We start from the raw sequence: 228,882 nt of genomic DNA, 5'->3' as shown, positions 1-228,882 counted from the left end.
GGGCGACATGGCCTCGGGCCGCTGGGATGCCGCGCGCGGCAGGCTGGACAAGATATTGGCGGCGCGGCCGGACGACGACGAAGCCCGCCTGGCGCTGCTGGACGCGGACATCGGCGCCGGCAGGCTGGGTGCGGCCAGGTCCGGCGCCGATCTTCTGTCGCAGCCGAAACCGGGCCGGGACGCCGATTTCATGTTGAGGGTCTTGAGCCGGATGGCGGCGCTTGGCGATGCCGACAGGGTGGACAGCGAATTGGCCCGGCTGCGTGCAGAGGAGCTGAGCGCGCCGGGAGTTTACTTGCTGGCGGGCGAGCGCGCGCAGGCGCATGGCCAGCCGCAACAGGCGCAGGCGCTGTACCGGGAAGGATTGGAAGCCTCTGCGCGCCAGGCCGCGGCGGCGCAGCCTTCCGCGGAAACGGCCGATAGCCCGCTGCGCCAGCTGCCGCAGGCCGATGCGAAGGAGGAGGGCCTGCACCGGGCTTATGCCGAACTGCTGGACAAGCAGAGCTGGAAGGCGTGGCAGGGGATAGACCTGCTGTACCGCGGTCCGAGCGACGGCACGCCGGGCGCTTCGCAGATGACGCTGTGGCAGACGCCGCTGCTGCTGGAAAAGGCCGCGCCCGGCAACGGCCATTACTTTTTCCGCGGGGAGGCGGGCAGCGTGAGCGCCGGCTCGCTGGACCTGGGGCCTGGAAACGACTACACGCTGAACCGTTTCGGCAGCGTCGCCGCCTGCGCGCCGTCTGCCAGTCCGCAAGCGTGCGCGGCGGCCTACGGCGCGCAGCGCGCGCGCGGCGTCGCGCTGGGCGGCGGCTATGAGAGCGACGACTGGCGCTTCGACATCGGCGTCACGCCGCTGGGTTTCCCGGTGTCCAACATCGTCGGCGGCGCGCGGCGTACCGGCGATCTGGGGCCCTTCGGCTACAAGCTGGCGCTGGCGCGGCGGCCGTTGACCAGTTCGCTGCTCAGCTACGCCGGCGTGCGCGATCCCTATGCCGGCCAGGCCTGGGGAGGCGTGGTCGCCACCGGCCTCGGCGGCGGCCTGGGTTATGACAAGGGCGGCTCCTTCGGCGTGTGGTCCAACTTCGCCTACCAGCAGTTGAGCGGCGAGAACGTGGACAGCAACCGCAAGCTGACGGCCATGGGCGGCGTGTACTGGCGGGTGGTGGACGAGCCGGACCGTTTGATCACGGCCGGCGTCAACACCGTCAATTTCTGGTACCGGAAGAACCTGGGCGGCTTCACCTTCGGCCAGGGCGGCTATTACAGCCCTCAGCGCTACAACTCGCTGTCGCTGCCGTTGCGGTATGCCGCGCGCAATGAGCGCTGGAGTTATTTCATCCGCGGCGCCGCATCGTTTTCCAGCGCGCGGGAGGACGCGTCGCCGTTCTATCCCACCCGGCCGGATCTGCAGGCCCGGGCCGGAAATCCTTTCTTCGGCGCCGGTTCAGGGCCAGGGCGCGGAACGGCGCTGACCGGCGCGTTCGAGTACCAGCTCTCGCCCGGCGTCGTTCTCGGCGGCATGCTGGACCTCCAGCGTTCGCAGTATTATCAACCCAGCCGCTTGCTGTTCTACCTGCGCTACCAGCCGGACGGCGCGCCGCGGACGCTGCCGTTCCCAGTGGAGCCGCTGCAGCCGTATTCGGAGTTCTGACGATGGCAAGGACGATGATCTGGATGCTCGCGGCCGCGATGGCCGCGGCGCTGGCGACGGTCAGGGCGCAAGCGGCCGATCCGGCGCTCGCCCAGGCGCGGGCCGATTACTGGCGGCATCCTTACCGGCCCGATGCCATCAATCGGCTGGCCGTGTTGCTGGCCGCCCGGGGAGAGGCCGGCACGGCATCGCTATTGCTGAGCCGGGCGCTGCTGATCTCGCCGGGGCGCGCCGACATCCGGGCCAACCTTGAGCGGGTCAGGCGCGGCGAACGCCGCATCGCCTCATCCGCCCCGGCGGCTGCCATGCCGGCCGAATCGGAGGACGCTCTCGAGCCAAGGCTGCCCGCGCCTTGGCCGCAAGCGGAAGCTCCGCCGTCCAGGTAGCGCCGCTTACATCTGGTAGTCGTTCCAATTGCCGCCGCTGGATTGCATCAGGTAGCGGCTGCCGCTTTGCATCACGGTGAAATTGGCGTTTTCGGACACGAAGGGCGTGGCGGGCAGGTCCTGGGCGTAGCTTTCCGGCTGATAGTCGGCGCCGAAGGGGCTTCTGGCCAGCATGCGGGACAGGATGGTGGCGATGGCGGTGTAGCTCGCCTGCTGGGTGACCCGGTACTGGGCCGGGCGGCCCTGGCTGCCTATCACCTTGATCGCGGCGGGCACGGTGGTGATCAGCGGCGAGGGAATCTCGCGCAGTCCGCTGAACTGCTGCTTGTCGCCGCGCAGCGCGGCGCCGTGCTCCGGCACCAGCAGCAGGATCATCTTGCGGTGATCCTGCTCCAGCAGGTCGATGAATTGGCCGATGTCGCGCAGCAGGCGGCCGGCGCGATATTTGTAGCTGGCGTCGGTATCCAGCGCCGGCGCCTCGGGAATGCGGTTGCCGTCGTGCAGGCTGATGGTGTTGTAGTAGACCGCCACGTGCGGATCGGGCTCCTGGAGACGCAGCTGCAGCCAGCGGTTCAGCATCGCGTAGTCGCTGTAGATCGGGCTGCTGTCGAAGCCGCGTTGGCCCACGGCGACGCCGTCTTGCGGCGTCAGCGGCAGATTCATCCGTCCATTGCGGCGAATTTGCTGCAGGAAGCTGTCGAAACTGCCGTCGTGATTGAGAGAGAGTTCGGTCTTGAAGCCTGCCTTGGCCAGGTTTTCGAACAGGAAGCACTGTTCCGGCGCCGGCTCGTACAGCGCCGAGTGGCGCGGTTGGCCGCAGCTGGCCCGCAATACCCGGAGCGCGGCAGGTCCGCTGTATGAGGCGGCGCTGTTGAAGCGGTCGAATACGATGTCGAACCGAGCGAGCAGGGGCGGGTTGTCGAAGCCGACGGCGCGCAGATCGTCCCATGACAATGAACAGACGTGCAGCAGCAGCACGTCGAAGCCGGGATCGGCCAGCGGTCCCTGGAAGCCGACCTGGCGGCGTTGTTCCGAGCGGAAGAAGCCTTCCAGCCGCTGGTCCGGCGTTTGCGCGCTCGGGGCGCCGCCGAACGCAGAGGACGCGGACGCGGCGGGCGCGCGCTGTTGCCACAATTCATGCGCGCTCAGCGCCAGCAGCGTCGCCATCACCAGCGTGCCCAGCCGCAGGAAGCGGGACAGCAGCAAGTATCCGGCCAGCACTACGGTGAAGCCGATCAGCAACGTCGGCGTCAGTATCCGGCCAGCCAGCTCCATCAGGTAGCTGAGGCTGAAGCCTTTCAGCTCGGACAGCTCCCGCCACAGCGCGGCGGGAGGCGGGAGCCAGCTGTCGTAGTAAAGCAGAATGGCGGCGGCGGGCCAGGCCAGCGCGTCGCGGGCCAGCCTCAGCCAGCGGCGGCGCAGCGGCAGCAGCAAGACCAGGGCGAAAGCCAGGTCGGGCGCGGGGTGCGCGCTGAGCGCGCCGCGCCAGGCCAACAGCAGCTTCAGAATGAAATAGAGGCTCCAGCCGCCCAGGCCTGTTGACGGACCGGGCATTGGCGCCGGAGGTGGAGGGTTGCGCTCTGTCATTTGGCTTTGGTTCCGCGTATGGCCGCTTCCTTCAGGTCGATGGGCGGCGGTCGGTAAGGATGGGGCCTGAAATGGCGCAACCTGCGCCGGCGGCGCTGGGTCAGCCATGCCGCCAGCCAGGCGCGCGCCAGGTAGCCGGCAGCGGCGGCGGCCAGCGCGGTCAACAGCAGCAGGAACTGGATTTCGTTCATTTGCGGGTCAAACATCGATGGTCTCCCCGTCTTTGTCGCGGCGCCGCAACGGCAGGCGGCGCAGCGCGACGCGCGCCGGCCCCTTGGCGCTTGCGGCGCGGGCGCCGTCCCTGGGGCGCGGCGGACTCGGATTCGGCTGGTTTTCCAGCCGAGTCAGCGCCTGCAGAATGCTGGCGTTGTCCGGACAGCGCGTTGCGCTGTCCGCCAGGTCGGTGACCGGCAAGCGGAACTGATTGCGCAGCGCCGCCGGCACATCGGCTTCGCCGCAGGCGAACAGGAACAGATAGGCCTGGAGCGTGTCCGCCGTGCAAAGGTCGCCCGTCCGTCGGAAGCGGTCCGGCGCCAGCATTTCCCAGGGGCGGATGCCGCCGGCGGGACTCAGGATCACCAGCGTGCTGCTGATCTGGATGGCGCCGCTGCGCTGGACGGTTTTCCGCACCATTTCGGCGAAGCGGGCGGGCGGCAGATAGCCGCGGTCGGTCGGCGGCAGGCTGGCATTCCGCAGTATTTGAGGCTCCAGATGGTTGCGGCGCTGATAGACGGCGGGTTGCAGCGCGTGGATCAGGCTGACCGCGGAGGCGAAGCGCAGCTCGGCTGGCAGCACCAGGTTGGCGCCCAGTTGCAGCAGCAGCTGCTCCTCGTTCCGGCGCAGCCTGCGGTTGCCCGACTCGCGCACCAGTATCTTCAGCCGGCTGCCGCATTGCCGGCGCAGGCCGGATACGGCGTCCGCCAGCGTTTCGCGTTGGGAGGTTCCCGTGTCCAGCAGCACGGTGGCGGCCACCGCGCCGCCGGCGGCCGCGGTCAGCGCGGGCAGGTCGTCGTACAGCTGCCATTGCGGCGGCGGCGGGGTGTTTCCGTCGAGGCTGGCCCGGGTGGCGTGGACGAGAAACAGGTCAAGGGCCGGACGGGCGGCCAGCGCGTCCGGTTCTTCCCGGAGCAGGCGCAGCGCGCCGGAAACGTCGTGGCCCAGCACGTGCGTTTGGGCTTCCGCGGCAGCGCCCGCGCCCATCCAGTGCTCGGTTTGCCAGCTGTAGACGCCCGCGCCGATTTTCTGCGCCAAGGCAAGGCCGGCGCACAAGCTGGCCGCCTTGGCCAGAATCGCCTGGGCCGCCATGTCCAGCCGCTGACGGTTGGCCAGCAACAGCACGCAGCGGCGTTTCTCCTCGGCCCACTGCGTGGCCGCGCGCAATTCCCGGCTGGCGGCGTCAGGATGGTCGAAACCGAGATATTTTTCGGCATTGCCCAGCACCAGCAATTCGTTTTCATCGCCGCGGCGCAAAGGGTCCCGGGCATGGCTCAGCTCTTCCAGGCACTCGGTCAGCGCGGGGCGGGCGCTTCCTTTGGGCGACAGCAGGGTCAGACTGCCGGAAAGCATGCGCCGGTCCAGCCAGCGCGTGTCATGCTGCCGGCCCGGAGTCTGATCGCAGCAGAAAACCGCGGGCGTTGCGTTGGCGCCTGGCAGGTTGACGAACAGCAACCCGTGGATCAACGCGTCGCTGTCGCAGACGACAAGATAGAGACAGCTGGGCGCCATCGATGTGATCGCCGGGGGCAGGTTGGCGATGTCGAGGTCGATAGGAGAGTCCATCGAGTCATCCTAAATTGTTGCTTGTTTCAGTTATATATTTTTTTTAATAATTGAAGCAAGCGTAATCTGCCGGCGAACGACATCGGACGTCTAGCCGTTGCCTTTCCGCCAAATGTAGAGGTAGGCGCGCGCATAGGCGCAATCGTGCTCGGAGTTTCCGTCGCGGCCATGCGCCAGCAGTCATTCCGGCGCGATCAGGACCGTCTTTCTGACGAAGCCGCGGCTCAGCTCGTCGGCTATTTGCCAGCCTTGCCCATCTGCCTGAGCACGGCCATTTCCAGGTGGAAGGGCGCGCTATCGGTGCCGGCCTGCGCCACGCCGGGCAATGCTTCGGCCGTGGCCTGCAGCAGCAGGGGCTCCCTAACCGGCGCGGCGCCGCTTCTGGTGTCCACCACTTTCATCTGCCAATGCAGATAGTCGGCGGCGTCCAAGAAGCTGCGGGTGGCCTTGGAAATGCCGCCGTAGCGCAGGGCGTTGGCGATAAGCAGCATGTGCCGGCCTGACTGGGGCGGCGGTCCTGAAGCGGGCATGGCGAAATCATGAGCGGCCGCGCCCGCCGTCTAGGCGGAACAGACCGCGGAGATTGCCAGGATGAAGCGCAGGAAGGAACCGACCGACGGCAAGGCCGCGCGGCGCTTGCGCGGGGAGGGCGGCTCTAGGGCGGTGACGGCTTGATGTTCAAATATGGCAAGCGGCCTGCCCATTGCAGGACAGGCCGCGCATGGTCCCGGCGCAGGCCGGGTGTTGGCGATTAATGCGTGTTGGGATTGGCGTACACCCTCGCGCCGCCGCGCCAGGTTTCATGGACGTTGATGTGGCGCAGGTCGGTCACGCCATCGTCGAGCGGGTCCTGGCCCAGAATCACCATGTCGGCCAGCTTGCCCGGCTCCAGCGAGCCGACCAGGTGATCCATGTGGCATTGCCAGGCCGCGTCCAGCGTGACCGCGGCCAGCGCCTGTTCATGGCTGAGACATTCTTCTTTGTTCAGCACGGGCTTTTCCTCTTGCGGCGCGCCTTCCATCTTGCGGTAAATCGCCTGCTCCGCCATCCGCAGCGAGCCCAGGGGCGAGACGAAGTGGTCGGAATGAAGGCTGATGCGAATACCGGCGTCACGCGCCGATTTACAGCGGTCCAGCAGCTCCGTGCGCGCTTCGCCCAGAATATCGTTTTGAAGGGCATAACCCCAATAGCCGACGTGGCCGATCAGGAAACTGGGCGACAGACCCATGCTGGCCATGCGGCTCAAGGTGGCGTCGGTGAGAAGCGAGGCGTGCTCCACCCGCAGGCGGAGGTGGCGCGCGTCGGCGCGGGTGGCGCTGATCGCCTCCTGGTAGCTGTCCAGCACCAGCTCCATCGCCTGCTCGCCGTTGGAGTGCACCAGCACTGGCCAGCCGGAGCCCAGCGCCAGATGGAGGTAACTTGCCAGAGAGTCCGGCAGCCGATTCTCGTTCTCCGAGCTGGGGGCATCCGGGATTTTGAAGTTGAACAGGCCGATGGGCGGCACGTCCGGCACCGGGTGTTGCGCGACGTTTTTGTAGGGGCTGAACTGGAAGCCGGTCAGGCCTTGGTTGGAGCCGTCGGCCACCAGTTTCAGCGCCTTGATGCTGAAGTGGCTGTCGTCCTGGCTGTTCAGGTCAGGCTGGTAGAGCTTCATCCACTGCCGCATCTGCGTCAGCTCGTTGGAGTACAGGGCGCCGGCGATGCGCACCGGGGACAGGCCGAGTTTCGCGATCAGCTGGAGCAACCGGACTTCCGCTTCCTTGAGCGACGAGCCCAGCCCCGCGTCGAACAGCATGGTGTTGCCCCTGGACGCCGCGTCGTGCAGCACCATAAGCAGGTTGCGCAGCAGGTCTTTCGCCAGTATCCGTTTAGGAATCTTGCCCATGATCTGGATAATGTTGGCTTCCGTCAGCACGCCTTCGCACTTTTTGATCTGTTCCGGCGTGAGTCCGGCTTCCTTCATCGCCGCGGTGTTGGCGTAGCCGATGTGGCCGGAGGCGTTGAGCAGGAAGACGGCGATGTTGTCGTCCGGCGGAGCCAGCTCGTCCAGGGAGGAGGCCTTGATATCCACCCATTCCCGCATCAGCGAGGGGTCGACGCCGAAGCCGAGCACCCAGTTGGATGCGGCGCCGGGTTGTTTTGCCTGCGCGATGGCCGGCAGGAGCTTGTCCTTGATCTGTTGGTAGCTGTAGTCCGGATTCAGCACCTGGGCGTCTTCGCCGTCCTGGCTGTTTCGGGTGACGCCGAAGGCGCTCAGCGATATCCAGCTTTTGAACAGCGCGCTGGGCATGATGTGCATGTGAGGGTCCACCAGGCCCGGCAGCAGCGCGCGGCCGTCCAGGTCGATCTCGCGGAACGGACGGTGGCTGGCCATCGCCGCGCGCACGTCGTCCAGGTCCCCCATGGCCACGATGCGCCCGCCGGACATGCCCAGCGCGGCTACGCGGCTGGGGCCGGCCGCCGCCAGCGGTCGGATGCTGCCGCCGTGAAAGATGGCGCTTTCCTGCTGGCCGGGCCGTGGGAACCGCTTGCCCAGTTCTGGCGCCAGCGTTTCCAGTTCTCGCTGCCATTCATCCTGCGACAGTTGCGGCTGGTCCAGCAGTTCCAGCAACGGCAGCGCGCAGCAAGCGCAGCCCAGATGATGGTCGTGGTGGTGATGATCGCTCATGGCAGTGCATCTCCTTGGTTTGGGCCGGCGCCGTTTGCCGGCATCGTGTACGGCTTGATGATAATCGCATGGCATGATTGCGCCGTCCCGCGAGTGGCCCCAATTTGGACTGTTAGGCCGGGAAGTCCGCCCGTGCTGCCTTTTGGCGATCAAAAACGGTTATAATCGACCCATTTTTCCATTCAGAACACCAAGATTCAGCACCATGGAACAACTTGCCAAAAGCTACGAACCGGGCGACCTCGAGCGCCGTTGGTATCAACACTGGGAACAGGCCGGCTACTTCAAGCCGAGCATGGACACCTCCAAGCCGTCCTTCGCCATCCAGCTGCCGCCGCCCAATGTGACCGGCACGTTGCACATGGGCCACGCCTTCAACCAGACCATCATGGACGGCCTGACCCGCTTCTACCGGATGAAGGGCCACAACACCCTGTGGGTGCCGGGCACCGACCACGCCGGCATCGCCACCCAGATCGTCGTCGAGCGCCAGTTGGCCGACCAGGGCCTGAACCGCCACGACATGGGCCGCGAAGCGTTCACCAGCAAGATCTGGGAGTGGAAGGAAAAATCCGGCGGCACCATCACCAGCCAGATGCGCCGCGTCGGCTGCTCGGTGGATTGGGACCGCGAATACTTCACCATGGACGACGTCCGCGCCGAAGTGGTGACCGAAGTCTTCGTCCGCCTGTACGAGCAAGGCCTGATCTACCGCGGCAAGCGCCTGTCCAACTGGGACGCCAAGCTGGGCACCGCCATCTCCGACCTCGAAGTGGTATCCGAGGAAGAAGACGGCCACATGTGGCACATCAAGTACCCGGTAGTGGGCAGCGACGAGTTCGTCACCGTCGCCACCACCCGTCCGGAAACCCTGCTGGGCGACGTGGCCGTGGCCATCGCCCCGGACGACGAGCGCTACCTGCACCTGGTGGGCAAGCAGCTGGAGCTGCCGCTCACCGGCCGCACCATCCCGGTGATCGCCGACAGTTATGTCGACAAGGAATTCGGCACCGGCTTCGTCAAGATCACCCCGGCGCACGACTTCAACGACTACGAAGTGGGCAAGCGCCACGGCACCCAGCTGATCAACGTGATGAGCCTGGAAGCCAAGATCCTGGCCAAGGCGCAAATCTTCGGCTTCGACGGCTCCGCCCAAGGCGCCATCGAGCTGCCGGCCGCCTACGCCGGCCTCACCGCCCAGGAAGCGCGCAAGGCCATGCTGGCCGATCTGCAAGCCCAGGGCCTGCTGCTGGAAACCAAGCCGCACAAGCTGATGGTGCCGCGCGGCGACCGCACCGGCACCGTGATCGAGCCGCTGCTGACCGACCAATGGTTCGTCGCCATGAACAAGGTGGCCGAAGGCGACGCCACCGGCCAGTCCATCGCCGCCAAGGCGATCGAGGCCGTGGAATCCGGCGAAGTGCGCTTCGTGCCGGAAAACTGGGTCAACACCTACAATCAGTGGATGAAGAACATCCAGGACTGGTGCATCTCCCGCCAGCTGTGGTGGGGCCACCAGATCCCGGCTTGGTACGACGAAGACGGCAACATCTACGTCGGCCGCACCGAAGCGGAAGCCCAGGCCAAAGCCGGCGGCAAGACGCTGCGCCGCGAGCAGGACGTGCTGGACACCTGGTTCAGCTCCGCCCTGGTGCCGTTCTCCACCCTGGGCTGGCCGGAAGAAACCCCGGACCTGAAAGCCTTCCTCACCTCCAACGTGCTGGTGACCGGCTACGAAATCATCTTCTTCTGGGTGGCCCGGATGATCATGATGACCAAGCACTTCACCGGCAAGGTCCCGTTCAAGGATGTCTACATCCACGGCATGGTGCGCGACCACGAAGGCAAGAAGATGTCCAAGTCCGAGGGCAACGTGATCGACCCGGTGGACCTGATAGACGGCATCGCGCTTGAGCCGCTGGTGGAAAAGCGCACCACCGGCCTGCGCCGCCCGGAAAAGGCCCCGCAGATCGCCAAGGCCACCGAGAAGCTGTTCCCGGAAGGCATCCCGGCCTACGGTACCGACGCGCTGCGTTTCACCATGGCCAGCTACGCCACGCTGGGCCGCTCGGTCAACTTCGACTTCAAGCGCGCCGAAGGCTACCGCAACTTCTGCAACAAGCTGTGGAACGCCACCCGCTTCGTGATGATGAACGTGGACGGCAAGGACTGCGGCCAGGACGAAAGCCTGCCGCTGGAATACAGCTTTGTGGACCAATGGATCATCGGCCGCCTGCAACAGGCCGAGATCGACGTCACCAACGCGCTGGAAACCTACCGCTTCGACATCGCCGCCCAGGTGATCTACGAATTCATCTGGAACGAGTACTGCGACTGGTACGTGGAACTGGCCAAGGTGCAGATCCAGGGCGGCAACGAAGCCCAGCAGCGCGCCACCCGCCGCACCCTGGTGCGCGTGCTGGAAGTGGCGCTGCGCCTGAACCACCCGCTGATGCCCTTCATCACCGAAGAGTTGTGGCAGACCGTGGCCCCGCTGGCCAACGCGAAGAAGACCGAATCGCTGATGCTGGCCCCGTGGCCGGTGGCGGACGAGAGCAAGATCAGCGCCGCGGCCAACGCCCGCATGGAAGCGTTCAAGGACATGGTCAACGCGGTGCGCAATCTGCGCGGCGAAATGGGCATCGGCCCGGCCGTCAAGGCCCCGCTGTTCATCGAAACCGCCGACGCGTCCATCGCCGACTTCGTGCCGTACCTGAAGCTGCTGGCCCGTCTGACCGAAGGTACGCTGGTGGCCAAGCTGCCGGAAGACGACGCCCCGGTGGCGATGTCCGGCGAAGCGCGCCTGATGCTGAAGGTGGAAGTGGATAAAGCCGCGGAAACCGCGCGCCTGAGAAAGGAGCAGGGCAAGGTGGAGGCTGAGCTGGCCAAGCTGACGGCCAAGCTGGAGAAGCCGGGTTATGTGGACAAGGCGCCGGCGCACTTGGTTGAGCGCGACAAGGCTCAGTTGGCTGAGCTGAATGACAAGTTGGAGAAGATTAGGGTGCAGCTTGTGAAGTTAGCTTGATAACCAAGTGTCATCTATAACCCCCCACATTATTTATGTGGGGGTTTTTTATGGCTATTTTTGATCAACGGTGCGTGCCTGCCTCTGTTAACTTGGTGAAAAGCGAACTATTAGACATGATTATCAATGATACGGATTGACGATTTATCAATCTCAAGTCCTTTTTCATCGAGTATTTTTGTGGCATTAATTTGCTCGGTGGTATAAAGCTTGGCGAGTCTGTACTGATTAAATGATGTATTAATATTTTGAATTGCATTGACATCTGAATTGCTAACGGCTTGTTCTAAATATTCACCAATCCTCTTTTTGCTTCTCAAATCTTCCCTAGCTATTTCAAGGTCGGTCAATTTTCTTTCCAAGTCAACTTTATGGCTTTGATTTATTAAATTTTGAGATTCAATCCTCATCTTTACTTCTTCAATTTCAAGCGCTTTCTTTTCAATATCCATCTTGTGGCTCTGCTGACTCTGAATTGCATTCAGCAAAAACTGTGCCAATGCGACTCCTCCCGCTATATCAATCCCTAGTGGGCTATTTCTTTTTGCTTCTTTTAGTTCAAGACCAAAATCCTCTTTTTTGTTTACAAGGGATCTGCCAAATACTCTAATTTTTCCATTTCCTATGCGCGCACATACTAATGGACGCATGATTGAATCAAAGTTCGTATAAAATGCTTGTACTATTCCGGATAGTCTCTTTGATTCTTTGTCTTTTCCCTGAATTATATATTCATAATCATTTTCATTAATTCTGGATATGATTTCTAAATCATTGAGAAGGCTTTTCTTTTTCCTGCTGTATTTGCTTAATGCGATTAGAATATCTTCTTTTGTTATAATTTCTTTACGTTTTCCTCTTTCTTGAGCCTTTTCTAAACTTTTTCGAGCGCGCTCCATGGCAAGTGAAATCATATGCTCTTCAGCACTCTCTAATCCGCTCTCATTTAGAACCTCGTAGACTCCTTCAATTGTTCGAATTGGGAGTGGGCCTACATGTTTTTGATGAAGAAATGAATTAATTATAGAGAATGCTTGAGAAACTAAGTGCAAATTATAAGCATGCCTATTTGGAATTAATGGGATTATAAGCCCAATTCGATGAAATAAATAGTATGCATGATTTTCATTTAATAAATTCATCTCAGCATGCCGCTGATAAAGCGGAAGTGAACTATTTAATATGAAAATGTTTTCAGGCGATACTCCATTCGAAATTGCAGAGCAGATTGAGTTTAATAATTCTAGCTTGTAGTATGAGGTGTTTAGCTTGGACAAGAAGCCGGCAATTTCCCATGGATATATCGGCTCGTCACGTTTTTGGGAAAATCTGACAGAAACTCTTCTTTTTATATTCTTAAAATCATAATCATCAAACATGATATTCTTTCAGAGGGTTGCCAATCTGTATTTTATTGCATATGGCATTTAAGTGTAAAGTGGTTATTTAAAAATTGATTAATTTAATATGCGGTGATGCTTTGAAAGTTTATTACTCTACCATGGTCACTTCTGAGGGGGTATTGTCACAATGCTACATATGACTGCCTACCGTGTGCCCCGGATAATTGACTGATGTTTTGTAGGTGATGCGCGGGTCGCATCGAGGCGGAACTCCCGGCTTTGCCGGGATTCCGCCCTACGGGTCGAGGCTGGAATGCCGCCGTAGGGTGGATGCCCCGAAGGGGCGATCCACCGCTGACGGTTGCATGCAAACCATGTGGCTGGTTTTGGCGCTGGCCTTTTGACGGATTGGTTGGCACCACGTACCCCGGATAATTGACTGATGTTTTGTAGGTGATGCGCGGGTCGCACCGCGGCGGAACTCCCGGCTTTGCCGGGATTCCGCCCTACGGGTTGTGGTGGGGATGCCACCGTAGGGTGGATGCCCCGGAGGGGCGATCCACCGTTGCCTGCTGCTGCTGATGGGGGGATGCAAACCCTGTGGCTGACTTTGCCGCCGGCCTTTTGACGGATTGGTGGGCTGGGGTTTCCGGACGTATGGTTTGGGCTTTGGTGTTCTGGGGAATGACCATGCCCAACTATCGACGCTGGCGGGTGCCGGGCGGAACGTATTTCTTGACCTTCACGCTGCTGGAACGTGGCTCCAGCTTGCTGGTGGATCATATCGACGCGCTGTGTGAGGCGGTGAGGCTGACTCGATGCGAGCGTCCATTTCATATCGATGGCTGGGTGGTGTTGCCGGATCATGTGCATTGCATGATCACTCTGCCGCCCGGCGATGACGATTTTTCCAATCGCATCAAAGCCATCAAAATCCGTTTCGTCCGCGCCATGCCCGCGTTGGAGTATCGCAATCCCGCTCGATGCCGCAATAGGGAACGTGGTATCTGGCAACGCCGTTTCTGGGAACATTGCATCCGCTGCGAGGCTGACTACGCGGCGCATCTGGACTACATCCATATCAATCCGCTCAAGCATGGTTTGGTGTCCCGCGTCCAGGATTGGCCGTTTTCCACTTTTCACCGAGCGGTCAAACGAGGCTTGTATCCGCAAGACTGGGCGGGAGGAGATGACTTGATGTCGGTATCCGCGTTTGAATGATGTGTCCGCTTCGCGGACGATTGTTTGAGCACCGAGACCTTGGCGCGATGCGAGTTCGACCGAGCCTAGGGCACATTGTTTTGACCGGCTCGCGCCAAGGAAGTGGGGTGAGCCGCATCTATTCTATGATGGGTGGGGACGATATAGGTCCTATTCGGCCCAAGCTATAGCGACATGGTACTTCAGCCTGTTTGATTGAGCCGTTTTATTTATTTAGAATGGTTACTTCGTAGCCGTGCTGGCTGGGCTTGGTGTCTGTGCCAAAGCTCTCGTCAGACTGTTTTTTATTTCCGGTAAGTTTATAGACTGTATAGATATTGCTTGAGTCCCATTTTTTGTCGGTCCGGAATATGACTATCATTTCATTGGCCTTGGTATATGCGATGGCTGGTCTGATTTTTTCCGCAAAATTTATCCGGCCATGTTCATTGATTGCCAAGCCCTTTATGTAGTTGGATGTGAACTCTCCCGAAACAATAACGGCCTTTTGTTTCTTTCCTGCGCATACTATCTGAACGTCACTGCCTCTCGATTCTTCTTCGGTGCTGAAGATGAGCTCGCGCTTGTTATTGTTTGATTCGATAAAATAAAGGTATGTGTCGGCTATTTTTTTGTCGCGGCTAATGGTGATGGTGTTTTGGGCGGAGAGACGGCAGCTTTGCACGGTTTCAGCATTTGCGCTCAGTGAAAGCGCTGCGATTGATAATAAAAGATATTTCATTTGACGCCGTCTCTCAGTATTTGCATGGATTCTGGATTGTCCTTCAGCTTGTCGGCCATTGCCTTGATTTTTCTGTAGTAGATGCCGTTTCGAAGCCCACGGTAGTCCTTGTACGCTTCTGATATCGGATCGCTAGCGCCTTTCTTTTTCTGTTTATCAATCAGCATCTGCAAATACTTGGTCCCGGTCTGAATGTTGATGGCATCGTTCAGCAGGGAGGGGCTGTCATGAAAGACATCCGCTTTCTTGAAAGCTTCTTCGTCTGTCAGCCTCTCGCTTCTCGGCTTTTGCATGTTCTCGATCCGGTACATTTCGCGGATGGGCGCTTTGAGCAGCTGCATCAATCCTTTGGCGGAGCTATCGCTATTGTGCGGGTTGGAGTCGAAGCGCGACTCCATGTAAATCTGGCAGATGATCAGATCGGTAGGCAAGGATGACTGATTATTCTTCTCTACCAAACTGCGGATTTCCTTCAGTCGGGCGGTATCGTCTACTTCAACCTTTTGCGGTGCGGTGACGGACTTGGGTGTCAGCTTGTCCTTATGGGAGTGAATTTTCTTTTTCGGTTTGGGGGCCATCTCATTGATCCCAATGCGGATTGATCGGCGTGGGTTCTGGTTCGTATACGTGCAATGTGACGGAGTCGGCCGCGTCGGAGGAAACCTTGGATGTCTTGCCCATGTCGTCGGTTTTGCCGCTGATGGTGTGTCCGTTGGCCAATTCGATAGTGTACGGCCAGTTGGGAAGCGGCGCGCCGTTCTTGTCGTGCACAATGAAATGTTGGTCGAACAGCTTCTCGCTCGCGCTGGCTGCCGTTAGCGCGGAGGCGATTTGCGCAGGGGAGGAAGTAACAGCGGCGGCGGCGCCTGAGTCGACGTTTATCGTTGACTGTCCTTGCGATGCGATCAAGGTGGCGCCGCAGGAGGTTTTCATTCCTTCAATGGCGACATTCTTGCCCATGAAGCTTGTATTCGCCGCGCCTTCCACGATCACAAACGTGCCTTTGCACTTCGGACAGCTGACTTTGTGGCCGACGCCAGCGGCAGGTTTGCCAAAAATGACGAGGGTGGGGAAGGCTTCAAGAACGGTGCCGCCATGATCAGTCTTGTCCCCGAGGCGGATGATGGGCTTGCTCATGGTCGGTGCTAAGTGAAGGAATATTCTAGGATTTTCCATCAAGTTGCTTGCCGTGCCTGCCTGTTCTTCTTGCCAGTTATCTCTCTATTATTGAGTTTGGCCTGCATTGACGCGGTTTTGTGCTGCTAGTTCGTAGGAAGTGGAGATGAAGATGCTCGGCTTTATAAAGCTGTCGAGAATAGTCGGGCTGTACAGCGACAATCGGCCCCTTCCCGCGTGCAGTAAAGTGGCGCCTAATTCATCATCCGCGCAGCGGATGCATAGACGCTACCTACACTTTTTGGCAGCGCACACCGTAGAATCCCTGATTGATCTGACTTTTGTAAGCACTTAGCCTCTTCGGGTCATGCTTGATGGCATGGCCGGGTTTGGCGACTCGAACTACATGGAAGTGCGCTGCACTGCGGCGCTTCATAATCTTGATGGAGTTCTAGCCATGACCCAATTGGCGCACGCTTCCACGCCGGCAGGCCTGCTGTCTTTTCCCTTCCTCAATCACACCATCCATCTTCTCCGCCGCCACAATGGTCTATGGTTCTTCGCCGATGACGTCGCGGCGGCGATCAAATGCCGTACCACGGCGGTCTTGCTGAGCAAGCTGAACAAGGAGGAGGTCCGCGCCATGCCGCTGGGGGGCGGGGAGGTGGTTTGCCGGCTGGAAACCGGCGTGGCCACTCAAACCATTTCGAACTTGGGTGGTTATAGCGTCAGACGGCCTGCAATGCAGGTTACGGCATTGCCGCCTATCCACACATCGTCGCCCACCTGTTCTACCTCGATGCGCCCGGCGCGCCCCATGCTCAAGCCCTGGCTGACGCGATAGCGCGCTGGCACCATTCCGGCCGCCAGCAACCACTGGGCAATGCCGGCGTTCAGGCTGCCCGTGGCTGGGTCCTCGGGCATGCCATCGCCGGCGATAAAGGCCCTCACCTCGAACTGCGCATCGCTATCGTCATGCTGTGGATCGCAAGGCGCAATCACCCCCACCGCCAGCCCGCTTAACGCCGGATAGTCGGGTTGGAGGTCCAGTACCTGCTGGCGCTTGGCGAGCATCACGGCCAGCCAACCGGCGCCGTTGTCGACCCACTGGGCATCTACAATCTCACCAGGCGCCAAGCGCAGTCCCAGGCGCACCCGCTCCAGAAGCTCGGCCGCCACTGGCCCGGAGCGCAGCAAGGGCGGCGCAAGAAACGCCAGCCGCCCCTCCTGGCGGCGAATCCGCACCAGTCCCACCTCGCACTCCTGGATGACATCCTCGCCCTGCGGCATCCCGCCGGACTCCAACCAGGCGTGGCAGCTGCCCAGGGTGGGATGGCCAGCGAACGGCAGTTCTTCCAGCGTTGTGAAGATCCTCAGGCGGTAGTCGGCGCGCGGGTCTCTGGGCTGGAGGATGAAGGTGGTTTCGCTGAGATTGGTCCAGTTGGCAAAGAGCGCCATCTGCCGGTCATCGAGCCCATCAGCATCGAACACTACGGCCACCGGGTTGCCCTTAAGAGGGGTGGAACTGAAGACATCGACCTGCTTGAAGTTCATGGAATGTTCTGTTCGTGCACGGGTAGGAGCGCTAGTCTACGCGCAATTTCCGATGTGCCGCTGTAAATGGAAATCATATTTGTCTTCGATTTCCCATTGCAGAAAGATTTCTTGCCAGCCAGTCTCGCGATTTGACCTGTTAGCCCATGCTCGCGATCTTTTTGCCGGACTTTTCGTCAACCTTAACCTGGTTCCAGGGGATGTCTGATCTGCTTCTGTTCAACGGACTCACCGTTTGCCTATGTGCCGATGGCCTCTGGCCAATCCGCGCTACATGGCTGGCCGTGGCTTGCCAGGTGCGATTGGCGGAGTGGATGACCTTGCGGGGCGGGAATGAGTGAGAGCGGGGTGCGTCACCCCAATGGCGCGACGCACTGTTTGTTTACAAAACCTGAACCCATGGGCGGTGTCGTGGTCTATTTACTTAATGCTGCTATGCTGTGGCTAAAGCAGCCTCCATGCTGGTTTCTCGATCGCTCTCCCAGAACGGTTGTCCCCTTGTTCCGGCCAAGCCTTTGCCCGGCGAGGCAGGCGGCTGTTCGTCAACAATAAGGAAAATCCATTGATTCATAACACGATTCCGCGCTGGACCATTGTCACCCCTGTATTGGCCTGGGCCGCCATCGCCGCGTCTTCGGCGGCGGGCGGGCATGCGCTCTATCTGGCGCTGCTGGCGGCGTTGCTGGCGGGTACGGTATTCGCCGCCGTGCATCATGCAGAGGTGGTGGCGCATAAGGTGGGCGAGCCTTTCGGCACCCTGATCCTGGCGCTGGCGGTGACGGTGATCGAGGTGGCGCTGATCATTTCCTTCATGCTGGGCGGGGGCGAGGAGAAGCTGGCGCTGGCTCGGGACACCATTTTTTCCGCCATCATGATCACGTGCAACGGCATTTTGGGCATTTGCCTGTTGCTGGGCGGACTGCGCCATCGCGAGCAGAACTTCCAGCTCAGCGGCGCCAAGGCGGCGTTGACCGTGCTGGCGGCGATTTCGGTGCTGGCGCTGGTGCTGCCCAACTACGGCACCAGCCAGCCGGGCCCTTTGCTGTCGTCGTCGCAGCTGGCGTTCACCGGCGTGGTGTCGCTGGTGCTGTACGGCGCTTTCGTGTTTGTGCAAACCATTCGCCACCGCGATTATTTCTTGGTGGAAGGCAGCCATGACGAAGACGAGCACGCGCCGCCGCCTTCCAACAAGGTGGCTATGTTGAGCGTGGGGGCGCTGCTGGTTTGCCTGGTGGCGGTGGTCACCCTGGCCAAGCTGCTGTCGCCGTCCATCGAGCGTTTCGTGGTGGATGCCGGCGCGCCGGCGGCGGTGGTGGGCATCATCATCGCGTCCCTGGTGCTGCTGCCGGAGGGGCTGGCCGCCGCCAACGCGGCGCGGGCGGATAAGGTGCAGACCAGCCTGAATCTGGCTTTGGGTTCGGCGCTGGCATCCATTGGCCTGACCATTCCCACGGTGGCGATGATTTTCGTGTTCATGGGCGAGCCGCTGATCCTGGGTTTGGAAAACAAGGAAACGATCTTTCTGCTGCTGACGCTGGTGGCGTGCTCCTTGTCGCTGTCGGTCGGGCGCACCACCATTTTGCAGGGCATCGTGCACCTGGTGATCTTCGCCTCTTTCGTATTCTTCGCGATCAGCCCCTGAGCGAATCACGGAGAGATAAAGCAAAAGCCGCCAGCATTGCGCTTGGCGGCTTTTCTGTTCCTGGCCTGCCGCTGGGCCCTAAGCCCGGCGTTCAGCGTGATGATGCCCGCTGAAAAAAGGCTGCAGCGCCGGCCGCGCCGCTCGATGGCGCCAGGCGCGGCGGCTGAATTCGGCATGGCTGCGGCTGGCTGGCAGCCTGGGTCAGAGAGCGCGTCGCTGCTTGGCGCGGGCGCCGCGGGTCAAATGGCGGTGATCAGCGCGTCGGGGGAGTAGCTGGCGGTAGCGATGCCCGACGCCGAGCTGAAGGTCACCTGAAAGCGGCGGCCGATTTGTTCGATGGACAAGACTTTGAACGATACGATCAGATCGTCGATGTGCTGGGTGATCTGGTCACCCTGTTTCAGTTCCTGAATTTTCATGTTTACTTCCTATTTCCATGCCTTTGGCATGGCTAGATTCTATTAAAGCGAGTCCTTTCCGCAAGGACGGCTTGCGATGGTTTCATGGGTTTTGTCCGGATGTCATGGAGGCTGCGAAACAGCGGATTCCGAGCAGGCGCCGCAAGTTCAATGCATGCGCGCATGGCGCTTGGCAATGGACTGCAGTTCAGGCATGCGACAATTATCTTCGCCGGCCAACGACTGATGATTCGGGAATGAAAGCTTGGCTTGAGAAGAAGAGCTAAACAGCTCTTGAGCAGGACAACATGAAGCAATAACCGATAATGATGCCCTTGATTTCCTGATCTGTCAATGCTTTTGGGCGGGAGGCGCGGCGCCCGCGGTGCAGACGCCGAAAACAATGAATGGCAAGGCTGCTTGTTCCCGGCGCTGTACCGGATGGCCGTGCCTGGAACGCCGCAGCCCCGCAGGGAATAGGAATCGGCCGTTTCATTGATGCCTTCGCCGCAATGGGCGGCGGCGGGGGCGAGGTGGGCCGGGCAGCAGGCGTACAGCGCCGTGGCGTAAAGGCTGTTCGCGGTGCGGAGCGCGCGGCGGGTCATGCGGTGCTGCGAGGGAAGGGCAATGGTCTGCAGCGGGCAGATCCGGCTGCAGTCTTCGTCCCGTTCGGCCTGTATCACCGCGTCGGGCGCGGCATGGTCGGCCATGGAGGACGCCCGCAGGTAAAGAGTGCCTTGCTTGGACGGCTTCGGGGAGAAGCCCAGGTGGATGAGGGAAGAGCCCTTGGGCGGCGCGGGATGGGGGAAAGTACGGACGATGGCCTATATTGACGCCGGCATGCATTTCGTCGCCAGATTGGGGCCGAATCAAAAATTGCGGCATTTTTCGCCAGCCAAACGCCGATATTTTTTACCCGAGCCATTTGGCGGATTTCATGTATTTCCGTTTTATAAACCTTGCCTGCGAATGGTATGGGCGTGGCATGTTTATACCTGTCCAAAATGACTGTAGTTAATATGGCCAGCTCTCTGAAAAGCGCTTGTTAGATAATTTTTGTGCGCATAATCTATGCGCAAAATAGCTTAATCAAAACAATGTATATGGAGGAGCCAATGGAAAAGGCGCCGTTGTTGCTGGAAACGGTTGAGCAGGCGGTCAGGATTTTGCAGGAATCTCCTTTTGTCGCCATCTGGAATTACAAGGTCCTGAGCGTGCAAGCCGGCGCAGTGGCGTTGGCATTGCCGGCGCAGCCTCAGTTTTACCGTCCGGGCGGCATCATCCAGGGCGGCTGTCTGATGACCTTGGCGGACACCGCTTTTTGGCTGGCGGCCATGACTGAGCTGGGCATCGATGCTCCCATTGTCACCCTGGAAATGAAAACCCATTTTCTGCGGGCGGCGCAGGCTGACGTTTACTGCCGCGCCGAAGTGATGAAAAGCGGCAGGCGCGTTACCTACGGAACGGCCACCATCACTGACGCAGCAGGTCAAACGCTGTCGCATCACACCTTGACCTACCTCGCAGCCTGAACCCATTGCCGGGAACCACTTCACCGGTCGGACTTGGCCCGTTTGATTGACCATCTCCGCTCGCAGGCCGTGTTGCGCCTGTATTTCGGCGACGCGCCGCGCTCCGGAAAGAAACCGGCAGCCTGTGCGGGCCCATTGTCGCCATTCACTCTGGAGAAAGGAAAACATGATGGAAAGCAAGATCTATCCGCATGAGGTCAGCCTGGAAACCATAGACTCCATGCCGGATGAGTATCGCGACACCTTGATTCACCAGCTGCTGGCCAATGGCGAAGGCGAATTGAGCGCGGGCGACACCTATATCGACTCCTTCTATCCGCTGGCGCCGGATGCCGACGAGCGTTACATCTGCGCCCAGTTTGCCGCGGAAGAGGTGGATCACTTCCGCCGCTTCTCCCGCCTGCTGGCGGAGCTTGAGGTCGATACCTCGCACATGCTGAGCCAGAAGAAGGCGGAGAGGCGGTATTTCGCGGCGGAAAGCATGACGACGGATTTCCGCAGCTGGGAGGAGCGGGCGGCTTTCAGCTTTCTGTGCGAGCTGGAAGGGCATTACCAGATCAAGGAGATGGTCAGCAGCAGCTACCTGCCGTTGCGCGCGGAGGCCGAGGCCGTGTTGAAGGAGGAGGCCAGGCATTTCAGCCATGGCGCGTTGCTGATGCGGCGCGCGGCCAAGGATGGGGATGCGCGGGCGCGGGCGCAGGACGCGCTGGACCGTCTGTATCCGATGGCGATGGACATGTTTGGCCGCTCCGACTCTCACCGCAGCGACGCGGCGGTGAGCTGGGGGTTGAGGCAATACACCAACGGCCAATTGCGCGACCGCTATCGCGACGATGTCCGAGGCCATATTCAACGCCTCGGCTACGAGGTGCCGGACGAGACGGCCCGCCGCAAGTACTTCTGATCTTCACAGACCATGTACGTCGACGAAGGAGAGCAGCATGAACGATATGGTTATGGCCGTGGAAGCGCTGGCCCGGCGAGTGACGAATCATCGGGTGTTCAACCATCCCATGTATCGGCACTGGGCCTGCGCGCCGTTGCCGGCGGCGCAGTCGGCCGCCCTGTTTCACCAGGTGCAGAATTTTTGCGCTTCCACCCGGCTGGGCATGGCCTTTCCGCAAGGCTTGAAGCATATGGGACTGTCGCGGCAGGCGGAGCTGATGTCGGAGATCGAGGTTTCGGAAGCCGGCCATGGCCCGGATCTGGCGCGCATGGCTGGACACATCGTCAACCTGGCGGGAAGGGAGCAGGTGTTCGACGATCTGGACGACCAGGCCGAGGTGGAGGCCGGGCTGAAGCGTTATTCCGACCAGCTGCTGGGCGACCTGCCCGGCTACGACCGGGCCAGCGGCCTGACCCGCCAGGCGCGAGAGGCCATCGCCGTGTTCCTGCAGCGCAGCCGATCCGATCCCGAATCCACCCTGCGCAATCTGGGCGTCGCGTTCGCGCTGGAGCTGATTTCCAACCGTTCGCTGATCCCGGGCGAGAAACGGGCGCTGGTTGACGCCGGCCATTACGGCGTGAGCCTGGACGATCCGGAAATGCACTATCTGCTGGATCATTGGGGGGAGTGCGGCGCGGAGCAGCAGCATGAGCTGAACGTGAGGCTGGCCATCGCCGGCGTGCTGAACGCCGAAACCGAACCCTTGATCCTGGCGGGCGTCGACGCATTTCTCGATACGCTGGCGGCATTGTGGGACGTGATTGACAGCCAGTTGCTGCCGACGGAGGCGGCAGCGGGCTGAGTCGTGGAATGCTGGCCGCAGCGCCTTCCTCCTCCGGCCTCTGGCGGACGCCATTGCGCGATCTTTCCGGTAGCCCATGGGCCTTGCCGCTCCGTTTGCCGGGCGGCAAGGCTCCCAGCATCCAGGCAAGCCATTGCCCAGCCCCATGCTCCCTGATATTCGACCCGTCCGCGGCCCGCATTCCTTTCCCGCCGCTCCGATTGTTCGCCAGACGGCTTGCCCCATCGCTGGGAGAAGTCTGAATAAGCATGGGCCCCGGCCGCATGCGCGCGTTTTCCTCCACCATCGGTCCGTGAATTGCCGCAGGGCCTCTGCTGCCAGCCGCGTCTGAGATGGACGAGGGCGGCGGCACGGGCCGGTATCGTCGCCTGAGAGGAGGTGCTTATGTCTTTTCGAAGCCTGTTTCATCCAGCTTTCTTTCAGGCGCCAGCGAGCCTGGAGCAGCAGAAGCAAGGACGGATCTTTACTTTCGATGCGCAAGCGCTTTTGCAGGCGGTGGAGCAGGCCCTCGCGGGAGGGGAGCCCGGCGGCATGAATCTGACGCCGTTCCCGGGCGTGGGGGGCGATTGCCTGACCCACAAGGTGGAATCGCCCAGGCAAGGCCTTTATCTGTGGAGGGGCATCGGCTGCGGGGGGCAAGACATTTCCGCCAGCCTGGCATTTTCCGCGCGGCGGGATGGCGATGCCCTGGCGGTTCTCCTGGCCGGCAACATGGCTGTCGGAAATCGGCACTATCTGATCCATCCCGATGGAGAGAATCAGGCCCGAGTGGCGCTGTGGGTGCCGGCAGTCGTCGCGCGATGCGGCGCGGCCGCGCATTCGCCCGCGCCGGCCCGCGCGTCATACGCGCCCGATGCCCCCGGTTTGGATAGGGATAGGGCAAGCGAGGATGAGGCCGCCCAGTCATCGGAGCAAGCGCCGGCGGTGATCTCGGTATGCGCGTTTTATCCCCCGGCGGAGGCAAGAGAGCACTTGAGGCTTGGCCAGGCCGAGATGGAATTGCTCATGCTGCTGGTTCAGGAAGACACGAATATCATCTTCGCCAACAGCCAGATCCCGGCGCGCGTCCATATCGAGGCGCGCGCGCTGGATACGCCGCCGCAGCATATCGACTCCCTCGGCTTGTTCGGCGAAGCCGTCGGCGGCCTCCAGTCGCCGGACGGCAAGCCCATTCCCGGCAACGACCGATTGCATGCCGAGCTGGCGAGCCATCTGGCCGAAGGCAAGACCGACATCATCGCCTTGCTGGCCGTGCATGGCACCCAGACGCCAGGAGAACGGGGCGTGCTGGTGGGCAAGGCGGGCGACATTCCCGCTCCGCCCAATGCCGCTACCGCCACATTCCGGCAGCGCGTGCTGGTGGTGCCGCTGCAGGTGACGCGGCCAAGCGGAAAACCTTGGGATCTGCTTTCGCCCGATCACGCCTTTGCCCATGAATTGGGCCATTTGCTGGGCGCCAGCCATTCTTCCCATGAGGACATGGAGTCCGAAGATGTCAGCGACCGGCTGTATGGATACGCGAGGGGCTACATTCCCCGGGACAAGTCGTTCTTCACGATCATGGCCTATTCGATGGATGCTAATGAAGGGGCCAGGGCGCTGCCGATGTATTCGGACCATGAGCAGACCTATAACGGGCAGCCTGTCGGCGTGGCGCCCGGCTTGCCGAACGCGGCCAGCGCGGCGCCTTTTCTGCGCTGGAGCGCCCGGGAGGTCAGCCGCTATAAAACGGGCGGACTCAAGCCGGAGACGGATGGCATGGTATCGCTGAAAGTGGCCGTGTGGGGCATCGTAGACCAGCAGGGCGCCGTCGTGGAATTGAAGGGCGCGGATGAGGCCGAGGCCGCCATCGTGATACCGCGCGGGCAGATTCATCTGCCGCAGCATAGCGCCGTCACCGTGATCGTCGCGCCCCGGGAAGGCGTTCGGCTGGATCACTGGAAAATAGACGGCGCTTCCTTTGTCGGCATGCAGCGCCATACGGCGGAGTGGCCGGTTCAGCTGCTGATGGACAAGTCGCACGCGGTGGACATTTACCTCGATATCCAGGCCTGCGTCGTTCCCGCGCCCAGGTGCCAGCCCGCGGCCGCCATCAACCTGTTCCCGCGCCCAGGCGCCAGCCTGCAGGGGGCGTACCTGGTGCCGGCCGGCAGGACAAAGACGCTGGAGGCTTTCTTTGCCCAGCAGGTGGCGGCGGCCCAAGTCGTCGAGTGGCGGGAAGATGGCGTGGCGAAGGCGTGGGGACACGCCATCCATCGAGTCGAATTGTCATCCACCGGACCGCGGGAATTGGAAGCGATGGTCAAACCTCGGGACTGCGGCCTGGTGATAGAGCGGATTCCCATGGATGAGAAAAGCCTCTCCTATTTTGACGACGAGCCCAGGAACGAATTGCGCTACGGCGCGGCCAAGGGGCAGAAGATCTCGCTGGAATACCCTAATTTCTACCAGCTTTTCGATCATTGGGAGCTCAACGGCCAGCGGCTCGTGGGCCGGCAGGGCGAACGCAATGTGTTTTGCTATCTGGATTTCGTGATCGAGCGAGATTCCGTCGTCCGCCTGTGCCTGCACGGGTGGCAGGATGCGGTTGCCGTTACTTTCGAATTCGTCCCGCCTGTGCCGGGCCGGGCCGTCCTGCGGTTTCGAAGCGAGAGGAATGCGGATTTCCATATCGATCTGCACGATAGCCGCCGGGCCTATCATTTCAGCAAGGGGGCGCAGATCCATCTGCATGAGGATACGGCAAAAATTTATGGCGTCACGCATTGGGCGTCGGCCGACGATGTCAGGCGCGGCATCGATCAGGCCATCGTCGCGTCCGACAAGCTGCACGTCCGCTTCTTCCGACAGGCATGAGCCGGTCCCAGGCAAAGAATGGCAGCTCAGTGGAGAAGCAAGTCGATTGATTTGATATCTCAATAAGCTAATGCAATAGTCTTTATGGTTTTTGTTTTCATTCGCCACATGCGAATGGAGGGGTGGTATGATTTTTGAATGAAAACGCCACCGCAGTCTTCTTGTCCCTTCCATGCCGTTGGCCGGCCGCCGACGCCGCCCCGATCATCCGCCGGACGCTGGCCTCCCGGGCCAGAATCCGGCCTGACGGGTTGGGGCTTGCTGAAACTGATGTCGCGCGACCTGATGGGCACGCTGGCCGGCTGGCAGCGCGAATTCGGCGATCTGGTGCATGTGCGAACCTGGCCGGAGCATCAGGTCATCGTGTCCGATCCTCAGCTCGCGCGCGAGCTGCTGGTCAACCAGGCCGACGCCTTGCAGCGTTGGGAGCGCGCGCTGACCGTATACCGCCGGGTGCACGGCCATAGCGTGCTGATCGCGGAAGGGCAGGTCTGGCGTGAAAAGCGGCAGGCGCTGCAGCCGGATTTCACCCGCAAGTCGGTGCAGGCGTTCTCGCCTTCGATCGTCGAGGCTGCCCGTCGGGCGTTCGAACAATGGCCGGCGCGGCATGCCGCCTGGCCGATAGAGAGCGAGCTCACGTCGGTGACCATGGAAGTCATCCTGAGGATGATGTTTTCCAGCGGCGTGGGAAGCGAGGCGCAGCAGGCGGAGGAGGCCGTTCACACCTTGATGGTCGCCTCCACCGAGGAGTTGTGGCGGCCCGCCAGCCTGCCGGACTGGGTGCCCTGGCAGCGCAAGCGCCGTCGCGCCCGGCTGCTGATGAACGGCCTGATCGAGCGTCATCTGCAGGCTCGGCTGGCGATGCCGCAGGACGCGTGGCCGGAGGACTTGCTGTCCCGCCTGCTGCGGCTTCATCTGCAGCAACCGCAAAGCTGGCCGCTGCAGGCGGTGCGCGACGAATGCAAGACGGCGTTCCTGGCGGGACACGAAACGGTGGCCACCTCGCTGACTTGGTGGGCGTGGTGCATGGCTTCCCATCCGGAGATCCAGGAGAGGGCGCGGGAGGAGGCGCTGGCCGCGCTGTCCGGGGGCGGCCAGGCGGACCCGGCCGCGCTGCAATACGTAAGCCAGACGCTGCTGGAAACGATGCGGCTGTATCCCGCCGTGCCTTTGCTGATGAGCCGGCGCGCGCTCAAGCCCGTGACGCTGGGCGACTGGACTTTCCCGGCCAAAACGGTGTTCATGGTGCCGATGCAGCTGATGCAGCATGACGAGCGCTGGTTTCCCGAGCCGCGCAGCTATCGTCCGGAGCGTTTCGGCCCGGACGCGGCCAGGCCGCAGCAGGGCGCCTATCTGCCGTTCGGCGGCGGGCCGCGCGTGTGCCTGGGCCAGCATCTGGCGATGGCGGAAATGGCGCTGGTGGCGGCGCAGCTGCTGCTGCGCTACCGGCTGTCGGCGCCGGAGGGCGCCGAGCCGCCCCGTCCCGTGTTTCATGTTTCCCAGCGCCCCAGCCAGCCATTGACGCTGGGCATCGCGCGGATCTGAGCGGCGCCGGACGGCGGGCGGCGAAGCGTTTTGACGAGGGGGCTATCCGATGCTCAAGGGCGGCTGTCTGTGCGGGGATGTGCGGTACGAGGTCCGCGACGAGTTCCGTTACGCGTTCAATTGCCATTGCGGCAATTGCCGGCGCGCCACCGGAGCGGCGTTCAAGCCTTTCGCCGGCATAGAGCGGAGCAAGCTCAGCTTGCTGCAGGGACAGGACGGATTGCTGGTTTACGGCGACGAAAGCGCGCATGACGCGCGTTGCCGGCGCTGCGGCTCGCTGCTGTACTCAGTGGTGCGCGGCGGCGAATACGTTCATGTCGCGCTGGGCACGCTGGCCGACGCGCCCGGCATCCGGCCCTCCGCCCATATCTTCGTCGGTTCCAAGGCAGCGTGGCACGATATCGTCGACGATTTGCCGCAATACGACGAATTCCCGTAAGCCGGATCCCGGCGCGGGCGTTGACACGGCGGCGGCTTCCGTTATGCTCGCCTGCATTGAACTGATTGCAAAAGCTTTTTCCCGCACATGTCTTTCCCCATGCCTCGTCCCCGCGTCGAGTTGCTGCATTACGGCAGCGACAGCGTCCGCCACGCCCATGCCTGCCATCACCAGTGGGTGTTCGGCCTTTCCGGCTCGCTGGAGCTGGAAATGGAAGGCCGGCCTTACCTGAACGGCGCGGGCTGGGCGGTGTGCATTCCCGCCGGCGTGTCGCATTGCTACGCGGGCTCAGCCGGCAATCGGCAGCTGGTGCTGAATGTCCCCGCCTTGAGCGACGGCCGGGACGACGCGGCGCGCCAGCTGATCCTGCCTCCCGCCGCGCGCGAACTGGCGGAGTGGGCGGCGCGGCATCCGCAGCCGCAGGCGCGGCAGAGCGCGCTGGCGGGCATGCTGATGGATTTGCTGTTTGCCGACGCGCCGTCGGCCTTCCGCTTGTCTTCGCGGCTGGACCGTTTCCTGGATGGCCGTCTGGCGCGGCCGCTGGCGGTCGCCGACATGGCGGAGGCCTGCCATCTGTCGTCCAGCCAGTTCCACGCGCGGCTGAAGGCGGAAACCGGCCTGACGCCGATGGCCTACCTGTGCCGGATGCGGATGGAGCGGGCGCGGGCATTGTTGCGGGACAGCCGCGCCAGCGTGCTGGATGTGGCGCTGCAGGTGGGCTACCAGTCGGCCTCCGCTTTCGGCGCCGCTTACCGGCAGCGCTTCGGCGCCAGCCCAAGCGAAGGGCGGGGCAGAGTCCGGCGTGCTTAAACCGTAGCCTCGCGCGCGTTGCGCCGGCGCGTTTCGGACATACTGCGGCCATGTTTGACTGCATCGAGAACGCAAAATGTCCGAACCGAACAACATAAGCTGGGAAGATTTTCTCAAGGTGGAGTTCCGCGCCGGGACCATCATCCACGCCGAACCCAACGCGCAAGCCCGCAAGCCGGCCTATGTGCTGAAGGTGGATCTGGGGGAACTGGGCGTGAAAACGTCCAGCGCGCAGATCGCCGACCACTATCTCGCCGCCGACCTGGTCGGCAAGCGGGTGTTGTGCGTATGCAATTTCCCGCCCAAGCGCGTAGCGGGCGTGCGCTCTGAGGTCTTGGTGACCGGCGTGCACGACGAGGCGGGAAGGGTGATGCTGGCCGAGTTCCCGCTGGCGGCGCCGAACGGCGGCCGGCTGATGTGACGGGCGGCCGGCTTACGGTTTGTGCAGCCGCAATATGATACGTTCGACGACGCAGGCGTCGGCATTGTACGAGCCCGGACTGGGGCGGGCGGCAAGCCATTGCCTCTGCACGAGCACGTTCATCAGGCCGTCCCGCGTCATGTCTTTGCCTTCGAATTTCTCGATGCGCCCGTCCAGCGCGGCGAGATTTCTTCCCTGGCCTTTTCCCACGATGATAGGCGCGTATTGACAGGATGCCCGCGTTTGCGTGTCGACCCACAGGGGATGGATCTCCAGTGCGATCCGATGGCCGGCGGGCGCGGATACGCCGGCGCTGTCTTGCGACGGGGCTGCGCCGGGCAAGGGCCTGATTGAAAATGCCCGTTTGCGCAGCCCGATGCCAGCCCGTTTCTCCGGGACCGGCGGGCCGCGCCTGGTTTGGCGTGACCTTTTCCAGCGAATGGGCCATGGCCGCAGCGCCGCCCCTTGCCGTGGAAGCGCGGGGCGGCGGATGCGCGGTCAGCTCAGGCGCTTGATGACGTTGGTGTTGCCGCCGCCGCGCACCACCACCCAGCCGGCGGGGATCGGCGAGCCGAGCATCACCTGGAGTTCGGTGCCGATGGCCGCGCCCTTGGTGTAGTAGATGTCGTTGCTGTTGCCGTTGGCGCGCACCACCACCCAGTCGGCGGGGATAGGCGAACCCAGCATCACCGTGATCTGGCGGCCATACGAGGAGCCGGCGACGTTGTGGATGGTGTTGAAGTTGCCCAGGGCGCGCGTGATCACCCAGCCATCCGGCATCGGCGAGCCGACGGCGACCTGAAGCTCCGCCTCCCTGGGCGCGCCGTTGGCGTTGTAGATATCGTTGGCGTTGCCATTGGGCCGGACGATGACCCAGCCCGGCGGAATGGGCGATCCCAGCATGGCGGTGAAGCGTGTGCCGTAGCTGGCGCCGGTGACATAGGTCAATTGGTTGGCCTGGCCGTCGGCGCGGGTGACTATCCAGCCTTCCGGTATCGGCGAGCCTACCAGGGCATAGAGTTGCGTGCCGTAGCTGGCGCCGACGGTATAGAAAATCACGTTGCTGTTGCCGTTGGCGCGGCGGACGATCCAGCCGTCCGGAATCGGTGACCCCAGCATCACCGTGAATTCCTGCCCGTACCGGGATCCCCGGACGTCGGTGATCTCGTTCATGGTGCCGGTGGCGCGGGTGATCACCCAGCCGTCCGGCACCGGCGAGCCGACCATGATCCATTGGGTCTGGCCGAAGGAAAGGGTGCCGATGCCGCTTATCGGCGCCGGGTGACGGGCAGGCGCGGCGGCTGCGGCGCCGGCAGTCAGCGCGGCGGCCGCGAGAATCAACAGTTTGCTTTTTTTCATGGGGATTCCTGACAGTAGATCTGTTTGCGGGTGGAGTGAAAATGCCAAAGTCATTTTATGGCATTTGGCTTGTTTGTGTAACTGCCGTGCCATGCGCCGGGCTAAAGAGGAACGCCGCCGGGCGCTTGCGTCCGCGCGGTGCGGTGGTTACCCTTGCAGGCTGCCTCGGAGGCGCCTTTTAATCATGCAAACAGTTCATCTTGATACCATGCCCATTCCCGGCGCCGAATTAAGCGCTTTCCTGCACGATGTGTCTTATCTGTCTCTGGCGGAGGCGCCCGGCATGGCCGCCATGCATTGCCGGTTCCGCATCGCGGCCTACGACGACGCCTGGTTCGGCGCTTTGGGCGTGGCGCGTCCGGATACGTTGGCAAGGGCGGTGCCCAAGCGCAAGGCGGAATACCTGGCCGCGCGCTACCTGTGCCAGCTGCTGCTGGCCGAACGCGGCCTGCCCACCGCGGTGGGCAGCGGCCAGCATCGGCAGCCGCTGTGGCCGGAGGGCTGGACGGGGACGATCACCCATAGCGACGAAACGGCGGTGGTGGCCTTGGCCCCCAGCGGCGAGGGCTTGATGCTGGGGCTGGATCTGGAGCGCTGGATGTCGGACAAGACCGCCGACAACGTGCATGAGGGAATACTGGTGCCAGGAGAGCGCGAGGCGCTGGCCGGACCGTGGCCGTTTCCGCATGCGCTGACGCTGGCGTTTTCCGCCAAGGAGAGCCTGTTCAAGGCGCTGTACCCCAGAGTGGGGCAGTACTTCGACTTCAACGCCGCGGAAATGACGCGCGTGGATTGGGACGCCGGGCGTTTCAGCATCCGCCTGCTGAAGACGCTGGCGCCGGGGCTGGAGGCCGGGCGGGCGTTCGACGGCAGTTTCCATCTGCGCGACGGTCAGGTGTTGACCCTGATCGCGGCGTTTTAAGCTTGCCGGCTTTCACCGCCAGGGTTCGGCAATGGGGGCGCAGACATGCTCCCGCATCGATTGACTTTTGCGCGGGTGCCGTCGCCTGGCCTTGGCAATGGCGCGGCGCGCAATGCCAGAGGCGGATCAGCAGGCTGCCGACTGGACAAGCCAGTCGATCACGGCGCGCAACCGCCCCGACAAGTCGGTTTGCCGCGGGTGGACCAGGTAGTAGGCGTAGCGCTCCACCGCCTCGAAGCCGCCCAGCGGCAGCACCAGTTGGCCGCTGTCCAGCATCGCCTGGGCGAGACGGCGGCGGCCGATGGCGATGCCGGCATGGCCGGCCGCCGCCGCCAGGCACAGGTCGGAGCGGTCCAGCGTCAGCGCGCGCGGCGGCAGCAGGGATTCGACGCCATGGCGGCTTGCCCAGAGCGCCCACTCCGCATCATGGGCGGCGTGGCGCCACGCCTGGGCGTCATGCAGCAGGCGGCAGTCGCGCAGCCGGGCCGGATCGGACAGCAGCCCGTGCCGCTCCGCATAGGCGCGACTGCAGACCGGGGCCATTTCCTCGTCCATCAGCTTGAGGGAGGCCAGGCCCGGAAAGCGGCCATCGCCATAGTACAGCGCCAGATCGGCGCCGCCGCCGCGGAAGTCGGCGTCGCCGTTGCCGGAGCGGATGTCGAGTTCGAGCATGGGGTGGCGCTCGACAAGGGTGGCCAGCCGCGGCGCCAGCCAGCACTGCGCGATGGACGGATGCGTGTAGAGCGCGACGCGGCCCGCGGGTTCCGCGCCGGCTTGGGGATGGAGGGCGGCGTCGAGCTCGGCCATGCTTTTTTCCAGCGCGGCGAGGATGCGTTCTCCGTCCGGCGTAAGGCGTATGCCGCGTGTCAGCCGTTGAAACAGGCGCAGGTCCAGCGAGCGTTCCAGCCTGGCGATGCGGTGGCTGACCGCGCTGGGCGTCAGGCACAACTCGTCGGCGGCGGCGGCGAAGCTCAGCCGGCGGGCGACCGCCAGGAAAGTGTGGAGATTGGCAAACTGGCCGCCATCCAGCCGTGCGGAGCGCATCGGCCTCAGCCCAGCAGCGCGCGGCCGCGCCGCAGGTAGCCGTCCATCTCCGCTTCCGGCACCATGCTGCCGCCGGTCGCCCAGATCAGATGGGTGGCGCAGGCGAGGCGATCCGCGTCCAGCCCCATGCGCTGGCGGTAGCCCTGGTTTTCCTCCAGCACGCGGGCGATGCCCGGCGCGCCTGCCAGCGCCGACGGCTCCAGCCGCAGGCCTTCCGTCTGTTCCAGCATCGCCAGCAGGCGGAACAGCTCATCGTCGTCCACCGTGTAATAGCCGTCTATCAGCCTCTGCATCGCGCGGCCGACGAATCCCGACGGCCGGCCGACGGCCAGACCGTCCGCGACGGTGCGGTTGTCGATGCCGAAGTCCTGCACCGAGACCTTGTCATGCAGGCCGGTGAGCACGCCCAGCAGCATGCAGGGCGAGCGGGTGGGTTCCGCGAACAGGCAATGGACCGCGTCGCCGAAGGCCTGCTTGAGCCCGAAGGCCACGCCGCCGGGCCCGCCTCCCACGCCGCAGGGCAGATAGACGAACAGCGGATGATCGGCGTCCACGCGCACGCCGGCTTCCGCCAATTGAGCCTTCAGCCGTTCCGCCGCCACGGCGTAGCCCAAGAACAGGTGGATGGAATTTTCGTCGTCGACGAAATGGCAATCCGGGTCGCGCGCCGCCTGTTCCCGTCCCCGCGCCACCGCCGCGCTGTAGTCGGTCTGGTATTCGACCACGGTTACGCCGTGCGCGCGCAACTTGTCCTTTTTCCATTGCCTGGCGTCGGCCGACATGTGGACGGCGGCCTGGAAGCCCAGCTTGGCCGCCATGATGCCTATCGACAGGCCCAGATTGCCGGTGGAGCCGACGGCGATGCCATGGCGGCTGAACAGCGAGCGGGCTTCCGGGGAGGCCAGCCTGGCGTAGTCGTCGCCGGGCTGGAGCAGGCCGTTGGCCAGCGCCAGGTCTTCCGCATGCTTCAGCACCTCGTAGATGCCGCCGCGTGCTTTGATCGAGCCCGAGATGGGCAAGTGGCTGTCCGCCTTCAGCCAAAGGCGTCCCGGCAACTCGCGTCCGCGGCGGCGGGCCAGCGCTTGCTGGAAGGCGGGTACGGGCAGCAGCGGCGATTCTATGATCCCGCCGCTGGCGGCGGTTTCGGGGAATGCGCGGGATATGTATGGCGCGAAACGCCGCAGGCGGGCGGATGCGTCGGCGATGTCTGCCGCGCCAAGTCCGACATCGGGCAATGCCTCGGCGGCGGGGGCGGCGGCGGGATTGAACCAGGCGCACTCGCGCAGGCCGGTCAATTCGCGAATCTCGGGATGGGACTGCTGCCATTCAGCCAGCGTTTTTCCATGAATCATGTGGGTTTCCTGTCCTGCTTGCCGTGTCCGGTGGAGGCCGCCATTAAACGACAGCCCCGGACGGCTGGCAAAGGATGAATCCTCAAGCGACGGCTGACCAGGATTCAACCATGCGGCGCCGCATTCTGCCAGCATGATTCTTGCTGATCGGGGGCAAAGCTTCTTGTGTTTTTGCAACTGGCTGTTTGACAGGCATCGCCTTATGCGCCATATCGCAATAATCGGCAGCAGCGAAAGGCGGACATGCCGAACGCATGATTGGTATCCAATTTTCCCTCCTTTAATTCCGGCGGAAAAATGAATCCTTCTGAAATCAAGGTGGACCCCAGGCCTAAGATCGTATCCAGCTGCGCGGCGCTGTGGCTGGCCGCCTGCGGCTTGCTGGCCCTGTTGGGCGGCGGCCTGCCGGGCTACCTGGCCCTGTCCGTTCTGGCTGGCGGATGCCTGCTGATCGTCTGGCTGTTGGGCGCGCCTCCGGCGCCGGCGGCATCCGTCGACGTCGTGTCCGAGGCCAGGCAGAAAATACTGAGCGAGCTGGGTTTGCTGGGCAACGGCATTTCCGACATGTCCGGCGCCGTGGAGCGCGACGTGTCGCAGATGCAGACCATACTGAGCGACGCCATCGTCAAGCTGGTGCAGGGTTTTTCCGACATCGAATCGATGCTGCGGGAGCAGCAGGCGCTGGCGATGAAGATCGTCCAGCATGGAGAGCAGGGCGAGGAAATGGGCTTCGACGCGTTCCTGCAGCGCACCTCTCACAGCATGACCGAATTCGTCGACAACACGGTGAGCACCAGCAAGACCGCCATGGTGCTGGTCGACCGGATGCACGAGATCAAGCAGCGCGTGGACGCGGTGGAGGCCGCGCTCAGCGATATGGCGGAGATCACCGCCCAGACCAATATGCTGGCGCTGAACGCCGCGATCGAGGCGGCGCGCGCGGGAGAGGCGGGGCGCGGCTTCGCCGTGGTGGCGGACGAAGTGCGCAAGCTGTCGCAGCGCTCCTCGGACTTTTCCGGGCAGATACGCCAGTCGATAGACCTGATGGTGCAGGCCATCGAGCACGCCAAATCGGAAATCTTCGAGATGGCGTCCCGCGACATGAATTTCGCGCTGGACGCGAAAACCCAGATCGAGGGCATGCTGAGCCAGTTGTCCAGGATGAATACGGATACCGGCCAGGCTGTCGATCAACTGTCGCAAATCGCCGGACGGGTGAGCGACAGCGTGCGCTCCACAGTGACCGCGCTGCAGTTCCAGGACCTGGTCTCGCCGCTGGTGCGCAACGTGAACAGCCGGATGCAGGGCTTTTACCAGGTGGGCGACAGCATGCGGCAGATGAACGGCAAGGATGGGCTGGACGAGTTGGAGGACATGAGGCTGCGGCTGCAGCAGCTGCTCGAGAAGCATCAGGGCTGCGCCGCGCCGCAGGGCGTGTCGGCCGGCGACATCGATCTGTTCTGACGGCGGGAGAAACAAGTCTGTCCGGCGGCCGCGCCTGCCCGGGCGGTACGCGGAGAGGAGGACGGGATGGGAGTCAGGTTGAGCAAGACTGCCGACAAGTCGGTGATCGCGGTGGAGGGCCGTTTCGACTTCGAGCAGCACGAGGCGTTCCGCGCCTGCCTGGACGAGGCGCTGGCGCGCGGATCGGGCCTGGGGCTGGAGGTGGACCTGTCCCGGGTAGACTATCTGGAGAGCTCGGCGCTGGGCATGCTGCTGGTGATGCGGGACCGGGCCAAGGCGCAGGGCATAGAAGGCATCGCGCTGACAGGGTGCCGCGGCTTCGTGCGCAAGATTCTCGACGTGGCCAGCTTCGACAAGTTCTTCACCATCCACTGAGCATCCCATGGATCGCACTTTCACTGTGCTGGTGGCCGAGGATGTCGAGCCGACCCGTCTGCTGATGGGGCTGGTGATCGAGGAGATGGGCCATCAGGTCTGGTACGCCGAAAATGGCCAGCAGGCCGTCGAGCAATGCAGGCGCGAGCTGCCCGACATGGTGTTGATGGACATGATGATGCCGGTGATGGACGGCCACGAGGCCACCCGGCAGATCCGCCAACTGTGCGGCGACCGCTGGCTGCCCATCATCTTCCTCAGCGCCCGCAGCGACGAAGAGGCGCATATCAGCAGCCTGGACGTGGGCGCCGACGATTACCTGCCCAAGCCGATCAATCTGACCATGCTGGCGGCCAAGATCCGCGTGATGCAGCGCATCAGCGAAATGCAGCGGCGGATTTCCGACGATTCCCAGCAGTTGGTCAGCTACTACCACAGCAACGAGCGCGAGCAGCTGTTCGCCAAGCATGTGCTGGACAGCATCGTCGGCAGCGAGGAGCAGGATCTGCCCGGCGTCTACAGCTGGCAGCAGTCCGCGGAGCAGTTCAGCGGCGACGTGCTGGCGCGCGCGCTGTCGCCGACCGGGCAGCTGTGCGTGATGCTGGCGGACAGCACCGGGCACGGTTTGTCCGCGGCCTTGTCCTGCCTGCCGGCGGTGGACATCTTCTACGCGATGGCGAGGCGCGGCTTCCCTTTGACGTCAATGGCTAGGGAGATCAACGCCAAGCTCAACCGGCTGCTGCCGGTGGGGCGATTCGTCGCCGCGGCGCTGATCACCATCGACTGGGAGTTGGGTTGCGTCGAGGTTTGGAACGGCGGCATCCCCTGCGTGATGTTCGTCGACGACGAAGGTTGTCCGATGAAGGAATGGAAGTCGCAATATCCGCCATTGGGCATCTTGTCTCCCGACGAGTTTTGCTGGGGCACCGAAACCTATTTCTGGGAGCAGAGCGGACAGCTGGTGGTGTGCTCCGACGGCTTGACCGAGGCCGAGAACCGGGCGGGCGAACAGTTCGGCATCGGAGGGTTGCTGCAGGCGTTGATTGCGGGCCCGTCCTCGCCGCTCAACAACGTTCGGTCGGCAGTGCTCGGGCACCTGGGCGGCGCCAACAACCGCGACGACATCTCGCTGGGCGTGGTCAGGCTGGAGGCCGGCGTCAACGCCGCGCTGGACCGGGTGGCCGACCACCTGAGTCGCGACGACGGCGGGCAGTTGAGCACCTGGAAAGTCACCCTGGCCTTCAGCGCGGAGGAACTGAAGCGCGATCAGAGCATTACGCTGCTGATCGGCTGGCTGAATCAGCTCGGTTTCCGCGGCCGGCAGTTCAAGGAAGCGCTGCTGATCGTATCCGAGCTGTTCAACAACGCCCTGGACCACGGGGTGCTGGGGCTGGATTCGACGATGAAGGATCAGGCGGACGGCTACGAACGCTATTTCATGTTGAGGCGGGAACGGCTGGGGGCGCTGGAGAGGGCTGAAATCGAGCTGACGCTTGAGCGCCGGCGCGGCGAAAATGACGGCGATGCCGTGCGGATACGCATCCGGGACAGCGGCGGCGGGTTCGATCATCCGACGCTGATGGAAAAACTGGGCCGGCAGGCTGGCGGCCATCGGCACGGGCGCGGCGTATCTCTGGTGCATGCCTTGTGCTTGAGCTTGGTTTACCACGGCAGCGGCAACGAAGTGGAGGCGGAATTCAGGCTGTAGGGTTTCGCCATCGACAACAGGGAGCCTGGTCTGATGATGTCCTTGTCCGACAGCCTGTCCACGCCGTCCCGGCGCGCCGCCGCCGGGCTGGCCGGCGCCGTCGCGCTGTCCACCTTCTGGGCGCTGGGTTTGGCGCGCGGCCATGCCGGCCTGCTCATCCCCTGGTATGGCAACGCGCTGGCCCTGATCCTGCTGTGTCAGGCCTGGACCCGGCCTGGGCGGCATGCGCTGGCGCTGGCGGCCTTGTGGCTGGGCGGCTGGTCCCATCTGGGCGCGCTGCCGGCCGCCGCGCTGGCGGCGGCCAACTGGATGCAGGCGGCCGGCGCGGGCTTGCTGCTCCACCGGGCGGCCAAGCGATGGCCGCTTGGCCTGAGTGGCGGCATCGGGGGATGGCCGGCCGCGCTGGCCGCGGCGCTGCTGCCGGGTCTGCCGGGCCTGCTGGCGCTTCAGCTGATGCATTGGCAGGACCCGGGCGGCTGGTACGCGGGCGGCATCGTCGCCGCGCTGACGCTGTTGCCCCCATGGGTGGCGCTGAGGCGGACCGGCGCGGCGGGGCTGCGGCTGGACCGTTTGCTCGCGCTTGCCGCGCTGGCGCTGGCCTGGGGCGTGCTGATGGCGCGATGGCGTCCCCTGGGCGTGGCCGACCTGCTTCTGCCAGCGTTGTCGGCCTGCCTGTTGCTGGATGCGACGGGCGCGCTGCTGTTCCTGCCCTTGATGGCCGTCCTGGCCTGCGAAACGCTGATCCGCCTTTTCCCCGAAGCCATGCCGGCGCCGTTGCGCCAGCCGGAGCCTCTCGCCTTGTCGGTCCAGCTCCTGTTCTGGCTGGCCGCGGCGCTCTTGCCGCATGCGATAAGGCAGGCGGCAAGAGGAGACGCCGAGCGCGGGTTGGGACGGCGGCGCCTGATGCAGGCGCTGGATGGCATGGAAGCGGGCTGCGCCTTGCTTGACGGGCGCGGCAGCCTGCAGGAGGCCAGTCACGGGCTGTGCAGGCTGCTGGGCAGGGGCCGGGCGGATTTGTTGGGCATGAACGTCGCGGATGTCTGCGCGCCGGAGGACCTCTCCCGCTTGAATGCCGCTTTGGCTTGCGGGGGGAGGATGCAGCGCTTGCGCTTGCGTCTGATGGACGGCGATGGGCGCGCCGTCGATTGCGAGCTTGTCCTGACGCCGCAGGAGGAGAGCATGGATGGCGCCGCCTGGCTGCTGCAGGCCGAGGACCTGGGGCCGCGGCAGTCATCCAGTCGGAAAGCCGCCGGCGCGCAGGCGCAGTTGGAAGCGTTGGCCGGCGCCTTCGACGTCGGGCGCTGGGAGTGGGACGCCTCCGCGCAGTCGCTGCGGTGGGATGCGCGCATGCGCGCATTGCATGGCGTCGGCAGCGAAGAAAAGGTTGACTGGCCGCGCTGGCGGGGATGCGTGCACCCCGACGAGCAAGCGGTCTGGGACAAATTCTGGGCCGAAGAGCTGGGGGATGTGGCCGAGGCCGGGTGGGATTGCCGCATCGTGGACGGGGAGGGACGCTTGCGCTGGTTCCGGCTCTTCGCCCGGGTGGAAAGGGATGAGTCGGGCCGGGCGCTGCGGGCGGACGGATTATGCTGGGATGCCGGCAATCTGCAGGAAGGGCAGGCCGAGTTGCGCCGCGTGCGGGAGGAGCTGCAAACCGTGCTCGACGCCATGCCGGCCATGGTCAGCTATTGGGACGGCAATCTGCACAATGTCTTCGCCAACCGCGCATACCTGGACTGGATGGGCCTGGAGATGGCGGATGTCCGGGGACGCCATCTGCGCCACGTGATAGGGGATGAGCGTTATCGGGCCAACCAGCCTTACATCCAGGGCGCGCTGAATGGCGTGGCGAGTCTGGCGGAGCGCTGCATCATCGATCTGAGCGGCCAGGAACGGCACTTGCTGGCCCACTATGTGCCGCACTGGCAGCAGGAGAGGGTTCAGGGCTTCTATGTCTTCGTCACCGACATCACGCTGCTGAAGCAGGCGCAGCGGGAACGCCAGGAAGTGCAGGCCAGGCTGCAGGGCATCATCGACTCCGCCAGCGACTTCGCCATCATCGCCACCGATCTGCGGGGCGAGATCAGCATTTTCAGCGCCGGCGCGGAACGCATGCTGGGATACCGGGCGGATGAAATGGTGGGCCTGGCTTCGCCGATGATCCTGCACCTGCCGGAGGAGGTGGCCCGCCGCGAGCGGGAATTGTCCGAGGAGCTGGGCCGTCCGGTCAGCGGTTTCGACGTTTTCGTGGAGAAAACGCGCGGCGGCGGCAGCATCACCCAGGAATGGACCTACCTTCACAAGGATGGCCGGCGCATTCCAGTCAGCCTGGTGACCACCGGCATCTGGCAGGACGGCTGGCTGTACGGATTCGTCTGCATCGCCAAGGATGTCCGCGCGGAAAAGGAGGCGACCCGTATGCTGGAGTCGGCGAAGGAGGAGGCCGAACGCGCCAGCCGGGCCAAGAGCGAATTCGTCGCCAACATGAGCCATGAAATCCGCACCCCGATGAACGGCGTGCTGGGCATGCTGGAGCTGTTGTCCAACACCCGCCTCGACGGCGTTCAGCGCAGCTATCTGGACATGCTGCAGCTGTCCTGCCGTTCTCTGATGTCCATCCTCAACGATATCCTGGATTTTTCCAAGCTGGAGGCCGGCAAGCTGGAGGCGGCGCGGGCGCGCTACGATCTGGACGAGGTGCTGGGCGCGCTGGCCGCGATGATGTCGATGCACGCCGCCCGCAAGCGCCTGGAGCTTGTGATCGCGGTCGACCCTGCGGTTCCGGCCGCCCTGGTCGGTGACGCGCTTAGGCTGCAGCAGGTGCTGGTGAACCTGGCGGGCAACGCGATCAAGTTCACGGCGGAGGGCGAGGTCGCGGTGTCGGTCGGACGGGAGAAGCGGGATGGACGGGACTGGCTGCTGTTCGCGGTCCGGGACACGGGCGTGGGAATGGAGGCGCCGCTGCTGAGGACCATATTCGATCCTTTCATCCAGGCGGATTCCTCAAACACTCGGCGTTTCGGCGGCACGGGACTGGGATTGACGATTTCCCGAAGGCTGGTCGAGCTGATGGGCGGCGAGATCGGCGTGGAAAGCCGGCCGGGAGAGGGCAGCCGTTTCTGGTTCGCCCTGCCTCTTGAGCCTGCGGATAAGGAGCCGCCCGCGGTCCTGCCACTTGGGCGGGTGCTGGTGGCGGCTGACAATGCGAGCAGCCGGCAGGCGCTTTGCTGGCACGTGGCGCGCCTGGGGGGGCTGCCTGAGGCGGTTGCCGGCGCGCAAGAGGCGATGGCCGCGCTGGAGGGCGAGGGCGAGACGGCATTCGCGGGCGCGCTGCTCGACTGGCGCCTGCCGGACGGGAATGGACTGGACCTGTGCCGCGAAATCCGCCGCCGCTGGCCTGGCCGCGACATCGTCCTGATCGCGATGGCGAGCGCCGACGAGCTGGTTGGCCTGGAGCGGGAGGAGGGGCGCGCAGCGCTGGATGGCGTGCTGGTGAAGCCGGTGATCGCCGGCGTGCTGGCCGACGCCTGGATGGCGGCGCGCGCGAGCAAGCGCGCCGCGCGGCCGGCTGCCCGGGCCGGGAACCTGAAGCCTGCGCGCATTCTGCTGGTGGAGGATAATCCTATCAACCAACAGGTGGCCTGCGGCTTGCTGCAGCAGGCGGGCATGCAGGTGGAAACGGTGGAGAACGGCAGGCTGGCAGTGGAGGTCTTGCGCGAGCGGGGCGGCGAATACGCGCTGGTGCTGATGGACAGGCAGATGCCCGAAATGGACGGCGATACCGCCGCGGCGCTGATCCGGGGCGAGCTGGGCTTGCAGCTGCCCATCGTCGCGATGAGCGCGGGCCTGTCTCCGGCGGAGCGGTCCGAATGCCTGCGCGCCGGGATGGACGAGTTCATCGCCAAGCCGATACAGCTGGATCGCCTGTATGCGGTGCTGGACCGTTATCTGGGACAATCGGAAGCGCCGGCCCGGGCCGCAGCGCCGGAGGAAGGCCTGTTCTCGGCCGAGCTGATGCGGCTGGCCGCCTCCAGCCCGTCAGCGCTCGAACGGGTGCGCAAGCTGATGCAGATGCTGTTGGATACCAGCGAGCCGGAATGGGAGCGAATCCAGGCCAGCCTGGAGCAAGGGCTGCGGGAGGACGGCGCCAGGCAGCTGCATGCCTTGCGCGGCAGCGTGGGCTCATTCGGCGCGGCGGAGCTGGTGGCGCGGCTCCAGCAACTGGAGCTGGCGGTCCGCGAAGGCCGGCGTCAGGACTGGCAGGCCTTGCTGCAGGAGGCCGGAGGAGAATTGCGGCGCGTGGCCGGCGCGGCCAGGGCGTGGCTGGTCGAACACACGGCCTGATTGGGGCGCAGGTGAGTGCTGCTGTCTTGCTAGAAGAATATCGCCGGAAACGGCAGGGAAAACCGATGGGTGGTGCGAGAAGAGAGACTCGAACTCTCACGCCTTGCGGCGCTGGAACCTAAATCCAGTGCGTCTACCAATTCCGCCACTCTCGCATCCACATGGCTTGCAAAATACGGACATCGCCCGCATCTGCGCCTTGAGGGAAGGCGATATTACCGCAAGGCGCAGCCCAAGACAAGCAGGAATAGGTTGGGGAAACTTATTTCCTTCGGCATGGTCTGTTGCTTACAATCCCAACAGCAGTTCCAGAATAATCAACTCAGGAGAGTTTCACATGCACCCGGATTTTCAAACGGCCTACCAATCGACCCCGATGGCCGATGTTCGCAACAAGGTGTTGCGCAACACCTACGGCTTGCTGGGCCTGTCGATGATTCCGACCGTGATGGGCGCCATCGTGGGCACCCACATGAGTTTCGCCTTCCTGGCCGGCAGCCCCATCATCGGCATGCTGCTGATCATGGCGGTGTTCTACGGCCTGGTATTCGCGATCGAGAAGAACCGCTACAGCTCGCTGGGCGTGTTCCTGATGCTGGGCTTCACCTTCATGATGGGCGTGCTGCTCGGACCCTTGCTGCAATTCGCGCTCAAGTTCTCCAACGGCGGCCAGCTGATCATGACCGCCGGCGCGGCCACCTCCGCGGTGTTCTTCGTGATGGCCGGCATCGCCACCACCACCAAGCGCGACCTGTCCGGCCTGGGCAACTTCCTGACCGTGGGCGCCATCGTGCTGATGGTGGCCGTGGTGGCCAACCTGTTCCTGCGCATGCCGGGCTTCCAACTGATGATCGCCGCGGCCTTCGCGCTGTTCAGCTCGCTGATGATCCTGTGGCAGGTCAAGACCGTGGTCGACGGCGGCGAGAACAGCTACATTTCCGCCGCGCTGTCCATTTACATCAGCATCTACAACCTGTTCACCAGCTTGCTGCAGCTGCTGCTGGCCTTCGCCGGCAACCGCGACTGAGCGGCCCGGATACCGGCAATCGAAACCCTCCGCCCCGGCGGAGGGTTTTTTCATGGCGGCGCGCGGGTAAAAAAACGGCGGCGCCGAGAATCAGGTGGCGCCGCCCAACGGGGAAACGGGTTGTCAGGTCGGGGAGGGCCGGCGGCGCGGGTCAGCATGTCGGCTCCGGCTGATCTAGGGTTGCTGGCGGGCGCTTTCGGGCGCCTGCAGTTTCTGATAGCGCTGCCAGACCTGTCGCGCGTAGCGCATGCGCAGCGCGTGCCGGTTCGGCGACAGGCCGGCGTTGTAGGCGCCGACGGCTTCCCAGGAGTAGCCGTAGCGTTTCATCATGTCGGACAGGATGGAGGCGCCCACCACGACCGACAGGCAGGGGCTCTCCAGCAACTGCCGCTCGTTCACGCCTAGCTGGCGCAGCCGCGGCAGATGGGCGCTGTTGATCTGCATCAGCCCCAGGTCCCGGCTGCCGTCGCGGTTGCGGCCTATGGCGTCCGGCTTCATGCCGGACTCTTGCTGTGCGATCGCGTACAGCAGGTCCGGCGAGATGTTGAACATCGTCCCGGCGTAGTCCCAGCAATCGGCGCGAGCCAGCGGCGAGGCCAGCAGCAGGGCGGCGAGCAAGGCGGCGCGCATCAGGCGGCTTCGGACAAGTGGGGATGGAACAGGCCGGCCAGGCGCGGATCCTGGCGGGATGCCCGCAGCCACAGGTAGCGGTCGGATTCCAGCTGGCCCAACAGATGCAGCGCCCCGGCGCGGCCATGCAGCGCCAGGATCAGCGGCAGCAGGCCGGAGCGGACCTGGCGGCAGTCGACGCGGGACAAAAAATCCTGCAGCAACGGGCGCGCGGCGTCTCCCATCCGGCAATGAGCGATGTAGCAGCCGTTGACGGCGAGCAGGCCGGCTTCTTCGCCCGACGCCTTGACCGCCGCGGCCAATTCTTCCGCCTGGGCGTGTTGCCCCTGGATGGCCAGCATCAGCCCCAGCATGCTCTGCAATACCGGATGATCCTGGCCGTACTGGCACAGCTGGCGTTTGCCCAACGCCACCGCCTCGTCCAGCCGGTGCTCGCAATAGGTCAGCCACAGCTGCAGCATGCTGGCCGCGATGCGGGAGGGATCGCGTTCCAGGCAAGCATCGAGCGAGCGTTGCGCCAGGGGAATGCGGTCGGACAGAAACAGGTGCCAGGCGTGGTAGTAGTGGATGTCGATCGAATCGGGCGCCAGCATGCGCGCCTGTTCGAACAAGGCTTCGGCGATGGTCTGTTGTCCGCGCAGGCTGCTCAGCAGGGCCAGCAGGCCCAGCGCCTGCGGATTGGCCGCGTCCAGCGCCACCGCGCGGTCGACCGCCTGCTGGGCGCCGTCCAGCGCGCGCTCCTGGTCGAACAGGCCCAGCTGGGCCAGCGCCAGATAGCATTCGGCCAGGCTGCAGTAGGGCAGCGCGTTGCCGGGTTGGCTGCTGGTGCATTGCAGGAACAGCGCCAGCGCGCGTTTCAGGCTGGAAGGGGTGTGCTGCTGCAGTTCATGGCGGCCGTTCAGATACGTGATGGCCATGTCCAGGGAGTCCAGCTGGCTGCCGTTGCCATGATGCCAGCGCAAGCCGGGAATGCGTTGCGGCAGCAGGCTCGCCAGCCGGGTCTGCAGCGCGGCGATATGCTCGCCCGGGCCGATCTCTATGCTTTCGTGGTGAACCAACTGATGGCCGTCGGCGCGCACCAGCTCCACCCGCAGCAGCCAGGAATCCCCCTGTTGCTGCACCTGGCCGGCCAGGTAATAGTCGGGCCGCAACTGGTCGATCATGGCGATGATGTCGGCGATGTCGCCGCAATTGCGGGTGATGGTGGCAGGCATCACCACCAGGCCGAACGGCGAGTAGCGCGACAGGCACTGGACCAGCGCGGCATGCAGCTCCAGAGAGTCCAGCTGGCCGTCGGTGCGGAAGGGCAGGATGGCCATCGTGCACTTCTGCGCGGATGCCGTCGGGCGGGACACCACCGCCACCGGCCGGCTGAAGCGGTATCCCTTGCCGTAGACGGTATCGATGTAGCGGTTGCTCTTGTCTTCCAGCAGGATGCGGCGCAATGCGTAGATGCAGCGCGTCAGCGATTCCTCGTTGACGTCGCCGTCCGGCCAGACCTTGTCCAGCAACGCGTCCTTGCTCACCAGTTCGCCGGCTGCCTCCAGCAAGGCGGTGAGTACGGCCAATTCTTTGGGCGGAACGCTGATCTGCTGTTCCTGGTGACAGAGCACGCCGTCGAATTGCAGGACAAAATCGCCGAAGACGAATTGCCGATTGATGAAACCATCGTTATGTAACGCCATCTTCCAGTTCCTCTTGCGCGTGGCGCAACACCGTGCGGACCAGCCGCAGGAATAGAGTCGACAGTCGCGCCACGCGCTTCCCCGTAGCGGCGCGACATGTCGGCGTGTTTTTTTGTCTTGGATGTGTCGGGTGATCGGTACCGGTACTTGTCTACATCATCGCGGCATGCACACAGATAGCGCATGGTACTTATGCGCTTGCGAAGGCGGCTTGCAAAAAACGTTCAGAGCAATGGCGTGTCCCGAGGGGCGCATGCTTTTGTCGTGAATTGAAAGGCTTGTCCTTGGGACCGATCGCGAAAACAACAATTTAGAGTAGGAATACTACGCGAGAGGATGCTTGCTACAAATGGGAAAACTCTCAAAAAAACAGAGGAGCGTTGGCGTTTTATGCAAGTTCTGCCCGAGGGGCTTGGGGTAGCTTTGCGCATAGTCGCCGGTTCCTCGCGGACGGGCGAACATCCGCAAACCGTTGTCCCGGTCTGGCCGGGCGGGAGTAGTGATCATGATGAATGGCGTATCGGGCGCGATGAGCCCGAGCCTGTCTGGCGTGGCGGCCGCCGCGCCTTCGGCTTCAGCGGCCGGTGGTTCTGCCCTGGGGGGCAGTCTGCGCGGAGTGGGCACGGTCGCGGCCGACGCGCCGAGGTCCGCGGCGGGGACTGGCAGCGCCTGCGCCGACTTGCAGGCCAGGCTGGCAGAGCTGAAAGGCGGACTGGATGCCGCGGCGGGCATGGCGAAACAGCTTTCCGACGACGTTTCCTTGCCGGCCGAACGCCGGAGCGACGCCGCCGAGCTGGCTGGCCTCATGGAGCGGTTGGGCGGCAGGCTGTCCGCCGGCGGCGCCTTGTCGCTGGCGCGCAATCTCGGCGGCGCGCGCGAGGGCTGAACCGGTCTTGCCGAAGGCAGAATGAAAGAGGAGAGCATGATGCTGGGAAATGTGGGGACGAACAATTCGGTGACGCCGCTGTCCTGGCGTCCCTTGGACCCCTCCGCGAACGCCGCGGGCGGGCTGGGAGGCGGTTTGCGCGCGGTGCGCAGCCAGGCGCCGCTGCCGGCTCGAGCCGCCGCGGAGGTCAAGCTGGTGGACGCCGGCATGCAGCTGCTGCGGCAGGGTACGCTTGAAACCTTGCGGGCGATGTCAGATAGGGCGTATCAAGTGGCCGAGCCTGCCCGGCCGCGCTGGGTGGATGCGCTGAGGCTGGGGCCGCGCCGCCATCCGATGACGCCGGACACGGTCGCCATTCTGCACAATCTGAGCCGCCAGCTGGCCGAAGGCAGCGGCGAGTCGCTGGACATCCGCGAATGCGCGAGGTTGTCGCTGCAAATGGAAAAGCTGGCCGGCAAGCTGCCGGCGGACAGTCCGTTGGCCGAGTTGAGCGAGCGGCTGGCGCTGCAGGGGCAGGCCGCCTGGGCGCAGCTGGCCCGGGCGGAAGCCGAAACGCAACTGCTGCCGCAATTCCAGCGCTATGACCGTCCGGGCGCCGGCAGCGAAAAGCATGCGGGCGCGTCGGTCGGCGCCGGGCTCGGCCTGGGCGAAGGCGGGGCCGGCGCCAAGGCGACATTCTCGGTGGGGCTGGGCTGGGGCAGAAGCATGGACAACGACGATGAAGGCTTCGTGTTCCAGAACAAGAGCCACTCCGCCTCCGCTTCCGCCGGCGTCAAAGGCGGCGTCGGCATCGCCTCGCTGTCGGGCGGGGTGGAGGGGCGGGTGCAAAAGACGCGCTACCGGGAATACAACAGCGCCAAGGCCTTCGTGCATCTGAATGCGGAGAGGCTGCGGCACGGTTCCCGCCGGGATACGCTGGGCGTCGGCGCCCGCGCCGCGGTGGGCGCGCTGATCCGCCTGTTCCGGCCGGGGCACGGCAACGAGTTGCAGCATTACCACCGTTTGCAGCAGCAGGCGGCCGACCAGCAGCAGCGGCTGGGCGTGCTGCAGGGCTGGCTCGGACAGCGCGACGCATCGTCGGCGCTGCCTGGCGGCCGCGCGCCCGTGGTGCCGAGCGGCGACGTGGTCAGCGTCAAGGGCAGCGCCAATGCGCGGGCCGCGGCGGCCGGCGTCAGCGCCGGCGCGGCGGTGTCGGTCGAGCGCATCGACATCCAGGCGGACTCGCTGACGCCGTACTGGCAGGCGCTGAGCGCGCCGGAAGGCGCGGCGCGCAGCGCCGTCGTCGCCGCGCAGCGCCAGGCCGGCATCGAGGCAAAAGCCCAGGCGCTGTTCGACGGCCCGAAAGACAAGGCTGGAACGCGGCCGCTCAGCCGGCTGACCGGGGGCGGAGCCGCGTCCTCGGCCGCCTTGCGCGAATGCTCGCCGGCGGCATTGCGCCAGGCGGCCGAGCGGCTGGGCGCGGAGCTGGATCATTTTTGCGCGGTGGCGCAGCAGCTGGATGCCGGCGTGGGCAAGCGCCAGGGCGGCGCGCAGATCGAAAAATCCATCGTGTCCAGCTGGCAGGGCAAGCGGCGAGAGGACGCGCTGGCCAATATGGCGCTGGCGCACGCGGCTTTGCTGATCGCGGCAAGGTCGCGCGGAGACGCCGGCGAGGCGGAGCGGGCGCTGAAGGACATGGCCGCCAGGTTGTACGCGCCGCCGGTCCGCCACAATGCGGAGGCGCTGTCCAAGCGAGTGGCTTTCCGCGACACGCTGGAGCTGCAAATCCGCAACCGCAGCTACGCGCTGGACCTGGGCGGCGGCGTGGGACCGCTGGGCGTGAAGCTGGAGGCATCCCTGACCGAACAGCACAGGGTGCACTTGAATCCGGTACGGGCCGGCGATTACAAGGACCTGCGCGTCACTCTGTCGGGCAGCCTGGGCGACGCCGGCGCGCTGAACAAGCTGAAGGACGCGCTGGCAGCGCAGTTGGCGCCGCATGGATTGGCGGACGCGCTGCCGGCGGCGCTGGCCGGCATGGAAACGGCGCTGACCGGACAGCTGGGCGCCGGGGCCACCCTGCTGCTGCGTTTCTATCGGCCGCAATACCAGGGGCAAGCCGATTTCCCGCAAGAGGCGGCGGGCTTCCGCCTGCAGCTGGCCAGAGTGGTCGCCAGCGGCGACGCTTCGGTGGCCTTGTCCGGCGGGGTGCCGCTGCAACCCGGCGTTTCGCTGGAGCTGGGGTTGAGCGCGGGCGGCTCGGCCAGCGTCGTGGCCTACGAGCGCTGGGGCGACAACACCCTGACCGCGCCGATGATGCATTACCTGCACTTGCAGGGAGTGGGCGAGCCCGAGCGCTGGCAAGGCATGGCCGACATGCAGAAACCCGCGCTGAGCGGTCTGTTCCGCCAGCTGGCCGATCCGGGTTCCGCGGTGAGGAAGGAAGCGGAGTATTTTCTGAAGCGCCAGCCTCAGGATGGCTTCGGCGAGCGCTTCTTCGCCGCGATGAGCGGCTTCTCTTCCGGCGAGGTGGATTTCGACGGCGCCAGGACGGCGCTGGACGAGATGATGCAGCGTCAGCTCCCGTTGTGGCAGGCCGACAAGCTGGCCTTCCCCGGACTGGTCGAGCAGCCGCTGGCGGCATGAGCCGAAAAGGCGCGGCGGACAGGCATGGCGCGGCCATGCCTGTTTTTGCTTCCGCCGCTCAGCGCGGCCCCAGGATTTTCGGCAGCGCCGCCGCGCCCGGGGCGCCCTGGGCCTTCTGCAGCGAGCCGTCCGCGGCGCGGTAGTAAATCGCCGGGGTGGCGAACGCGCCCAGCCTCTCCATCAGCCTGTGGTTGGCGTCGAGCCTGGCCTCGACGGCTGCCGGCGGCTGGCCCAGCGGACGGGTGTCGGCGCCGCCCTCGTGCCGCGCCAGCGCGCGGGCGGGATCGGCGTCGGCCAGGATGGCGGCCGCCTTGCCGCGGCTGTCGGCCTGGAGAATGCCGATCAGGATATGGCGCAGCTGCACCTTGCCGGAGCGCACCCAGGGGCGGGCGTCGCGCCAGAACTGCCTGCAGTACGGGCAGTTGGGGTCGGTGAACAGGTAAACCACGCGCTCCGCCGTCCGGGAGCCGTCCGCGATCCAGGCGCTGCCTTGCAATTGTTCCCACATCGCGTCGCTGAAGCGCTGGTCGACGCCGGCTTGGTTCCAATTCTCGCCGCCGCCATCCGTCATCGTCCCCGCGATCGCATACTTGCCGTCCGGCGTCAGGTACAGCGTTTGCGGGCGGCCCAGGCGCAGCGCGGCGTAGCCGGCCATGCCGGACGGGCCGTCGAACCGGCCCAGGATTTCGTAGCCTTGCTGTTCCAATGCCTGGATGGGGGCGGGCCAGGCCGCTGCTGCTGCGGCTGCGGCGGACAATGAGGCGTGGCCCACGGCGATAGCCACGGCGCAAGCGGGTTTCATGCTGTTTTCTCCTTGTTGGCAGTCGCTTGGAGGAAACGAGACGCTTTGAGTTCAATTGTCCGGGTTAGGCGGGGTGTCGTCCGGACGGGAGGGGATTCTCGTTTGGGCGAGAGGGCAGCGGTTTGACGATGAGCCGTCTCGCCGGCGGGACGGCGCCGTCGTCTGCTCCGGCCATAGGCATGCGTTGCCGCAGGGAGGAGAAGGACAACCGCCTTCGGTGCGGGGGCGGTTCCACCGTATCCGCCGGAGTCGAGTCTGCGCCCTCAGGCGCATGATGGGACGCCATAGCGGCAGGCTTATTCCCAACGCGGAGGCAAGCAGGGCCAGCGCGCTCTCGCCTATATCGTTGCTGTCGCCGATGTAGGCCAGCAGGACTGTCATGCAGGGGACGATCAGCAGCGAGGACAATATGCCGGCGATGGCCGCGCCGGCCAGTGATCGCGGTTGCCGATCGGGGCCGATGATGCTGCGCCGCTGCAGTTCCAGCAGCCAGAATATCGCCGCGGCCAGCTCGGCCAGAATGATCAGAAACAGGCTGTTGGACCATGAATCCAGCAAGGCGGTCCGAAGGCCGGAGTCCAGCATGGCAATCAGCGCCGCCGCAGCCGGGTAGCTTAGCGCCAGAGGAAGCACATAGGTCAAAGACATTATCATGTTGTGCCGCGGGGTGATCATCGCACCGACATCACGGCCGGATGGGGGTAGCATTGACAGGGCATGGGGGATCAGCACCAGCAGCAGGCCTTGGATGGTGAACAGCAGCAGAATCCAGCGCAGCCTGGCGTCGGCCACGATGCAGAGCAGGGGAGGATTCTGGCTGGGCGATGGCGTGATTGACGACTCTGGAAGAAGGCTGTTTGCCTGAGGCAAGGCGGTAAGGAGCGGTGCGGCGCGCTGCCTGGTGGTTGGGGGCTTCGCAAGGTCCGGATCGTGAAATGAGTCAGTGGTTCGCCAAGCATGGGCAGGGAGGAGGCTGCTTGTCCGGGTGGGCTGAGTCCGGCTGTCTGTAAAGCGAATGGCGCTAGGTCTGAGGCGGGAGTTCGGCGGTGGGTGGGCCTGGGAACTGGCTGCCGGCATCCAGCAGACGAGCAGGCACAAGCTGCGCAAAAGTCGGGACATCAATCGCTCCGTTAGTGAAGTCGCCCGTAGCTTCGATGACTTCAATTAAGCCAATGTTAACTCCGACTTAATCTGCCCGATCCATGCTTATGGCTGGAGGGGAGAAAATGAGGGTATTACTGGTTGAGGACAATCGGCTGATCGCTCAGGGCATCGTTACAGGCTTGCGCGCCAATGGCTGCATCGTGGATGCGGTTGGCAGCGCTGCTCAGGCGGACCTTGCCCTGGCCACATTGAACGTGGATGTGATGATTCTGAATCTGGGCTTGCCGGATGAGAATGGCATGAGCCTGCTTCGCCGCCTCCGCACTCGCGGGGTGAGGGTGCCTATCCTGGTGCTGACTGCGCGGGATTCGGTTGAGGACAGGGTGGCGGCCTTGCGCGCCGGCGCCGACGATTATCTGCTGAAGCCATTCGACCTGGATGAGCTGGTCGCGAGGCTGCATGCGCTGACTCGGCGTATGGCCGGCCGCAGCGTGGATGTGATCGAGGATGGTCGCCTGCGCTTGGACCCGGCTCGAGGCGAGGTGTGGCTGGATGAATCCCCTGTGGCGCTGACCCGCAGGGAAATGGCCCTGTTGATGGCCTTGCTGCGCGCCGATGGCCGCATCCTCAGTCCCGACCAGCTGAAAGACAGGCTGTACGACTATAGCGAGGAAATTGAAAGCAATGCCCTGAACGTCCATATCTGCCATCTGCGGCGCAAGCTCGGTCCGAATGTGGTGAAAACCGTCAGGGGCTTGGGTTATCGCTATGGCGGAGTCGGGAAGTGAGCGTGAGGCTGCGCCTATTCCTGATATTGGGCGCGGTTCTTGGCCTGTTGCTCGCCTGCGGGGCGGTCTGGTTTCTGTCGGAGCTGGGATCGGTTGCGGATGAGTGGTCGGAAGCGTCGGAGCAATGGGCGATCGGATGGCTGGCGCGGATGCCGTCGACGCCGACGTCTTGGCCCTGGAAGGCGGCTGGTGCCGGAGAGGAGAGCGTCTGTCGACGGACCGCTGCGCAGACGGACATGTTGCCTGCGGTTCCCGGCCTTCCTCCTCATCCTCGTGTTGCCGTTTCTGGCGTTGCCATCCGGAACTTGAGCGATGAGGCCTTGCGCGATGGTGTTGACCGCCGGGCGCTGCGCGCCCGCCAGCTGTCCCGCGCCCGCAGGAGGGTGGCCGTCTGCTTTCTCATCGTCTGGGCGGGCTGCCTGGCCATCGTATGGCTGGGAGTTGGCCTGGGGGGGCGACAATTAGGGCGTTTGCGAGGTTTGCTGTCCAGGGAGGCGGCATCGTTGCCTGGATTGCCGCGCGAACCGCAGGCTCAGCTTGCTAGCTTGAATCGATTACTGATTCGGACGGGGCAGGCATTGCAGCGGGAGCGGAGGCTGGCCTGTGATGCCGCGCACGAGTTGCGGACGCCGTTAACGGTGATCAAAACCCATCTGCAAGTAGCGCAGATCGTTGGCGATGCGGAGGCGAGGCGCGCGCTGGGCCATGCGCTTGAAGGCACGAGCAGGCTGCAGCGGGTATTGGAGCAGATGCTGACGCTGGCGCGTTTGGATGAGGGGGACGCGAGCGCGGAGGAGGCGCGGGCCGGGGCGGACGATGTGGTTGGCCGGGCGGTGGAGGACGCGACCTGGGGGCTGTGCTGGCGCGTGAGCTGTTCAGTCCAGCCCGCGCTGGCGGTGGCCTTGCCTCTGGAGTTGGCGGTGATCGCGCTGCGCAATCTGCTGGACAATGCTCTGCGCTATTCGCCGTCAGATGCGGCGGTCGTGCTGACGGTTTCCGCGTCTGCGGGAATGGTGAATTTCGAGGTTTCGGATCTGGGCGACGGGCTGAGCGAAGAGGAGTGTCGATTGGCCACTCGGCGTTTTTGGCGCGGTCGGCATCGCGGAGATGGTTGCGGTCTGGGACTGCCCATCGTGTCGAGCATAGCCGAACGCTTTGGCGGCCGCCTCGTGCTGCGCAGGCGGGCAAGCCGGGGGCTGGTGGCGCTGCTGGTTCTGCCTGCGGCATCACCGGCGCGCTGAACTCGGCGCCGCCACGCGCTTGCAACCGGCCTTCACCGATCCCGGCCGCCGCGACCGCTTCCCGGACAAGATGGGGCGGCTTATGCCCCGGATGTAACGGTCAGCCGCCATCGATCCGGCTCATCGCCCACCCGGCCTAATCCGCTGAGCGCCCTGTTGCGCGTCTACTGCCTGCGGCAATGCTAGGCCCTGCCAGATCCGGCCATGGAGGACCGCTGTGTGAAATCGCCTGGATGCGCCAGTTCGCCGGCCTGTCCCTTGGCGCCATGCAGGACGAGACCTGCGGGTTGAAATCCGCCGCCTGGTGATCGCGTCGGCTGGCCATGTTCTGTTTGCCGCCATCAAGCAGCGCCTTCCCGACGGGGGGGACTGAGGCGCGGTGCCATCGTCGATGCCGCCCGATCCGCGGGCCCCACTCCCGGCTGGCCGGGAAATCTACTCATTCCGACGGCGGAAAATCTGAAATTTGCAGGGCCACGGCAAGGGGTGCGCCGGCGGGCGATTAGATTGCTGTCCGCGGGACAGACTGTCCCGATCTTCTCTGGGCCATGCCTCTCTTTCGTTCGGCGCTTCGTATCGCGCTCAAGGGGCTTGATGACAATGGTCGCAACTGTCATCAGATTTGCATCAGGATTCCTTGCCAGCGCTGCGGGAAACTGCCGACATCGAGACAGGAGCCCGCAGCACGGGCGTGGATGATGACAGAAAACGATGTGTTGAACCCGCCGGAGACATTGGACGCGACAGCCGCCAGGTCCGTGGCGGCCCAGGAAGTCTGGTTGGTGCTGGCGCGGGAAGCGGCCTCCCTGGCCTTGTCCTGGCCGGCGGGCGGCGACACCGTGGACGTGCCGGCCGGATGGCGGGGCCTGTTGCTGCTGGACCGGCTGGACCTGTCGGTATCCAGCGGGCGGCTGCGCTTCCAGCCGTTGAGACTGGAGGCCTTGACCAAGCTGCTGGCTTTCATCGACGAATCCCGCGACGCGGAGCAGGCGCCCGCCGACGCGCACTGGGCGATGCTGGCGCTGGGCGAGGACGAGGCCTGGGCCGACCGGCGCGCCTGCGAGTACTGGTTTCTGCGCCAGGTGCTGCAGCCGACGGAGGCGTTCTCCGCGCTGCTGTCGCTGTTGCGGCGCAGCGAAAGTTACTGGCTGGTGCGTTTTCTGCTGGCGCAGTCCGTCTGCGGCGACAAGCTGCAGCAGCTGGGCGAGCGTTACGGCGTGTCCTATTCCCATTTCCGCCGCTTGTGCCGCAATGCGCTGGGCAATGCGGCCAAGACCGAGCTGCGAGGCTGGCGCATGGCGCGCTCGCTGCTGGACGTGGTGGAGGGGCGGGACAGCCTGACCCAGGTGGCGCTCAAGCACGGCTATGCGTCCTCCTCTCATTTTTCAAATGAAATCAAGGATCTGATCGGCGTCTCTCCGCGCGGTCTGTCCAATATCATCCAGTTGGCTTCCAAATGAACAAGCACCTTCTTTGCGCGCTGCTGTCCGGATGCGCGGTCCTGTTGGCCCAGCCCGCGGCGTCCGCGCCGCAGGCGGCCGAATCCAGCGGCTACGTCGCCAAGAAAGATGGCCTGCGCGGCTTTTTCGACGCGCTATCGTCGCGGCTGAAGAAGCCTGTGATCGTCAGCAAGCTGGCCGCGCGCAAGCAGATCAGCGGCGAGTTCGATCTTGCCAATCCGCAGGCGATGCTGGAAAAGATGGCGCAGCAGCTGGGCCTGATCTGGTACCACGACGGCCAGGCCATCTATGTCTACGACGCCAGCGAGACGCGCAGCTCCATCGTGTCGCTGCGCAACGTGTCGCTGCAGGCTTTCAACGATTTCCTGCGCAAGTCCGGCCTGTACGACAAGCGCTATCCGCTGCGCGGCGACGGCCGCAGCGGCACCTTCTACGTGTCCGGTCCGCCGGTGTTCGTCGACCTGGTGGTCAACGCCGCCTCGATGATGGACAAGCAGAGCGACGGCCTGGAGCTTGGCCGGCAGAAGATTGGCGTGGTCAGGCTGGGTAATACCTTTGTCGGCGACCGCACCTACGACCTGCGCGACCAGAAGATCGTCATTCCCGGCATGGCCACGGTGATCGAAAAGCTGCTGGACGGCGAGCGCAAGCCGGTCGCCGGCCTGGCTCCGCCCGCCGCCGAGAAGCGCGACGACATCCCGGCGATGCCGGACTTCAAGGAGGGCAGGGGGCTGCCCTACCAGGCCGGCCTGAGCCTGCCCGAAGCGCTGAAGCGCGACGCCGCCGCCGGCGATATCAAGGTGATCGCCTATCCGGACACCAACAGCCTGCTGGTGAAGGGCACCGCCGAACAGGTGCGTTTCATCGAGAATCTGGCGCGGGCGCTGGACGTGGCCAAGCGCCACGTCGAGCTGTCGCTGTGGATCATAGACCTGCAGAAGGACGACCTGGACCAACTGGGCGTCAACTGGAGCGGCAGCGTCACCGTGGGCAACAAGCTCGGCGTGACCTTGAACCAGGCGGGGTCGCTGAGCACGCTGGACGGCACCCGCTTCCTGGCCGCGGTGATGGCGATGACCAGCAAGAAAAAGGCCAACGTGGTGTCGCGTCCGGTGGTGCTGACCCAGGAGAACATCCCGGCCATCTTCGACAACAACCGCACCTTCTACGCCAAGCTGGAAGGCGAGCGCAGCGTGGACTTGCAGCATGTCACCTACGGCACGCTGATCAGCGTGCTGCCGCGCTTCGCCGCCGATGGCCAGATCGAAATGTCGCTGAGCATAGAGGACGGCAGCCAGGCCCGCGCGCCCGACTATTCCAGCGACAACAAGGACGCCGGCCTGCCCGAGGTCGGCCGCACCCGCATCAGCACCGTGGCCCGCGTGCCGCAGGGCAAGAGCCTGTTGATCGGCGGCTTCACCCGAGACGCCAGCGAGCGCGGAGAGGGCAAGGTGCCGCTGTTGGGCGATCTGCCGCTGGTTGGGGGGCTGTTCCGCTATCAAAGCGCGAAACAGACCAATACCGTGCGGGTGTTCCTGATCCAGCCGCGCGAGATCGACGACGCGCTGACGCCGGACGCCAGCGACCTGTCGGCCGACCTGGTGCGCCGCGCCGGCATCGAGACCGATCCCTTGCAGCAGTGGGTCCGCAATTACCTGGACCGCGAGCAGCAGGACAAGTAGATGGCCGTCGACTTCACCCCGCGCACCGTCTTCAGCATCGGCCTGCGTTCGCCCAAGCAGATGGCCAGGGCCGAGGCGCAGAAGGATGCGTTGAAGCAGAGCGAGGCCAGACAGGCCGAGGCGCAGCAGGTGGAGGACGGCAGCCCGGCGGCCGAAGTGCAGCGTTTCGTCCAGTCGACCGACGAAATGTCGGCGGTGATGGCCCAGTTCCGCAACCGGCGCGATTTCGACAAAAAGGTGGGCACGCTGGCCGACAGCTTCGAGCGGGTGCTGGACGAAGACGCGCTGCCCAAGGCCCAGCGCATCCTGCAGGTGGCCAAGACCCACGGCGTGTCGGCCGAGGAGCTGCTGCGCCAGGCGCGCGCGCTGTTTCCCGACGCCAGCGACCTGGTGCTGGTGCTGCGGGAGCTGCTGCGGCGCAGGCAGCTGGACGAAATCGTGCGCAAGCGGCTGCAGGCGCTGCTGGCGCAGGTGGAGGCGGAAGCGGAGCCCAAGCCGCTGAAGGCCGGCATCAACTGCGCGCTGAAGGCGCGCCTGTTCGGCAAGGCGCTGAATCTCAGCCCCGGGCTGCTGCGGGCCAGTTACCGCCAGTTCCTGGAGAGCGACGCGTCCGAGGCCGAAATCTACGCCGACTGGGTGGCCAGCTACGGCTGCCAGCGGCGGGCGGCGGTGCTGGATTTCATGGAAGGCGCGCTGCTGGCCGACATCGATTCCCAGGACGCCAGCTGCTCGCGGCTGGAGTTCGGCCACCTGCTGGGGCGGCTGACCCAGCTCAAGCTGCTGCGCTCGGCCGACGTCCAGTTCGTCGGCCGCATGCTGGCCGATCCGCTGGCGCGCCGCTTCAACCCGGAAGAGGCCGACTGGCTGGTGCTGCTGCTCAGCCTGCTGCAGCAAGCCGACGGCGTCGACGCGCTGCTGGCGGACACCGTCGGCCGCGAGGCCTTGCTGAGCCGGCACGCCGACCGCTCCGCCTTGCTGCAGGCGCTGTTCCGGGCCTGCAAGACGCTGCCGCCCAGGCTGTTTCTGGACGAGTCGTGGCAGCCGGCGCTGCTGGAGGCGCTGCGCGAGATGGCCGGCATCGCCTACCGGCATGAACAGATAGAGCGGCGGCGCGAAAACTGACGCTGTTTGACGAACAACCCGGCGCATGGGCGCCTGTTTGCGATTGGATGGACTTCTGGTGCTGAACTCCCTGCTGAACGGCGCGCGATCGCGCCCGGAACTGCTGATCCTGCTGTTGATGGTGATGATCATCGCGATGCTGATCATCCCGCTGCCCACCTACCTGGTGGACTTCCTGATCGGCCTGAACATCGTGCTGGCGGTGCTGGTGTTCATGGGCTCGTTCTACATCGACCGCATCCTCAGCTTTTCCACCTTCCCGTCGGTGTTGCTGATCACCACGCTGTTCCGCCTGGCGCTGTCCATCAGCACCAGCCGGCTGATCCTGATCGAGGCCGACGCCGGCGAGATCATCGCCACCTTCGGCCAGTTCGTGATCGGCGACAGCCTGGCGGTGGGCTTCGTGGTGTTCTCCATCGTCACCGTGGTCCAGTTCATCGTGATCACCAAGGGGTCGGAGCGGGTGGCCGAAGTGGCGGCGCGCTTCTCGCTGGACGGCATGCCCGGCAAGCAGATGAGCATCGACGCCGACCTCAAGGCCGGCATCATCGACGCCGACGGCGCGCGCGAGCGCCGCAGCGTGCTGGAGCGCGAGAGCCAGCTGTACGGCTCCTTCGACGGCGCGATGAAGTTCATCAAGGGCGACGCCATCGCCGGCATCATCATCATTTTCGTCAACTTCATCGGCGGCATCGCGGTGGGCATGACCCAGCACGGCATGGACCTGTCCGCCGCCTTGTCCACCTACACGATGCTCACCATCGGCGACGGCCTGGTCGCGCAGATCCCGGCGCTGCTGATCGCCATCAGCGCCGGCTTCATCGTCACCCGCGTCAACGGCGACAGCGACAACATGGGCCGCAACATCATGAGCCAGCTGCTGGGCAATCCCTTCGTGCTGGTGGTGACCGCGGTGCTGGCGCTGGCGGTGGGCATGCTGCCGGGCTTCCCGCTGATCGTGTTCCTGATCCTGGCCGCCGCGCTGGGCGGCCTGTTCTATTACAAGCGACGCGCCGCCGCCGGCAAGCCCGCGCCGGGCATGCCGGCCCAGGCGGCCAAGGGCGGTTCGGCTCCGGGCGACGCGGCGAGGACGGGCGGGGCGGACAGTTCGCTCGGCCTGATAGGCAATCTGGACAAGGTGGCGGCGGAAACCGTGCCGCTGATCTTGCTGGTGCCGGCCAGCCGGCGCGCGGCGCTGGAGCAGGCGCAGCTGGCCGAGCGCCTGCGCAGCCAGTTTTTCATCGACTACGGCGTGCGGCTGCCGGACATGCTGCTGCGCGAAGCCGAGGGCATGGACGACAACCGGGTGGCGGTGCTGATCAACGAGATCCGCGCCGATGAATTCCCGATCCGCTTCGACCTCGCGCGCGTGGTCAATCCCAGCGAGGAAATCCTGGCGCTGGACGTGCAGCCGGTGCTGGAGCGCGAGTGCGTGTGGGTGAGGCCGGAGGACGGCGACCGGCTGGCCAAGCTGGGCTACCAGCTGCGCCCGGCGCTGGACGAGCTCTACCACTGCCTGGCGGCGCTGCTGGCCCGCCACGTCAACGAGTATTTCGGCGTCCAGGAAACCAAGCACATGCTGGACCAGCTGGAGGGCAAGTACCCCGACCTGCTGAAGGAGGTGCTGCGCCATGCCACCGTGCAGCGCATCGCCGAAGTGCTGCAGCGCCTGCTGGCGGAACGCATCTCGGTGCGCAACATGAAGCTGATCATGGAGGCGCTGGCGCTGTGGGCGCCGCGCGAGAAAGACGTGATCAACCTGGTCGAACACGTCCGCGGCGCGCTGGCCCGCTACATCTGCCACAAATTCTCGGCCGGCGGCGAGCTGCGGGCGGTGATGGTGTCGGCAGAAGTGGAGGACATGGTGCGCAAGGGCGTGCGCCAGACCTCGGCCGGCGCCTTCCTCAACCTGGAGCCGGCGGCGTCCGACGAGCTGATGGACCTGTTCGCGCTGGGCCTGGAGGGCCTGGGCGTCGCCTACAAGGACATGGTGCTGCTCGCCTCGGTCGACGTGCGGCGCTTCATCAAGAAATTGGTCGAAACCCGCTTCCGCGAGCTGGAAGTGGTGTCTTTCGGCGAAATCACCGACAGCGTGTCGGTCAATGTGATCAAAACTATCTGACGAGGACGCAAGCCCATGTTCAAACAGGATATCGCCCAACTGGTCCGTTCAGCGCTGCAGGAAAGCGGCTGCGACCCCAGCCTGCTGGGCCCGCTGGACAACCATTCCACCATCGCGCTGGACCTGCACGACCTGCCCAGCATCCATGTGGCCGCCCAGGACGATGACGTCTGGCTGTGGGCGACGCTGACCGAGCATGGCGACGCGGCGGTGGCCCAGCGGGCGCCGGAGCTGCTGGCCCTGCTGATGCAGGACTGCGGCTACGCGCAGGGCGGCCGGCTGCAGCTGGCGCTGAACGAAGGCGCGCTGGAGCTGCGCGCGCTGGTGCGCTCCGACCGGCTGGAGGACGGCCGCGCCTTCTCCGACGCGCTGCACGGCTTCTTCGACAGCCTGGAGCGCTGCTGCGAGACGGTGCTGCGATGAAGCCGCCGCGGCTGCTGCGCAGGCTGGCCAACCCCCAGCGCCTGTCCGGCCCCATCCTGGAGGCGGTGCTGCCCGGGGTGGCGGTAGGCGAGCTGTGCGAGATCCGCCGCAACTGGCAGGAGCGCGAGGTGGTGGCGCGGGCGCAGGTGGTCGGCTTCCAGCATGAGCGGGCGGTGCTGAGCCTGATCGGCAACGCCAGGGGCTTGTCGCGAGAGGCGGTGCTGCAGCCGACCGGCCGGGCTTTGTCCGCCTGGGTGGGCGAGGAGGCGCTGGGCGCGGTGCTGGACCCGACCGGCCGCGTCGTCGAACGCTTTTCTCCGGCCGCGGCCGGCGGCGGCGAGGCGCGCGACATCGACAGCGATCCGCCGCCTTATTCCCGCCGGGTGGGCGTGCGCGAACCGCTGGCCACCGGCGTACGGGCGATAGACGGCCTGCTGACCTGCGGCGTCGGCCAGCGAGTGGGCATCTTCGCCTCGGCCGGCTGCGGCAAGACCATGCTGATGCACATGCTGATCGAACAGGCGGACGCCGATGTGTTCGTGATCGGCCTGATCGGCGAACGCGGACGCGAAGTCACGGAATTCGCCGAGGCGCTGCGCGGCTCGGACAAGCGCGACCGCTGCGTGCTGGTATTCGCCACCTCGGATTTCCCGTCGGTGGACCGCTGCAACGCGGCGCTGCTGGCCACCACGGTGGCCGAGTATTTCCGCGACCAGGGCAAGAAGGTGGTGCTGTTCGTCGATTCGATGACCCGCTACGCCCGCGCGCTGCGCGACGTGGCGCTGGCCGCCGGCGAGCCGCCGGCCCGGCGCGGCTATCCGGCCTCGGTGTTCGACAGCCTGCCGCGCCTGCTGGAGCGGCCGGGCGCCACCGGCGCAGGCAGCATCACCGCTTTTTACACGGTGCTGCTGGAGAGCGACGACGAGCCGGACCCGATGGCGGACGAGATCCGCTCGATCCTGGACGGCCACATCTATCTGAGCCGCAAGCTGGCCGGCCAGGGCCATTACCCGGCGATAGACGTGCTCAAGAGCGCGAGCCGCGTGGCCGGCCAAGTGACGGACACCGGCCAGCAGCAGGCGGCCGCCGCCGTGCGCGGCCTGCTGGCGCGGCTGGAGGAGCTGCAGGTGTTCATCGACCTGGGCGAATACCGGCCAGGGGAGAACGCGGACAACGACAGGGCGATGAGCCTGCGCGATCCGCTGCGGCGGTGGCTGCGCCAGCGCATGGACGAGCGAGCCGCTTACCGGGACACGCTGGAGAGCATGGATGGCTTCCGCGCTTAAGCTCGGACCGCTGCTGGCCCGTTGCCAGGCCGCGCAATCGCGCTGCCGCGCGGGCCTCGCGCAGCTGGCGCGGGGAGAGGCGGAGATCGACAGGGAGCGCGAAGCGGTGCAGTCGCAGGACGCGGGCCTGCGGGAGCTGCTGCAGGCGCAGCGGCCGGCCGGCCAGAGCCTGGACCGGGGCGAGCTGTTCGCCTTGCTGCGCAAGCAGGCGGTGCTGCGGCGGCAACGGCAAAACCTGGGCTTGCAGCTGGATGCGCTGGAGGAAAAGCGCAGGCAGTTGCAGGACGAAAAAGACGGATTGAGCAAGCGGCTGGCGCAGTGGCTGCGCAAGGAAGACAAATACCGCCGCTGGCAGCAGACGGAACGGCGCCGCGCGCGCCTGTTGAGCCTGCGCGCGGAAGAAACGGAACAGGAAGAGGCGACGGCATGGAAGGCGTGAAAACGGTGATGGTGGCGATGGCGCCGGCGACGGAGCAATCCGGGGACGGCATGGGCCTGGAAGAGGCGTTCGAGCGCGAGGCGTCGTCGCTGGAGCGGGAACGCCAGAATGATGATTCCGAGCCCGGCGCGGAGCCCTCCGCCCTGGCGGAGCGCTGGCAGCCGCCGCTGCCGCTGGATTGGCGGCAGAAACGGGACGCGCCGCGAGAGGCGCAGCCGCGCCGCGCGGCATCGGTCGAGCAGGACGCCTCGCCCCGCGCGCATGTTGCCGGCGCCGCCGGGAAGCGCTTGTCGGAAGACGGCAAGGCGGGCGCCCGCTGGGGCGGCAAGACCCAATTGTCGCCGTTCGCGTTGCCGGCCTGGAGGGAGGCGTTCGCGCCGCAGGCGATCGGCGGCGAAGGCGGGGAGGCGAGGCTTAAGGCCGTGGATGGCGCCGCGGCGCGGCTGAAGGATGAAGCGATGCCGCTGGCCGGCGGCGACGCTGGGACGGTTTCGCCGCAGACGGAGACATTGCTCCAGGAACATGTGCGCGAAGCGGCGCCGGCGTCGAATGACGCGCCGCCGGCGAAAAAAGCGCGCGAAGGCGAGACCAAGCCGGCGGCGATGCCGGCGCCGGGCATGGCGCCGCAGGCGGCGCAGCACCAGGCGCATTTGCCGGCGCAGGCGGCCCAGCCAGCCGCGCCGCGCAGCCGCGCGGACTGGAAGCAGGCGCTGGCCGCAGGCGCGGCGACGCCGGCGCAGGCGCAGGAGAGCGGCGCAGTCCTGACCTATCGCTTCCAGCGCTGGGGCGGAGAGCACGCGGTGAGCGTGCAGGCGCTGGGCCATGCCGGAGCGACGCAGCTGTCGTTGACGCCATCCGACGGACTGGTGCAGCAGCGCCTGGCCGAGCAGTGGCAAAGCGGCAATCCGCAGCAATGGACGCTGCGCGATGACGGCGGACAGGGCAGCGGCGGCCGGCAGCCGCAGCGTGACGAGGAGGAAGAGGGTTGAGGCTGGCATTGAGGCAGGTGGATGGCGCGGCGCTGGCGCTGCGGCGCTGCGGCGAGGCATGGGCCGGGCAGGACGTGCGCATCGCTTATCCGCCGTCCCACGGTTGCTGGCTGAAGGTGGCCGGCGCGGACGGGAGCTGGCAGGGCTGGCTGCAGCCCAGGGCCTGGCTGCGGCACATGGCGCCCGAACTGGCCAGCCTGGCCAGCGCCGCGGGCATGGACGACCGCCTGTCCGAGTTGATCGCCGCCTGCGAGGCGCCGCTGTCGTGGCCGGTGGCGGACATGCCGCTGGGACGAATCGTCGCGGGCGAGCGCCGGGAAGGCTCCCAGTTGCCGCAGCGGCCGATGCTGCGCATGGACACCCCGCAGGGCGAGGTGTGGCTGGAAAAAGCGCCGGCGCCCGCCGAGGCCGCGCGCGACCGGGTGCCGGGCTGGCTGCCGATGCCGCTGCGCTTTTTGCTGGGCGACAGCATGGTCAGCCCGTCGCTGCTGCGGCGGGCGAAGGCCGGCGACGTATTGCTGATTTCCAGGCCGGCGCAGACGGTGAGCTGCAACGGACGGGCGATCGGAACTTATCAATGGACGGAAGAGGGAATCATCATGGAATGGCAGAACGAAATGGCGGCAGCGGCCGAGACGCGGCCGCTGGCCGACCTGGACCGGCTGCCGGTGCGGCTGGAATTCGTGCTGCAGCAGAGCGAGGTGACGCTGGACGAGCTGCGCGAGCTCTGCCGCAGCAATGTCCTGCCGCTGAGCGCGGACGCGGAGCGCCGAGTGGAGCTGCGCGCCAACGGCGCGCTGCTGGGCCGAGGCGAGCTGGTGCAGCTGGACGGGCGGCTGGGCGTGGAAGTGGCGCAATGGCTGGGCGGGTCGGGCGATGTCGAATGATATCTCGCTGATCGCGCTGCTGGCGTTTTCCACGCTGCTGCCTTTCCTGATCGCGTCCGGAACCTGTTTCGTCAAGTTCTCCATCGTGTTCGTCATGGTGCGCAACGCGCTGGGTCTGCAGCAAGTGCCGTCCAACATGACGCTCAACGGCATCGCGCTGATGCTGTCGATGTTCGTGATGCTGCCGGTTGCGCAGCAGGCCTACGGCTACTACCAGGAAGAGCGCGTCAGCTTCACCAGCGTGGAGGCGGTCAACAACTTCGTCGAAAACGGGCTGGATGGTTACCGCGGCTATCTGCAGAAGTATTCCGACCCTGAGCTGACCCGCTTCTTCGAGAAGGCGCAGAGCCAGCGCAGCGAGCGCGACGGCGGCGAGGCGGCGGCGCCGGACGACAAGCCGTCCATCTTCGCGCTGCTGCCGGCCTACGCCCTCAGCGAGATCAAGAGCGCCTTCAAGATCGGCTTCTACCTCTACCTGCCCTTCGTGGTGGTGGACCTGGTGATCTCCAGCGTGCTGCTGGCGCTGGGCATGATGATGATGAGTCCGGTGACGATATCGGTGCCGATCAAGCTGGTGCTGTTCGTGGCGCTGGACGGCTGGACGCTGCTGTCCAAGGGGCTGGTGCTGCAGTACCTGGATTTGGCGACGTAGAGGGAGTCCGCTGCGCGGACGGGGATTCGGGGCGCGTCGGATACGTGTTTGGTTTCATGCCCACGTGTTCAAGGCTTTTGCTGATTGAGAGGTTTGTATGAACGATCTGGTTTTCGCCGGCAACAAGGCGCTGTACCTGGTGCTGATGATGTCGGCCTGGCCCATCATCGTGGCCACCGTGATCGGCCTGCTGGTCGGTCTGTTCCAGACCGTGACCCAGCTGCAGGAACAGACGCTGCCTTTCGGCATCAAGCTGCTGGGCGTCAGCGTGTGCCTGTTCCTGCTGTCCGGCTGGTACGGCGAGACCTTGCTCGCCTTCGGCCGCGAAGTGATGCGGCTGGCGCTGGCCAAGGGATAGCGCGTGCAGTTCAGCTTTTTCTTCGAGGTGCACGGCTGGGTGGCCGCGGCCGCCATCGGCTTCGCCCGCGTGGCGCCGGTGTTCTTCATCCTGCCCTTCCTCAACGGCAACACGCTGACCGGCATGGTGCGCACCTCGGTGGCGATGCTGGTGGCGCTGGGCCTGTGGCCGCACCCGCCGCTGGCCATGCACGCGATGCAGGCCTGGCCGTTGCTGGCGCTGCTGATGCGGGAGGCGACGGTCGGCCTGTTGCTGGGCTGCCTGCTGGCCTGGCCGTTCTGGGCGTTCCACGCGATGGGCAGCATTATAGACAACCAGCGCGGCGCCACGCTCAGCAGCAGCATCGATCCGGCCAACGGGGTGGATACCTCGGAAATGGCCAATCTGCTCAACCTGTTCGCCGCCGCTGTCTACCTGCAGGGCGGCGGCATGGAGCTGATGCTGGACGTGATGCGCCAGAGCTATCAGCTGCTGGATCCGCTGGGCGACGGCCTGCCGCCGCTGGCGCCGGTGCTGTCCCTGCTCAACCAGGTGATCGCCAAATCCATCGTGCTGGCCAGCCCGGTGATGGCGACGCTGTTGTTGTCCGAGGCGGTGCTGGGCCTGTTGTCGCGCTTTGCGCCGCAGATGAACGCGTTCGCGGTGTCGCTGACGGTGAAAAGCGCGGCGGCGCTGCTGATCATGCTGCTCTATTTCGCGCCGGTGCTGCCCGACGCGGTGGCCGGCCTGGCCCTGCGCCCCGGCGCGCTGGGCACCTGGTTGGTGCGCTGACATGTCGTCCAACAAGACCGAGAAACCCACGCGCAAGAAGCTGCAGGACGCGGCCAAAAAGGGCCAGTCCTTCAAGAGCCGCGACCTGGTGGTGGCCTGCCTGACGCTGTGCGGCGTGGCTTACCTGGTGTCGTTCGGCTCGCTGGTCGAGTTGATGGGCATTTTCCGCCAGGCCCTGGCCGGCGGTTTCCAGCTGGACATGCGCGGCTACGCCCAGGCGGTGTTCTGGCAAGGGCTGAAATTGCTGCTGCCCATCTTCCTGCTGTGCGTGGCCGCCTCGGCGCTGCCGGTGTTGCTGCAGACCGGCTTCGTGCTGGCCAGCGAGGCGCTCAAGCTCAATCTGGAGGCGCTCAACCCGATCAACGGCTTCAAGAAGCTGTTCAGCCTGCGCACGGTGAAGGAGGCGGTGAAGGCGCTGCTGTACCTGGCCAGCTTCGTGGTGGCCGTGGCGCTGATCTGGCGCAAGCACAAGGCGCTGCTGTTCGCCCAGCTTAACGGCAGCGTCATGGACATCGCCGCCGTGTGGCGAGAGCTGCTGCTGTCTCTGGTGCTGACCTGCCTGGGCTGCATCGTGCTGATCCTGATTCTGGACGCGCTGGCCGAGTACTTCCTGTTCATGAAGGACATGAAGATGGACAAACAGGAAGTGAAGCGCGAGATGAAGGAGCAGGAAGGCAATCCCGAAATCAAGTCGCGCCGGCGCGAGGCGCATTTCGAGCTGCTGTCCGAGCAGGTGAAGTCGGACGTGGAGAACTCCAGGCTGATCATCGCCAACCCCACCCATATCGCCATCGGCATTTATTTCCGGCCCGAGCTGGTGCCCATCCCCTTCGTGTCGGTGATGGAAACCAACCAGCGCGCGCTGGCGGTGCGCGCCTACGCGGAGAAGGTCGGCGTGCCGGTGGTGCGCGACGTGCCGCTGGCGCGGCGCATCCTGGCCAGCCACCGCCGCTATTCCTTCATCAACCTGGAAGAGGTGGACGAGGTGCTGCGCCTGCTCGAATGGCTGGAACAGGTGGAAAACGCCGGTCGTCCGGACGATGAGCCGTCCGGCGGGCCATGAGCGATTCCTGAATGTTTGACCCCGGCGGGCGCGGTTAAATGACGCTGTCCAGGCTGAAAGGCCGGGACGCCAGCCAGCTCTGCCGGGTTGGTGACCTTACTCAGGAGCAGATTTGATGAACGCTAATGAAAACGTCAGCGACGACCGTTTTGCAGAGATGGTCTGGGAGGCCGTGAGCGGCGGCGCCACGTTGAAAGACGTGCACGGGATTCCTCAGGACATGATGGAAGGCCTGTACGCCCACGCTTACGATTTTTACCACAAGGGACGGCTCGACGAAGCGGAAACCTTTTTCCGTTTCCTCTGCATCTACGACTTCTACAACCCCGACTACATCATGGGCCTGGCGGCGGTGTGCCAGCTGAAGAAGCAGTTCCAGAAGGCGGTCGACCTGTATGCGGTCGCCTTCGCGCTGAGCAAGAACGACTACCGGCCGGTGTTCTTCACCGGCCAGTGCCAGCTGTTCATGCGCAAGGCCGCCAAGGCCAGGCAATGCTTCGAACTGGTGTGCGAGCAAAGCGGCGACGAGTCGCTGCGCGACAAGGCGCAGGTGTATCTCGACAGCTTGCAGGAAGCGGAGGCCGAGCAGTCCCGTCAGCAGGAAAAGGAACAAGCATGAGTGACGCAAGCGCAATCAGCCGCAGCGCATACCTGCACAATCCCAAGCTGGCCGAAACCGCGTTCGAGAGCGTCCGCAAGGACGGCACCTTCCTCGACGCCGCGGACAAGGCGCTCAAGGCGGTGCTGGCCACCAAGGCCGGCGAGGCCGATGGCAAGGCGCCGATCCGCGAGCGCGACCTCGCGACGCCCGCGTTGACCCAGCCCACGGCCAAGGCCAAGGAAGAGCTGGACGGCGCCGGCAAGCTGACGCTGTTGCTGGGGCAGTTGATGTCCCTGCTCGGCAATGTTTCGCTGTCGCAGCTGGAAAGCCGCATCGCCACCTGGCGCGCGATGATGGAAGCGCAAGTGGCGATGGGCGAGAAACTGTCCCAAGAGTTCCAGGACGCGTTCAAGGCGGCGAGCGAAGCCACCGAGGCGCTGAAAGACGCCGTGGGCAACTACGACAGCGCCAAACAGGCCGCGGACGCAGCCCAGAAGAAAGCTGACGCCGCCCAGGCCAAGGTGGACGGAATGTCGCCGGACGAGCCCGGCTACGCCGAAGCCCAGGCCGCCAGCCAGCAGGCCGCCGCCGACGCGCTGCAGGCCAAACAGAAGGCGGACAAGGCTTACGACGCCGCTGAAAAGGCCCGCGTCGTCGCCGTGGAGAAGGGCAAGGTCGCGGACGATCTGGCCGGCAAGGTGCAGGGCGCCAACGTCAACGCCGACGTCGCGCGCAAGACCGGCGAGGACAACCTCTCCAACGTCGCCAAGCTGACCTTGCTGATGGCGATGTTCGTCGAGCTGGTGGGCAAGAACAGCGAAGAGAGCCTGAAAAACGACCTCGCCTTGTTCCAGGCCTTGCAGGAAGGCCGTCAGAAGGAAATGGACAAGAAGTCCGCCGAGTACCAGGAAGAGGTGCGCAAGGCGGAGGAGCTCAATCGCACCATGGGGTGCATTGGCAAGATTCTGGGCGCGCTGCTGACGGTGGTCAGCGTCGTGGCCGCGGCATTCACCGGCGGCGCCAGCCTGGCGCTGGCCGCGGTGGGCGTCGCGCTGATGGTGGCCGACGAAGTGGTCAAGGCCGCCACCGGGGTGTCCTTCATGCAGGAGGCGTTGAAGCCGCTGATGGACAAGGTCCTCAAACCCTTGATGGACCTGATAGGCAAGGCCATCACCAAGGCGCTGGAAGGCATGGGGGTGGACAAGAAGACCGCCGAGCTGGCTGGCTCCATCGCCGGCGCGGTACTGGCCGCCGTCGCCATGGTGGTGGTGATGGTGGTGGTGGCCGTGGTGGGCAAGGGCGCCGCCGGCAAGCTCGGCGGGGCGCTCAGCAAGCTGCTGGGCGACGCCATCAAGAAGATCGTGCCCAATGTGCTGAAGGAACTGGCCAAGGGCGGCAGCAAGATGCTGACCCAGGGCTTCCAGCGTCTGGCCAACAGCCTGGGCCTGCAGACCGACGCCGCCGCCAAACAGATGATGGCCAACACGCTGGGCCGCGTGGTGGTGGGCGGCGAGGTGGCGCAAGCCACTTCGCAGGCCGGCGGCAACGTGGCGCAAGGCGTGTTCATGAAGAACGCCAGCGACGCCCTGGCCGATTTCACCCTGGCGCGCGCCGCCATGGAACAGATCGAGCAATGGCTGAAGCAAGCGGTGGAAGTGTTCGCCAGCACCCAGAAAGTCACCCAGGAGCTGACCACGGCCATGTCCGCCGCGGTGCAGCAGAACGCCGAGGCCGGCCGTTTCGTGCTGCGCCAGAGCCACGCCTGAAGAATATGAGGAATCCATCATGACTGCCATTACCTCTTCCCCGTTGTTCCCGTCCCGCCCGGCGCTGGGCGGCGCCGATCTCGCCGACGGCGCGGGCAAGCTCCGCGCGCAGGACGGACTGATATCGGTCGGCACCCTGCAGTCCATCCTGAGCCAGAGCGGCGGAGTCGGCCGCGAGTTGGCCGGCGCGCTGGCGGGCAAGCCGGACCTGGCCCAGCCCAAGAGCCTGCTGAAGCCGGAAGACGCCGGCGTGCTGCATAGCTGGCTGGCCGCCAAGCGCGAGGACGCGGGCTTCACCGCCGGCGTCGAGCACACCGCCAACAAGCTGGAACAGATCATCGACAAGGAGCTGGAACAGCGCGGCGCCGAGCAGGACCCCGGCTTCGACATCAGCGGCCTGTCCACCCGGATGGCGGCGCTGCTGTCCCAGGCCATCGTGCTGATGTCGGCGCTGCGCACCGCGGACAACGCGCTGAGCACCAAGCTGTCGCTGGTCAGCTTCGACGCCACCAAGGCCACCGCGGCATCGATGGTGCGCGAGGGCATCGCCAACCTGTCCAGCAGCATCGTGCAGAGCGTGGGCCAGGTGGCCATCACCGGCGTCGGGGCCAAGAAGAGCCTGAACGGCCTCAACGCCGAGCGCGGCGCGCTGAAGAACAACGCCCCCAAGCTCGGCAAGCTGGGCGACGAGGGCCGCAACGTTCAGGCCACGCTGAGCCGCCAGAACACGGTCAAACTGGCTGCTGATGCCGATGGCCTGAAGCAGGTGGGCCTGAAGCCGCAGAACGGCGCGGCAAGGCCCGAAGTGGCCGAGCTGAGCGCGCAGCCGAATGCGGCCGCCAGCGTGGCCGACGGCATGGCCGGCGACAAGATCAGCCTGCAGTCCAGCAATTCGAAGCTGGCCAGGCAGCATGAGGCCGCGCTGGGCAGCAGCACCGAGGACCTGACGGCCAAGAGCCAGGCCGAGCAGCTGGCGATGGACGATACCAAGCTCAAGGCGCAGGCCAAGCAGACCACCGGCAAGGCGATCATGGACAGCTCGGCCGCGGCCGGCAACATCGCCGGCGGCTCCGGCCGCTACGCCGCCACGCTGGAACAGTCCGAGCAGCAGATCAGCCAGGCTTCCAGCCGCGTGGCCAGCACGGCTTCCGAGGAGACCCGCGAAAGCAGCCGCAAGGCCGACAGCATCATCCAGGAGCTGCTGCGCACGCTGGAAGGCATCAGCCAGTCCAAGAGCTCGGCCATGGCCGCGATCGCCGGCAACATCCGCGTCTGATCCGCCAGCAGGAAGGCGGGAGCATCCGCTCTCCGCCTGTCGCCCCGGCTTTCGCGGCCGGGGCGGCTTTCCGCACCATTCATCCCGCCAGCGTCGCCGTGCGTGCCCAGGCGCCGGCGCTGGCCCCGCAGGGGGATTTCCATGTACGGCATTCAAACTTCCGCTTCTCTGCCGCTGACGCGGCCGCAAGCTCTCGAAACCCAGGCCGCCGCGCCGCAATCCGACGCGCCGGACGCATCCGCCGGACAGACGCGCGCCGCGCCGCAGGGATCGGCCGCGCCGGCGCTGGCCGCCGCCCGGGCCAAGGCCGACGAGTTGGGCCAGGCCGCGCGCGAGGTCCGCGCCAGCGTCGAACGCCAGACCGCTTACGAAACCAGGCTGGCGGCACAACGCTCGGCGGCGGCGTTCTCCGGCGGCGAACCGCCGCAGGCCAGGCGCGAGGCGCCGGGCGCGGAACTGGACGAGGCCCGGAACGCGCAGACCGTGAGCGCCAGGCTGTTCGAAGGCAATCTGAAAGGCGTGGCGCAAAGCGGCCACGCGATGAGCGCAGAGCAAAAGCAGGCGCTGCAGTCCGGGCTGGACGACGTGTTCGCCGACGCGCCGCCCCAGGCCCGCTCCGCCGGCGCGCCCATGCTGTACTCGGCGAATGCCGCCGCCGGCCAGGGCATGGCGGACAGCGACCTGTGGGACATGATCAGCGACCAAATCGGCAAGATCAAGGACAACTACCTGGGCGTCTACGAGAACGTGGTCGGCCAGTACACCGATTTCTACAAGGCGTTCAGCGACATCCTGTCGCAGATGGCCAACTGGATCAAACCCGGCGGCGACGGCAACAAGGTCAAGTTGAACGTGGACGCGTTGAAGGCCGCGCTGGAAAAGCTGAAAAAGGATTTTTCGCTGGGCGACAACTTGGACAACAAGAAGGCCGTGCTGTTTCCGGCGCAGAGCAAGGATGGCGGCATTCAGGGCGGCAGCGAGAGCGACGCCAGAAAGTGGGCCAAGGAAATGGGATTGCCCGATGCTCCTCCCCCAGGATTTTCTTGTGTTCAAAAAGCGGCCGACGGCAACTGGGTCGTGGTGGTCGACATGACGCCGATCGACACCATGATCCGGGATGTGGGCGCGCTGGGCAGCGGCACCGAGCTGGAACTGGACAACGCTAAGTTCCAGGCTTGGCAGTCCGGTTTCAAGGCGCAGGAGGAAAACCTGAAAAACACCCTGCAGACGCTGACCCAGAAGTACAGCAACGCCAACTCGCTGTTCGACAACCTGGTCAAGGTGCTCAGCAGCACCATCAGCAGCTGCCTGGAAACCGCCAAGTCCTTCCTGCAAATCTGAACGCACAGGAGCGCCACACATGCCCATCACAGGAGCTTCCCACGCCGCGATGCGCCCCTTGTCCGCGCCGCCGGACGGAACGGCCGGCCCCGCCAGTCCGCTGGGACGGCAATTGCGCGATGTGCGCGCCGACAGCGTCGAACCCGCGCGCCGCCATTCGCTGGCCGATCTGGCCAGCTACCAGGCCGACTACGCCCGCCGCAGCGTGGCGACGCTGTTCGCCGCCTCGCCGCATGCCGATAAGCTGGGCGAGCTGTACCAGGCCTCGCCCAATCGCTACGCCAAGCTGGAGATCGCCGAATTCGCCAAGGTCTACAGCCAGCTCAAGCGGCAGCCGGATCTCGACCCCGCCGCAGGCAAGACGCTGGACGACCTGGCGCAGCAGTACGCCGCCCGAATCCTGAAGGATGGCTTGGGGGAGAAGTCCGCTTTCGGCCCCTGGACCCAGAGAACCGACAAGCACTATCAGCTGCGCAGCGGCCTGGAGCGCAAGCTGGCGGAGATCGCCAGCCGGCACTGCCAGGGCGATGCGCAAAAGCTGGGCAACGATTTCATGCGCGCGGAGGTGACCACCTTCATCCTGTCCTGCGTAGAAACCCATCTGGGGCGACAGCTGGACGAGGCCACCAGCCGGCAGATCACCGGGCTGGTGGACAGCGCGGCGATGCAGGCCTTCGAAGATCTGCGCCAGCGCCGCGGCGACCTGATCGAGCAGCGCGGTTTCAGCGTGGGCACGCTGGCGCGCGACCTCGATACCGTGGCGGTGCTGCCGCAATTGCTGCGCAGCCTGCTGGAGGCCTTGCCGCCCGGTCCGGGCCAACGGGCGCCGGAGGAGCCTGCGCGCGACGGTCCGGCCAGGCCGACGCCCAGCCCGGACCCCGGCCCGGCGGGGCCGGGAGAGGCGCAGCGGCCGCAGGAAATCCATTACCACATCGACAACAGCATCCACTGGAACGACAACAGCCAGGACAACCGGCGCTGGAACCGGCGCGGCGACACCTACCTGGGCGGCGCGCGGCAGGGCGACCGCCATCTCCGTTCGTCCGGTTTCCCCGCGTCGGGGCTGGCGGCGTCGCTGCGGACCGCGGCCAGCCAGGATCTGCCCAAGCCGCAGCAGGCGGTGTTGTCCGGGCCGGCCTCGCCTGCCGCTGGGCGCCATCCGCTGCTGAATGCCGTCGACCAGGTGGGACAGAGCCTGTCCGGGCTGGTGGACGCGGCCATCGGAACCGCCGGCACCCGGCCATTGTCGCCGGGCGGGGCAGCCGAATCATCGGCTGTCAGGCTGGCGGGCCTCGGGAGCGACGGCCTGAGCGCGCTGCCGCCGCGGGACGATCCGGGCGCAAGCCTGCATGGCGCGGCCCGCGCCGTGGCAGACAGCCTGTCCGCCGTGCTGACGGCGGCGGACGGCGCGAAAATCACGAAAATCGCGACGCCGGCGCGGCTGGATGCCGCCGCGAGCGGCGAGGACGCGCAGCAGCCTGCTGCCGGCGAGGCGATCCCGGCCGACGCCGGCCAGCCGGGCGCAGGCGGCTTCGACGGCATCAGGTTCCGCGATGGCAATCTGTACATGCTGCCGACCCAGGCCTATCTGCGCGGCCTCGCGTCTCCGCGCAGGGCCGAGAACGAGCTGTTGCGGGCGGTGCGCGGCGCGCTGGAGCCGGCCGCCGCTCAGCCGATGGCGCAGCGGCGGGAATTCGAGGCGTTGCGCAACCGTATCCTGCCCAGCGACCGTTTCGACCAGGATAAGGTGCTGGACCGTTTCGCTTCCGGCGGCGAAGACCGCTTGGCCGACGACGCGGCGCGGCTGCGGCAAGCGCTGGCCGGGCATCCCGGACTGGAGCGGCATCGCCAGGCCCTGCGCAGTTTCGCGCGCACCCTGATACGCGAGGCCAACCTGTTGCCCAGCGCCAAGCCGGCCAATCCGCTGGTGGCCGGGCTGCTGGACGCGCTGGGCATCCAGGCGGACGAGGAGGCGCGCCGCGCGCCGCTGCCGAGCAAACCATGCGGCGTGGTTCTGACCACGGATGGCCTGCATGTCGATTCCAGTCGCGCCGGAGGCCGTCGCGGTGCATCGTGATATCGAATCCATGGTCAGGGAGGTGATGGCGTACAGCCTTTCCGCCGATGCCGGGCGCTTGCAGCCTCAGGCCAGGCTGGTGGACGATTTGTACGCCGACTCGCTGGAGCTGCTGGACATGCTGATGGCCTTGAATGACGCGTTCGGCATCGAGCTGGGCGTCGACGACATCGCGGGCATACGCACGGTGGCCGATGTCTGCGCGGCGGTTCGACGCCGCCTGGAAGCCGGAATGTGTTGAACCGCTCCGGCGCGGCGGCGTCGAACCGGCTCCGCCCGCGGGTGGCGGCATGCCTTTACCCAACAAGTCACAGAAGGAGAAAACATGAAGATTCGTCAGGCAAGAGCGGGGCTGTTTCTCTTGAGCGCGCTGGCGGCCGCGCCGTTCGTCCATGCGGCGGAGGGGGGCGGGGCGCACGTCGAAACGCTGCTCAAGACCGAGCGCTCCTGGGATGGCGCGCTTTACACATCCTATCCGCAGGGGCAGCCGGAGCTGACGATGGTGCGCATCACGATTCCGCCTCACTCCAGCCTGCCCTGGCATACCCACGCCTCTCCCAACGCCGCGTACGTGGTCAGCGGCGAGGTGACCGTGGAGACCCGGGACGGAAAGCGCCAGAAGCGCTTGCGCGCCGGCGACACGCTGGCGGAAATGGTGGGCACGCAGCATCGCGGCGTCACCGGGGACCAGCCGGTGGAACTATTGGTGTTCTACGCGGGAGCCGCCGGCGTGCCGCTCAGCGCCAAGGCCGAGTAAGGCCTGCGGCGGAGAGCCGCTCCCGGGGCGCGAGTCCCCGGGAGCGGCTTTTTCATTTGTTCGGGAGGCGGGTTTCCCGCCGCGGCGCAGTGACTGTTTTTTGAAAGTGGTTTTTGCCGGACAAGGAGAGAATGGCGGCCATCATCTCAACAGGCAGAGGAAATCGCCTTTCATGCAGCGTTCTTTTCGTTTCCAGATCGACGAAACCTTGCTCGAGCTTCTCTCCGTCGCGGAGCGGCCGCTTGAGCTGATGGTCGGCGCAGGCCATCGCAGCCTGATCGACATCGTCTTGCAACCGGGCGACGCCGAAGCCGTTGTCACGCACGCGGCCGCCTGCTCGGTCCATTGCGTCAGAACCGAGGACGGGGAGCTGGAAATCACTCTGCGGCCCGCGCCTGGCTGGACACCGGCGGACGCGTTCAAGCCGATGCGGGCGCCGAGTCCCGCCGATGGCTTGCCGAAGCCGCGCGGCGGCGATCCGGATCACGTGGTGTTGTCGGGCGCGTCCGGCGGCAACTGGTAGGCAGTCCGGGCTTAGAGCGGCTGACAAAAATCAGTTTCGAGGCTGAGGCAAGGCGCGCCGACGCAGGCCGTACTTGAGTACGACAAGTCGGCGCAACGCCGCATCAGGAATTTTGTTAGCCACTCTTAGGCGCGCGCTGTCGGCAGTTGATCGAAGCGGGTGGTATAGCAGGGCGAGCGTTGGTCCTGGCGCATTTCCCAATTAGGCGTCAGCGCTTCCGACGCCAGCTTGACGCAGCTGTGGCCATAGGCCCGGTTGATCGCGTCCAGCGTCCGCATCAGCCGTTGCCGCCGCGGATCGGGCGCGGCGGCGAACAGATCGGCCTGCCGCCGCTCGCGCGGCGACAGCTCCATCAGCACCACGCCGGCTTTCTGGTAGCGCAGGCCGCGGCGATAGACGGCGCGCAGCCCGGCCAGCGCGGCGGCGGCCAGCTCCAGGGTGTCGTCGCTGGGCTGGGCCAGCGGCACCACGGTATAGCCGTGGTAGGGATCGTCGCCGAAAGGGCTGGTGCGCGCGCTGACCCCGACCAGCCGCGCGGCGCTGCCTTGTTCGCGCAGCTTTTCCGCGGCGCGGGCGATGTGGTGGCTGACTGCGGCCGACAGCACGGCGAGATCCGAGGTCTTTTCGCCGAAGGACCGGCTGGAGATGATCTGCTGGCGGGGCTGCGCCGCTTCCTCCAGGCTCAGGCAGCTGACGCCGTTCAGCTCCGCGGCCGTGCGTTCCAGCGTCACGCTGAAGTTGCGCTGCAGCCAGCGCGGATCGGCCCGCTTCAATTTCAATGCCGTGTCGATGCGCTTCTCCGCCAGCCCGGCCGCCAGCCGGGGGCCGACGCCCCATACCTTGCCGGCCGGCAGCCGAGCCATCAGCGCGTCGGTTTCGGCCGGGGACAGCCAGCTCCAGTCGAACACGCCGTCGTCCCAGCCCGCCACCCGCTTGGCGACGTGGTTGGCCAGCTTGGCCAGCGTTTTGCTGGGGCCGATGCCGACACTGACCGGGATGCCTATCTGGACTGCCCCGGGTAAAGTCCACACGATCTAGCTTCTAGGAAGGGGCGAGCGGAGATGACAGCAGCAAGCCGAATAGCTTGGCCGGGATGGATTTTCCCGCAGGGGGCGGTGTCTGGGTTTTGCGGGGTGCGGGGGAGGGGCTTGGAGGCAAGGGATGGGATTCTGGCTCCGAATACGATGCCATTACCTTTTTTACATAGTTTTGCGTTTCCGGATAAGGCGGGATTTTCCTGCCATGCTTTTTAACTGCGCCTTCTCCTGCGTTATATCCGGCGATTGCAAGCTCCAGATCGTTCTCGAAGTGATTCAGCAGCCATTTCAGATAGCTGGCGCCGGCGCGCAAGTTGTTTTCCGGATTCATCAAATCGGTAAATCCAAAGCGTTTCCCGGTTTCCGGCATCACCTGCATCAGGCCTTGGGCACCCTTTGACGAGATGGCCCGAGGCCGATAGCCGGATTCGACCTTGATGATCGCATGCAGCAGTTTGGGATCGAGATCCAGCTCATGGGATATTTTATGGGCCAGCGGCAGATGCGCGGCGATGCCGTCTTGAGGTGCTGTCTTGGTTTCCGGGCCGGATGAGACGGGTTGGCTGGAGGCCGCCGGCTCCGAACCTGCGCGAGCGGATGGCTCTGGACCCCGGGTCCAGACCAAGGGCGCGGATTGGGATGGAGAGGACTCGGCAAGCGGGGCTGCCCACGCATGCGAAACCAAGCTGACACTACATAGCAGAAACCTGATAATGGGCTTGATGTCAATCATCGTCTTCATCGTCATAGTTAATATTCATGGCCAAGCGCAGGATCTGCGCAACCGGTTCGAATAGCTCGGCGGATATGTACCCGCCGATCTTGGTTTTCGCGGCCAGCGCGCGCGCGACTTCAATGTTTTCCACCACCGGGATGCCGGCTTTTTCGGCCAGCTTCACGATATGCAAGGCCATCGCATCGCGGCCGACTGCGGTCACCTGAGGGAGAGGAGTTTCGCCGGGCTGGTAGCGCAGGCAAACCGCGATGTGGGTGGGGTTGCGGACCACCGCGGTGGATTTGGAAACATTGTCGGCCAGGCTGCCGCTTTGAATCTCGCGATGCGCTTCCTTGCGCTTTTGCTTGATCTCGGGATTGCCTTCCGAGTTTTTGAATTCCTGCTTGATGTCTTCAAGAGACATCATCAGTTGTTTGGTCGTGTTGTAACGCTGGAAGGCGAAATCGGCGATGCCGAAAATGATGTAAAAGCCAATCAACGAAGCCCACATCCAGAACAGCAGCTGGGTGCTGACGCGCATGCCGGTCGCGACATCGCTCAAGGGCAGAAATTGGATGGATGGGCTGTACTGTCGCAGCAGGTAGAAGAAAATCAGCGACAATATCGTCACTTTGAAGATGGACTTCATGAACTCGAACAGGCTGCGCATCGAGAACATCTGCTTGAGGTTGGAGACCGGATTCAACTTCTCCAACGACGGCTTCAGCGCTTCCGTCGCCAGCAAGGGGCCGATCTGCGCGATGACCGCTGCGATGGTCATGATAATGACCAGCGCGGCGATGCCGCCGAGAAAGCGCATGGCGAGCTCGAGGAAGGCGCCGGTTAATTGATTGATGCCGAAGACGAGATCCTGGTTGACGACGCTGATCGCGACATTGAGCATCCCCTGCAGCGCTTGCAGCAGATGGGGACCTTCGAAGCAGAAATACGCGAGCAATACGGCTAATTGCACGCCGCTGGTGATCTCGGTGCTCTTGGCCACCTGTCCCTTGTTGCGGGCGTCCCGAATTTTCTTGGGGGTGGGTTTTTCGGTTTTCTCGCTCATCTCAACTGCTCCAGCAAGGCGTCGGTCAGCTTGGTGAAATGCGCGCTGTAATCCAGCAAGCCGTTGAAGGCGAAGCTCAGGCTGACGATCAGCATCAGCAGCGCGAACGCGCTCTTGATCGGCATGGACAGAAAAAACACATTCAATTGCTGAGCGGAACGGTTGACCAGGCCCAGCGCCATGTCCACCAGCAGGATGACCACGATGGCGGGCATGGAAAAGCGCAGGCACAGCTCGTACATCAGCTGCCATTGACGATAGAAGAACGACAGGGCTTCGGGCGAGTAGTGGATGGCGGCGCCGGGCGGCAGGGTCACGTAGGACTGGTAAATCGCTTCGAGCAATTCATTGAAGCCGCCGCTGATCAGAAACAGCACGCCGAATATCTGAGTGAACAGCAGGCCGAACAGCGAGGACTGCTGGCCCAGCAAGGGGTTCAGCACGCTGGCCATCGACGAGCCGCGCATGGTGTCTATCAGGAAACCGGCCATGTCCAGCACCCAGAACGGGATGGCGGCGCAGAAGCCGATCATGAGCCCGATACATATTTCTCCGGCAGCGAGCAGGACATAGCCCCAGGCGCCGGCAGCGGGCAGCTGCCATTGCGGGTAAACCGGCAGCAGGGGCAGAGCGATCATCAGCACCAGCGAGTTGCGGATCAGCGCGCCGCCCAGATTGGCGGTGCTGAACAGCGGCATCAGCAGAAAGACACCCAGCGGGCGCAGCATGCACAGGCCGAGCACCGGCAGCCATTGCGTCCAGTAGACCATGTCAGTCCCGCATTTGCGTGATCTGATCGAATGCCAATCCCGCGTAATTGAGCAGCACGTCGCCCATCCAGTGATAGGTCATGGCCAGCGTGACCGACACGGCGAGCAGCTTGACCAAGAATTGCACCGTTTGGTCCTGCACCTGCGTCAGCGCCTGCACCAGGCTGACCAGCACGCCGACGAAAGAGGCGACGACGACGACGGGCAGCGACAACAGTAGCACTAGCCACATCATCTGCGTGGCGAGCTGGGCGATCATGGCTTCGCTCATAATGGTCTCCCCGTCTCAGGAAAAAGAAAGAACCAGCTGGCCCAGCAACTTTTCCCAGCCGTTCATCAGAACGAAAACCAACAGTTTCAGCGGCATGGATATGGTCATCGGCGATACCATCATCATGCCCATGGCCAGCAGCACGTTGGATACCACCAGATCTATCGCGACGAAGGGCAGAAACAGCAGCAAGCCGATCTTGAACGCTTCGATCAGCTGGCTCACGGTGAAGGCCGGCATCAGCACCAGCAGCGAATTGTCAGGAATCCTCTGCTGGTATTTCTCAGGCCAGATCTGATGGCCGATGTCGGCGAAGAAGTGCACCTGTTCCGGAGCGGTGTTGCGTTCCAGGAATACGCGGTACGGGGTGAAGACACCAGATTCGACCTGCTGGATGAAGGCTGGGGATTCGATCTTGATCGGGTGGGCGATCAGATTGTCCTGAATCTCCAAGCCTATCGGCGCCATGATGAACAAGGTCAAAATCAGCGCCAGCCCGTACAGGGCGATATTGGGCGGAATCTGCTGGATGCCCAATGCGTTGCGCAGCAGCGCGAACACAACGGCCAGCTTGAGAAACGAAGTGCCCAGTACAACCAGTAGCGGCAGAATGGACAGAGCGAACAGCAAGACGATTAATTGCAGCGGTTGGTCTAGTAAGGACATGGGGAAAACCGGCGTAACATTGAATATCCTCATTATTCAATTGTGTTCGCCAGCCTCCCATCGGGTAGATACCTGAACCGTCTCAGCACAGGTGCTCGATCCGTACCGCCAGGCGAGAGTCGATGTCCAGCAAGGTGCCGCGGGCAATAGGACGGCTGCCGGCCTTCAACGTGACCAGGCCGTCGCTGCTGACCGCGCTGGAGAGTAGGGTGCCGGGTTGGAGGTTGCCCAGCTGGTGCAAGGGGAGTTCCATCTTCGCCACTTCCACGGTGACGGTGATCATGGCGTCGCCCAGGGCCTGCTCTTCCGCTGGGCTGAGGGTCGGGGTGATATCCATCCAGTCTTCAAAATCGCTCATCAGAGTCTCCACGGTGAAAATACCGGTTTCGCCGTCCTGCATCAGGCTGGCGATCGGCTGTCGATTGAATAGTCCGAATTTCCCGGCCGCAACGTCGAAGCTGTAGCGCAGCAGCAGCGCATCGCCGACGACCAGCTTGCGAACGGAGGCCATTTCCACCATGCTCCAGCCCGCGATCAGCGAAACGCCTGCTGTAATGGCCGTCTCCGTTTCATCCATTTCTATTGGATAGGCCTGTTCGGCAACGGCGTCCAGCCAGGACTGGGGGGCGTCCCGCACCAATAGATCAAGCTGTCGCTCATCCCGCAGAATCCTCAGCCGCCAACCCATGCCCGCATCGATGGGTTCCGGTTCCAAGCGCGTGGCCTGCGGCCAAGGCAGACCCAGGTCGTCCAGGCCGCTGCCTGCGTCGGCAAGGGTCCAGACGGCGAGCAATTCGCGCAAATCGGGCGGGGCCATGTCCCAGGAGGGGAGGGACAGCATGGGCTCTACCCATTGCAGCCATTGGGCCTCAGCCATCCATAGCCTTACCGGCTGGTCATCCAACTGGGCGATCAGGCTCAGTCCTGGGCCAGCCTCGCGGTGGTTGAAGGACAGGATCAGGCTGCCGTCGGCGGAATCCAGCCGCCGGCCATGGCCGACCTTGCTCAACAGCAGGCCGGTTTCCTTACTTAAGCGGGGAATTGGCATCTATCACCTCTATCTGCACGGGGCGGTCGAACTGCTGGCTCAACATGCATTCCAGTTCGGATGCGCTGCCGAAGGCGTGACGGCATGCTTGCAGATCGAGCGAACGCAGCTTGATCAGCAACTCGATGCCATGACATTCGGCCTCCAGTTCCAGGCCGGCCAGCGGGCCATTGGTCAGCCGCAATCGCAGATGGTCCAATTTATTAGCCGCGGCCTGTGGCAATGGTTGTTCCTGCGCGGATGTAGATTGACTCGCAGATAGGCGCGGGCCCGCGGTGGACGTTACAAAATCGATCCAGGCGCCGGCGTTAGGCCGTTGACGCTGAGGGTCGGGTTGTGTTTCCGCAGCCGCCATCAGGGCAGCGAAATGTTTTTCGTCATGCTCGTCGGACGGGCCATGATGCGTGTTGTCGTCCATCTGGCTGGCGTAGCGGCGCAGATGCAAGGGGAAGATATCCATGTTCACTCCATCAAAAGCTTGAATTTTTCCTGGTCCAGCAGGGCCTGGCGCAACAACTGCCGCTGCTCCGCCTTAGCAATTTGCAGATCGGCGCATTGCTTGTCAGTCGCCGCCACTTGCTCGAGCAGGCATTGATCCAGGTGGTAGTAGTCGGCCAGCTGGGACTTGAACGACTGCCATTCCTGCTGATCGAGCACTTGCTCGGCGGCGCCGCAATTGCGCCATTGGCGCCAGAGCTGCTGCCGCTCTTGCAACAGCTGCTGCTTATGGCCGTTCAGATCGGCTTCCCGCTGTTCCAGTTTGGCGATGGCCGCCCGGATGCCGCGTTCGCGCCTTTGCTTGAGAGACAGCAGAGTGGCCAAGGTCAGTCGACTGTCTGCCATAGCTGTTCCAGTGTTTCTTCAAAGTCGTTCTTTTCGGTGACGGATTGGCAAAGGAATTGCCGGATCGCGTCCTTGCGTTCCAGCGCCTCGTCCGCTTCTGCATCCTGGCCAGGTTGGTACTCACCCACCCGGACCAATAGCTCGATTTCCTTGTACGCGGCCATCAACCGGCGCAATTTGCCGGCCTGTTGGCGGTGTTCGGCGCTGACGATCTGGCCCATGATCCGGCTGACGCTGGCGCCGATATCGATGGCCGGGTAGTGGTTGGTCTCGGCCAGCTTGCGCGACAGCACGATGTGGCCATCCAGAATGGAGCGGACTTCATCCGCGACTGGTTCGTTGAGGTTGTCGCCCTCGACCAGAACGGTGTAGATGCCGGTGATGCTGCCGGTTTCAGCCGGACCGGCCCGTTCCAGCAGGCGGGGCAGGCGGGCGAAGAAGCTTGGCGGATAGCCGCCGGCAGCGGCGGGTTCTCCCGCGGCCAGGCCGATCTCGCGCGAGGCGCGGGCAAAACGGGTCAGGGAGTCCATCATTAACAGTACGTTCTTACCCTGGTCGCGGAAATGCTCGGCGATGGCGGTGGCGGTGTAGGCGGCTTTCAGCCGTTCCAGCGCCGGACGGTCCGATGTCGACACCACTACGATGGAGCGGGACCGAGCCTCCTCCGACAAGGTATGTTCGAGGAATTCACGCACCTCACGGCCCCGTTCGCCAATCAGCGCCAGCACGATGACGTCGGCAAGGCTGCCGTCGCAGATCATGCCCAGCAACGTGCTCTTGCCGCCGCCCGCCGCGGCGAAGATGCCGATGCGCTGACCCATGCCGCAAGTCAGCAAGCCATCGATGGCCCTGACGCCCAGCGGCAGCGGCGTGTCTATCAATTGCCGGGTCAGCGGATTGGGCGCGGGTCCGTCCAGGCTGCGCAGCTCGCTGTCGGCGGGAAGCTCGTCGCCATCCAGCGGACGGCCGAGTCCGTCGACGACCCGCCCCAGCAGGAAATCGCCCAGGCGCAACTGGTGTGGGCTGCCGGAAGGCCTGACCCGGCTGCCGATGGTGACGCCCAGCGGTTCTTTGAATGGCGATAGCATCACGTGGTCTCCAGTGACGGCGACCACTTCGGCCTCGATGCCGGAAGGTTCCAGCCGGCATAACTCCGACAGGCTGGCGCCGGGCAGCGAGGCTTTCAGCAGGGTGGGGCCGATTTCCGTGACCCGGCCGAATAGTTCCACGCCGGAGCGTTGCCCAGGCGGTGCCGGGGCCAGGGTCAGTCGTTCCCGCAGCGTGTTTTCGATGAGACGGATGTCTGGAAGCCGCATCCTAATACTCCCCGATCAGGTCGATATTGCCGACCACGCGCAATTCCGCTTCTTCGCCGATTTCCTGAAACGACAACACGTGCAAGTTGAAGAATTCTCTCTCTACCACCTTGCGCAGGAATCGCCGCACGTCGATCGCCGTGATCAGCACCTGATTGCGTTTCTCCGCGTCGCCGACGGCCTCGCGGATGCAGCTCATGATGGCCTGGTTATGCTCAGGATCCAGCGCCGAGTAGGAGCCCGCCGAAGTCTGCCGTATCGCTTCGCGCACCATGCCTTCTATGGTGTCGCCTATCATCCAGCCGCTGATCCAGGGTTGTCCGGCGCGGTAACGCGTGACGATGTGCCGGCGCAGGCCCATGCGGACGTATTCCAGCAACATGACCGGGTCTTTTTCCCGCGGCGCCCATTCGATCAAGGCCTCGAACACGCTGCGCAGATCGCGGATGGACACGCCTTCCGCCACCAGGCGCTGCAGCACGTCGGCGATGCGGCCGATGGGCAGCTGGCGTTGCACTTCCTTGATCAGCTCGGCGTATTTCGACTCCATCGCATCCATCAGGAAGCGGGTTTCCTGCACACCGACGAATTCGGCGGCGTAGCGGTCGATGATGATGGACAGGCAATGAACGATCCGGTCTTCATCCTGATGCAGCTGGACGCCGATGGCGGACAAGGCTTCTTTTTGCGTCGGGCTCTGCCACTGCAGGCTCAGATTGCCGAAAGGCAGCTTGTCGGTCTGCTCGGATTGCGGCAGCTTGGGCGAGGCGATGTCGGCCAGCAATAGCCGCTCGGGCAGCGAAACTGTCAACACCGGTTCTTGGTACAGCAGAATCTGCAATGTGCCGGCAGCCAGTGAAGCGTCCTTCTGCAGCTGGATTTCCGGGAGTGGAATGCCCAACTGCTCGAACTTGCCGTGCCGGAAGGTGTCCAGCAGCGCCGGCAGGCGGCTGGAACGGATAAGGTCAGGCGACAGGCGCATCATCAACGGCGTGGCGCCGGGCGACATATTGGCGGTCTCGCCGCCGGCATCGGCTCCAGATTCGGAGGAGGGCGAGCCCGTGGAGTCGCTCCTGGCGGCACGCTTGCGCTTTTTCACCCACCATGCGGCGGCGCTGACCATCGCGGCGAGAATGATGAAGTAGATGGCTGGGAAGCCGGGAATCAGCGCGAAAACCAGCAGCACCGACGCGGCCAGCAGCAGGGCCTGCGGCTGTTTGCCGATCTGGTCGGTCAAATCGCTGGCCAGGTTCAGTCTTTGCTCGCCCGGCACCCGGGTCACGATGGTGCCGGCGGTGATGGAAATCAGCAGCGCCGGTATCTGGCCGATCAAACCATCGCCGATCGACAGGATGGCATAGGTGGACAGGGCCGCGCTCGCGCTCATGCCGTGCATCATCACGCCGATGGCGGTGCCGCCCAGGATGTTCACCAGGATGATGATGATGCCGGCGATGGCGTCGCCCTTGACGAATTTCATCGCACCATCCATCGCGCCGTACAGCTGGCTTTCCTTTTGCACCAGTCCGCGCAGGCGGCGCGCCTCGTTGGCGTCTATGACCCCGGCGCGCATGTCGCCGTCTATGCTCATCTGCTTGCCGGGCATGGCGTCTAGCGAGAAGCGGGCGCTGACCTCCGCCACCCGCTCCGAACCCTTGGTGATGACGATGAATTGCACCACGGTGATGATCACGAATACGATCAAGCCCACGCCGAGGTTGCCGCCCACCGCGAAACTGCCGAAGGTGTAGACGATTTCACCGGCGTCTGCTTGCAGCAGGATCAGCCGGGTGGTGCTGATGGTCAGCGCCAAGCGGTACAGGGTGGTGATCAGCAATACCGAGGGGAAGGCTGAAAATTCCAGCGGCTCCCGGATGTACAGCGACATCATCAGCAGGATGACGGCGATCATCAGATTGAGCGCGATCATGAAGTCCACCAGGCCGGTAGGCAATGGAATGATCATCATGAACACGGCCACCAGCAGCATGACCGCCAGGACGATATCCTGTCGCCCGGCCGCCATCATCAGGAAGGATTTGATCTGGTTCATCAGGCTTCTCCAGCCGTAGCTTCGAGCAGGCGCCGCATGGTTTGCACACAGGCGAGCCAATGGTTGGTTTCACTGCCTGCGGAGGGGGCGCAACTCAGTACCTGCTGATCGCGCAGAATATAGGCGCGCAATGGCGTGCCCTGGGTTCTGGCCGGTTGGCAGGATGCCAGCAAGCGTTTCAAGGCTTCACTCTGGTGAACATGTTCGATGCTCCGGGCCAACGACAGCAGGACCCGGCCGTCCAGGTATTCGATGTATAGCCGGAACGGTGGCATGGAGAACTCCATCCGCGGTTCGACACGGGGCGTGGGCAGCTCGGACAGCTGAAGAAACTGCTCCAGCCGCCGTGCGGTTTGTAATTCCATCAGGCTTCTCTGAGGTGGTGGTGGGTGGGCTCGGCCGAAAGTCCGGCATCGGGTGCTAAGCGGCAAAGGCGCCAGGCTCGGGCTATGATCTAAAAATGCTCGGAGTGGGACTATCGGGTGAATACCTGAAGGAGTAGACGTACCGTATGATTTAACTTTGCAAAAGGGATAGGGGCGCCCCTTGCGCATCGGTTTCAGGATTATTTGGATTATGAAAAAATTATGGGAAACCGCTCTGACCTGGCGTCTAGTCATCACGCTTGGCTGTGTCATCATCATTTTTTGGCTTTCCTCGGAATGCATTGTTTTTTATTCGCGTTATATCAGCACGCAAAGCATTATCCGCAATGAGCTTTCATTGGAACTCAGCGCTTCGGTAAATGATGAGAGCAACCATTATGAACAGGCTGAGCGGCGCATTCATACCCTATCTACTTTATGGGCATCGATGAAAAGTGAAGCGGATCTTGACGTCGCCGTCGAACGAACGGTATTTGTGCCATTTTCTGGGGCAAAGCCCGATCCGCAACAGCTGAAAAAAGCAATGCAGATTGTGGAGATATTCGGCGATGAGAACGGAAGCGATCACGAATCGACTTTCGTAATGTTGCCGAAGCAAGGGTTTGTTTTCTTTAATCCAAACTCTATGTCCGATGTCTATTTGCAAAAAAGGATGCGTATACTTAGCCAGCTTGCCAATACGCCCGGTACGCATGGTTTTCACTGGGGCAGGCCCTTTTGGGATGTTACTAATAAATTATATGTTTCCGTTGCCGAAATTCAGCCTGACACCGGAGTGATGATAGGCAAGAATGTTGAAGTTTGGCGGATGCCCATGCCGAATCATGAGTTGAGAAACGATATTTCTTTTGCGATGTTGACCTATGATGGAGAATGGCTACCTATAGCGACGACGGATAAAGCGATTCCTTTCGAAGATTTTCCTGCCGCCCATTTCCCATCTTGCAATGAAGACGTCTCTGTCCGGATTGATGATTTTTACTATGTATGCAAGCCCTTTAAGGGGCCTCCATGGAGCATGGTCGCCAGATATCCACAGCGTGCAGTGGCAAGCAAGTCTTTGGACCTACTACTTGGAACCTTGCCATCAACCGTCATAATGCTGTTTATGCTGCTGGTCATTACGTTTTTGGTGCTTAAGCTACAAGTGGGCAGTCCTTTGCAGCGGATTATTGCGGTGATAGATCGTTTCAAGCTGTTGAATTTAGATTACCGTCTGCCAGACAACCGCCAGGATGAATTGGGTCGCATAGCCAAGGCCTACAATAAGCTGTTGGCCACGATTCGGTCCCACTATCGGACACTGGAAGCACGTGTGCATAAGCGCACCCAAGAGTTGGACGAGGCCAGAAAAATAGCAGAGCTGATGAGCCGGCGTAAGAGTGAGCATATTGCCAGCATCAGTCATGAAATACGCACACCACTGAATGGGGTGGTGGGCGCATTGAGCTTGTTGCAGCGCAGTACACTCACATTGCAGCAAAGAGAGCTCATCGATACTGCGCGGTTTTCCACGGATTATCTACTGATCATAATTAATGATTTGCTGGACTTTTCCCATATCGAAGCGGGCCAGCTGGAGTTGTCATACGAATCCGTATCTGTTTTGCAGGTACTGGATCAGGTCATGTTGACCATTCATTTGCGGGCCCAAGAAAAAGATTTGGCGCTAAGAGTTTTGGTAACAGATGAGGTTCCGGCTGAAATGGCTATGGATCGCATGCGGGTGCAGCAAATTCTAATCAATCTGCTAGGCAATGCGGTCAAGTTTACCGAGAGCGGGCACATTAGCGTACTGGTTGCGCGCAAGGGAGACATGCTGGCGATCTCCATTGAGGATACGGGCCCAGGCATTGCGGAAGACAAGCAACTGGATATTTTTCGACCATTTGTTCAGGTTCATATGCATAATGGCGGCAATGGCCTGGGATTGACCATCGCTTCCCGGCTGTCCAATTTGATGGGCGGAGAAATCTTGCTGCAGAGCGAACTGGGAAAGGGATCTTGTTTTACTTTGATGCTGCCATTGAGTGATTCGCTTGCTGTGCTAGAAAAACTCTCCGGTCCTTTCATCGCGCCAAAAGCTTTGCATCCACAATTACGCATGTGGGGAATCGAACCGCAAGAAGGAGAGGATTCACGCCTGGAGTCACCATCTCTGGCGTATTTGCCGTGGCGTTTATGGCGGATTTTGCAGGCTATCATCCATAATGAGGAGTTGGTTGAAGATGTTTCCGCGCCGCTCTCCTTGTGCCCGTGGTCGTTGAAGGTATTGTTGGTGGACGATGTCAGCGTCAATCGCGATATTGTCGGCCGGATGTTGCTCGAGCTGGGACACAAGGTGGAAACGGCTGCTTCCGGCCGGGAGGCGTTGGAGCATGGGAGGCAGGCTGTCTACGATCTGGTGCTGATGGACGTGCGCATGCCGGATATGGATGGTTATGAGACGACGCGGCGCTGGCGCGACTCGGACGCCGATGTTCTGGATGCCGAGGTCCCCATCATCGCGCTGACAGCCAATGCGATATCCGGAGAGGGGGAGAGGGCCAAAGCGGCGGGAATGAGTGGTTATTTGCCCAAGCCGCTGAGTTTGGAGCAGTTGATGGCGGCGATTGAGCTGGCGGTATCCTTGCAACTGGCCCGAGGCGCTGAATTGATGCCGAATGCCCAGTTGCAAAAACCGATGCTGGAACTGGTGGATAACAAGCTTCGCGAGGAGTTGGGCGCGACCCTTCTGTTGTTTGGCGAACGCATCGGCAAGGCATGGGAAGCGCGAGAATCACAGGAGCTGTTGGAAGCGCTCCATGCGTTGAAGGGGTGCGCGGGCCTGGCTGGGATGGAAAGCGTGCATCTGGTTTGCGAACGGCTGGAGGGTGGAATCATGAAAGATGCCTGGCCAAGTCGGCGAGACATAGACAGGTTACGAGAATTGCTGAAAGCCGATGGTTGCGACTCCATGCAATGACAACATCTGTACACGCTTCGTCACAACTGAATGCCGGCAATAGCGCGTCGACTCCATGAAGTGGCGCGCATTCGCGGACCCGCTTCACCGCTTTGGGGATGATTTCATGCGGGCCGGACTCACATCGATGGATCTGTGCTTGGGCCTAACTAACCTTCTTCTTTTCTTCGGTTTTGGGCAAGCAAACCTCCGAGCTAGTGTATGCCTAGTCGGATCGCCCAGTTGGTCAGCTCTACCGCATTGTGGGCATCCAGTTTGCGCATCAGATTCAGCCGGTGGGTTTCCACTGTCTTGATGGTGATTTTCAGACTCTCCGCGATGTCCCGGTTGCGCATGCCTTCCGCGATTAGCTTCAGCACCTGGTTTTCCCGCATGGTCAGCCGGGTTGGGCCTTCCACGTTGCGGGTTTCGGTGATTTGTTCCAGATCGAGGGACGGGTCGAGGAAAATATGACCCTGGGATGCAATCTGTAGCGCGGCCAGCAAAGTCTGTTGCGGGCTTTTCTTCAGCACATAGGCGAGCGCTCCCGCATCCAGCGCCGCCCGCGCTCTATGTTCGGCGCTGTCGGCGGTGATCACGATGATGTTCAGCTCCGGCCAGCGTTGTTTCAATTGGCGAATGACGTCGATGCCATCCATGCCTGGCAAACCCAAGTCCAGCAATACCAAATCCGGCATTAACCGCTGACAGGCGGAATAGACTCCCAGACCATCATTGACTTCACCGACCACATGATAGCTTGGCAATGCCGATAACAGGTTTTTGATGCCATTGCTCAATAGGGAATGGTCTTCTACCAAAAGTACCCGTTGTACGGCAGCGTCGGAAGGGGCGGCTGGCGTCATCATGATGTCTACCTATTTGGCATCGCTGATTTTAGGAATGTCCTCATCAGAGTATTGATCCTCTACCGATTCCGTCAAGTACCGTAAGTAAGTAGGCAGTCAAGAGCGCAAGTAAAAAAGAGAAGGGGCGTCGCTACGCAGGGTTTCAGGTCATCACCTGATAAATCTCCGCTGACGATCTTCGCACAATGTCAGCCTTCCCCAACGTAATCGAGACGCGATGAAACTTCCTGACTCTTTGGCCGCATTGGAATGGGTTTGCGTGCTCTCGCCCCGCAGTGATCGCTGGCTCCTGGATCTGGCAGGCGTCCCCGCTTGGGGATGGTCCTATCCGCAAGGAATCACGTTGGCTATTGAAATCGAACTGGAGGTCTTGGATGACGCCTGGCTCCAGCGCGTTTGTCTATGGCTGGCGTCGATACGCACCAATCTGGATGATGGCTTATTGCTCGAGCGCGGCAAACTATATCTGGTCCGCCGTCATGAGCATGGTCTCAGTGCCGTCGAGTGGGAAGCCACATTGAATCAGCAACTGGCCGTGGTGGCCTGGCTGGTCAAGCATGCTTCTTCGGTTTCATCCATTGGCTCGGCAGCTGGGAGGCGGGTATGAGAGCATCGAAATGGCTTGGCCCTGGCTTGGTCGCATTGACTTGCGCACAGGCGTTCGCAGCTATCCCATGGCAGAGTAGCGCGCCATTTTTCCTGTCCACTCGCGGCAGCAAGCTGGCGGATGTGCTGCGCGATCTGGGCGCCAATTACAGCGTCCCGGTGGTGGTAAGCAAGCAGGTCGACGAGCCCTTTATCGGCGCGATCCGCAGCATGCCGCCGGAGCAGGCGCTGGATCAGCTGGCGCGCCTGCATAAGCTGGCATGGTATTACGACGGGCAAGCCATCTACGTTTACAAAGCGCAAGAAGTGAGCAGCCAGCTGATCACCCCCGCCTATCTGCAGGTGAGCACTTTGATCAGCCAATTGCAGGGCAGCGGCATTCTGGACCGGCGCTATTGCCGGGTGCGCGCGGTGCCGGCGTCCAACGCGATGGAGGTGCATGGCGTGCCGATTTGCCTCAACCGGGTGGAACAGCTGGCCAAGCGCATTGATGAGCAGAAGCTCAATCACGAACAAAACCAGGAAATCATCCAGCTGTTCCCGTTGAAATACGCTACCGCGGCGGATGGCAGCTACAGCTATCGCGGCCAACAGGTGGCGGTGCCGGGGGTGGTGAGCGTGCTGAAGGACATGGCGCAGGGCCGCACGCTGCCATTGAAGGAAAACCAAGGCCAGCAGCCGCCGACCGACCGCAGCTTGCCGATGTTCTCGGCGGATCCGCGCCAGAACGCGGTCATTGTGCGTGATCGCAAAATCAATATGCCGCTATATGCCAGTTTGATTGAGCAGTTTGACCGCAAACCGGCGTTGATTGAGGTGTCGGTGATGATCATCGATGTCAATTCCCAAGATTTGAGCGCATTGGGCATCGATTGGTCGGCATCGGCCAGCATCGGCGGCAACGGCATCAGTTTCAACAGTGCTGGTCAGCAAGGCTCGGACAATTTCTCCACCGTGATTTCCAACACCGGTGGCTTCATGGTCAAGCTCAATGCGCTGCAACAGAAGGCCAAGGCGCAGATCCTGTCCCGTCCTTCTGTTGTGACGCTGGATAACACCCAGGCGGTGCTGGACCGCAACATCACGTTCTACACCAAGCTGTTGGCGGAAAAAGTCGCCAAATTGGAATCCATCTCCACCGGCTCTCTGCTACGGGTCACACCGCGGCTGGTTGATGAAGGCGGCCAGCGCAACGTGATGTTGACGCTGGTGATTCAGGATGGCCGCCAGGCCGGCACGGTCAGCCAGCATGAGCCGCTGCCGCAGACGCTGAATGCTGAAGTGTCCACCCAGACACTGCTGAAAGCCGGTCAAAGCTTGTTGTTGGGCGGGTTTGTCCAGGACGAGCATAGCGAGGGCGAGAGCAAGATTCCGTTGCTGGGCGATATCCCGCTGATAGGCAAATTGTTCCGCTCTACCCAGAAAAATAGCCGCAGCACCGTTCGCCTATTCCTGATCAAGGCCGAACCCGCGGTTCAGTCCTAAGGCGCAGTGAAAATGGAATATTTGTTCAAGCTGAAGTGGCTGAACGGCCCGCTGGCGGGGCGGGAGTTGGAATTGCCTGCCGGTGAGCTCCGCTTGGGCGGCGACGACCCGGATATCGCGCTGGCGCTGGAAGAGGGGGCCGCGACCGTGCTGACCGTGACGCCGGAAGGCGTGACGATGGCGCCGCCGGTCCCAGTGTGGGTAGAGGGTTTGCCGTGGGATGCTGGCCAGGCGCTGCCGTTGGGGCAGGCGATAGACCTGGCCGGACAGGGGCTGGTGCTGGCCGAAGCGGATGCGGCTTTGGCGATGTTGACGCTGCCGTCCCGACGGCTGCCTGAAGTCGCCACGACTAAGCCCGCGGCCCGCTCCTGGCGTTTGGCCGGAGGCATCGTGCTGATTTGCGCCGCATTGGCGACAGCGGTGCTGCTGTGGCCCAAGCCGGTCGAGCCGCCGCTGTTTGATGCGCGGGCTTGGCTGGCGCGGGAAATGGCCGACCCAGGCCTGTCGGGTGTGAAAGCCGAATGGGATGAGCGCGGCGTGGTCCGTTTGAGTGGCTTGTGCGCCTCATCGAAAGCCATCGAGCGGCTGCGGGGCCGGATGCGTGAGCAAGGCTTGAACTTCAGTGACGAGAGCCTGGACGCCGACACCTTGCGCCGCCAGGTTCGCCAAGTGCTGGAATTGAACGGCTACCGCGAAGTGGAAGTCAGCGCCGGAGCCAAGCCAGATCAAGTTGTTATCCACGGCGCGATCCAGGCCAATGCCGCCTGGCTGCGCGCGAGTACGCAGCTGAGGGCGATATCTGCGCTGAATGGCTGGCGTGTGGTTAATGATCGAGCCGAATTGTTCGGCCGGTTGGTCGATCGGCTGAGTCGCCAGCGTCTGCTGGACGGACTGAGCATCGGCGTGTCCGGCCAGGAATTGCTGATCAGCGGACAGCTGCCTCCTGAGCGGGCCCGCGCGGTAGCGGCGGAGGCAGCGGCCTTCAATGCGGACGGCACGCGGCTGAAAGCCCGTTTCCAGAACATCCCCGCCGCAGCGCCGGCGGCGAATATCTTGCCTGCGGCCATCGTCAGCGTGGGCGGCAACGCCAACTCCATTTATGTGGAACTGGCCAATGGCATGCGTCTGCAGCAAGGCGGCACCTTGCCCAGCGGCTACCGGATTTATGCGCTGAGCCACACCGCGCTGACCCTGATACAGGAGCAGCGGCTGGTTTCCATTCCACTTCATCTGTAAATCGCCAATAAGGAAAAACCATGGCCCGTATCACTCATCTGGAAGACGCGCTGCGGCGGGACGTGCATGGCGCGGTGCGCGATGCGCTGCTCGCCCGGCTGGAAGCCGGGGAAGCGCAACTGAAACAGCAACTGAGCCAACCGCACAGTTTGCAACGGCGGCAGGAGATCGCCCTGCTGCAAGTTGCCTGCGTACAAGCTGGCCGAGTCATCGCCATCTTGTGGCGCAGATATCACCCCTAGCGTTGTCTGCCGAAACGACGGCGACTGTCAGATTATCAAGAACTGGATGCTTCATGACCCTGCTTTCCCTTCCCATCACGAAACTGCCGGGCAATGCGCCGCTTGGGCCGATTATTCCTGCCGGTGATTTGGCAGACTATATCGAAGCGAGTGAAATAATCGAACAAGCTAGAGAGCAGGCGAAAAGTATTATCCAAGATGGTGAGAAAAAAATCGAAAATTTGTGTGAAATGTATGAAGAAATAAGTGAAGCCGCATGGCAGGACGGGTTGAAAAATCTAGAGCAGCAGGCGCCTGCGCTTCGGCAACAAGCGGTTGCCAATGTCGTTGAATGGTTGATTGCCGAGCAGGAACTGGAGCATAAGATTATTGAACGGCTGGAAGGTCAATTGTGCGATATTCTGATTAAAGTGTTTAAAGAGTATTATGGACAGCAAAACGAGTCGCAGCTGCTGATTAATCTGCTGCGAGAGCGTGTCAGAGCATTGCTGGATAGTGAAGAGGGTGTGTTATATGTTTGCCCTGAGCAATATGAGGAACTCAAGCAGGCATTGATTTCTTTCCCCAAGCTGCTTATTGAATCTGACGCCAGCATTATGGCGGGCAAGGCGTTATTGCAGACGCCGTTGGTGATTCTATCATTGAGCTTGAATGAGCAATTTGATTGGGCCATAAGCCGTTTGTTTTCGCATAGTCATGAAATGTGGCAAGAGCGCTTGCTTGATTGCAATATCCCACAACAAGGCGAACTCTCTCTTTTTCCTAAAGATTTTATAGAAGCACGCGGCGGTAATTTTATGAGTGTGAGCGCTAGTCTGGGTAGCGCCGCTGAGCCTGTTGTCGATTCTAGCCAAGGATGAATTTAGGAGCTCTCGCATAAGGTGTTTTTGTGGTGCGAGTGAGGTGAGCTGTAGGGACTTAATCTTTTTCAGAAGATTTTTCAGTAATCTTCTGGTTTGTGAATATTTGTCTTTTAATATTGTCTGGAGTGTAAATCATGGTCCAAAATACATCGCGATTGTATCATACCCAAAACCGTGTAGATGCTAGTTCGTCTGTGGCCACAATTCAGAAAAGTGGTGAAAAAACGCTCGCAGAGAGCCCGTTCGCGCCGCTGATGAATTTGTTTACGGCTATCCAAATGAAATCCGGCCTCGAGTCTGCTGGTCAGGACTGGACTAAAGATGATTTTATCCGCGATCTATATCAGTGCTGCCTTAAACTTATCCCCTCTCTCCCATCCGAGCTTAAGGAAAATGGAAAGCTGAGTGATGGCGAGATGGAAAGGTTATCCACTGGCATGTCCGATGCTGGTGGAGTGTCACAGCATTTGACTAAGTACGAGCTAGGGCGGATAGAGCATGCGATTGAGGAAACCCTTCAGCAAATGGTCAGTAATCAGGAAAACAATTGGATGCCCGAAAATGATGGGAAGCCTGATGAGCTGATCGAACTGGAAGAGAAATACACGCAGGAGTTCCTATCTAATGATGCAGACATCGAAGGTGGCTTTAAAAGTGAAGAGCTGGCCGGGCTAGAAAGAGAGTTAGTCAAGCTCTTTTCAGAGCAGTCTGTCAAGGAGCCAGTAGCAGATGGATTGGGGGCAGAGAAATCGGAAGAACTGTATCATCAGGCAGTTAAAAAATTCGATGCCGAGTTCAAGGGCGAGTACTTGGGATGGAAGACGTTTCAGATTAAAGGGCACAGCCCAGAAAGACCAGAGCTAAATAGGGCAGAGTTAAATAGTATAAAGGATGATCTGGGTGCCATATACGAGGAATTGCCGGGTGAGCTGCAATCTATTGCAAATGAGCTGCAACTACTTCAACAGAGCTTGGTGCAGATGGCGGACTGCTCACAAGCGGTATTGGGGAAACAGCAGGATACCGATGAGGCCACAAAAACCCGTCATTCAGTCAAACAATTGAATGACGTGATTGCCGCCATGAAATCAGCCGTGACAGGGTTGACGCAGGCAAAAGAAATGTTAATTTCTGCTGAAAACTGGACGGTCGAAACGGCAGAGAAAAATAATCCGATGGCAGGGAAGCTGCTGGAGACAATAAAAGAAATAAAGAGCGCAGCGAAGGTGGCTGAGGCGAGGGCCTATGAAGTTTTAAGCCTTCCCGGACCTTCAGGGTTGGATTATCTGAATAAAAAAGAAGATATGCAGGAGCTGCAAAATCATTTTGGAAAATCGACGCCACATATTCTGATTGCGAATGGGGTTGCTACGGCAATTGATTCACTCGATGGCATTGTCGGTCAATTAAAAGAAATCGCAAACTATGGTTCGCTTTTGGATAAAATTGCTGGGAAAATTAAGGCTGAAGAGAAAAGAGACTATGATAATGTTGCCGTTGTAAGAGCCCTGAACGGAAGCTTGCTTAGCACGGATTGGAAAGCGGTAAAAGAAAAGTTGCAGATTGGAAAGGACGACCCTTTTTTTAAACTTGTGGCACGAGGTGGGAGTCAAGTCGGAGAGAAAATAAAAAATAAATTCACGCGCGGAATGGATGTGTTACGGTTTGCGCTGAGCGATCCGGAGCGAGCACCAAAACCGAAGAATCATTATTATAAAGCTCCTAACCGAGTTGATGAATTTTTCCAACCGGTAATCGATGCGATGAGGGTTTTTGCAGGAGGGGAGAAAATGCATGCCAAATCCCCCCTGCCGGCACTGAATATCCCTCGCGCTCCTCAGGAAAAACAGGGAGACGCTCTGATCAGAATGCTGAGAGGAGAGTTTCTCCCTGGTGTGGCAAAGCCTGTCTTTTCTGCTGCGGCGCTAGAAATTCAGTCAACGACTGAAAAATTAACACGAGTCACGAGTGAACTGAAAGAAGTTGTAGAGCAGGCAGGTAAAAACAAAAATTATCCATCGGACATGTACCGTGATGTTTGCGAAAAGGCGCGTGAGTTTGCACAGGAAGTGGGCCAGACGCTTAAAGAGCGAGTGCAGGAAAGAATTTCACATCTGCCAGAGCCGAAAAACACGCAGCAAAACGTCACAACGCACGAGTTCAAAGAGTCACTCACATCGGCTGCGGAGATGCTATCCCGAACTGCAGTAGAGCTTGAAAAGGCTGCCTTATCGGATAATAAAAAAGATCAGCTCAAGGCATTGGAAGTTATAAGTTCAAATGCGAAAATTATTAAGAATAAAATTAAAGACACGGTCAAATCGGCCACAGGGGAGAAGTTGCATAATTTCGACGTAGATGGTCGGCTGGGCAAGGCTGTCGGCATGTGGGCATCTGAACAGGTCGAGCAATATTCGAAAGCACACCCTGAGGTTCCAGATGAAATCATCGAACGGGCGATGGACCATGTGTTTAACGAAAATCTGAAGCAGAGCTTTGGCCGAACTAATGATCCGAATGCCGTTTTGCTGCGTAATCGTGTTGTTCAGGCAATCAATGACATAGCGGATGGGAAATTATCGCTGCCTGATAAAATAGAAAAAGAGCTTAATCGTACCGACACATTCGACAAGTACCTGCAGGAATGGGGGCTGAAAAAAGTGGCTAGCGGAGGTGTATCCGGAGTCATTGCAGCATCTGTAGACCTTGGATTTGGCACAGTAGACGGCTTGGTGAATCACATTCTGAATAGAATAATGTCTACTGAGGGGAGGAAAAATCTGGATATACCACGCCCGGCGTGGTTGAAAGCTGCGATCGCTCCCATCTCCATTACGTTGGGAATCCGGGCGCTGCAGAACAGTGCCATGCCAAACCAAGGGCAACCAGTGGAAGCGATCAAAAGTTATCTGAAACGGGAAGTCCCTAAGGCCGTGTTCAGGTTGGTGACCTCTTTCCTTCCCCGTGGCGTGAATTTGGCTATGGCTGCTCCGCTGGCTATTTGGGCCGTCGCAGATAAAGACCGGATAGAGCATCTGAAGAAGCTGGCTACAAAATTTCCTCTTGAGGCTGCATTTTCGACGGCTTACGTGGCGGCTGTTGCATGCCAAGAATGGGATTCCATATCGGCTCCGCAGGCGCGTGCTTATCAAGGAAAAGATGACGCGGTGGAGAAGCAGGTCAGCCAGTCGGCCGATATCGTCCGCCGGGGGCGTGGTGGCCCGGACGGAATGCGACCTAGTGAGGAGAGGGTCATTGACTCGGCCTTGAGCGAGGCATTGGAACAATTGGAGCAGGAAAAAAACAAACTGAATAATCTGACGCCGAAGCAGCGTGATCTGATAAGAAAAATGGGTAGAACGCCTGAGGGACTGCGAGATCAATGTGAAGACCAGATCAAGAGAATACGCTCCTATATGAAGGGAGGTGAGAACGATGATCAGCTGGTTATTCTTGGGCCTGCGGAAAAGGGACAGCCAAACTTTGATGCATGCGTCAAGAGGGATGACAGCCATCAGCGTATATTTATCCGGGAAGGCGCAAACGACCTGACACGCGTACTGCGGCATGAGTTGGTCCACTTGGTGGGTACGGAAGAGCAGGAGACCCGCAATTTGATGGCGTTGCTGGACAATCTGCGGACAGGAAGGCCTGTCTCATTGGACGAAGATAAAGAGATTAGGGACACGTCGTCCGGGTTAAGTTTCGCGTCCCTGCCATCTCATCACACCCAACGTCGCGAACCTGAATTGCTTGATCTGATAAAGGAATATGATGAGGCTCACCCGATAGTGAACGGGAGGCGTGAGGTAACAAAGGATCAGGCTAGAGATTTTTATACTCAGCTTGCCTCTGGATTAAAGCGTTCGACCAATATGACGGAACAGGAAATAAGGGTCGTTGATGATATTTATGGCAGAGCTTATCCGCATGAGATGAATATAACGAAGTTGAGCTGGAATGCTCTGAGTGAAATTTTAAAAACTAAAGGTGTAAATAGTATTACGCCTGACACTATCGTAGATATTAAAATTAAAACAATTACAGCTGATGGGACTTTTGGGCCTGAGCAGCCGATGAAGGTCAAGCTGTTGGATCTCGCCCGGGGCGCGTATGTTCATGACATCGGAGATGGCCATGTCTCAGTAGTCACGGACCTTCCTCGAAGCATTAAATCTCTTTTCCATACAACTCCGTATATTGGTAGGCAGACATTCCCGATTACGTCAATGCTTCATGAGAGTGTTCAGCGCAAATTGTCCGACATGGAGCAGAATGAATCTGTGGTATTTCGCGAGCAAATCTGGAAAGGAACAATTAAAAATACACTACGGCGCATTGGAGAAGAAAAAAATATAAAAGAATTGAAAGATGCGGCAGATTCAAAAATAAAAACAGGGTATTTTACTCTAAATAATAGCCGTGATCCTGTTTTTGCTCTAAGTAAAGCCGGTGGCCCTGGCAAGGAAAATGATCCTGTCAAGGTGGTTGGCATTGTTGCTATCCCTAAGGGTAGAGGAAAGCAAATACTGGTTAATATCTTGACCGGGAAAACGTTGGAGGTAGAACCAAACAAAGACTATGGTCCAAGAAATAGTGCTAGTGATGCTAGCATTAAAAAGGATGCTGAAGATCTCAAAGCGTTTCTTTTGCCAAATTTCAACTTGAATAAAAACAAATTCTTTACAGAAACTGATAAAGACGCCTATGCTTTTAGCGCCACTCGTTATGAAGGCGCTTTGTCACAACAAGCATTAATGATGGGGCAAACGGAGGCTCCAACCTTTTACGGGCCCAAATTCAAAATTGATTTGGTGGATTCACTAGATCAGTTGGCAGAACAATTTTCAGCTATTGAAATTTCAGATGCTAAAAATAATGTTGATTTTTTGTTTTCTACGGAAGGCGAGGTTTGGGTAAAGCACTTGACTGCAGCCGGTAAGAGGCTTGTTAATGGAATGGCAATGGCTACTCTGCCGTTCTTTCGCCTGGAGAGTGTCGCTTTTTTGAATATCGGTTTGACTTTGTTGTCTCATAGCTTGAGCGAACTAGAGATAAGCATCGAGGACGATGACACCAAGAGAGCGCAGCTGAAAACAGACCTTGCATTGGATATCGTACTCTCCCTTCCTGGGGATGCCGGCGATGTTCTGGATGTGATCAATCATTTCAAGAAGATGAAGGAAGCCCTCAAGCCGATGGGGGGGGTGCTGGGTGGCGGGAAAACATCTTGGCATAATACCCGACCTCCTCTGGGGGTAGAGGGTAACCCACCTATTCCCGCTAACATCGGTCGTGAAAATTACAATCAGCCGTTGAATATCAGACGACCTCAACAGAATGAACACGGCCAGTGGGCCGGGCAGAAAGGTACGCTGCAGATGCTTGACCCCACAGAGGGCGTGAGCGGCGTTGACCTGAACAGCGTCAAGATCGAGCGCGACGGACTCAACCAAGGGACTTACTTGAAAGGCGGGAAGACTTACATTAAGCAGGACGACGTCGTCTATGAGGTGGTCCGGGACGATAGCCATTCTACTTGGCGGATACGGAAACCCGATGGCGGAGACGGCACGCCGGTGCACTACGACGCGGATACCGGCAGCTGGAACCCCGGTGATACAGTTCCGCCGCGAGTCGTTAACTCTGGAAATCGGGCCGGTGGTTTGGGGCAGGTAGCAGTCCCGAGGAAGGCGCCTCAAGAACTGGACTCTGTGATTACGGATCTTAAAGGCAACGCCTTACTGAAGACTTACATGGATAATCCAGCTGATCGGTGTCGAGATGTCACCAAGATAGCGTATGGCAGCGCCAAGGCTCAAGGGAAGGATCCAGAGATTGTCCAGTTGCTGAGTTGGAATGCTGCAATGGATAGTCCGGAGAATCATTTTGTGATAAGGGTAAAGGTTAATGATGAATTTTATATCATTGATCCGTCGATCACTCAATTTAACAAACTAAAAGAGCAATTAGGAAGCGAAATTGGGGCCGGTGTGGAAATGGTTGACGGCAAGATGTTTGTTGGGCCTGAGTCTGAGTGGAAAAAATTGATGCTATCCAATTACGAAACAAGACTGCTGAAGATGCAGGTTACAAAAAATGATGACTTGCTGACGAATCCCACTAAAGCAGCAGGTGGGCCCTCTACTGTTGTGGGCGAAGTGATAAATCAACCTCGATGGGTTGATGAAATGATGAGTACTCAAAAAAGTGCACAGATTTATAAAAGTGAACTCCGAACAAGCCCATCTACCATTGGCGATACTGCGCTAAGGGAAAAGATAGATAGTTGGAAGCCGGAAAAATTCGATTTTTTATTAAAACCAAAGCTGGATAATGTGAATGCATTGGGGCTAAGGAATAAGGCTCGATTGGAGTCAGTGCTTGGGCTGAATCGAACACTATTAAGTAAACCACCACATTCTCAAGATTTGTCCAGGCTGGTCGATATGCAAAATGCTTTAGGTGGTGAGGCATTTTTAAGAAAATCACCAGAAGCGAAAATGGATGATTACAAACGCTTAGCTGCGGCCATACATGCAGAGTTGATCAGTAAAACAGAGTCTGGTGCTTTTAAACATAGCCTTGAGACGCGTGAGAAATTGGCTGTGTGGTGGGTGGAGGTGAAAACCTCAGAACGTACGTTTGGATATAAATTAAACAATTTCACCGACCCTTATAAAAGCGCTCAAGTCGTTGAGGGTTCTATGGGACTTAGACCATCTGTCTCTGGCGTGGTGAATGGAAAGGCAGGGAGAATTGAATACGATCTTAATGAGCAAGGGCTGTATGAGCGAAGAGCCCAAGTTTTTGAAAGGGTTGAAAATAGACAAGGGGCAGAAGTGCGCCTAACAACTAGCATGACTAATGGTGCAGTTGTTAATAACCAGGTCATGGATGCGTTGAATAAAAATCCTAACGGCAAAGTTTATATATTGACAGGCACTCATGGAAGTCCAGATGGAGTGCGTGATCGTGAGTTGAATGCAGAAATGCGTTTCACCATGGAGGATACACAAAATCTTCCTCCTGCAGTGAGAGACCGGGTTGTGGTTGTTGATTTGGCTCACGCGACTGATGAGTATGTACAAAATATTCTCATAAATGCACAAAAAGGCGATACCATCATCGGAGGATTTTGCTTTAGCAGAAATGACGGCGTAATAGCAGGGGCACTGGGGTTAGAAATTAAACCTTCTCATATTCCAAAGTACCCGGAGCAGAGCAGGGCATGGCTGTCTAATGTACCTACTAATCAATACGGGCCTACTTGGGGAACTACGGTTAGACCTGGAGGGGCGGGTAGTACACCCGTGACAGCTTCTACCTTGCCAGCCGGCATGGCTGATGAGTATTTTGAGATGCAAGGCACTGTTAACCTTGACTCAGGAAAACGATATGTTTTCCAGATCGGTGATACGGGGGGAAGGAACTGGACATTGTTTGATGATTATGCGAAAAGCTCCATGGCGAAGCATGGAATTCCCCAGGAAAATGTCTTTGGTGAGCTATCTGCCACACGGCCAACAAGTATTTTAAATCCCCCGAAAAGCGATACGCTGTCTCATCTAACGCTGAATGACAGATTGGATATTCCTGTTCATGGAAGCATTACGGGGCCATCCGATCCGGGAGCCCAAGGGGTTGGTCTACCACAGCATTTCAGTCCGAAACAACTTGCTGAAAAACTGCAGAGTTATGGTCTGAAGGAAGTTGGCGTTCTGCGTCTTGACTCTTGCAATGTAGGGGATGGAGATTATCTTGTAAGGTTGAAGAAAGAGCTGGATCTTTTAAATATTAAGGTTGGGTATCTTAGTGCGCCAAATGGCTATTTGCAAGCAACGCACTTGCCATTTTTGCATATAAGGCCGGTTTGGCAAACAAAATTCTGGAGCCCATGGAATGTGGTCGAAGGCAATGTGAAGGTGGATTTTAAAGGAACAAAATATAGCGCCAATCCCAGTGGGCGAATAAATGAAAATGCCAGTATAGGCGCAATGAAAGCCAAGATAGACTTTGGCACGCTTAATCATTCTGAGAAGGTTGGGTATTTGACGCAGCGTGCAATGGATGCGACTGCGGGTCAAGCACTGATCGCAGCGCATGGAAGAATAGGCGCTTGGAAAATTATACGTGCTTGCGTACTTAATAATTTGTCTAAGGATCAATCTGCGGAAAGCATGGGTGAAGAGGCAATAATGAACGGTGTGTTAAGCAGTTTGAATGAAATTGATAAGCCTGCTTCCGCCATGGTTCCTGGCGGGGAATATCTGAGTAAGCCAGGTGATAGTTTTTATACGGTGAGAGAAGAATTTAGGAAAGCATATCCTAATGCTAGTGGTTCTGACTTGTCACAATTTCTTTATCTTAATTCGAATATTTTCAGAAGATATGTAAACAATGAGGTTCCGGTTGGAACAGTGTTTAAAATCCCACCGTTAACACAGCAACCGCAGTCGAGCCAAGGAACAATTTCTAGTATTCCCGTGATTCAACACACGGACCAGGTCGAGATATCAGGTAAGCCTACTTCCACTATGGTTTCTGGTGGAACATATCAGAGTCGGTCAGGTGATACCTTTTATACCGTGAAAGACGAATTTATAAGAAAATATCCTACTGCTACTTCTCAGGATGTGGTGAAATTTTCTTGGCTTAACACGCATATTTCAAGAAATGGTGAGCTTCCGGTGGGGACAGTGTTTCAAATCCCACTGATAGGGTCTTCCGAAAACTTATCGATAGAGAAATCGACCGCTATGGTTTCTGGTGGAACATATCAGAGTCTGTCAGGTGATACTTTTTATAAGGTGAAAGATAAGTTTATAAATACATTTCCTAATGTTACTGCTGCGGAGGTGGAGCAATTTATTCTGCTTAACATCAGCATTTCAAGAGACGATGAGCTTCCGGAGGGAACAGTTTTTAAAATCCCATCGTTAAAATCCCAACCACAACCACGATCGTAACCATAGTTAGGAGCGAGTGGGATATGATCGGGATATTGGAAAATATAATTATGGCATCAAATAATTTGATCGCCGGGTGAGTAAATCATAATTATGAATTGAAGAGCAGTCATTTCATCAAAGAGTCGCTTAGTTTTAAGCACCCAGACAGCGGCCATGTTCCATGAGGGGCATGGCCGTTATTATTTTTCTGATTTGCCGGCTCTGAATATAGAAGAATTCGGCTGGTTTCAAAAGAAAATGGCCCCGAGATCAGATAAGGTCTTGACCGAGCAAGGTATATGAAATCCTGTCTCTCAACAGGCATAAGCCAGTACAAGGGACACCACGCGTTCATGCGCTGTATTCAATGCCTTGCCGTGAATGACATTCGCAATTTTGGTATCCAAATACCGGATCAAGGGGTCTTAAAATGAAATTAGCTTTCATGCCCGCGGGCATTGGTATCGCCTTGGCAGGCTTGAGCGGCGCGTCATGGGCGCACGGCACCATGGAGGTGCCCGTCAACCGGGTCTACAGCTGCTATCAGGAGGGCGCGGAATCGCCGAAGACGCCGGCCTGCCAGGAAGCCAAGCGCGTCGGCGGCACGCAGGCGATGTACGACTGGAACGGCATCAATCAAAACCCGCCTGGCGACAATCATCAAGCCGTGGTTCCCGATGGCATGCTGTGCGCGGCCGGCCAGTCGAAATTCAAGGGTTTCAACCTGGCGCGCACCGACTGGCCCGCCACCAATATCGTGCCGAACGCCAGCGGCAATTTCGAGTTCATCTATAAAGCGCCGGCTCCGCATGCCACCAAATACTTCCGGTTTTATGTGACCAAGAACGGCTGGAATCCGAGCCAGCCGCTCAAGTGGTCTGATCTGGAACTGTTTGGCACCTATAACGGCAATCCGCCGCTGGACGCCAGCCAGCGCTATCACATGACCATGAAGCTGCCGACCGGCAAAACCGGCCGCCACATCATCTACAACGTGTGGAAGCGTTCGGATAGCGAAGAGGCCTTTTACTCCTGCTCCGACGTCAACTTCGGCAACGGCGGCCCGCAGCCGGAGCCGCCGCCGATCTCCAATCCGTGGAAGGAAGTGGGCAGTGTGACCGCTCACGAGAACCTGCCGAACAAGAGTTCGGTGACGCTGCGCATCTTCGACGGCAGCGGTCGCGATGTGGAGAGCCACAAGGTGGATCTGAGCGCCACGACCGGCCAGGCGGCCAACTGGCCGTACGAGCTGGGCGTCAAGGTCAACGCCAGCTCCCAGATCGGCCGCATCGGCGTGATCAGCAGCAAGCAACGCACCGTCACGATCAACCCGGTCCGCAGCGCCACCGCCAACCGCGTGTGGCTGAATGAGCGCTATAGCGGCTATCGGTACCAGATCGACATCAAGAAAGGCGATGACGGGGTTACGCCGCCGCCTGCCGGCGATGCATGGCGCGAAGGCGTCGCCTACGCCGTAGGACAGGTCGTCAGCTATCAGAATCGCCGTTACCGCTGTCTGCAGGCTCATACCGCTTGGGTTGGCGCGGGTTGGACGCCGTCCACCACGCCGGCGCTGTGGACTCCCGTCTAAATAAAGGCGCGCTTGGAGAGGGTTCGGGAGGCGGCATGCCGCTTCCCTCCATCCTGCCGATTGGAGTATTCATGAAACGTTATCCCCCTTTGGCGATGGCGCTGCATTGGTTGTGCGCCGCCGTCATGCTGTGGGCGCTACTGAGCGGATTCGCGCTGGCCTCCGGCACTCTGCCGCCGGCCCTGGCCAAAGCCGTGCCGCCGCTGAACGTCGCGCTGACCACCTTGCTGGTCCCGTTCTGGTTGTTGCGCTTGCTCAACCGAATCCGTTTCCGCATGCCGCCGCCGGCGAGCATGCCGGCGCGCGGATGGAAAATGGCTCGCCGCGGGCACTTGGCGTTGTACGCACTGGGATCCCTGTCCTTGCTCAGCGGCATGTTGATGATGGAGCGCGCGGTGGATGTGTTTGGCTGGTTCACCCTGGCCGCGCCGCTGCCGCCTGGATCGCTGACGCGCGGATTCGCGCGGGTTCATTTCGCCAGCAATGCGGTGTTGGCCCTGGCGGTAATCGCCCATATCGCGGCGGTCGTCCTCCATCATCGCCGGGGTCTGCCTATCCTGTGGCGCATGAGGCCAAGTCAAACCGAACTATGATAGCGCATGCTTCATTTTTGTGCGGGGCATGCAGCGACGATGATGGACGTCATTCAGTGCTGGCGATCCGTTAACAAATAACGGATTTTGTGTGATGCCACCTTGCGATACGACTGGTGCCGCATGTGTCATGCGTCTATACGACAGTTGTTATGCGTCGTGTTCTATGATCTGTAATTGCGAACATGTGCTTTCTAAATTAGGAGTGTGAAATGAAGAAAATGGCTGCAATGGCAGTTTTTTTGATTTGCAGTTTGGGGACGTCGGCGGCAAATGCCGGCGCCGGAGTTTCCATCGATATTGGGCAGCCAGGTTTTTATGGCCGCCTAGACATCGGAAACTATCCCCATCCGCAAGTGATTTCTCCGCGCCCCATCATCGTGCGTCCGGGTTATGGCAGGCATGAGCCGATTTATTTGAGAGTCCCGCCCGGACATGTCAAGCATTGGAAGCGTTATTGCCATCGCTATAACGCGTGCGGTGAGCGTGTCTTGTTCGTTCGGGATGACTGGTACCGCCAAGTCTATGCGCCTCGGTATCGAGAACATCATCGCGGCAAGCATGGCGGGCATCATCGCCATCATCATCGGCATGAGCGGTAAGTACGGTACTTTGCTGGGTTGCCGGAACAACAGGCGCTGTCGGATCTCCGAGCGCCTATTGTTCATTTCTTTGGCTTGCCGGTCTGCTTATTCTTCGTCCGCCAGCTGTTCTTGGTATTCCAGAAACGCGGCCAGTATGGTTTCGCGTTGGTCTATGTCTTCGAAACAGTCATCGGGCAGCAGCTTGACCAGTTCTCCCATCCGCCGGGCATAGCCATGCCGGCTGTGTTCTTCCGGCATCAGGGCGTCGGCGCGGCTGGATAGCCAGTCCGGATACACCCAGGACTGTTGAATGATTTCCAGCAGCTCCTCAATGATGCGGTTGCCGTCCAGTTCTGGGATGGCCAGCGCTTTGGCTACGCGGTCGCAATGATCTTCCATCCCCAGGAATTGCAGCACCCGTTTCAAATCGGTGATGACCGCGGCCAGGCGGATGTCGGTGGCGCCGCCTTGCGCGGACAATTCGAAAGCCAGCGCCCGGATCAAGGTCTTCAATTTGCGCTGGCGGTCATCCATCTGACGGAACTGTCCAAACCAATAGACTAGCCCTGACTGACGGCTAGCCGCGCGCTGGTATAAGCGGCGCAGCTCGGCCAGGCCGCTCTTGCCGACAGCGCCGAACTCCAGGTGGCTGAATAGTTGCAGCGCCCAATCCTCGTCGTCCATCACCCGGTCTAGCGCTTCTTCCAGGCGCCGACGGCGCGTGGGGGAAAGGCCGTCCTTGCCCAGCATGGCAGCCAGCAGCAGGGCCATCTCGCCAGCGTCGAACTGGTGCTGGCGCAGGCTGTTGAGCAGATCATCCACTTCTTCCACCGCCTCGATGCCAGGCACGCGTTGGCGCAGCTCTTCCAAATGGTCTGGGGCGGTCGCCGATACTTGTTTGGCAAGACGCTGCATCATGGAGCGCGGCCGGGCGCGGTCGGCGCTGGAGGAGAGGCCGCGCATCCTTTCCCTGGCCTGCGTGCCCAAGGCGAAGCTCATGTTTTCCAGGGTTTCCGCGCAGCTTTCCTCCACGGGGAAGATGCTGCCGAGCTCCTGCATGTCGGTGCCGAGCTCGCTTTGCGCCAAATTGAGGACGGACTGGGCAGGCAACACCTGGGTGGCGGCCAGAGGCTTGGGTTTAGCCTGAGGAGGCGTGGAAGGCTGGACCGTCGTTTGGGGGCGCCGAGCCGCGGGGTCGATTGGATTGATCATTGAGGATGTCCTTGGTGTGGGCCGCAACTGAGACCTGCGTAGACGCGAGGCCTGTGTCTGGAACCGCTACAAAACCCCTGATGCTGCGTTGCGACTTGTACTGCCTACGTCGGCGCGCCTTGCCTCAGACGCTTGGCTGGGTTTGGTTAGCAGCTCTTATGCCTGATGCGGGCGGGGGCGGTCATAAAAAGCGTCCGATCCGAATCAGCCATGAGATGGCGTCGCCCATGGCCGGCATGGCTTCAGCGGGACCGGGCGGCAACAGTATCGACAGTGCAGCTTGCACCGGGCAGCTAGGATCGGCGCTTCGCCACCAGCGTGTTCCTAGGTCCAGTGCCGCAGCCGCCACTTGTTCCGGCGCCAGGTTTGGTTGCCGGGGGGCGGGGAAGGCGCTCAGCGCCAGCAATTGATCGCAGCCGCGTTCGCCCAGGCAGGCAGCCAGCGGGCGCCGGTAGCTGCCCAGCAGCAAGTAATCCGGACACTCCATGGCTAGCAGTCCCAGCGCGGTAAGCACGCGGGGCAGGCGCGACTCCAGTGCCAGCATGGCTTGCTGTCGCGGGGTCAGCGATGCGGGCAGAGGCGTTTGCGGAAAGCCGCGCCGATTGGCGATCAACCGGTCCAGCGCCGGACGACAGACTGGATGGCGCTGGTAGCTTTGCTGCCAGGGCCGCAAGTCCAGCTCATGCCACCAGCCTTGGTCCATCCAGGCGCCGGCGCGCCAAGCCAGCTGATGCAACCGTTGCAGTTCGGCGGATATCGCGGGTTTCATGATGCGGCCGTGCGCCGGCGCCAGGCCAGCACACCGATGGCGGCGGCGCAGCCCAGCAGGGTTAGGCCGCCGACAAGCCATATGGCGTATTTCCGCAGCCAACTCTGCGTGTTTTTAGCTGGTTGCGCGGTAGTCGCGGTTGGGCGATAGCGATAGTCGGCTGCTTGCAACACCACGCTGATGTTTTCCGAGCGCAGATTAGGCACGCCAGTGTGGATCAGCCGTTTGATATCGGTTTCGCGACTTTGCATATTGATGCCGGGGCTGTACTTGATGAAGACCGAGGCGGACGGCGCAGGCGCCTCCCGCCGGTTCTGGCTGACGCTTTCCGCGATGGAAACCTGGGCGCTGATCACGCCGTCCATGCCGCGCAGCATCTTTTCCAGCAGCTGTTCCTTCAGATAGCCGATCTTGGCTTGTTCTTGTGCGGGCGAAGTGACCAGTTGGCCGGAGGGAAACAGATCCGCCATGGTTTCGGTGCGCTTGCTGGGCAGACCATGCTGGCGCAGCACTTCCACCGCATCGGTGAACTGCTCTTTTTCCACCCTGACAGTGACATTGCCTTCCTTGATGATTTTCTTTTCGGCATCGACATTGCGCAACATTAGCAAGGCCAGCATCTGGTTGGCTTCATCCTCGCTCAGTCCGCTATACAGGTCCACTTTGCAGCCCATCAGGCTCATCAGGATCAATAACGGCCATAAACGGCGGAGGGCTTTCATCACTGCATGCTCACCAGTTTGTTCACGCCTTGCGACAAGGCGCCCGCGGTTTTGGCCACCAGGTCCACTTCTACGATGGAGTGCAGCAGCTTGGATTGCGCCGCCAGCATTTCGGCCGGATTGTTTAGTACGCCTGTGGTAGCGCGCGCGTTGTCAATCGCTTCGCCTATGGCCTGGGATTTCGTTTGCAAACCGCCAGCGGCGACTTCTTCCGGGGATTGGGCCGCATGGCCGAACATGGCGCGAGTGAACGCATCCACATCGGCCGCGGCCGGCACTGCGGGAACCTGTTCCATGCTGGCTTGAACGGTGTGCAATTTGACTGCATCGATTTCCATTGCAATGACTCCTAAAAGAGAATTAACAGATGCGCCGCGATTGCTGCACATGCATGCTGTTGATGAGGCGGCGCAGCATTCCGGCCTCCTCGGAGTGGTCGTTGCGCAATAAAGAGGTTGCCGCTTCCGTATGCCCCATGCCGAGCAGTAGGGTGGCTTCCACGATTTTCCGCGCATGCGTGTTTTCGGTTAGATGCGGCATCGCCAAGCGAATAGAATCTGCCTCGTCATATAAGCCGTGATTCACGGCGGCTAAGCCGGTTTCTACCACTAGCCGGCAAATATCGGTTGCGAGTAATTTCATATCTTCTGAATAATCCCTGACAACATGTCTTTCACCGCCCGCATAATGGCGCTTTCGTAGCTGACGAATACCGAATACTGTTGAATGGCAAACTGTGCTTGCAGCATTCGGGCGGGGTCGTTCAAATCGGCGGCGGTGACTTTCGATTGCACCTCATTGCCGGCTTGTTCAACCAGTTGTGATAATTGACTGGTGATGGCTTCGATATCCATGAACTGTCCTTATGTTTCTTTATCACGCAGCTTGCCCAGTGCTTGCTGTCTAAATTGCTTGGGGTTGCATTGAAAATGGCGCCGAAAGCTATCCGTGAAATGCGCATGGTTTGAAAAACCGCATTCCAGCGCCACATCCAGCACCCTCATCGAGGTGGTGAGCAATAGCTTTTTGGCATGCGTCAAACGATGCTCCAATATCCAGCGCTTGGCGGGCTTGCCATACGCCTCCTGAAACAATTGGTTGAATTTCCGCAGTGGCATGCCAAATCGATCAGCCAATGTGGAAATGGACCATTGTTGCAAAGCATTTTTCTCAATGAATTCGTAAAAATCCTTATTTCCAGCTATGCAGCTGCGCAGCAATGCCGAGAAGTAAGCTCTATCCAGATTCAAGCAGTAAAGATAAGCAAAATACAGGAAGGAGGAGGGCGCCAACTGGGAAAGCGAGGCCAATACCTCAGTTGCATTGCAGTCTGTTTTTACTATTTTCACCGCTTCCTTTTTGAAGGTTTTCTGATTGTCTGCTTCCAGTAATTCGACGACTTCCGGGAGAAGCCGCTGCAAATCCGAGGCGAGAAAATCCAGAGACAGCATGGCATTCGGATGGCTATCCGTAGAAATTCGAGCTTTATTATTTGTGACAATCAGGCAGTGTTCTGGAAAGGCGTAAGTATCCTCTTGGATGGTTATTTCACCTTTACTCCTGCTGATTATGAGTCGAATCGCTGGCATCTCAATCCTATGCGCGCTGTTGTAACGTGATGCATGATCTATCTTTGCTGTGTCAAGCGGCATCCGGTGATCACCTGATATCTGGATGACCTCCTGCTCCGGGGTGTTCGAGATGGCAGGATAAGTCATGTGCAAAAAAACAGAATATTTGTCGCAGTTCTAGAAAATATTTGCCTGGTGGTTTTGTATCATGCAGCAGTCGAAGTTGAGGCGCAGATTGTGTGGCGATAATGACTTTGATAGTGAAAAGCATCAATTTTAATCTTGAATTTTTAAAGGTGACTATATGTCTAGTATTAATGCTCAAGGCGGTGTGCAACCTGCATCTATTACTACCGATGAGGTGATCGATAACGATCACATCGAGTATCTGCGCGCGGCGCGGAACTACTCGCTGCTGGGCCAGGCCATCGCCACGATGGAAGAGGTCATGCTGCTGTTTACCGAACTGTCCAATGCCAAGTTCGCGCAGATGTCGAAGAAAATGGAAGTGTCGCGCGATGCGCAGGAAATGGCCAATAAAGTGGAGGCAGTGCTGGCAGGCATCACCGACCCCAAAGATACCAAGAAACTGCCTCAGGATGTGCTGGATTATCTGAAGGCTAACGGCATCAGCGTGGATTCGGTGGAAAACCTCGAGGGCGATCTCAGCCAGGCGGATCTGACGGCAGTGAAATCTGCGCTGGAGTCCTTCTCCGGCCGCGCGTCTGACTTCGTGCAGCAAAGCCAGTTGAAGATGCAGCAGCTGATTCAGAACTTCAACACCGCGGTGACCATGGCCAACAGTTTGCAGAGCATGAACGCGGAATCGACCAAGTCCATCGCCCAGGCTATCCGTTAATGGATAAAGGCAGGCGGGTCAGTGCGCGGCGCCTGCCTCCCAATACCACTCTTGAAAGGAAATATCGATGAACACTACCGTAAACCAAACTACTCCCGGCGTAAACGCGCTCACCACTGGCGCTGCAGACTCCAGCGACAACAATGACTACCTGCGCGCGGCGCGGAACTACTCGCTGCTGGGCCAGGCCATCACCACGATGGAAGAGGTCATGCTGCTGTTTACCGAACTGTCCAATGCCAAGTTCGCGCAGATGTCCAAGAAAATGGAAGTGTCGCGCGATGCGGCTGAAATGGCCAATAAGGTGGAGGCGCTGCTGGCCAGCATCACGGATCCCAATGGTAAAGCTTCGCTGCCGGAAGATGTAATTGAATACATGCGTAAAAATGGCGTTGCTATCAATGGAAAGAGTATTGATGAGTTCCTTAGAGACGATGCCGACCTGGATTCGCGATGGGCGCTGAATAATATTCATTCCTATACCATAGGCCATACCTACTTTTGTCTTGATTCGGCTCAGGCGATAGCTAAAAATCTTGATGATGCTGGCGTCAAGATTGATGGTCAGAAGGCTAGTGATTGGCTGAAAAATCAAGAAAATGTCGACGGCAGTTATAGCAAAGAGGCGATGGCGAAACTGTTCAGTAATGGGCGGCAACTACTGGGCAGGGCCGATCTGACCGCAGTGAAGTCCGCGTTGGAGACCTTCAGCGGCCGCGCCTCCGACTTCGTGCAGCAGAGCCAGCTGAAAATGCAACAGCTGATTCAAAACTTCAACACCGCGGTGACCATGGCGAACAGCCTGCAGAGCATGAACGCGGAATCGACCAAGTCTATCGCCCAGGCTATCCGTTAATGGCTGAGCAGTTGGCTGCCGCGTGCCGGCAGCCAAACTGGAAAGCCCGCAATGAACAGGAGGCATTCCAATGAATGAAATGACGCAATTGAAATCCATGATCGACGGTTTGAAAAAACGCCGGATGGGTTTCAAGAAACAGCTGGACGATTTCAAGGCGTTGCAAGGCGAGATCGCTGCATTGGAGGCGCGCGCAGAATCGGATCCGGTGGCGCGCGGCAAGTTGCAAAAGCTGGAGGCGATGATGAAGTCCGGCGGCGAGCAGCTGCATCAGCAAATCGTATCTAAGGTTGCCATGGCGGAAAAAACCTTTTCCCAATTAGGCAAGCAATTGAAGCAGCTGGCGCCAGAAGACGATGCCAAGGCTAGCGCCATGGCCGAACCAGTCAAGGCCGCTCCGGTTCTTGCCAAAAAACATCGCCGTTCTTTTGTTTAAATCGCGTTAATTTAGTAAGGAGTTTTATTTATGAGCACTGCAATCTCTTCGATCTCTTCCTTCAGCAACGGCCAGGTGGATTCTGTCGGCAAGGCTGGCGACGGGGACAATATCGACTACCTGCGCGCGGCGCGGAACTACTCGCTGCTGGGCCAGGCCATCGCCACGATGGAAGAGGTCATGCTGCTGTTTACCGAACTGTCCAATGCCAAGTTCGCGCAGATGTCGAAGAAAATGGAAGTGTCGCGCGATGCGCAGGAAATGGCCAATAAAGTGGAGGCAGTGCTGGCAGGCATCACCGACCCCAAAGATACCAAGAAACTGCCTCAGGATGTGCTGGACTATCTGAAGGCTAACGGCATCAGCGTGGATTCGGTGGAAAACCTAGAGGGCGATCTCAGCCAGGCGGATCTGACGGCAGTGAAGTCCGCGCTGGAGTCCTTCTCCGGCCGCGCGTCTGACTTCGTGCAGCAGAGCCAGTTGAAGATGCAGCAGCTGATTCAGAACTTCAACACCGCGGTGACCATGGCCAATAGCTTGCAGAGCATGAACGCGGAATCGACCAAGTCCATCGCCCAGGCTATCCGTTAATGGATAAAGGCAGGCGGGTCAGTGCGCGGCGCCTGCCTCCCAATACCACTCTTGAAAGGAAATATCGATGAACACGGCTGTAAACCAACCCCCTTCCGGCGTAAACGTACCAACCACTGGCACTGCAGATTCCAGCGACAACAATGACTACCTGCGCGCGGCGCGGAACTACTCGCTGTTAGGCCAGGCCATCACCACGATGGAAGAGGTCATGCTGCTGTTTACCGAATTGTCCAATGCCAAGTTCGCGCAGATGTCGAAGAAAATGGAAGTGTCTCGCGATGCCCAAGAGAAGGCCAATGTAATGGAGGCCGTGCTGGCAAGTCTGACCGATCCTAATAGTAAAGGTCAGTTGCCGCCAGATGTTATTGAGTATATACGTGAGAATGGCATCTTAGTAGGAAATCAAACGATTGATGATTTTATTCGTGAAAATGGTCAATTCGTCGGATGCGTGTCAGAGGGGAGGTTTGAGAAAATGGATGAATATATAAAACGATTGGCAAATCTAATCGAATCTTGTGACAGAACAGGAAGTGATCTTCATCCATTTGAAAGGATGAAAGCTTTTTCTGATTTTATGGATGCTCTAGGCGTTAAAGTGGATGGAAAATCCGTGTCTGATCTTATCAACGAGACTTTGTACATCGATGAAAATGGCTATGAGAGAGTGCCGGTCGCGGTATTGGAGAAAATGCAGAATGCTTTAGAGGAGGCTAAAATGCCAGTTTTCAATATATCAAGTCTGACCGCTGTGAAATCCTCGTTGGAGTCATTCTCCGGACGCGCATCTGACTTCGTGCAGCAGAGCCAGTTGAAGATGCAGCAGCTGATTCAGAACTTCAACACCGCGGTGACCATGGCCAATAGCTTGCAGAGCATGAACGCGGAATCGACCAAGTCTATCGCCCAAGCTATCCGTTAAGCCACGACATGTTGCCGGGTGGTCTTGTCTCCGGCCGGCGCGTGTCAGTACAAGGAGTTTATTTTATGACTGATATCCATCATCAGCCTGAGCAGACAGACGACGAGTTGTACCGGCATTTCTTCTCGCGCGGCGGCTCGTTGCGCTTGCTGGCCGACATTCAGGGCGAGGACCTGGAGTCGCTGTACGGCTATGCCAAGCAGCTGTTCGATGGCGGCGAAATCGCTGCCGCCCGAAATGTCTACCAGTTGCTGAGCACGCTGGACCACTGGAATTTCGACTACCTGCTGGCGCTGGGCCTGTGCCATCAGCGGCTCGGCGCGCACAACGAGGCCGTGGTCTGCTTCGGCCGCGCCGGCCTGATCAAGGTGGACGACCCGCGCGCCGCGTTCTACGCCGGCATCAGCTATCGGCTGGACGGGAATGCGGAGTATGCGAGCAAGGCTTTCAAGGCGGCCATCAACTGGTGCGGCGAACAAATCGATTATCAGGCAATCAAGGCCAGCGCCGTAGACATGCTGGCTCTGCAACAGGAGGAAGTACCATGCTGATCGCACTCGATCGTTTCATGCCTGGCGCCGGCTTGCCGGCTGATTGGGCGGAGAAGGAAGAAGGAAAAAGCGGCGCCGCCCGCAAAGTCGGCGATGCCGTCAAGATGGTCTCCAGACCGTTGGCGGAGGTGCAATCGCAGCAACTGGGGCAGTTGGCTTCGCCGCGCGCCGCCAAGGAGCCGGTATCCCGGCAACAGGCAGCCGATGCGCTGGGCCGGATCATGGGAACTATCGATCAAGCCTCCGGCAGCGATGGCGCGGCCAAGGTGCCGGCATTCAGCTTGTCGGAGATCGAAAAGATTCCGATGGACTCGATGATCATGGCTTCCACGCTGATGACCTCGCAAATGCTGGGCGATACCGCAGCAGTCAAGAGCAAGGCTCTCGACATCATGAGTACGAAGCAGGAAGCGCTGCGCAAGAAGGAAGTGGAGAACATTCGGGAACAGATGAACAAGGCCATCGAGCAGCAGGACAAGGCCAAGAAGGCTGGCATTCTCAGCGTGGTTTTCGACTGGGTGGTCGCTGCGGTGGAGGTGGTGACTGGCGTCGCCAAAATGATAGGCGGTGTGATGACCGGCAATGTGATGCAGGCTGCCGGCGGTGCGATGGACCTCGTTGCTGGCATGGCGGGTCTGGTCAAGGCTATGGCTAATACGATGGCGCTTATTGACCCGGAGAATGCCGAAAAATACCAAAAGGTAGCGGACATTGCTGGAAAAATTCAATTGTCGTTTGAAATCGCCGGAGCGGTGGTGGACGTTACCAGTGCGGCGCGCAATCTGTTGGTGACCAAGATGATTCCGAAAGTCGCCGGCAAGGTACTGAAAGAAGGCGCGGAGCAAATGGTCAGTACAGCCATCAAGAAAGGCACGGCAGGCGCAGCCAAGAATGCGGCAAACGCAGTTGGCAAGCAAGTGGCGGATCAAGTCGCGACACAAGTTGCACAAGCGTTGGGCAAGGCCGCTGTCGATGCCGCCAAAGCCACCACCAAGAAGACAGTTGAGAAGTTCGCCCAGAAGTTTACCAACCAGATGCTGGAAAGGTTCACCCACGAAGCGATAGAAAAGATGGTGAGCAAGTCGGTGGAGAAAGTCATCAAGAAGGCTGTCAAGGAAGGTGTGGAACTGACTGCCCAGGAGGTCACCAAGCGAGTCGTGAATCAGGTATTCGCGGACGTGGTCAAGGCTACGATCAAAGCGACGCTGAAGGCACCGGCGCTTGTCGTGTCCAGCACGGTCCGCGGAGTGGCGGCAGGTGCAAAGGAGATCATGGTCGGTGAGATCGAGAAACAGCGAGCCAAACTGCAAAAGGAAATCGATTTGTTGATTCTGGATCAGCAATGGCTGCAGAGCTTCTTCGAGTTCTATGAGCAGGAAAAGAAGGAAGTCATCAAGAAGACGCGCGAACTGCTGGACAGCAAGAGCCAGGTGATCGATGACGGCCTCCAGGCGATGAGCCAGGCAGCTTCCACCCAGGCGCAGATCGCGTCTTCCATGGTGTAGAGGGGAGAGAGATGACGGATTTTTCGGTGGCTAGATTTAGCCAGAGTACAGGTGCGAATGGCGTCCCCGGGGAGTATTCCGTCAACTCGAAAAAAACCGGCGAACTACCCAAACTGCCAGAGTTGCAAATCGGCGCCGATCCATTGCACAACGTTCTCAATGACCTGAAGTCGCTTGATTTCGAGTCTTGCGGCCTGGAAGCGCCGATCCCGGATGGCCTCAACTACACGGTGCAGTTGCTGGCCGGCAACGAGGGCTTCGGGGCGCTGGACTTGCATGGCACGTTCAGCATCGGTGATCTGATGGCCAAGCTGCAAAGTTTGTATGGCCAGCAGCGCGAAGGTTTTTGGGCGATGCAGGCGGAGTTGCTGCCCTTGGTTGCTGCTGTCGCGCTGCTTGCAGTTCAGCAGCGCAGCGAGGCGGCGGAGCTCAATGCCCGGGCGCTGCAGGAAAACGCGGCGAGCGAGGTGGTTGGAGGCGCCGGCCAAGTGTTCTCCGCGGTTGGGGGAGAAACAGCTAGAGCAGTAGCGAGCAAAGGCGCGGCGCAAATCAGTGAAGCTATCTCCCTTCATGCCGTGGGCCATGAAGTGCAAGGCGCGCAGGAGGAAACGTCGGGAGAGTTGGCCCAGAAGCTGGCAAACAGTATCGGCCAACATCTGGCCAATGATGCCCGACAGGAAACTGCGAATCGGCAGGAGTATATCCCATTGATGGAGGGGATGATCGCTGTGTTAGCTAAGGATGGCCAAAGCTGGGTTCGCCGGTGAAGCACAAGCAGTGAAATCAATTATCGTGACACCACAAAGTGGCACGCAACATTTGTTTAGGAAAGTTATCATGATGGATATTAACAAAGTTGGAGTCTCGAACACGGTACCAACCGTCCCACAGCAGCTTTCGGGACAGAGTGTGGATAAGGGCAGTACTGGGGTATATGCCACCATAGACAACCTGATTGCGATGCTGCAGAAAATGAACATCGATATCCGCGACATGGAGCGCGATTTCCATGCCGCTGGCCAGCAGCGGGCAGCGGCTGTCCAGTTAAAGTCGATCGATACCAAGCTGGAGAGCATCGAACTTAAGTACAAGGCTGCGTGGAAGAACGCCAGCGCTAAAGTCCTGTCAGGATTTTTGAGTGCGGGCGGCGCGGCCATCGGAGGAGTCGCGGGCTCGGGGGGAGACCTGATGTCCACGGGGCTGTCGGGGGTGGGCAAAGCGGCGGAGGGCGGCATTAACTGGGGTACCGCTAGCCTAACACGCGATGCTGAGCAGAAGAATATTCTTGGCGAATTCCAGGCTGATCATGCTGCCGAGCGGTATAAAGCGTTGAGTGCCGCTGCCGAGAAGGCGGCCGAAGCATCGAGCCGCATGCATGATTTGACGCGTCAGCTGATGAGCATGCAAGAGCGAATGATGTCGGTCGTCAAAATTTAACTCCACTTATGAATCGTGAGCGGATATGGGTTTTCCCATATCCGCCGAATGGAGAGTCGAAATGCAAGAAATGAATATCAAACCGGATGTCGTTACGCAATTTCTGCTGTCGCAGGGTTTAGTGCCAGAGGCAGAATATTTTGGCAACAGCCATGTTTTGGTCGGACAGCGAGTCAAACTGCTGGATTGCGAACTGGTTTATCGCCTGGAGGATGAGGAATTGATTATTTGCGACTTCGTCGCCAAGCAGCCGGTACAAGGTTCCGCCAGCGCCGTTGCGGCTTTTATCCATCTGATCCATAAAATTGAAAAATCGGTTCCGACAGTGAAGCGGGTGAGAGGGCTGTTTTTGGAAAGCATGACTCGGCCAGAGCTGAATCAGATCCGGATGAGGCTGTCCAAAGTTCTGGAGGCGCAGGGTGCCACGTGGCGCGACATCGATGGCGAGTTGTGGCTGGTCTATGAAATCGGACTGGCTCAGGCGGTGTAGCGAATCTACAGCTGACGTGAGTGCCTCAGAAACCGGGACTGCTGGTATCGCGCATCGACTTCCGCAGAACCCGGGCCATGAGGGGGCTCGCGTCCATGCAGTCGGCGGCGACGAACGGCGGCTCAGCCCACTCTCAGCAGGCGGTAGGTGTTGCGCCCGGCGGATTTGGCCTGGTACAGGCCCTCGTCGGCGATTTTCAGCAGGCGCTCCGGCGTGATGTCCGGCATGTAAGCGTAGGCGACGCCTATGCTGGTGGAGACGCGGTGGGGCTTGCCGGCCAGCTCGGCATCGCGGCAGACCGCCGCCATCAGCTTGTCCACCACGGCGGTCGCGGTGCATTCGGCGTCCAGGCCGACCAGCAGCACCACGAATTCGTCGCCCCCCAGCCGCGCCACGTGGTCGGTGCCGCGCACATTCTGGCGCAGGCGGCGCGCGAAGATCTTGATCAATTCGTCGCCGGCGGCGTGGCCCAGCGTGTCGTTCACCTGCTTGAAGTGGTCGATGTCCAGGAACAGCAGCGCCAGCGCCTGGCGCTTCAGGTAATGATGCTTGATCTCGTCGTTCAGGATGTCCATGAAGGCGGCGCGGTTGAGCAGGCCGGTCATCGCGTCCTGGGTGACCTGGCTGCGCAGTTCGATTTCCCGGGCGCGCGACTGGGTGATGTCCCAGATCATCACGTAGAAGCCCGACACCGTGCCGTCCGCATGCTGTTGCGGGATGTAGCGGCCCTCGACGTAGCGCGGGCTGCCGTGAAGATGCATTTCCATCTCGAAGGACACCGCTTGCCCTTGCAGCGCCTGTTCCACGTGGGGGCGGACCGCCGCGTAGCTTTCCTCGCCCAGGAAGTCGCGCATCTCGCGGCCGATCACCTGTTCCGGCGGAATGCCGAACAGGCGGGTGTAGGTCTTGTTGCAATAACGGTAGCGCTGGTCTGCGTCGACGAAGGCCACCAGCGCGGGGATGGAGTCGGTCACGGTTTTGAGCAGCGCCTCGCGCAGCACCAGATCCAGCTCGGCCAGCTTCTTTTGCGTGATGTCGCGCACGCTGATGCTGATGCCGTCGCCGGCGCGGACGATTTCCTGATGGATCCAGGCGGGGTGGCTGACGTCGAAGGCGCGCGGCACCTCTTCGGACAGCGGCAGGCCGGTGTCGATCACCTGCCTGTAGCTTTCGAAGTGGTTGGGCACGTCCAGCGCCGCCGCCAGCGCCTTCCAATTTCGGCCTATGGCTTCGTCGCGCCGCAGACGCCACATCCGCTCCGCTTCCGCGTTTAGGTAAACCACGCGGAAATCGTCCACCTCGCCTGACTGGCCGCGCAGCGCCTCCATGATGATGAAGGCGTCCATATTGGCTTCCGCGGCGTTGCGGAAACGCTCGGCGGCCATTTCAGCCATCTGGTTGGATCGCAGCACCTCCCGCAGCAGCGGCGAGGTGCGCCAGCGCAGAATCAGGGTGCCCACGACGACCAGCGCCAGCATGATCAGCGCGTTGATTTCCAGATCGCGGCGCATGGGCGCCAGCAGGTCTGCTACGCGAATCTTGTAGCTGAAGGCGAGTCCGCTGTCGCCGACCGGCGCATAGGCGGCGATCACGTCGCGGCCGGAATAGTCGACGGTGTGCAGCGAGCCGCTCTTGCCGAAAAAGGCTGGCCACATGGTGAAGTGATGGATGTTGCCGGCTATCGGAATCGTGGTGCCCGGGTCCCGCGGCGATTGGGAGAAACAGCGCAGATCATGTTGGTCGTGGCCGCACAAGGCGTACAGGCCGCTGAGGCTGTCGCGCGGGGCCGTATCTTGAACGACGCGGTCGAACATGTCCAAACGCTGCTCGAGCACCAGCCTCGACGAGCCGGCCGAGGTGCGGTAGACGTCGACGGTGCGGTACAGGTAATGGCCGTTCCACAACAACTGGGCGCCCGCCGGCGAGCGCAGCGCCAGCGCCTGGCGAGGCCGGCTCTCGAAATATCCCACCTGCACCAGCGTGCGGCCGCCGCCGTCCTCGATGGCGATGCCGTTCAGCGTCATGTGATTGCGGGCGGCCAGCTCGGCGGCGGCGGCGCTGGCATCCAGCCTGCCGTTGCTGGCGTCCTCCAGCAGCTTCTGCACCGCAGGCCGCTGGTAGATGCGGCGGGCAATATCGCCGCTGATGCCGAACTGGGTGGTGAGCAGAGCGGCGCGCTGTTTCACGGAGTTGGACATCATGGTGCGCAGGCTGTGCTCGTGCGCCTCGCTGGAGACGCGGTGGATCAGCAGGCCGGTCGTCAGTGCGATCGAAACCAGGAGCACGGTGGCGGTCACGGAGATCGAATCGGCCATGTCCTGCGAGCGCGGGTGCCGGCGCTGCGCCTGCTGCGCCAGCCCGTACAACCCCAGACTGGCGGCGATGACGCCCAGCGCGGTCAGCAGCGCCATCCGCACCGACGCGCCCCAGCTGTACAGCAATTCAAGGTTGATCACATAAGCGGCGGCCCCAAGCGCGCCCAGCAGCAGCGGCGCCAGCACGCAGGCGCGCAAGGCTTGCAACCTGCCAGGCGTGGCGGCGGGCAACAGCCACATGCCGATGGTCAGCATAGCCAGCGCCAGCGCGGTGGTCGGCGCCATCCTGCCGGGGATGGGCACGACGTCGTGCCGCCAGGCGTGCAGTTCGGGAAAGTCTATCCACCACTGCCGGCCGCTCAGGTGTTCGGCCGCAACCATCGCGACAATGAGCAGAATCAGCAGAACGGGCAGCCGGTGAGCCCACCCGTGCGGCCGCCACAGCGCCAACAGCAAGCCGATGCCGTACAGCGCCATGCAACTGGCGGTGGAAATCACCATGTGGATGTTTTCCGGCAGGATGGGCGCGAGGCGCAGCAGCCAGCCGGCGACGACGTTGCCGCCGAGCAGGATCAGGAACAGGCCGGAGGCGCCCGTCAACAGCGCATGGCGGCGGTGCAGCAGGCGGCGTTTGATATCGGAAAAAGGCGTGGGCACAACGTTTATCCCGCAAGCCGTTATTGAAATTCTTGCTTGAATGTTAGGACAAATCCTGGATGCAGGATGGTGATGCGCCGCTTGCGCGGCGCGTTCCATTCCGAGGCGGCATGCCTGGCGCATGATTGATGGTGGATGTCTCCGAATTTGCGGACGAGAATGCCAAAAGTATAAATTGGTCCGGCCGTTCCGGCCGGCGCCGCGGCAAGACGGCGCGCTGGGGCGCAGACAAAGGAGAACACGCCATGAAAGCGAAAACGCCCGCAAGCTCGTCGTTGATCGAGCGCCGTTCCATAGACTTCATCCCCGAAAGCGAGCGGCATGGCCGCGTATTCAGCCAGTTCACCTTGTGGCTGGCGGCCAATCTGCAGATCACCGCCGTCGTCACCGGCGCGCTGGCCGTGGCGCTGGGTGGCGACATCGTCTGGTCCATCGCCGGCTTGCTGTTGGGGCAGATCGCCGGCGGCGCGGTAATGGCGCTGCACGGCGCGCAGGGCCCCCGGCTGGGCTTGCCGCAGATGTTGGCCTGCCGCGCGCAGTTTGGCGTCAAGGGCGCGGTGCTGCCGCTGGCGCTGGCCTGCGTCATGTACCTGGGCTTCAACGCCACCGGCATGGTGTTGTCCGGCCAGGCGCTGGGCCAGTTGCTGCAGCTGAGCGACGCTGCGGGGAGCCTGCTGTTCGCGCTGGCGGTGCTGCTGGCCGCGGCGCTCGGCTACCGGGCGATACACCGGCTGGGGCGGGTGGATCTGCTGCCGTTGCTGGCGGAGCATGCCCGTTTCGAGCCGGCCGCCTTCGTCACGGCGATATCGTTGTCCGCGTCCTGGCAAATCGCTTTCGCGCCCTACGTGTCCGATTATTCGCGCTACCTGCCGTCGGCCACGCCGCCGGCGCGGGTGGCGTGGGCGATAGGCTTGGGCTCAACGCTGGGGGCGCAGATCGCGATGTCGCTGGGCGTGCTGGTGGCGGCCATCGGCGGCGCGGCCTTCCGCGGGCACGAGGTCGCCTATTTCGTCGGCCTGGGCGCCGACGGCGCCATCGCCGCCGCGCTGTTCTTCTGCGTGGCTTTCGGCAAGGTCACGATTTCCACGCTCAACGCTTACGGCGGCTTCATGTGTGCGGGTGGCATCGCCTCGGCGTTCGGCGCGCGCCCGGAGGCGCTGGGGCCGCGCCGGCGCTGGCTGATCGTCGCTTGCATGGTTTTGGTCTCGCTAGGGATCGCGGTCTGGGCGCAGCAAGGCTTCCTGCCGCTGTTCAAGTCTTTCCTGTTGCTGCTGCTGGCGCTGTTCACGCCGTGGAGCGCGGTGAACCTGGCGGATTTTTACCTGTTGCGGGGCGGGAGGGTGGACTTGGCGACGTTGGAAGGAGCCGATTACCGTTGGCCGGGGCTGCTGGCTTACCTGGCGGGCGTGCTGTTGCAGCTGCCCTTCATCGACAGCGCCCTGTTCAGCGGACCCATGGTCCGCGTGCTGGGCGGCGCCGACGTTTCCTGGCTGGCAGGCTGGCTGGGCGCGGCCGGCCTTTACTGGCTGATGATGCGCCGGGGCGCGGCCGCGTGGGCGGCCGTCCCCGGCGGAGGGCGAAGCGCCGGCTAGGCGTTTACCATGGCCGCGCCGATGACGGGCAGGGCGGCACCACCGGCGCGTTGCTGCCGGTGTCGATGAAGCCGTCGCTGATCCAGTGGCCGGAGGCGGTGCGGTTCCAGATGTCGGTGCGGCCCCAGACGCCGTCCACCGCCTCGCCGCGGATGTGGCATTGCAGCGCCACCTGTTCGCCGCGCGCCGCGCTGCCGACGATTTCCGCGCTCAGGCTGGGGCCGCCGCGCAGGTTGACGCGGCTGTCGCCGCCGCGCGGCGTGGCGACGCCGCTGGAACCGCTCGGCGTCGGCGCGGGGTCGCTGCCGCCGCTGTAGTGGGTCAGGCGTCCGCCCACGTTCACCCGGCTGCCGTTGCGCGAGGCGTAGCCCTGGTAGGCGCGGCCACCGGAGAAGAATTGCCATCCGCCCAGCCACTTGCGGTTCACCGGCTCGGCCTTGCCCTGGTGGATCAGCGAGAAGTGCACATGGGGGCCGGTGGTGCTTCCGCCGCAAGGCAGGCCGTTGCCTATCTTGCCCAGATAGGCGCCCTTGGCCATCCGCTGGCCGTCGGCCACCGTGTTGAGGTTGATCATGTGGTAGTAGGTGGAGGAATAGCCGTTGTCGTGCACCAGCTTGACCAGTCCGCTGCCGTTGCGCAGGCAGCTTTTGTAGATCACGCCGGCCTGCGGTGCCAGCACCCGGCCGTCGCCGCCGGCGAAGTCTATGGAATCGTAAGGCTGGCTCTCGCCGCTGTAGCCGTGCGGGCCGCCGGTCATGCTCCAGCTTGAGCCTTCCTGCCAGGGCAGGCCCAGGCCGGTGGCGTCGGGCGCCAGCCGCTTGGCGCGGATGGCCTGGCTGCGCCAGGCGCGCCGCTCGTCGGCGCTCAGCCAGCCGTCCGGCGCGGCTTCCAGCAGCGCGGCGAAGCCGTCTTCTCCTTCCATGGCCAGCTGCCAGCCCTGGTCGGTCTGGCGCGCCAGGAACAAGCGGGACAACGGCACCTGGTCGGCATCCGCGCCGGCCATGAGCGGCAGCGGCTGGGTGGCCGATCCGATCACCCAGCGGCGGTCGGCGCTTTCGCGGTTCACTTCCACCAGCGGCTGCGGCAGATCTCCCTTGGCCAGCGGTCGCGGTGCGAGCCGCGCCAAGGCGTCGGCGGCTTGCTGGCGCAGCGCGGGGTCTTGGGCCTCCTCGGCGGCGTGGGCGGACGCCGCGCCCAGGCCGATCAGCAGCGCGGACAGATATGAAATGGCGGATTTCATCATCACGGACTCCTTATCGTTCTGAACAGGAACAGCGTGATCGACCATATAGCGAGTGATTTTTATTTTCAGCTGTCCCTAAGAGAGGCGGGCGCAGGGGAACCTTTTCGCGGGCATGAAAAACGGGAACCCGCGGGTTCCCGTTGGATGGAAGTCGGACAGCGGCTCAACGCTGGCTGGCGTCCTGAAGATTCTTGGGACCGAAGGCGGAGGGCAGCAGCGCGTCCAGCGTGGTGTCGATGATGTCTTCGCCGTCGCAGATCGAGCGCACGCGCATCGTCGGACCGAATTCGTTCAGCACCTGGCGGCAGGCGCCGCAAGGCGAGGCAGGCTTGTCGGTGGGGGTGTAGATGCAAACCGCCACCACTTCCTGCATGCCGTGGTTGGCGCGGGCGGCGAAGATCGCGGTGCGCTCCGCGCAGTTGCTCAGGCCGTAGGAGGCGTTTTCCACATTGCAGCCGATGTGTATCTTGCCGTTGCCGTCCAGGATGGCGGCGCCGACGGTGAAGCGGCTATAGGGCGCGTAAGCCTGGCGGGCGGCCAGTTGCGCGGCCATTTCCAGTTCGGCCCACTGTTCATTGCTGGGTATTTGCTGCTTGCTGGTCATGCTGCCTCCATAAAACCAGGTCGGCGCCGGATGATGCGCCAGGGGGCGTGGCCTTGTCAATGCGACAGCCGCGCCGCTTGGGTCAGGGGTTCTGCCGTGATTCTCCAACAGATGCATGATATGCCACTTTGTCCTGGCGCAAGTGGCGGCCGCAGTAGTCCAGCATGGCCTCGGTCAAAGCCTGGGACAGCTCGGATTCCACCCGCCAGTGGTGCCAGTACAGCGGCAGGTCCATGTATTGGCCGGGGAACAGGTCCACCAGCCGGCCGTCTTCCAGGTCGCCGTCCAGCATCAGCTCCGGCAGCAGGCTGTAGGCGACGCCCTGGCGGGTGAGTTCGACGAAGCCCTGGGCCGAGGGCACGGTGAAGCTGGGAAAGCCGCCCTCGTAGCCGATCGCCTGGCGCAGGAACTGGCCGTGCACCGCGTCCTTGCGGCTGAAGATGATGCTGGGCGCGCGCGCCAGCGCCGCGTGGTCGACGCCGTCCGGAAAATGCCGCGCGGCGAAGCGCGGCGTGGCCAGGCACAGATAGCGCATCGCGCCCAGGTAATGCTGGACGCCGGTCTGGATCGGCACCGGCCGGGTGCTGACGCAGCCCATCACGTGGCCGGTGCGCATCAGTTCATGGGTGTGGTCCTGGTCGTCGACCACCACGTCCAGCAACAGGTCGTGGGCTTCCAGCACCGGCGTCACCGCCTGCAGATACCAGGTGGCCAGGCTGTCGGCGTTGACGCCGACGGCGAGCGTGGTGAATTCGCGCTGGCGCGGCGCGGGACTGAGTTTTTGCAGCAGCTGGTTTTCCATCAGCAACAACTGCTGATAATGCCGCAGCAGCTGGCGCCCGGCCTCGGTGGCCTCTGCCGGCGAGGTGCGGGTCAGCACGGGCTGGCCCAGTTGTTCCTCCAGCTGGCGTATGCGTTGCGATACCGCGGATTGGGTCAGAAACAGCTTCTTGGCGGCTTTGTCGAAGCCCCCGGTTTCCGCCACTGCGGCCAGGGTCTGTAATTGTCTGGGGTCGAACACTTCGCGGTCCCTGGTCTTTTGACGATAAGAGGTCGTTTAATAATGCCGCCGGGCTTGCTTAAAAGCCAGCGCCGTGGCATGTTGCAGGCTTTGGCGGCCGGCCTTGCCCGACGCGGCTTTCCGCGATGGATTCCGGGGGGCGCCTCCGGTCGACACGGTACAAGAAATACCTGCTCCTGGGCAGGTGGGCGAGATAGTAGGGACGGCGGTCCGGCAGGCCGCGTTCCAGCCACGACAGGCGCAGAAAACAATGCATACGGATGAAATGGCACTCCTGGCGAACATGTGCCGCTTTATCGGAATCCGGACCGAACACCTGGCGCAATTGCCGCGCCACGCCGACGCGGGGCTGGCCCGCAGGGAGCTGCTGGGCAAGGAGCTTTACTGGCATCTGCTGAAAAGCCCCGGCGAGGCGGAGCGCTTGCAGCGCCACCATGGCTGCGATCAGGACGAGCTGGCGGCGATGCTGCTGGCGGAGTGGGACGCGCTGCTGAGCGCGCCGCTGGACTCGGCCGTGGCAGCGGCGCTGGTCGAGCAGGGCGAACTGTATTGCCGGCTGGGCGTGAGCCTGGGCTGGCTGCAGGGCCTGTACGAGCGTTGCCAGCCGCATCTGCTTGGCGGTTTGGAGCAGGCGGCGGGCACCGAGGCGGCTCGGCTGCTGCGCAAGCGCATCCTGCTGGACCAGATGCTGAAGACCCATGGCTACCAGCAGGCGCTGAAGCGCGAGGCTTCGCGCCATGGCGAGCATTTCCAGGCGATGTCCGGCCTGTACGCGACGCTGAGCGGCGTCAGCTTGGCGCTGGCCGACAGCGCCGACCGCCGCATCCTGCTGCAGACCGTCTGCGACGTCTGCGTGCGCGAGGCCGGCTTCGAAATGGCCTGGGTGGGCCTGCTGGACGCGGACGAAAAGCGCGTCGAGGTGGCGGCGCTGTCCCGCGGCGAGCGGGCGTCCATGCCCGGCGAGCTGCCGGGGCACGCCGAGGACGCGCAGGCGCCGGGCCCGGTGTCGCGCGCGCTGCGCAGCCGCGCGGCCCAGGTCAGCAACGACGCGCAATCCGATCCCGCACTGAAGCCCTGGCACGGCGCGCTGAGCCGCCAGGGCATCCGCAGCCTGCTGGTGGTGCCGCTGCTGGTGCGCCAGCAGGTGGCGGGCGCGCTGGCGCTGCACGCCGGCGAAGAGGGTTTTTTCGACCAGTCCCGCCGCGCGCTGTTCGAGTTGATGGCGCGCGAGATCGGCCGCGGGCTGGAGCGCCATGACGCGCTGGAGCGCAGCCACCGCGCCGAGACCGAGCTCGCTTTCCTGGCCCAGCACGACGCCCTGACCGGTCTGCCCAATCGCAACCGCATGCAGGAACTGATTGCCCGGCTGCTGCAGTCGCGCCGCGACGGCGGCCAGGTGGCGGTGCTGGCGATCGCCGTTGAAGGCTTCCACGACATCAACGCCCGGCTGGGCTACGAGGGCGGCGACCTGGTGCTGTGCGAGATGGCGCGCCGCCTGCGCCAGGCCATCTACCCGTTCGGCCATGTCGGCCGGGTCGGCGCCGCGCGCTTCGTCGCCTGCTCGGAACGCACAGACAGGCTGCAGGAGCTGGTGGAAGAGCTGATGAGCTTGTTGCCGCAGCCGGTGGACGCGATGGGCGCCCAGGTGGAGATACGCTGCAGCGTCGGCGTCGCGGTCAGCGGTGACGCGCTGTGCGATGCGGCCAACCTGCTGCGCCGCGCCGGCCTGGCGCTGAACCGCGCCAAGGAGGAGGGCGGCGGCCACTCCCGCCACTACGACGCGGCGATGGACGAGGAAATCCACAAGCTGCACGCGCTGCGCAGCGCGTTCGCGCTGGCCATTCCCCGCGGCGAGCTGGCGCTGTTCTACCAGCCCAAGATCAATCTGCAGAATCACCGCATCGAAGGCGCGGAGGCGCTGGTGCGCTGGGTGCGCAACGGGCGGCACGTGCCGCCGGGCGAGTTCTTCACTGCGATCGAGCATACCAACCTGATGCGCGAGCTGGACTGGTGGGTGCTGCGCGAGGCGGTGCGGCAGATGGGCGAGTGGCGCCGGCGCGGCCTGTCGCTGCCGGTCAGCGTCAATCTGTCCGCCGCCACGCTGAAGCATGAGGATTTTCTGCTGGGGCTGGAGACGCTGCTGGAGGCGAACCCGCTGCCGGCGGGCTTCCTGGAGCTGGAAGTGCTGGAAACCGTCACCCAGCAGGAAGCGGAGCAGATCACCGCCAAGCTGGAGCGCTGCCGCGACCTGGGCCTGTCCATCGCGCTGGACGACTTCGGCACCGGCGCGTCGTCGCTGGTGCATCTGCAGCAGTTGCCGTTCGATACCATCAAGATCGACCAGCGCTTCGTGCGCCTGCTGCTGGACATGCCGGGCAACGAGGCCATCATCCGCAGCATGCTGTCCTTCGCCCACTATACCGGGCGCAAGCTGGTGGTGGAGGGGGTGGAGAGCCGCGCGATCTGGAGCCGGCTGCGCGAGATCGGCTGCCATGACGGCCAGGGCTACGGCATCTCGCCGCCCTTGGCCGCCGGAGAATTGCCGGAGTGGTTGAAGCAGTGGAGCAAGGGCGCGATTATAAATTCTGCTTATGTATCATGATTTTTATTAGTTTTACTTAAGCATTTCCGCCGGTTAATCTGCCTGCAAATAGTTTGGAGCAGGCAATGTTCAATTTCAGTGTTTTCCTTTCCGCGCTGGGCATCTCCTTCAGCCAGATCGTCGGCATCGGCCCGCAGAACGCTTATGTGCTGCGGCAGGGCATAGGACGCAGCCACGTGCTGCCCATCGTCGCCATCTGCATCGTCGCCGACGTGTTGCTGATCGCCGCCGGCGTGTTGGGGGTGGGCAAAGTTGTGGCCGGCATTCCCGGCTTCATCAGCGTGGTCACCTGGGCCGGCGCGGCTTTCATCCTGTGGCTGGGGTTCAAGTCCTTCCGCTCGGCGCTGAACGCCGGTGGCATGACGCTGGAGGGCGGCGTGGAGCGCGACCGCAAGAGCGCCATCCGCACCATCCTGGTGGTGACCCTGCTCAATCCCTACGTTTGGCTGGACACCGTGGTGCTGATCGGCAGCGTGTCCTCGGTGTACGGCGAACACGGTTCGCTGTCTTTCCTGATGGGCAGTCTGAGCGCTTCCGTGCTGTGGTTCGGCGCCATCGGCCTGTTCGCCGGCAAGCTGGCGCCGCTGTTCACCAAGCCTGCGAGCTGGCGGGTGCTGGACTGCGTGATCGGCTTCGTGATGCTGTTCACCGCCTCCATGCTGGTCTACAACTACGGGCTATCCGCGCCGCTGCCGCTGTAATCTTCCAACGCCGTTTTCAAGGCCTGCAAGGCCGGCAGTTCCAGCGCCTGGGGCGCATGGCACAAGCCGACGCGGCGGTAGGGCGTCGCACCGGACAGCGGGATGGCCTCCAGGCCAGGATGGTCGTTCGCCAGCGAGGCGGGCAGCAGCGCGACGCCGAGCCCCGCGGCCGCCATGTGGGCGGCCAGCCTCAGGCTGCCGGCCCGCGCGGCCGTCGCCAGCGCCGGCGCCGCGGCGCCGTGCAGATCCAGCAGCCGCTGGTGGCTGGGATGGTCCGGGCAGACGATCCAGTCCGGCTCGTCCAGCAGCGCCATATCCACCTGATCGCGCGCCGCCAGCCGGTGGCCGGCCGGCACGGCCAACACGAAATTTTCCTCCCACAAGGGCAGAAACAGCTCGTCCTCGCAGCGGCCGTCCTCGGCCGCCAGCCGCGCGTCGCCGCAGCATCCTTCCCGCGTTTCCAGCAATATCGCCGGTTCGGCCCGCGCCGCGCGCGCCAGCAAGGCTTCCAGGTGGCTGCGGCTCACATCGCCGTCCACGCCCAGGCATAGCGGCAGGCAATCGCGCCGCTGGCGGAACATGCCGGCCAAGGCCTGTGCCTGAGCCAGCATCCGGCGCGCCTGCGGGTAGAGCAGGCGGGCGTTTTCGCTGACATCGACTCCGCGGGGCTGCCGTTCGAACAGGCTGACGCCCAGCTCATCTTCCAACTGGCGTATGGTGACGGACAGCGTTGGCTGGGTGACGAACAGCCGCTGCGCCGCCAGCGTGATGCTGCGCTCCTCGAAAACGGCGACAAATGCCTTTAGTTGGCGAATATCCATAAAAATAATCTATTTCAGGCAGAGATTTTTATCATTTTTCAGTCGGCATGGCGGTAAATATACTGCATGGCATCTGTTTCGTATCGATAAATCTTATGGAAGGAGAGAGTCCATGAACAAGCCCCTGATCGTGATCACCGGCGCGAGCTCCGGCATCGGCGCCGCCGCCGCCAAGCGGTTTTCCCAGGCAGGCCACCCGCTGCTGCTGCTGGCGCGCCGCGTCGACAAGCTGGAGGCGCTGGAATTGCCGAACACCTTGTGCCGCCGGGTGGACGTGAGCGATGGCGCCCAGCTGCAGGCCGCGCAGGCCGAGGCTGAGGCGCGCTTCGGTCCTGCCGACGCCATCGTCAACAACGCCGGCGTGATGCTGCTGGGCGCGATGGCCAAGCAGGATCCCGACGAGTGGCAGCGCATGCTGGACGTCAACGTCAAGGGCCTGCTCAACGGCATCCACGCGGTGCTGGCCGGCATGGTGGCGCGCGGCCGCGGCACCATCATCAACATCAGCTCCATCGCCGGGCGCAAGACCTTTCCCAACCACGTGGCCTACTGCGGCACCAAGTTCGCCGTGCACGCGATCTCGGAAAACCTGCGCGAGGAAGTGGCCGCCAGCGGCGTGCGGGTGATCACCATCGCGCCGGGCGCGGTGGAAACCGAGCTCCTGGGCCATACCACCGACGAAGCGATCAAGGCCGGCTACCAGGAATGGAAGCAGCAGATGGGCGGCGTGCTGGAGGCGGATGACGTGGCCGAGGCCATCGCCTACGCCTACGGCCAACCGCAGCGGGTGTGCGTACGCGAGATCGTGCTGGCGGCCACCGGGCAATCAGCCTAAGCGACTCGGGGCGGCTTCAGAGGTCGGCATAGGAAAGGGGCGGTCCGCAGCAGCGGCCCGCTCTTTGCATAGATATTCTCACTACGTAATAAGTGTAATTTAACAGCAAAATAAAGACATAAAGTTAGAATATCAAATTTAAATTTTATAAAAATTTATTCTTTCCAGAATGATTATTCATTTGCCATAAAAAGATCTCCGTGACGCAATACTCAAGGAGAAAGAGATCATGACAAGGAAAATCATCACGCTGTGCGCGCTTGGCGCGGCCCTGGCAGGCCAGGCCGGCGCGGCGCTGGCCCTGCCGGTGAACAACAGCTACATCCAGTCCAGCGCCAATGAGATCCGGGGCTTCCTCGGCTCTTACGCCCGCCCGACGGTTTATGTCGACCAGAGGGCCTGCGGCGAGCCGCAATCCAGCGCGATGGCCTGCGGCCCTTACACCATCAGCGTCGGCACTGGTTTCCTGCAGCAGCAGGAAAACAGCTACGGCAACTACGTGGCCAAGTTCATCCTGGCGCACGAGTGGGGCCATTCCGTCCAGTTCACCCGCGGCATCAACCGCCAGCCGCCGATGCAGGAACTGCAGGCCGACTGCGTGGGGGGCACCTTCGCCAAGTACGCCGAGACCAATCTGCGCTATTCGAGCTTCATCGAGAATGCGGTGGCTTCGGCGCGCGACGCGGCCGACTACGCCGAGCACGGCACGCCGTCGCAGCGCGACTACTACTCGCGCTACGGTTACGCCAACGGCTTCAACGTCTGCATGACGCGGATCTGACGATGAAGAGGGCAACCGTGTTGATCGCAGCGGCCGCAGGGACGGCGGCCGTGGCGGCATGGCTATGGCTGCCCACTCACTTCGCGATGGCGGGCGGCGCGTCCGGACAGGCGCAGCCCGTCGCCACGAAGGGGGGCGGATCGGAAACGGAAGCGGCGGGGAAGGCTGCCAGGCCCGCGGCCGATGGCTTCAGTTTCGCGGTGGGCGGCGACCCGTCGGCGCAGCTGCAGGCGGCCGCCTCGCCGCCGGAAACGCCGGCGGAGCGCGCTCGCAAGCAGGAGCTGCGCAAGCTGGGCTACATGATAGACGCGCGTTATTACCAGATGTCGCTGGCCGACCTGCGCATGGCCGCCAGCCGCGGCGATCCGCAGGCGCTGACGCATCTGGCCGAGCGCTATCTGTTCCAGCTGGACGGCAAGCCCAAAGAGCCCGACTACCAGCCGGACTTCCGCTACCGCGAGGAAGCGCGCGAGGCGTTGCAGCAGGCATACGCGCGCGGCAACCTGCATGCGGCGGCCATCATCTCGGAGAGTTATCTGCTGGACAAGCAGCCGGAAGAGGCTGCCGCCTGGAACCTGGTGGCGCGCCGATCCGGCGACACCCTAAGCGCCGACTGGCTGCTGAAGACCAAGGACTACCAGGCGCTGACCGCGCAGCAGAAAGCCAACGCCGCGCGGCGAGCGGACCAGTTGTGGCAGTCGCTGCAGCGGCGCAAGGCCGCGGCCGGCTAGTCTGAGGGGACGCGGCGCTTCAACGCGGCCTGCCGGGCCGCAGCGAAGCGCCGCGCACCTCGAATTTCACCGCCTGCACCACCTTGCCGTCGCCGCCGCGCAGCTCCAGCCGATGCCGGCCCGGCCAGGGGAACCAGGCCAGCTCCGCTCCGCTTCCCAGCCGCTTGCCGTCCAGCCACCATTGCGGCTTGGCCACGCCGCGCGCGCGCAGCACCATGCGCTGGTTGGCCGGCGGAATGTCCGGGTCGAGCGCGAAGATGCTGCCGTCCACCGGCGCGGCGATGCCCGGGGTCAGGTCGGCGGCGGCGCCTTTCTGCGGCACGATCAGGGCGCGCTGGGTGCCGGCCAGGAACCACTCGGTCCGGGGCGCGGCCACGTCGCCCTGATAGCGGACCCGCTGGCGCACCAGGCCGGCCGGCGGCGCGGGCGGCGGCAGGGGCGCGGCCGATTGCTGGGCGCGGTCCAGCACGGTCTGCCAGACCGGCGCCGCGCCGTGCATGCCGGATACGTCCCACATCGGCTCGCCGCTGGCATTGCCTACCCAGGCCGCCACCGTGAAGCGGCGTGAGAAGCCCACCGCCCAATTGTCGCGCATGTCCTTGCTGGTGCCGGTCTTCACCGCGCTCCAGTACCGGGTGGACAGCGCGCTTTCCAGGCCGAAGGTGAGCGCGCGCGCGGTGCGGTCGGACAGGATGTCGGCGATGATGAAGCTGCTGGCGGCGTCGAGCAGCCGCGCCGGTTTGGGCTTGGCGTCGGTCAGCGTCCAGCGCGGCGGGCTGGACAGGCCCTGGTTGGCCAGCGTGCGGTAGGCGTTGGCCAGGTCCAGCAGGCGGATGTCGGCGGCGCCCAGCGCCAGGCTGTAGCCGTAGTAGTCGCCGTCCTCGGTCAGGGTGGAGAAGCCCAGCTTCACCAGCCGGTCGCGCGCGGCGTTGGGCGTGACCATCTCAATCGTCCGCACCGCCGGGATGTTCAGCGATGACGCCAGCGCGCTGCGCACCGGCACCAGCCCCTTGAAGTCCTTGGAGTAATTTTGCGGCGCGTACAGGCCGCTGCCGGTCTGCAGGTCCAGCGGGCTGTCGTCCAGCAGCGAGGCCGCGGTCAGATAATGCTTTTCCAGCGCCTGCTGGTACAGGAAGGGCTTGAGCGTGGAGCCGGCCTGGCGCGGCGCGGTGACGCCGTCCACCTGGGCGGCGTTGGACAGGCCGCGGCCGCTGGAGCCCACCCAGGCCAGGATGTCGCCGCTCTGGTTGTCCAGCACCACCAGCGCGCCGTCCTGCACATTGCGCTGCGACAGCGCGGACAGGTGGCGTCGCAGCGCGGCGGCGGCGAAACGTTGCAGCGGCAGGTCCAGCGTGGTCGCCACCCGGCTGCCGGCGGCGAAGCGGCGCGCCTGCTGCAGCTTCTGGGCGAAATGCGGCGCGTCCTGCTCGGCCAGCGGATTGGCGGCTCGGCTGCGGGCCAGGGCCTGGGTGGCGCGCACGCCCAGCGCCGCGCAGTCCGGCTTGCGGCCCATGTCCTGCAGGATGCGGCAGGCGCGGCCGGCTACCTTGTCCGGCGCGGCGTTGGGCGCGCGGATCAGCGCCACCGCGATCGCCGATTCTTCCAGGTTCAGTCCGGACGGCAGCTTGCCGAACAGCGTCGACGACAGCGAGGACAGGCCCACCAGTTCGCCGCGGAAACCCACCAGGTTCAGGTAGGCCTCCAGAATCTCCGCCTTGGTCCAGTGCTGCTCCAGCCAGGCGGCGGACCAGGTTTGGCCCATCTTCTGCCACAGGCTGCGCCCCCCCTTGCCTACCTTCAGATCATCGTCCAGCAGGCCGGCCAGCTGCATGGTCAGCGTGGACGCGCCGCGGGTGCGGGTGTTCCACAGATTGGCCCAGGCAGCCGCCGCCGCGCCTGACCAGTCCACGCCGCTGTGCTGGTAGAAGCGCTTGTCCTCGGATAGCACCAGCGCTTGGCGGAAGGCGGGGGAGGTGTCCGCCAGGCCGACCCAATCCTGCCGACGCGCCTGCTTGTCGACGCGCAGCCGCTGCAGCACCTGGCCGTGGCGGTCCAGCAGCGTCACGTCGGATGGCTGCCAGGCGGCCTTCACCTCTTTGAACGTGGGCTGGGCCCAGGCGGGTGAGGAGAGCAGGGCGAGAATGAGGAGGCTGGCGTTGTAGCGGGTCACTGGGGGCTTTGTTCTGTTGCAAGTAGTGGGGGCAAAGTCACGCGCAAGACGCATTGTATAGCGTTATTGATGTTTGCTGTGCGGGCAGATCTTTCATGGCTATATTATGCTTTGAGTATTTCGTTTCTTGCACGTTCTTTCATGGACAGGGGGTTGCGATGGCCAAATTAGCTGAGAATCAAAGCGTAGATAAGTCTGAAGAGCTGCAGAAGGCATTGCAGCAAGCACGATTCAAAGGGGAATTTTTGGGAGGCGGATTTAGTCTGGTACCTGCTACGCATCCATTAACACAGGAGTTTGGCTTAAGGATCGCAACTGCTGAGCAGAGTATTGGCGAGGCAAATTTACTTATTGTACAGCATGCGGATACAAAGGCTGTTCAATTCATCTTTCCGGCTCAAAGCAGGCAGCCGATTTACCAAGAGCAAGCCGTCCACGATTTTAGCTTCATTCAATTTAGACAGTTAGGGCCGACAATCGCCGATGCAACAAAGTGGCTGGTTCAGGGAGCGCTCAAGGTCCCGCAAAACCTCGCGACCGACGCGGTTTGGGCGGCAGCCCGGGCGATCGAGATTGCCGACAAAACCGAAGGGTTTATTGCATTGGCTGATGGATATGTGCAACTGGCCACTCCTGAGCGGCTTGCCCAAGCGCGGGGTAAGCGGGTCTTGCTATTTGTTCATGGGATTTTTAGTTCTATTAAGGGAGCGTTCGATAGTCTCGGCTCTTCCAGTCAGGCTACAACCATGCAGGCTCTTGTCAATGCCTATCATGGCAATGTGTTTGGATATGATCATTGGACTATCAGCAAGACACCTCTTGAGAATGCGCTGGATCTACTGGATAAAATACCTGTGGGAGCGAATTGGTCAGTCGATCTGGTGTGCCATAGCCGAGGAGGGTTGATCGCCCGTTCTTTGTTCGCCGACCCTTCGCCAAATGCCTTGCTTAAGAATGCTACGCTTAAGGGGATTTTAGCTAGGCGAGAGGGGAAGATCGGAGCGGTGGGTAAGGTTTTCTTTGTTGCAGCGGCTAATCAAGGATCACAACTTGCAAATCCGGATGATATATGTAATTTTCTTAATATGGCCGCATTGCTTGCTTCAAAGTCTCGGTGTTTCTCGTTGGATGTTGTGATTGGCTTAGCCCGATTGCTTGTCTCTGCGGCTTTTGATCTGCCAAGCATTCAAGAATTATCCACTACTTCTAGCCTTGTTAGCGATCTTAATGAGATCGGGAGCCTGATGTCCGATCAGAATGTGTACGGGGCACGCGCCGACTTCGATTGTGCAAGGTCAGTGTTGTTGGAAGCGGGGGTGTTGCTCGATAAATTGTTGATGCAAGTCGATAACGATTTAGTGGTTCCATATCAGGGGGTGGCCTCTCCTAATCCAAATATACCCAATGCCAGATTGCTGGCTTTTGGTAATCCTGATGCCAAGCAAGGAACGGTATGGCATACCGAGTTTTTCGCACAGCCGGAAATGCACAAATTTTTGCTTGATAATTTGACAAGGGCATAAGCAAGCGGTGTTTGCTTGGCTTTGCGCCGAGTGATCAGGATTATTTGGCCTTCAGTTTGTTACGCAGGGGGCATCGATCAAGATAAAATCCGGGCGAATCGATGCGGACAGCGCAAATCGCAGAACAAGGAAGTTAACGCTGAACGAGCGCTTTCTGACTAGGACGTTGCGGCAAAAATCGGGCTTCTCGGTTAGAACTGCTCCCGCGCGTTGAAGATTTTCACGCCAAAGCGGCCCCTCTTCCAACGGAGAGGGGCCATTCCCATCACTTTCCGCCATCCACTACTTTAAATACTCCATTCGGCGACATCCCGAACACTTCCGGCGCGTACATCGCCTCCACCCTGGTCGGCGGCAGCTTGAAGGTGCCGGGATTGTTCAGCCGCATCGTGTATTCCACCTTCAGCTCGCCGCGCGGCACGTAGCTGTAGTAGGCGCGGTAGCCGGCGAAGCGGCGTTCGATGTAGTCGGCGTAGTCGCCGCCGTTGCCGGACTTGGCGTCGATGGCGGAGTCGCGGCCCAGGCCGCCGCCCTGGATCGCCGCGCCGGCCGGGATCGGGTCGTCCACCACCACCCAGCTCATATCGCTCTGCGCCTGGATCGTCAGCGTCACCTTGACCACGTCGCCGGGCTGGTATTGGCCGTCCACCTTCTGGCTGACCGGCGTCAGCGTCTTCTTGATGCTGTAGCCGGCGTAGCGCGCGGTTTTCAGCGGGATGGCGGCCTCGGCCTGGATGGTGGCCCACGGCGAGCCGGAGCCGGCGTGCTTGAGCTGCAAGCTGCCGGCGGAAGACAGCCATGGCAGCAGGCCCAGTTGCTTGACGCCTTCCTGCGGCCAAGACAGGCTCAGGCTTGCCTTGCCGAGGACGGCGCGGGTCTGGCCTGTCACCGGCGCGGTTTCGAACTGGCGCGAGAACTGCGCGGTGGCCAGCGAGCCCCACAGGTTGGCGGTGGTGGTGCCCCAGTGGCCTTTCTGCTGGCGGGCGAGCAGGCCGGTCAGCAGGCGCGGCATGTCTGCCTGCCAGTCAGGCAGCTTGCGGGCGGCTAGCAGCAGCTTGGCGGCGTTGACGTCGCCGTTGCCCATCAGCCACCAGGCGTTGTCGTTAGCCTCGGTGCTGAAGCCCATTTTGGTGCCCTGGTAGGTCAGGCGGGCGCGCAGCAGATTCGAGGCCTCGGATATGCGGCCGGCGCGCTGCGGGATGTCCGCCGCGCGGTTCAGCAGAGACAGCCAGTCCACCAGCATCGCGGTGCCCATTTTCTGCGGGTTCAGGTCCAGCACGTCCAGCATCGCCGGGCGGAAGCGGCCGTAGCGCGACAGCGCGTCCATCGCGGCCAGGCGGCGCGCGTCGGCATCCTGGCGGCTGGTGGGCAGGTCGCGTTTCAGCTTGCCTTCGACGAAGGCTGACAGGCCGTCCAGCATCTTGCCGCGGGGCGCTTCCGGGATCGTCATGCCGGCCTCGCTGGCGACGGACAGCAGATAGCTGGTCAGCACGTCGCTGCCGCGGTCCGGCGCGCCTTCGCCCAGCGGGAAGTAGGCGGCCAGGCCGTTGCCGTCCAGATACAGCGGCAGTTCGCTCATCAGTTGGTCCCAGCGCTTGCGGTCGGACAGGCCGATGGCGATGGAGCTGCGCTGTTCCAGGCAGGCGTAGGGATAGTCCTCGAACCAGCGGCGCACGCCGGGCAGGCTGTTGCCCAGCCTGGCCTGCAGGCTGACGCGGATGCCGCCGCGGCCCGGCAGCGCGCCCGGCGGAGGCGCCACCGGGATGGACAGCTCGGGCGACACGCGTTGCAGCGTGGCCTGCTCCACCGTCACCGGCACCGCCGGGTCGATCTGCTGCTTGACCGCCAATTTGTCGGCGGCCTTGCCGTCCACCTGCTGGGCGGCGAAGGTCCATTGCGCTTCCTTCAGGCCTTCCGGCACCGTCACGTTCCAGCTGACCAGCCGCGCCTCGCCCACCGGCAGGCTGACCTCCCTGGCCGGCAGCGCCGGGAAGCCGGACGCGGCGGCGGATACCTTGACCTTCAGCGGCTTTTCGCCACCGTTGCGCACGGTGACGCCGGCCTGGAATTGGTCGCCCTCGCGCGCCAGCGGCGGAATGCCGGAGCTCAGCTGCAGGTCTTGCGTCACGTTGAAGCCGGCTTCGCCGGTGCCGAACATGTCATTGCCGACATCGGCCACCGCCACCAGGCGGAAGCGGGTGAGGGCGTCGTTGATCGGCACCTTGATCCGGGCGCTGCCGTTGGCGTCCAGCTTCACGCCGGGCTGCCATAGCAGCAGGGTGTCCAGCAGCTCGCGCGTCGGCGCCTTGCCGCCGCCGCCGCCCGGCGGCAGCGATTTGCGGCCGTAATGGCGCTTGCCCACCACTTCCAGTTGGGCGGTGGCGGTTTCCACGCCGTAGCTGTGGCGTTGGTACATCGCCTGCATCAGCTCCCAGCTGTGGTTGGGCTGCAACTCCAGCAGCGCTTCGTCAACGGCGGCGAAGGCCACCTCGGTGCCGGCCGGCGCCGGTTTGCCGTTGGGCAGCTTGACCTTGACGGTGACTTCGGCGGTCTCGCGGATGCCGTAGCTCTTCTTGGCCGGCGTTACTTCCACGCTCAGCCGCTTGGCGGCGTCGCCCACTTGTATCTCGGCGACGCCGTATTTGAAGGCCGGGCGCGACAGGTCCACCATCGCCGTCGGCGGCGCGTAGTCGCCGCCTTCGTTCCAGTAGGCGTCCCACCATTCCGACGGGCTCTTCCAGCCCCAGGTGAAGAACGAGTACCACGGCACGTCGCGCACGCGGCCGCGCACGGCCAGCACCGACACGTAGACGTTGGGCGTCCAGTCGGGGCCGATTTTCAGCTCTATCGTCGGGTCTTTGCCTTCCAGTTCCACCACGCGGGTTTCCAGGATGCCCTCGCGCTCGATGGCCAGCCAGGCGGTGGCCTTGCGGAACGGCATGCGCACCTGGAAGCGGGCGGTTTCGCCGGGCAGGTAGCTGGTTTTCTCCGGCAGGATGTCGATGCGGTCGTTGTTGTCGACGTCGAACCACAGCTCGTCGTGCTTGCTCACCCAAACCGATTGCGCGGCCTGGGCGACGTTGCCCTGGTCATCCTTGGCCTCCGCGATCAGTTCCATGTCGCCGGCGTCCTTGAGATTGATGTCGCAGAACACCAGGCCGCGGGCGTCGGTGGCGCCGCTGCACACCTTGCCCTTGTCGTCGGTTTCCTCGTTGTGGTCCCAGGCGTAGAAGCCGCCGACCAGCCGCTTGCGGCTGGACAGGTAGCGGTGCTCGCGCAGCGTGACCTTGACGTCCTTGTTGGCGATGGGCTTGCCGGCGGTGTCCAGCACCACGGCTTTCAGTTGCAGCGCGCGGCCGGCGGTGATCCAGCTGTCGACGCTGACGCCCACCTGCAGCGCGGCCGGCCACAGCGGAATGCGGCGGGTGATGGTCTGGGTTTCGCCGTTGGGGTCGCGGTAGGCGGCCTCGGTCACCAGGTCGTAGCGGCGGTCCAGCCTGGGCAGCTTGTCGACGGCCACCTTGCCGTTGCCGTTGGCGTCCAGCTTCAGCGCGGCCTTGTCCAGCACCACCTTGCCGTCCAGCGAGCCCTCGCTGTTTTCCCGGCTGCGCTGCGGCGGCGAGAAGGTGAAGCCGTCGTAGGCCTTGATGCGGGTGTAGGCGTCGGCCAGCATCGCGCTGACTTCCACCGGCCAGTCCTTGGCCGGACCGCCGTTGCCCCAGGACATCGACACGTTCAGCGGCACCTGCTTGGCGCCGATGTTGGCGCCCTTGGCGGTGAAGATGCGGCCGGTCATCACCGGCAGACGGAATTCCTCGACGCGGAAGCTGCCGCTGCGCAGCGAATAGCCATCCAGCTCCGGGCTGGACGGCTTAGCCTTGTCGTCCGGGCCGCGCGTGCCCTTGCGCTCCAGATACAGCGTGTATTCGCCAAGCTTGGCCTCTTTCGGCAGAGCAAAGCTGCTTTCGGCGTAGCGGCCGTTGCGCCAGGCCAGCGGCAGGCTGACTTCGTCGCCGCTGCCGTCGTGGACGATGCGCAGCTGTTGCGGCAGCTGGTTGGGCTTCAGCTGGGCCAGGCCCTTGCCGGCCTGCACCCGCAGCAGATGCTTCATCGACACCGTTTCGCCGGCGCGGAACAGCGGGCGGTCCAGGATGGTGTGGGCCAGGATGGACGGACTGTCGTTCCATTGCGTGGGGAAGGGGAAGCGCCAGGATTCGATGCCGCGGTTCCAGCCGGAACGGACGAAGGACACGTCCTCGTTGCCCTGCGCGTCCTTGGCGTGGGCGGTGACGAACAGGCCGGACAGCTCTTCGTCGGACGAGCATTCGCCGCCGTTCAGCTGCTTGCTGATGCTGGCGATGCCGTTCTTGTCGGTCTTGCCGGACCACAGCGCCTCGCCCTTGCAGTCGTAAACGCTGATTTTGGCGTCCGGCACCGGCTTGCCCTTGTCCAGCGTGGTGACCCACACCGAGGCGTTCTCGCCGGAGCGCTTCAGGTGCACGGCCATATTGGTGACCAGGGCGGCGGTGCGCACGTACATCGGCTTGTCGGCGCCCAGCAGAGACTTGCCCAAGAGGCGGGACGACACTTCTACCACGTAGAGGCCGGGCTTGGGCAGCGGAATGCCCACCACCTCGAACGGCCACTTGCCGTTCTTGTCGGGCTGCGTCGGCAGCTTCAGCGGCGCGGCGTCGCGGTTCTTATTCAATAGCGACACGCGCCGGCTTTCCACGGTTTTGTCCTTGCCGGCCGGCAGATTGCTTTCATGGTAGCGCTGCACCTTGGCCAGCCACGCCATCATGTCGGCGTCGTTCAGCAAGTGCAGCGCCTTGCCGCCCAGCTGTACCGACTTGATGCGCAGATCGGCCTCCACGCCGCGCAGCGTGATCGGCAAGGTGGCGTCGGCGCCGGATTCGATGATGCCGAACGGCGCGGCGGCGAACTTGGCCAGCGGCGGATAGTCGCCCAGCTTGAACGACAACGGGAAGCGGCCGGCGTTGACCAGCGGCCTGCCCACCTCGTCTCGGAAGTCCTTGGGCAAGGTCAGCGTCAGCGTTTCCAGCGGCGGGAAGGGCGGCGCGAAGCTGATGCTGTCCACCGGCTCGCCCTTGCTGTGCTCCTGGGGCTGGGGCGCGCGCTCGGCGCCGCCGCCGGACAGCCGCACGGCCATTGCCAGCTTTTCCGGCACCGGCGAGCTGAAGTTCAGCGTGATGGGCTTGAACGGGATGCAGGCGCCCTTGGCGCTCTCGCGCTGGCAGCTCATGCCGGCGCTGAAGGCAGGGCGCACCTGGAAGTCCAGCTTGTCGGGCTTGCCGGCGCCGCGAAGATGCACCAGCGACAGCTTGCTGTCGGGCGCCAGGCGCTGGTCGCAGCGCACGGTCAGCACCCGGGCGGCGTCCTTTTGCAGCTCCAGGTGCTTGAGCAGCGCCGCGCGGTCGGGCGCGGAGAGCGGCCGCGCCGGAATGCGCTCGGGCAGGCTGGACGATTGGCAGTACAGCGACGACGGCGCCACATTGGCCGCGTTGAATTTCAGCACGAAGGCTTGGTCTTCCTCTATCCGCCCCTCGTTCGGCCAGCTGCGGCTGACGATCGGGAGCCCGGTGAAGAACCGGAAAACCGGCCCGTTCACCGCGTTGCCCTGGGCATCCTTCAGACCGGGCTTCAGCGTGAAGCGGCAATCGGTGTTGGCGGCCGGCGTCTCCGGCAAATCCAGCGCCCAGGTCTTGTCGTCCACCCAGTGGCCTTTGCCTTTCAGCCCGCAGCTCCAGGTAAACGGCGCGGGGGCGGCGCTGTTGCCCAGCGCGACCATGCTGGCGGAGAAGGTGGCGCGCACTTGGCTGGCTTCCTTCACCTCTCCTTGCGGGCTGAAGGTCACCACGCCGGCCTGTGCGGCGGGAGCGGCGAGGATGGCCAGCAGCAGGCCGCGGCGTAGCAGTGTCTTCATGGTGTCACCAGGGGGCGATTGGGGCCGGGAGGCGCGGTTCGGGGCGGGAAGATTCATTCTCTCAGGATATTTTTTCTGCCGGAAATGGCAATTCGCATGAGTCGCGATGATAGCAGATGAGGCAGGGAGTCGTGAGGGGCGCGGGAAAATCCTCAGCAATATCAAGCGGGAACCGCCGGAGATTCTCGGCGCCACCCCGGCCGGAGCCGCGAGCGGCGGGCCTTTGGGCCGAAGTTGGGGCCGTGCGGGGTACAGACAAGCGCCCCCGCGTGCTATACTCTTTGCTTCGTTGGGTGCGTGGTGTAACTCCGCGCAGCGCCGATTCCATGCCGTCCGGCGGGCGCCGGAAGCCTGGCGGGAATGGGCGTCGTACCGTCCCAGATGACTAAAAAACACCTGTCACAGTTGAAGGAATCAACATGCAAGTACAGCTGGAAACTCTGAGCAATCTTGAGCGCCGCATGAACATCGCCCTGCCGATGGCAGCCATTGAAACCCAAGTCGCCGAGCGTCTGAAGCGCGTGGCGCGCGGCGCCAAGATCCAAGGTTTCCGCCCGGGCAAGGCTCCGCTGAAGATCGTGGAGATGAACTACGGCGCCCAGGTGCGTGAAGAAGTGATGGGTGAGCAGGTTCAGCAAGGCTTCTACAAGGCCGTGACCGAGCAAAGCCTGCGCGTGGCCGGCTACCCGCGTTTCGAGCCGGTTGCCGCCGGCGACGACAAGGAAAGCTTCAAGTTCGCCGCCACTTTCGAAATCTACCCGGAAGTGAAGGTCGGCGAGCTGGCAGGCAAGGAAATCGAAAAGCCGAATACCGTGGTCGGCGACGCCGAGATCGAGAAGACCATCGACATCCTGCGCAAGCAGCGCACCCGCTACAACCGCGTTGAGCGCGAAGCTGCCGAGGGCGACCGCGTGATCATCGACTTCAAGGGCGCCATCGACGGCGTGGCCTTCGAGGGCGGCTCTTCCGAGAACTTCCCCTTCGTGCTGGGCCAGGGCCAGATGCTGGCCGAGTTCGAGGCCGGCATCGTCGGCGCCAAGGAAGGCGACATCAAGACCGTGGAAGTGAACTTCCCCGAGGACTATCACGGCAAGGACGTGGCCGGCAAAACCGCCGTGTTCGAAATCCTGGTGAAGAACGTGGCTGAAGCCACCCTGCCGGAAGTGAACGAAGAGTTCGCCAAGGCGCTGGGCATCTCCGACGGCGACGTGGAAAAGATGCGCGGCGAAATCCGCAAGAACGTCGAGCGCGAAGTGAAGCGCCGCCTGCAGGCCCGCATCAAGGAAAACGTGATGCAGGCGCTGATTGACGCCACCGAGCTGGAACTGCCGAAGGCCCTGGTGAGCCTGGAAATCGGCCGCCTGGTCGAGCAAGCCCGCCGCGACATGCAGCAACGCGGCATGAACGTGAAGGACATGCCCTTCCCGCCGGAACTGTTCGCCGCCCAGGCCGAACGCCGCGTGAAGCTGGGTCTGATCCTGTCCGAAATCGTGGAAGCCAACAAGCTGGAAGCCAAGCCGGAGCAGGTGCGCGCGATGATCACCGAGTTCGCCGACAGCTACGAGCAGCCGGAAGACGTGCTGGCCTGGTACTACGAGAGCGCCGACCGCCTCGAAGGCCCGACTTCCATGGTCCTGGAAGACAATGTGGTTGAATTTGTGCTGTCTCAGGCCAATGTTGTAGCCAAGGACCTGTCCTTCGACGAACTGATGGGCAGCCAAGCCTGATAACAACTTTCGGAGTGGCCGATGAAATCTATGATGGAACCGCAAGGTCTGGGCCTGGTGCCCATGGTGGTGGAGCAGAGTGGCCGCGGCGAACGCGCCTATGACATCTACTCTCGCCTGCTGAAGGAGCGCATCGTCTTCCTGGTCGGCCCCGTCACCGACGAGTCGGCCAACCTGGTTGTGGCGCAGATGCTGTTCCTGGAGTCGGAAAATCCGGACAAGGACATCCATTTCTACATCAACTCGCCGGGCGGCTCGATTACCGCCGGCATGTCGATCTACGATACGATGAACTTCATCAAGCCGGACGTTTCCACGCTGTGCATCGGGCAGGCGGCCAGCATGGGCGCCTTCCTGCTGGCGGCGGGCACTCACGGCAAGCGCTTCGCGCTGGAGAACAGCCGGGTGATGATCCACCAGCCGCTGCTGTACGGCGGCGGCCTGTCCGGCCAGGTGACCGACATCGAAATCCATGCCCGCGAGCTGGTCAAGGTGAAGGCCAAGATGAACGAGCTGTTGGCCAAGCATTCCGGCCAGACGCTGGAGCGGGTGCAGTCCGACACCGAGCGCGACAATTTCATGTCCGCCGAAGAGGCCCGCGCCTACGGTATGATCGATAAAGTGCTGTCTTCCCGCCGGGATGTGACGGCCTAAGTAGTGGAATGGGCTAATGGCTGACAAAAACAGCAACGAGAAGCTCCTCTACTGCTCTTTCTGCGGAAAGAGCCAGCATGAGGTGCAGCGGCTGATCGCCGGACCGCAGGTGTTCATCTGCAACGAGTGCGTCGAGCTGTGCAACGACATCATCCGCGAGGAGCTGGAAAAAGGCACTGGCGGCGAAGTGATCGGCGGCGCGTCCGCCGACCATCCGCTGCCGACCCCGCAGGAGATCCGCGCGGACCTTGACCAGTACATCATCGGCCAGGACTTTGCCAAGAAGACCCTGTCGGTGGCGGTGTACAACCACTACAAGCGGCTGTACAACAAGGGCGGCAAGGACGATGTCGAGCTGGCCAAGAGCAACATCCTCTTGATCGGCCCGACCGGCTCCGGTAAGACGCTGCTGGCGCAGTCGCTGGCGCGCCTCTTGGACGTGCCCTTCGTCATCGCCGACGCCACCACGCTGACCGAGGCGGGGTATGTGGGCGAGGATGTCGAGCACATCATCCAGAAGCTGCTGCAGAAGTGCGACTACGATGTCGACAAGGCCCAGCGCGGCATCGTCTACATCGACGAGATCGACAAGATCTCCCGCAAGTCGGAAAACCCGTCCATCACCCGCGACGTGTCGGGCGAGGGCGTGCAGCAGGCGTTGCTGAAGCTGATCGAGGGCACGGTGGCTTCGGTGCCTCCGCAAGGCGGCCGCAAGCACCCGAACCAGGAATTCATCCAGGTCGACACCACCAATATCCTGTTCATCTGCGGCGGGGCTTTCGATGGTCTGGACAAGATCATCCGCCAGCGTTCCGAGAAGGGCGGCATCGGCTTCGGCGCCGAGGTCTCTTCCAAGGACGATGGCAAGAGCCTGACCAAGCTGTTCCAGGAAGTGGAGCCGCAGGACATCATCCGTTTCGGCCTGATTCCGGAACTGATCGGTCGTCTGCCGGTGGTGGCCACGCTGGAGGAGCTGGACGAGGAGGCGCTGGTTTCCATCCTGACCCAGCCGAAGAACGCGCTGATCAAGCAATACCAGAAGCTGTTCTCGCTGGAAACGGTGGAGCTGGAAGTGCGTCCGTCGGCGCTGCGCGTGATCGCCAAGCAGGCGCTCGCCCGCAAGACCGGCGCCCGCGGCCTGCGCTCCATCCTGGAGCGCGCGCTGCTCGATACCATGTACGAGCTGCCGTCGATGCAGGACGTGGAAAAAGTCGTCGTCGACGAGAAGGTGATCGAGAAGGGCGACAAGCCGCTTTTCATCTATCGCGAAGGCGGCGGTGTGGCACAATCCGCCTGACGGCCTGGCCTGAATGACTGAACCGCCCGTCAGGGCGGTTTTTTATTTGTCGCCGACGTAATCTGTTTTAGTATGGGGTCGACGTCCCCCCACTTTCAGTAGCAGAGAGCTTTAGAGTCCGGGCTTAATTGACCTGATTTCTCTGCAAGTGATTCGGCATAGGCAGCTGGCGTCAAACCACCCAGTGCTTTCTTGGGCCTTTCGTTGTTGTATTCCCTACGCCAGGCTTCGATGACGACCTGGGCATGGCGCAGGCTGGTGAACCAGTGTTCGTTCAGGCACTCATCCCGGAAGCGCCCGTTAAATGATTCGATGTAAGCGTTCTGATTCGGCTTGCCTGGCTCGATCAGAAAGAGCTGCACCCCACGAGCGTGTGCCCAGGTCAACATCGCTCGGCTGCAGAATTCCTTGCCGTTATCGGTCCGGATGGCTTTGGGCAAGCCACGTGTCTGCGCCAGCTGGTCGAGGACGCGGGTCAGATGCAGACCTCCCATCGCACGTTCCGGAACAATGGCGACTGCCTCATGCGTGGCATCATCGACTACCGTCAGATTTTTGATGACCCGCCCCTCTGCCGTTCGGTCGAACACAAAGTCCATCGACCAGACCTGATTGGCGGCCAAAGGACGGGCCAGTGGGTGACGGTCGGCCACAGGGATTTTCTTGCGCTTGCGCCGGCGAATTTGCAGACCGGCCTCAGCATAGAGCCGATCCACCCGCTTGTGATTGACCACCATGCCGCTCTGCCGCAGTTTCAAATAGATCATGCCGGCGCCGTAGCGTCGGTGCCGTTGCGCAAGCGCGATGATCTTCGCTTTCAAGACGGCATTGCGATCGGTGGCGGGCTGATAGCGGAATGAACTGGGACTCATGCCGGCCAGGCGCAGCGATTTGCGCTCGCTGAGCCCTTTGCCCACCAGATGGCGCACCAGCTCCCGCCGTGACGGTGCGCTCACCACTTTTTTCTCAGGGCTTCTTTGGCAATCTCGTTCTCGAGCATGGTCTCGGCCAAGAGTTTTTTCAGGCGCGCATTCTCTGTCTCCAGCTCCTTGAGACGCTTGGCCTCCGAGACATTCATTCCGCCGAATTTGTTGCGCCAGAGGTAATAGCTGGCTTCCGAGAAGGCGTGCTTGCGGCACAGTTCGGCAATGGGCATTCCCGCGTCGGCTTCGCGCAGGAAGCCGATGATCTGTTCTTCGGTGAATCGTTTCTTCATATCCAATCTCCGTGTGTGGTTGATTGGACTCTAAAGTCACGTGCTACTCAATACCGGGGGGACGTCGGGGTGTTGATATTCTGGCCTTTCGCCCCATTTTCCAAGCATTGTTTCCCCAAGCTAAGGTTAGGTGATATGCCGCAACCCGCAGAAATCAGAGAAGAGACCTCGCTGCCGCTGCTTCCGCTGCGCGATGTGGTGGTCTTTCCGCACATGGTCATTCCGCTGTTCGTCGGACGGGCCAAGTCGATCCGTGCGCTGGAACTGGCCATGGACGAAGGCAAGCAGATCCTGCTGGTCGCCCAGCGCTCGGCCTCCAAGGACGAACCGTCGGCCGAGGACCTGTACGGCGTGGGCACCATCGCAGCGGTGCTGCAGATGCTCAAGCTGCCCGACGGCACGGTGAAGGTGCTGGTAGAGGGCCGTCAGCGCGCCACCATCAAGGAAGTGGGCGAGGAGGACGGCTGCTTCGTCGCCGAGTTCTCGCCGCTGTCCAGCGAACTGGAAGAGTCCAACGAGACCGAGGCGATGCGCCGCGCGCTGCTCGCGCAGTTCGAGCAGTACGTGAAGCTGAACAAGAAGATCCCGCCTGAGGTGCTGAACTCGCTGGCCGGCATCGACCGCGCCGGCCGCATGGCCGACAGCATCATCGCCCACCTGCCCTTGAAGCTGGAGCAGAAGCAGGAAGTGCTGGAGATGTTCGACGTGCAGACCCGCCTCGAGCATCTGATGTCGCAGCTGGAAGGCGAGATCGACATCCTGCAGGTGGAAAAGCGCATCCGCGGCCGCGTCAAGCGCCAGATGGAGAAGAGCCAGCGCGAGTACTACCTGAACGAGCAGGTCAAGGCCATCCAGAAAGAGCTGGGCGAGATGGACGAGGCCAGCGACCACGACGAGCTGGAGCGCCGCATCAAGGCCGCGGGCATGAGCAAGGAAGGCCGCGAAAAGGCATTGTCGGAGCTGAAGAAGCTGAAGATGATGTCGCCGATGTCGGCCGAAGCCACCGTGGTGCGCAACTACATCGACACGCTGCTCGAGCTGCCGTGGAAGAAAAAGACCAAGATCAGCAAGGATGTGGCCGCCGCCGACGCCGTGCTGGACGAGGATCACTTCGGCCTGGAGAAGGTCAAGGAACGCATTCTGGAGTACCTGGCGGTGCAGCAGCGCGTCGACCGCCTGAAAGCGCCCATCTTGTGCCTGGTGGGCCCTCCGGGCGTGGGCAAGACCTCGCTGGGGCAGTCCATCGCCCGCGCCACTAACCGCAAGTTCGTGCGGATGGCGCTGGGCGGCGTGCGCGACGAGTCCGAGATCCGCGGCCACCGCCGCACCTACATCGGTTCCATGCCGGGCAAGGTGCTGCAGAACATGGCCAAGATCGGCGTCAAGAACCCGCTGTTCCTGCTGGACGAAGTGGACAAGCTGGGTGCCGACTTCCGCGGCGACCCGTCCTCCGCGCTGCTGGAGGTGCTGGATCCCGAACAGAACCACGCCTTCATCGACCATTACGCCGAGGTTGAGTACGATCTGTCCGACGTGATGTTCGTCGCGACCGCCAACTCGCTGAATATCCCGCCGGCGCTGCTCGACCGGATGGAAATCATTCGTCTTTCCGGCTATACCGAGGACGAAAAGGTGAACATCGCGCTGAAGTACCTGTTGCCCAAGCAGATGGAGGCCAACGGCGTGCGAGACGGCGAGCTGGTGGTGCAGGAATCGGCGATCCGCGACATCGTCCGCTACTACACCCGCGAAGCCGGCGTGCGCAGCCTGGACCGCGAAGTGGCCAAGATCTGCCGCAAGGTGGTGACCGGCGCGCTGCTGAAGCCGGCCAAAGCCGGCAAGGTGACGGTGTCCGCCAAGAATCTGGACAAGTATCTGGGCGTGCGCCGCTTCGACTACGGCCTGGCCGAGGAGCAGAATCGCATCGGCCAGGTGACCGGCCTCGCGTGGACCGAGGTGGGCGGCGAGTTGCTGACCATCGAGGCGGTGTCGCTGCCGGGCAAGGGCAATATCGTGCGCACCGGCCAGTTGGGCGAGGTGATGCAGGAGTCGATCACCGCGGCGATGAGCGTGGTGCGCAGCAGAGCCAGAAGCCTCGGCGTGAAGCCCGACTTCTACGAGAAGAGCGACATGCACATCCACGTGCCGGAAGGCGCAACGCCGAAGGATGGCCCCAGCGCGGGCATCGCGATGACCACGGCCATCGTGTCGGTGCTGACCGGCATTCCGGTCCGCGCCGACGTGGCGATGACCGGGGAGATCACGCTGCGCGGCGAGGTGCTGCCGATCGGCGGCCTGAAGGAGAAGTTGCTGGCGGCGCATCGAGGCGGCATCCGCCACGTGCTGATTCCAAAGGGCAACGAGAAGGATCTGGTGGATATCCCGGCCAACATCAAGCAGAAGCTGGAAATCCATCCGGTCAAGTGGATCGACGAGGTGCTGGCGCTCGCGCTGGAGCGTCAACCGGAAGAACTGTCGCAAGAAGAACAATCTGGCGACATTCCGCCGACTCAGGATGCGGGCAGCAATGTGCCGGTCCTGAAGCATTAAGAATCATGGTCTTACCGAAGCCGTGAATAAGCTGTGTTTTCGCGGCTTCCCGTTGTGCTTGCGAATTAGCAAAATGGCCGTGGAAGCCGCTTGACACAAGGATTTCCGCCTTGCTATAAAGCAAGCGTTTTTATCTGAACTACGTAGACCGAGAACGACGAAAGGGGACTTACGTGAACAAGTCTGAACTGATTGACGCCATCGCGGCTGAAGCCGACATCTCCAAGGCTGCTGCTGCCAAGGCTCTGGACGGCATGGTTGCTGCCGTTACCTCTGCCTTGAAAAAAGGCGATACCGTGACCCTGGTGGGTTTCGGCACCTTCTACGTGGGCGAGCGCGCTGAGCGCAGCGGCCGCAACCCGAAGACCGGCGCCACCATCAAGATCCCGGCCGCACGTTCTCCGAAGTTCCGTGCTGGCAAGGCACTGAAAGACGCGCTATAATCAGCCCTTCCGTCGGGGCCTGATTCGTCGGGCCTCAGCGGGGCGCAAGGGCGTTTAGCTCAGTTGGTAGAGCGTCTGCCTTACAAGCAGAATGTCGGCGGTTCGACTCCGTCAACGCCCACCAACGGTTCGGAGTGGTAGTTCAGTTGGTCAGAATACCGGCCTGTCACGCCGGGGGTCGCGGGTTCGAGCCCCGTCCACTCCGCCAAATACACGAGAGAAGGTGAACCGTTTGCGCGTTCACCTTTTTTTTTACAGGGGTGGCCTTAGCCAATCGTCATGTTCGAGTTTGTCCAGAACAACAAAACCGTCATTCAAGTGATCCTGGGCGCCGTGGCCCTGACTTTCGTGGGCTTCGGCGTCGGCAGCTACTCCAGCGCCACCGACGATCCCTACCTGGTCAAGGTGGGCAAGACCAAGATCTACAAACGCGACCTGGATCGCGCGCTGGAAGGGCAGCCCAGCGATCCGGCAACCCGCCAGGCCGCGCTGGAGAACCTGATCCGCCAGGAGCTGCTGCTGGCCGAGGCCCGCGACCACGGCGCCGCCGTCAGCCCCGATCAGTTGCGCAAGGCGATCGCCTCCATTCCCGCCTTTCAGGAGAACGGCCAGTTCAGCGCCCAGCGCTACAGCGAGTTTCTGAAGAGCCGCTACCCGAATCCGGAAGCCTTCGAGGCCGACATCAGCCGCGACATCCTGCTGCAGAGCCAATTGAGCAGCGTGGCGGGCACCCAGTTCGTGTCCAATACCGTGGTGACCCGCGTGGCGGGCCTGCTGGGCGAGGGCCGGGAGCTGCAGCCTCTGGTGCTCAAGCCGTCCGACTTCGCTTCCGAGGTGAAGACCGACGCCGCCGCGATCAAGGCCTATTACGACGCCAACGCCAAGCGCTTCAGCCTGCCGGAGCAGGTGAAGCTGGACTACGTGGTGCTGTCGCAGGACGCGCTGGCCCAAGGCATCAAGGTCAGCGACGCCGAGGTGCAGAAGTACTACGACCAGCACAAGGCCGACCTGGCCGGCGAACAGCGCCGCGCGTCCCACATCCTGCTGACGGTGGCCAAGGATGCCAAGCCTGAACAAAAGGCCAAGGTCAAGGCCGAGGCGGAGGCGATCCTGAAAGAGGTGCGCGTCAATCCGGCCAAGTTCGCCGAATTGGCCAAGGCCAAGTCGCAGGATCCGGGCTCCGCCGAGAAGGGCGGCGATCTGGGCTTCTTCGGCCACGGCATGATGGTCAAGCCGTTCGACGACGCGGTGTTCAAGATGAAGCCGGGCCAGATCAGCGACCTGGTGGAAACCGAGTACGGCTTTCATATCATCCGCCTGGACGCGGTCAAGTCGCAGAGCCTGGACGACGTCAAGGGCGCGGTCGTCGACAAGCTGCAGAAGCAGAAAGCCGCGGCGCTGTTCCACGAGCAGGCCGGCAAACTGAACGAAATCGCCTACCAGCAGGCCGATTCGTTGAAAGGCGTGGTCGACGCGTTGAAGCTTGAGGTCAAACATTCCGACTGGGTCCGGCGCAACCAGCCGTCGCAAGACGAGCTGCTGGGCAACGCCAAACTGCTGTCCGCCGTATTCAGCGACGATGTGCTGAAGAAAAAGCACAACAGCGAAGTGGTGGATATCGGCGGCAACCGCCTGGTGGTCGCCCGCATCGCCGAGCATCAGCCGGAGCGCCAGCAGCCGTTGGCCGATGTCACGGACGCGATCCGCAAGGAACTGGTGGAGCGCGACGGCGCCAAGCTGGCGGACAAGAAGGGGCAGGCGCTGTTGGCTGAGCTGAAGGCCGGCAAGGGCGTGGACGCGCAGAAGTGGGGCCCCGCCGCCACCGTTTCCCGCCGCGCCGCTGCCGGCATGCCCGCCGCCGACGTGCGCGCGGTGTTCGCCGTGGCCGGCAGCAAGCTGCCTGGCTTCGCCGGCGTGCGCCATGATACCGGCGAGTACGTGATCTACCGAGTCAACAAGGTGATTCCGGCGCCGGCCGTCACCGATGCCGACAAGGCTCAGTTGGGCAATGTGCTGGGCGAGTTGAGCGCCAACAGCCAGCTGGCCAGCTACCTGAAGGCGCTGCGCGAGAAGTACCCGGTCACCGCCGGCAAGCAATCGCTGACCGACAGCAACTGATCCGGCTCCGTCCCGGCTCCAGCCCCGCGCATGCGGGGCTTTTTGCTTTCAGCCCGGCGCATGGCGGCCGAAGCCGCGCGCCTGGGCTTCCAGGCGCAGCGCGTCCAGCAGCAGCCGGGCCTTGCGCGGCATGCCGCGGCTGGCGAAAACCGCGTGCATCTGCGGGTCGCCGCCGTGGCTGGACACGATGCGGAAGGCTGGGCACAGCCGCACCAATTCGCCGCGCGCGGCCAGCGGCTCCGCCAGCCAGTCTCCCAGCCGGGCGATGCCCATGCCGGCGCGGACGGCGTCCAGCACGCCGTTGCCGGAGTTGCTGCGGTGCCAGGCGTTGAGGTTGAGGCTGATGGCTTGTTCATCCGACACGAAATTCCACGCTTTCAGCACCCTGGGGGCGGTGTGGATCACCACCCGGTGCTGGGGCAGGTCCGAGGGGCTCTGCGGCGCGCCGTGGCGGGCGACGTAGTCCGGGCTGGCGTACAGATGGCGGCGGTAATGCCATAGCGGATGGCCGATCAGCTCGCTGGACGCGGGAAAGGCGCCGCGGATCGAGAAGTCCAGCTTGTCCCGTATCGGCTCCAGTGTCGAATCGCTGTACAGCACCTCGAATCGCAGCCCGGGGTGGGTGTCGGCCAGCCTGCCCAGCACGGCGGGCAAGAGCTCGCGGCCCAGCGTTTCCGGCGCGGAGAAGCGCAGCAAGCCGCGCGGCGCGCCGGCCTGCTGGCTCAATTCATCCTCTGCCTGCTGCTGCAGGTCCAGCATCTGGCGGGCGGCGGGGTAATAGGCTTCGCCGGCCATGGTCAGCTCCACCTGCTTGCTGGAGCGGGCCAGCAGCATCGCGCCCAGCTCCTCTTCCAGCGCTTGCAGCGCTCGGGTGGCGCTGCTGGGCGAGGTGCCCAGCTGGCGGGCGGCGGAGACGAAGCTTTTCTGCTCCACCACCGCGCAGAATATCCGGATTCCCCATAGCGGTTTCATTGCGGCCCCTGTATTGCGTTTTTTGCAATATAACATTGCAAGCATTGTTTGAGACCTGCACGTACAATTCGCGTCGAAGAGGAGGATGACGATGTTGTTGAGCTTGAGCTTTCTGTGCCTGATCGCCTTTTGCGCGGGCCTGGTGGATGCCGCGGTCGGCGGCGGCGGCCTGATCCAGATACCCGGCTTGTTCAGCGCGCTGCCCAATGCCGCGCCGGCCACCATTTTCGGCACCAACAAGCTGTCTGCGGCGGTGGGCACGCTGTCTGCGGCGCGTTCCTATCTGAGCCGGGTGAAATTGCCGTGGCGGCTGGTGCTGCCGGCCGCGGCCACCGCCTTCGTGTTTTCCTTCGCCGGGGCGGCCGCCGTGTCGCAGATTCCCAAAGGCGTGATCCGGCCGCTGGTGCTGGTTCTGCTGCTGGTGATGGCGGTGTACACGCTGTGGAAGAAGGATTTCGGCAAGCTGCACAAGCCGGTGGCCATCGGCCGCCGGGAAATGGCGATTGGCATGGCCATCGGCGGTGCGATCGGCTTCTACGACGGCTTGTTCGGTCCCGGCACCGGCAGCTTCCTGATGTTCCTGTTCATCCGCTTCTTCGCTTTCGATTTCCTGCACGCCTCGGCGGCGGCCAAGGTGGTGAACCTGACTACCAATGTCGCGGCGCTGATCTTCTTCGTCGGCGCCGGCCACGTGCTGTACCAGTTCGCGCTGCCGATGGCGGCCGCCAATATGGCCGGCGCGATGGTGGGCACGCGGCTGGCGATGAAGAAGGGCGCCGGTTTCGTGCGGGTGCTGTTTCTTGGTCTGACCAGCGTACTGATCTGCAAGCTGGCCTGGGATATCTTGCACGGCTGAGCGGTTTGTCCGGGCGCGGCCGCTTTGAACTGAGGCGGCCGCTCCTTTATCATGTAGTCTGAATGACTACGCCACGGCCGTTTTCCATGCACCCATCCCGCTGTCCGCCGCCGGACGCCGCCACCGATCTGCTGCAGCTGCCCAATGTCGGCCCGCGCGCCGCCGCCGATTTGCGGCTGCTCGGATTCAATCATCCGGCTGATTTGCGGGGCCGCGATCCCCACCAGCTTTACCTGCGGCTGTGCGACGCCACCGGCGAGCGCCACGATCCCTGCGTGCTCGATGTGCTGATGTCGGTCTGCCATTACATGGATACCGGCGAGGCGCGCGCCTGGCCAAGCTTCACCGCGGAGCGCAAGCGCAGATGGACGGTGTGAGCCTGACGGCCTGCCATGATTGCGACCTGCTGCTGCGCCTGCCCGGCGCGCAGGCCGGGCGGGTGTGCGTGCATTGCCCGCGCTGCGGCGCCCAGCTGTACGAGTACTCGGACAGCGGGCCGCAGGCCGGCGTGGCGCTGCTGGCGGCGGGCGCGGTGATGTTCGCGATCGCCAACGTCTACCCGGTGCTGGTGCTGGAAATCGCCGGCAACCGCAACGCCGCCACCCTGTGGCAGACCGCGCTGGCGCTGCATGGGCAGGGCATGCCGGAGGTGGCGCTGCTGGTGCTGTTCACCGGCATCGTGATGCCGGCGCTGGAGTTGGCCAGCATGCTCTACCTGCAGCTGCCGCTGCTGTTCGGCCGCGCGTTGCCGGGCTTTCCGGCGATGATGCGGCTGCGCGGGCTGGCGCGCCCCTGGTGCATGGTGGAGGTCTTCCTGCTGGGGGTGCTGGTTTCGCTGGTCAAGCTGGTCCATCTCGCCAGCGTGCAGCCCGGCATCGGCCTGTGGGCGTTTTTCGGCCTGATCGTGATGATGGCGGCCAGCGCCAGCCGCTTCCGGCCGCATCAATTATGGGAACGTTACCAGTCATGCCGCGCTACCCCTTGAACAGCGCGGCCGCGCGCAATCTGTGCCTGTGCCATGGCTGCGGGCTGCTGGTGAGGCTGCCTCCGCGCGAGGCGGGCGTCTGCCCGCGCTGCGCCGCGCCGCTGCATTTGCGGCGGCCGGCTGCGCTGCAGCGCTGCTGGGCGCTGCTGCTGGCGGCGATGATCAGCTATCTGCCGGCCAATCTGCTGCCCATCATGGAAACCACGGCGCTGACCGGCGTGCAGCGCGACACCATCATGAGCGGCGTGGTCTACTTGTGGAACAATGATTCCTGGCCGCTGGCGCTGGTGGTGTTCACCGCCAGTGTGCTGGTGCCGCTGCTGAAGATACTGGCCTTGCTGCTGTTGTTGTGCAGCGTGCAGTGGCGTTGGAGCTGGGCACCGCGCCAGCGGACGCGGCTGTACCGGATGATAGAAGTGATCGGCCCGTGGTCGATGCTGGACATTTTCGTGGTGGCGCTGATGGTGGCGCTGGTGCAATGGCAGTCGCTGGCCAGCATCAAGGCCGGGCCGGGGGCGATCGCCTTCGGCGCGGTGGTGGTGCTGACCATGCTGGCCGCGATGAGTTTCGATCCCAGGATGATCTGGGATCCGGTAGAGGAACACGATGAGCAGTGACAATCCACAAAAACCGGAGCAGGACGATCTGCCGCAGGCGGTGCCGGTGCGCCGCCGTCGCTGGGCGCCGTCGCTGGTCTGGCTGATCCCGGTGGTGGCGGCGCTGATAGGCGGCTGGCTGGCGGTGCACGCCGTGCTGTCGCGCGGCCCCACCATCACCATCTCCTTCCAGAACGCCGAGGGGATAGAGGCCGGCAAGACCCGGATCAAGTACAAGGACGTGGAAATCGGCGAGGTGACCTCGGTCAAGCTCAGCCCCAACCGGCAGGCCATCGTCGCCACCGCGCAACTGAGCAAGGAGGCGGCCGACTACCTGGCGGAGGACAGCCGCTTCTGGGTGGTGCGGCCGCGCGTGTCCGGCGGCGGCGTGTCCGGCCTGGGCACGGTGCTGTCCGGTTCCTACATCGGCATGGACATCGGCAAGAGCGAGGCGCGCAAGACCGACTTTGTCGGCCTGGAAACCCCGCCCATCATCAACGCCGACCTGCCCGGCCAGACCTTCACGCTGCGCGCAGACAACCTGGGCTCGCTGAACACCGGCTCGCCGGTGTATTTCCGCCGGGTGCCGGTGGGGCAGGTGGTCGGCTACGAGCTGGACTCCAAGGGCGGCTACGTCAAGGTCGCCGTCTTCATCAACGCGCCGTACGACCGTTTCGTGTCCGCCAACAGCCGCTTCTGGCACGCCAGCGGAGTCGACGTGTCGCTGAGCGCCAACGGCCTCAACGTCAGCACCCAGTCGCTGGCGGCGATCGCGCTGGGCGGCATCGCTTTCGAGACGCCGCTGGCCGACAACGCCGGCATCCCGCTGTCCGACCGCAACTTCATCCTGCACGACAGCCGCGACAGGGCGCTGCAGAACCCGGACCGCGAGATGCAGCCGTTCCGCCTGCGTTTCCGCCAGTCGCTGCGCGGCCTGAGCGTCGGCGCGCCGGTGGACTTCCGCGGCATCACCATAGGCGAGGTGACGGCGATAGGCGTGCAGTACGTGCCGGAACGCAAAGATTTCGACATGACGGTGGACATCCGCACCTATCCCAGCCGGCTGGACAGCCTGTCGCGCGGCGGCCGCATCAGCGGCAAGCTGTCGCCGCAGGCGCTGGTGGCCAACGGCATGCGCGCCCAGCTGCGCTCCGGCAATCTGATCACCGGCCAGCTCTACGTGGCGCTGGACTTCTTCCGCGACGCGCCGCCGGCCAAGCTGGTCGTGCGCAACGGCCTGCCCGAGCTGCCGACCATTTCGGGCGACCTGGAGGAGCTGCAGCGGGTGCTGCAGCGCATCGTCAAGAAACTGGACGCGGTGCCGTTCGACAGCATAGGCAAGGAGGCCGACGCCTCGCTGAAATCGCTGCACCAGACGCTGGACAGCGTGAAGAAGCTGTCCGACGGCCTGAACGGCGACGCGGTGCCCCAGACGCTGAAGACGCTGGAGCAGCTGCAGCAGACGCTGGAGGCCACCCGCCAGGCCATGCGCGCCGATTCGCCGCTGCAGCAGGACGTGCGCGCCGCCGCGCAGGAAGTGAAGGAGACCGCGCGCAGCTTCCGCGCGCTGGCCGATTACCTGGACCGCCATCCCGAGGCGCTGGTGCGCGGCAAGGAGGCTCAACCATGATCAGACATTGGATTCCCGCCGTTTTTCTGGCCGCCGCGCTGGCGGGCTGCGCGTCGCCGCAGTCCCGTTTCTACGGCCTGGACGCGCCGGCCGCGCCGCAGGCGCAGGCCCAGTTCGGCAAGCGGGTGCTGCTGGGGCCGGTGAGCCTGCCCGCGGCGCTGGATAGGCCGCAACTGGTGCTGGACATGGGCGGCGGCGAGCTGAAACTGCAGGAGTTCGATCGCTGGAGCGCGCCGCTGGACCGCTTGCTGGCGCAGCGGCTCAGCCTGGGCGTGGCGCGCGCCAGCGGCGTGGCCAGCGTCTACGCTTATCCGCAGCCGGGCATGGACGGCGGCGAGCTGCGCATCGCCGTAGACGTGCGCGGCCTCAGCCTGAAGCCGGGGCAGGGCGCGGCGCTGGAGGCGGCCTGGCAGCTGCAGAACGCGGCCGACGGCAGGATACTGGCGCGCGGCGGCTTCAGCCGCAGCCAGCCGGTGGCGTCGGACCAGCCTGGAGCGCTGCTTGCCGGACTGCAGACGTTGCTGGACGGCCTGGCCGCCGACATCGCCGCGCCGCTGGCCCAGCACCCGGAATGGTGGCGCGCGGGCTGACTCTCCCCCATTGGGAGTAGCCGGCGCCAGCCGTAAGGGTTAATCCGCCTCGTCCGTTGGCAGACTGACAGTCCTGCGACAGACGAATATCGGCGCGCGCCGCCGTCGCTTATCGTGGTAGCCATGACCACTCCATGGATATGGCGCCATGACTTCCCCGACATTCAAACGCTACAGCGTGCTGGCCAGCAGCACGCTGGCTTTCACCCTCTGCTTCATGGTCTGGATGATGTTCGCGGTGCTGGGCATCCCGATCAAGCAGCAGCTGGGCCTCAATGAAACCGAGTTCGGCATCCTGGCCGCCACGCCGGTGCTGACCGGTTCGCTGATCCGCGTGCCGCTGGGCATCTGGACCGACCGCTACGGCGGCCGCCCGGTGCTGTTCGCGCTGATGCTCAGCTGCGTGCTGCCCATCTACCTGATGCAGTTCGCCAGCGCCTACTGGCAGTTCCTGCTGGCCGGGCTATTCGTCGGCCTGGCCGGCGGTTCGTTCTCGGTCGGCACGCCCTATGTGGCGCGCTGGTTCCGCAAGGAGCAGCAGGGCCTGGCCATGGGCATTTTCGGCGCCGGCAACGCCGGCTCGGCGCTGACCAAGCTGGTGGCCCCGGCGCTGATCCTGGCCTGGGGCTGGCAGAGCGTGCCCACCGCCTACGCGCTGATCATGCTGGCCGCCGCCATCCTGTTCTGGCTGTTCTCCTTCAGCGATCCGGCCCACAAGGCGCCGTCCACGGTGACGCTGCGCCAGCAGCTGGCGCTGATGAAGCATCCGGCGGTGCTGCGCTATTGCCAGTACTACTCGGTGGTGTTCGGCGGCTACGTGGCGCTGGCGCTGTGGATGACCAAGTACTACGTCGGCGAGTACGGGCTGGACCTGAAGCACGCGGCGTTGCTGGCGGCCTGTTTCTCCTTGCCGGGCGGCGTGCTGCGCGCGGTGGGGGGCTATCTGTCTGACCGCTTCGGCCCCTACGTGGTCACTTGGGCGGTGATGTGGGTGTGCTGGGTGGCCTTCTTCCTGCTGTCCTATCCGCAGACCGAGATGCGCGTGGCGACCACCGGCGGGCCGCTCAGCCTGCACATCGGCCTCAACGTCTACCTGTTCACCGGCCTGCTGTTCCTGGTGGGCGTGGCGATGGCGATAGGCAAGGCCTCGGTGTTCAAGTTCATCTCCGACGAATTTCCCGACTCCATCGGCGCGGTGTCCGGCGTGGTCGGCCTGTCCGGCGGCCTGGGCGGCTTCCTGCTGCCCATCCTGTTCGGCGTCTTGCTCGACCTGACCGGCGTGCGCAGCAGCGCCTTCATGCTGCTGTACGGCACGGTGTGCGTCAGCCTGGTGTGGATGCATTTTTCCTTCAAATCGGCGGCAAGAGCCAAGGCGCGGGCGCGCGCGGCCGAGCCCGTCAATCCCATTCCCTTGACCAACGAACGCGGCTGAGCGCGGCGCGGGAGACACTGATGACTTATCTGATCAAACACTGGGAGCCGGAATCGGCTTCGTTCTGGCAGCAGCAGGGACGCTCGGTGGCGCGGCGCAACCTGTGGATCTCGATTCCGGCGCTGACGCTGGCCTTCGTGATCTGGCAGGTGTGGAGCGTGGCGGTGCTGAACATGCCCAATATCGGCTTCGGCTACACCCAGAACCAGCTGTTCTGGCTGGCGGCGCTGCCGGCCTTGTCCGGCGCCACGCTGCGCATCTTCTATTCCTTCATGGTGCCGGTGTTCGGCGGCCGCAAGTGGACGGCGATCTCCACCGCCAGCCTGCTGATTCCGGCGGTGGGCATAGGCTTCGCGGTGCAGAACCCGGACACCAGCTATGTGACCATGGTGACGCTGGCGCTGCTGTGCGGCTTCGGCGGCGGCAATTTCAGCTCCAGCATGGCCAATATCAGCTTCTTCTTCCCCAAGTCGGAAAAGGGCACCGCGCTGGGCCTGAACGCCGGCCTGGGCAATCTGGGCGTATCCATCGTGCAGTTCGTGGTGCCCATCGTCATCACCATGGGCCTGTTCGGCCAGTTGGGCGGCGATCCGCAGCACTGGGTGAAGGGCGCGGCAGCCAAACAGATGTGGCTGCAGAACGCCGGCTTCGTCTGGGTGCCGTTCATCGTGCTGTCCACGCTGGCGGCCTGGTTCGGCATGAACGACCTGGCCTCGGCCAAATCCTCGTTTTCCGAGCAGGCGGTGATCTTCACCCGCAAGCATAACTGGCTGATGTGCTGGCTGTACGTGGGCACCTTCGGTTCTTTCATCGGCTTCTCCGCCGGCTTCCCGCTGCTGGTCAAGGGCCAGTTCCCCGACATCGACCCCACCCGCTACGCCTTCCTGGGCCCCTTGGTCGGCGCGCTGACCCGCCCGCTGGGCGGCTGGCTGGCCGACAAGATAGGCGGCGCCAAGGTGACGCAGACGGTGTTCGCGCTGATGGTGCTGGGCGTGCTGGGCGTGATCTTTTTCCTGCCGCACGGCGGCCAGGGCGGCAACTTCTACGGTTTCTTCGCGATGTTCCTGTGCCTGTTCGCGCTGACCGGCGTCGGCAATGGCTCCACCTTCATGCAGGTGCCGGCCATTTTCCTGACGCTGCACCAGCGCATGGCCGGCCCGGGCGAGTCGGCCATGCGGCAGGCCACCCAGGACGCCACCCGCGAGGCGGCGGCGGTGCTCGGTTTCGCCGGCGCGATCGGCGCCTACGGCGGCTTCTTCATCCCCAAGAGCTACGGCACCTCCATCGCGATGACCGGCGGGGTAGAGGCGGCGCTGTACCTGTTCATCGCCTTCTACCTGAGCTGCCTGGCGATCAACGGCTGGTACTACGCCCGCAAGAACGCGGAAGTGCGTTGCTGATTGGCCGGCGCAATGCCCGGCAGAGCGTGCTAGCCGGGTATTGCACCCTACGGTTGGACGGAATGAAAAGCGCCCGCGGGCGCTTTTTTCCCGTCCGGCTTTCGTTCTATCCCGGACTACTCCTTAAGGCTTAGCCGGACCCCTTCCTATGCCTGTGCCGCTCACCCCTACTGGCCGATTGGGCAGTGAGGGGGCGGACGGTAGGCTAAGGATTATCGCAACCAGTATCGGCAGCCGGGCGGCGGCGACGCAGGACAGGATTCCCGGCGCGCATGGAGGCAAAATGAGCCATTTTCTCGACAGACTGAATTTCCTCGGCAAGGTCAAGAGCACCTTCGCCGACGGCCACGGCGCGGTGGTGAACGAAGACCGCGGCTGGGAAGACGCGTACCGCCAGCGCTGGCAGCACGACAAGATCGTGCGTTCCACCCACGGCGTCAATTGCACCGGCTCCTGCAGCTGGAAGGTGTATGTGAAGAACGGCCTGATCACCTGGGAAACCCAGCAGACCGACTACCCGCGCACCCGTCCCGACCTGCCCAACCACGAGCCGCGCGGCTGTCCGCGCGGCGCGTCCTACAGCTGGTACGTGTACTCGGCCCAGCGCGTCAAATACCCGATGCTGCGCGGCCAGCTGGCCCGGCTGTGGCGCGACGCCCGCAAGACCTTGAGCCCGGTGGAGGCCTGGGAGAAGATCAGCCAGACGCCCGAACTCGCCAAGCAATACAAGTCCGCGCGGGGCCAGGGCGGTTTCGTGCGCGCCAGCTGGGACGAGGCCAACGAGATCGTCGCCGCGGCCAACGCCTTCACCATCAAGACATTCGGCCCGGACCGCGTGGTCGGCTTCTCGCCGATTCCGGCGATGTCCATGGTGTCCTATGCCGCCGGCAGCCGCTACCTGAGCCTGATAGGTGGCGTGCCGCTGTCGTTCTACGACTGGTATTGCGACCTGCCGCCGGCCAGCCCGCAGACCTGGGGCGAGCAGACCGACGTGGCCGAGTCTGCCGACTGGTACAACTCCACTTACCTGATGGTGTGGGGCTCCAACGTGCCGATGACCCGCACCCCGGACGCCCACTTTTACACCGAGGTGCGCTACAAGGGTACCAAGACGGTGGCGGTGTCCAGCGACTTCGGCGAAATGGCCAAGTTCGGCGACATCTGGCTTGCGCCCAAGCAGGGCACCGACGCCGCGCTGGCGATGGCCATGGGCCATGTGATCTTCAAGGAATTCCACTTGGATCGCCCGTCGGCCTACTTCACCGACTACATCCGCCGCTACACCGACATGCCTATGCTGGTGACGCTGCGCCGCGACGGCGAGCGCTGGCTGCCGGACTACTTCCTGCGCGCCTCCCATCTAGAGGGCAGCCTGGGTGAAGACAACAACCCGGACTGGAAAACCCTGCTGATCGACGAGGCCAGCGGCGACATCGTCGCGCCCAACGGCTCGATCGGCTTCCGCTGGGGCCAGGCCGAGGGCAAGGCCGGCAAGTGGAACCTGGAGCAGAAGGACGGCGCCAGCGGCCGCGAGGTGTGCGGCCGCCTGTCGCTGATCGAGCAGCGCGATGAGGTGGTCGGCGTCGGCTTCCCGTATTTCGGCGCCGAGCACGACGAGCTGCTGACCCGCAATGTGCCGGTGAAGAAGATCAAGCTGGCGGATGGCGGCGAGGCGCTGGTGGCCACGGTGTTCGACCTGATGGCGGCCAACTACGGCATAGACCGCGGGCTGGGCGGCGGCAACGTCGCGGCCGACTACATGGACGACGCGCCGTACACGCCGGCTTGGCAGCAGAAGCACACCGGCGTGAAGCCGGAGATGGTGATCCAGGTGGCGCGCGAGTTCGCGCACAACGCTGACCAGACCCAGGGCAAATCCATGGTCATCGTCGGCGCGGCGCTGAACCACTGGTACCACATGGACATGACCTACCGCGGCATCATCAATATGCTGATGCTGTGCGGCTGCATAGGCCAGAGCGGCGGCGGCTGGTGCCACTACGTGGGCCAGGAAAAGCTGCGCCCGCAGACCGGCTGGGCCCCGCTGGCCTTCGCCGGCGACTGGAACCGCCCGGCGCGGCAGATGAACGGCACCAGCTTCTTCTACGCCCATACCAGCCAGTGGCGGCATGAAAAACTGGGGGTGGGCGAGATTCTGTGCCCGACCGCCGACGGCAAGATGGCCGACATGGCGCTGATAGACTACAACGCCAAGGCCGAACGGATGGGCTGGCTGCCGTCCGCGCCGCAGCTGTCCGCCAACCCGCTGGATATCACCCGCGCCGCCGCCGAGGCGGGCCTGGACCCGGTGGACTACACCGTGCAGGGCCTGAAGAGCGGTCGGCTGGACATGGCCTGCAACGATCCGGACAACCCGCAGAACTTCCCGCGCAATATGTTCGTCTGGCGCTCCAACATCCTGGGCAGCTCGGGCAAGGGCCACGAGTACTTCCTCAAATACCTGCTGGGCACCCAGAACGCGGTGCTGGGCTCGGAAGATGACTGCATCAAGCCGTCCGAGATCACTGTGCGCCCGGCGGCAGAGGGCAAGCTGGACCTGATGGTGGTGCTGGATTTCCGCATGTCCACCACCTGCCTGTACGGCGACATCGTGCTGCCCACCGCCACCTGGTACGAGAAGGACGACCTCAACACCTCCGACATGCACCCCTTCATCCACCCCTTGTCCGAGGCGGTGCAGCCCTTATGGCAGGCCAGGAGCGACTGGGAGATCTACAAGGGCTTCGCCAAGAAGCTGTCCGAGGTGGCCAAGGACTATCTGGGCGTGCAGAAAGACCTGGTGCTGACCCCGCTGATGCACGACAGCCCGCAGGAGCTGGGCCAGCCTTTCGATCCCAAGGACTGGAAGAAGGGCGAGTGCGAGCCGCTGCCGGGCAAGACCATGCCGGCGATGACGGTGGTGGAGCGCGACTACGGCGCGATTTACGACAAGTTCACCACCATCGGCCCCCTGCTGGAAAAAGCTGGCAACGGCGGCAAGGGCATAGGCTGGAAGACGGCGCACGAGGTGGACATCCTGCGCGGCCTGAACCAGGTGGCGCAATCGGGCGCCGGCAAGGGCCAGCCCAAGTTGGAGACCGCCATCGACGCCGCGGAGATGATTCTGACGCTGGCGCCGGAAACCAACGGCCACGTGGCGGTGAAAGCCTGGGACGCGCTGTCCAAGGTGACCGGCCGCGACCATACACACCTTGCCAAGCCGCGCGAGCATGACAGCATCCGTTTCCGCGACGTGCAGGCGCAGCCGCGCAAGATCATTTCCTCGCCGACCTGGTCCGGCCTGGAAAGCGAAGAAGTCAGCTACAACGCGGGTTACACCAATGTCCACGAGCTGATTCCGTGGCGCACTTTGACCGGCCGCCAGCAGTTCTATCAGGACCACCAGTGGATGCGGGCCTTCGGCGAGGGATTGTGTGTGTATAAGCCGGCGGTCGATTTGAAGACCACCCAGGCGGTGCTGGGCAAGCACGGCAACGGCAATCATGAGCTGGTGCTGAACTTCATCACCCCGCACCAGAAATGGGGCATACACAGCACCTACTCAGACAATCTGCGCATGCTGACGCTGAGCCGCGGCGGCCCCCACGTCTGGCTGTCCGAGATAGACGCCGCAAAGGCCGGTATCGCCGACAACGACTGGATAGAGGTGTTCAACGTCAACGGCACGCTGACCGCCCGCGCGGTGGTGTCGCAGCGGGTGCCGGAAGGCATGACGCTGATGTACCACGCCCAGGAAAAGATCGTGAACGTGCCGGGCGCCGAGGTGTCCGGCAAGCGCGGCGGCATCCACAACTCGGTGACCCGCGCGGTGACCAAGCCCACCCACATGATAGGCGGCTACGCCCAACTGGCCTGGGGCTTCAACTACTACGGCACGGTGGGCGCCAACCGCGACGAGTTCGTGGTGGTGCGCAAGATGGACAAGGTGGACTGGATGGACCAGCCCGCGGGAGACAAGCAATGAAGATACGCGCGCAAATCGGCATGGTGCTGAACCTGGACAAGTGCATCGGTTGCCACACCTGTTCGGTCACCTGCAAGAACGTATGGACCAGCCGCGACGGCATCGAGTACGCCTGGTTCAACAATGTGGAGACCAAGCCCGGCATCGGCTACCCCAAGGACTGGGAAAATCAGGACAAGTGGCAGGGCGGCTGGAAGCGCCGCGCCGACGGCAAGCTGGAGCCGCGCCAGGGCGGCCGGCTTAAGATACTGGCCAATATCTTCGCCAACCCCAATCTGCCGGCGATAGACGACTACTACGAGCCGTTCACCTACGACTACGAGCATCTGCAGAACGCGCCGCAGATGCAGACGCCGCCGACCGCGCGGCCGGTGTCGGTGCTGACCGGCAAGAAGATGGACAAGATCGAGTGGGGCCCGAACTGGGAGGACGACCTGGGCGGCGAGTTCTCCAAGCGCGCCAAGGATGCTTTGTTTGAAGGCATCCAGAAGGAGATGTACTCCGCCTTCGAGAACACCTTCATGATGTATCTGCCGCGGCTGTGCGAACACTGCCTGAACCCGGCCTGCGTCGCGTCCTGTCCGTCCGGCTCCATCTACAAGCGCGAAGACGACGGCATCGTCCTGATCGACCAGGACAAGTGCCGCGGTTGGCGGATGTGCGTGTCAGGCTGTCCGTACAAAAAGATTTATTACAACTGGACGTCCGGCAAGGCCGAGAAGTGCATCTTCTGCTACCCGCGCATCGAGTCCGGCCAGCCTACCGTGTGCTCGGAAACCTGCGTCGGCCGCATCCGTTACCTGGGCGTGCTGCTGTACGACGCCGACAAGATCGAACAGGCGGCGGCGGTGGAAGATCCGCAGGATCTTTACCAGTCGCAGCTGGACCTGTTCCTGGATCCGAACGACCCTGCCATCGCGGCCGAGGCGCTGAAGCAGGGCATCCCGCAAAGCTGGCTGGACGCCGCGAAGCGCTCGCCGGTGTACAAGATGGCGATGGAGTGGAAGGTGGCCTTCCCGCTGCATCCGGAATACCGGACGCTGCCGATGGTGTGGTACATCCCGCCGCTGTCGCCGATCCAGAGCGCGATGGAGAACGGCCTGATAGGCGAGGGCGGCATCATCCCCGACGTGCAGAGCCTGCGCATACCGATCAAGTATCTGGCCAACCTGCTGACGGCCGGCAAGGAAGAGCCGGTGGTCAAGGCGCTGGAAACCATGGTGGCGATGCGCCGCTACATGCGCAAGAAGAGCGTGGAGAAGGTCTGCGACGCGGCTACCCTGGCCGGTACCCACCTGACCGCAAGCCAGGTGGAAGAGATGTACCAGGTGATGGCCATCGCCAATTACGAAGACCGCTTCGTGATTCCGTCCAGCCACAAGGAAATGGTGGAGGAGGCGTTCGAGGACAAGGCCAGCTGCGGCTTCAGCTTCGGCAACGGCTGCTCCGGCGGCGAGTCCGAAGCCAGCCTGTTCGGCAAGAAGAAGGCCACGCCCATCGTGTTCCACGACATGCGGCGCGACCGCAAGTCCAACGCCGGCAACTGAGGGAGACCGATATGCGCATCCACGCCATTCTGTCCGCGCTGTTGTGCTACCCGGAGGCTGAGCTGGTCGCCGCGGTGGACGAGATCCGCGCCGAGGCGGCCGAGCACCTGCAGACCGCCAGCCTGCTGGAACCGCTGCTGCAGGCGCTGCAGAACGAGGACCTGATCGAGCTGCAGCAGCGTTACGTGCTCACCTTCGACCGCACCCCGTCGCACTCGCTGCACCTGTTCGAGCACATCCACGGCGAGGACCGCGCCCGCGGCCAGGCCATGGTGGACCTGCTGGATGAATACCGCCGGCACGGCTTCGAGCCGACGTGCAGCGAGCTGCCGGACTACCTGCCGCTGTTCCTGGAGTTTCTGGGGCAGTGCGGCCAGGCCGAGTCCGAGCGGCTGCTGGGCGACGCGGTGCACGTGATCGGCCACATCGCCGGCAAGCTGAACGAGGCGGAGTCGGCCTATGCCGGGCTGTTCGACGCGCTGCTGACGCTGTCGCCGGTCCGGCCTGAGCCGCTGCAGGCGCCGCCCATCCGCGACATGGACGAAATGCTGGAAACCTTCGGCCCCGGCGCGGACGGCGTGGAGCCGCTGCTGAAGCCGACCATGCCGGCGATCGCCCCGGTCAATTTCTATCCGCGCGGCGCGCGCGCCTGAAACCTTACCCCCTCTTCGCTGAATGGGAGAGGGGCGGCGGACGGCGCTGACGCTCCGCCATCGGGAGACAAACATGGACTACCTGCATAGATTCGTATTCGGCATCTATCCCTACATCGCGCTGGCCATTTTCCTGCTGGGCAGCCTGATCCGCTTCGAGCGCGAGCAGTACAGCTGGAAGAGCGAGTCGTCGCAGCTCTTGTACCGCGGCCAGCTGCGCCTGGGCAATATTCTGTTCCACCTGGGCATCATCGGGCTGTTCTTCGGCCACCTAGTTGGTCTGTTGACGCCGCTGGCGGTGTGGGACGCGCTGGGCGTGACGCACAACTTCAAGCAGGTGTTCGCCATGAGCGCCGGCGGCCTGATGGGCGGCCTGTGCCTGATCGGCATCGCGCTGCTGCTGCACCGCCGCTTCCTATGCGACCGCCTGGCGGCCAACACCACTTGGCGCGACAAGCTGGTGCTGCTGTGGATACTGGCCACGCTGCTGCTGGGCCTGAGCACCATCGTCGTGTCGGCCCAGCATCTGGACGGTCACGAAATGGTGCTGCTGATGAGCTGGGCGCAGCATATCGTCACCTTCCGCGGCGACGCGGCGGATTTCATCGTCTCCGCCTCGCCGGTCTTCAAGCTGCACCTGTTCATGGGCATGAGCCTGTTCGTGATCTTCCCCTTCACCCGGCTGGTGCATGTGTGGAGCGGCTTCGGCGCCGTGACCTACCTGGGACGCGCCTGGCAGCTGGTGCGCCCGCGCGGCTGAACGGCTGAACGGCTGGGCATGAAAAACGCCGCGCATCCTGTGAGGGGGCGCGGCGTTTTGATTAGGTAGACCACATTTTATTTCACGAGGAGTTCAGTTGAGGGTAAAAGGGAGTTGACCTCACTGAATTTCATCTGACTGACCGGATGGAAATTGTGGTCTGTCCCCTATTTCTCAGAGACTTAACGTCCAGGTTAACCGGTGCCGGAGCGCGAAGCGGGTAGAGCGCTAATACGGGCCATGAAAATGCCGAAGGCATGGCTCATATTGGTGTCCGCGTTGAGCCGCCAGTTAGGCTGGGGCGAGTAGAGGCCGTGTGGCAATTGCATATTGAACCAAATACTTTCAGTGGGGAGCCACATTGCCAAGATAAGTATCGCGGATCTGATTGAAATTTATAGCTGAGCTGCCAGCTGATTGCGCTGCCAAATATAGATTCAGATCCGTGGTAATGAGCGTAATGTCTTCTGAGCAGGCCTCAATCAGCAGCGAGTCTGTTAGGCCAAGACGTATAAATTCCTGCCGATCAGTAACGGTATTGCTTGGGATGTAGCACTCTGCCGTAGATGTTATGAGGTTTTTCAGTACGGCGAAAACCTTGCTGCGAGCAGGCTCTCCAATGTATGCAGCCAGATTGGATGTTTCTGTTAGCGTGTTCGGGGTGACTAATACCGAAGTTGCATTTGAAATTATCTTGAGCAACGCATCATAGTCATCGGGTACGAACTCTGTCAGGCGCTTGTGCTTTTCAATGTAGTCACGAGACGCTGTCCCAACGACAAAGAGCACCAACAGGTTGGTGTCTATGAGAAGTTGTACAGGCCTCAAAATGGAGCCTCACGATTCTTGACCGAAAGCACTTGGTCATTTTGGTTGTCAATACGAACAACTTTATATGAGCGGCGAGGTCCGTTTGAACCCGCTAGGGCTGCTAGTGCGTTGCGCGGTTCATCCCAAGGCCGAGAAAAGCCGATAGTGACAATCCACTGATTTGTTGATTGGTCTAGCTCAACTTCTTCAAGTCCAACATTGCTTAGATTCTCATCAGCAAGTAGATCGATGATGTAGCGCTTTGCGCTAGAAACAGCATCTTTTACATTCATGTGACTCTCCAAAACGATGTTCTGATTGTAAGACCTAACTCCCTGGTTAACCGGCGCCAGAGCACGAAATGCGGAAGGTGCCGCGACAGGTCATAAGAATGCCGAAGGCATGGCCTGTAGTGGCGTCTGCGTTGAATTTCCAGTTAGGTTGGGGATAGACGCTATTACGGGTAAGCATGCGCGAATTGTTCTTGGATTAGGGTAATTAGTGATCACCAAGACCTAGATCTTTAGTTTTTTGCTGATGACATGGTTTTCTGACAAGTCATGCTCCAGCTTTTTTTGAGATTGGTCTTTCTCGATACATCGCTTTGCGAAATCCAGAAGATTCGTTGCGAGTTGAGCTGAGCAAGCATTGATTACCAAAGCCCCTGCATTGCCTTCGCTCAGTTTCGGTACCTCCATCTGAATTTCTGCGCCAATCTTGTCTATTTCAGTGGTGATGCACTCGATGGCTTCGCAAACTCTCTCGAGTGATGGTATTGATGTACTTTCTCCGGAGAAAACCGCATTCAAGTCATCAATGATTGCTTCCGCTTGCTTGATGTTCATAGTTTGGATTCGTCAATTTTTATGTGCCGACTACTCTTGGTCCAGGCTAGTAAGTTGAGCTTAGCCTAACTTGTAATTAGACACTCGAAATATCGGGTGATCCCACCAAATTTTGGCGAATGAAAATTATGCCGTCAAGATTTTCATATTTAAATCAGCATGATGTGGGTCGGTGTGACTATTTTAGGATACCTGAAAATGGGCAAAACACACCACCTGCTAAGCAAGGTCACTCCACGCTGAATTCATAAACACATGGGAGGGGAGCGCGGGTTGGCCTTGACCGCGCCGCGCCATGATGGCATAGCTGTGGGGGTATCAAACCGGGCAAGGCTCAGGCCTTATCCAGCCCATGCTCCACGGCATAAACCGCCGCCTGCACCCGGCTGCTCAGCGACAGCTTGCGCAGGATGTTCTGCACGTGGACCTTGACCGTGCTCTCGGCCAGGTCCAGCGCGCGGGCGATTTCCTTGTTGCTGGCGCCGCGGGCCAGCCAGCCCAGCGTTTCCCGTTCGCGCGGGGTCAGCGCGTCGGCTTCGCTGGCCTTGGCCGCCGGTTGGCGCAGGCGGGCCAGCAACTTGGCGGTCATTTCCGGCGACAGCACGCTGTCGCCGTCCACCGCGCGGCGAATGCTGTCCAGCAGGAAGTCGGCGTTGATGTTCTTCAGCAGATAGCCGCGGGCGCCGCCGCGCATGCATTCGGCCAGATCGTCGCCGTCCTCGGACACGGTCAGCATCAGCACCGCGGCGTTGGGACAGCCGCTCAGTATCTGCGCCAGCGCTTCGCGGCCGTTCATCACCGGCATGTCCAGGTCCAGCAGCACCACGTCGGGCTTCAGCAGTTCGGCCTGTTTGACGCCGTCCAGCCCGTCGGCGGCTTCGCCGACCACCAGGAAATCGTCCTGCCGCTGCAGCAGCGCCTTCAGGCCGCTGCGGAACAGCGTGTGATCGTCAATCAACAGAATGCGTATGGCTTGTGTCATGCGCTGATGCGCTCCTCTTTGGGCAGGGTCAGCTCCACCGTGGTGCCCTGCGTGGGCGCCGAGCGGATCTGGATATGGCTGTGTATGCGTTTGGCCCGTTCTTGCATGATGGACATGCCGACGTGGCGCGCGGATTTCGCCGCCAGCTGGCCGGAATCGAAGCCGCGGCCGTTGTCGCGGATGCGCATGCTGAAGCTGGCGGTGTTGTCGATCTCCACTTCCACCTCGCTGGCTTCGGCGTGCTTGCGGATGTTGGACAGCGCTTCCTGCAGGATGAAAAACACCTGCAGCTGCTGCTGCGGGTCCAGCGGCTTGCCTTCGCCGCGCATTTCCAGCCGCGCCGGCACCCGGGTCTGCTGTTCGAAGCGCTGCAGCAGCGTGCGCACCGCCTCGGGGAATTCCTGCTGGCTGATGCGGGTGCGGAAGTTGAGCAGCAGCTCCCTGACGTCCTCGTAGCACTCCTGCACGCCGGCGCGGATGAAGGCCAGGTTTTCGCGCGCCAGCGCCTCCTCGCGCGAATTCATCGCGTCTTCCAGCATCTGCGTCTGCAGATTGAGGAAGGACAGCGACTGGGCGATGCTGTCGTGCAGGCCCTGGGCCATCAGGTTGCGCTCCTCGGACACCGCGAACTGGCGTTCCACCGCGCCCAGCCGCTGGTTTTCGATGGCCACGCCCAGGTGCTGGCCCAGGGTCTCGATCAGCATCTGCTCGGCCATGGACAGCACGCGCTTCTGGCGGAAGTAAAGCGTGAAGATGCCGACATCCTCGCGCTGGTTGCGGATGTGGAACACGGCGATGGAGGCGAAGCCCGCCTTGCGGCAATGGCGGATTTCCTCGCCTTCCAGCTCGCCGATGTGGCGCAGCACGGCGAAGGGCTGCTGCACCGCTTCGCCGCAGTGGCAGGCGTCGTCGGGGATGCATTCCTCGTTGAGCGCCATCTCCGCGGGCAGGCCTTGCTGGGCGATCTGGTCCAGCTTGCCGCGCTCCGGGTCCACCAGCCTGGCGTTGGCCGCGTCGGCGCCGGTCAGCTGCATCAGGCGGCGGATGAAGCCCTGGCAGGTTTCGTCCAGCGCGCGCTGCTGGTGCAGGAAGGAAGTCATGTCGTACAGCGTTTTCAGCCGCAGGTTCTGTTCTTCCACCTCGCGAGTTTTTTGGGCGACCTTGCTCTCCAGGTTCTGGTACAGGTCCTGCGCCCGCTCGGCCATCTGGTTGAAGCCCTCGGCCAGCATGCCGAGCTCGTCCTGGCGATCCACTTTGACCCGGGTGTCCAGCTCGCCCTCGCGCAGCCGGCGCATCGCGTCGCTGAGCGCGCGGACCGGGTTGATCACCATCAGGAACAGCATGTAAGCCATGGTCACCGCGCCGGCCAGCGCCATCGCGATCAGCACCATCTGGAACATCCGCAGCAGATTGGTGTGGTTCTCGTTGTCGCGCTCCAGCAGGCTGACCAGGTTGTCTATCTCGGCGACGAAGCCGTGCAGCCGCTGCGCGGACGGCTGGGCGCCGTCGGCGGCCAGCAGCAGCGGGCGGATATCGTTGCGCCAGCGCTGCTCCAGCCGCCGTTCCTGGTCGCGGATATCGCGGTTGTCGGGTAGGAACAGCGGCCGCGCCGGATCGCCGCGCTTCAGCCGGGCCAGGGTCTGGTCAAAGCCGGCGACCTCGTCGCGCAGCACGCGCTCGGGGGCTTGGGTGGACATCAGGTAGGCGGCGCGGAAAGTGCGCATGCGCAGGCTGCCCACATCGTTGATTGCGGCGGCGCCGCCTTCCAGCCGCCAGGACAGCGCCAAGGTATAGCCTATCGAGATCAGCGCCACGCACAGCGCCAGCAGCGACAACACCAGCAGCTTGCTGGCCAGGGTCTGGAAGCGGGGAGGGGCAAAACGGATGTCGGGCATGGGCATGGTTCTGCTTTTGGCGGATGGCAAACGGCGGCGGCGGACTGCACAATGTCTGGACGCGGTTATGGTTCAGATATGAATTGTTTAAACATAGCTTTTATCGATGGCCGCGACAATCCGTCAAAAGGAGAAGAAATGCAAGCGGTACTGGGCATATGCGGTTACTCGGGCAGCGGCAAGACCACCTTGCTGGAGGCGCTGCTGCCCTTGCTGGGGCGCCGGGGCTTGAGGGTGTCGGTGATCAAGCACAGCCATCACGACGTGGAGCTGGATACGCCCGGCAAGGACAGCTTCCGCCACCGCCGGGCGGGAGCCAGCGAGGTGATGATCGTGTCGCCGCGCCGGGTGGGGGTGTTCGCCGAAACCGAGCGGGAGCTGACGCTGGACGAGCAGCTGGCGCGCCTGTCGCCGTGCGACCTGGTGTTGCTGGAGGGGCAGAAAAGCCTGCCCGTGCCCAAGCTGGAAGTTTTCCGGCCGGCGCTGGGCAAGCCGGCGCGCTATCCGGACGACCCCAACGTGATCGCGGTGGCCTGCGACGCGCCGCTGCAGGCCGGCATCCCGGTGCTGGATCTGAACGACGCGGACGCGGTGGCGCATTTCATCGCTGGCTGGCTGGCCGATACGCGCTGAGTCAGCCGCCGGTCTGGGACATGAAGCGCATCACCTTGGCCGGCGCTTCCAGGAAGTCGTGTTTTTCCGGCTTCAGCTCGATGGCGGCGCGGATGGCGGCTTCCAGCTCGGCGTCGCTGCAGCCGGCGCGCAGCAGCGGCCGCAGCTCGAAGCGCTGCTCCTGGCCCAGACACAGGTAGAGCGTGCCGTCGACCGACATCCGCAAGCGGTTGCAGCTGGCGCAGAAGTGCTGGCTGATCGGCGTGATCAGGCCCAGCGTGAAGCGCCCGTCGCTCGATCCCCAATAGCGCGCCGGTCCGCCGCCCAGGCTGACGCTGAGCTCGGACAGGCCGAAGCGGGGGCCCAGCCGCTCCAATATCGGCGCCAGCTCGCTGCCGCGCGCGCCGCGGCCGCTGTCGCCCATCGGCATCGCCTCGATCAGGCGCAGGATGAAGCCGTGCTCGATGCAGAACTCCGCCATCGCCTCGATGTCGCCGTCGTTGACCCCGGCTATCGGCACCATATTGATCTTGATGCGCTCGAAACCGGCGGCTTTCGCCGCCGACAGGCCCGCCAGCGCCTTGGGCAAGCTGTCGCTGCCGGTCAGCTCCGCCACGCAGTCGCGGCGCAGCGAGTCCAGGCTGACGTTGAGCCGCTTCACGCCCGCCTGGCGCAGCGCCTTGGCGTGGCGCTCCAGCTGGGTGGCGTTGGTGGACAGCGACAGGTCGGCCAGGCCGGGCAGGGCGGACAGCCGTCCGGCCAGCAGCGGCAGCTCGCGGCGCAGCAGCGGCTCGCCGCCGGTCAGGCGGATGCGGCGCGCGCCCAGGCGGACGAAGGCCGCGGCGACGCGTTCGATCTCGTCGAAAGTCAGCCAGTGGGCGGGCTCCTCGAAGCCCTTGAAGCCCTTGGGCAGGCAATAGCTGCAACGCAGGTCGCAGCGGTCGGTGACGGAAAGCCGCAGGTAATCGATGGCGCGGCCGAAGCGATCGGACAACATGGTGCATCCTCGGGGACTGCCGGTATGTCTGGATTGTATGCCGGGCATGGGCGCTCGGCAGTTCCCTGGAGGTGGGAGGCGGACTAGCTATTTAGTCGTAGAGGGCGTGTGTTGACTTGATTTGGCTCTGGCGAACGTAGTTTGCGCGGTTTTGTTCTTTCTTGAACTTTTCTTTCGCTTGCATTTGTGTGGTTATTTTTATGTTCCATTGCTTTGTTATTTATTAAAATAATATGCTTTTGAATTGTTGTAAAATGGCACAAATTGTTTACATCCACCGCCATGCCCGCCATTCATTCCCAACGCAACGCCTACATCCTGCTGGTGCTGACCATGCTGATGTGGTCCACCAATTTCATCATCGCCCGCGCGCTGCACGCCGAGCTGGGGCCGTTCACGCTGGCCTTCGCCCGCTGGGGCATCGCCCTGGCCTGCGTGCTGCCGTTCGCGCTGCCCAGGCTGCGCCGCAACTGGAGCCAGCTGCGCGCGCAGTGGCCGCTGCTGCTAGTGCTGGGCCTGTTCGGCATCGGCCTGACCAATACCTTCGTCTACCGGGCATTGCAGACCACCACCGCCACCAATGCGGTGATCCTGAACAGCGCGACGCCGGTGATGGTGCTGCTGCTGGGATCGCTGTATTTCCGCCAGCGGCTGAGCAGCCGGCAATGGATGGGCATGACGCTGGCGCTGTGCGGCGCGTTGTTGATCGTGCTGAAGGGCAAGCTGCTGGAGATCGGCGGCTTCCATTTCGGCGGCGGCGATCTGTTCGTGCTCGCCGGCGGCCTGAGCTGGGCCATTTACACGCTGGGCCTGCGCAAATTGAAGCCGGGCATCGATCCCATGGTGCAGATGGCGGCGCTGCTGCTGGTGGGCGAGGCCGTGCTGCTGCCGTTTTTCCTGGGCGAACTGTCGTCGCGCGGCTTGCCCTCGCTGGACGCAGGCGCGGCCGCCAGCCTGCTGTACCTGGGCGCGCTGCCCTCGGTCGTCGCTTACCTGTTGTACAACCGCGCGATCGCGATGGTGGGCACGGCCAAGGCGGCCGCTTTCCTGTACCTGATGCCGGCCTTCGGCGCGATGCAGTCCATCTGGCTGCTGGGAGAGGAGCTGCACTGGTATCACGTGGCTGGCTTGGCCGCCATCTTCGGCGGCATCGCGCTCAGTTCGCTGAGCCGCGGCGCGGCGAGGGAGAACGCCGGAGCGGCGTTGCGGGCGAAAGAGTCCTGAGCCGGCAGGCCAGGCTGAAACGGGAAGGCGGCGCGGAAAGCGCCGCCTTTTTCATGGCCGGAGATATCGGTCAGGTCAGATACAGCAGCAGCGGCATCGCGCGCACGGCCAGCCAGGCCAGCGCCACCGGCAGGATCAGGCACAGACCGCCCCAGAAGGCCCAGCTCGTTTCGCATTCGGCGCGGCGGCGCATCTCCATCAATTGCAGCCGGTAGGCGATATAGCTGACCACGGCCACCAGCGGCGAGACCAGCACATAGGCGGCCAACGGGCGCCATTCCAGCCACGGCGACAGCGCCAGCACGCCGATGTGCAGCGCCAGTTGGCTGGCGCACAGCGCGGCCAGCCGGACGTCGCGTCCGGGGAAGCGCCAGGCGCGGCGGCCCACGCGCATGTGGACCGCCGCCCACATCGCGGCGGCGATGCCCAGCCAGGCGTAGGGGTAGAACAGCGGCAATGCCAGCGGTTCGATCGATACCGGCTCGGGATGGTGGTCCAGCAGCGCCGCCAGAATCAGGTAGGCGGCCAGGAAACAGGCGACGGCGGTGCCGTCGCGGCTGCGGACCAGCCGCCAGACGATGTGCAGCGAAAACAGGATGAGGACGAGCAGCAGCAGGATTCCGACAGGCGTCGCCGTCATGCAGCCTCCAGCGCCGACAGCAGCGCGGCGGATACCAGCTCGCCGATCTGGGCCAGATACTGGGTGTGCATGTCGAAGGTGAAACGCTGGGGATCGTCGCTGGCCAGCACCAGGATGCCGAAGGGCTGGCCGGCGGCGTCTTTCAGCGCCACCTGGGCGAAGGATTGCAGCACCGGCGTGGCGGGAAACCAGCTCAGCACTTCGTCGTTGACGTAGGGGCCGCAGTAGGGCGCGACCAGGTTGCGGGCCAGGCCCTGCACCTCGCTGCGCGCGTTGTAGTGCTCGGCGTCCTTTTCCGCCGCCGGATGCCACAGCTTCAGCGCCGAGCGGTCCAGCTGGAATTCACGGCTCAGGCCGCCCTGCAGCTCGGCGATCAGCTTGCCGGGGCCGCGCGCCGCCAGCAGGGCCAGCGTCAGCCGGTGCAGCCTGGCCAGCAGGCGGTCGTTGTCCTGGCCGCGATCGATAAGCTGCTGCAGCTGGGCTTCCAGCTGGCGGTTCTGGTCCTTCAGCTCCAGCATCTGGCGCTCGACGAAGGAGATCACCCGCTCGCCGTTCTGCGGCGCCGCCTGCAAGCCGTAGCGCGCGGCGTGCTGCTGCAGGAAGTCGGGATGCTCGTCGAGAAACGCCAGGACTTGTTCGCTGTGCATCTGCCTTGTCCTTTCCTTAATCGGGATGCGGAAATGGGTTGGTGTCGCCGGGGGGCTTAAAGTTCGATTTCGCCTTGGAAAACGGTGACCGCCGGGCCGGTCATGATCACCGGGCTGCCTTCGCCGGCCCATTCGATCACGATGTCGCCGCCGCGGGCATGCACGGTGACGCGCGCGTCCAGCAGGCCCTGGCGTATGCCGCAGACCACCGCCGCGCAGGCGCCGGTGCCGCAGGCCAGCGTTTCGCCGGCGCCACGCTCGTAGACGCGCAATCGGATTTCGCCGCGGTTGACGATCTGCATGAAGCCGGCATTCACCCGTTGCGGAAAGGCGGGGTGGCTCTCGATGGCCGGCCCGACCTCGGCCACCGGCGCGGCATCGACGTCGTCGACCCGCTGCACCGCGTGCGGATTGCCCATCGACGCGATGCCGATTTCGCAGCGGCCTTCGGGCAACGGCAGGGAGTAGGTCAGCGCTTCGGCGTCGGCCAGGAAGGGCAGGTCGGCGGGCCGGAAGCGCGGCACGCCCATGTCGACGCGGGCCAGGCCGTCTCCCAGGTATTCCGGCGCGATCACGCCGCGCGCGGTTTCCACTTCGATCCGGCTCTTGCCGGTCAGGCCCTGGTCGCGGACGAACTTGGCGAAGCAGCGCGCGCCGTTGCCGCACTGTTCGACCTCGCCGCCGTCGTTGTTGAAGATGCGGTAACGGAAGTCGTGGCCGGCCTCGCGCGCCGGCTCCACCAGCAGCAGCTGGTCGAAGCCGATGCCGAGCTGGCGGTTGCCGAGCAGGCGTATCTGCTCCGGCGTGAGGGAAACGGTCTGGCGCACGCCGTCTATGACCATGAAGTCGTTGCCCAGGCCGTGCATCTTGCTGAATTTCAGTTTCATCGGTGTCGCGTGGCGATGCATTGTGGATGGGGCAGCTTAGCACAGCCTATCGAGGGATACATCTATGGGAGCGGGCCTGGGCGGACGAGGAGATTGGGCGCGCCCACGCCGCCTGTCCGCGGAAATGGGCGCGCCGCTCAACCGGCGGCCAGCTGGCGCTGAGCCAGCCGCGCCAGCGCGGCCAGCCGCTCGCGCGGCATGCCGGCGGACAGCGCGTATCCCTGGCCCCGTTCCCACCAGTAATAGACATTGACCGGCCCCTGGCTGGCGAAGTGAAAGCCGCTTTCCGCCTGCGGCCTGACGCCGTTCGCCACGTACAGCGTCACGCGCAGCCCGGACGCGTCGTGGTACATGAACTGCGCAACCGGGCCCCGTTCGCCCGGCAGCAGGCGGCCGCCGATCAGCTCGTAACCGGCCTGGGCCAGGCGCGGCGGCTTGATCTGGCTGCGCATGCGCCGGGAAAGCCAGGCGACCATTTGCGCTTCTTGGTCGGCGCCGATCTCGACCGGGCGCTGGATGTCCGGACTGTAGACCACGTGCGCCATTGCGGCTTGCCTTGGGAAGCTGTCCGTCGGCGCACTTGCCGCCACGGCGGGGCGGTCGGCCTGATAGGCCAGCCGGCCGTACCAGCCGCCGCCCAGCCCCAGCGCGAACACCAGGCCGGCGGCCATGCCTTGGCGCCACCAGGCCGGCGCCGCGCGCCGAGCCGGCGGCCTGGCCGCGTCCAGCAGGCGATCCGGCACCGGTTCGCGCCCGGGCAACGCCCACAGTTCGCGCAGCGCCTCGTCCTGTCGCCGCCATTGCTCCAGTTGGCGCGCGGCCTCTGGATGCCGCTCCAGCCAGGCTTCCAGCGCTTCGGCCTCGCTCGGGCTCAATTCTCCGTCCAGATAGGCTTGCAGCTTATCCGCGTTCGACTCGGTCATGGCTCCATGCCTCCCTGTTCCATCATCAATTGGCGCAGCCGCTCCCGGCCTCGGTGCAGGCGCGACATCACCGTCCCCGCCGGCACGCCGAGGATGCCGGCCGCGTCCTGATAGCGCATGCCCTCCACCACTACCAGCAGCAGGACTTCTCTTTGTTCGTCCGGCAGCTGGGCCAGGACGCGGACCAGATCCCGCATCCGCGATTCGCGCTCGTGGCCGGGCGGCACCGCCAGTCCAGCCCACTCCGCGTCGGACAGCTCTGTCGGCGGCCTGGCGCGCCGGACATGGTCGACATGCCGGTTGTGCAGGATGCTGAACAGCCAGGGGCGGATATCCGAGCCTGGCCGCCATTGCCGCCAGTTGCGCCAGGCCAGTTCCAGCGCGTCCTGCACCAGGTCGTCCGCCGTGGCCGCGTCCCGTTCCAGCACCCGCGCGTAGCGGCGCAAGCGGCCCAGATTGTCCAGCAGCAGCTGGTGAAACTGGCGCTCCGGATTCTGTTGGCCTATGGCTGGATCTCCCGCACGATGCCGCGCGTGGCCAGATCCAGCTCCGCCACGCTCAGGTCCTGGTTCAGCACCCAGGCTTTGCGGCTGTCGCGGCTGAAGCTGATGGCCTGGCGGGGACCGGATAGCCCGCCGATCTCGGCCACGGGCTTGAAGTCCGGCAGCGCGACCTCGGTGAGCGAGCCGCTTTTCAGATTGCCGGCGTACAAGGCCTTGCCGTCCGGCCGCAGCGCGGCGCCGTAGGGCTCGCGGCCCACCGGCACGGTGGCCGTGATCCGGCCTGTCTTGGTGTCCACCCTGGCCAGGGTGTCGGCGCCGCTGTTGGCCGCGTACAGGGTGCCGCCGTCGGCGGACACCGATATCGCGCGTATCTTGTCGAAACCGCCGATCTCGCGGCGCAGCGTCAGTGTCGCGGTGTCCACCACGCTCAGCTTGTCGCTGCGGAAATTGGTGACGTAAAGATCGGCGCCGTCTGGCGACAGCTTGATGCCCTGGCGCGGGCCGGAGAATCCTGTGATCACCTTGAGCACCCGCCAGTCGGCCAGATCCACCACGCTGACGCTGTTGGCGGCCTGGTTGTTCACGTACAGCCGGGAGCCCGAGCGGTCTATGGCGCTGCCGAACGCGCCAGGCCCCAGCGCCAGGCTGGCTTCAAGCTTCAGCGCGCCGACATTCCAGCGCTCCAGCACGCCCTTGCTGCTGTCCGTCACATAAATGCGTTGCCCGTCAGGCGAGAAAACGATGTTGCGCGGCGTGACGAAGCCGGGGAGCGTGGCCGCGAGTTTGCCGCGGGCCAGGTCGTATACCTTCAGTTCCGCGGTCTGGCTGTTGCCCGCCACCGCGACGCTCTCGTTCGGGCTGACCGCCAGCGTGTTGTTGCGGATGTCGGCGTCAAAGGGTTGGGCCGCGGCCGGCCGGGCAAGGCCCCACAATAGCGAGGCGGCCAATAAGACGGTTTTCTGCATGTTCGCTTCCACAATGGTCTGGGTGTCGGTCAGGGCTTGGCGGTTTGCCACAGCTGTTTGAAGCCGTCGCCTTTCCGCTCTCCCGGCGCGCGGTCCTGGGCAAAGCGGTAAAGCGGTTTGCCGCGCCAGGTCCACTGCCGCGAGCCGTCATCCCGGACAGCCAGGCCCAGGTTTCCTTCCGGCTTGTCTTCTGCGCCTGCGGCGAGCGGCGGCCATAAGGTCGCGCATGGGCCGTTGCAGGCGCTGCGTCCATCGTCCGCCTTGTCTTTGGCGAAAACATAGAGGGTCATGCCTGACGGGTCGGCCAGCGCGCCGTCGCGGATTATGATCGGCGATGGCCCGGCCGGAGCGGGCGCCGCCGCGAGAATGGCGAGAAAACCGGCGAGAAGCAATGCGTGGTCCATGTATGACTCCTGATCGGGTTGGCAGGGAGCAGGACATCGGATCTCGCTCCCATCAGGGTATACGTGGGGGACGAAGAGAATATTCCCGAAGGCGGAAGATTTTTTGCGGGGGCCGCGAAAGAGGCCGGGGAAATGCCGGCGGCGAAGGCCGCCGGGCAAGCAAAGGCGCGGGGATGGGCCCCGCGCGGGCGCTCAGGCGCGCAGCACGGTGCGCGCGCCCTGGTAGCGCGGCGCGAAGTAGACATTGTCCAGCCGCGCCACGCGTATGGTGCTGTTGCTGCGCGGCGCGTGGACGAATTTGCCGTCGCCGATGAAGATGCCCATGTGCGAGAACGGCCGGTTCATGGTGTTGAAGAACACCAGGTCGCCGACCTGCATCTGGTTGTCCGGGATCGGGCGGGCGATGCCGGCGATCTGCGCGGCGTTGTGCGGCAGGCGGATGCCGACCGCGTTCTGGTAGATGTAGCTGACCATGCCGCTGCAATCGAGGCCGGCTTCCGGATTGTTGCCGCCGAACTGGTAGCCGCCGTCCAGCAGGCCTATCGTGTACAGCAGGATTTCGCGGCCGTTGCCATCGGCGGTGAGGTTGGACAGCGAGGTGTCGCCGCCCGGCTTGCCCGGTCGCGGGCGGTGCTGGCTGGTTTTCACCGGGGTGGTGCCGCAGGCGGCGAGCAGGGCCGCCAGGCCGGCCAGCGCCGCGCCTTTCAGCAGACGGCGGCGGTCGGCGCCGTCGTCTATCAGCTGGTTTTCTTCCATTGTCGCTGGGACTCCTGTCGTTTCCGTATCGCGCCGGGCCGATGGACGCCAGATCGCATCTGCCCGGGTTTCATTTCGGATCCATGCCGGTCCAGCCATATGCCGTATATGGGTGGAAAGGCTGTATTGACGCCAGTATAGCGCGAGTCGTGAAATCGCTTCCGGCGCCAGTGTAAATACCTGAAGCGATTTCGCCATGACTTCATGATGATTGATGCAATGGGTATGAAATGCGGGCGGCCGGATGATGTGCGGGGGCTGGATTTTCAAGGATGCCGCGTTTGCCCGGCTAGAATAAAACCAGATTTACGAATCCATTCCCGGAGGCATGAGATGAACATTGCGACGGCTGCGGCAATCCGTTCGAGGATCTCATCGTGGGCGGCGCGCGCATTGGCGATCTGGATCGGGCTTGTTCCGCTGCCGGCTTTGCCGGCGGAAATCGCGTATATCACCGCCAAGGCGGATTTGCCGTTCTGGGATACGGTGGGCAAGGGTGTGAAAGCGGTGGCGGAAGCGAACGGCTATGCGTTTTCGGAGCTGGACAGCAAGCTCAGCGCGGAGATGCAGTTGAACAATGTCCGCCAGGCCATCGATCGCCGCGTCGCCGGCATCGTGATTTCCCCGACCAATAGCAAATCGGCCGAGGAGGCGCTCATTCTGGCCAGGCGGGCGAAGATCCCGGTGGCCATCGCCGATATCGGCGCCAGCGGCGGCGACTACGTCAGCTTCGTCAAATCCGACAACTACCGCGGCGCATACGATGTGGGGACTGAGCTGGCGAAGGCAATGAAGGCGCAAAACTGGGCCAGCGGCGCTTACGGCATGGTCACCATCGAGCTGTCGAGGAAGAACGGACAGGACCGCACCAACGGCTTTCGCGACGCGATGAAGGACGCGGGTTTTCCGCGCGAGATCGTGCTCAGACAGATGAAGGATTACTCCGCCGAGGAAACATACCGCTATGTCAAGGAGATGCTGGCCGCGCATCCGGGCCTGCGGGGATTCTTCATCGAAACCGACCAGCCGGTGGCGGGCGCGCTGCGGGCGATTCGCGAAGCGGGCAAGGAGAAGCAGCTGCTTTTGGTTTCCTTTGACGCGATGCCCGATGTCGTTCGCCTGCTCAAAAGCGGCGCGCTGGTCGCCGTGGGCATGCAGCAACCTTACCTGATGGGCAGCTCCGCGGCCGGCGCGCTGGTTTCCCGCTTGCGCGGCCATCCGCCGGCGAAGGAAATCCTGGTGCCGGTGCTGGTGGCGACCGGCCGCAATGTGGACCAGTTGATGCCCGTCGCCGCGCGGACGGTGTTCGGCAAACCGCTCAAGTGAGAGGGCCTGGTTCTTCGGTTCGCAACAGGATTCGGACGGGCGGTCAGGGCATCATCCGGCCCATTGCGTCGTCATGGATCAGGTCGCGGATGGTGGCGTTGAAGGACTGCTGCAGCGCGCGGCCGTCTTTCGATGCGCGGTTGAATTCGAAATGCAGTCCGGTGGGCGCGTCTCCGGGCAGGCTGGCGCGGCGGAGCGCCGGCGCGTTGAACAGGTCGCGCAGCGAAGCGTCGCGCTCGGACAGGCTGTCCACCACTTCCCGGATTTCGATGAAAACGTCACAGCGGCCCTCGACGACCTTGGCTATCGCGCTGCGCTCGTTCTTTGAGCCGACATCCTCGCGCGAGGGATCGACGCCGAACGCGTCCAGGCGGCTGCCGAATAGTCCGCACACGGTATAGCGGCGGAGATCGGACGGCGCACGCAACGGCGCGCCGTCCGGGTATTTGCGGCTGGAATAGAAATAGACGTGGTGAACTTCGGCGTAAGCGTCGCTGGCCAGGAAGCGCTTTTCGTCAAGCTCCCGGGTGGGGACGTCGATGGCGATGTCGATCTGGCCGTGAGCGACCATTTCGCGGCAGCGCCGCCATGGCAGGCGCTGGACGATGGCCGGCTCGCGCCCGGCGCGCCGCAGCGCGCGTTGCAGCACGTTGACCGCGAGGCCGGTGTCCTGCGCGCCGCCGGCGAAGCCCGAGGAAGAGGTGAAGACATAGGGCGGGAAATCCACGTCGGACGCGCAGGCGCGCAGCGGCGCGCCCTGGGCGGCGCCGATCGCCATCGCGAGCGCCGCCGCGAGCCGCCAATTCGGCCCGCGGCGCGTCGGACTGTGCTGTTGTCGGCCCTTGAGCTGCCCCACTTGTTCCTCCGCCGGCATCCGCCTGGTTGCCGCGACGTCCGGCCGGATTCGCCGATGCCGCTTGTTCTCCTACCGGTTTAGCCCATGGGCGGCGGGGCGGCAAAGCGCTGTCCGCCGCCGGCGCGGCATCAGCCGGCGCGCTGCTCCAGCGCTTCCCAGCGCGCCAGCTTTTCCAGCAGCAATTCATCGATTGCCTCGACGCGTTGCTGCCAGGCGATGGCCTCCTTGGGCGTGTCGCGGTAGCAGTTGGGGTCCAGCAGGCGCTGGTTCAGTTCGGCCTGTTCGGCCTCCAGCGCGCTGATCTGGTCCGGCAGCGCGGCCAGCTCGCGGGTCTCGTTGTAGGACAGCTTGTTGCGCGCGGCCTTGGGCTTGTCCTGGCGGGCCGCGGCCGCCGCCGGAGCGCCTTCCTTCGCTTTTTCGGCCGGCGCGAGCTCGGCCATGCGCTTCCTGGCGTCCAGCCAGTCCTGGTAGCCGCCCGGGTACTCCTCCAGCCGGCCCTCGCCCTCGAAAGCGATCACCTGGGTCACCACATTGTCCAGGAAGGCCCGGTCGTGGCTGACCAGGAACACGGTGCCCGAGTACTGGGCGATCACGTCCTCCAGCAGCTCCAGGGTGTCGATGTCGAGGTCGTTGGTCGGCTCGTCCAGCACCAGCACATTGGCCGGACGGGTGAACAGGCGGGCCAGCAGCAGGCGGTTGCGCTCGCCGCCGGACAGCGAGCGCACCGGGCTCCTGGCGCGCTGCGGCGAGAACAGGAAGTCTTCCAGGTAGCTCATCACGTGCTTCTTGACGCCGCCGATCTCGACGAAGTCATTGCCCTGGCTGATGATGTCGGCGACGCTGGTTTCCTCGTCCAACTGCTCGCGGAACTGGTCGAAGTAGGCGATTTCCAGCTTGGTGCCTTGCTTGACCGTGCCGGCGTCCGGCTCCAGCTCGCCCAGGATCAGCTTCAGCAGCGTGGTCTTGCCGGCGCCATTGGGCCCGATCAGGCCGATCTTGTCGCCGCGCAGGATGCGGCTGGTGAAATCCCGGATCAGCTTCTTGTCGCCGAAGCCCTTGCTGACGTGTTCCAGTTCGGCTACCAGCTTGCCGGAGCGTTCGCCGGCGTCCAGCTGGAAGTTCACCTGGCCGACGCGCTCGCGGCGCGACGCGCGTTCGCGGCGGATGGCCTCCAGCCGGCGCACGCGGCCCTCGTTGCGGGTGCGGCGCGCTTCCACGCCCTTGCGTATCCAGGCCTCTTCCTGGGCGTGGAACTTGTCGAACACGCGGTTCTGCTCTTCCTCTATCGCCAGTTCCTCGGCCTTGCGCGTCTGGTAGGCGGAGAAGCTGCCCGGATAGCTGCGCAATATGCCGCGGTCCAGTTCCACGATGCGGGTGGCGACGTTGTCGAGAAAGCGGCGGTCGTGGGTGATCAACAGCACGCTGCCGGAGAAGCTCTTGATCAGGCCTTCCAGCCATTCGATGGCGGCGACGTCGAGGTGGTTGGTCGGCTCGTCCAGCAGCAGCACGTCGGGCTTGGACGCCAGCGCGCGCGCCAGCGCCACGCGCTTCTTCCAGCCGCCGGACAGCGCGTCGATGCGGGCGTCCGCGTTGAGGCCCAGGTGGCTCAGGGTGGACGAGATCAGCGCGTCGAACTGCCAGCCGCCTCGCGCTTCCAGCTCGTGCTGGATGGTTTCCATCCGCGCCAGCGCCTGTTCGTGGTCGGCGTCGGCCTGCGTCAGCTGCTGGGTGACCTTGTGGTAGTCGGTCAGCAGCGCCTTCAGCTCGCCCAGGCCCTCGGCCACGGCCTCGAACACCGTGTGTTCGGGATTGAACTCCGGCTCCTGCGGCACGTAGGCGACCTTGACGTCGCCCTTGGTGTTGATGCGGCCGTCGTCCAGTTGCACCGCGCCGGCGATGCCTTTCAGCAGCGACGATTTGCCCGCGCCGTTGCGGCCGATCAGGCCGACCGCCTCGCCCGGTTCCAGGGCGAAGTCTACATTGTCCAAGAGCGCGTGGTGTCCGAAGGCGAGGCATGCCTTCTCGACGGTAATCAGGGCCATTTCTATGTGTCTTGCGGAATGAGGGAAATACCCGCCAGTTTAGCACGATGGCCCTGTCGGCGGACGGGTCGCCTGGCGGCGGCGGGGCTGATACAATGCGCGCCGAATCAACATTTGTCCGAAAGGTCCCGCCATGTATTTCGTCGACCGCGCCGTTGCCGTGATCAAACCGAAGCAACCGTTCCTTGACTGGCTGAACCAGCTGCCGGACACCGACATGATCGATCTGTCGCTGGACAGCCTGCGCAGCGACTGCACCGCCATCCTGCTGCCGGAGTTTGTCGAGCCGGAAGAGGGCGTCGCCCATATCGACGAGATCTGCGAACAGCTGTTCAAGATGGAACTCGCGTCCTGGGACGAAGACGAAGCCCTGTGGCCCAAGGATTTGTCGCTGAAAGCCTTCTGGGAGTGGTTCGACGTGGAAATCCATTCCACGGTGATCGACAGCGTCGACGAGGATATCACCAACAGCCCGGCCAGCGAGCTGTAACACCCATGCGCGAGCCGCCGCTGCTGCAACCTTTTTCGGTGCCGCTGCGGCCGTCGCGCTGCTGGCTGGGCCTGGTGTCGGCCGCCATTCTCGCTTATGCGTCCATCGTGGCGCTGTACCTGCCGGCGGCCTACCTGATCAGCGTGCCGGCTGCCGGCTGGCTGGCCTGGCGCGCGCTGCGGGCAGACGGCTGGCGCAATCGCGGCGCGACGCAGCGGCTGGAGGTCGACCCGCGCGGCCGCCTGTTCCTGTGCCGCGAAGGAGAGCGCCTCGAGGCGGCGGTATTGGATGATTGCTTCGTCACCCCGCTGCTGACGGTGCTGAGCGTCAAACTGGATGGCAAACGCCGCAGCGTGATGCTGTGGCCGGATTCGGCGGATGCCGACGCGCGGCGGCGACTCAGGGTTTACCTGCTGTGGTTCCATCCGCCGCAGCCTACGCAAGAAGATACGGAAATCACCCGATGATGACGAGAAAGACACTGGACGACTGGCTGAGCTGGCAGGAAAGCTTGCACACGGCGGCGATAGACATGGGCCTGGCCCGGGTCGAACGCGTGCGCGGCGCGATGGGCCTCAAGCCCGCCTGTCCGGTGATCATGGTGGCCGGCACCAATGGCAAGGGCTCCACCTGCGCGATGCTGTCCAGCATCTTCCGCGCCGCGGGCTTCAAGGTCGGCGCCTACACCTCGCCGCACATCCTGCGCTACAACGAGCGCATCGCCATCGATCTCAAGCCGGCGTCCGACGAGCGCATCATCGCCAGCTTCGAGGCGATAGACGCCGCGCGCGGCGACACCACGCTGACTTATTTCGAATTCGGCACCCTGGCCGCGGTGCACAGCTTCGTCGCCGAGAAGGTGGATGTGATCATCCTGGAAGTGGGCCTGGGCGGACGGCTGGACGCGGTCAACATCTTCGAGCCGGATGTGTCCGTCGTCGTCAGCGTGGATTTGGATCACCAGGCGATTCTGGGCGACAACCGCGAGGACATCGGTTTCGAGAAGGCCGGCGTCTACCGCGCCGGCAAGCCGGCGATCTGCGTCGATCCCGAGCCGCCGCAGCGGCTGCTGGACCACGCGGCGGCCATCGGCGCGGATCTCAAACTGTACGGCCGCGACTTCGGCTACACCCGGATGGACAATCAGTGGTCGTTCCGCTGCGGCGACCACGCCCGCCACGCGCTGCCCATCCCGGCATTGCGCGGCGCTTACCAGATGATCAACGCCTGCGGCGCGCTGGCGGTTCTGGACGCGATCCGCGACAAGCTGCCGGTTGGCATCGGCGCGATCAAGCAGGGCCTGGTGGAGGTGGAGTGGCCGGGCCGGTTCCAGGTGCTGCCGGGCCGTCCGGCGGTGGTGCTGGATGTCGGCCACAATCCGCACGCGGTCAAGGCGATGGCGGCGGCGCTCAAGCAGCTGCCGTTCGCGGAAAACCGCTACGCGGTGTTCTCCATGCTGGCGGACAAGGACATGATGGCGGTGGTCGAGCTGGCCAAGGGCGAGTTCGACCACTGGCTGGTCGCCGGGCTGGACATGCCGCGCGGGCAGAGCGGCGAGGCCATTGCCTCTGCGCTGAAGAATGCTGGCATCGCGTCGGTGTCCGCCTTCGATACCGTCGCCCAGGCGTGGTCGGCCGCCTTATCGCGGGCCGGCGACAATGATAGAATCGTTGTTTTCGGATCATTCCACACCGTAGCGGAAGTGGAAGCGGTCCGGCGTCACCCGGTTTGAGGAATGCATGGCACTGTCCAGCCACGATGAACTGATATTGCTGAGAAAGCGCGCCCGCCGCCGCTTGGTGGGAGCCGTGGTGCTGGTTTCCATCGCCACCGTCGTTTTGTGGAACGTGGTGGGCCATCTGCCGGAGCAGCAGATGAAGCCCGAGTCCATCGAGATCATGGGCGGCGCGTCCGCGCCGGTGGCCGCTTCGGCACCCGCCGCGGCCGCGAAGCCCGCCGCCTCGCAAGCGGTGGCGGAAGCCGCCGTCCCGGCGCCCGCGTCCGGCAACGCCACCGAGCTGCCGGCCAATCTGTCGTCCGTCACCGCGCCGCCGCCGGCGACCGCCAAGCCTGCCCCGGCTCCCGCTGTCGTCGAGAGCAAGCCCAAGGCCGAGCCGAAACCCGAACCCAAGCCTGAGCCCAAACCCAAGCCGGAGAAGCGCAAGGAAGAGCCGAAGGCCGAAAAGCCGCGCAAGGCGGACCCGGCGGCGATCCTGGAAGGCCGCGTCGATCCGGACAGCCATGCGGCCAAGGCCGAGCCGGCCCACGGCAAGTCGGTGATCCAGCTGGCGGCGCTGTCCGACCCGGCCAAGGTGGACGCCTTGCGCGGCAAGCTCGCCGCCATCGGCGTGACCGCCCACTTCTCCAAGGTGGAAACCAGCAAGGGCGAGGTGACCCGCGTCCGCGTCGGCCCGTTCTCCAGCCAGGCCGAGGCGCAGTCGGCGCTGCAGAAGCTCGCCCGCGCCGGCATCAACGGCATCATCATCAACAAGTAGCCGCCATGACCGTGTTCGACTATATCGCAATAGCCATCATCGCCGGATCGGTGCTGATGGCCCTGATGCGCGGCCTGATCGCCGAGGTGCTGTCGTTGGGATCGTGGCTGATCGCCTTCTGGTGCGCCAAGCAGTTCTCTCCGCTGGTGACGGATTTCCTGCCGTCCAGCCTGCAGAGCGAAGGCCTGAGGATGGTGGCCGGCTTCGTGCTGGTCTTCTTCCTGGTGTGGCTGGCCACCGCCTTGCTGCGGGTGACGCTGACCGGGCTGGTGGACAGCATAGGCCTGGGCGCGATCAACCGTTTGCTGGGCGGGGTGTTCGGTCTGGCGCGGGGCATGGTGCTGGTGACGGCGCTGGTGCTGTTGGGCGGGCTGAGCAGCCTGCCGCAGAAACCGATGTGGAGGAATGCGGTGCTAGCGGCGCCATTCGAATCTCTGGCCTTGTCATTGAGGCCATGGTTGCCGCCGACGATGGCGGACAATCTGCACTACGACTCGCCCGGCGGCCAGCCGCCGGACAGTTAGGTGGAAGAGGCGGAATATCTTGATATCTTTACTTCAAGATTCCGCCTTTTTCTTTTGGGCTTTTCCTTTTTCAGCAAGTTGGGATAGAGGGCATTAAAGATGTGTGGAATTCTAGGCGTGGTCGGTCAGTCGCCGGTCAATCAGCTGCTGTACGACGGTTTGCAGGTGTTGCAACATCGCGGACAGGACGCGGCCGGTATCGTTACCGCCAATGGCAAGACCTTTCACATGCACAAAGGCAGCGGCATGGTGCGCGACGTGTTCCGCACCCGCAACATGCGTTCGCTGCTGGGCAACGCCGGCATCGCCCACGTGCGCTACCCGACGGCCGGCTCGGCCTCCTGCCTGGCGGAGGCCCAGCCGTTCTACGTCAACTCGCCCTTCGGCATCGTGCTGGCGCACAACGGCAACCTGACCAATACCGATGAGCTGAAGGCGGACATGTTCCGCAACGACCTCAGGCACATCAACACCAATTCGGACTCCGAAGTGCTGCTGAACGTGTTCGCCCACGAAGTGGCTCAACGCGTGACGGGCCACGAGCTGACTGTGGACGCGGTGTTCGGCGCGGTGGCCGCCGTGCATCGCCGCGTCAAGGGCGCTTACGCGGTGGTGGCGATGATCGCCGGCTTCGGCCTGGTGGCCTTCCGCGACCCCAACGGCATCCGCCCGCTGGTGATGGGCTGCACCGAGACCGACGGCAAGACCGAGTACATGTTCGCGTCCGAGTCGGTGGCGCTGGACTGTTCGGGCTTTTCGCTGCTGCGCGATGTGCAGCCGGGCGAGTGCGTGTACGTGACCTTCGACGGCGACATGCACAGCCAGGTCTGCGCCGAAAACACCCGTCTGGCGCCCTGCCTGTTCGAATACGTGTACTTCGCCCGCCCGGATTCGGTGATCGACGGCGTGTCGGTCTACCAGTCGCGCCTGAACATGGGCGAGACGCTGGCGGAGAAGATCCGCCGCGATCTGCCGGGCCTGGACATCGACGTGGTGATCCCGATTCCCGACTCCAGCCGCCAGAGCGCGCTGCAACTTGCCAACGCGCTGGGCCTGCCGTACCGCGAGGGCTTCATCAAGAACCGCTACATCGGCCGAACCTTCATCATGCCCGGCCAGGCGGTGCGCAGGAAATCGGTGCGCCAGAAGCTGAACCCGGTGCCGCTGGAGTTCGCCGGCCGCAACGTGCTGCTGGTGGACGATTCCATCGTCCGCGGCACCACGTCCAAGGAAATCGTGCAGATGGCGCGCGATTCCGGCGCCAAGAAGGTCTATTTCGCGTCGGCCGCGCCGGCGGTGCGCTTCCCCAATGTCTACGGCATCGACATGCCCACCCGGGCGGAGCTGCTGGCCACCGGCCGCGACGAGGCCGAGATCGCGCGCGAGATCGGCGCCGACGCGGTGATTTACCAGGACCTGGCCGCGCTGAAGGATGCGGTGAGCAGCGTCAACCGCGAGCTGAAGCTGTTCGAGAGTTCCTGCTTCGACGGCGAATACATCACCGGCGACATCACCGCGGCCTACCTGGACGCCATCGAGTGCGCGCGGCTGGACCTGAAACACAAGGAAGACGGCAGCGAGCAGATGATCGATCTCAACCTGAACGTGGCGGAGCAGAATCTGATCTGAGTCCGCTTCCGGCCTGGACTATCCTGAATAGGTTCCGGCCGGTCTGACCCCAACGGGGACGCTCCTGCGCCGGAGCGTCCCCGTTTTCTTTTTGGAGAGCGCGCATCTTGGCTCGGCTGATGGTGATGCTGATGTTGCTGCTGCTGCCCCCGCTGTCCGTCGCGGGGGAGCGCCCGCTGGAGCTGGTCACGCTGCAGTACCCGCCTTATCAATATCAGGAAGGCGCCGGGGTCAAGGGCTTCGTGGTGGACATCGTGCGCGAGGCCTTCAGCCGCATGGGGCGGACGGTCCACGTCAGCGTCTATCCCTGGGGGAGGTCGCTGGCGATGGTGGAGACCGGGCAAGCGGATGCGATATTCACCCTGTACAAGACACCCGAGAGAGAGGCTCGGCTGGACTATTCCCGGCAGACGCTGATGCCGCAGGCGGTGTCGCTGTTCGTGCTGCAGGATTCGACCATCCGTTTCGACGGCCGGCTGGGCCAGCTCTCAGGCTACCGCTTCGGCGTGGTGAGGTCCGTCAGCTATGGCGCCGTCTTCGACACGGCGGCGCGTCAGGGGCTTATCCGCATCGCGGAAACGGCCGCCAGCGGCGAGCAGAACATGGAGAAGCTGGTCGCGAGGCGCTTCGACATCCTGGTCAGCAACCGACTCGGCGCCTGGGACATCATCCGCCGGCAGCATGTTGAAGGCTTGGTGCGAGAACTGCAGCCGCCGGTCGAGCGGATTCCCAGTTATATCGCCTTCGCGCGCAAGCCGGACCTTGCCGGCGTGCGCGACCGATTCGACGCCGAACTGGAGGGCATGAAGCGGGACGGCAGCTACGCCCGCCTGGTTTCCGCCGCCGACCCCTGAATTCCTGCGCTTTCCTTGACAGTCCTGTTGACGGCAACTTAAGTGAAACCATGTGCCAGCGGGTATTGCTTGTAATGGCCCGGATGGTAATCACAAATGGCATGGCCGGCGCGGCCATTGCCGAACATGCGGTTCTCCTTGGCGGGGGGATGGATGGGAAACAGGAGCAAATCGCTGCTCGTCTTCGCCGGGCTATGCCTGGCGTCGGCGGCGGCGTTGGTGTGGGTTTCGCCCTGGCTGGGCTGGTTGATCCCGGTGCTGGGCGGCGGCGGGCTGCTGCTGTTCCATGGCGGGGGCGGGGAAGCCCCGCCGCCTGCAAACCAGCCTTCGGCCGCCGCGCCGGCCGCATCCGACGATGACGGCCAGCTCGAGTTGCTGCTGCAGGTGATCGCGCGCTGGGAGGGCAATCTGCAACTGGTGATCGAGCAGTCGGTCACCGGCGGCAACCAGTTGGCGGGCACGCTGACCGGCATCGCCGATGGCCTGCACGCCACCATAGAGGCGGCGGGCTCGGCTGCCGACGACATCGGCAGCGGCAGCCTGGAGCAGATGGTGGCGGATGCCAGCCAGCGCAGCCGGGAGATATCGTCCGTGCTGGCGGAGATCGTCGGCCACCGCCAGCAACTGATCGACGAAGTCTCCCGCCTCGCCACCTATTCCGGCGAATTGCTGTCCATGGCGGACCAGGTCGGCCGCATTTCCAACCAGACCAATCTGCTGGCACTGAACGCCAGCATCGAGGCCGCGCGCGCCGGCGAATTCGGCCGCGGCTTCGCCGTGGTGGCCGACGAGGTGCGCAAGCTGTCGCAGCAATCCGAGCAGACCGGCAAGCAGATGTCGGAAAAGGTGGTCGAGATCAACGGCGCGCTGGAGCAGACCCGCCAGACCACCACCAGCCTGGGCGCGCAGGACGCGGACCGCGGCAACAACGCGCTGGGGCTGCTGGACGAATCGGTGAGGGACTTCAGCGCGGCGGCGGAAAAACTGGCCCAGGTCAATCAAAGGATGCAGACCGAAGGCTCCCGCGTCGAGAAGGAGCTGCATGCCTCGCTGATCGCGCTGCAATTCCAGGACCGGGTCAGCCAGATCGTCCAGCATGTCGCGCAGGATCTGAAGCAGATGCAGGCCCACCTCGAGGCGGTGCGCGAAGCGCGCCGGCGCGGGGAGAAGGGGCCGGAGGCGCATCCCCGGGAGTGGCTGAAGCGCCTCGAATCCACCTATACCACGCTGGAACAGGCGGCCCTGCATCAGGGCGGCGGCGGCAAGCCTGCGGCTTCCAGCGGCGATGTCGACTTTTTCTGATGCCGCGGCATCGGATCACCCCACCTGGAGGAGTTCATGGGTAAATCCATCCTGATCGTCGATGACGCCGCCAGCATCCGCGCGACCGTCAGCATCGCGCTGAAGGGCGCCGGCTACGATGTGATCGAAGCCTGCGACGGCAACGACGCGCTGTCCAAGCTGAACGGCGTCCGCGTCAACCTCGTCATTTCCGACGTCAACATGCCGGGCATGGACGGCATCACGCTGCTGAAACGCTTGAAAGAGGGCGCCGCCACGCGTTTCCTGCCGGTGATCATGCTGACCACCGAGGGCAGCGACGACAAGAAGATGCAGGGCAAGGAGGCTGGCGCCAAGGCATGGATCGTCAAGCCTTTCGATCCGGCCAAGCTGCTGGACGCGGTGTCCAAGCTGATCCAGCCCTGAGCCGGAGCGCGAGATGGGGCTGCAACTGCGACAGGATGGCGAAACGACGCTGGCGGCGCTGGATGGCGAGCTGACGATTTTCACCGCCGAGGACATGCAGGACGAACTGCTCGGCCTGCTCAACCATGAGCGGGTGGCGCTTGACTTGTCCGGCCTGACCGAACTGGACGGCTGCGGCGCGCAACTGCTCTGCATCCTGCTGGCCGAGGCCGCCAGGCTGGAGAAAACAATGGCCATCGCCGCCGGCAATCCTCTGCTGGACGAGGTGGGCGGATGGATGGGTTTGGCGCCGAAGGCCGGCGGCGGACAGGGAGAGGCTGGCGATGGATCTTAGCAAGGCCAGGGAGGTTTTCTTCGAAGAGTCGCGCGAGCTGTGCGACGGGCTGGAGTCGGCGCTGCTGGATCCGGTCGCCCATCCTCCGGGGGATGAAACCTACAATCTGCTGTTCCGCACCGCCCACACCATCAAGGGGTCGGCGGGCATTTTCGGTCTGGACGCGCTGGTCCGCTTCGCCCACGTGATGGAGAACGTGCTGGAGCGGCTGCGTTCGGGCCAGGTCGCGCTCAGCGACGATTTGATCACGCTGCTGCTGGCCTGCAACGACCACCTGCGGCGCTTGCTGGACGCCAGCGCGGTCAGCGACCAAATGGCCCAGCGCGACCTGCCGGAAGGCGAGCCGCTGCTGGCGGGACTGAGGCGCTATCAGGAGGGCGGAGCGAGCGCCGGGCCGGCCGTGGCGGCGGGCGATGCGCCGGTGGCTGCGGAAGCGGGCGGCGGTGACGTCGAGACCGGCAGCCCGTATTGGCAGCTGTCGCTGCGTTTCCATCCCGACACGTTCCGCCACGGCTTCGACCCGCTGTCCTTTGTGCGTTACCTGGGAGGCTTCGGCACGCTGCGAGACGTGACGCCGGTCTGGCGGAGCTGGCCGCCGCCGCAATTGCTGGACGTGACCGAGTGCTTCATCGGCTTCGATTTGGCGCTGGAAACGGAGGAGGGCCGGCAACGCATCGCGGATACCTTCGAATTCATCGCCGAGGACAGCCACATCGGCATCCTGGCGCCGTACGCGCCGCTGGCTGACTACCTGGCCGAAGCGGAAGCGCTGGGCGAGCCGCTGGAGGAGCAACTGGAGCGCTGGCTCGCCCGCGGCGCCTTGACGCCGGACGAGGCGGAGCGCATCCGCAACGGCGACGTGACGGATCCGGTCGAAGACGCAGCGCCCGATACCCAATCGGCCGTCCCGGCCGCGGCCCAGGCGCCGGTCGGCGGCGCGCCGGCGCGGAGCGGGCGCGGCGACAGCCAGTACATCCGCATCGAGGCCAGCAAGCTGGACCGACTGATCAACCGGGTCGGCGAACTGGTGATCGCCTCGGCCGGCACCAAGCTGATCGCGCAGAGCCGGGGCGACGGCGAATTGCTGGAGTCCGTCGCCGTGATCAACACGCTGGTGGAAAGCATACGCGACGACGCGCTGACGCTGCGCATGGTGCCGGTGGACGAGATATTCAGCCGCTTCCCGCGCATGGTGCGCGAGGTGTCCAAACAACTGAACAAGGCCATTCAGCTGGAGATCAAGGGCGGCGACACCGAGATCGACAAGTCCATGGTGGAGAAGCTGACCGACCCGCTGATGCACATCGTCCGCAACGCGGTGGACCACGGGCTGGAGTCGGCCGAGAAGCGCCGGGCCGCCGGCAAGCCGGAACAGGGCACGGTCACGCTGAACGCCTATCACGACGCAGGGTCGGTGGTGGTCGAGGTCAAGGACGACGGCGGCGGCATCAACCGCGAGAAAGTGCTGGCCAAGGCCATCGAGCGCGGCCTGGTGGCCGAAGGCCGCCTGCTCAGCGATCAGGAAACGCTGCAGCTGATCTTCCTGCCCGGCTTCTCCACCGCGGACGCGGTCAGCGATCTGTCCGGCCGCGGCGTCGGCATGGATGTGGTCAAGCGCAATATCGAGGCGCTGCGCGGCGAAATCGAAATCCAGTCCCAGCCGGGCGTCGGCTCCACCTTCCGCCTGCGCCTGCCGCTGACGCTGGCCATCATCGACGGCTTCCGGGTGGAGGTGAACGAGTCGGCGCTGGTGATGCCGCTGGACATGATGATCGAGTGCGTGGACATGCCCGAGGGGGCGATGAGCCAGCGCGCGCGCCAGGTCAATCTGCGCGGCGACTGGCTGCCCTTCGTGTCCTTGCGCGAGCTGTTCGGCCTGCCGCCGGCCGCCCACCCGGAGTACATCGTGATCGTCCATTACGGCGAGCATCGAGCCGGCATCGTGGTGGACAGGCTGATGGGCGAGGTGCAGGCGGTGATCAAGCCGCTGGGCGAGATCTTCAAGTCGCTGCGCGGCATCAGCGGCTCCACCATTCTCGGCAACGGCAAGCCGGCGCTGGTGCTGGACATTCCGCAGTTGATACACCACGCCTGCCGGCGCGAGCGCAGGCTGATCAGGCAAAACGCCGAGGCATTGCTGGGCGACAAGCAATAAGACCTACATTCGGGGTTCCAGGAGACAAACATGACTTCCTTTCACAATACGCAGGTCCACATCAAGCTGGCGATAGGCTACGGCATCATTCTGCTGCTGATGCTGGCCATCCTGCTGGTGGGCATACGCGGCATGGTGGCCATGAGCGCCAATACCAACGAGATCGTTTCGGATCGTTATGTCAAGGTGTCGCTGTCCAACGACATCATGCAGAACACGCTGAACAACGGCCGCTACGTGCGCAACCTGCTATTGCTGACGGAGCCGGCCGAAATCGAAAAGACCAAGCAGTCGATCGCCAAGCTGCGCGACGATAACAAGCAGTTGCTGCAGAAGCTGGACCGCCTGATCGACACGACCAGAGGACGCGAGCTGTACGACAAGATCGTGTCCGCCCGCGACAATCTGAATCTCAAGTACGGCGAACTGTACGCGCTGCTGGGCAAGGACCACGCGCAGGCGGTCACTTACCTGCTCAAGGAATTCGCCCCGGCCAACAACACGCTGATCACGGCCCTGGACGAAATGGGCGCTTTCCAGGCGCAGCAAATGAAGGATTTGAGCCACGAGGCGGCGGCCAGCGCGGAGAGCGCGCGCAACCTGATGATTTCGATAGGCGTCGCGGCGCTGGTGGTGACCGTGCTGCTGGCGCTGGCCATCATCCGCAGCATACTGCGCCAGCTGGGCGGCGACCCGTCCTACGCGATGCAGGTGGTGTCGCGGGTGGCGGACGGCGACCTGGCGGTGCCGATCAAGCTGCGCCCCAATGACAACAGCAGCCTGCTGTACTCGATTCGCGGCATGGCGCACCGGTTGTCCGACACCCTGGCCGAGGTGAGTTCGATGTCCGAGTCGATAGGCGCGGCGTCGGAACAGGTGGCCTCCACCGCCAGCTCGCTGGCGCAGACGGCGTCGGAGCTGGCGTCCAGCGTGGAGGAGACCAGCGCCTCGGTCGAGGAAATGGCCTCCACCGTCACCCAGAACGCCGACAACGCCCGGGTGACGGAGGGCATCGCGTCCAAGTCGGCCGACAGCGCCACCGAGAGCGGCAAGGCGGTGGGCGACATGGTGCACGCGATGAAGGAAATCGCTTCGCGCATCACCGTGATCAACGACATCGCCAACAAGACCGACCTGCTGGCGATCAACGCCGCGATCGAGGCGGCCCGCGCCGGCGAGCACGGCAAGGGCTTCGCCACCGTGGCGGTGGAGGTGCGCAAGCTGGCGGAACGCTCCCAGGTGGCCGCCAGGGAGATCGGCGATCTGGCCGGACGGTCGGTCAGCGTCGCCGAGCGCGCCGGCGTCCAATTGCAGGACATGCTGCCGGGCATAGACCAGACCGCCTCCCTGGTGCAGGAAATCTCCGCCGCCTCGCGCGAGCAGCGCACCGGCATCGACCAGATCAATACAGCGGTATCGCAGATCAGCACCGGCATGCAATCGTCGGCTTCGTCGGCGGAAGAGTTGAGCTCGACCTCGGAAGAGCTCAGCTCGGCGGCGATGCAGCTGCAGGACCTGATGCAGCAGTTCAAGCTGCGCAGCGCCCGCAATGCGCGCAAGAGCGTGATGATGCATTCCGGCGGGCATGGCGGCCAGGGCGGGAGCGGCCACAAGGCGGCCCCGCCGCCGTCCGCCCACGCCTTCGACGAAGATTTCGATGAAGAAGTGGACGACGGCAAGTTTTCCAAATACTGAGGAGCATGGCCATGAGCGAGCGTTCCGATCCGGCAGGCGCGGCGCAGGGCGGCAAGTTCCACTGCGTTACCTTCATCCTGGGCGAGGACCTGTTCGGCATCCAGATCAACTTCATCCGCGAGATCATTGAGCTCGACGGCATCACCCACGTGCCGATGATGCCCAATTTCGTGCGCGGCATCATCAATCTGCGCGGCTCGGTGGTGCCGGTGATAGACCTGTCGATACGCTTCGGCAGGGGGCCGACCGAGCTGAAACCCTCCACCTGCGTGGCCATCCTGTCGCTGCCGGGGCTGGAGGGCGGCTACAACGATGTCGGCATCCTGCTGGACGCGGTGTGCGAGGTGCTGGAGATTCCGGACAGCGACATCGATCCTTCGCCGACCTTCGGCGTCAGCATACGCGGCGACTTCATCCAGGGCATCGCCACCATCAACGAGCGCTTCGCCATCCTGCTCAATGTCCAGCAGGCGCTGTCGGTGACGGAGTTGAGCGCGATGGCGGAATCGGTGGCGCTGCAGCATTTCAGCGACGACGCCGAGGTGGCCTGATGCGGGAGGGCGAACATGCACAGTTCTGACCCGGTGCTGAACGATGCGGAGTTCGCCCGATTCCGGCAGTTCATCCTCAGCGAGGCGGGCATAGACTTGCCGGCCAGCAAGCGCTCGCTGGTTCAGTCCCGCTTGTCAAAGCGCTTGCGCCACCTGGGGCTGGACAGCTATTCCGCTTACTGGAAACTGTTGTCGGATCCGATGGGCCATGCCGAGCGGCAGCGCGCGGTGAATCTGCTGTCCACCAATGAGACCTATTTTTTCCGCGAGCCTCAGCATTTCCACTGGCTCGAACAGCAGGCTCAGGCGCTGCAGAAGCAACGTCCAGGTGGAGTCAGGGTCTGGTCGGCAGCCAGCTCCACCGGCGAGGAGCCTTACACCATCGCCATGGTGCTGGCGGAGTCGCTGGGGCTGGCCGGCAACTGGAAGGTGTGCGCGACCGACATCAACACCAAGGTGCTGGCTGCGGCCAAGCGCGGCGTCTACCCGCTTGACCGGGTCAGGCGCACGCCGCCGCTCTTGTGGCAGAAATACTTCCTGAGAGGACACGACGAGTACGAGGGTATGGTGAAAGTGGCGCCGGTACTGGCGCGGCGGGTGGAGTTCTCCAAGTTGAACCTGTTGCATTGCGACCGGTTCCAGCAGAATGATTTCGACATTGTATTTCTGCGCAATGTGCTGATTTACTTCAACGAGGGCACCAAGCGCGACGTGCTGTCCCGGGTATGCTCCCGGATGCGCGACGGCGGCCACTTGCTGATCGGCCATTCCGAATCCCTGCACAAGCTGGATCTGCCGCTGGCGCAGGAAGAACCGTCGCGCTACCGGTTCGAGGCTTCGCGTCTGAAAAGTGGAGGAGCAAGATGAGCGTTTCCGTGCTGATCGTCGACGATTCCGCGGTGGTGCGCGAGGTGCTGTCCCAGATGTTGTCTTCCGCGCCGGACATCGAAGTGCTGGGCGCCGCGCCCGACCCGATATTCGCGATGACCCGGATGAAGCAGCGCTGGCCGGACGTGATCGTGCTGGATATCGAGATGCCGCGGATGGATGGCCTCACCTTCCTGCGCAAGATCATGGACGAGCGGCCGACGCCGGTGATCATCTGCTCGTCGCTGACCGAGAAAGGTGCCCGCATCACGCTGGATGCGTTGGCCGCCGGCGCGGTGGCGATCATCACCAAGCCGGCGCTCAACCAGCGGGCCTTCCTGCTGGAGGCGGCAAAGGAGCTGGTGCAGGAGGTGCGCGACGCGGCCAGGGCCAAGATGGGCGTGGTCAAGCGCATTTCGCAAGGCGCGGCGGAGCACGCGCCGCCGGCGCCCAAGCTGACCGCCGACGTGGTGCTGGAAGCGCCGTCCGGCCTGGAAAAATACCGGACCACCGAGAAGATCATCGCCATCGGCACGTCCACCGGCGGCACCCAGGCGCTGGAGTACCTGCTGCCCAAGCTGCCCGCCACCTGTCCCGGGGTGGCGGTGGTGCAGCACATGCCGGAGAAATTCACCGCGTCCTTCGCCGAGCGGCTGAACCGGCTGTGCCGGGTGGAGGTGAAGGAGGCGCAGACCGGCGACCGGCTGATTTCCGGCGTGGCGCTGATCGCCCCGGGCGGCAAACATCTGCTGGTGAAGCGCAATGGTGCGCAGTACGTGGCCGACGTGAAGGACGGGCCGCTGGTGTCGCGCCATAGGCCGTCGGTGGACGTGCTGTTCCGCTCGGTGGCGGTGTGCGCGGGCGGCAACGCGATAGGCGTGATCATGACCGGAATGGGGGACGACGGCGCGCGCGGCATGCGCGAGATGCATGACGCCGGCGCCCGCACCGTCGCCCAGGACGAAGAGTCCTGCGTGGTGTTCGGCATGCCGGCCGAGGCGATCAATCATGGCGGCGTGGACGAGGTGATGTCGCTGGAGCGCATCGCCCACATGCTGGCAGGCATCAGGGGCTGATCATGGGGTATCTGGACAAGTGGAAAGATCGGTCCGTGATGGTGGTGGACGACTCCGCCACCCACAGGCTGCTGGCGGTGGGTTTGCTGGAGGAAATCGGCTTCGGCACGGTCCACGAGGCCGAGCACGGCCTGGATGCGATGAACAAGCTGGCCGCGCTGGACAGGGTGGACTTGGTGGTGACCGACCTCAACATGCCCTATATGGACGGCGTCAAGCTGCTGGAGAGCATTGCCGGCAAGCTGCAGGGCAAGGTGCGCTTCGTCGCGGTGATGAGCGGCGTGCCGCGGGACGTGCTGGACACGGTGCAGGGCGTGGTGGACGCGTCGGAGCTGAATCTGCTGGCGGTCTTTCCCAAGCCGCTCAAGCTGGCCGAGTTGAGCCGGGTGCTGGACGGCTACAATCCCGAATGGTCCGGGACCGACGAGTCGGTGAGCAAGCTGAGCGTGAGCAAGGAGGATGTCGCCCATGCGCTGCAGCAGCGCCAGCTGGTGCCGTACTACCAGCCCAAGGTGTCGATCAAGGACGACGTCCTGTTCGGCATGGAGGCGCTGGTGCGCTGGGAGCATCCGCAATACGGCGTGCTGTCGCCGGCGATATTCGTCCATCACCTGGAAGAGGGCGAGCTGGCCATGCGCTTTTTCTACCAGTTCCTGCGCGACGTCTGCGCCGCGATGAAGCAGTTCCTGGCGCTGCGGCCGGGGCTGCACGCGTCGATCAATCTGCCGGTGCCCTTGCTCGACGATGCCAGCCTGGTGGATGAAATGACTTCCATCGTGAAGTCCAGCGGCCTGCCCAGTGAAAGCATCGCGCTGGAGGTGACGGAAACCTCGCTGATGTCCAACCTGGCCGCCTCGCTCGGCACGCTGGCGAGGCTGAGGCTGAACGGATTCGGCCTGGCGATGGACGATTACGGCACCGGCTATTCGTCGATGAAGCAGCTGTCGCGCAGTCCGTTCACCGAGCTGAAGATAGACCGGGAATTCGTCCATGACGCGGCCAGCAGTCCCAAGAAACTGGCCATCCTGACCTCGGCGGTGGCGATGTGCCAGAAATTGCAGCTGTTGTCGGTGGCGGAGGGGGTGGAAACGAGGGAGGACTGGCAGCAGCTGGCCGCTTTGGGTTGCGACATCGCGCAAGGCTACTACCACAGCAGCCCGCTGCCCTTCGACCAGTTCATGCAGTGGATGCGGGACAGCGGCCACTGAGCGCGGGCATGAAAAAAGGGCCCGACGGGCCCTTTTGCACAACGCGCGCGGGGGATCAGGCGAAGTTCTTGGCCACGAAGTCCCAGTTCACCAGCGCCCAGAAGTGTTCCAGATAGTTCGGGCGGCTGTTGCGGTAGTCGATATAATACGCGTGTTCCCACACGTCACAGGTCAGCAGCGGCTTCTTGTCGGTGGTCAGCGGGGTGGCGGCGTTGCTGGTGGATACCAGGTCCAGGCTGCCGTCGCTGTTCTTCACCAGCCAGGCCCAGCCGGAGCCGAAGGTGCCGATGGCGGTCTGGGTGAAGGCTTTCTTGAATTCGTCGAACGAACCCCACTTGGCGTTGATGGCGTCGGCCAGCGCGCCGGTCGGTTGGCCGCCGGCGTTCGGGGCCAGGCCGAACCAGTAGAAGGTGTGGTTCCACACCTGGGCGGCGTTGTTGAAGATGCCGCCGGAGGATTTCTTGACGATTTCTTCCAGGGAGGCGTTCTCGAACTCGGTGCCCTTGATCAGGTTGTTCAGGTTGGTGATGTAGGTCTGATGATGCTTGCCGTAGTGGAATTCCAGGGTTTCCTTGGAGATGTGCGGCGCCAGAGCGTCCAGCGCGTACGGCAGTTCAGGCAGTTTGTGTTCCATTATGCTCTCCTTGTTGAGTAGAGTAATCCGCATAAGCGGAGGCTTTGACCGCAGTTTACTGGAATATGTTCTGCGTGGCCAATAGTTGACTAAAATGATAAGGATAAGTTTTTGCAATTTGATGTGATTGTCATCGGGGCCGGCGCGGCCGGTTTGATGTGCGCGGCGACGGCCGGCCAGCGCGGCCGCAGCGTGCTGCTGCTGGACCACGCGGCCAAGCTGGCGGAGAAGATCCGCATCTCCGGCGGCGGACGCTGCAACTTCACCAACGTCAACGCCCGCTTCGACTGCTACCTGTCGGCCAATCCCAATTTCAGCCGTTCCGCGCTGGCCCAATACAGCGCGCAGGACTTCATCGCCATGGTGGAGCGCCACGGCATCGGCTACCACGAGAAAAAGCTGGGCCAGCTGTTCTGCGACGACGGCAGCGAGCGCATCATCGCCATGCTGGACGAAGAGTGCCGTCGGGGCGGGGTGGACCGCCGGATGGAAACGGCGATACAGCGCGTGTCCAGGAAAGAGGAGGGCGGTTTCGCCGTCGAGACCAGCCGCGGCCGCTTTGAATCCCAGTCGTTGGTCGTCGCCACCGGCGGCCTGTCCATCCCCCAGATCGGCGCGACGCCGTTCGGCTACCAGTTGGCCGAGCAGTTCGGCCTGGCGGTGACACCGCTGTCGCCGGCGCTGGTGCCGCTGACTTTCCATGTGGAGGACGCCGAGATCTTCACGCCGCTGGCCGGAGTGTCGCTCGACGTGGAGGCGAAAGCGGGCAAGGGCAAGTTCCGCGAGAACGTGTTGTTCACCCACAAGGGCGTGTCCGGCCCGGCCATTCTCCAGGTATCGTCCTATTGGCAGCCCGGCATGGAGCTGCTGCTGGACCTGATGCCGGACGGCGACGCCGAGCGCTGGCTGGAGGAAAAGGGCGACAGCGAGCAGTTGATCGCCAACGCCCTGACGGAGCTGGGCTGGTCGCGGCGTTTCGCCGACGCCTGGCTGGACCGCGTCGGCCTGAACAAGCGCATCAAGGACCTGGGGTCCAGGCAGCGCCGCCAGCTGGCCGAGCAGCTGCACCGCTGGTGCGTGAAGCCCAACGGCACCCAGGGCTACAAGAAGGCGGAAGTGACGCTGGGCGGCGTGTCGACCAAGGCGCTGTCGTCCAAGACCCTGATGGCCAACGACGCGCCAGGGCTGTTCTTCATCGGCGAAGTGGTGGACGTCACCGGCTGGCTGGGCGGCTATAACTTCCAGTGGGCGTGGTCGTCCGGCTACGTGGCGGGGATGAACTGCTGAGCGGCCCGGTTTGTTTCGGGTTAGAATTGCGTTTTGCCTTACGCGCGCCTTTTCGGGCGCGCCTTCCGGGTCTACATGACAGAACAGTACGAGAATTTCGACAGCGAGATGGCGGCCATCCGCACACCGCCGCATTCGGTCGAGGCCGAACAGTCGGTGCTGGGCGGCCTGCTGCTGGACAACAGCGCCTGGGACAAGATCGCCGACGTGGTGTCCGAGGCCGACTTCTACCGCCACGACCATCGCCTGGTGTACAAGCAGATCGCCAAGCTGGTGGAGATGGCGCGCCCGGCCGACGTGGTGACGGTGGCCGAGGCGCTGGACAAGAACGCCGAACTGGCCGAGATCGGCGGCTTGGCCTATCTGGCCACGCTGGCGCAGAACACGCCGTCGGCGGCCAACATCCGCCGCTACGCCGAGATCGTCCGCGAGCGCTCGGTGATGCGGCAGCTGGCCCAGGTCGGCACCGAGATCGCCGAGGCCGCCTACGCGCCGATGGGCCGCGACGCCGCGCAACTGCTGGACGAGGCCGAAGGCCGCGTGTTCCAGATCGCCGAATCCACCGCCAAGTCCAAGCAAGGCTTTCTGGAAATGCCGGGCCTGCTGAAGGAAGTGGTGGAGCGGATCGACATGCTTTACAGCCGGGACAACCCGGACGAAGTGACCGGCGTGCCGACCGGCTTCATCGATCTGGACGCCAAGACCTCCGGCCTGCAGCCGGGCGACCTGATCATCGTCGCCGGCCGTCCGTCGATGGGTAAAACCGCCTTTTCGATGAACATCGCCGAGCACGTGGCGGTGGAGACCCACCTGCCGGTGGCGGTGTTCTCGATGGAAATGGGCGGCGCGCAGCTGGTGATGCGTATGCTGGGCTCGGTGGGCCGGCTGGATCAGCATGTGCTGCGCACCGGCAAGCTGGGCGACGACGACTGGCAGAAACTCACCTACGCGATCGGCAAGCTGTCCGACGCGCCGATGTACATCGACGAAACCCCGGCGCTGACCGCGCTGGAACTGCGCGCCCGAGCCCGACGCCTGGCCCGCCAGCACGGCGGCAAGCTTGGGCTTATCGTGATCGACTACTTGCAGCTGATGTCGGGCTCCGGCCGCGGCGACAACCGCACGGCCGAGCTGGGCGAAATCTCCCGCGGCCTGAAGGGCCTGGCCAAGGAGTTGCAGGTGCCGGTGATCGCCCTGTCGCAGTTGTCGCGGGCGGTGGAGCAGCGGCCCAACAAGCGGCCGATGATGTCCGACCTTCGCGAATCGGGCGCCATCGAGCAGGACGCCGACTTGATCATCTTCATGTACCGCGACGAGTACTACAATCCGGATTCGCCCGACAAGGGCCTGGCCGAGGCCATCATCGGCAAGCACCGTAACGGCCCGACCGGCGCGGTGCGGCTGGCCTTCATCGGCCATTACGCCAAGTTCGACAACGCCGCCAGCGTCGGCGCGGCCGGCTGGGCGGACAGCGACAGCTAAGCGAGACATTCCATGAGCTTTTTCGACAAGCACGTATTCATCTGCTGCAACCAACGCGATGCCTGCCAGGATTGCTGCAACAACCACGGCTCCAGCGCGCTGCTGGGCTATATGAAGGACAAGGTCAAGGCGCTGGGCCTGGCTGGAGAAGGCAAGATCCGCGTCAACAAGGCAGGCTGCCTGGGGCGCTGCGACGACGGCCCGGTGATGGTGGTCTACCCGGAAGAGACCTGGTACACCTTCGTCGACAAGGATGACATCGATGAGATCGTCAGCGAACACATGGTCCACGGCCGCGTGGTGGAAAGGCTGAAGATCTGATGCTGAAAGCGATGAACAAAGTCGGCGTCGCCGGTCCGGTCGGCGTGCTGGACACCATCTACGTGCCGGCCCAGGGCGAGGCCGCCGGCGTCGCCGTGATCTGCCATCCCAACCCGCTGCAGGGCGGCACCCATACCAACAAGGTGGTGCAGACCGCCGCTAAGGCCTTGTCGCAGCTGGGCTACGCCTGTTACTGCCCGAACCTGCGCGGCGTCGGCGACAGCGAGGGCGAGCACGATTACGGCAACGGCGAAGTGGACGACGCGATCGCGGTGGTCGAATACGCGAAATCTCAGCATCCGGGCCTGCCGCTGGCGCTGGCCGGCTTTTCCTTCGGCGGCTTCGTCGCCGCGCGCGCCCGCGCCCGCATCGAGGCCGACAAGCTGCTGCTGATGGGCGTGGCTGTCGGCAAGTATCCGATCCCGACGCCGGAGGTGCCTGCCGACACGCTGGTGATACACGGCGAAGAGGACGAGGTGATCCCGTTGTCCGCCGTGATGGACTGGGCGCGGCCGCAGAACCTGCCGGTGCTGGTATTCCCGGGCGCCGGCCACTTCTTCCACGGCCGGCTGGTGCAGCTGGCGCAAATGATTCAGCGGTGCTGGTAAGCGCCGGAACAAGCAGACTCCGGTCTGCTTTTTTTGTATCGACAGAAAGAAAACAAGATGCAGAACATCATTGATTTCGTATTGGAAATCGACAAGCTCAAGCAGGTGACGCGCAAGACGCGCGTGCTGAACAGCGACCGTTACGAGAACTCCGCCGAGCACAGCTGGCAGATCGCGCTGCTGGCGTCCTCGCTGGCGCCTTACGCGGCGGAGCCGGTCAACATGGATCGCGTGGTGGCGATGCTGCTGGTGCACGACATCGGCGAGATCGAGACAGGCGACACCATCGTCTATGCCGAAGGCGGCTGGGAGGAGCGCAAGGCGCAGGAGCTGGCCTGCGTGAGCCGCATCTTCGGCATGCTGCCCGAGGCGCAGGGAAGCCGTTTCCTGGCGCTGTGGAACGAGTTCGAGGCCGGCGAGACCGCCGAGGCGCGTTTTGCCCACGCGGCGGACCGCGCGATGCCGGTGCTGCTGAATCTGGCCAACAGCGGGCAGAGCTGGCGCGAGAACGGCATTCGCCACCAGCAGGTGGTGGATCGCATCGGTCCGCCGGTACGCGCCGGCTGTCCTGCGCTGTGGGATTACCTGGAAGGCCGGCTGGAGCAGGCGAAGGCGCACGGCTGGCTGGGCTGAGCGAGCGGCGATATTGATGGTCTGAATCGGGCGGACGGCATATGTCGCCGCCATCGCTGTGCTATACCTCAGGTGCCGGGTGCGGAATCCGGCGCGTCCGCCGCCATCTCAGCGCGGGCAGGCAGACACCGGAACCGCAGCGCGGAGAACGTTGTTTATGCAGCCATCAGATTCGACGACCGACCATAGCCTCGAATTCCTGTCCACGCTGCCCCCCACGCGCGGGCAATCCCGGCTGGCGTTCGGCATCATAGCCGCGTCTGTGCTGGTTTTCTTCGCCATTCTGCCCTTCGCCAAGATCCAGCTGCCCAAGATCTGGGCCTTCATCCCGCTGTACCAATCCGCGCTGGCGGTCAACGACCTGGTCACCGCCGTGCTGCTGTTCGGGCAGTTCGCCATTCTGCGCTTGCGCTCTCTGCAGGTGCTGGCCACCGCCTACCTGTTCACCGCCTTGATGGCTGTGGTACACGCATTGAGCTTCCCCGGGCTGTTCGCCGAGCACGGGCTATTCGGTTCCGGGCCACAAACCACCGCCTGGCTGTACATGTTCTGGCATAGCGGCTTCCCCCTGATGGTGCTGTTCTACAGCCAGCTGGGAAGCGGCCGCGCTGCAAGGACCGGCACGGGGCGCACCATTGCGCTGTCAGCCTCCATGGCCGCGCTGCTGGTGGTCGCGCTGGGCGCGCTCGCCACCAAGGGCCATGATTTGCTGCCGGTGATCATGCAGGGCAGCCGCTACTCTCCGCTGATGTGGGGCGTGATCAGCTGCGTCTGGAGCCTGAGCATGCTGGCCCTGGTCGCGGTGGCGCTGCGCCGCCCGCGCAGCATGCTGGATTTGTGGCTGATGGTGGTGATGGTCAGCTGGGTTTTCGACATCGCCTTGTCGGTTGTGTTCAACGCCGGCCGTTTCGACCTGGGCTTCTATGCCGGTCGTATTTACGGCTTGATGGCTGCCAGCTTCGTGTTGATGGTGCTGCTGCTGGAGTATGGCTTGCTGTACGCGCGGCTGGTCGAGAATTCCGCGCAATTGCGCGAGGCCAAGCAGATGGCCGAGCAGGCCACCCGCGCCAAGTCGCTGTTCCTGGCCAACATGAGCCACGAGATACGCACGCCAATGAACGCCATCATCGGCATGTCTTACCTGGCGCTGCGCACCGATCTCGACGACCAGCAGCGCAACTACATCGGCAAGATCCACAATGCAGGCACTTCGCTGCTGGGCATCATCAACGACATCCTCGATTTTTCCAAGGTGGAGGCCGGCAAGCTGGAGCTGGAGGCACAGCCTTTCTGGCTGGACGATGTGCTGGACGGCGTGTCGGCGCTGGTTGCGCAGAAGGCGGCGGACAAGGGGCTGGAGCTGTTGTTCGAAACCGCGGGCGACGTGCCGCAGGGGCTGGTCGGCGATGCGCTGAGGCTGGGGCAGGTGCTGACCAATCTGGCCGGCAACGCGATCAAGTTCACAGAGACGGGGCAGGTGTCCATCATCATCGGCCAGGTCGAACGCATAGGCGACAAGGTCCAGCTGAAGTTCTGCGTCCACGATACCGGGATAGGCATGAGCGAGGAGCAGCAAAGCCGGCTGTTCCAGGCCTTCAGCCAGGCGGATGGTTCGACGACGCGCCGCTTTGGCGGCACCGGCCTGGGCCTGACCATCGCGAAAAGGCTGGTGGAGCTGATGGGCGGCAGCATGTTGGTGGAATCGGCTCCAGGCTGGGGCAGCTCTTTCATCTTCAGCTGCTGGCTGGGCGTGTCGGCCGAAACGGATTCGCGCCGGCAGTCGCTGCCCAAGGAAATTCGCGGCTTGCGCGTGCTGGTGGTGGACGACAACCAGTCGGCCGTCGACGTCCTGTGCGCGCAACTGAAACAGCTGGGTTTCGAGGTGCAGGGATGCTTGAACGGCCACGAGGCCTTGTCGAAAGTGCGGCAGGATTGCCTGCAAAAGCCGTTCGACGTCGCCTTCGTCGACTGGATGATGCCGGAAATGGACGGCCTGGAAGCGGTGCGCAGAATGCGGCAGGTCAGCCGCAAGATGCGCATCGTGATGGTGACGGCCTTCGGGCGCGACGAAATCCGGGTCAAGGCCCGCGCCGCCGGCTGCGATGCTTTCATGGTCAAGCCAGTCAATCTGTCCCAACTGTACGATGTGCTGCTGGAGGTGTTCGGTTTCGGGCGCAGCGGCGGCTTGTCGCTGTTCGATGAGACGGACCAGCTTCCCCGCTTCGATGGCGCGCACCTGCTGCTGGTGGAGGACAATCGCATCAATCAGCAGATCGCGATCGAGCTGCTGGAAGGCACGGGCGCGACCATTACGGTGGCCGCGAACGGGCAGGCGGCGCTGGACAAGCTGCTGGCTTATGGTCCCAAGGCTTTCGATGCGGTGCTGATGGACGTGCAGATGCCGGTGATGGACGGGATAGAGGCCACCGGACGCATACGTTCCCAGCCGGGATTCATCGATCTGCCTGTCATCGCGATGACGGCGGACGCGCTGGTGGAGGAGCGGGAGCGCTGTCTGGCGGCGGGCATGGTGGACCATATCGCGAAGCCCATCGACCCGCATATTCTATTCTCCACCCTGGCGCGCTGGGTGCGGCGAAGCGGGGCGCCGCAGGGGCGCGAAGCCGAAACTGCCGCCGACCAGACGCCGCTGCCGCAGATCGACGGCTTGGACCAGCTGGCGGGTCTGCGCCGCGTAGCCGGCAATCGACAGCTCTACCTGCATCTGCTCAGACAGTTCGTCGATGAGGAGGCCGGCGCGGCCACCCGTTTGGGCCTTGCTTTGGGCGAGCGTGACTTCCAGACGGCGGAGCGCATCGCGCACACGCTGAAGGGCGCGGCCGGGAGCATAGGTTTCGTCGATCTGCAAAGCGCGGCGATGCGATTGGAAATGGCGCTCCGGGCGCGCGAAAGCTGGCAAGATTTGCTGGTGGAGCTGGAAATGGAGTTGGGGCAAGTGGTGGGCGCCCTGCGGGCCGGTTTGGCGGAACTGGGGCAGCCCGCGTCCGGCGCCAGGCCGGATGACGCGCTGCTCGAACGCCTGGCCGCGTTGCTGGCGGTTGGGGACGGCGACGCGCTGGGATATTTTCTTGAGCATGCGCCGCGCATCCGGGCCTGCTTTCCGGAGGGAGCATGCGCTGATTTCGAGCAAGCGCTGAACCGTTTCGATTTCGTTTCCGCGTTGGGCGCGCTGCGCGAGCTGGCGAGAGCTTGCGGCAAAAAGCTGCCGGAGGACACGAGATGAGCGATGCGAACGCAGCCGGGCGTCAGACCGTGCTGCTGGTGGACGACAGCCCAGAGAGCCTGACCCAGATGTACGGTTTGCTGAAGGCGGACTATCGGACGCTGATCGCCAATGGCGGAGAACGCGCCTTGCAGATCGTCGAAGGCGATGCGCTGCCCGACCTGGTGCTGCTGGATGTGATGATGCCGGGGCTCGGCGGGCTGGAGGTTTGCCGCCGGCTGAAGGCGGATCCGCGCACCGAGTCGATTCCAGTGATTTTCCTGACGGCGATGAGCGAGCTTGAGGACGAGCAGGCCGGCTTCGATGCCGGCGCCGCGGACTACATCGTCAAGCCGGTGTCGCCACCCATCATGATGGCCAGGGTGCGCACCCATCTGCGAGCCAAGGCGGTAGCCGACTTTCTGGAGGACAAAGCGGCCTTCCTGCAAACCGAAGTGGAGCGACGCACGCGGGAAGTGCAGGTGATACAGGATGTCACCATCATGGCGCTGGCCTCGCTGGCGGAGACGCGCGACCACGAGACCGGCAACCATCTGCGCCGCACGCAGAATTATGTCCGCGCGCTGGCCCTTGAGCTGCGCAACCATCCGAACTACCGGCCCCAGCTCAGCGACGAAACCGTGCAGCTGCTGTACAAATCGGCGCCGTTGCACGATATAGGCAAGGTGGGGATTCCGGACCACATTCTGCTGAAGCCGGGGCCGCTGACGCCCGAAGAGTTCGAGGTGATGAAAACGCATACCGTGCTGGGGCGCGATACCATCGCCTCAGCGGAGCGAATGCTGGACGCGCCCAGCAGCTTTCTGCGACTGGCGCGCGAAATTGCCTATTGCCATCAGGAAAAATGGGATGGCAGCGGCTATCCCCAGGGGCTGGCGGGGGAAGCCATCCCCTTGTCCGCCAGGCTGATGGCCGTCGCCGACGTGTACGACGCGCTGATTTCACGGCGGGTATACAAGCCGCCGTTTTCGCATGAAAAGGCGGTGGGGATCATACGCGACGACAGCGGCCGGCATTTTGATCCCGCGGTGGTGAAGGCTTTCCTGCAGGTTGCCGAGCAATTCCGGGAAATCGCCCGGCTTTACTCTGATGCGGATGTTGTCGACGCCAGTGTGGCGGCCGAGCGCGGCTGAACGCCGCGCGGGTTCAGGAGCGTAGCGATAAATGGGAAAAGCCGGATTGCGAGCCTAGCGGTGGTATTCGCCGGCGGCTTCGGGCTGGTAGGTGATTTCCAGCACGGTCAGCTCCGTATGGCCCGACGGCGTCGGCCATTGCATGCTCTGGCCAGTGGACAGGCCGAGCAGGGCCGCGCCTATCGGAGCCAGGACGGAAATGCGTCCCTGCTCGCTGTCGGCGTCGCGGGGATAGACCAGCGTCAGCTGCTTTTCCTGGCCGTCGCCCAGGCGGATGCGGACGGAGCTGTTCATGGTGACCACGTTGGACGGCATCGCTTGAGGGTCCACGACGTCGGCGCGCTCGAGTTCCGCCTCCAGGCGGCCGGCGACCGGGTGGTCGTGCTCGCAGTTCTCCAGCAAAGCGGCCAGCCTGTCGTAGTCGAGGGAGGAAACGGTGATTGCCGGCGTGGCGGACATATGAAGCTCCTTGCAAATGGACAAAGGGCACCGCTTGCGGTGCCCGATGGACAAATCCCGGAGGGATTCAGCTGTCGATGATAATGGAATCAAAGGCTGTAAAACAAGAGAGGATTGGAATTATTTTTCTCTCATTGCCGGGAACTTTTCCGTAAAGTTGCTCAGCCAAGCAAGGATAGGGCGGCTTGCGGCGCGATATTCGCCTGGGCCTGCGTGGCCGCGGCGGTGCGTCCCAGAATCTGCTGCGCCGTCAATCGGGCGGTCGCGGCGGCAAAGTCGGTATCGCTGATCCTGCTTTGAGCGGCGGCGGTATTCAGGCTGGAGTTCTGCAGATTGTTCACCACGGCGTCGAAGCTATTGCTGACCGCGCCCAGCGTCGCGCGTTGCGATCCGATGGTGTTGAGGTCGCTTGTCGCGCTTTGCTGCGCGGCCAGCGCGTTGGCCTGCGTGGTGATGTCTATCGTCTTGGTGGCGGCCAGGTTGGCGTTATAGCTGTTCAGGCCTCCGCTGGCGGGCGCGCCGGTCAGGTCGATGCCGGGCACGGATATCTGGTTGCTGGCGGTGCCGTTGGGGCCGACCTGGAAAGTGCTGGCATTGCTATTGTTCAACAGCTGGGTGCCGTTGAACTGCGTGCTCTGGATGATCTGCGAATTGGACTGCGTCAGCTGGTCCACCTGCTGCTGCAGCGCCTGGCGGTTGCTCGCGTTCAACGCGCCGTTGCCGGCTTGTATGGCTAGGTCCTGGATTTGCTGGGTGTTGTCCTGCAACTGGCTCAGCGCGGAGTCTGCGGTCTGCAGCATCGACACGCCGTCATTGGTATTGTTGATCGCCTGGTTGCTGCCGTTGATCTGGGCTTGCAACTGTTGGGCGATGGCCAGATTGGCGGCGTTGTCGGCTGCGCTGTTCAGCATCGAGCCCGAGCTCAGCTGGGCGAGCGTTTGCTTGGTGGCGTTATGGGTCTTGTTCAGCTGGTATTGCCCGGCCAGGGAGGCCAGGTTGGTGTTGACTGTCAGCGCCATGATGTTTCTCCGCCGCGAATCCGTTGAATGCAATAACGCCTATCTAGTTTAGAAACAACAACTTGTCCGGGCAAGCGCCATTTCTTAAACGACTGTGTCGAATCGTGTGGCTTTTGGGGCTGGCAATGAAAAAGCGCGTCATGGACGCGCTTGGACTCAAATCTGCAATCAATCAGCGACGACGGCGAGGCTCATCATCGCGGATGCGTATGGGCACCAGCTTGGCCTGCTGTTGTACCGGGGCAGCCAGCAACTTGGCGACAGCGACGACCGCGACGGCTAGGGCGGCGATAAGAAGGATTTGCATGGTATGGCTCCCCGTGGCTGATTCTGAGGCCGGTTTCGGATTTGTGCTGCGGCCCCTCGACTTCATTCTGGGCTACAACATGCCGGCGACTCAAGGGGAAATTTGTGAGTCAACGTTAAAATTTCAAGCGGGCGCGGCAGTTTTTTTCAGATCCCGCATCGCCTGGTCCAGCCCGGACAGCGTCATCGGGCGCATCCTCCGGCCCATCAGCTGGCGTATCATGCCCACCGACTGCGTGTAATCCCAGTGCGCCTCCTCCAGCGGATTGATCCATACCGCATGGCGGAAATGCTCCAGCAGCCGTTTCAGCCAGGTCTCTCCCGATTCCTCATTCATGTGTTCGACGCTGCCGCCGGGGAAGGTGATTTCGTACGGGCTCATGCTGGCGTCGCCGACAAAGATCAGCTTGTAGTCGCGGCCGAAGGTGTGGATCAGATCCCAGGTCGGGAAGCGCTGGCTTTGGCGGCGATTGTTGTCTTTCCACACCGATTCGTACACGCAGTTGTGGAAATAGAAGTACTCCAGATGCTTGAACTCGGCCTTGACCGCGGAGAACAGTTCCTCGCAGGCGCGGATATGGTCGTCCATCGAGCCGCCCACGTCGAACAGCACCAGCAGCTTGGCGTTGTTGTGCTGTTCCCGCTGCATCTTCAGGTCCAGCATGCCGCCCTTGCGCGCGGTGGCGGCGATGGTGGCGTCCAGGTCCAGGATTTCCTCGGCGCCGTCGCGGGCGAATTCGCGCAGTCGGCGCAGCGCCAGCTTGATGTTGCGCGTGCCCAGTTCCGCCTTGTCGTCGAAATTGCGGAATTCCCGCTGGTCCCAGACTTTCACCGCGCGGCGATGGCGGGACTGGTTCTGGCCGATGCGCACGCCTTCCGGGTTGTAGCCCCAGGCGCCGAATGGGCTGGTGCCGCCGGTGCCTATCCACTTGTTGCCGCCCTGGTGTCTTTCCTTCTGTTCCTCAAGACGCTGGCGCAGCGTTTCCATCAGCTTGTCCCAGCCCATGGACTGCAGTTTTTTCTTCTCCTCCTCGCTGAGGTATTTCTCAACCTGCTTGCGCAGCCAATCCTCGGGAATCGCGCGCTGCAAGTCGTCCAGCGCCAATTCCAGGCCTTTGAAATGATGGCCGAACACCTGATCGAAGCGGTCGAAGTGTTTTTCGTCTTTCACCAGCGCCGCGCGCGATAGGTAATAGAACTCGTCTAGGCTGCCGAAAGCAATGTTGCGTTGCAGCGCTTCCAGCAGCAGCAGGAATTCTTTCAGGGTAACCGGCAGTCCGGCATTGCGCAGCGCGTAGAAAAAGTCGATCAGCATGTGAAGGCTAGGGCAAGAGTTCGAAACGAGGGATGTCCTGTCGCGAATCATACTATGTCCCGGCATCCCCGACATGCCTGGCGTTACGGCGATGATGAGCCGCGCCGAATCCGGATCGGATTCTGGCGCGGCGGCATCCCGCAGCGAGGGCGGAGTTTCAGTGCCTCGGCGCGCTGGTCGGCGCCAGGTTCGCCGCGGCGGGATGCGGCGCTTCCTGCCACGGGCCGCCGTTGTGGTGCAGGGTGTCGATAGCGGTTTGGACATTGCGCGCTACGCCGGGACTGCAGGCGGTCAAGGCGGCCATGGCTCGCTATGGCTGGATTGCTAGGCGAAGCTCACGCCAGGCGCAGGCGTACGTCGATGTTGCCCCGGGTGGCATCGGAATAGGGGCAGACGATGTGAGCCTGTTCGATCAGTTGCCGCGCCTCCTCGTCGCTCAGGCCGGGGAGGCGGATTTGCAGCTCGACTTCTAGGCCGAAGCCGCTGGGAAGGGTGCCGATTCCGACGCCGCAGCTCACGCTGGCGTCGGCCGACAGCGTCGTTTTGCGCTTGGCGGCGACGAATTTCAGCGATCCGAGAAAGCAGGCGGCGTAACCGGCGGCGAACAGCTGTTCGGGATTGGTGCCGGGCCCGCCGGCGCCGCCGAGCTCCCGCGGCGTGGACAATTGGACTTTCAGCGCGCCGTCCGAAGATTCGGCGTTTCCTTCGCGGCCGCCGGAAACGGTGGCTTGGGTCCGGTACAGAATGGTTTCAATCGACATGATGTGCTCCTGATGGTTGGTGGGCTTAAGCCGTTTGGCTGGAGAAACTTTATGCCAAGCAAAATGACGATAAGCTGCATAGGATCCTGAAAATTTGATAAGGAGTCCTGATGTGGCTGAGGCATGTGTCGACAGGCTGGATGCGTTGCTGAGTCGCTTTCCGGTTCGCGCGCGAATGTTCCATTCCGGCGCCCTGTGCGGCGTCACGGATTTTTCCCAGTCAGGCGAAGGCGGCCAGTTGCATCTGATCCGGGCGGGGAGGCTGGATGTCATCCATTCGGGGCGATCGGCAGGCCTGGAGGTGAACGTGCCCAGCCTGCTGTTTTACCCGCGCCGTATGCCGCGCCGCTTCGTGCCGGATCAGCGGAACCGGGCCGATCTGGTCTGCGCCGAGCTGCATTTCGATGGCGGAGCGGAGAACCCCATCGTGGCGGCATTGCCGGAGGTCGTTTTCCTGCCGCTGGACAGCATCGCCGGCGCCGGAGCTGTGCTGGCGACCCTGTTCGACGAAGCGTTCAGCGACAATTGCGGCCGGCATGTCGTGGTCGACAGGCTGTTCGAGGTCGTGCTGGTTCAATTGCTGCGGCATCTGCTTGAAGCTGGCGAGCTGCGCGCCGGCATGCTGGCGGGCCTGGCGCATTCCAAGCTGAGAAAAGCGCTGGCGGCGATGCACGAGCAGCCGGCGCGGGAGTGGTCGCTGGCGAGGCTGGCTGGCATCGCGGGAATGTCGCGCAGCGTTTTCGCCGGCAACTTTCGCGACATCGTCGGCTGCACGGCCGGCGCTTACCTGCAAGGCTGGCGGATCAGGCTGGCGCAGCAGGCATTGAGGCAGGGAAAGCGGTTGAAGATGATCGCGATCGAGGTCGGCTACGGCAGCGAAGCCGCGTTGTCCAGAGCGTTCAAGGCGCAATGCGGCGTCACGCCGCGGGCGTGGCGGCAAGCGCTGGCCGCGGATTGATGTCCGTGGCTGACTGCGGGCGCCCAGGCAGGGTGGTCGAAGCGGAGCGGCATGACATGCGGGCATGGTGACAGTAGGGCAGGCTGGTGCTAATCTTGACTAGAGTACAGGCTCTAAACGTTTGTTTGGCTGGTATCAACAAGGATAATTACTATGGATGCCATCAAAATGCCTCCTCAGGAAGAGGCCGCGCTATTGGATGCTTTCGCCCGGCTCAAGGCAGTCGCCCGCGCGGCGCCCAACCCCTCGCTGGAGACCCGCAAATCCTGGCTGAACGCGCTGGAGCGCCTGATCCAGGAGAATCGCCAGGCATTGGTGGACACGGTGAATCAGGATTTCGGGCAGCGCAGCAGCGTGGAAACCCGGCTGGCCGAGCTGTTTCCGTCGCTGGAGGGCATACGCCATGCCCGCCGGCATTTGAAAAGCTGGATGAGGCCGCGCCGGCGCGGCGTGTCGCTCTGGTTCGCGCCGGCCCGCGCCAGCGTGCATCCGCAGCCCTTGGGCGTGGTGGGGGTGGTGGTGCCGTGGAATTATCCGCTGTTCCTGGCTTTCGGACCGATCACCGCCGCGCTGGCGGCAGGCAACCGGGTGATGGTGAAGATGTCAGAGTACACCCCGGCCACCGGCGAGCTGTTGCAGCGGCTGGCGCGCCAGCATTTCGGCGAGGATCTGCTGGCCGTGGTCAACGGCGGCCCGGAGCTGGCCCAGGCCTTCGTCCGCCTGCCGTTCGACCATCTGCTGTTCACCGGCTCAACCGCGGTGGGGCGCCACGTGATGCGCGCCGCGGCGGAAAGCCTGACGCCGGTGACGTTGGAGCTGGGCGGCAAGTCGCCGGCGCTGGTGGCGCGCGGCGCCAATCTCAGGCGCGCGGCGGAAGCCATTGTCGCCGGCAAGATGATGAATGCCGGCCAGACCTGCGTGGCGCCGGACTATCTGCTGGTCAACGACAAGGACTGCGCGTTGCTGCTGGACGAGATCCGCGCGGCCGCCAAGCGCGCCTACCCGACGCTGGCGCGCAACCCCGATTACAGCGCCATCGTCAACGACAGGCATTACCAGCGCCTGCGGGGGTGGCTGGAGGGCGCGCGACAGGCCGGCGCCCGCATCGACGAGATCAATCCCGCGGGCGAGGACCTGGCCGCGGTCCGCAAGCTGCCGCTGGCCCTGGTGCAACGCTGCCCGGACGACTGCGCGCTGATGCAGGAGGAAATCTTCGGCCCCATCCTGCCGGTGGTCGCCTACGACAAGTTCGACGAGGCGCTGGCCTATATCAACGCCAGGCCGCGGCCGCTGGCCCTATACCTGTTCGACGACGATCCGCTGCGCATCGACAGGGTGCTGCAGGAAACGATTTCCGGCGGCGTCAGCATCAACGACACCCTGCTGCACGTGGTGCAGGAGGATCTGCCCTTCGGCGGGGTCGGCCCGTCCGGCATGGGGCATTACCACGGGCGCGAAGGCTTCCTGACGTTCTCCAAGCTCAAGCCGGTGTTCCGCCAGAGCCGGCTGTCCGGCGCCTGGCTGACCCGGCCGCCGTATGGCGCGGCGGTGGAATGGCTGCTCAAGCTGATGCTGCGTTGACATGGCCAGCCGTCGTCAATTCCTGAAGGCGGGCGCGCTGGGAAGCGCCGCCCTGCTGTTGGCTGGCTATTGGGCCGCCCCGGCAAAGGATCCCGATCCTGCCGCGGCCCGCGCGCTGCGATGGCTGAGTCCGCTCGACGCCCAGATCGTCGCCGCGTTGGCTCCGGTGCTGCTGGGCCTGCCCGGCGTGCCTTCGGCCAGCGTGGTGGACGGCGTGGACCGCGCGGTGGAGGGTTTGCCGTTCGAGACGCGGCGCGAGGTGCGCCAACTGTTCGATCTGCTGGGCAACCGCTGGGCCCGTCGCTGGCTGGCCGGCGTACGCTCGCCCTGGCAGCTTGCTTCCGCGCGGGAACTAGGGCAGTTCCTGCAGCGCTGGCGCGAGAGTCGCTTCGCCTTGCAATGCAGCGCCTACCAGGGCCTGCACCGGCTGATCCATGCCGGCTGGTACGGCAATCCCGCCAGCTGGGCCGCATTGGGTTATAACCAGCCGGCGGCGGTGATGGGGATGCTGCCTTGAGCGGAAAGATACCCGATCCGATCCGGGCAGGTTTGGCCAGCGGCTGGAAGGCGATGGATGGGGCGAAGCAAGACAAGGACCTGTCCTTGGCGGCGGATGTCGTCATTGTGGGCAGCGGCGCCGGCGGCGGCATCGCGGCCGAGGTGCTGAGCCGGGCCGGCCTCGACGTGCTGTTGCTGGAGGAGGGCGGGTTGTACAGCTCCAGCGATTTCCGGCTGCTGGAGGCCAAGGCCTATCCGGAGTTGTACCAGGAATCCGCCAGCCGGCAGACGCTGGACAAGGGCATCACCATCCTGCAGGGCCGCGCGGTGGGCGGCGGCACCACGGTCAACTGGACCAGCAGTTTCCGCACGCCGGCGGACACGCTGTTGTGGTGGCAGGAAAACCATGGGCTGGCCGGACTCAGCGCCGAAACCATGCGCCCCTGGTTTGAAAAGGCCGAGCAGCGGCTGGGGATAGGACCGTGGCAGGCCGAGCCCAACGGCAACAACCTGGTGCTGGAGCGCGGCTGCCAGGCGCTGGGCCTGCGGCACGCGCGCATCGCGCGCAATGTGCGCGGCTGCTGGAATCTCGGCTACTGCGGCATGGGTTGCCCCACCAACGCCAAGCAGTCAATGCTGGTCACCTGCATTCCGGAGGCGTTGTCCCATGGCGCCCGGCTGTTGAGCCGGGCCCGCGTCGAGCGGCTGCTGGCCGACTCGGGCGGCGCAAGCATCGCGTCCGTTCAGGGAAGTTTGCTCGGCGCCGACGGCAATACGCCGACCGGGCTCCGCTTCAGCGTCCGGGCGCGGCAGGTGGTGCTGGCGGCGGGCGCCATTGGCACGCCTGCCATCATGCTGCGCAGCGGCCTGCCTGACGCGGGCGGCCAAACCGGCAAGCGCACCTTTCTGCATCCGGTGGCGCTGAGCGCCGCGCTGATGCCGGAAATGGTGGAGCCTTACAATGGCGCGCCGCAAACCGTCTATTCCGACCACTACATGCATACGCAGTCGCTGGATGGCCCGCTGGGCTTCAAGCTGGAGGTGCCCCCCATGCATCCCTTGCTTGCCAGCGTCACTTTCCCGGGTTTCGGCATCGAGCAATCGCAGCTGTTGCAGCAGCTGCCGCATCTGCATGCCACGCTGGCCTTGCTGCGGGACGGCTTCCATCCGGACAGCCAGGGCGGGGCGGTGAAGCTGCGCGGCGACGGTTCGCCCGCGCTGGACTACCCGCTCAACGACGTGGTCTGGGACGGCGTGCGGCGCAGCTGGCTGGCGATGGCGGAGCTGCAGTTCGCGGCCGGCGCCAGCCTGGTGATGCCTTTGCATGAGCGCGCGCAGCCGATGTCGAGTTGGAAACAGACCCGGGAGATGATAGCAGCGCTGCCCTTGCAGGCGCTGCAGGCCCGGCTGGTGAGCGCCCACGTGATGGGCGGCATGGCGATGGGCGACGATCCCGCCCGCTCGGTGCTGGACGGCTGGGGCAGGCATTGGACGTGGCGCAATCTCACCGTGGTGGATGGCTCCGCGTTTCCGACCAGCATAGGCGCCAATCCCCAGCTGTCGATCTACGCTTTCGCTTGGCGCGCGGCCGAGCGGCTGGCCGAGGAAATGGCGAAAGCGTGAGGCCGGCAGGCGGCATTCGCCCGCCGGATGCGCTCAGTTTCGCGTTTCGTCCGCGGGGGGCGCGTCGACGGCGGTCGCCGGCTCAGGCGGCGGGGGCAGGAAGAAGCCCAGCGGCCGGCGCAGGAAGCGCTTGGCCAGCATGGGAATCAAAGGCAGCAACAGCGAGCCGGACAGCTTGCGTGAGCGCAGCGCCACCCACAGCGCCAGGAAGAAGCTGACCCCCAGGTTGACCACGCCGATCAGCGCCACGCCGGCGCAGCCCAGCAGCACGACGGACAAGGGCACCTGGAAATCCAGCGCCACACTGGCGAAGGCCAGGTTGGCGGACGAGAAGGTGATGTGGCGGATGTCCAGCGGCAGGCCCAAGATCGTGCCCACGGTGCCGGTCAGGCCCAGGAACATGCCGAAGTAGAAGTTGCCGGCCAGGGCGCCCAGATTGTGTTCGATGTAGTTGCCCAGCCGCCAGGCGCGGTTCTCGCCCAGCACCCGCTTCAGCAGCCGGTGGCCGGAGATCCGTTCCGGTATGCGGCGGTAGATCGCCTTGTTGTCGTAATAGCCGGCGATCAAGCCGGACAGGAACAGGAACACGCCGGCGATGGCGGCGTGCGGCAGCGCCAGGCTGTGGATGGGGTCGATCTCGTGCAGCAGCTTGTGCGCCTTGGCCGCGTCCACCACCGGCGCGCCGAACAGCGCGCCCCAGGCCAGCGCGATCAGCGCTGCGGTGGGGATGGCTAGCAGCACATTGCCCATGATGGCGACGAACTGGGTGCGCACCACTTTGACGATCAGTTCAGCCAGTTCTTCCAGCTGTTGCTTGCGGCCGTACTGCGCCTGCAGCACCGCCGCCAACCGGGCCGCGGTCATCGCCGGCTGCTTGGTGGCGATGGTGTAGTGCAGGATCTGCACGATGATGAAGCCGATCGCGTAGTTGAGGCCGAAGGCGATGCCTTCCCACAGCAGCGGCAGGTGGCCGCGCGCCAGCATCAGCTTGATCAGCGCCATGAAGCCGACGATGAAGCCAGCACCCATCGCCGCCTTGCCCATCTTGGACCACTCGCGGCGGTCTTCCGCGATGTAATGTTCGCCGTGGCGGCCGGCGTGCTCGGTCACCTGCAGCGCCAGCAGCTCGGTATTGGACTTGAACAGGTCGCGCAGGCTGTACTTGCGGTTTTCGGCGCGGGCGAAATCCACCAGCAGCCGGAACAACTGCGGCCGCTTGGCCGGATCGTGCTCCGGCGACAGCAGCTCCAGCAGCGCCCGCAACCGGGCGATGCTTTGCGCCAGCCGCAGGCCGTGATAGGTCAGGTTGACCGAGATGCCGTAGCGCGCGGCGTTCTTGCGCACCTTGCCCAGGATGGCTTCGCACTGCTCCACCAGCACCAGCACCTGCTTTTCGTCTTCGGGCGGCTCGACGCCGTCTATCAAGGCTTGGCGGTAGCCGTCGGCATAGCGTTGCACTTCGGCGCTCAGATGCATGAAAGGCGAGGCGAAGCGCTCCACCTCCGGGCAGACCCGCACCAGTTCCGGCTCCAGGCCGATGGCGGTGATGCGGGCGGACAGCACTTGAACCGACTCCAGCAGCTGCAGCCGAGTCTGGCGCGCGCTGTCCTGCCGCGGCGCCTCCTGCCAGGCCATCGCCCGCCACAGCGCGTGCCAGGTGGCGTCGGGCACCGCTTCCAGCCATAAATAGTCCTGCTTGTCGCTGAACAGCAGGCCGAAGCGGTCGCGCAGCGAATCGGGATTGTAGGGCATGGGCAGCGCGCGCTCGCCCAGCCGGTGCAACAGCGTGGTGCCGAATCCGTCGTTGGCGAGGATGCCGGCGTCGGTATACAGCGGAATCTGCCGGCTTTCGGCCAGCAGCGTGCACAAGGCCTGGCGAAGGGCTTCGCGGAACTCGGGGTGGTGTTCGAGCAGGAAGGACAGCGCCTGCAGGTTGACCGTCGCCTGCTGATGCGGCTGGCGGTCGCCGGGACGCAGCGCGGCGATCAGCGCCGCCAGCGCATCGGTCTGGCCGGGCGTTTCGCACAGCCGGCGCAATGAGGATTCCAGGTCGGGAACGGTGTGTTCGGTCATGTTCTACCAGGGTGGTCGCGCGCTTGGGCGCGGATGGGAAAGAGTGTCGCTTGTATTTTAAGTCATGCGCCGTTCCAGCGGGCAAGAAGCGCGGCGGGGCGGCCGATTGACACCTTACTGACCAGTAAGTAGAGTGGCCCGATGCATAATGGTTCCGACAGCAAGAACGACACCCGCAAGCGCATCCTCGACCTGGCCGAGGAGCTGTTGCTGACGCGCGGCTTCAATGGCTTCAGTTATCAGCACATCAGCAGCGCGCTGGGCGTGCGCAACGCAGCCATCCACTACCACTTTCCCAAAAAGAGCGATCTGGGCGTGGCGCTGATCCAGCGTTACCGCCGGCGTTTCCAGCGCTTCGTCGACCAGCAGGGGGAGTGGGACGCCGCTCGCCGCCTGGAGGCGTATTTCGGCCTGTCGGACCAGTATTACCTGCAGCACAAGCAAATCTGCCCCAGCGGCATTCTCAGCACCGAGTTCCAGACGTTGCCCGACGACATGCGGCAGGAAGCCTCCGCCTTCATCGACGAGATGAGGCGATGGGCGGTCGCCATCGTCAGGCTGGGGCGGGAAAGCGGCCAGATGGATTACGCCGGTTCGCCCGAGGCGGTGGGGATGATGCTGTTTTCCGCGCTGCAGGGCGGCCTGCAGTTGGCGCGCATTGACGAGGATGCGCTTCCGCTGCTGAAAAGCCAGGTCAGAACGACGCTGGGCATGGCCGAGACGCAGGAATAGGCCGCCGGCCCGCCGGCGCAGACAACACCAAAACAACAAAGGGGGGTGCATGGAGTACAGAAAAAACAGCATGAGCCGGATCGCCGACAAGGTGGGCCGTCTGCCGGTGGGCTGGCGCCGGCCGGTGCTGTCCATGATGTTCGGCAAGATCGTTCCTTTCCTGTCCACCGCGGGACTGCGTTTCGAGCAGGTCGGCCATGACCGGCTGACGGTGTCGATCCGCAACCGCAAAAAGGTGCAGAACCACATTCGCGGCGTGCACGCGGCGGCGATGGCGCTGCTGGCCGAAACGTCGACAGGCTTCGTGGTGGGCATGAACATGCCGGACGACAAGCTGATGCTGCTGAAGTCGATGAAGGTCAATTACGTCAAGCGCTCCCAGGGCGACATGAAAGCCGTGGCGACGCTGACCCCGCAGCAGATCCAGAGCATGTACGAGCAGGAAAAGGGCGAGGTGCTGGTCGAGGTGCTGGTCACCGACGAGTCCGGCGAGTCCCCCATCGTCTGCGAGATGCTGTGGGCCTGGGTTCCCAAGAAACGCCCGGAGGCGAAGACCGCATGATCAATTTGCAGACTGTGGCAGTGGAGCTGGACGAGAAAGTCGCCGTGCTGCGCTTCAATCGCGCCGACAAGGCCAATGCGCTGAACCTGCAGATGTGGCAAGACCTGCGCGCTGCGCTGGACTGGGCCGACGCCGAACCGGGCGTCCGCGCCGTGGTGCTGGCAGGGCACGGCAAACATTTCTGCGCCGGCATCGACCTGGCGATGCTGGTGGGCTTGCAGTCCAGCATTCAGGACGAGTGCGAGGGCCGCAAGCGCGACAAGCTGCGCCGCGTGATCCTGGATCTGCAGGATTGCGTGAACAGCCTGGAGCGTTGCCGCAAGCCGGTGATCGCCGCGATCCACGGCGCCTGTCTGGGCGGCGGCTTGGACATCGCGCTGGCGGCGGACTTCCGCTTCGCCGCCGAGAACGCGGTTTTCGGCGTGCGCGAGGTGGACCTGGGCATGGTGGCCGACGTCGGCTCTCTGCAGCGCCTGCCGAGGGTCGTGGGCGAAGGCGTGGCCCGCGAACTGGCGCTGACCGGCCGCGACATGGTGGCCGAGGAGGCGCTGGAGGTCGGCCTGGTCAATCGGGTGGCGGAGGACGCCGATGCCGTGCTGGCGGCAGCCATGCAAAGCGCGAAGCTGATCGCCGGAAAATCGCCGCTGGCGGTGCGCGGCAGCAAGGAAGTGATGAACTACAGCCGCGATCACAGCGTGGCAGACGGCCTGCAGTTCGTCGCCGGCTGGAACGCGGCGATGCTGATCTCGGAGGACATCCAGAAGGCTGGCATGGCTGCGATGATGAAGCAGCAGGTCAGCTTTCGGGACTGAGCTCCTGTCCGGCTGGACGCCTGTCCAGCCGGGATCATCCCCTCGTCGCGGCGCCAGTCCCGTTTTGGCCGGCGGGTATCAAGAGCCTTGCCGGTCGCAGATGCGCCGCATCAGCGACTCCAGCGGGCCGTGGCGGAAGCGCCGCGACCATAGCCAGGCGAAGGCCGCGGCGGCGATGCAGTACAGCGCCGCGGCGAGCGGCGCGCGCGCGAGTTCACCGCTGTCGAGCCATCCCATTTCTTCCAGTACGCCCATGCCGATCAGGATGTGGGCGATGTACAGCGTCAGCGTCTGACGTCCGGCGGCCAGCAACGGGGAGAGCCGCGCCGCCAGTCGCGGCCGGGCCGCCAGCAGCAGGCAACCGCCTATCGCCGCGCTGGCGATGCCGCCGGCGTTCAGCATGTACAGCGGCCCCGGCGGCAGCGGCTTGGTGCCGAGGAACGCCGAGAGTGGCGCAGGCGTCAGGTCCCGTAGCCAAGCCGACAGTAGCCCGCTGGCCAAGGCGAGTAGGCTGCCCCCTGCGATCAGCGCCCATTGCGTCTTGGGACGGGCCAGCGGCTGCCGGGACAGCCACAAGCCCCAGATCGCGAAACCCAGCCACGGCAGCATCGGATGCCAGCCGTTGAACAGCAGGTTGCGGACGAAGCCGATCGGCGTCCAGAAGTCGACATAGCTCAATTCGCCCCAGTTCCATCCCCGGCTGTAATCCAGCGTCAATTGCAGCGCGAAAGCCGACGATAGCGTCAAGCCGAGAGCGGCCAGCAACAGGCGGCCGGATAGCGGCAGCAGCAGGCAGGCCGCGAGAAAATAGAAGGCGTAATAGTGGATGATGTCGGCCGGAAACAGCGTGAAGTTGAGCAGGCCGACGGCGAGCAGGAACATCGCGCGCCGGCAGGTCTGGGCGACGGCCTGGTCGCGCGCGAGGCGTGCGGTCGCCAGGCCCAGCCCTATGCCGGCCAGCGTGACGAAGATGGCGGCCGACCGTCCCTCCAGCGGCGATAGCCATGCCAGCAGAGGGTCCTGCGCCGATGGGAAGGGCGCGATCGCCAGGCGGAAGTTCACCATCACCATGCCGATCAAGGCCAGGCAGCGGGCCAGATCCAGGCCATTCAGGCGATTGGGGGGCGCATTCATCTTGTTCCTCCTGCCGTGGATAAGAGTTTGTCGATCAAGGTCAAGATGTCAGCGGTTTCCAGGTGCGCGCCCAGCAGGGTCCGGTTGATCGCGCATCCCTCCAGCGCATCCAGCAGCCAGTGGGCGCAGGCGGAAAAGGGAAGGCTGCCGTCTATCTCGGCCTGCGCGGCTCCCCGGCGCAAGGTATCGGCCAAGGCGTCGGCCAGCTGGCGGCGGTTGGCCGCGAACATCGCCGCTAATTCGGTATTGCGCGCCGCCTCGGCCAGCACCTCGGCAGTCAGGCTGACGTCTTCCGGACGCTCGCATAGCCGCAGATAGCGTTCGGCGAAACTGCGGATGGCCTGGCGCGCCGGGTCCGCAGCCAGCGCGTCCATCAGCGCCTGTTTTTCCAGCGCCTCAAGGGCCGCGATTTCGGCGATCAGCGCCTGCTTGTTCGGAAAGTGGTTGTACAGATTGCCCAGGCTCACGCCTGCGGCGTCCGCGATGTCGCGCATCCCGGTTTGATGAAAGCCGGAGGAAACGAAGCAGGCGAGCGCCGCCTCGACGATCTGGGCTCGGCGGCTGTCGGTTTGTTGCTGGCGTTTGTTTGCCACTAAGGCCTCACTATGTTTGACGGAGCGCTGTCTCAATATATTTATGAACGAACGTTCATTCAATATGAGATTGAAAAAAGCGGAAAAATGGCATGGGCGTGTGGTGAAAAAGCAAAACCGCGCTCCGCGTAACGCGTGGCGGAGCACTTGCCATGCAGGCATTTAAAGCGCGCAAGTGCCGGATTCAGGCTCGGCATCCGTGGTTGCGAGTGTCGCCGCAATGTCGGTGCGGCCGGGAAGGAAGCGCCTGTCCGGCTGGCTCTATGCCGGAAGACGGATACGCCTGGCTTCGTTGCGTTCAGGCTGGACGATTGCGCGGGCTGGGAAGGACGTTGCGGATTGCGAGAGTCGTATCTACAGCGGGGAAGGCTCGGTGGAGCGAAAAGGGGCGCCGAAGCGCCCCTGTCATCGCCGGTGCATTCGGCGTGGCGTTTACTTGGCTTCGCCGCCCACGGTGGACACCACTTCCCACTTGCCGTTCTTCACCTGGTACACGGTGACGGCGCCGTTTTTGATGTCGCCCTTGTCGTCAAAGGCGATCTTGCCGGTCACGCCCTGGTAATCGGTCTTGCCGACTTCAGGCAGGTAAGCCTTCGGATCGTAGGACTTGGCGCGCTTCATCGCGTCCACCAGCACCATCACGGCGTCGTATTCGAACGGCGCGTAGATCTGCACGTCGGTGTTGAATTCCTTCTTGAACTTCTCGTCGAAGGCCTTGAAGCCCGGCATCTTGTCGCGGGAAATGCCGCAGCTGGATGCGTACTGGCCTTCGGAGGCGTCGCCGGCCAGCTTGACGAATTCCGGGGTTTGCCAGCCGTCGCCGCCCATCAGCTTGGCCTTGATGCCGAGGCGCTGCATCTGCTTGGCCAGCGGGCCCGCCTGCGCGTCCATGCCGCCGTAGAACACCAGATCCGGGTTGGTGGCCTTGATCGAGGTGAGAATGGCGTTGAAGTCGGTGGCGGTGTTGTTGGTGAACTCGCGTTTCACCACCTGCGCGCCCTTGGCCTTGACCGCGCCCTCGAACTGGTCGGCCAGGCCCTGGCCGTAAGCGGTGCGGTCGTCGATGATGGCGATTTTCTTGGCGTTCAGCGTGCCGGCGGCGAATTCGCCCAGCGCCTTGCCCTGCTGCACGTCGTTGGCGATTACGCGGAAGGTGGTCTTGAAGCCCTGCTTGGTGTAGTCAGGGTTGGTGGCGGACGGGGAAATCTGCGGCAGGCCGGCGTCGGAGTAAATCTTGGAGGCCGGGATGGTGGTGCCGGAGTTCAGGTGGCCTACCACGCCGACCACGCCCGCGTCCACCAGGCGCTGGGCGACCTGGGTGCCGATTTTCGGGTCGCCCTGGTCGTCCTCGGACACCAGTTCGAATTTCACCTTCTTGCCGCCGATCTCCACGCCCTTGGCGTTCAGATCCTCGATGGCGAGCTTGGCGCCGTACTCGTTGTCCTTGCCCAGGTGCGAAATCGGGCCGGACATCGGAGAAACCTGGCCGATCTTGACCACGGTTTCGCCGCCGCCTGCGGCGGCCTGGCTGGGAGCGGAGGCGGCCTGGCCGCCAGATGCCGGCTGTTCCTGCTTGCTGCAGGCGTTCATGGCGATGACGGCGGTGGCGATCAGGCTATAGCGAGCATATTTGTTCATTGAGCGTTCCCCTGAATCTTATCTGCGTAGACTTTGATGATCTCTTTGGCAAACCAACAACACTGTTAAGAGGCTGGTAGCTGCGATCGATTATGTTGAGCAGTTCGCGAGGGTGTCAATCCGGCCCGGCGCGCACCCAATGAATATAGGACCAATATCGCTTTTTTGCGGCAAATAAGTTGAAAACGGGCGTATGGCCATTTGGTCATACGCCCGTCATTTTAGCTTATCCGTTTGATTTTCAATGCTTTGTGCGTTGCGCGCCGACATGCCGCGCCCGGCATTGATGTCAGGCGGATGCCCCCATGTCATGGGCGAGGGCCGCTCTTTGCTGGCTATCTTCTGCCCGAATTTCAGTCCATCCGGCCAGATTGTTCCGGACTATTCCCGCGAGAGAGGATATCCATTGCGGGTCTTCGTTCAGACAGGGGATGTAGCGGAATTCGCCACCGCCGTGGCTCAGGAAGGTTTCCTTGCCCTCCATCGCGATTTCTTCCAGCGTTTCCAGGCAATCGCCGACAAAACCGGGGCAGACGACATCCACCCTGGCGGTTTTCGCCTTGCCCAGCGCTTCCAGCACTTCGCTGGTATACGGTTTTAGCCATTCGGTGCGGCCGAAGCGGCTCTGGAAACTGATGACGTATTGATCCGGCCGCAGCTGCAGCGCTTCCGCCAGCAGCCGTCCTGTCTTCTGGCATTCGCAATGGTAGGGATCGCCTTTGTCGCGGGTGAAGCGCGGCACGCCGTGGAAGCTCATCACCAGCTTGTCCGGCCGCTGGCCGTATTGCCAATGCTTGCGGATTTGAGCGGCCAGCGCGGCGATGTAGCCCGGATCATCGTGAAAATGCCTCACCGTGCGGACTTCCGGCATGTTGCGCAGCCGGCTCAGCACGCGGAAGGCTTCGTCCAGCGCGGTGGCGCTGGAGGAGGCGGCGTATTGCGGATACAGCGGCAGCAGCAGCAGTCTTTCCACGCCTTGCTCGCGCATCTTGCCGATCACGCTCTCGATCGATGGGTTGCCGTAACGCATCGCGTAGTCGACGGCCAGATTGTGCAGTCCCATCTCGCCCAACTGGCCTTTCAGCAGCTTGGCCTGGCTGCGGGTATGTAGCAGCAACGGCGAACCTTCCTTGGTCCAGATGCTGGCGTATTTCTTGGCCGACTGCTTGGGGCGGGTGTTCAGGATGATGCCGTTGAGAATCAGCCACCAGGGCAGGCGCGGAATCTCGATCACGCGCGGGTCGGACAAAAATTGCTTGAGGTAGGGACGCAGCGCTTGCGCGGTGGGCGCGTCCGGCGTGCCCAGGTTGATCAGCAGCACGCCGGTTTTGGGCGCGTAATCATGGCGGAACGCCGGTTCAGTCAGATAGCGGGGCATGGCCATCCTTAAGAAGTGGGTAGCGGGGCGCAAAAGCGCCCCCGAAGGTCAATCGTCGCGGGCGGGGGCCAGCACGGTGCGGTTGCCGTTGCTTTCCATCGAGGATACCAAGCCGGCAGCCTCCATCTGTTCGATCAGGCGCGCCGCCCGGTTATAGCCTATGCGCAGGTGGCGTTGCACCGAAGAGATGGAGGCCTTGCGGGTCTTGATCACGATGGCGACAGCCTCGTCGTACAACGGGTCCGCCTCGCCATCGGCGTCGCCGTCCAGCCCGCCGGCCGCGCCGCCGTCGTCTCCGTCGGCCTGTCCGGTGAGGATGCCCTCGACGTAGTTGGGCTCGCCGGTGGTTTTCAGGAACTCGACCACGTGGTGGACTTCCTCGTCCGATACGAAAGCGCCGTGGACGCGGTTGGGATAGCCGGTGCCGGGCGGCAGGTACAGCATGTCGCCCTGTCCCAGCAGCGTCTCCGCGCCCATCTGGTCGAGGATGGTGCGGCTGTCTATCTTGCTCGACACCTGGAACGCGATCCGGGTCGGGATATTGGCCTTGATCAGGCCGGTGATCACGTCAACCGACGGCCGCTGAGTGGCCAGGATCAGGTGGATGCCGGCGGCGCGGGCCTTCTGCGCCAGGCGGGCGATCAGCTCTTCAATCTTCTTGCCCGCCACCATCATCAGGTCGGCGAGTTCGTCTATCACCACCACCACCAGCGGCAGGGTGTCGAGCGGCTCCGGCGTTTCCGGCGTCAGGCTGAACGGGTTGGGGATCTTCTCGCCGGCCTTGTCGGCGTCTTTGATCTTCTGGTTGAAGCCGGCCAGGTTGCGCACGCCCAGCTTGGACATCAGCTTGTAACGGCGCTCCATCTCGCCGACGCACCAGTTGAGCGCGTTGGCGGCCTGCTTCATGTCGGTGACCACCGGGGCCAGCAGGTGCGGAATGCCCTCGTATACCGACAGCTCCAGCATCTTGGGGTCCACCATGATCAGCCGGACTTCCTGCGGCGTCGCCTTGTACAGCAGCGACAGGATCATCGCGTTGATCGCCACCGATTTGCCGGAGCCGGTGGTGCCGGCCACCAGCACGTGCGGCATCTTGGCCAGATCGGCCGACACCGGCTGGCCGGCGATGTCCTTGCCCAGCGCCATGGTCAGGCGCGAAGCCATGTTCTGGTAGCCGTCGGAGCCGATGATCTCGGTCAGCTTCACGATCTGGCGTTTGGGATTGGGCAGCTCCAGTCCCATGTACGTCTTGCCGGGGATGGTTTCCACCACGCGGATGGAAACCAGCGACAGCGCGCGCGCCAGGTCCTTCATCAGGTTGACGATCTGCGCGCCCTTGACGCCGACCGCGGGCTCGATCTCGTAGCGGGTGATCACCGGGCCGGGATAGGCGGCGATCACCTTGACGTCCACGCCGAAGTCGGCGAGCTTGCGTTCTATCAATCTAGACGTGTATTCCACGGTCTCCTGCGACACCGGCTCCAGCAGCTCCTTGGGCGCGTCCAGCAGGCTCAGGCCGGGCAGGGCGGCGTCCTTGGGGTCGGCAAACAGCGACTGCTGCACCGGCTTCTGCGCCTTGGCCGACACCGGCACTTCCAGCACCGGCGGCTCGATGCGCACCGGCGCGGTTTCCTCGATCTTCTTCTTGGCGACCGAAACCTTTTCTTCGCGCTTCTGCGCGGTTTCCTTGCCGATCTCGCGGTCCTTCTTCGCCTGCCAGCTTTGCCACAGGCCGATCACGCCTTCTTCCAGCGCGGTGCCGATGCGCTCCATCAGATTGAGCCAGGACAGGCCGGTGAACAGCGAAAAGCCGATGGCGGACAGCACGCCCAGCAGCAGGTAGGCGCCGGACAGGCCCAGGCCGTGGCCGATCCCCTTGCCGATGAAATGGCCGAACATGCCGCCGGCGTCCAGCGGCAGCTTCAGCGCCTTGCCGTCCAGCACGATGGCTTCGAAGCTGGAGCTGGAGAGCAGCAACAGCACGAAGCCGCCGACGGCGGCGGCGGTGATGGGATTGAACTTGAAACCCAGGCTTTCGATGCGGCGGTAGCCCCAGCCTATCGCCACCAGGCAGAACACCACCAGCCACCAGGCGGAAAAACCGAACACGTACAGCAGCATGTCCGACAGCCAGGCGCCGAAAGCGCCGCCGTAATTGCGGACGGTGGGGTCGGAAGAGCTGTGCGACCAGGAGGAGTCGAGCGGGGAATAACTGGCCAGCACCAGCACAAGGTAGACGGCCGCTACCGCCATCAGCAGCCACCATGCTTCGCGGAGCAGGGAGACCAGCTGCGGCGGCAGCGGCGTCTGGTTGTTCTTGACTACGGCTTTGCGCTTGAAAAATCGCATTTTTTTCATATTTGGCTATGACAGCTGATGATTATAGCCTGATGCGAAGCTTTGCACCTCACCGAGGATACAGCGCGCCCAGCACGCGGGGGCCTTGCGCGCCGGTGACGGAGGGCAGGTTGCCGGCCTGGCGTCGGTCGAAGCGCCATCCCAGCCAGGCGAAGGCGATCGCCTCGATCAGCTGCGCGGGCAGGCCCAGCGCCTCGATGGCGGCCACGCGCTGCCCGGGCAGCTGGCGGGCGATTTCAGCCATCAGCGCGCCGTTGCGCGCGCCGCCGCCGCAGACGTAGACCGCCTGGTTGCCGGGACAGTGCTCCAGGATGGCGTCGGCGATGCCGCGGGCGCTGAAGGCCAGCAGAGTGGCCTGCACGTCGCGCGGAGGCGGGGCGGATGGCAAGGCGCCCAGCTTGCCCGCCAGCCACTCGTCGTCGAACAGGTCGCGGCCGGTGCTCTTGGGCGGCGGCTGCGTCAGGTAGGGTTCGGCCAGCATCGCGGCCAGCAGCGGCGGGTGAACCGCGCCGCCGGCGGCCCAATTGCCGTCTTCGTCGAAGGGCTGGCCGGTGTGGCGCAGGCACCAGGCGTCCATCAGCATGTTGCCGGGGCCGCAGTCGAAACCTATCGCCTCTTGGCCCGCGTGCAGCCGAGCGATGTTGCTGATGCCGCCGATGTTCAGGATCACGCGTTTTTCGTCCGGGCTGGAGAACGCGCCTTGCTGGAAGGCGGGCACCAGCGGCGCGCCATGGCCGCCGGCGGCGACATCGCGGCTGCGGAAGTCCGCTATCACGTCGATGCCGGCCAGCTCGGCCAGCTTGGCCATATTGCCGATCTGGACCGTGTAGCCGTCGTGCGGCGCATGGCGCACGGTCTGGCCATGGCAGGCGATGGCGCGGATGTCCTCCGCGCGGCGGCCGGACTTCTGCAGCAGCTCGCGCGCGGCCTGGGCGTAAATCTCCGCCAGCCGGTTGGCCAGGGTTTGCGCGCGGTGCAGCTCGTCATGGCCGCGGGGCTGCAGCGCCAGCACGGCTTGCTTGACCGCGTCGGGATAGGGCACGACGTGGTCGGCCTGCGGCTCCGGGCGGCCGGCGTCGTCGAAGCGCACCAGCACGGCGTCCACGCCGTCCAGGCTGGTGCCGGACATCATGCCGATATATAAGTCTGTCATCAGTCGATCTGGGCTACGTTGACCGGGATGCTCTGCAGCAGGTTCAGCCGCGCGCTCAGCACCTGTTTCTTGGCGTCGAACTGCGCAAGCTGCGTCTTGCTCAGGCCCGGGGTGGGCAGGGCGTTGGTGGCCGGATCCACCGGCTGGTCGTTGACCCGCACTTCGAAATGCAGGTGGGCGCCGGTGGAGCGGCCCGTGCTTCCAACATAGCCTATCACATCGCCGGCCTTCACTTTGCCGCCGGGCTGGATGCCCTTGCCGAAGGCGCTCATGTGCGCGTACAGCGTGGTCAGCTTGCCGTTGTGGCGTATCATCACCACGTTGCCGTAGCCGTTTTCGCGCGCGACCTTCACCAGCTCGCCGTCGGCGGGCGCGACGATGGGCGTGCCGGCGCTGGCGGCGTAGTCGATGCCGGAGTGCATGCGCAGCGAGCGCAGTATGGGATGCTTGCGCAGGCCGAAGCCGGAGCTGATGCGGGCGCCGGCCACCGGCTGGCGGCTGAAACCTTTCTTGATCGGCTTGCCTTCGCCGTCGTAGTAGGCGCCGCTTTCGCTGTCGTGGGCGAAGTAAAAGGCTTGGTGCAGCTTGCCGGCCCGCTCGATCGATACCGCCAGCAGGTTGCCGCTGGCGATGGCGGTGCCGGCGTAGACCATGGTCTCGTACACCAGATTGATGCGGTCGCCCGGCTTCAGGCTGGAGAGTTCGAACTGGTCGGCAAACACTTCGGACAACTGGTTGCGGATGTCGGCCGGCACGCGGGCGGCGGCCAGTTCGGCGGCGGCGCCGCGCTTCAGCGTGATGGAGCGCACGGTCTCCACGCTTTCCGCGGCCACCGGGTCGGCGCTGGCCTGCCATTTGCCGTCGCGCTTCTCCAGCGCCACCAGCAATTGTTCGCCGTTGTCGTCGTCCTGCAGGAAGCGCAGGCCGAAAAGCTCGCCGGCGTCGTTGGTCTGCACCGTCAGCGTGGCGCCGACTTTCAGCTTGAGCAGATCCTTGGCCAGCGGGCTGGTATAGAGGAAGGCGTGAGCCTCGTTGTCGCGCACGCCCAGGCGGTTCAGCACCCGGGCCACGGTGTCGCCGCGCTTGACCGCCTCGTCGCGCCAGTAGCGGGTCTGGCTGTCGGCGAAACGGAACTCGGGCAAAGCCAGCCGCTCGATCACCTGTTGCTGCTGCACCTGCTCGGGCAGGGTTTCCTTGGCGCCGTTGGCGACGGCGAAGGCGGTGGCCGTGCCCAGCAGCGGCAGGCAGGCGGCGACGCCCAGCCAGCTCAGGTGGTGGTTGACCA

201 protein-coding genes and 3 tRNA genes (2 of these 204 cut by a window edge) are annotated in these 228,882 nt (G+C 63.2%); 124 read left to right on the top strand and 80 right to left on the bottom strand.

Annotated features, from left to right (window positions below; translation table 11 throughout):
- Together CV_RS13110 and CV_RS13105 are read left to right on the top strand one after the other, a co-directional pair.
- A protein-coding gene (locus CV_RS13110; RefSeq protein WP_043596272.1) for a cellulose synthase subunit BcsC-related outer membrane protein crosses the window boundary here: on the top strand, positions 1-1,651 show its 3' end. It extends 2,189 nt beyond the left edge of the window; only the last 1,651 of its 3,840 coding nucleotides appear in the window; the start codon falls outside the window, past its left edge; the stop codon is at positions 1,649-1,651.
- A gap of 14 nt (positions 1,652-1,665) precedes the next feature.
- The gene (locus tag CV_RS13105) at positions 1,666-2,037 is read left to right on the top strand and encodes a hypothetical protein (RefSeq protein ID WP_011136221.1); all 372 of its coding nucleotides are present in this window, start codon (positions 1,666-1,668) and stop codon (positions 2,035-2,037) included.
- Positions 2,038-2,043: 6 nt separating this feature from the next.
- On the opposite strand, the gene bcsG is transcribed toward CV_RS13105, so the two are convergent.
- The 5 genes from bcsG to CV_RS13080 form a co-directional block, all read right to left on the bottom strand.
- Entirely contained in the window at positions 2,044-3,591 is a 1,548-nt protein-coding gene (gene bcsG / locus CV_RS13100) for a cellulose biosynthesis protein BcsG (protein ID WP_052278830.1), read from the bottom strand.
- 29 nt (positions 3,592-3,620) lie between these two features.
- Positions 3,621-3,830 carry a hypothetical protein gene (locus CV_RS23815; protein WP_043596269.1) on the bottom strand — a complete coding sequence of 70 codons (210 nt, stop codon included), beginning with the start codon at positions 3,828-3,830 and terminating at the stop codon, positions 3,621-3,623.
- The gene (gene bcsE, locus CV_RS13090; protein ID WP_011136219.1) at positions 3,823-5,403 is read right to left on the bottom strand and encodes a cellulose biosynthesis protein BcsE; all 1,581 of its coding nucleotides are present in this window, start codon (positions 5,401-5,403) and stop codon (positions 3,823-3,825) included. Before bcsE ends, CV_RS23815 begins: the two co-directional genes overlap by 8 nt.
- A gap of 236 nt (positions 5,404-5,639) precedes the next feature.
- On the bottom strand, positions 5,640-5,894 hold the full coding sequence (locus tag CV_RS13085) for a hypothetical protein (protein ID WP_011136218.1): 255 nt from the start codon (positions 5,892-5,894) through the stop codon (positions 5,640-5,642).
- Positions 5,895-6,154: 260 nt separating this feature from the next.
- Positions 6,155-8,071, bottom strand: coding sequence for an amidohydrolase (locus tag CV_RS13080; RefSeq protein ID WP_011136217.1), 1,917 nt, complete (start codon positions 8,069-8,071; stop codon positions 6,155-6,157).
- A gap of 205 nt (positions 8,072-8,276) precedes the next feature.
- Between CV_RS13080 and CV_RS13075 the strand changes: the two genes are divergently transcribed.
- Positions 8,277-11,096: a valine--tRNA ligase gene (locus CV_RS13075; RefSeq protein WP_011136216.1), complete on the top strand. Its 2,820-nt coding sequence runs from the start codon at positions 8,277-8,279 to the stop codon at positions 11,094-11,096.
- 110 nt (positions 11,097-11,206) lie between these two features.
- Here the strand turns inward: CV_RS13075 and CV_RS23570 are convergent, their stop codons facing one another.
- A complete protein-coding gene (locus CV_RS23570; protein WP_147296147.1) occupies positions 11,207-12,475 on the bottom strand; it encodes a hypothetical protein in 1,269 nt (422 codons plus the stop codon).
- Between the two features lie 654 nt (positions 12,476-13,129).
- Between CV_RS23570 and CV_RS13070 the strand changes: the two genes are divergently transcribed.
- Positions 13,130-13,660 (top strand): REP-associated tyrosine transposase, encoded by a 531-nt coding sequence (locus tag CV_RS13070; protein ID WP_011136214.1) that lies wholly within the window; start codon positions 13,130-13,132, stop codon positions 13,658-13,660.
- A 205-nt stretch (positions 13,661-13,865) separates the two neighbouring features.
- Here CV_RS13070 and CV_RS13065 read toward each other — a convergent pair whose 3' ends face one another.
- The 4 genes from CV_RS13065 to CV_RS13050 all read right to left on the bottom strand — a co-directional run bounded on the left by CV_RS13065 (position 13,866) and on the right by CV_RS13050 (position 17,051).
- Positions 13,866-14,381: a hypothetical protein gene (locus CV_RS13065; protein ID WP_011136213.1), complete on the bottom strand. Its 516-nt coding sequence runs from the start codon at positions 14,379-14,381 to the stop codon at positions 13,866-13,868.
- Positions 14,378-14,959, bottom strand: coding sequence for a transglycosylase SLT domain-containing protein (locus tag CV_RS13060; protein ID WP_011136212.1), 582 nt, complete (start codon positions 14,957-14,959; stop codon positions 14,378-14,380). Before CV_RS13060 ends, CV_RS13065 begins: the two co-directional genes overlap by 4 nt.
- Before the next feature lies 1 nt (position 14,960).
- A complete protein-coding gene (locus tag CV_RS22960) occupies positions 14,961-15,518 on the bottom strand; it encodes a PAAR domain-containing protein (protein ID WP_080509018.1) in 558 nt (185 codons plus the stop codon).
- A gap of 699 nt (positions 15,519-16,217) precedes the next feature.
- A complete protein-coding gene (locus tag CV_RS13050; RefSeq protein WP_011136210.1) occupies positions 16,218-17,051 on the bottom strand; it encodes a PhzF family phenazine biosynthesis protein in 834 nt (277 codons plus the stop codon).
- A 562-nt stretch (positions 17,052-17,613) separates the two neighbouring features.
- Here CV_RS13050 and CV_RS13040 point away from each other — a divergent pair.
- On the top strand, positions 17,614-18,693 hold the full coding sequence (locus CV_RS13040; RefSeq protein ID WP_011136209.1) for a calcium:proton antiporter: 1,080 nt from the start codon (positions 17,614-17,616) through the stop codon (positions 18,691-18,693).
- 239 nt (positions 18,694-18,932) lie between these two features.
- Here the strand turns inward: CV_RS13040 and CV_RS13035 are convergent, their stop codons facing one another.
- Complete coding sequence (locus CV_RS13035) at positions 18,933-19,112, bottom strand: hypothetical protein (RefSeq protein WP_043596265.1); 180 nt, start codon at positions 19,110-19,112, stop codon at positions 18,933-18,935.
- A gap of 32 nt (positions 19,113-19,144) precedes the next feature.
- Positions 19,145-19,801: a hypothetical protein gene (locus tag CV_RS23565; protein WP_147296146.1), complete on the bottom strand. Its 657-nt coding sequence runs from the start codon at positions 19,799-19,801 to the stop codon at positions 19,145-19,147.
- 405 nt (positions 19,802-20,206) lie between these two features.
- On the opposite strand from CV_RS23565, the gene CV_RS13030 reads away from it, so the two are divergent.
- From CV_RS13030 to CV_RS12995, 8 genes are all read left to right on the top strand, one after another.
- Positions 20,207-20,623: a PaaI family thioesterase gene (locus tag CV_RS13030; protein ID WP_011136207.1), complete on the top strand. Its 417-nt coding sequence runs from the start codon at positions 20,207-20,209 to the stop codon at positions 20,621-20,623.
- 166 nt (positions 20,624-20,789) lie between these two features.
- Positions 20,790-21,527 carry a Phenylacetic acid catabolic protein gene (locus tag CV_RS13025; protein WP_220468513.1) on the top strand — a complete coding sequence of 246 codons (738 nt, stop codon included), beginning with the start codon at positions 20,790-20,792 and terminating at the stop codon, positions 21,525-21,527.
- A 37-nt stretch (positions 21,528-21,564) separates the two neighbouring features.
- Complete coding sequence (locus tag CV_RS13020) at positions 21,565-22,371, top strand: hypothetical protein (RefSeq protein WP_011136205.1); 807 nt, start codon at positions 21,565-21,567, stop codon at positions 22,369-22,371.
- A 384-nt stretch (positions 22,372-22,755) separates the two neighbouring features.
- Entirely contained in the window at positions 22,756-25,227 is a 2,472-nt protein-coding gene (locus CV_RS13015) for a reprolysin-like metallopeptidase (protein ID WP_011136204.1), read from the top strand.
- 138 nt (positions 25,228-25,365) lie between these two features.
- On the top strand, positions 25,366-26,772 hold the full coding sequence (locus tag CV_RS13010; RefSeq protein WP_011136203.1) for a cytochrome P450: 1,407 nt from the start codon (positions 25,366-25,368) through the stop codon (positions 26,770-26,772).
- Between the two features lie 49 nt (positions 26,773-26,821).
- Complete coding sequence (locus CV_RS13005; RefSeq protein ID WP_043596261.1) at positions 26,822-27,211, top strand: GFA family protein; 390 nt, start codon at positions 26,822-26,824, stop codon at positions 27,209-27,211.
- A gap of 99 nt (positions 27,212-27,310) precedes the next feature.
- On the top strand, positions 27,311-28,021 hold the full coding sequence (locus tag CV_RS22220; protein ID WP_011136201.1) for a helix-turn-helix transcriptional regulator: 711 nt from the start codon (positions 27,311-27,313) through the stop codon (positions 28,019-28,021).
- Positions 28,022-28,097: 76 nt separating this feature from the next.
- Positions 28,098-28,442 (top strand): tRNA-binding protein, encoded by a 345-nt coding sequence (locus tag CV_RS12995; protein ID WP_011136200.1) that lies wholly within the window; start codon positions 28,098-28,100, stop codon positions 28,440-28,442.
- Positions 28,443-28,454: 12 nt separating this feature from the next.
- On the opposite strand, the gene CV_RS12990 is transcribed toward CV_RS12995, so the two are convergent.
- Positions 28,455-28,784 carry a hypothetical protein gene (locus CV_RS12990; protein WP_043596258.1) on the bottom strand — a complete coding sequence of 110 codons (330 nt, stop codon included), beginning with the start codon at positions 28,782-28,784 and terminating at the stop codon, positions 28,455-28,457.
- 156 nt (positions 28,785-28,940) lie between these two features.
- The gene (locus CV_RS22215) at positions 28,941-29,801 is read right to left on the bottom strand and encodes a hypothetical protein (protein ID WP_011136198.1); all 861 of its coding nucleotides are present in this window, start codon (positions 29,799-29,801) and stop codon (positions 28,941-28,943) included.
- 184 nt (positions 29,802-29,985) lie between these two features.
- On the opposite strand from CV_RS22215, the gene CV_RS12975 reads away from it, so the two are divergent.
- Entirely contained in the window at positions 29,986-30,723 is a 738-nt protein-coding gene (locus CV_RS12975; RefSeq protein ID WP_158303319.1) for a 4'-phosphopantetheinyl transferase family protein, read from the top strand.
- A 126-nt stretch (positions 30,724-30,849) separates the two neighbouring features.
- Here the strand turns inward: CV_RS12975 and dsdC are convergent, their stop codons facing one another.
- On the bottom strand, positions 30,850-31,767 hold the full coding sequence (dsdC, locus tag CV_RS12970; RefSeq protein WP_011136196.1) for a DNA-binding transcriptional regulator DsdC: 918 nt from the start codon (positions 31,765-31,767) through the stop codon (positions 30,850-30,852).
- Between the two features lie 5 nt (positions 31,768-31,772).
- Positions 31,773-33,119: a D-serine ammonia-lyase gene (gene dsdA / locus CV_RS12965; RefSeq protein WP_011136195.1), complete on the bottom strand. Its 1,347-nt coding sequence runs from the start codon at positions 33,117-33,119 to the stop codon at positions 31,773-31,775.
- Positions 33,120-33,416: 297 nt separating this feature from the next.
- Here dsdA and CV_RS22210 point away from each other — a divergent pair, with 297 nt between their 5' ends.
- From CV_RS22210 to CV_RS22205, 4 genes are all read left to right on the top strand, one after another.
- Positions 33,417-34,583, top strand: coding sequence for a methyl-accepting chemotaxis protein (locus CV_RS22210; RefSeq protein WP_011136193.1), 1,167 nt, complete (start codon positions 33,417-33,419; stop codon positions 34,581-34,583).
- A gap of 66 nt (positions 34,584-34,649) precedes the next feature.
- The gene (locus tag CV_RS12955; RefSeq protein ID WP_011136192.1) at positions 34,650-34,958 is read left to right on the top strand and encodes an STAS domain-containing protein; all 309 of its coding nucleotides are present in this window, start codon (positions 34,650-34,652) and stop codon (positions 34,956-34,958) included.
- A gap of 7 nt (positions 34,959-34,965) precedes the next feature.
- Positions 34,966-36,666, top strand: a complete 1,701-nt coding sequence (locus CV_RS12950) for a fused response regulator/phosphatase (RefSeq protein ID WP_011136191.1) — start codon at positions 34,966-34,968, stop codon at positions 36,664-36,666.
- Between the two features lie 33 nt (positions 36,667-36,699).
- Positions 36,700-41,010 (top strand): PAS domain S-box protein, encoded by a 4,311-nt coding sequence (locus CV_RS22205; RefSeq protein ID WP_011136190.1) that lies wholly within the window; start codon positions 36,700-36,702, stop codon positions 41,008-41,010.
- Between the two features lie 70 nt (positions 41,011-41,080).
- On the opposite strand, the gene CV_RS12940 is transcribed toward CV_RS22205, so the two are convergent.
- A tRNA-Leu gene (locus CV_RS12940) sits at positions 41,081-41,165 on the bottom strand.
- Positions 41,166-41,347: 182 nt separating this feature from the next.
- Between CV_RS12940 and CV_RS12935 the strand changes: the two genes are divergently transcribed.
- On the top strand, positions 41,348-42,037 hold the full coding sequence (locus tag CV_RS12935; protein WP_011136189.1) for a Bax inhibitor-1/YccA family protein: 690 nt from the start codon (positions 41,348-41,350) through the stop codon (positions 42,035-42,037).
- A gap of 174 nt (positions 42,038-42,211) precedes the next feature.
- Here CV_RS12935 and iagB read toward each other — a convergent pair whose 3' ends face one another.
- Positions 42,212-42,667 carry a type III secretion system invasion protein IagB gene (gene iagB, locus CV_RS12930; protein ID WP_011136188.1) on the bottom strand — a complete coding sequence of 152 codons (456 nt, stop codon included), beginning with the start codon at positions 42,665-42,667 and terminating at the stop codon, positions 42,212-42,214.
- On the bottom strand, positions 42,667-44,352 hold the full coding sequence (locus CV_RS12925; protein ID WP_011136187.1) for a HilA/EilA family virulence transcriptional regulator: 1,686 nt from the start codon (positions 44,350-44,352) through the stop codon (positions 42,667-42,669). Before CV_RS12925 ends, iagB begins: the two co-directional genes overlap by 1 nt.
- Before the next feature lie 505 nt (positions 44,353-44,857).
- Between CV_RS12925 and CV_RS23560 the strand changes: the two genes are divergently transcribed.
- Both CV_RS23560 and CV_RS12915 read left to right on the top strand, forming a co-directional pair.
- Complete coding sequence (locus CV_RS23560; protein WP_011136186.1) at positions 44,858-45,238, top strand: hypothetical protein; 381 nt, start codon at positions 44,858-44,860, stop codon at positions 45,236-45,238.
- Positions 45,239-45,274: 36 nt separating this feature from the next.
- Positions 45,275-47,863 (top strand): hypothetical protein, encoded by a 2,589-nt coding sequence (locus CV_RS12915; RefSeq protein WP_043596253.1) that lies wholly within the window; start codon positions 45,275-45,277, stop codon positions 47,861-47,863.
- A 58-nt stretch (positions 47,864-47,921) separates the two neighbouring features.
- Here CV_RS12915 and dsbG read toward each other — a convergent pair whose 3' ends face one another.
- Positions 47,922-48,665, bottom strand: coding sequence for a thiol:disulfide interchange protein DsbG (gene dsbG, locus CV_RS12910; RefSeq protein ID WP_011136184.1), 744 nt, complete (start codon positions 48,663-48,665; stop codon positions 47,922-47,924).
- Positions 48,666-48,716: 51 nt separating this feature from the next.
- Complete coding sequence (locus tag CV_RS12905; RefSeq protein ID WP_043596250.1) at positions 48,717-49,457, bottom strand: hypothetical protein; 741 nt, start codon at positions 49,455-49,457, stop codon at positions 48,717-48,719.
- 434 nt (positions 49,458-49,891) lie between these two features.
- Here CV_RS12905 and CV_RS12900 point away from each other — a divergent pair, with 434 nt between their 5' ends.
- From CV_RS12900 to CV_RS12790, 23 genes are all read left to right on the top strand, one after another.
- Positions 49,892-50,557 carry a response regulator gene (locus tag CV_RS12900; RefSeq protein WP_011136182.1) on the top strand — a complete coding sequence of 222 codons (666 nt, stop codon included), beginning with the start codon at positions 49,892-49,894 and terminating at the stop codon, positions 50,555-50,557.
- Complete coding sequence (locus CV_RS12895) at positions 50,554-51,798, top strand: sensor histidine kinase (RefSeq protein WP_011136181.1); 1,245 nt, start codon at positions 50,554-50,556, stop codon at positions 51,796-51,798. The genes CV_RS12900 and CV_RS12895 overlap by 4 nt, the downstream gene beginning before the upstream one ends.
- Positions 51,799-52,493: 695 nt before the next feature.
- Positions 52,494-53,258 (top strand): AraC family transcriptional regulator InvF, encoded by a 765-nt coding sequence (invF, locus tag CV_RS12890; RefSeq protein ID WP_080509015.1) that lies wholly within the window; start codon positions 52,494-52,496, stop codon positions 53,256-53,258.
- Complete coding sequence (gene sctC, locus CV_RS12885; RefSeq protein WP_011136179.1) at positions 53,255-54,940, top strand: type III secretion system outer membrane ring subunit SctC; 1,686 nt, start codon at positions 53,255-53,257, stop codon at positions 54,938-54,940. Before invF ends, sctC begins: the two co-directional genes overlap by 4 nt.
- Positions 54,941-56,062 (top strand): YopN/LcrE/InvE/MxiC type III secretion system gatekeeper, encoded by a 1,122-nt coding sequence (locus tag CV_RS12880; RefSeq protein WP_011136178.1) that lies wholly within the window; start codon positions 54,941-54,943, stop codon positions 56,060-56,062. It begins immediately after the preceding gene.
- 58 nt (positions 56,063-56,120) lie between these two features.
- Positions 56,121-58,184 (top strand): EscV/YscV/HrcV family type III secretion system export apparatus protein, encoded by a 2,064-nt coding sequence (locus tag CV_RS12875; protein WP_043596248.1) that lies wholly within the window; start codon positions 56,121-56,123, stop codon positions 58,182-58,184.
- 15 nt (positions 58,185-58,199) lie between these two features.
- Positions 58,200-58,607, top strand: coding sequence for an SPI-1 type III secretion system chaperone SpaK (gene spaK, locus CV_RS12870; protein ID WP_011136176.1), 408 nt, complete (start codon positions 58,200-58,202; stop codon positions 58,605-58,607).
- Positions 58,604-59,893 carry a type III secretion system ATPase SctN gene (gene sctN / locus CV_RS12865; protein ID WP_011136175.1) on the top strand — a complete coding sequence of 430 codons (1,290 nt, stop codon included), beginning with the start codon at positions 58,604-58,606 and terminating at the stop codon, positions 59,891-59,893. The genes spaK and sctN overlap by 4 nt, the downstream gene beginning before the upstream one ends.
- On the top strand, positions 59,877-60,332 hold the full coding sequence (locus tag CV_RS12860) for a secretory protein, associated with virulence (RefSeq protein WP_011136174.1): 456 nt from the start codon (positions 59,877-59,879) through the stop codon (positions 60,330-60,332). The genes sctN and CV_RS12860 overlap by 17 nt, the downstream gene beginning before the upstream one ends.
- Positions 60,320-61,321, top strand: coding sequence for a type III secretion system needle length determinant, SpaN/EivJ family (locus tag CV_RS12855; protein WP_011136173.1), 1,002 nt, complete (start codon positions 60,320-60,322; stop codon positions 61,319-61,321). Before CV_RS12860 ends, CV_RS12855 begins: the two co-directional genes overlap by 13 nt.
- Positions 61,318-62,208: a YscQ/HrcQ family type III secretion apparatus protein gene (locus CV_RS12850; protein WP_011136172.1), complete on the top strand. Its 891-nt coding sequence runs from the start codon at positions 61,318-61,320 to the stop codon at positions 62,206-62,208. Before CV_RS12855 ends, CV_RS12850 begins: the two co-directional genes overlap by 4 nt.
- Positions 62,198-62,860, top strand: a complete 663-nt coding sequence (locus CV_RS12845; RefSeq protein ID WP_011136171.1) for an EscR/YscR/HrcR family type III secretion system export apparatus protein — start codon at positions 62,198-62,200, stop codon at positions 62,858-62,860. Before CV_RS12850 ends, CV_RS12845 begins: the two co-directional genes overlap by 11 nt.
- Before the next feature lie 97 nt (positions 62,861-62,957).
- Entirely contained in the window at positions 62,958-63,218 is a 261-nt protein-coding gene (locus tag CV_RS12840; RefSeq protein ID WP_011136170.1) for an EscS/YscS/HrcS family type III secretion system export apparatus protein, read from the top strand.
- A 3-nt stretch (positions 63,219-63,221) separates the two neighbouring features.
- Entirely contained in the window at positions 63,222-63,989 is a 768-nt protein-coding gene (sctT, locus tag CV_RS12835; RefSeq protein ID WP_011136169.1) for a type III secretion system export apparatus subunit SctT, read from the top strand.
- Position 63,990: 1 nt separating this feature from the next.
- On the top strand, positions 63,991-65,052 hold the full coding sequence (locus CV_RS12830) for an EscU/YscU/HrcU family type III secretion system export apparatus switch protein (protein ID WP_011136168.1): 1,062 nt from the start codon (positions 63,991-63,993) through the stop codon (positions 65,050-65,052).
- A 115-nt stretch (positions 65,053-65,167) separates the two neighbouring features.
- Positions 65,168-65,671, top strand: a complete 504-nt coding sequence (sicA, locus tag CV_RS12825) for a type III secretion system translocator chaperone SicA (RefSeq protein ID WP_011136167.1) — start codon at positions 65,168-65,170, stop codon at positions 65,669-65,671.
- Positions 65,668-67,419: a type III secretion system needle tip complex protein gene (locus tag CV_RS12820; RefSeq protein WP_011136166.1), complete on the top strand. Its 1,752-nt coding sequence runs from the start codon at positions 65,668-65,670 to the stop codon at positions 67,417-67,419. Before sicA ends, CV_RS12820 begins: the two co-directional genes overlap by 4 nt.
- A gap of 19 nt (positions 67,420-67,438) precedes the next feature.
- Positions 67,439-68,695, top strand: a complete 1,257-nt coding sequence (locus tag CV_RS12815; RefSeq protein ID WP_080509014.1) for an IpaC/SipC family type III secretion system needle tip complex protein — start codon at positions 67,439-67,441, stop codon at positions 68,693-68,695.
- Between the two features lie 141 nt (positions 68,696-68,836).
- Positions 68,837-70,036 (top strand): type III secretion system needle tip protein SctA, encoded by a 1,200-nt coding sequence (gene sctA, locus CV_RS12810; RefSeq protein ID WP_011136164.1) that lies wholly within the window; start codon positions 68,837-68,839, stop codon positions 70,034-70,036.
- Positions 70,037-70,055: 19 nt separating this feature from the next.
- On the top strand, positions 70,056-72,113 hold the full coding sequence (sipA, locus tag CV_RS12805) for an SPI-1 type III secretion system effector SipA (protein ID WP_011136163.1): 2,058 nt from the start codon (positions 70,056-70,058) through the stop codon (positions 72,111-72,113).
- Positions 72,070-72,354 (top strand): acyl carrier protein, encoded by a 285-nt coding sequence (locus CV_RS12800; RefSeq protein ID WP_043596241.1) that lies wholly within the window; start codon positions 72,070-72,072, stop codon positions 72,352-72,354. The genes sipA and CV_RS12800 overlap by 44 nt, the downstream gene beginning before the upstream one ends.
- A gap of 84 nt (positions 72,355-72,438) precedes the next feature.
- A complete protein-coding gene (locus CV_RS12795; RefSeq protein WP_011136161.1) occupies positions 72,439-72,870 on the top strand; it encodes a cupin domain-containing protein in 432 nt (143 codons plus the stop codon).
- A 172-nt stretch (positions 72,871-73,042) separates the two neighbouring features.
- A complete protein-coding gene (locus tag CV_RS12790) occupies positions 73,043-73,393 on the top strand; it encodes a hypothetical protein (RefSeq protein ID WP_011136160.1) in 351 nt (116 codons plus the stop codon).
- A 125-nt stretch (positions 73,394-73,518) separates the two neighbouring features.
- On the opposite strand, the gene CV_RS12785 is transcribed toward CV_RS12790, so the two are convergent.
- The 12 genes from CV_RS12785 to sycN all read right to left on the bottom strand — a co-directional run bounded on the left by CV_RS12785 (position 73,519) and on the right by sycN (position 83,543).
- Complete coding sequence (locus CV_RS12785; protein WP_011136159.1) at positions 73,519-74,424, bottom strand: DUF4113 domain-containing protein; 906 nt, start codon at positions 74,422-74,424, stop codon at positions 73,519-73,521.
- A 10-nt stretch (positions 74,425-74,434) separates the two neighbouring features.
- Positions 74,435-75,163, bottom strand: coding sequence for a lytic transglycosylase domain-containing protein (locus tag CV_RS22955; protein WP_227590038.1), 729 nt, complete (start codon positions 75,161-75,163; stop codon positions 74,435-74,437).
- The gene (locus tag CV_RS12775) at positions 75,156-76,211 is read right to left on the bottom strand and encodes an EscU/YscU/HrcU family type III secretion system export apparatus switch protein (protein WP_011136157.1); all 1,056 of its coding nucleotides are present in this window, start codon (positions 76,209-76,211) and stop codon (positions 75,156-75,158) included. The genes CV_RS22955 and CV_RS12775 overlap by 8 nt, the downstream gene beginning before the upstream one ends.
- Positions 76,208-76,981 carry a type III secretion system export apparatus subunit SctT gene (sctT, locus tag CV_RS12770; protein ID WP_011136156.1) on the bottom strand — a complete coding sequence of 258 codons (774 nt, stop codon included), beginning with the start codon at positions 76,979-76,981 and terminating at the stop codon, positions 76,208-76,210. The genes CV_RS12775 and sctT (CV_RS12770) overlap by 4 nt, the downstream gene beginning before the upstream one ends.
- Position 76,982: 1 nt before the next feature.
- Positions 76,983-77,252, bottom strand: a complete 270-nt coding sequence (gene sctS / locus CV_RS12765) for a type III secretion system export apparatus subunit SctS (RefSeq protein ID WP_011136155.1) — start codon at positions 77,250-77,252, stop codon at positions 76,983-76,985.
- 15 nt (positions 77,253-77,267) lie between these two features.
- Positions 77,268-77,918 (bottom strand): type III secretion system export apparatus subunit SctR, encoded by a 651-nt coding sequence (gene sctR / locus CV_RS12760; RefSeq protein WP_011136154.1) that lies wholly within the window; start codon positions 77,916-77,918, stop codon positions 77,268-77,270.
- A gap of 82 nt (positions 77,919-78,000) precedes the next feature.
- Positions 78,001-78,966 carry a type III secretion system cytoplasmic ring protein SctQ gene (gene sctQ, locus CV_RS12755; protein WP_080509011.1) on the bottom strand — a complete coding sequence of 322 codons (966 nt, stop codon included), beginning with the start codon at positions 78,964-78,966 and terminating at the stop codon, positions 78,001-78,003.
- Positions 78,944-79,426, bottom strand: coding sequence for a hypothetical protein (locus CV_RS23555; protein WP_011136152.1), 483 nt, complete (start codon positions 79,424-79,426; stop codon positions 78,944-78,946). Before CV_RS23555 ends, sctQ begins: the two co-directional genes overlap by 23 nt.
- Before the next feature lie 2 nt (positions 79,427-79,428).
- Entirely contained in the window at positions 79,429-79,809 is a 381-nt protein-coding gene (locus CV_RS12745; protein WP_043596233.1) for a hypothetical protein, read from the bottom strand.
- The gene (locus CV_RS12740; RefSeq protein WP_011136150.1) at positions 79,791-81,125 is read right to left on the bottom strand and encodes an EscN/YscN/HrcN family type III secretion system ATPase; all 1,335 of its coding nucleotides are present in this window, start codon (positions 81,123-81,125) and stop codon (positions 79,791-79,793) included. The genes CV_RS12745 and CV_RS12740 overlap by 19 nt, the downstream gene beginning before the upstream one ends.
- 1 nt (position 81,126) lies before the next feature.
- On the bottom strand, positions 81,127-83,178 hold the full coding sequence (locus CV_RS12735; protein WP_011136149.1) for an EscV/YscV/HrcV family type III secretion system export apparatus protein: 2,052 nt from the start codon (positions 83,176-83,178) through the stop codon (positions 81,127-81,129).
- Positions 83,178-83,543, bottom strand: a complete 366-nt coding sequence (gene sycN, locus CV_RS12730; protein WP_011136148.1) for a type III secretion chaperone SycN — start codon at positions 83,541-83,543, stop codon at positions 83,178-83,180. The genes CV_RS12735 and sycN overlap by 1 nt, the downstream gene beginning before the upstream one ends.
- A 181-nt stretch (positions 83,544-83,724) precedes the next feature.
- On the opposite strand from sycN, the gene CV_RS12725 reads away from it, so the two are divergent.
- Positions 83,725-86,529 (top strand): two component system sensor kinase, encoded by a 2,805-nt coding sequence (locus CV_RS12725; protein WP_080509010.1) that lies wholly within the window; start codon positions 83,725-83,727, stop codon positions 86,527-86,529.
- 194 nt (positions 86,530-86,723) lie between these two features.
- On the opposite strand, the gene CV_RS12720 is transcribed toward CV_RS12725, so the two are convergent.
- Entirely contained in the window at positions 86,724-87,377 is a 654-nt protein-coding gene (locus CV_RS12720) for a two component system response regulator (RefSeq protein WP_011136146.1), read from the bottom strand.
- Between the two features lie 217 nt (positions 87,378-87,594).
- Between CV_RS12720 and CV_RS23550 the strand changes: the two genes are divergently transcribed.
- The 9 genes from CV_RS23550 (at position 87,595) to CV_RS22945 (ending at position 103,546) form a co-directional block, all read left to right on the top strand.
- On the top strand, positions 87,595-87,984 hold the full coding sequence (locus tag CV_RS23550) for a hypothetical protein (RefSeq protein WP_011136145.1): 390 nt from the start codon (positions 87,595-87,597) through the stop codon (positions 87,982-87,984).
- Complete coding sequence (locus tag CV_RS12715; RefSeq protein WP_011136144.1) at positions 87,981-89,468, top strand: EscC/YscC/HrcC family type III secretion system outer membrane ring protein; 1,488 nt, start codon at positions 87,981-87,983, stop codon at positions 89,466-89,468. The genes CV_RS23550 and CV_RS12715 overlap by 4 nt, the downstream gene beginning before the upstream one ends.
- Before the next feature lie 12 nt (positions 89,469-89,480).
- Entirely contained in the window at positions 89,481-90,704 is a 1,224-nt protein-coding gene (gene sctD, locus CV_RS12710) for a type III secretion system inner membrane ring subunit SctD (protein ID WP_011136143.1), read from the top strand.
- 20 nt (positions 90,705-90,724) lie between these two features.
- Positions 90,725-90,946 carry an EscE/YscE/SsaE family type III secretion system needle protein co-chaperone gene (locus tag CV_RS12705; RefSeq protein ID WP_011136142.1) on the top strand — a complete coding sequence of 74 codons (222 nt, stop codon included), beginning with the start codon at positions 90,725-90,727 and terminating at the stop codon, positions 90,944-90,946.
- Between the two features lie 53 nt (positions 90,947-90,999).
- Positions 91,000-91,806, top strand: coding sequence for a type III secretion system stator protein SctL (gene sctL, locus CV_RS12700; protein ID WP_011136141.1), 807 nt, complete (start codon positions 91,000-91,002; stop codon positions 91,804-91,806).
- Positions 91,807-91,943: 137 nt separating this feature from the next.
- A complete protein-coding gene (locus CV_RS23545) occupies positions 91,944-100,778 on the top strand; it encodes a hypothetical protein (protein ID WP_011136140.1) in 8,835 nt (2,944 codons plus the stop codon).
- A gap of 412 nt (positions 100,779-101,190) precedes the next feature.
- Positions 101,191-102,351 (top strand): lytic polysaccharide monooxygenase, encoded by a 1,161-nt coding sequence (locus tag CV_RS12685; protein ID WP_011136139.1) that lies wholly within the window; start codon positions 101,191-101,193, stop codon positions 102,349-102,351.
- A 35-nt stretch (positions 102,352-102,386) separates the two neighbouring features.
- Complete coding sequence (locus CV_RS12680) at positions 102,387-102,944, top strand: cytochrome b (RefSeq protein ID WP_011136138.1); 558 nt, start codon at positions 102,387-102,389, stop codon at positions 102,942-102,944.
- Between the two features lie 212 nt (positions 102,945-103,156).
- On the top strand, positions 103,157-103,546 hold the full coding sequence (locus tag CV_RS22945; protein ID WP_227590037.1) for a hypothetical protein: 390 nt from the start codon (positions 103,157-103,159) through the stop codon (positions 103,544-103,546).
- An 87-nt stretch (positions 103,547-103,633) separates the two neighbouring features.
- Here CV_RS22945 and sctW read toward each other — a convergent pair whose 3' ends face one another.
- From sctW to CV_RS12640, 7 genes are all read right to left on the bottom strand, one after another.
- Positions 103,634-104,740, bottom strand: coding sequence for a type III secretion system gatekeeper subunit SctW (sctW, locus tag CV_RS12670; protein WP_011136137.1), 1,107 nt, complete (start codon positions 104,738-104,740; stop codon positions 103,634-103,636).
- Positions 104,741-104,921: 181 nt separating this feature from the next.
- Complete coding sequence (locus tag CV_RS12665) at positions 104,922-105,509, bottom strand: type III secretion system domain-containing protein (RefSeq protein ID WP_011136136.1); 588 nt, start codon at positions 105,507-105,509, stop codon at positions 104,922-104,924.
- Positions 105,506-106,231 (bottom strand): type III secretion system inner membrane ring lipoprotein SctJ, encoded by a 726-nt coding sequence (gene sctJ, locus CV_RS12660; protein WP_011136135.1) that lies wholly within the window; start codon positions 106,229-106,231, stop codon positions 105,506-105,508. Before sctJ ends, CV_RS12665 begins: the two co-directional genes overlap by 4 nt.
- Positions 106,231-106,569 carry a type III secretion system inner rod subunit SctI gene (gene sctI, locus CV_RS12655; RefSeq protein WP_011136134.1) on the bottom strand — a complete coding sequence of 113 codons (339 nt, stop codon included), beginning with the start codon at positions 106,567-106,569 and terminating at the stop codon, positions 106,231-106,233. The genes sctJ and sctI overlap by 1 nt, the downstream gene beginning before the upstream one ends.
- A 22-nt stretch (positions 106,570-106,591) precedes the next feature.
- A complete protein-coding gene (locus CV_RS12650) occupies positions 106,592-106,873 on the bottom strand; it encodes an EscG/YscG/SsaH family type III secretion system needle protein co-chaperone (protein WP_011136133.1) in 282 nt (93 codons plus the stop codon).
- Positions 106,870-107,085 carry a type III secretion system needle filament subunit SctF gene (sctF, locus tag CV_RS12645; RefSeq protein WP_011136132.1) on the bottom strand — a complete coding sequence of 72 codons (216 nt, stop codon included), beginning with the start codon at positions 107,083-107,085 and terminating at the stop codon, positions 106,870-106,872. Before sctF ends, CV_RS12650 begins: the two co-directional genes overlap by 4 nt.
- Before the next feature lie 9 nt (positions 107,086-107,094).
- Positions 107,095-107,949, bottom strand: a complete 855-nt coding sequence (locus CV_RS12640) for an AraC family transcriptional regulator (protein WP_080509009.1) — start codon at positions 107,947-107,949, stop codon at positions 107,095-107,097.
- A gap of 157 nt (positions 107,950-108,106) precedes the next feature.
- Between CV_RS12640 and CV_RS12635 the strand changes: the two genes are divergently transcribed.
- The 10 genes from CV_RS12635 to CV_RS12585 all read left to right on the top strand — a co-directional run bounded on the left by CV_RS12635 (position 108,107) and on the right by CV_RS12585 (position 115,452).
- Positions 108,107-108,661 carry a secretion protein EspA gene (locus tag CV_RS12635; RefSeq protein ID WP_011136130.1) on the top strand — a complete coding sequence of 185 codons (555 nt, stop codon included), beginning with the start codon at positions 108,107-108,109 and terminating at the stop codon, positions 108,659-108,661.
- A 67-nt stretch (positions 108,662-108,728) separates the two neighbouring features.
- Positions 108,729-109,517, top strand: a complete 789-nt coding sequence (locus CV_RS22940; RefSeq protein WP_011136129.1) for a secretion protein EspA — start codon at positions 108,729-108,731, stop codon at positions 109,515-109,517.
- 70 nt (positions 109,518-109,587) lie between these two features.
- A complete protein-coding gene (locus CV_RS12625) occupies positions 109,588-109,953 on the top strand; it encodes a hypothetical protein (protein ID WP_011136128.1) in 366 nt (121 codons plus the stop codon).
- Between the two features lie 30 nt (positions 109,954-109,983).
- Entirely contained in the window at positions 109,984-110,544 is a 561-nt protein-coding gene (locus CV_RS12620; RefSeq protein ID WP_011136127.1) for a secretion protein EspA, read from the top strand.
- Between the two features lie 67 nt (positions 110,545-110,611).
- Positions 110,612-111,469, top strand: coding sequence for a secretion protein EspA (locus tag CV_RS22935; protein ID WP_011136126.1), 858 nt, complete (start codon positions 110,612-110,614; stop codon positions 111,467-111,469).
- A 65-nt stretch (positions 111,470-111,534) separates the two neighbouring features.
- Complete coding sequence (locus CV_RS12605; RefSeq protein ID WP_011136125.1) at positions 111,535-112,020, top strand: SycD/LcrH family type III secretion system chaperone; 486 nt, start codon at positions 111,535-111,537, stop codon at positions 112,018-112,020.
- Positions 112,014-113,525, top strand: a complete 1,512-nt coding sequence (locus tag CV_RS12600) for a type III secretion system translocon protein (protein ID WP_115610135.1) — start codon at positions 112,014-112,016, stop codon at positions 113,523-113,525. Before CV_RS12605 ends, CV_RS12600 begins: the two co-directional genes overlap by 7 nt.
- Positions 113,526-113,536: 11 nt before the next feature.
- Positions 113,537-114,292: a hypothetical protein gene (locus CV_RS12595; protein WP_011136123.1), complete on the top strand. Its 756-nt coding sequence runs from the start codon at positions 113,537-113,539 to the stop codon at positions 114,290-114,292.
- A 70-nt stretch (positions 114,293-114,362) separates the two neighbouring features.
- Complete coding sequence (locus CV_RS12590; protein WP_043596218.1) at positions 114,363-114,962, top strand: hypothetical protein; 600 nt, start codon at positions 114,363-114,365, stop codon at positions 114,960-114,962.
- Between the two features lie 61 nt (positions 114,963-115,023).
- Positions 115,024-115,452 (top strand): secretion protein, encoded by a 429-nt coding sequence (locus CV_RS12585; RefSeq protein ID WP_011136121.1) that lies wholly within the window; start codon positions 115,024-115,026, stop codon positions 115,450-115,452.
- 122 nt (positions 115,453-115,574) lie between these two features.
- On the opposite strand, the gene CV_RS22195 is transcribed toward CV_RS12585, so the two are convergent.
- Entirely contained in the window at positions 115,575-118,424 is a 2,850-nt protein-coding gene (locus tag CV_RS22195; protein WP_052278826.1) for a GGDEF domain-containing protein, read from the bottom strand.
- A 245-nt stretch (positions 118,425-118,669) separates the two neighbouring features.
- Between CV_RS22195 and CV_RS12575 the strand changes: the two genes are divergently transcribed.
- On the top strand, positions 118,670-120,016 hold the full coding sequence (locus tag CV_RS12575) for a purine-cytosine permease family protein (protein ID WP_011136119.1): 1,347 nt from the start codon (positions 118,670-118,672) through the stop codon (positions 120,014-120,016).
- Positions 120,017-120,020: 4 nt separating this feature from the next.
- Here CV_RS12575 and CV_RS12570 read toward each other — a convergent pair whose 3' ends face one another.
- From CV_RS12570 to CV_RS12560, 3 genes are all read right to left on the bottom strand, one after another.
- On the bottom strand, positions 120,021-121,259 hold the full coding sequence (locus tag CV_RS12570) for a M23 family metallopeptidase (RefSeq protein WP_011136118.1): 1,239 nt from the start codon (positions 121,257-121,259) through the stop codon (positions 120,021-120,023).
- A gap of 163 nt (positions 121,260-121,422) precedes the next feature.
- A complete protein-coding gene (locus CV_RS12565) occupies positions 121,423-121,863 on the bottom strand; it encodes a cytidine deaminase (RefSeq protein ID WP_045050932.1) in 441 nt (146 codons plus the stop codon).
- A gap of 82 nt (positions 121,864-121,945) precedes the next feature.
- The gene (locus tag CV_RS12560) at positions 121,946-122,884 is read right to left on the bottom strand and encodes an ArgP/LysG family DNA-binding transcriptional regulator (protein ID WP_011136116.1); all 939 of its coding nucleotides are present in this window, start codon (positions 122,882-122,884) and stop codon (positions 121,946-121,948) included.
- A 250-nt stretch (positions 122,885-123,134) separates the two neighbouring features.
- On the opposite strand from CV_RS12560, the gene CV_RS12555 reads away from it, so the two are divergent.
- A complete protein-coding gene (locus tag CV_RS12555) occupies positions 123,135-125,486 on the top strand; it encodes an EAL domain-containing protein (protein ID WP_011136115.1) in 2,352 nt (783 codons plus the stop codon).
- Between the two features lie 65 nt (positions 125,487-125,551).
- On the top strand, positions 125,552-126,187 hold the full coding sequence (locus CV_RS12550) for a LysE/ArgO family amino acid transporter (RefSeq protein ID WP_011136114.1): 636 nt from the start codon (positions 125,552-125,554) through the stop codon (positions 126,185-126,187).
- Here the strand turns inward: CV_RS12550 and CV_RS12545 are convergent.
- Positions 126,157-127,008: a LysR family transcriptional regulator gene (locus CV_RS12545; protein ID WP_011136113.1), complete on the bottom strand. Its 852-nt coding sequence runs from the start codon at positions 127,006-127,008 to the stop codon at positions 126,157-126,159. The genes CV_RS12550 and CV_RS12545 overlap by 31 nt on opposite strands.
- A gap of 112 nt (positions 127,009-127,120) precedes the next feature.
- Between CV_RS12545 and CV_RS12540 the strand changes: the two genes are divergently transcribed.
- The 3 genes from CV_RS12540 to CV_RS12530 all read left to right on the top strand — a co-directional run bounded on the left by CV_RS12540 (position 127,121) and on the right by CV_RS12530 (position 129,355).
- Positions 127,121-127,843: an SDR family oxidoreductase gene (locus CV_RS12540; RefSeq protein ID WP_011136112.1), complete on the top strand. Its 723-nt coding sequence runs from the start codon at positions 127,121-127,123 to the stop codon at positions 127,841-127,843.
- 229 nt (positions 127,844-128,072) lie between these two features.
- Positions 128,073-128,624, top strand: coding sequence for a hypothetical protein (locus CV_RS12535; RefSeq protein ID WP_011136111.1), 552 nt, complete (start codon positions 128,073-128,075; stop codon positions 128,622-128,624).
- Positions 128,625-128,626: 2 nt separating this feature from the next.
- Positions 128,627-129,355 carry a hypothetical protein gene (locus CV_RS12530; protein WP_011136110.1) on the top strand — a complete coding sequence of 243 codons (729 nt, stop codon included), beginning with the start codon at positions 128,627-128,629 and terminating at the stop codon, positions 129,353-129,355.
- 19 nt (positions 129,356-129,374) lie between these two features.
- Here the strand turns inward: CV_RS12530 and pbpC are convergent, their stop codons facing one another.
- Positions 129,375-131,525 carry a penicillin-binding protein 1C gene (gene pbpC, locus CV_RS12525; RefSeq protein WP_043596215.1) on the bottom strand — a complete coding sequence of 717 codons (2,151 nt, stop codon included), beginning with the start codon at positions 131,523-131,525 and terminating at the stop codon, positions 129,375-129,377.
- A 158-nt stretch (positions 131,526-131,683) separates the two neighbouring features.
- On the opposite strand from pbpC, the gene CV_RS22930 reads away from it, so the two are divergent.
- Positions 131,684-133,048 (top strand): esterase/lipase family protein, encoded by a 1,365-nt coding sequence (locus CV_RS22930; protein WP_011136108.1) that lies wholly within the window; start codon positions 131,684-131,686, stop codon positions 133,046-133,048.
- Positions 133,049-133,313: 265 nt separating this feature from the next.
- Here CV_RS22930 and CV_RS12520 read toward each other — a convergent pair whose 3' ends face one another.
- Positions 133,314-138,992 carry an Ig-like domain-containing alpha-2-macroglobulin family protein gene (locus CV_RS12520; RefSeq protein ID WP_115610134.1) on the bottom strand — a complete coding sequence of 1,893 codons (5,679 nt, stop codon included), beginning with the start codon at positions 138,990-138,992 and terminating at the stop codon, positions 133,314-133,316.
- 419 nt (positions 138,993-139,411) lie between these two features.
- Between CV_RS12520 and tig the strand changes: the two genes are divergently transcribed.
- The 3 genes from tig to clpX are packed head-to-tail and all read left to right on the top strand — an operon-like array spanning position 139,412 to position 142,670.
- Complete coding sequence (gene tig / locus CV_RS12515; protein ID WP_011136106.1) at positions 139,412-140,719, top strand: trigger factor; 1,308 nt, start codon at positions 139,412-139,414, stop codon at positions 140,717-140,719.
- Between the two features lie 21 nt (positions 140,720-140,740).
- Positions 140,741-141,373 carry an ATP-dependent Clp endopeptidase proteolytic subunit ClpP gene (gene clpP, locus CV_RS12510; protein ID WP_011136105.1) on the top strand — a complete coding sequence of 211 codons (633 nt, stop codon included), beginning with the start codon at positions 140,741-140,743 and terminating at the stop codon, positions 141,371-141,373.
- A 16-nt stretch (positions 141,374-141,389) separates the two neighbouring features.
- Complete coding sequence (clpX, locus tag CV_RS12505; protein WP_011136104.1) at positions 141,390-142,670, top strand: ATP-dependent Clp protease ATP-binding subunit ClpX; 1,281 nt, start codon at positions 141,390-141,392, stop codon at positions 142,668-142,670.
- A 95-nt stretch (positions 142,671-142,765) separates the two neighbouring features.
- On the opposite strand, the gene CV_RS12500 is transcribed toward clpX, so the two are convergent.
- Positions 142,766-143,886, bottom strand: a protein-coding gene (locus tag CV_RS12500) for an IS3 family transposase (protein WP_115610257.1) whose coding sequence is annotated in 2 segments (ribosomal slippage) — positions 142,766-143,628 and positions 143,628-143,886 — 1,122 coding nt in all. Because the reading frame shifts where the segments join, the coding sequence is not laid out codon by codon here.
- Positions 143,887-144,021: 135 nt separating this feature from the next.
- On the opposite strand from CV_RS12500, the gene lon reads away from it, so the two are divergent.
- The 5 genes from lon (at position 144,022) to CV_RS12470 (ending at position 148,997) form a co-directional block, all read left to right on the top strand.
- Positions 144,022-146,436 carry an endopeptidase La gene (gene lon / locus CV_RS12490; RefSeq protein ID WP_011136102.1) on the top strand — a complete coding sequence of 805 codons (2,415 nt, stop codon included), beginning with the start codon at positions 144,022-144,024 and terminating at the stop codon, positions 146,434-146,436.
- A 173-nt stretch (positions 146,437-146,609) separates the two neighbouring features.
- Positions 146,610-146,879, top strand: a complete 270-nt coding sequence (locus CV_RS12485; protein WP_011136101.1) for an HU family DNA-binding protein — start codon at positions 146,610-146,612, stop codon at positions 146,877-146,879.
- A gap of 48 nt (positions 146,880-146,927) precedes the next feature.
- Positions 146,928-147,003 (top strand) — tRNA-Val (locus CV_RS12480).
- 7 nt (positions 147,004-147,010) lie between these two features.
- Positions 147,011-147,087: transfer RNA gene (locus tag CV_RS12475), tRNA-Asp, on the top strand.
- 71 nt (positions 147,088-147,158) lie between these two features.
- A complete protein-coding gene (locus CV_RS12470) occupies positions 147,159-148,997 on the top strand; it encodes a SurA N-terminal domain-containing protein (RefSeq protein WP_011136100.1) in 1,839 nt (612 codons plus the stop codon).
- A 48-nt stretch (positions 148,998-149,045) separates the two neighbouring features.
- On the opposite strand, the gene CV_RS12465 is transcribed toward CV_RS12470, so the two are convergent.
- Positions 149,046-149,969 (bottom strand): LysR family transcriptional regulator, encoded by a 924-nt coding sequence (locus CV_RS12465; protein WP_011136099.1) that lies wholly within the window; start codon positions 149,967-149,969, stop codon positions 149,046-149,048.
- 91 nt (positions 149,970-150,060) lie between these two features.
- Here CV_RS12465 and CV_RS12460 point away from each other — a divergent pair, with 91 nt between their 5' ends.
- The 12 genes from CV_RS12460 (at position 150,061) to narI (ending at position 164,403) form a co-directional block, all read left to right on the top strand.
- Positions 150,061-150,825: a sulfite exporter TauE/SafE family protein gene (locus CV_RS12460; protein WP_011136098.1), complete on the top strand. Its 765-nt coding sequence runs from the start codon at positions 150,061-150,063 to the stop codon at positions 150,823-150,825.
- 86 nt (positions 150,826-150,911) lie between these two features.
- Positions 150,912-151,202: a helix-hairpin-helix domain-containing protein gene (locus CV_RS12455; RefSeq protein ID WP_011136097.1), complete on the top strand. Its 291-nt coding sequence runs from the start codon at positions 150,912-150,914 to the stop codon at positions 151,200-151,202.
- Complete coding sequence (locus CV_RS12450) at positions 151,190-151,810, top strand: paraquat-inducible protein A (protein WP_043596214.1); 621 nt, start codon at positions 151,190-151,192, stop codon at positions 151,808-151,810. The genes CV_RS12455 and CV_RS12450 overlap by 13 nt, the downstream gene beginning before the upstream one ends.
- On the top strand, positions 151,792-152,427 hold the full coding sequence (locus CV_RS12445; protein WP_043596212.1) for a paraquat-inducible protein A: 636 nt from the start codon (positions 151,792-151,794) through the stop codon (positions 152,425-152,427). The genes CV_RS12450 and CV_RS12445 overlap by 19 nt, the downstream gene beginning before the upstream one ends.
- A complete protein-coding gene (locus tag CV_RS12440; protein WP_011136094.1) occupies positions 152,417-154,036 on the top strand; it encodes an intermembrane transport protein PqiB in 1,620 nt (539 codons plus the stop codon). The genes CV_RS12445 and CV_RS12440 overlap by 11 nt, the downstream gene beginning before the upstream one ends.
- The gene (locus CV_RS22190; protein ID WP_011136093.1) at positions 154,033-154,626 is read left to right on the top strand and encodes a PqiC family protein; all 594 of its coding nucleotides are present in this window, start codon (positions 154,033-154,035) and stop codon (positions 154,624-154,626) included. The genes CV_RS12440 and CV_RS22190 overlap by 4 nt, the downstream gene beginning before the upstream one ends.
- 148 nt (positions 154,627-154,774) lie before the next feature.
- On the top strand, positions 154,775-156,058 hold the full coding sequence (locus CV_RS12430) for an MFS transporter (RefSeq protein ID WP_011136092.1): 1,284 nt from the start codon (positions 154,775-154,777) through the stop codon (positions 156,056-156,058).
- Positions 156,059-156,078: 20 nt separating this feature from the next.
- Positions 156,079-157,458, top strand: coding sequence for a NarK family nitrate/nitrite MFS transporter (locus CV_RS12425; RefSeq protein ID WP_011136091.1), 1,380 nt, complete (start codon positions 156,079-156,081; stop codon positions 157,456-157,458).
- Between the two features lie 283 nt (positions 157,459-157,741).
- The gene (locus CV_RS12420) at positions 157,742-161,443 is read left to right on the top strand and encodes a nitrate reductase subunit alpha (protein ID WP_011136090.1); all 3,702 of its coding nucleotides are present in this window, start codon (positions 157,742-157,744) and stop codon (positions 161,441-161,443) included.
- On the top strand, positions 161,440-162,990 hold the full coding sequence (gene narH, locus CV_RS12415; protein WP_011136089.1) for a nitrate reductase subunit beta: 1,551 nt from the start codon (positions 161,440-161,442) through the stop codon (positions 162,988-162,990). Before CV_RS12420 ends, narH begins: the two co-directional genes overlap by 4 nt.
- 11 nt (positions 162,991-163,001) lie before the next feature.
- The gene (gene narJ / locus CV_RS12410; protein ID WP_011136088.1) at positions 163,002-163,643 is read left to right on the top strand and encodes a nitrate reductase molybdenum cofactor assembly chaperone; all 642 of its coding nucleotides are present in this window, start codon (positions 163,002-163,004) and stop codon (positions 163,641-163,643) included.
- 73 nt (positions 163,644-163,716) lie between these two features.
- On the top strand, positions 163,717-164,403 hold the full coding sequence (gene narI, locus CV_RS12405) for a respiratory nitrate reductase subunit gamma (RefSeq protein ID WP_011136087.1): 687 nt from the start codon (positions 163,717-163,719) through the stop codon (positions 164,401-164,403).
- 345 nt (positions 164,404-164,748) lie between these two features.
- Here the strand turns inward: narI and CV_RS22925 are convergent, their stop codons facing one another.
- The 5 genes from CV_RS22925 to CV_RS12395 all read right to left on the bottom strand — a co-directional run bounded on the left by CV_RS22925 (position 164,749) and on the right by CV_RS12395 (position 168,935).
- Positions 164,749-165,231, bottom strand: a complete 483-nt coding sequence (locus tag CV_RS22925) for a PIN domain-containing protein (RefSeq protein WP_011136086.1) — start codon at positions 165,229-165,231, stop codon at positions 164,749-164,751.
- Positions 165,228-165,506 (bottom strand): hypothetical protein, encoded by a 279-nt coding sequence (locus CV_RS22920; RefSeq protein WP_011136085.1) that lies wholly within the window; start codon positions 165,504-165,506, stop codon positions 165,228-165,230. The genes CV_RS22925 and CV_RS22920 overlap by 4 nt, the downstream gene beginning before the upstream one ends.
- 222 nt (positions 165,507-165,728) lie before the next feature.
- Positions 165,729-166,058, bottom strand: a complete 330-nt coding sequence (locus tag CV_RS23540; RefSeq protein ID WP_147296142.1) for a hypothetical protein — start codon at positions 166,056-166,058, stop codon at positions 165,729-165,731.
- Between the two features lie 334 nt (positions 166,059-166,392).
- Positions 166,393-167,040 carry a response regulator gene (locus tag CV_RS12400; protein WP_011136082.1) on the bottom strand — a complete coding sequence of 216 codons (648 nt, stop codon included), beginning with the start codon at positions 167,038-167,040 and terminating at the stop codon, positions 166,393-166,395.
- Positions 167,037-168,935: a type IV pili methyl-accepting chemotaxis transducer N-terminal domain-containing protein gene (locus tag CV_RS12395; RefSeq protein WP_011136081.1), complete on the bottom strand. Its 1,899-nt coding sequence runs from the start codon at positions 168,933-168,935 to the stop codon at positions 167,037-167,039. Before CV_RS12395 ends, CV_RS12400 begins: the two co-directional genes overlap by 4 nt.
- Positions 168,936-169,073: 138 nt before the next feature.
- Here CV_RS12395 and mobB point away from each other — a divergent pair, with 138 nt between their 5' ends.
- Entirely contained in the window at positions 169,074-169,568 is a 495-nt protein-coding gene (mobB, locus tag CV_RS12390) for a molybdopterin-guanine dinucleotide biosynthesis protein B (protein WP_011136080.1), read from the top strand.
- 1 nt (position 169,569) lies between these two features.
- On the opposite strand, the gene moaA is transcribed toward mobB, so the two are convergent.
- Positions 169,570-170,544 carry a GTP 3',8-cyclase MoaA gene (moaA, locus tag CV_RS12385; protein ID WP_011136079.1) on the bottom strand — a complete coding sequence of 325 codons (975 nt, stop codon included), beginning with the start codon at positions 170,542-170,544 and terminating at the stop codon, positions 169,570-169,572.
- A 282-nt stretch (positions 170,545-170,826) separates the two neighbouring features.
- Between moaA and CV_RS12380 the strand changes: the two genes are divergently transcribed.
- Positions 170,827-171,768, top strand: a complete 942-nt coding sequence (locus CV_RS12380; protein WP_045050908.1) for a DMT family transporter — start codon at positions 170,827-170,829, stop codon at positions 171,766-171,768.
- Positions 171,769-171,838: 70 nt separating this feature from the next.
- On the opposite strand, the gene CV_RS12375 is transcribed toward CV_RS12380, so the two are convergent.
- The 8 genes from CV_RS12375 to CV_RS12340 form a co-directional block, all read right to left on the bottom strand.
- A complete protein-coding gene (locus CV_RS12375) occupies positions 171,839-172,408 on the bottom strand; it encodes a hypothetical protein (protein WP_011136077.1) in 570 nt (189 codons plus the stop codon).
- Positions 172,405-173,055: a DUF484 family protein gene (locus CV_RS12370; RefSeq protein WP_011136076.1), complete on the bottom strand. Its 651-nt coding sequence runs from the start codon at positions 173,053-173,055 to the stop codon at positions 172,405-172,407. The genes CV_RS12375 and CV_RS12370 overlap by 4 nt, the downstream gene beginning before the upstream one ends.
- Before the next feature lie 56 nt (positions 173,056-173,111).
- Positions 173,112-173,942: a diaminopimelate epimerase gene (gene dapF / locus CV_RS12365; protein WP_011136075.1), complete on the bottom strand. Its 831-nt coding sequence runs from the start codon at positions 173,940-173,942 to the stop codon at positions 173,112-173,114.
- Positions 173,943-174,079: 137 nt separating this feature from the next.
- A complete protein-coding gene (locus tag CV_RS12360) occupies positions 174,080-174,865 on the bottom strand; it encodes an anti-sigma factor family protein (RefSeq protein ID WP_043596209.1) in 786 nt (261 codons plus the stop codon).
- The gene (locus CV_RS12355) at positions 174,862-175,335 is read right to left on the bottom strand and encodes a sigma-70 family RNA polymerase sigma factor (protein WP_043596206.1); all 474 of its coding nucleotides are present in this window, start codon (positions 175,333-175,335) and stop codon (positions 174,862-174,864) included. The genes CV_RS12360 and CV_RS12355 overlap by 4 nt, the downstream gene beginning before the upstream one ends.
- Positions 175,336-175,367: 32 nt before the next feature.
- Positions 175,368-176,333 carry a beta-propeller fold lactonase family protein gene (locus CV_RS12350; protein WP_043597955.1) on the bottom strand — a complete coding sequence of 322 codons (966 nt, stop codon included), beginning with the start codon at positions 176,331-176,333 and terminating at the stop codon, positions 175,368-175,370.
- A gap of 29 nt (positions 176,334-176,362) precedes the next feature.
- Positions 176,363-176,737, bottom strand: coding sequence for a COG4315 family predicted lipoprotein (locus tag CV_RS12345; protein WP_011136071.1), 375 nt, complete (start codon positions 176,735-176,737; stop codon positions 176,363-176,365).
- Between the two features lie 192 nt (positions 176,738-176,929).
- Entirely contained in the window at positions 176,930-177,493 is a 564-nt protein-coding gene (locus tag CV_RS12340; protein ID WP_080509005.1) for a C40 family peptidase, read from the bottom strand.
- Positions 177,494-177,697: 204 nt separating this feature from the next.
- Here CV_RS12340 and CV_RS12335 point away from each other — a divergent pair, with 204 nt between their 5' ends.
- On the top strand, positions 177,698-178,819 hold the full coding sequence (locus CV_RS12335) for a substrate-binding domain-containing protein (protein WP_214758474.1): 1,122 nt from the start codon (positions 177,698-177,700) through the stop codon (positions 178,817-178,819).
- A gap of 43 nt (positions 178,820-178,862) precedes the next feature.
- Here CV_RS12335 and CV_RS12330 read toward each other — a convergent pair whose 3' ends face one another.
- Complete coding sequence (locus tag CV_RS12330; RefSeq protein WP_158303318.1) at positions 178,863-179,597, bottom strand: substrate-binding periplasmic protein; 735 nt, start codon at positions 179,595-179,597, stop codon at positions 178,863-178,865.
- 206 nt (positions 179,598-179,803) lie between these two features.
- Positions 179,804-181,717: an ATP-binding cassette domain-containing protein gene (locus tag CV_RS12325; RefSeq protein ID WP_011136067.1), complete on the bottom strand. Its 1,914-nt coding sequence runs from the start codon at positions 181,715-181,717 to the stop codon at positions 179,804-179,806.
- A gap of 133 nt (positions 181,718-181,850) precedes the next feature.
- On the opposite strand from CV_RS12325, the gene CV_RS12320 reads away from it, so the two are divergent.
- The 16 genes from CV_RS12320 to CV_RS12245 all read left to right on the top strand — a co-directional run bounded on the left by CV_RS12320 (position 181,851) and on the right by CV_RS12245 (position 197,302).
- The gene (locus CV_RS12320) at positions 181,851-182,207 is read left to right on the top strand and encodes a hypothetical protein (protein ID WP_011136066.1); all 357 of its coding nucleotides are present in this window, start codon (positions 181,851-181,853) and stop codon (positions 182,205-182,207) included.
- Between the two features lie 5 nt (positions 182,208-182,212).
- Positions 182,213-182,674 carry a protein YgfX gene (locus tag CV_RS12315; RefSeq protein WP_043596203.1) on the top strand — a complete coding sequence of 154 codons (462 nt, stop codon included), beginning with the start codon at positions 182,213-182,215 and terminating at the stop codon, positions 182,672-182,674.
- Positions 182,674-183,939, top strand: coding sequence for a bifunctional tetrahydrofolate synthase/dihydrofolate synthase (gene folC / locus CV_RS12310; protein ID WP_011136065.1), 1,266 nt, complete (start codon positions 182,674-182,676; stop codon positions 183,937-183,939). The genes CV_RS12315 and folC overlap by 1 nt, the downstream gene beginning before the upstream one ends.
- Before the next feature lie 7 nt (positions 183,940-183,946).
- Positions 183,947-184,702 (top strand): SPOR domain-containing protein, encoded by a 756-nt coding sequence (locus CV_RS12305; RefSeq protein WP_011136064.1) that lies wholly within the window; start codon positions 183,947-183,949, stop codon positions 184,700-184,702.
- 5 nt (positions 184,703-184,707) lie between these two features.
- A complete protein-coding gene (locus CV_RS12300) occupies positions 184,708-185,226 on the top strand; it encodes a CvpA family protein (protein WP_011136063.1) in 519 nt (172 codons plus the stop codon).
- A 99-nt stretch (positions 185,227-185,325) separates the two neighbouring features.
- Positions 185,326-186,855: an amidophosphoribosyltransferase gene (gene purF, locus CV_RS12295; protein ID WP_011136062.1), complete on the top strand. Its 1,530-nt coding sequence runs from the start codon at positions 185,326-185,328 to the stop codon at positions 186,853-186,855.
- Between the two features lie 107 nt (positions 186,856-186,962).
- Positions 186,963-187,709: a substrate-binding periplasmic protein gene (locus CV_RS12290; RefSeq protein WP_147296141.1), complete on the top strand. Its 747-nt coding sequence runs from the start codon at positions 186,963-186,965 to the stop codon at positions 187,707-187,709.
- Positions 187,710-187,862: 153 nt separating this feature from the next.
- Complete coding sequence (locus CV_RS24115; protein ID WP_011136060.1) at positions 187,863-189,011, top strand: methyl-accepting chemotaxis protein; 1,149 nt, start codon at positions 187,863-187,865, stop codon at positions 189,009-189,011.
- 36 nt (positions 189,012-189,047) lie between these two features.
- Positions 189,048-189,416 (top strand): response regulator, encoded by a 369-nt coding sequence (locus CV_RS12280; RefSeq protein ID WP_011136059.1) that lies wholly within the window; start codon positions 189,048-189,050, stop codon positions 189,414-189,416.
- A 13-nt stretch (positions 189,417-189,429) separates the two neighbouring features.
- Positions 189,430-189,750 carry an STAS domain-containing protein gene (locus CV_RS12275; RefSeq protein WP_011136058.1) on the top strand — a complete coding sequence of 107 codons (321 nt, stop codon included), beginning with the start codon at positions 189,430-189,432 and terminating at the stop codon, positions 189,748-189,750.
- Positions 189,740-191,905, top strand: a complete 2,166-nt coding sequence (locus CV_RS12270; RefSeq protein ID WP_011136057.1) for a chemotaxis protein CheA — start codon at positions 189,740-189,742, stop codon at positions 191,903-191,905. Before CV_RS12275 ends, CV_RS12270 begins: the two co-directional genes overlap by 11 nt.
- A 30-nt stretch (positions 191,906-191,935) precedes the next feature.
- Positions 191,936-193,600 (top strand): methyl-accepting chemotaxis protein, encoded by a 1,665-nt coding sequence (locus CV_RS12265; protein ID WP_011136056.1) that lies wholly within the window; start codon positions 191,936-191,938, stop codon positions 193,598-193,600.
- A gap of 11 nt (positions 193,601-193,611) precedes the next feature.
- Complete coding sequence (locus CV_RS12260; RefSeq protein ID WP_011136055.1) at positions 193,612-194,151, top strand: chemotaxis protein CheW; 540 nt, start codon at positions 193,612-193,614, stop codon at positions 194,149-194,151.
- Between the two features lie 15 nt (positions 194,152-194,166).
- Positions 194,167-195,018: a CheR family methyltransferase gene (locus CV_RS12255; protein WP_011136054.1), complete on the top strand. Its 852-nt coding sequence runs from the start codon at positions 194,167-194,169 to the stop codon at positions 195,016-195,018.
- Positions 195,015-196,094, top strand: a complete 1,080-nt coding sequence (locus CV_RS12250) for a protein-glutamate methylesterase/protein-glutamine glutaminase (protein ID WP_011136053.1) — start codon at positions 195,015-195,017, stop codon at positions 196,092-196,094. The genes CV_RS12255 and CV_RS12250 overlap by 4 nt, the downstream gene beginning before the upstream one ends.
- A gap of 2 nt (positions 196,095-196,096) precedes the next feature.
- The gene (locus tag CV_RS12245) at positions 196,097-197,302 is read left to right on the top strand and encodes an EAL domain-containing response regulator (RefSeq protein ID WP_011136052.1); all 1,206 of its coding nucleotides are present in this window, start codon (positions 196,097-196,099) and stop codon (positions 197,300-197,302) included.
- A 55-nt stretch (positions 197,303-197,357) separates the two neighbouring features.
- On the opposite strand, the gene sodB is transcribed toward CV_RS12245, so the two are convergent.
- Positions 197,358-197,936: a superoxide dismutase [Fe] gene (gene sodB / locus CV_RS12240; protein WP_011136051.1), complete on the bottom strand. Its 579-nt coding sequence runs from the start codon at positions 197,934-197,936 to the stop codon at positions 197,358-197,360.
- A gap of 123 nt (positions 197,937-198,059) precedes the next feature.
- On the opposite strand from sodB, the gene CV_RS12235 reads away from it, so the two are divergent.
- The 7 genes from CV_RS12235 to CV_RS12205 all read left to right on the top strand — a co-directional run bounded on the left by CV_RS12235 (position 198,060) and on the right by CV_RS12205 (position 206,644).
- Positions 198,060-199,223 (top strand): NAD(P)/FAD-dependent oxidoreductase, encoded by a 1,164-nt coding sequence (locus tag CV_RS12235; RefSeq protein ID WP_227590036.1) that lies wholly within the window; start codon positions 198,060-198,062, stop codon positions 199,221-199,223.
- Between the two features lie 75 nt (positions 199,224-199,298).
- A complete protein-coding gene (gene dnaB, locus CV_RS12230; protein ID WP_011136049.1) occupies positions 199,299-200,705 on the top strand; it encodes a replicative DNA helicase in 1,407 nt (468 codons plus the stop codon).
- Positions 200,706-200,717: 12 nt separating this feature from the next.
- Positions 200,718-201,026, top strand: a complete 309-nt coding sequence (locus CV_RS12225; RefSeq protein ID WP_011136048.1) for a (2Fe-2S) ferredoxin domain-containing protein — start codon at positions 200,718-200,720, stop codon at positions 201,024-201,026.
- Positions 201,026-201,634, top strand: coding sequence for an alpha/beta hydrolase (locus CV_RS12220; RefSeq protein WP_011136047.1), 609 nt, complete (start codon positions 201,026-201,028; stop codon positions 201,632-201,634). The genes CV_RS12225 and CV_RS12220 overlap by 1 nt, the downstream gene beginning before the upstream one ends.
- Before the next feature lie 57 nt (positions 201,635-201,691).
- Positions 201,692-202,267: an HD domain-containing protein gene (locus tag CV_RS12215; RefSeq protein ID WP_011136046.1), complete on the top strand. Its 576-nt coding sequence runs from the start codon at positions 201,692-201,694 to the stop codon at positions 202,265-202,267.
- A gap of 157 nt (positions 202,268-202,424) precedes the next feature.
- Positions 202,425-205,511 (top strand): hybrid sensor histidine kinase/response regulator, encoded by a 3,087-nt coding sequence (locus tag CV_RS12210; protein ID WP_052278825.1) that lies wholly within the window; start codon positions 202,425-202,427, stop codon positions 205,509-205,511.
- On the top strand, positions 205,508-206,644 hold the full coding sequence (locus CV_RS12205; RefSeq protein WP_011136044.1) for an HD-GYP domain-containing protein: 1,137 nt from the start codon (positions 205,508-205,510) through the stop codon (positions 206,642-206,644). The genes CV_RS12210 and CV_RS12205 overlap by 4 nt, the downstream gene beginning before the upstream one ends.
- Positions 206,645-206,698: 54 nt before the next feature.
- Here CV_RS12205 and rnk read toward each other — a convergent pair whose 3' ends face one another.
- From rnk to CV_RS12185, 5 genes are all read right to left on the bottom strand, one after another.
- On the bottom strand, positions 206,699-207,103 hold the full coding sequence (gene rnk / locus CV_RS12200) for a nucleoside diphosphate kinase regulator (RefSeq protein WP_011136043.1): 405 nt from the start codon (positions 207,101-207,103) through the stop codon (positions 206,699-206,701).
- Between the two features lie 161 nt (positions 207,104-207,264).
- Complete coding sequence (locus CV_RS12195) at positions 207,265-208,122, bottom strand: flagellin (RefSeq protein ID WP_011136042.1); 858 nt, start codon at positions 208,120-208,122, stop codon at positions 207,265-207,267.
- A 172-nt stretch (positions 208,123-208,294) separates the two neighbouring features.
- Positions 208,295-208,429: a hypothetical protein gene (locus tag CV_RS24270; RefSeq protein ID WP_254894274.1), complete on the bottom strand. Its 135-nt coding sequence runs from the start codon at positions 208,427-208,429 to the stop codon at positions 208,295-208,297.
- Positions 208,430-208,552: 123 nt separating this feature from the next.
- Positions 208,553-209,743: a vWA domain-containing protein gene (locus CV_RS12190; RefSeq protein WP_043596199.1), complete on the bottom strand. Its 1,191-nt coding sequence runs from the start codon at positions 209,741-209,743 to the stop codon at positions 208,553-208,555.
- 335 nt (positions 209,744-210,078) lie between these two features.
- Positions 210,079-210,504, bottom strand: a complete 426-nt coding sequence (locus CV_RS12185; RefSeq protein ID WP_011136040.1) for an organic hydroperoxide resistance protein — start codon at positions 210,502-210,504, stop codon at positions 210,079-210,081.
- A 94-nt stretch (positions 210,505-210,598) separates the two neighbouring features.
- Here CV_RS12185 and CV_RS12180 point away from each other — a divergent pair, with 94 nt between their 5' ends.
- From CV_RS12180 to CV_RS12165, 4 genes are all read left to right on the top strand, one after another.
- On the top strand, positions 210,599-211,462 hold the full coding sequence (locus tag CV_RS12180; protein WP_227590035.1) for an AraC family transcriptional regulator: 864 nt from the start codon (positions 210,599-210,601) through the stop codon (positions 211,460-211,462).
- Positions 211,463-211,615: 153 nt separating this feature from the next.
- On the top strand, positions 211,616-213,043 hold the full coding sequence (locus tag CV_RS12175) for a coniferyl aldehyde dehydrogenase (protein ID WP_011136038.1): 1,428 nt from the start codon (positions 211,616-211,618) through the stop codon (positions 213,041-213,043).
- Position 213,044: 1 nt separating this feature from the next.
- Positions 213,045-213,560, top strand: a complete 516-nt coding sequence (locus CV_RS12170; protein ID WP_011136037.1) for a twin-arginine translocation signal domain-containing protein — start codon at positions 213,045-213,047, stop codon at positions 213,558-213,560.
- Complete coding sequence (locus tag CV_RS12165) at positions 213,557-215,164, top strand: GMC family oxidoreductase (RefSeq protein WP_043596197.1); 1,608 nt, start codon at positions 213,557-213,559, stop codon at positions 215,162-215,164. Before CV_RS12170 ends, CV_RS12165 begins: the two co-directional genes overlap by 4 nt.
- A gap of 33 nt (positions 215,165-215,197) precedes the next feature.
- Here CV_RS12165 and CV_RS12160 read toward each other — a convergent pair whose 3' ends face one another.
- Positions 215,198-217,237 (bottom strand): site-specific recombinase, encoded by a 2,040-nt coding sequence (locus CV_RS12160; RefSeq protein ID WP_085953299.1) that lies wholly within the window; start codon positions 217,235-217,237, stop codon positions 215,198-215,200.
- A 141-nt stretch (positions 217,238-217,378) separates the two neighbouring features.
- On the opposite strand from CV_RS12160, the gene CV_RS12155 reads away from it, so the two are divergent.
- The 3 genes from CV_RS12155 (at position 217,379) to CV_RS12145 (ending at position 219,343) form a co-directional block, all read left to right on the top strand.
- Entirely contained in the window at positions 217,379-217,969 is a 591-nt protein-coding gene (locus tag CV_RS12155) for a TetR/AcrR family transcriptional regulator (RefSeq protein ID WP_011136034.1), read from the top strand.
- Between the two features lie 70 nt (positions 217,970-218,039).
- On the top strand, positions 218,040-218,531 hold the full coding sequence (locus CV_RS12150; protein WP_223937996.1) for a DUF4442 domain-containing protein: 492 nt from the start codon (positions 218,040-218,042) through the stop codon (positions 218,529-218,531).
- Positions 218,528-219,343: a crotonase/enoyl-CoA hydratase family protein gene (locus CV_RS12145; RefSeq protein ID WP_011136032.1), complete on the top strand. Its 816-nt coding sequence runs from the start codon at positions 218,528-218,530 to the stop codon at positions 219,341-219,343. The genes CV_RS12150 and CV_RS12145 overlap by 4 nt, the downstream gene beginning before the upstream one ends.
- A gap of 78 nt (positions 219,344-219,421) precedes the next feature.
- Here CV_RS12145 and CV_RS12140 read toward each other — a convergent pair whose 3' ends face one another.
- The 7 genes from CV_RS12140 to CV_RS12110 form a co-directional block, all read right to left on the bottom strand.
- Positions 219,422-220,477 carry a DUF418 domain-containing protein gene (locus CV_RS12140; protein WP_011136031.1) on the bottom strand — a complete coding sequence of 352 codons (1,056 nt, stop codon included), beginning with the start codon at positions 220,475-220,477 and terminating at the stop codon, positions 219,422-219,424.
- Positions 220,474-221,070 carry a TetR/AcrR family transcriptional regulator gene (locus CV_RS12135; RefSeq protein ID WP_011136030.1) on the bottom strand — a complete coding sequence of 199 codons (597 nt, stop codon included), beginning with the start codon at positions 221,068-221,070 and terminating at the stop codon, positions 220,474-220,476. Before CV_RS12135 ends, CV_RS12140 begins: the two co-directional genes overlap by 4 nt.
- Before the next feature lie 432 nt (positions 221,071-221,502).
- Positions 221,503-222,708 carry a branched-chain amino acid ABC transporter substrate-binding protein gene (locus CV_RS12130; RefSeq protein WP_011136028.1) on the bottom strand — a complete coding sequence of 402 codons (1,206 nt, stop codon included), beginning with the start codon at positions 222,706-222,708 and terminating at the stop codon, positions 221,503-221,505.
- 289 nt (positions 222,709-222,997) lie between these two features.
- Entirely contained in the window at positions 222,998-224,086 is a 1,089-nt protein-coding gene (gene hemH, locus CV_RS12125; RefSeq protein ID WP_043596194.1) for a ferrochelatase, read from the bottom strand.
- A gap of 48 nt (positions 224,087-224,134) precedes the next feature.
- A complete protein-coding gene (locus CV_RS12120) occupies positions 224,135-226,435 on the bottom strand; it encodes a DNA translocase FtsK (RefSeq protein WP_045050881.1) in 2,301 nt (766 codons plus the stop codon).
- 58 nt (positions 226,436-226,493) lie between these two features.
- Positions 226,494-227,597, bottom strand: coding sequence for an anhydro-N-acetylmuramic acid kinase (locus CV_RS12115; RefSeq protein ID WP_043596192.1), 1,104 nt, complete (start codon positions 227,595-227,597; stop codon positions 226,494-226,496).
- Positions 227,597-228,882, bottom strand: the 3' portion of a protein-coding gene (locus CV_RS12110) for a M23 family metallopeptidase (RefSeq protein ID WP_011136024.1). It continues 49 nt past the right edge of the window; only the last 1,286 of its 1,335 coding nucleotides appear in the window; the start codon falls outside the window, past its right edge; its stop codon occupies positions 227,597-227,599. The genes CV_RS12115 and CV_RS12110 overlap by 1 nt, the downstream gene beginning before the upstream one ends.

This window comes from Chromobacterium violaceum ATCC 12472, assembly GCF_000007705.1.
Taxonomy (GTDB): Bacteria; Pseudomonadota; Gammaproteobacteria; order Burkholderiales; family Chromobacteriaceae; genus Chromobacterium; species Chromobacterium violaceum.
The sequence above is the reverse complement of the archived record's forward strand: the minus strand, read 5'-3'. Positions and strand labels throughout refer to the sequence as shown.

What these genes read in the sequence shown, in the direction of transcription:
- CV_RS13105 (WP_011136221.1), top strand. Translation starts at nt 1,666, where the DNA reads ATGATCTGGATGCTCGCGGCCGCGATGGCCGCGGCGCTGGCGACGGTC.
- bcsG (WP_052278830.1), bottom strand. Translation starts at nt 3,591, where the DNA reads ATGCCCGGTCCGTCAACAGGCCTGGGCGGCTGGAGCCTCTATTTCATT.
- CV_RS23815 (WP_043596269.1), bottom strand. Translation starts at nt 3,830, where the DNA reads ATGTTTGACCCGCAAATGAACGAAATCCAGTTCCTGCTGCTGTTGACC.
- bcsE (WP_011136219.1), bottom strand. Translation starts at nt 5,403, where the DNA reads ATGGACTCTCCTATCGACCTCGACATCGCCAACCTGCCCCCGGCGATC.
- CV_RS13085 (WP_011136218.1), bottom strand. Translation starts at nt 5,894, where the DNA reads ATGCTGCTTATCGCCAACGCCCTGCGCTACGGCGGCATTTCCAAGGCC.
- CV_RS13080 (WP_011136217.1), bottom strand. Translation starts at nt 8,071, where the DNA reads ATGAGCGATCATCACCACCACGACCATCATCTGGGCTGCGCTTGCTGC.
- CV_RS13075 (WP_011136216.1), top strand. Translation starts at nt 8,277, where the DNA reads ATGGAACAACTTGCCAAAAGCTACGAACCGGGCGACCTCGAGCGCCGT.
- CV_RS23570 (WP_147296147.1), bottom strand. Translation starts at nt 12,475, where the DNA reads ATGTTTGATGATTATGATTTTAAGAATATAAAAAGAAGAGTTTCTGTC.
- CV_RS13070 (WP_011136214.1), top strand. Translation starts at nt 13,130, where the DNA reads ATGCCCAACTATCGACGCTGGCGGGTGCCGGGCGGAACGTATTTCTTG.
- CV_RS13065 (WP_011136213.1), bottom strand. Translation starts at nt 14,381, where the DNA reads ATGAAATATCTTTTATTATCAATCGCAGCGCTTTCACTGAGCGCAAAT.
- CV_RS13060 (WP_011136212.1), bottom strand. Translation starts at nt 14,959, where the DNA reads ATGGCCCCCAAACCGAAAAAGAAAATTCACTCCCATAAGGACAAGCTG.
- CV_RS22960 (WP_080509018.1), bottom strand. Translation starts at nt 15,518, where the DNA reads ATGAGCAAGCCCATCATCCGCCTCGGGGACAAGACTGATCATGGCGGC.
- CV_RS13050 (WP_011136210.1), bottom strand. Translation starts at nt 17,051, where the DNA reads ATGAACTTCAAGCAGGTCGATGTCTTCAGTTCCACCCCTCTTAAGGGC.
- CV_RS13035 (WP_043596265.1), bottom strand. Translation starts at nt 19,112, where the DNA reads ATGAAAATTCAGGAACTGAAACAGGGTGACCAGATCACCCAGCACATC.
- CV_RS23565 (WP_147296146.1), bottom strand. Translation starts at nt 19,801, where the DNA reads ATGGCCGACCATGCCGCGCCCGACGCGGTGATACAGGCCGAACGGGAC.
- CV_RS13030 (WP_011136207.1), top strand. Translation starts at nt 20,207, where the DNA reads ATGGAAAAGGCGCCGTTGTTGCTGGAAACGGTTGAGCAGGCGGTCAGG.
- CV_RS13025 (WP_220468513.1), top strand. Translation starts at nt 20,790, where the DNA reads ATGATGGAAAGCAAGATCTATCCGCATGAGGTCAGCCTGGAAACCATA.
- CV_RS13020 (WP_011136205.1), top strand. Translation starts at nt 21,565, where the DNA reads ATGAACGATATGGTTATGGCCGTGGAAGCGCTGGCCCGGCGAGTGACG.
- CV_RS13015 (WP_011136204.1), top strand. Translation starts at nt 22,756, where the DNA reads ATGTCTTTTCGAAGCCTGTTTCATCCAGCTTTCTTTCAGGCGCCAGCG.
- CV_RS13010 (WP_011136203.1), top strand. Translation starts at nt 25,366, where the DNA reads ATGAAAACGCCACCGCAGTCTTCTTGTCCCTTCCATGCCGTTGGCCGG.
- CV_RS13005 (WP_043596261.1), top strand. Translation starts at nt 26,822, where the DNA reads ATGCTCAAGGGCGGCTGTCTGTGCGGGGATGTGCGGTACGAGGTCCGC.
- CV_RS22220 (WP_011136201.1), top strand. Translation starts at nt 27,311, where the DNA reads ATGCCTCGTCCCCGCGTCGAGTTGCTGCATTACGGCAGCGACAGCGTC.
- CV_RS12995 (WP_011136200.1), top strand. Translation starts at nt 28,098, where the DNA reads ATGTCCGAACCGAACAACATAAGCTGGGAAGATTTTCTCAAGGTGGAG.
- CV_RS22215 (WP_011136198.1), bottom strand. Translation starts at nt 29,801, where the DNA reads ATGAAAAAAAGCAAACTGTTGATTCTCGCGGCCGCCGCGCTGACTGCC.
- CV_RS12975 (WP_158303319.1), top strand. Translation starts at nt 29,986, where the DNA reads ATGCAAACAGTTCATCTTGATACCATGCCCATTCCCGGCGCCGAATTA.
- dsdC (WP_011136196.1), bottom strand. Translation starts at nt 31,767, where the DNA reads ATGCGCTCCGCACGGCTGGATGGCGGCCAGTTTGCCAATCTCCACACT.
- dsdA (WP_011136195.1), bottom strand. Translation starts at nt 33,119, where the DNA reads ATGATTCATGGAAAAACGCTGGCTGAATGGCAGCAGTCCCATCCCGAG.
- CV_RS22210 (WP_011136193.1), top strand. Translation starts at nt 33,417, where the DNA reads ATGAATCCTTCTGAAATCAAGGTGGACCCCAGGCCTAAGATCGTATCC.
- CV_RS12955 (WP_011136192.1), top strand. Translation starts at nt 34,650, where the DNA reads ATGGGAGTCAGGTTGAGCAAGACTGCCGACAAGTCGGTGATCGCGGTG.
- CV_RS12950 (WP_011136191.1), top strand. Translation starts at nt 34,966, where the DNA reads ATGGATCGCACTTTCACTGTGCTGGTGGCCGAGGATGTCGAGCCGACC.
- CV_RS22205 (WP_011136190.1), top strand. Translation starts at nt 36,700, where the DNA reads ATGATGTCCTTGTCCGACAGCCTGTCCACGCCGTCCCGGCGCGCCGCC.
- CV_RS12935 (WP_011136189.1), top strand. Translation starts at nt 41,348, where the DNA reads ATGCACCCGGATTTTCAAACGGCCTACCAATCGACCCCGATGGCCGAT.
- iagB (WP_011136188.1), bottom strand. Translation starts at nt 42,667, where the DNA reads ATGCGCGCCGCCTTGCTCGCCGCCCTGCTGCTGGCCTCGCCGCTGGCT.
- CV_RS12925 (WP_011136187.1), bottom strand. Translation starts at nt 44,352, where the DNA reads ATGGCGTTACATAACGATGGTTTCATCAATCGGCAATTCGTCTTCGGC.
- CV_RS23560 (WP_011136186.1), top strand. Translation starts at nt 44,858, where the DNA reads ATGATGAATGGCGTATCGGGCGCGATGAGCCCGAGCCTGTCTGGCGTG.
- CV_RS12915 (WP_043596253.1), top strand. Translation starts at nt 45,275, where the DNA reads ATGATGCTGGGAAATGTGGGGACGAACAATTCGGTGACGCCGCTGTCC.
- dsbG (WP_011136184.1), bottom strand. Translation starts at nt 48,665, where the DNA reads ATGAAACCCGCTTGCGCCGTGGCTATCGCCGTGGGCCACGCCTCATTG.
- CV_RS12900 (WP_011136182.1), top strand. Translation starts at nt 49,892, where the DNA reads ATGAGGGTATTACTGGTTGAGGACAATCGGCTGATCGCTCAGGGCATC.
- invF (WP_080509015.1), top strand. Translation starts at nt 52,494, where the DNA reads ATGATGACAGAAAACGATGTGTTGAACCCGCCGGAGACATTGGACGCG.
- sctC (WP_011136179.1), top strand. Translation starts at nt 53,255, where the DNA reads ATGAACAAGCACCTTCTTTGCGCGCTGCTGTCCGGATGCGCGGTCCTG.
- CV_RS12880 (WP_011136178.1), top strand. Translation starts at nt 54,941, where the DNA reads ATGGCCGTCGACTTCACCCCGCGCACCGTCTTCAGCATCGGCCTGCGT.
- spaK (WP_011136176.1), top strand. Translation starts at nt 58,200, where the DNA reads ATGTTCAAACAGGATATCGCCCAACTGGTCCGTTCAGCGCTGCAGGAA.
- sctN (WP_011136175.1), top strand. Translation starts at nt 58,604, where the DNA reads ATGAAGCCGCCGCGGCTGCTGCGCAGGCTGGCCAACCCCCAGCGCCTG.
- CV_RS12860 (WP_011136174.1), top strand. Translation starts at nt 59,877, where the DNA reads ATGGCTTCCGCGCTTAAGCTCGGACCGCTGCTGGCCCGTTGCCAGGCC.
- CV_RS12855 (WP_011136173.1), top strand. Translation starts at nt 60,320, where the DNA reads ATGGAAGGCGTGAAAACGGTGATGGTGGCGATGGCGCCGGCGACGGAG.
- CV_RS12845 (WP_011136171.1), top strand. Translation starts at nt 62,198, where the DNA reads ATGTCGAATGATATCTCGCTGATCGCGCTGCTGGCGTTTTCCACGCTG.
- CV_RS12840 (WP_011136170.1), top strand. Translation starts at nt 62,958, where the DNA reads ATGAACGATCTGGTTTTCGCCGGCAACAAGGCGCTGTACCTGGTGCTG.
- CV_RS12830 (WP_011136168.1), top strand. Translation starts at nt 63,991, where the DNA reads ATGTCGTCCAACAAGACCGAGAAACCCACGCGCAAGAAGCTGCAGGAC.
- sicA (WP_011136167.1), top strand. Translation starts at nt 65,168, where the DNA reads ATGAACGCTAATGAAAACGTCAGCGACGACCGTTTTGCAGAGATGGTC.
- CV_RS12820 (WP_011136166.1), top strand. Translation starts at nt 65,668, where the DNA reads ATGAGTGACGCAAGCGCAATCAGCCGCAGCGCATACCTGCACAATCCC.
- CV_RS12815 (WP_080509014.1), top strand. Translation starts at nt 67,439, where the DNA reads ATGACTGCCATTACCTCTTCCCCGTTGTTCCCGTCCCGCCCGGCGCTG.
- sctA (WP_011136164.1), top strand. Translation starts at nt 68,837, where the DNA reads ATGTACGGCATTCAAACTTCCGCTTCTCTGCCGCTGACGCGGCCGCAA.
- sipA (WP_011136163.1), top strand. Translation starts at nt 70,056, where the DNA reads ATGCCCATCACAGGAGCTTCCCACGCCGCGATGCGCCCCTTGTCCGCG.
- CV_RS12800 (WP_043596241.1), top strand. Translation starts at nt 72,070, where the DNA reads ATGTCGATTCCAGTCGCGCCGGAGGCCGTCGCGGTGCATCGTGATATC.
- CV_RS12795 (WP_011136161.1), top strand. Translation starts at nt 72,439, where the DNA reads ATGAAGATTCGTCAGGCAAGAGCGGGGCTGTTTCTCTTGAGCGCGCTG.
- CV_RS12790 (WP_011136160.1), top strand. Translation starts at nt 73,043, where the DNA reads ATGCAGCGTTCTTTTCGTTTCCAGATCGACGAAACCTTGCTCGAGCTT.
- CV_RS22955 (WP_227590038.1), bottom strand. Translation starts at nt 75,163, where the DNA reads ATGATTGACATCAAGCCCATTATCAGGTTTCTGCTATGTAGTGTCAGC.
- CV_RS12775 (WP_011136157.1), bottom strand. Translation starts at nt 76,211, where the DNA reads ATGAGCGAGAAAACCGAAAAACCCACCCCCAAGAAAATTCGGGACGCC.
- sctT (WP_011136156.1), bottom strand. Translation starts at nt 76,981, where the DNA reads ATGGTCTACTGGACGCAATGGCTGCCGGTGCTCGGCCTGTGCATGCTG.
- sctS (WP_011136155.1), bottom strand. Translation starts at nt 77,252, where the DNA reads ATGAGCGAAGCCATGATCGCCCAGCTCGCCACGCAGATGATGTGGCTA.
- sctR (WP_011136154.1), bottom strand. Translation starts at nt 77,918, where the DNA reads ATGTCCTTACTAGACCAACCGCTGCAATTAATCGTCTTGCTGTTCGCT.
- sctQ (WP_080509011.1), bottom strand. Translation starts at nt 78,966, where the DNA reads ATGCCAATTCCCCGCTTAAGTAAGGAAACCGGCCTGCTGTTGAGCAAG.
- CV_RS23555 (WP_011136152.1), bottom strand. Translation starts at nt 79,426, where the DNA reads ATGGATATCTTCCCCTTGCATCTGCGCCGCTACGCCAGCCAGATGGAC.
- CV_RS12745 (WP_043596233.1), bottom strand. Translation starts at nt 79,809, where the DNA reads ATGGCAGACAGTCGACTGACCTTGGCCACTCTGCTGTCTCTCAAGCAA.
- CV_RS12740 (WP_011136150.1), bottom strand. Translation starts at nt 81,125, where the DNA reads ATGCGGCTTCCAGACATCCGTCTCATCGAAAACACGCTGCGGGAACGA.
- CV_RS12735 (WP_011136149.1), bottom strand. Translation starts at nt 83,178, where the DNA reads ATGAACCAGATCAAATCCTTCCTGATGATGGCGGCCGGGCGACAGGAT.
- sycN (WP_011136148.1), bottom strand. Translation starts at nt 83,543, where the DNA reads ATGGAATTACAAACCGCACGGCGGCTGGAGCAGTTTCTTCAGCTGTCC.
- CV_RS12720 (WP_011136146.1), bottom strand. Translation starts at nt 87,377, where the DNA reads ATGATGACGCCAGCCGCCCCTTCCGACGCTGCCGTACAACGGGTACTT.
- CV_RS23550 (WP_011136145.1), top strand. Translation starts at nt 87,595, where the DNA reads ATGAAACTTCCTGACTCTTTGGCCGCATTGGAATGGGTTTGCGTGCTC.
- CV_RS12715 (WP_011136144.1), top strand. Translation starts at nt 87,981, where the DNA reads ATGAGAGCATCGAAATGGCTTGGCCCTGGCTTGGTCGCATTGACTTGC.
- sctD (WP_011136143.1), top strand. Translation starts at nt 89,481, where the DNA reads ATGGAATATTTGTTCAAGCTGAAGTGGCTGAACGGCCCGCTGGCGGGG.
- CV_RS12705 (WP_011136142.1), top strand. Translation starts at nt 90,725, where the DNA reads ATGGCCCGTATCACTCATCTGGAAGACGCGCTGCGGCGGGACGTGCAT.
- sctL (WP_011136141.1), top strand. Translation starts at nt 91,000, where the DNA reads ATGACCCTGCTTTCCCTTCCCATCACGAAACTGCCGGGCAATGCGCCG.
- CV_RS23545 (WP_011136140.1), top strand. Translation starts at nt 91,944, where the DNA reads ATGGTCCAAAATACATCGCGATTGTATCATACCCAAAACCGTGTAGAT.
- CV_RS12685 (WP_011136139.1), top strand. Translation starts at nt 101,191, where the DNA reads ATGAAATTAGCTTTCATGCCCGCGGGCATTGGTATCGCCTTGGCAGGC.
- CV_RS12680 (WP_011136138.1), top strand. Translation starts at nt 102,387, where the DNA reads ATGCCGCTTCCCTCCATCCTGCCGATTGGAGTATTCATGAAACGTTAT.
- CV_RS22945 (WP_227590037.1), top strand. Translation starts at nt 103,157, where the DNA reads ATGAAGAAAATGGCTGCAATGGCAGTTTTTTTGATTTGCAGTTTGGGG.
- sctW (WP_011136137.1), bottom strand. Translation starts at nt 104,740, where the DNA reads ATGATCAATCCAATCGACCCCGCGGCTCGGCGCCCCCAAACGACGGTC.
- CV_RS12665 (WP_011136136.1), bottom strand. Translation starts at nt 105,509, where the DNA reads ATGAAACCCGCGATATCCGCCGAACTGCAACGGTTGCATCAGCTGGCT.
- sctJ (WP_011136135.1), bottom strand. Translation starts at nt 106,231, where the DNA reads ATGAAAGCCCTCCGCCGTTTATGGCCGTTATTGATCCTGATGAGCCTG.
- sctI (WP_011136134.1), bottom strand. Translation starts at nt 106,569, where the DNA reads ATGGAAATCGATGCAGTCAAATTGCACACCGTTCAAGCCAGCATGGAA.
- CV_RS12650 (WP_011136133.1), bottom strand. Translation starts at nt 106,873, where the DNA reads ATGAAATTACTCGCAACCGATATTTGCCGGCTAGTGGTAGAAACCGGC.
- sctF (WP_011136132.1), bottom strand. Translation starts at nt 107,085, where the DNA reads ATGGATATCGAAGCCATCACCAGTCAATTATCACAACTGGTTGAACAA.
- CV_RS12640 (WP_080509009.1), bottom strand. Translation starts at nt 107,949, where the DNA reads ATGACTTATCCTGCCATCTCGAACACCCCGGAGCAGGAGGTCATCCAG.
- CV_RS12635 (WP_011136130.1), top strand. Translation starts at nt 108,107, where the DNA reads ATGTCTAGTATTAATGCTCAAGGCGGTGTGCAACCTGCATCTATTACT.
- CV_RS22940 (WP_011136129.1), top strand. Translation starts at nt 108,729, where the DNA reads ATGAACACTACCGTAAACCAAACTACTCCCGGCGTAAACGCGCTCACC.
- CV_RS12625 (WP_011136128.1), top strand. Translation starts at nt 109,588, where the DNA reads ATGAATGAAATGACGCAATTGAAATCCATGATCGACGGTTTGAAAAAA.
- CV_RS12620 (WP_011136127.1), top strand. Translation starts at nt 109,984, where the DNA reads ATGAGCACTGCAATCTCTTCGATCTCTTCCTTCAGCAACGGCCAGGTG.
- CV_RS22935 (WP_011136126.1), top strand. Translation starts at nt 110,612, where the DNA reads ATGAACACGGCTGTAAACCAACCCCCTTCCGGCGTAAACGTACCAACC.
- CV_RS12605 (WP_011136125.1), top strand. Translation starts at nt 111,535, where the DNA reads ATGACTGATATCCATCATCAGCCTGAGCAGACAGACGACGAGTTGTAC.
- CV_RS12600 (WP_115610135.1), top strand. Translation starts at nt 112,014, where the DNA reads ATGCTGATCGCACTCGATCGTTTCATGCCTGGCGCCGGCTTGCCGGCT.
- CV_RS12595 (WP_011136123.1), top strand. Translation starts at nt 113,537, where the DNA reads ATGACGGATTTTTCGGTGGCTAGATTTAGCCAGAGTACAGGTGCGAAT.
- CV_RS12590 (WP_043596218.1), top strand. Translation starts at nt 114,363, where the DNA reads ATGATGGATATTAACAAAGTTGGAGTCTCGAACACGGTACCAACCGTC.
- CV_RS12585 (WP_011136121.1), top strand. Translation starts at nt 115,024, where the DNA reads ATGCAAGAAATGAATATCAAACCGGATGTCGTTACGCAATTTCTGCTG.
- CV_RS12575 (WP_011136119.1), top strand. Translation starts at nt 118,670, where the DNA reads ATGAAAGCGAAAACGCCCGCAAGCTCGTCGTTGATCGAGCGCCGTTCC.
- CV_RS12570 (WP_011136118.1), bottom strand. Translation starts at nt 121,259, where the DNA reads ATGATGAAATCCGCCATTTCATATCTGTCCGCGCTGCTGATCGGCCTG.
- CV_RS12565 (WP_045050932.1), bottom strand. Translation starts at nt 121,863, where the DNA reads ATGACCAGCAAGCAGCAAATACCCAGCAATGAACAGTGGGCCGAACTG.
- CV_RS12555 (WP_011136115.1), top strand. Translation starts at nt 123,135, where the DNA reads ATGCATACGGATGAAATGGCACTCCTGGCGAACATGTGCCGCTTTATC.
- CV_RS12550 (WP_011136114.1), top strand. Translation starts at nt 125,552, where the DNA reads ATGTTCAATTTCAGTGTTTTCCTTTCCGCGCTGGGCATCTCCTTCAGC.
- CV_RS12545 (WP_011136113.1), bottom strand. Translation starts at nt 127,008, where the DNA reads ATGGATATTCGCCAACTAAAGGCATTTGTCGCCGTTTTCGAGGAGCGC.
- CV_RS12540 (WP_011136112.1), top strand. Translation starts at nt 127,121, where the DNA reads ATGAACAAGCCCCTGATCGTGATCACCGGCGCGAGCTCCGGCATCGGC.
- CV_RS12535 (WP_011136111.1), top strand. Translation starts at nt 128,073, where the DNA reads ATGACAAGGAAAATCATCACGCTGTGCGCGCTTGGCGCGGCCCTGGCA.
- CV_RS12530 (WP_011136110.1), top strand. Translation starts at nt 128,627, where the DNA reads ATGAAGAGGGCAACCGTGTTGATCGCAGCGGCCGCAGGGACGGCGGCC.
- CV_RS22930 (WP_011136108.1), top strand. Translation starts at nt 131,684, where the DNA reads ATGGCCAAATTAGCTGAGAATCAAAGCGTAGATAAGTCTGAAGAGCTG.
- CV_RS12520 (WP_115610134.1), bottom strand. Translation starts at nt 138,992, where the DNA reads ATGAAGACACTGCTACGCCGCGGCCTGCTGCTGGCCATCCTCGCCGCT.
- tig (WP_011136106.1), top strand. Translation starts at nt 139,412, where the DNA reads ATGCAAGTACAGCTGGAAACTCTGAGCAATCTTGAGCGCCGCATGAAC.
- clpP (WP_011136105.1), top strand. Translation starts at nt 140,741, where the DNA reads ATGAAATCTATGATGGAACCGCAAGGTCTGGGCCTGGTGCCCATGGTG.
- clpX (WP_011136104.1), top strand. Translation starts at nt 141,390, where the DNA reads ATGGCTGACAAAAACAGCAACGAGAAGCTCCTCTACTGCTCTTTCTGC.
- lon (WP_011136102.1), top strand. Translation starts at nt 144,022, where the DNA reads ATGCCGCAACCCGCAGAAATCAGAGAAGAGACCTCGCTGCCGCTGCTT.
- CV_RS12470 (WP_011136100.1), top strand. Translation starts at nt 147,159, where the DNA reads ATGTTCGAGTTTGTCCAGAACAACAAAACCGTCATTCAAGTGATCCTG.
- CV_RS12465 (WP_011136099.1), bottom strand. Translation starts at nt 149,969, where the DNA reads ATGAAACCGCTATGGGGAATCCGGATATTCTGCGCGGTGGTGGAGCAG.
- CV_RS12460 (WP_011136098.1), top strand. Translation starts at nt 150,061, where the DNA reads ATGTTGTTGAGCTTGAGCTTTCTGTGCCTGATCGCCTTTTGCGCGGGC.
- CV_RS12455 (WP_011136097.1), top strand. Translation starts at nt 150,912, where the DNA reads ATGCACCCATCCCGCTGTCCGCCGCCGGACGCCGCCACCGATCTGCTG.
- CV_RS12450 (WP_043596214.1), top strand. Translation starts at nt 151,190, where the DNA reads ATGGACGGTGTGAGCCTGACGGCCTGCCATGATTGCGACCTGCTGCTG.
- CV_RS12445 (WP_043596212.1), top strand. Translation starts at nt 151,792, where the DNA reads ATGCCGCGCTACCCCTTGAACAGCGCGGCCGCGCGCAATCTGTGCCTG.
- CV_RS12440 (WP_011136094.1), top strand. Translation starts at nt 152,417, where the DNA reads ATGAGCAGTGACAATCCACAAAAACCGGAGCAGGACGATCTGCCGCAG.
- CV_RS22190 (WP_011136093.1), top strand. Translation starts at nt 154,033, where the DNA reads ATGATCAGACATTGGATTCCCGCCGTTTTTCTGGCCGCCGCGCTGGCG.
- CV_RS12430 (WP_011136092.1), top strand. Translation starts at nt 154,775, where the DNA reads ATGACTTCCCCGACATTCAAACGCTACAGCGTGCTGGCCAGCAGCACG.
- CV_RS12425 (WP_011136091.1), top strand. Translation starts at nt 156,079, where the DNA reads ATGACTTATCTGATCAAACACTGGGAGCCGGAATCGGCTTCGTTCTGG.
- CV_RS12420 (WP_011136090.1), top strand. Translation starts at nt 157,742, where the DNA reads ATGAGCCATTTTCTCGACAGACTGAATTTCCTCGGCAAGGTCAAGAGC.
- narH (WP_011136089.1), top strand. Translation starts at nt 161,440, where the DNA reads ATGAAGATACGCGCGCAAATCGGCATGGTGCTGAACCTGGACAAGTGC.
- narJ (WP_011136088.1), top strand. Translation starts at nt 163,002, where the DNA reads ATGCGCATCCACGCCATTCTGTCCGCGCTGTTGTGCTACCCGGAGGCT.
- narI (WP_011136087.1), top strand. Translation starts at nt 163,717, where the DNA reads ATGGACTACCTGCATAGATTCGTATTCGGCATCTATCCCTACATCGCG.
- CV_RS22920 (WP_011136085.1), bottom strand. Translation starts at nt 165,506, where the DNA reads ATGAATGTAAAAGATGCTGTTTCTAGCGCAAAGCGCTACATCATCGAT.
- CV_RS23540 (WP_147296142.1), bottom strand. Translation starts at nt 166,058, where the DNA reads ATGAACATCAAGCAAGCGGAAGCAATCATTGATGACTTGAATGCGGTT.
- CV_RS12400 (WP_011136082.1), bottom strand. Translation starts at nt 167,040, where the DNA reads ATGACACAAGCCATACGCATTCTGTTGATTGACGATCACACGCTGTTC.
- CV_RS12395 (WP_011136081.1), bottom strand. Translation starts at nt 168,935, where the DNA reads ATGCCCGACATCCGTTTTGCCCCTCCCCGCTTCCAGACCCTGGCCAGC.
- mobB (WP_011136080.1), top strand. Translation starts at nt 169,074, where the DNA reads ATGCAAGCGGTACTGGGCATATGCGGTTACTCGGGCAGCGGCAAGACC.
- moaA (WP_011136079.1), bottom strand. Translation starts at nt 170,544, where the DNA reads ATGTTGTCCGATCGCTTCGGCCGCGCCATCGATTACCTGCGGCTTTCC.
- CV_RS12380 (WP_045050908.1), top strand. Translation starts at nt 170,827, where the DNA reads ATGCCCGCCATTCATTCCCAACGCAACGCCTACATCCTGCTGGTGCTG.
- CV_RS12375 (WP_011136077.1), bottom strand. Translation starts at nt 172,408, where the DNA reads ATGACGGCGACGCCTGTCGGAATCCTGCTGCTGCTCGTCCTCATCCTG.
- CV_RS12370 (WP_011136076.1), bottom strand. Translation starts at nt 173,055, where the DNA reads ATGCACAGCGAACAAGTCCTGGCGTTTCTCGACGAGCATCCCGACTTC.
- dapF (WP_011136075.1), bottom strand. Translation starts at nt 173,942, where the DNA reads ATGAAACTGAAATTCAGCAAGATGCACGGCCTGGGCAACGACTTCATG.
- CV_RS12360 (WP_043596209.1), bottom strand. Translation starts at nt 174,865, where the DNA reads ATGACCGAGTCGAACGCGGATAAGCTGCAAGCCTATCTGGACGGAGAA.
- CV_RS12350 (WP_043597955.1), bottom strand. Translation starts at nt 176,333, where the DNA reads ATGCAGAAAACCGTCTTATTGGCCGCCTCGCTATTGTGGGGCCTTGCC.
- CV_RS12345 (WP_011136071.1), bottom strand. Translation starts at nt 176,737, where the DNA reads ATGGACCACGCATTGCTTCTCGCCGGTTTTCTCGCCATTCTCGCGGCG.
- CV_RS12340 (WP_080509005.1), bottom strand. Translation starts at nt 177,493, where the DNA reads ATGGAAGAAAACCAGCTGATAGACGACGGCGCCGACCGCCGCCGTCTG.
- CV_RS12335 (WP_214758474.1), top strand. Translation starts at nt 177,698, where the DNA reads ATGATGATTGATGCAATGGGTATGAAATGCGGGCGGCCGGATGATGTG.
- CV_RS12330 (WP_158303318.1), bottom strand. Translation starts at nt 179,597, where the DNA reads ATGGCGATCGGCGCCGCCCAGGGCGCGCCGCTGCGCGCCTGCGCGTCC.
- CV_RS12325 (WP_011136067.1), bottom strand. Translation starts at nt 181,717, where the DNA reads ATGGCCCTGATTACCGTCGAGAAGGCATGCCTCGCCTTCGGACACCAC.
- CV_RS12320 (WP_011136066.1), top strand. Translation starts at nt 181,851, where the DNA reads ATGTATTTCGTCGACCGCGCCGTTGCCGTGATCAAACCGAAGCAACCG.
- CV_RS12315 (WP_043596203.1), top strand. Translation starts at nt 182,213, where the DNA reads ATGCGCGAGCCGCCGCTGCTGCAACCTTTTTCGGTGCCGCTGCGGCCG.
- folC (WP_011136065.1), top strand. Translation starts at nt 182,674, where the DNA reads ATGACGAGAAAGACACTGGACGACTGGCTGAGCTGGCAGGAAAGCTTG.
- CV_RS12305 (WP_011136064.1), top strand. Translation starts at nt 183,947, where the DNA reads ATGGCACTGTCCAGCCACGATGAACTGATATTGCTGAGAAAGCGCGCC.
- CV_RS12300 (WP_011136063.1), top strand. Translation starts at nt 184,708, where the DNA reads ATGACCGTGTTCGACTATATCGCAATAGCCATCATCGCCGGATCGGTG.
- purF (WP_011136062.1), top strand. Translation starts at nt 185,326, where the DNA reads ATGTGTGGAATTCTAGGCGTGGTCGGTCAGTCGCCGGTCAATCAGCTG.
- CV_RS24115 (WP_011136060.1), top strand. Translation starts at nt 187,863, where the DNA reads ATGGGAAACAGGAGCAAATCGCTGCTCGTCTTCGCCGGGCTATGCCTG.
- CV_RS12280 (WP_011136059.1), top strand. Translation starts at nt 189,048, where the DNA reads ATGGGTAAATCCATCCTGATCGTCGATGACGCCGCCAGCATCCGCGCG.
- CV_RS12275 (WP_011136058.1), top strand. Translation starts at nt 189,430, where the DNA reads ATGGGGCTGCAACTGCGACAGGATGGCGAAACGACGCTGGCGGCGCTG.
- CV_RS12270 (WP_011136057.1), top strand. Translation starts at nt 189,740, where the DNA reads ATGGATCTTAGCAAGGCCAGGGAGGTTTTCTTCGAAGAGTCGCGCGAG.
- CV_RS12265 (WP_011136056.1), top strand. Translation starts at nt 191,936, where the DNA reads ATGACTTCCTTTCACAATACGCAGGTCCACATCAAGCTGGCGATAGGC.
- CV_RS12260 (WP_011136055.1), top strand. Translation starts at nt 193,612, where the DNA reads ATGAGCGAGCGTTCCGATCCGGCAGGCGCGGCGCAGGGCGGCAAGTTC.
- CV_RS12255 (WP_011136054.1), top strand. Translation starts at nt 194,167, where the DNA reads ATGCACAGTTCTGACCCGGTGCTGAACGATGCGGAGTTCGCCCGATTC.
- CV_RS12250 (WP_011136053.1), top strand. Translation starts at nt 195,015, where the DNA reads ATGAGCGTTTCCGTGCTGATCGTCGACGATTCCGCGGTGGTGCGCGAG.
- CV_RS12245 (WP_011136052.1), top strand. Translation starts at nt 196,097, where the DNA reads ATGGGGTATCTGGACAAGTGGAAAGATCGGTCCGTGATGGTGGTGGAC.
- sodB (WP_011136051.1), bottom strand. Translation starts at nt 197,936, where the DNA reads ATGGAACACAAACTGCCTGAACTGCCGTACGCGCTGGACGCTCTGGCG.
- dnaB (WP_011136049.1), top strand. Translation starts at nt 199,299, where the DNA reads ATGACAGAACAGTACGAGAATTTCGACAGCGAGATGGCGGCCATCCGC.
- CV_RS12225 (WP_011136048.1), top strand. Translation starts at nt 200,718, where the DNA reads ATGAGCTTTTTCGACAAGCACGTATTCATCTGCTGCAACCAACGCGAT.
- CV_RS12220 (WP_011136047.1), top strand. Translation starts at nt 201,026, where the DNA reads ATGCTGAAAGCGATGAACAAAGTCGGCGTCGCCGGTCCGGTCGGCGTG.
- CV_RS12215 (WP_011136046.1), top strand. Translation starts at nt 201,692, where the DNA reads ATGCAGAACATCATTGATTTCGTATTGGAAATCGACAAGCTCAAGCAG.
- CV_RS12210 (WP_052278825.1), top strand. Translation starts at nt 202,425, where the DNA reads ATGCAGCCATCAGATTCGACGACCGACCATAGCCTCGAATTCCTGTCC.
- CV_RS12205 (WP_011136044.1), top strand. Translation starts at nt 205,508, where the DNA reads ATGAGCGATGCGAACGCAGCCGGGCGTCAGACCGTGCTGCTGGTGGAC.
- rnk (WP_011136043.1), bottom strand. Translation starts at nt 207,103, where the DNA reads ATGTCCGCCACGCCGGCAATCACCGTTTCCTCCCTCGACTACGACAGG.
- CV_RS12195 (WP_011136042.1), bottom strand. Translation starts at nt 208,122, where the DNA reads ATGGCGCTGACAGTCAACACCAACCTGGCCTCCCTGGCCGGGCAATAC.
- CV_RS24270 (WP_254894274.1), bottom strand. Translation starts at nt 208,429, where the DNA reads ATGCAAATCCTTCTTATCGCCGCCCTAGCCGTCGCGGTCGTCGCTGTC.
- CV_RS12190 (WP_043596199.1), bottom strand. Translation starts at nt 209,743, where the DNA reads ATGCTGATCGACTTTTTCTACGCGCTGCGCAATGCCGGACTGCCGGTT.
- CV_RS12185 (WP_011136040.1), bottom strand. Translation starts at nt 210,504, where the DNA reads ATGTCGATTGAAACCATTCTGTACCGGACCCAAGCCACCGTTTCCGGC.
- CV_RS12175 (WP_011136038.1), top strand. Translation starts at nt 211,616, where the DNA reads ATGGATGCCATCAAAATGCCTCCTCAGGAAGAGGCCGCGCTATTGGAT.
- CV_RS12170 (WP_011136037.1), top strand. Translation starts at nt 213,045, where the DNA reads ATGGCCAGCCGTCGTCAATTCCTGAAGGCGGGCGCGCTGGGAAGCGCC.
- CV_RS12160 (WP_085953299.1), bottom strand. Translation starts at nt 217,237, where the DNA reads ATGACCGAACACACCGTTCCCGACCTGGAATCCTCATTGCGCCGGCTG.
- CV_RS12155 (WP_011136034.1), top strand. Translation starts at nt 217,379, where the DNA reads ATGCATAATGGTTCCGACAGCAAGAACGACACCCGCAAGCGCATCCTC.
- CV_RS12150 (WP_223937996.1), top strand. Translation starts at nt 218,040, where the DNA reads ATGAGCCGGATCGCCGACAAGGTGGGCCGTCTGCCGGTGGGCTGGCGC.
- CV_RS12145 (WP_011136032.1), top strand. Translation starts at nt 218,528, where the DNA reads ATGATCAATTTGCAGACTGTGGCAGTGGAGCTGGACGAGAAAGTCGCC.
- CV_RS12140 (WP_011136031.1), bottom strand. Translation starts at nt 220,477, where the DNA reads ATGAATGCGCCCCCCAATCGCCTGAATGGCCTGGATCTGGCCCGCTGC.
- CV_RS12130 (WP_011136028.1), bottom strand. Translation starts at nt 222,708, where the DNA reads ATGAACAAATATGCTCGCTATAGCCTGATCGCCACCGCCGTCATCGCC.
- hemH (WP_043596194.1), bottom strand. Translation starts at nt 224,086, where the DNA reads ATGCCCCGCTATCTGACTGAACCGGCGTTCCGCCATGATTACGCGCCC.
- CV_RS12120 (WP_045050881.1), bottom strand. Translation starts at nt 226,435, where the DNA reads ATGCGATTTTTCAAGCGCAAAGCCGTAGTCAAGAACAACCAGACGCCG.
- CV_RS12115 (WP_043596192.1), bottom strand. Translation starts at nt 227,597, where the DNA reads ATGACAGACTTATATATCGGCATGATGTCCGGCACCAGCCTGGACGGC.